Source organism: Pseudoalteromonas sp. OANN1, assembly GCF_024124685.1.
Classification (GTDB): Bacteria; Pseudomonadota; Gammaproteobacteria; order Enterobacterales; family Alteromonadaceae; genus Pseudoalteromonas; species Pseudoalteromonas piscicida.
This window is the reverse complement of sequence record NZ_JAMXSE010000007.1, coordinates 1-209738: the sequence shown is the minus strand read 5'-3', so window position 1 is coordinate 209738 and position 209738 is coordinate 1. Positions and strand designations below refer to the sequence as shown.

Sequence of the window (209738 nt, the reverse complement as noted above, 5' to 3'; positions counted from 1 at the left end):
CAGAAGTGAAACAAAACAGCGTCGATGATAGTGTGGATTACCCATGTGAAAGTAGAACATCGCCAGGGCCAAATAAGAGAAACCCGTTGCAGCAATGCGACGGGTTTTTTGCTGTTTGGGGTATAGAGATTTGAGAAATAGAAAACCTCGCAAGCAATTAAAACCTCGCGAGGTAAACTCGCTCCTACCACAGTATCTGCAAGTGCAGCATGGTCGGAGGTTGTTTATCCGCCGATGGTTTGCAATGAAGTTCTGAAAAAATATTCTAAACCTAAGTAAATGCGCTACACCACAGTATAAACATGTATCGTGATAGGCGGTTTACCCACAAGTATTCATCCTAAACATTTCATAAAGTCACTTTACTCAGTACATTGAAAACTGTAAATATCGGCGATCCTACTACCTTTTGTGTGAGATCTTCGTTATGATTTTGCTTTTGTTTCACAACTAATTACGAAATGTCAGAACTCTATCATTGGTTTGATCTCTTGGGTGTTATGGTTTTTGCGATCTCGGGAACCTTAATTGCGCATAGTAAACACATGGATGGCTTTGGTGTGATTGTCCTTGCGACTGTAACTGGTATCGGGGGGGGAACATTACGAGACTTGATTTTAGATCAACCTGTTTTTTGGCTTCATGATACTAGCTATATTTACGCTATTTTATTTGCTGTCGCTGTGAGCATATGGTGGCTAAATCGGCATCAAAATATTCCAAGAACTGTACTGCAGGTTGCTGATGCCATTGGACTTGCTTTTTTCGCTGTAATGGGAGTACAAAAGGCTTTAAGTATCGGAATGCCTGATACTACAGCTGTGATCATGGGCGTATTGACCGGGTGTTTTGGTGGGGTTATCAGAGACGTATTAGCTCGAGAGATCCCCCTACTTCTAAAAGGAGAGTTATACGCGATCACCTGCATTTTTGGCGGGATAGTCTATACTCAAGCAATTAAATTGGGCATGGCAACAGAATACGTAATGGTATTGTCCATGGCGGCAACTTTGTTATTAAGATTAGCGGCTATGCGATACCACTTGGTGTTACACGTATTTAACTATAAATTTTAAGTAAGCAGGAGACATGGATGTCTTTAGCAAGAGTCTTCACTCGAGCACAAGTTGGTATTACCGCTCCCGAGGTAATTGTTGAGGTGCACCTTAGCAACGGTTTACCTGCCTTTAGTATTGTTGGGTTACCCGAAACCTCAGTTAAAGAAGCCAAAGAGCGCGTTCGTAGTGCCCTTGTTAATGCTGGCTTTTTATTTCCAGAACAGCGTATCACAGTAAACTTAGCACCAGCAGATCTACCCAAAGACGGTGGCCGCTTTGACTTTGCAATCGCACTCGGTGTTCTCGTCGCATCAGGACAGTTAGATAGCCATGCTATTGCTGATAAAGAGTTTTATGGTGAGCTTGCGTTAAATGGTGAGCTGAGGACGGTCACTGCGATTTTGCCATCTGTTATTGCAGCAGCGAAGGAGGGGAGAACTGCTTACTTACCAATTGGTAACGATGCAGTTGCGAGCCTCGCCGCTGATGCCAATCGTGTTGCTATAAGCTGCTTGCGTACAGCATGGTTAGGCTTAAGCGGCCAGCAATCACTTAGGTTTAATCAACTCTACCCAGATAATTTAAATATTGAAGCTTCAGGTGGGAGCTTGCTGGATATGGCTGAGGTGAAAGGGCAAGAGGGGGCGAAGCGAGTGCTAGAAATAGCCGCGGCAGGTGGGCATAACGTTTTATTTCTTGGTCCTCCTGGCACTGGAAAATCGATGCTTGCTCAGCGTCTACCCACTATAATGCCACTAATGACGGATAATCAGGCATTAGAAACAGCTTCTATCTATTCCATACTGGGAAAAACAATCAATCAATCAAACTGGAAAACAAGGCCTTTTAGAGCTCCACATCATACTTGCTCTGCGGTAGCCTTGGTTGGAGGCTCGTCGAACCCTAAGCCTGGGGAGATATCATTGTCAAATAATGGCGTTCTATTTTTGGACGAGTTGCCAGAATTTGATAGGAAGGTACTGGACTCATTACGTGAGCCGATGGAAACGGGCATGGTAACGATTTCGCGTGCAGCTCGACAAGTTGATTACCCTGCAAACTTTCAACTGATTGCAGCATTAAATCCCAGTCCTACAGGTTGTTACACTGACAAGCGAGCGTCTCCGGATCAAGTATTGCGCTATTTGGCTAAGATTTCAGGTCCATTTTTAGACCGAATAGATCTACAGGTAGAATTACCTCGTCTAAAAACAGAAGAGCTACAATCCCAGAGTGATGGAGAGTCTAGCGAGACAATAAGGGCTAGGGTGGAGCAGGCCTATAAAACAGCTTTAGCACGTCAGGGAAAATGTAACGATCAACTGAGTGTAAAAGAGCTAAATAATATCTGCTATCTTGCTGATACTGAGCGTTTATTTCTAGCAAAGGCAGCAGAAAAACTAAAGCTATCACCACGTTCATATCATCGAATAATCAAGGTCGCGCGTACCATAGCAGATCTGAGCTCGACACCTAATATTGGCTTATCACATTTAAAGGAGGCGCTTAGTTATCGTGCGCTGGAGAGGTTGTTAGGTCAGTTAACACAGTTCTAGCTAACGGCATTTCAATAGATAGGGAGTGTATAATTGGTAAAGGTTAAGCTGATAACATATAACCCTTGCCGCGAACCGTCACAATGCGTTTTTGCTCTTTTTCATCGCCGAGTTTTTTGCGTAGTCGGCCAACTAAGACATCAACCGTTCTGTCACTTGGGCTCCAATCAGGTTGCCCAATATCTTCTGAAATACGCTCTCTGGATGTTGCCCTTCCTGCATTGGAAATAAGACAAATTAATACTTTATGCTCTGCTTCGGTAAGTCGAGACTCAATACCATGTTGATTGATTAAGGTACGGTTATCAGGGTGTAGTTTAAAGTCAGCATATTCGATAAACTCTTCCGATTCATCGTCTTTATTACCAACTAAACGTTTGTATAAGGCACGCATACGCAGTTCAAGCTCAAGCGTATCAACAGGCTTACAAACGTAGTCATCAGCACCTTGCGCAAGACCTGCGATTCTGTCGGCTTGAGAGTCTCGACTGGAGAGCATGATGACACCAAGGTCTGATAAGGTATTAATCTCTTTCGCAAGTTGCAGGCCATCGGTGGCGGGTAAAACAACATCAACAATAGCAAGTGCAAATGGGTTTTGGGTTTGAGATTGAATAAGCTCAAGCGCAGTAGCCCCTGTATTGTCTACAGTGATACTGAACTCGGTATTTTCAAAGTGACTACACAGTCGCTTTGCTAAGAGTTCATCATCTTCAACTAATAAAACCTTTATGCTCATGTTTTCACTGTTAATTGTTGTTTAATTGTCGTTAATATAACACTGAGAGATCGCTGCTTGGAAGTACATGAAACGAATTCTTACAACTCTGTATCTGGCACGTTAACCTGACAACCTCGTTCGATCAAGGGGAAACCGAGCTTTATTATTAAATTATATACAATGATGTGTTTGATTGCTGCTTCCATAAACAAAAAGGCGACACAGAGTGCCGCCTAGTGTTGATTACTTACCGTATAGATGTTCCCACCATTGTGGCTCTTGCTTTAAATGTTTATCGAAATAAGCCAGCATGGTGTTCCACCAATGGAAGCGCTTGTCACGAGCAAAAATTTGATGATCTGCGCCTTTGTATTCGACCAACTCAACATCTTGGCCAAGGATCTTCAATGCGGTATACATATTGTGACTTTCACCTGGCGGCACATTGGTATCCGCGTCGCCGTGAATTAACAATAATGGTGTTGTTACTTTGTCTGCATTAAATACCGGGCTATGTTGTGAGTAAAGCGTTGGATTGTTCCAGGGGAAACTTCCTTTTGAGGCCTCGCCAGAATACAAATAACCCCACCAGCCTTGGCCCCAGTATGAAGTAATATTAGAAATACCAGCATGTGAGATAGAAGCTGAGAACAAATCAGTTTTTGTTGTTAGCAGCATGGTCATGAAGCCGCCGTAAGAAGCACCTAAATTACCTAAACGCTTGTCATCAACGAAAGGGTAGGCTTTCACAAACTCTTTGGTACCCATGATGATATCGTTAGCGGTGTGTTCACCCCAAGCATTGACGTGTTCTGCTGAGAACTTCTGACCGAAACCTGTCGCACCTGTTGGTTGCAAGACATAAACAACATAGCCATTTGCTGCCCATAAGTTAAATGGATAACGCCCTGTAAAGCCACGAGTCACTGGAGAAGTGCCGCCGTAATAATAAACGAGTGCTGGGTATTTTTTAGCTATGTCTAAATCGTGTGGTAGATACACGCGGCCTTTAATCTCCACGCCTTCAGTATTAGTAAAATTAAACTCTTCTAGGTTGGCAATTTCCGCATTCTGGTATGCGATATTTGCTGAGTCCCAAAGCGTGTCAGCTCGCTTATCTGACGTTGACATGGTTTTTAACTGTTGCGGAGTTGATGCTGTAGTTCCCGTGAACAAGATCTCTGGGTTACGTTCACTAGACACAGAATAGTTCGCGACAACATCCAGCCCGGTGTTTAAGCGTTTGAAAGTAGACTTACTTTCGTCGAAGAAGAAAAGCTGTTGACGATCTTGGTCAGTCGCTTTTAGTACCACATCGCCATTATTGAGTACGGTGAAGCTGCCTATGGCTGGGTCAAAGTTTTTACTCAGTGCTTTTACATTGTTGCCTTTGCGATCTATCCAATAAAGTTGGCCGTCATAGTTATTCGCGAGCATACCTTCAGGTAAGTTGCGCCCCGCACCTTCTGCAAAATCAGGACCTGCAGTTACATAAATACCATTTTTAGTGTATTGCGCGCCGCTAAATGTACGATACTGACCAATAACACTTTGCTGATTGTTTGATAGATCGATTTCTATTAGCTCTGTCAACATGTGAGGAGGTTGCGCGTAGTCTTGCTTATTACGTGTTGCTAAAACCGTGTTTGCTTGTGCGTCAAAGTCGGCCAAGCTGTGGCTTTGTGCGCCAACTGTCACAGGATTAAGTAGCCCACTTTTGATATCAAGTAAGAAGATTTGCGACTGGGTGCGGGCATATGACCATCTATCTTCTAATCCTTGATAATGTTTAGTCAGTTTGCCTTCTTCTTTGCCGTTGTTGGTCCACGCAAAAATAAGCGTGTCATTATCAAAAAACTCGATACTATTCGCGCCATTGAGCTTAGTAGCAACTTGAGTGCGTTTAAAGGTTTTTAGATCAAGGATGTAAGCTTTATTATCTTTTAAATAAGTGAGTTTGCTGCTGTCATCACGCCATGCAAAGCTAGTTGCACTCATGCCATCGAAACTGTAAAGCATGTCACCATCTTCATTGTATAAAGCAGTTTCGGTGATTGCTGCGTTGCCTTTTTCATCATCGTAGTGGCGGACGGTAGAGATATAATATTCGCCGTTAGGTGCAAGTGAGATAGCACTCACCGTTGGAGCATCAAACAACTGCTTTGCAGACAGCGCTTTGGTTTGTTTTTCTGTTAGCGTGATAACGTCATGTGCTGCTTCGCCTTCAAAGCTAAGATCAACTTTATTCCAGTCATTTACCTGCTCAGCGATAACGAGGATTTGATGATCGCCCTTGACGACATCAAGCTGAACCTCTTTAACACCGGAGACCGGCTCTCCATTTAGAAATATTTTGGCTTTCTCAATGCCCTCAAGCTTGAGTTTACCTGAGACAAAGCGTTCAGTAGTGAAATTAAACTTCAGAGCTTGTAGTCCAGGTATCGTTAATTGAGATACTTTATTCAGTGCTTGCCATTTGCTTTCATTATTGAATAGCGTTACCTGTTTGGCGTCTTGTTGTAATGATGGTAGCAGGTTTTCAATAATTGCATCACGATGAGCTGTATCCGCTGGCTTTATTGTTGATTCGCCAGCGATGGGACCCAAAAATTGTATTTTTGATTCGTCTAATGGGCTTGCTGAAAGTTGTGCTGAGACTGCCGTAAATAGTAGAGTGACGGCTGTACGTAATTTCATTTATTTGCGCCTATTGTAGGTAATTATATGATAAAACTATATCATAGTATTTTGAACCGGTTGTATTGCTGCGATAGACGTCCTAAATTTAATAGTCTGTGTTGATGAGCAACATAACGTATGCAGTTAAGCAAATACTTAGCGTTGAATAAAGAGGAGAATTTACTTGGTTTTATTATTAACCTACATGTTTTTGGCAATAGCTATCTCTTTTATCTGTTCGGTGATGGAAGCGGTGCTACTTAGTATTACGCCAAGCCATATAGGGATCTTAAAGCAAGACAATGATGCATTAGCATCGCGAGTTCAACGCCTTAAAGACAACATTGATCAGCCTTTATCTGCCATTCTAACGTTAAATACCGTTGCGCATACCGCCGGTGCAGCAGGGGTTGGTGCACAAGCTGCTGTGGTATTTTCAGATGCAGCTGTTGGTATTGCGTCTGCAGTGATGACGCTACTGGTTTTGGTACTGTCAGAAATCATTCCAAAGACTTTAGGAGCGACTTATTGGCGCGGATTAACACCTATCGTTTCCAGTGTGTTGGTATGGTTAGTTCGAATATTGAAGCCTTTTGTGTGGATGTCTGATCAGTTAACAAAAGTGATAGGCCGTAAAGAAGATGAGGCTCACTATATTCGTCAAGAAATCGAAGCGATGGCGGAGATTGGCTCTGAAGCAGGCGCATTACATCAAGACGAAACTGAAACCATTCGCAGCTTGTTGCGCTTTCGCCACGCCAAACTCGAAAGCATTATGACACCAAGAACGGTACTGTTTAAGGTGCATAAAGATATGACTGTGCACGAGTATTTGTCTGAGCATGGTTCGGTTGCTTTTTCTCGGGTGTTGGTATTTGATAAAAATACAGACGACATTATTGGCTTTGTGCATAAGAATGACATTATGCTTGCTTATCATAGGCTTGGAGAAGACTATAAAATTGGTAAGCTATCTCGCCCTCTTTATACCGTACCGGAAACGCTAGCTGCGCCAGAGCTATTCAAAGCGTTACTGGCAAAGCGTCTACACATTGCGCTTGTCATTGATGAATATGGCGATGTACAAGGCATAGTGACATTAGAAGATTTGCTTGAATCATTAATGGGAATGGATATTGTTGATGAGCGAGAGCAAACCACCAATATGCAAGCTGCTGCCAAGCAAAAGTGGCGAGAGCGAGTAGATAATCATGATAATTTGATTGAAGACAGCGACGAAGCTGCAGAAGCGTCTGAAACGCAAAGCGATAGAGAGGAAACGCCCTCTCCAGAGGTTAAGGGTTCGAATTAATCATGCGCTGCCAAGAGTGTATCCACCCAACTAGGTCTGTTAGTGGTTTAGGTTTGCTGATTAAAAAACCCTGCATTAATAGGCTATGCTTGTAGCGGTCAAGGTATTGTAGCTCTTCAATCCGCTCTATACCTTCAGCTACTATGTCTAATTGTTGATTTTGTGCGATGTCGATTAAGCTGTCGATAAGTACCTGTGAAAAGCGATCGGATTCCACATGGGTTATCAAAGAGCGGTCGATTTTGATCTCAGTAAACGGCAAAGACTTTAACTGCTGGATATTGGTAAATCCAGTACCAAAGTCATCTAACGAAATATCAAACCCCCGGATCCGTAAACGGTTCATTGTTTCCAATTGAATAGACTGATTCATCGGTTGGTTTTCAGTAATTTCTAAAATGATATCACTAGGCTTTAAACGGTTTATTTCTAGAATAAGTGCCAGTTTATCTGGGCAGCTCAGATCATTTAATTGCACTGGTGATAGATTAAAAGCCAGTTTAATTGGGTAATTTAGCTCAGATTTGATTGCTTTAAACTCGTCCGTTGCCTTTTCAAAAAGCTGGAAAGTAATGATGTTGATTAGATCGGTATCTTCGGCCACGCCAATGAAATGATCCGGTAAAATAACCTGCTCGGTATTTTTAGGCACAATACGGGCAAGCACTTCGACACTTTTAATCTTTTTGTCACCACGGTGAACCTTTGGCTGATAGTAAGGGGTAATTTCGTTGTGACTAATGGCGTGCAAAAGATCGCTTTCGGTTACCTTTTCAATACGGCTACGTTTAACAGTGGTATACGTCTCCATTTTTTTGAGCATACGCTCGACATCAACCAATTGTACGGGCTTGGAAATATTGCCGATAAGATGTGCATTGGATTGTCTGGCAAGGTTGGTTGCTAGATCAATAATCTTTTCGTCCATTTCGGAAATAATAATAATACCGCCGGAGAACCTTAGCTCTCCTAGTTGGCGAATAAACTCCATGCCATCCATTTCGGGCATATTGAGATCTGTAAAAATGGCGTCAAATTGATGAGGAGTCTGCCGTATTTTTTCTACAGCATTCACCGCACTTGAGCAGGTTGTGACATGCTCAATGCCAAGCTCAGTCATAATAGCTTGCATTACGACGAGGATCGCGGGTGAATCATCTACTACCATTATCCGATGTTTTGCTAATGACATTAACAATTCCTTCGTATACCTTACCTCCTTAAAGTCTAGTACAAATAATTTAAAGTGCTCAAATCTCAATACGCTTTAAAAGGTGATTTTTACTCAATTTGAAGCGCAATAATGATACTTTGCCTGCATTTTTCTAATTCAGATTTCGGCACCTCTTTATGAAACGGACGCTTTTAGCGATAATGCCCCAAATGACCTTTGGATCTGAATATGAATAGAGTCGAGCTTTCGCTAGCGGACAAAGCGGTATCTATCTTTTTTAACCAACAACAAGTAGTACAGCTTTTTGTCGAGCAACAAGCGATTACCTTTGAAGAGCAACATAATGGCATTTTCGCGACTATTGATGGACAAGCACTGGCGGTAAATACAGAGCAGTTACCTCAGGGGTTACTTGGTATTGCAGTAAATGGATCTGAGCTTCGGTGGCTCGAAGTGAGCACCGAGACACCTAAAGAAAAACGCAGCTTATTTGGTTTGGCAGCATTGGGCTTAAAGTTATTTAAAAGTGCCAAGGTGGTCAAAGCTGCGTTGGCTGGCGCATCCGTGGCAGGGTACGCATGGCTATTTTCTTGGCAGTTTGCGCTTATGCTTGTGGCTTGCTTAGTCGTTCATGAATATGGCCACGTCCGTGCTATGCGCTATTTTGGGATTAAAACAAAAGGCATCTATTTGATCCCTTTTGTTGGTGGCCTGGCTGTAAGTGACGATAAGATCACGACCCGCTGGCAAGATGTAGTTATTTCTTTGATGGGACCGGCATTTGGTTTGATAACCTCAATCCTTGGAGTGGTGTTGTATTACGCGACAGAGATGGAAATCTTTGCTGGTGTTGCAGTATTAAGTGCGCTGTTGAACTTATTCAATTTACTACCCATTTTGCCGTTAGATGGTGGGCATGTTCTAAAAAGTATAAGCTTTTCAATGCGCTCTTGGGTGGGGTTATTAGCGTGTATGGCAGGAGTATTATTCGGCCTGTGGATAAGTTACACCTTTGGCTTAATCCTACTGGTGATATTCATATTGATTGGTAGTTTTGAAATCCTGATTGAGTGGCGTGGCCGTAATTACAGTCACTTATTACCCCTTGACCGGTATGGGCAAGTGGTCAGCGCCATTATGTATATAGTTGTTATTACGGGTCATGTTGCGGTAATGATGCATTTTGCTGATTCAGAGAATCCAATCCTAAGCTTGCCAATGAAAATTTTATCAAGTTAATCTGTGTAAGAAGGTGCATTACGCACCTTCTTACAGAGGCAGTAATAATAAAGTTGCGATAATTACACCCGTTACCAGCAATTGTATCAGGCAAAATCCCATAATATCTTTGGCTTTAAGACCTGCAATTGCAAGTACTGGGAGTGCCCAAAATGGCTGGATCAGGTTAGTCCAAGCATCACCCCATGCAACGGCCATCGCGACTCTAGCTATGTCTGCATTAAGTGCTTCTGCTGCGGGAATAATAATTGGTGCTTGTACCGCCCACTGACCGCCACCTGAAGGCACAAATATATTTACAAGACCTGCGCTTAAAAAGCTCCACAGCGGTAATGTCCATTGACTGCTAATAGAAACAAATCCTTGAGATATCTGTTGTGCTAGTCCTGTTTCGACCATCATAGCCATGATCCCAGCATAAAAAGGAAACTGGATCACGATACCGGCACCACCTTGAATTGCTTGTTGTAGACCATTGAGAATATTTGCAGGGGTTTTGTGTAGCAGCATGGCTAAGAACAAAAACAGGGCTATGACGATATTCAATGTCAATGTGCCTGCATTAAATATAAAGTAAAAGCCTAGATAGCTAAGACCGATTGCTCCTCCTAACATACCAAGCCATGAGGCATTTTCTAATTTTGCAGCCGGAGTATTGTGGGTACTGATATCATTACTTTGTTCAATGAGCTTTTCTTTATCAACAATAACTGCGTCATCATCTTTGGGAAGCATCAGTTTATTTATAAGTGGTAAAACGATAAAAATACTGAGTACGATGAGCAGGTTAAAAGGTGCAAAGATTGTCTCTGAAGTGGTAACAATACCGATGCTCTTTTCACTAAAGTGGCCCGGGGTTGCGATAGTCAGGGGGACTGAGCCTGATAGGCCTGCGTGCCAAACAACAAAACCAGAGTAAGCACTTGCCACTAACAGGCGATAATCAACTTTCACTTTTCGAGCGATGGCCTTTGCGCACAAAGCTCCGACTACTAAGCCAAACCCCCAATTTATCCAGCTGGCGCTCATCGCAACAAAGGTGGTGAGTATAATTGCTTGAGAAGGAGTTTTAGCTAGGCCTGCGATACGGTCTAGCGCTTTCGCTATTGGAGGGGTAACAGCAAGCATGTGACCACATAATAAAACTAACAACATTTGCATCGCAAAAGTAAGCAGCTTCCAAAAACCATTACCCCATGCCTCAAGCACCATGACAGGCGTTGCTGGAGTAAACAATGTAGCGAGTACCATCACCAAAAAAGTGAGTAAAAGCACAATCACAAATGGATCGGGTAGATACTTGTCGACTAATTTTGTTAGCGGGGTGGTAAACTTGCCAAGCATAAGACATCCTGTTTTCATTATTATTTTATGCAAATCAAAGTGATTGAATTACGCATCATAATATAGCTAAACTTTAAGCTAAAAGTTAGTGGTTTAGGCTAACTTATAGTGAACAGAAAACAATGAGTTTCATTGGTTTCTTTTAAAATCAAAGTGTTAGGGTTGGCATGAAATCTGATATATTAAAAAGAAAGACTTTAAGTAACTAAGAGAGGTAACTATGTCTGGACAAGGTTCTGGTGGTAATGTAATTGCAGCGATTTGTAACGTCTTTTTCCCTGGCCTTGGTCAGTTGGTTCAAGGTCGTATATTGGCGGCTTTAATCTTCGCAATAGTTGTTGTAGGTGGGTATGCACTGTGGTTTTTATTGGTTCCACCTGTGATCGCAGCTGTTTTCCATTTGTGGGCTATTATTGATGCTGCTAAGTATACGCCGCCTAGGTATTAACGGTTATACCAAAAAGTATAACCACCCAGTCAGGCTGACCATGCTCAGCACAGTAGACAGCACAACGGTAGCCGCAAGTGTTGCTTGTTGGCTGTCGAGCTGTCTAGCAACAAGATAGGCATTGACTCCTAAAGGAGAGGCACTCATTAAAGTCACCACCTGAACTTGCTGAGTTGCCAATCCTAAATAAGTAGCAAAGAGATAAACCAATCCCGGTAGTAGCGTCAGTTTTACTGCACTTAGCCATAGTGCACCGTGTAACTTTCCTCGCACGCCATACTGTACCAAGCTCGCACCTAGAATAAATAGCGCCCCTGGAATGGCAGGTTTTGCCAACCAACTAAAGCTTTCAAGTATTAAGCTTGGTAGCTTTAATCCAGCAACTTTTAATATCAAACCACTCGTAATACTTATCACTATTGGATTTAACAGCAGGGGTTTCGCAATATCCAACTTATTCTTGTGTCTTGCTGCCAGTAAAAAAGTCATAAAAAACAGCATCGCACTGTGGAATGTAATAATCATAAATACCATGGCAGCGGCTTGCTCACCGAGCGCCATTAGGATAATCGGTAATCCGACTAACACGGTATTAGAGTAGGTGCCACTTAATGCTAATGCTGCACTGTCTGCTTTTGAGCGATGTTGCGCTTTAAAGAGAAACAGGTATAAGCCAGCATAAGTCAGAGCGACTGGGAGATAAAAGGATAATAACAAGGAGCCTGTTGCGAGGTTTTTCAGATCTGCTTGTACCATACAGCTAAATAACAGCACAGGAATACATAAATTAAAGATAAAAGTACGCAAGCCATCAAGCTGATTGATGGCGATAAAGCCAATCTTTGCACTCAAAAAACCAGAAATAACGATAAAGATGAGAGGAAATAAGATCTCAACAGGCGACATGCGTTGACCAACAATCGAGTGGTTAAAAGGTAATTCTATCAATGAATGCTTAGCGGACGCCACTTAGGTATAATAAAAGAAGGTGATTTAGTTAAGAAGTAAAGATGGAATACCAGTTTATTCGTGACCCACTTTCTGGGTTTCGAGCTCGCTTAAATGACGAGCATGCGTTGATAGGTCGGTGGCTGAGCGAAGAGCTTGCACATGAGCGTATTGTCAGCCTGCTGACACAGCTTGAAAACCTGCCAAATCAAAAAGAAGAGCTTGTGTTGGCTGGAAAAGAGATCCGCGCCACGTTCACGCCGCAAGAAGCATTATTTGAAAGCCACGCTCTGTTTCATGAAAGTGATGACATAGCGCAGTACCAAGAAGACGCGCTGGCTTTAGATGAGTCGGGTATGATGGCGGTGTGTGGCTATGAAGATTTTTTACCCATGCTGATAGAGTGGGCTGAATTTACCAAAGCTAAATAAGTTCTGTGGGGCTTGTTGATCTTGCATGCTTGAGTTCAACAGCCCCTGAAGTATAGCGATAGCTTATTTGGGCGTACCATAGAGTTGCTCTGCTCTATTAAATAACACCCATGAAGTGAGTATATACTTATCATTAGAAACCGGAATATTGCCTCTATGTGTATGTGTAAAATACCCTGGCGCTATCACCATAGAGCCTTTTACAGGGGCAATTTTACGCTGCTGATAATAAAACTCGGTCTCGCCACCTTCCTCGACATCATTAAGGTAGAACATAAATAACAGCACTCGGTGTAAGGCTTCATTATGGTCATGTTGAGGGTAGACTTCGCTGTGCCAGTAAGGGTAGCCGCCTTTATTTATTTGATAGCGCTGAGCTTGGATAGCGCCCAAACGAAACAGCTGTTGAGCAAGGACCGGGAGTTGTGGCTTGCCGACTTCTTCAAAGTTATCCACAGTGAGATCGACAGGCTCACCAGTTTTGGGGTGATACACTTTAAGTCCAAATGCACCGATGATCATAAAGAAATGCTCTTCAAGGTATTCAAATAAGTGCTTTGCCGTAACCTGTTGAATGTGTTGTAACTGTTTGGCATAGTCAGGATAGGAATTTAAATAAAGGTCGTGACTGACTTTTTTACTCAAGTCGACACCACCAGACGTAGTCCCCTGTTTTAAATGTGGGCTTTGATCGAAGGTCTTTACGAATTCATCGCAAAAGTCTGAACTGAGTGCGTTATCGTAAACGCGAATAAAATCACTCATGTTTTTCCCTAGTTTTTATTGGAGTTATTATGCTGTCTGAAAAGCTTATGCCGCGTTTTTGCGACACTGATGTGCTTGGACATATCAACAATACCGTACTCCCTGTGTGGTTTGAAGCCGTGCGCACACCTATTTTCAAAATATTTACACCAGATTTAAATCCAAAAGAGTGGAAATTGATCGTTGCTAAAGTCGAAGTCACCTTTAAAGGGGAGCTATTTTATGGTCAGGAAGTCGAAATAAAAACGGCTGTTGAACATATCGGCAACAGCTCATTTGTGATTTTGCAGCAGGCTTGGCAGCATGGAGAGTGCTGTGCTGAAGGTAAAACCATTATGGTGCGATATGACTTTGCGGTTAAGCAATCTCAACCGCTGAGTCAGCAAGAGCGCGATGCGCTAGGCACCTTTATGGTTGCTGTGGTTTAAACTGATGACCAATTGCCGCTGAGATACAAGGCTTTACCGTATAGGTATAGCCGTATTCTGCGGCGTTATCCGGCATGATCTCTAAAATCTCATAATCGTTTAATTCAACAATATTACTGCCTTCGCTATGTTCACAACGTGAGTTTCCGTCAGACTCAAAGCGAAAGATAAAGTAAGCCAGTATTTGATTAAGCACATCGTTATAGTTTTTGCCTTGCTCGTGCAAATCCGGGTTGGGATCGTTATTAATAGATACTGTTAACGACTCCGGCTCATCTGCCGTGGGCTGTGCTTCATCTTGTTGTGGAGTATCGCCACTCATGTCGGCCACTTGTGGTTGAGTTTCCGATGCTCCTTCGTTTTCTTCTGCGGAGTCTGCAGAGCGCGATTCTTTCGCGTTGGCTTGGAAAGAAATTCCGTCCTTATCTACTTTGAAATCAGAAGAAAACTCAGTAAATGCGGTTGAAGCACCTGATTTAGCGATGCCAAGCACCAAGAACGCCAATAAAACAAAACACATGATCAACCTAATGATCGCTGTTGTTGCCGGATAACGATAGTGATTCTGATGCCAAAAAGGCTTTATACGTAATGGTTTAAGTAGGAAAAGTACAACGACATAGCAGGTCATAAAGAGTTGCGCGAGAATTAATAAGAAGGTACTGGTAATAAAAAACCAAGTAGGTAACGACAGCAACACACTCAAATTATGTGTGTAAGGGAAATTATCTGTGCTGACTCCAGTTAAATCATTGATACGACCATCAGCTTGCACTAACACAAAGTTGGCGATAAAGGCATAAAATAACAGTATTAGTGCTTTGCCAGGCACACTTTCCCAAAAGGTCATGATCCTTGGCCAGAATTCATAACATAGCGCCGTTACTGTGGTTATTAAGATCAAAAAAGCGGTGAAGTTATTATCTTCAGTTTCACTCAAGCTGAACATGAAAATGATAAAACTGACCAAATAATAGCGTTGAGCCAGCGTTAGGCTTTGCCAAAATTGGCCGATGGAAAAGCGCAGTCTTGCTAGGTATGCGGTTAAGTTTTTTGGCGCGAGAAGTTGATGCATAATAAGTGAATTTGTAATTATTATGCACCAATAATAGAGACTTTTAGAAATTAAGACAATAAGGGCTTAAGGTACTTACCTGTATGCGAAGCCTCAAAGTCAGCCACCGTTTCAGGTGTACCTGAGACGAGGATTTGACCACCTCCTGCTCCTCCCTCTGGACCTAAGTCCACAATCCAGTCCGCGGTTTTGATGACATCTAGATTATGCTCGATAACCAACACCGTATTACCATGATCGCGTAGACGATGTAATACCGCGAGTAGCTGCTGAATATCATGGAAGTGCAGACCTGTGGTTGGCTCATCGAGAATGTAGAGTGTTTTACCGGTATCTCGTTTTGATAGTTCACGAGCGAGCTTAACCCGCTGGGCTTCACCACCGGACAAGGTTGTGGCGGCTTGCCCTAAGCGAATGTAGGAAAGGCCCACATCCATTAAAGTTTGTAGTTTGCGATTGATTGCGGGAATTTTATCAAAAAATTCTCGAGCGTCCTCAACGGTCATTTCCAACACTTCGTGGATATTTTTACCTTTATACAGCACTTCCAGTGTTTCACGGTTATAGCGCTTACCAGTACAGACATCACAAGGAACATAGACATCCGGCAGGAAGTGCATTTCTACCTTGATAACTCCATCGCCTTGACAGGCCTCACAGCGACCGCCTTTAACATTAAAACTAAAGCGGCCAACCTTATAACCGCGTGAACGCGACTCTTGCGTCCCCGCAAATAGTTCACGGATAGCAGTAAAGATCCCGGTATAAGTTGCAGGGTTTGAACGTGGTGTGCGACCGATAGGACTCTGATCAATATCGATAACTTTATCGAAGTGATCTAGCCCATGAACTGATTCATATGGTGCAGCTTCTTGCGTTGTTGCACCATTTAATTCCTGATGGGCAAGCTTGAATAGGGTGTCATTAATGAGGGTAGATTTACCCGAACCAGATACCCCAGTTACGCAGGTCATGAGCCCAACAGGCACTTTTAAGTCGACACTTTTTAGGTTGTTGCCCGTTGCGCCTTTAAGCTCAAGCCATTTGTCATCACATTGATGGCGTTGCGCTGGAACTTCAATACATTTCTCGCCACTGAGATATTGACCCGTTAATGAGTCTTTACTTTGCATTATCTCATCGCGAGTTCCCTCAGCGACGACATAGCCGCCGTGTACACCGGCGCCTGGACCGATATCGATGATGTGATCGGCTGCGCGAATAGCATCTTCGTCGTGCTCTACCACAATCACGGTGTTGCCAAGATCTCTTAGGTGCGTGAGTGTTTTAAGTAAACGATCGTTATCGCGCTGATGTAGACCAATTGAAGGCTCATCTAGTACGTACATTACCCCCACGAGACCAGCGCCAATTTGGCTTGCAAGACGGATCCGCTGAGCTTCACCGCCAGATAAAGTATCAGCACTACGCTCCAAAGAGAGGTAATTTAGGCCTACATTGATCAAGAAAGATAAACGGTCGCGGATCTCTTTGAGTATTTTGTCCGCAATTTGTGCTTTTTGGCCTGTGAGTGCTAAGTCGATAAAAAATTGACTGGCTTCGCCGATACTCATCGTTGTTACAGTTGGCAGGTTGGTCGAGCCGATAAACACATGGCGAGCTTCTTCGCGCAGGCGTGAGCCATGGCAACTTGGACACGCTTGGCTGGTTTGATATTTGGCGAGCTCTTCTCTTACTGAACTGGACTCCGTTTCCCGATAACGGCGATTCATATTGTTTAACACGCCTTCAAACTCGTGATTGCGGGTGATAAGATCGCCTCTGTCATTACGATACTTAAACGCGATTTTAGTTTTGCCTGAGCCTTCTAATACTACTTTTTGAAATTTACTCGGCAGATCCTGAAATGGCGTTTCTAAGTCAAATCCATATTGCTCGGCAACTGAGCTTAGCATCTGAAAATAGTAAAAACTGCGTTTATCCCACCCTTTGATTGCACCGCCAGATAAGCTTAGTTCTGGGTTTTGCACTACACGTTTGGGATCAAAATACTGCTTTACCCCCAAGCCATCACAGCTTTGGCAGGCACCTGCTGGGTTATTGAAAGAAAACAATCTTGGTTCAAGTTCGCTCATGGCATAGCCACAAGTTGGACAGGCAAAATTGGCCGAGAAGATCAGTTCGTCTGCTTCACTATCATCCATATAGGCGATTTGCGCAATGCCATCAGCCAAATCAAGCGCGGTTTCAAAAGATTCGGCTAACCGTTGCTCAAGCCCTGCTTTGACTTTGAAACGGTCCACCACAACTTCTATGGTATGTTTTTTCTGTAACTCTAGTGTCGGTGGATCTGAGAGATCGCATACCTCGCCATCAATACGTGCACGAATAAAACCTTGGCTCGCAAGCTCTTCTAACAGTTTTACGTGCTCACCTTTACGGTTTTTCACCACCGGTGCAAGTAGCATGAGTTTGCTACCCTCAGGTAGTGCCAATACAGTATCAACCATTTGGCTGATAGTTTGTGCGGCTAACGGTAAATCATGGGTAGGGCATCTCGGTTCACCCACTCGGGCAAAGAGTAATCTTAAATAGTCGTATATTTCGGTAATGGTGCCCACGGTTGAACGTGGATTGTGAGAAGTCGACTTCTGCTCAATGGAAATCGCGGGAGACAAGCCCTCAATGTGATCCACATCTGGTTTTTCCATCAGCGATAAAAATTGCCTCGCGTACGCAGATAAAGACTCAACATAACGACGCTGGCCTTCTGCGTATAAGGTGTCAAATGCTAAAGACGACTTCCCTGAACCAGAAAGACCCGTGATCACTATCAATTTGTCTCTTGGAATGGTGAGTGAAATGTCTTTTAAATTGTGGGTGCGGGCACCCCTAACTTCTATTTTATCCATACGACCCTTGTGTTTTTTCGTGCGCTGTACTGAGTACGCGATACTAATCCACTAAATTGAAATCTGGATCAGTCAAAGCATGATGTGAAGTGAACAGATTACCGCATCCCGAATACAAAATTAAGTTATCTCTGCTAAACGAACTAAACTTATTAAACCGATCAACTTGGGATATTGATTTTGTATCGACTTTTATTGCTTTTGGCGTTGCTTTGCCAAAATGTCTTCGCTTGTGAGCTGGTGGTACGGTTTGAGAATTATGCTGCGCAGTCTAAGTTAAATGACGACCTTGTTTGGCACGGTATGGATGTTGATTTTGCTAAAGCCTTGTTAGATGAAGCGGGGTGTAGTTATCGTTTCGTAAGTATTCCTTGGGGTCGGGCGCTGAAGCTTTTAGAGGAAGGTGATATCGATCTTATTTTGAGCGTCACAAAAACACCAGTACGTGAACAGTTTGCGTATTTTATTGGTCCTCAACGCATGGAAACCATTGTTTTTGCAATGAACTCAGGCGAGCCTCACCAGCTTGACTCACTTGAGTCGTTATTCCATCTGTCAAAGCCCATCGCTATTCAGCGTAATGCTTATTACGGTGAGGCGTTTACAGCTCGCCTTGCGCGTCGTACCGACAGTGAAACGCAATTTATTTATGTACCCGACAATCAGGTAAAATTGAATTTGCTCAAAAAAGGCAGGATCGCAGGGTTTTTAGAAGAAAAATTCAATATCCTGTATCAAAGTAAAAATAACCCTGATTTTGAAAAGTTTGCAATTAGCCCGTTGGTTATTAACGAAAACCCAGTATATTTTGCCTTTAGCAAGGCACGCACCTCGAGCGAGCGTTTGCAGCGTTTAAGTCAAGCATTTGAACGGGTTAAACGTAGCGGAAAATTAGATCAGATCACGGCCAAGTACGGCGTCAACTAGCGCTTTTTTCTTTCGAAGTAAATCGCTCAAATTTATGATGGTAACAATCGCATTGCAAAGATCCGTTCGCGCTAGTGTAAGTTAAGAAAAGAGTTTGTTAAACTTGCGCGTGATTTTCGATAGTGATGAATACCGCCTTATGTCTAATGACTCTTTAAATCCAACTGAAAAGCGCGCCGCGATTTCTCTTGCTGGCGTTTTCGCTTTCCGCATGCTTGGTTTGTTCATGCTGATGCCAGTGTTAGCTGTTTACGGCCAGTCTTTACAGGATGTCTCGCCACTGTGGATTGGTTTGGCTATTGGTGCTTATGGTTTGACTCAAGCTGTACTGCAGATACCTATGGGTTGGTTGTCTGATAAGTTTGGCCGTAAGCCAATCATCATTGGTGGGTTGTTGGTATTTGCATTAGGATCTGTTATCGCAGCATTAGCGGATTCAATCTATTGGGTGACATTTGGTAGAGCCCTACAGGGCATGGGCGCGATTGCAAGTGCTTTACTTGCGCTTGCTGCGGATTTGAGCCGTGACGAGCAGCGTCCCAAGGTAATGGCGGTCATTGGCATGTGCATTGGTATGAGCTTTGCTGTAGCCATGTTATTAGGACCAATGATTGCGGCGTCTTTTGGTATCGCAGGGATCTTCTGGCTGACGGCGGTATTGGCAATTGTAGGTATCGCTATCATTACCTTTATGGTGCCAAATGCGGTAAATAAAGCCCCAAAAGGTGACACAATTGCAAGTTTTGCAGATATTCGTCGCTTGGTGCAAAACCCACAGTTACTGAGGCTTGATCTTGGGGTGTTGCTATTGCATTTGACGCTGACTACAATTTTTGTAGCCTTGCCAGGTCAGTTGATCCGTGATGGTCTTGCTGCTGACAGGCACTGGCAACTCTATATTCCGGTATTTTTACTCGCCTTTATTTTGATGGCACCGATGATGATAGTGGCGATCCGCAAACAAAAAGAAAAGCAGACATTCTTGCTGTCTATTGCAATGCTAGTGGTAAGCTCAATTACTTTGTATTGCTTTGTAGATTCGCTCTGGGTGATCGCAGGTGCAATGCTGGTCTATTTTATTGCCTTTAATTTTCTCGAAGCAACTATGCCTGCGTTGGTTTCTCGCATAGCTCCAGCAAACCAAAAGGGATCGGCGATGGGAGTGTTTTCATCTGGCCAGTTTCTTGGTGCATTTATAGGCGGTGCTTTGGGTGGTATTTTGGCACAAAATTTTGCGGTCGATACGATATTTGCCGCAACGGCCATTATTGGGGTAATATGGTTTGTTATCGCATGGGGTATGCAAGTACCACCTAAGAGCAAAGCGATCAGCTTAGTTTCTGCTGTAGAAAATGAGCAACAAGCGACGGAATTGGCAGATCAATTGGTTTCATTACCTGGGGTACTTGAGGCCACGGTAGTAAGAGATGAGAATCGTAGCTACCTAAAAGTAGATGATAAAATTTTTGATTTGAAGCAAGCCAAGCAAGTGTTGGGCTTGTCATAGTGTGAGGAGACAATGCCATGGCACGTGGTGTTAATAAAGTAATTTTGGTAGGTAATCTGGGCCAAGATCCTGAAGTTCGCTATATGCCAAACGGTAACGGCGTGGCTAACATCAGCATTGCAACTACGGATAGCTGGAAAGATAAAAACACCGGTCAATTGCAAGAGCGTACAGAATGGCACCGTGTGGTGTTGTTTGGCAAACTTGCGGAAGTTGCGGGTGAGTATTTAAGAAAAGGCTCGCAGGTGTACATTGAAGGTCGTCTACAAACTCGTAAGTGGACAGATCAAAGCGGTCAAGAAAAGTACACAACAGAAATCGTTGTGGACATGGGTGGCCAAATGCAAATGCTAGGTGGTCGTGGCGAGCAGCAGGGTCAAGGTGGTGGCCAGTACCAAGGTGGTCAACAGCAGCAAAATAATTATGGCCAACAAAGCTATAATCAAGCGCCTCAGCAGCAATATTCGCAGCCACAGCAAAGCCAGTCAAACCAACAGCAAGGTGGATTCGCACCACAGCAATCGCAACAGAATTCTCAGCAGTCTTCTGGATTTGGTGGCCAGTCTCAAGGCGGCTTTGCACCACAACAGAACCAAAACAATGGTCAATCAGGCGGTAGCTCAAACCCTATGGAGCCACCAATTGACTTTGATGATGATATTCCGTTCTAAATGGTGGTATAGCATCTACGAAAACCCTAGCATCATGCTGGGGTTTTTGTTTTTTACCGGTATAAATATCTCTAAGAAAATGGTGACAAGTAAGCTTAGATAAAGCTTACCATCTTGTACGATTAATAAACTTAACGCATTTCTAGTTTTGGCTCAGTTGCTTATCCTTTCTGCACAATTAAAAGCCGCATCTCGCTTGAGTTTTGCACTATTTTGAACAACACTTCAGTTATCTTTCCACCCAATCAAAACATTATGCCAGTTCAGCTGTTAGATGGATTTAGTCGTCAGTATCAAAAAAAGCTAGTCGCGGTAAGTTTGGCGGTGTTGTTGTGTCTAAATTTCCTTCTTAATCATTTACTGCACCTTCAGGTCCACACGCAAGGCGAAGAAGCGGCGGCTGAAATTTCTCAGTTATCACCGGAAGCTTTAGCTGCGGGAGTAAGTGAAATAGCTACGAAGTATGGTTTTTCGTTGTTACCTGTGGCGAATGCAGAAGAACATCAATTTGTTGTCAATGACCAAGCGGTTACCTTGTACCATGAATCCATATGGATAAGTCATGGATATATATTGATATTTTTCAATTTGTTGTCGATTGGGCTCGTATTATTCGTACATCGGTGGTGGTTTTTATACGGTATGACTGAGTCTACCTCAAATGCGCAAAAGCCTGTGGCTTTGCCAGCCCCTGCTTCTGAAGGGCAGTATGCATTATTTGCGTTAATCCATTGGCAGTGCAGTACACCTAAAGAAGTTGATCTGCAGTTACATTTTCAGCTTGCGCTAGTTAAAGGCGTTGGAGAGTTTGGGACGGTGGCAGTTAAATATCTAACTTCAGGGGCATTGGCCGTGACAGTAAAGCAGATAGGGGCGACTAAAGGTATGGATTTGGCAAAGCAAATGCACGAAATCGTTTATCGAGTACTGCTAGAGTTTCGGGGGGATTTATCTCGCAGCAAAGTGAAGCTTGGCGCGTGTTTTTATCAGGAAAATAAACAACAGACACAGGTTTATCAAAGCGCAAAATCAGCGCTCTCAATTGCGCAAAATCAAGTGTGGCAACATACTCATCTAGTTCATCTTACAGAGTTATTGGCAAAACGCCTTAACGAAGACGGTGAAGCTTTGCTGAGTTATCTGAAAGCCGGACAGTTTTCCTTATTCTTCCAGCCGTTATTCGACTTTTTAGCCGAAGACGTCATTGTAAGCGAAGCGCTACTGAGAGTGACTCACAAAGAAATGGGGCGCATTTCGGCCAAGCAGGTGATGCAACACCTTTATACTCCAGAGCAATTTCAGTTTCTGGATAGAGCGATAGTTAAGCAGGTGTTGTCTGTTTATGAGCAGGAAAGGAGTTTTGGTAAGGTAAGTATTAACTTACATATTTCGAGTTGGGTGGATAGTCAGTTTATTGAGTGGCTAGAGGGGCAGCTCATTGCGTCTCATAGTGGTGCGGCAATTGGGTTTGAACTTAGCATAGAAGAGGTCTATCAACATGGAGAGCGTTTGCTAGCAGTTTTTGATAGGTTGAACCGACTTGGATGCGATATTTATTTGGATAATGTTACGCAGGCTCTGACGCTAGGGCGCTCACCGCTTGCCGAGTTGGTAAAAGCTGTCAAGCTTAGCTATGAGCTAGTACATGGCATTGAAAAGTCTGCATATCGTAAACGCACAGTAAAGCAAATAGTCGCTCAAGCGAGAAGCTTGGGTATTCCCGTGTATGCCGTGGGGGTTGAAACCGTTGCTGAACTGAGTTGCATCAAAGGGCTTGGAGTGAAAGGGGCCCAAGGGCATTATTTCTCCGCACCATTACAACAGCTCGCTGATATTCACTAAAACGCTAACCGCATGAGCTGGTTAGGTCGACTTTTTATTTGCCAGATATCTCAAACCATCTAATCCTTGTAAACCGCCGGTATGGATTGCGGTGATCACACTGCCTTTTTTGAAGTATCCTTGCTTAGCCAAAGTGAAAATAGCGTAAAACAGTTTACCCGTGTAAATAGGCTCAAGAGGTAAACGATATTTCACCTTCATTTGATGACAAAAACTCAGCAATTCAGGTGTAGTCTTGGCGTAACCTCCGTGGTGAAAATCATGGAGTAGCTGCCATGGCGCGCGGCGCTGAACTGTGATTAATTCATGTATTTCCTGTGCTAGATATTCAGCACCTTTTAGTACCGTAACACCTAAAACCTGCGTGTGGTTAGGTAATCCCGAGATTAGTCCTGCCACTGTGCCACCACTGCCCACAGCCGTCATGACATAATCACTTTGCGGCAAGGAATGCGCTAACTCTTCAACGCCTTGGAGTGCAAGTGCATTAGTGCCGCCTTCTGGTATGAGATAAGCATTATTAAACTTGGCTTGCAGAGTTTGAATGTATTCAGGTTGATTTCTTTGTCGATATTCGATTCGACTCACTGGATGAAGTGTTAGCCCGCAAGCGTTTGCCATTTTTAGCGTTGGGTTGTGCCGGTCAATCTCTGGGCCTCTAACAATTAAGTGACCTTTGATTGCGAAAAGTTTGCATGCCATGCTGGTAGCATATAAGTGATTGGAAAATGCCCCGCCAAAAGTGACTAACTCTTCAAGGCCAGCTTGCTTGAGGTGGAGTATATTGTATTTTAGCTTACGCCATTTGTTTCCTTGGATCACAGGATGGAGCAAATCATCACGCTTAACCTGCAACGTTAAACCGTATTTATCTAATGTCGGGTGGTGAATTGTTTGGATTGGCGACTCGGTGATATTGGTGATGGTTTGCATGATGAAATCAGTCTGATATTTTGCACACTATAATAAATAACCTAAGCGTTTCACTCCAGAGGTTATCATACATCCTTGATTACCTATCTGCTATTTTGGACTCGAATGAGTAACACATCGAGATGTTAGAGAAAAATAGACAAAATCTCAGCTAAAAACTGGCAAGACGCTGGTTAATAGTTGTAAACTCAGATATTAATTGTGCAAAGCTTGTGTTTTACTTTGTAAGTACATAGCATAGAGCCCTAACTATAAGAAATAACAAGACCAAACAATTGCCGCTGTTGGGAATGGAACATATGCGAATTGCTCCTTTAACTTTTATTGTCTCGGCCTCGATCCTGGCCATGGGTACTGTTGCTCAAAGCGCTATGGCGCAAGATACTGCGACGGTCACTGCCATCGAGTCTGAATTGTCTAATAAGCAAAGCGAATTAGACAGATACTCGGTCGTTTTAGAAAAACACCTCGCTGAGGAAACGCGTCTGCAGTCTCAACTTGAGTTATTGAGAAAACGTTCAGGTGAGTTAGACAAAGAAAAAAATCAGGCCTTAGATGCAATGAATGAGTTGTATCGTCGGCTAATTGATGATCCTTCCATTGATATTTCTTCTGCGCAAACGCGTTATCAGCAAGCAGTGGCAGATCACAAGCAGAATAAAGAAGACATTGCGATGCAGATTGCGGCGATTGCATCACAGCGTAAAGATATTGAGCAGGTCCGTGTAACTAAGCACACCTTAGTAAATACGCTTGAAAACTTAAAAGATCAGCTTGGCACCGCGCGAGTAGAGCGACTACGTAATGAGTTTACTCGTGAAGGTACGCTAGAGGTAGACCACACGATTAACTGTAAGCGCACAGAAACCTTGGCGGCTTGTGAACAGCGTGGTCAGCAAATGGGGCTTCAAAAAGCAACTAAGCGCTTTATTGATCAGATTTTTGCAAACCTAACCGAGAGCCGTGTTGTCGAGCCAAAACGCAATATGGCTGGCGCGCAGGTTCAAGTGGTAAGCAGCCATGTTGTAAATAGTGGATTTAGTGGACAAGGCAACTACAACGTTAATCTCAGCGTAACGATGCGTGGTGATGTAAATAGCAGCCGCTTATGTAACCTGTTGAGCTTAGACAATCGTTATTGTGCTGAGTATGGCACTCCACTTGCCGTAAATTACCAGTCGAACTACTCGACCGTCTACAGTGATAATCAACTGACTTTTTCGGACGAGCAAAGTGATCCGGTTGAAGTTGCGACTATTACAAAGCAGCCAGTCGTGGAGACCCCTCTTGTAAAAAAGTCACAAACGGCTGATAAAACAGTCGAGTTAACTTTAAGATCAAATGTTTACGACGACGAAGTATTTATTAATGGAGTCAGCTACGGCGCGACAAAAACGACAGTAGCAATTCCTGCCGGATTTTATGATGTTGAGATCCGTAAATTAGGTTATGAACCTTATAAAGCGCGCATTAACCTACGAGCGGCACAAACCATTAATGCGAAATTGGTGAAGAAACGCCAATCGGTAACGTCTGTTGTAACGAAAAAGCCTGAGCCTGAAGCGCAACAAGCACAAGTGGTCGCCGTAGCAACCACCGAAAATGAGCTAGCTATTATCCCTGCAGGCACTTTTAAAATGGGCGACCTGACGGGTAATGGCTTACCAAATGAGCGTCCCATTGTTGAAAAAGTGTTGAGTCATTCATATGCCATGCAGAGCACAGAGGTTACAGTGGCGGCTTTTCGCCGTTTTGCACAAAGCACTGGATATAAAACCTTAGCAGAACAAGGTAAAGGCTGTGCATACTATAAAAATGGCGAACCGGTTTGGGAGCTTGAATATAATTGGGAAAACCCCGGTTACGAGCAATCAGATAATTTTCCCGTTGTTTGTGTTGCTTATGATGATGCCAAAGCGTATGCCAACTGGTTATCTGGCGAAAAAGGACAACAATTTAGATTACCCAATGAAGTTGAATGGGAATATGCGGCGCGTGCAGGCACTGCATCTGAGTACCCATGGGGTAATGAAATCGGAAGAAACCTAGCTAATTGTGGTTGGTGTGGCAGTGAGTGGTCTAATAAAAGTCCTTCACCAGTTGCCCAATTTTCACCGAATAGCTATGGCTTATATGATACTGTAGGAAACGTCTGGGAGTGGACGCAAAAGCGTGCTTCTCAGAGCGATGTTACAGTGCGTGGCGGTGCATGGAACTTCGCGCCGAGTTTGGCTCGAGTGTCAACTCGCTTAGCGTTAGCGCCAGATTTTAGAGCGAATTATATAGGTTTTCGACTTGTTCGAGAGCGATAAGTAGTAAATTAAGAGCAGCAGGTGATGCTGCTTTGTTTGACAGAATTCTGAAAGGTCACCCAGCCTCATGTTTAAAAAATTACGCGGATTATTTTCTAACGATCTCTCTATCGATTTAGGGACGGCAAACACACTTATTTATGTAAAAGAAGAAGGCATCGTACTGAATGAGCCATCGGTGGTGGCAATTCGTCAGGAGCGAGCTGGTGGCCCAAAAAGCGTTGCATCAGTCGGTACTGCGGCTAAGCAAATGCTAGGTCGAACGCCGGGTAACATCAAAGCTATTCGTCCGATGAAAGATGGGGTGATTGCAGACTTCTATGTAACAGAAAAAATGTTACAGCACTTTATTAAACAGGTGCACAATAATAACTTTATGCGTCCAAGCCCTCGTGTACTTATTTGCGTACCTTGTGGTGCAACGCAAGTTGAAAAGCGTGCTATCCGTGAATCCGCAATGGGTGCCGGTGCGCGTGAAGTGTACTTAATTGAAGAGCCAATGGCTGCTGCAATTGGTGCTGGTCTACCAGTATCTGAAGCGACGGGTTCGATGGTTGTTGATATCGGTGGTGGTACGACGGAAGTCGCGATTATCTCACTAAATGGTGTTGTTTATTCGTCTTCAGTACGTATCGGTGGTGATAAGTTTGATGAAGCGATTATTAACTATGTACGTCGTAACTTCGGAAGTCTAATTGGTGAAGCGACGGCTGAGCATATCAAACATGAAATTGGCTCAGCGTTTAAGAGTGAAACACCGATTGAGATTGAGGTTCGCGGCCGTAACTTAGCTGAAGGGGTACCGCGCTCTTTCACACTCAACTCACATGAAATCTTAGAAGCGTTACAAGAACCTTTGATGGGGATTGTAAGTGCAGTAATGGTTGCGCTAGAGCAGTCGCCACCAGAGCTAGCCTCTGATATTTCTGCCCACGGCATGGTATTAACAGGTGGTGGCGCATTACTCAAAGACTTAGACCGTTTGTTGATGGAAGAAACCGGTATTCCAGTGGTGGTTGCCGATGATCCATTAACTTGTGTGGCAAGAGGTGGTGGTAAAGCGTTAGAGATGATAGACATGCACGGTGGTGACGTATTTAGTTACGACTGATGAATTTATTATTTGGCCGAACCGTTCCTTTACAACTGCGACTTACTGTCGCAGTTGTGCTTAGTATTATTCTGATCATTGGTGACCGCTACACGGTTGGTGGGACTATGGTGCGAACTAGTTTAAACACTTTGGTCAGTCCGCTACTGTACGTCGCTAACATTCCCTATGAAGCGTTCAACTTGGGCCTGAAAAGTCTCAATACCAGAGAAAAGCTGCAACAAGAAAACCAAGCACTCAGAGAAAAACAATTAATACAGAGTGAGCAATTACAGCAGCTTCAGTTTTTGCAAAAAGAAAATCAAGAATTGCGCGCCTTATTAGGTGCGTCAGCTAGGGAAACCAATCAACGTTTAATATCTCAAGTGTTGTCTGTTCATTCGAACCCTTATAGTCATCAGGTGGTGATTAATCGCGGTACTATTGATGGGATCAGCGAAGGGCAGGCTGTTATTGACGAAATGGGTATTGTTGGGCAGCTAACTCAAGTCGGTACAACGACCTCAAGAGTGCTGCTTATGACAGATACCACCCATGCGACACCGGTCAGAATATTGCGTAATGACGTTCGCACTGTGGTAGAGGGGACGGGTAAAATCAATAATGTTCGTCTTGCTCATGTACCGCATAGCATGGATATTCGCATTGGCGATGTGTTGGTCACTTCCGGGCTTGGTGGTACTTTCCCTGAAGGCTATCCGGTGGCTGTAGTTACTGAGATAGACAGAGATGAAGGCCTACCATTTGCACAAGTACAGGCAGAGCCGATTGCACAACTAGATCGCATTCGCTTACTCGTGGTGTTAGGTAAACGTAGCCAAGAGGCAATTAATCATGAGTAAACATAGCAACTTATTGATTGCATTAAGTGTCTTTGTTGCGTTAATCATGGCACTTATGCCATTGCCTTTTTCACTTGAACCATTTCGTCCTGACTGGGTATTATTGGTGCTGATGTACTGGTCTTTGGCCGTTCCTCACCGTGTGAATATTGGTTGGGCTTGGATGACTGGCCTGATAATAGATTTAGCGATGGGCGCGCCACTCGGGGTGAACTCATTGACCTATTCCATTTGTATTTATATTACCGCCAGCAACTTTCAGAAAATTCGTAATTTCTCCATCTGGCAGCAAGCAGTGCTGATCGGGCTATTTCTCGCGCTCTATCATTTGTTACAATTTTGGCTTAATCATTTCTTGCTTGATATCTACTTTAACCCGCATTATCTCTGGCCTGCAGTTACGGGCATGGTGTGCTGGCTGTGGATATTCCCACTGCTGAGAAAATATCGTAGACAGTTTAGGATCAGATAATGTCTATTTCTTTATATTTAGCTTCGGCTTCTCCGCGTCGCAAAGCGCTACTTTCTCAGCTTGGCTATTCGTTCGAGCAATTTAGTGTTGATGCAGATGAAAGTCCGCTAGACGATGAAACCGCATTACAGCTTGTGGAGCGTTTGGCGTGTTTAAAAGCGCAATCAGGTGTGGCGCTAGGGTATACCGACAAGCCGGTTCTTGGCAGTGACACTGTGGTTGTCATTGACGGAGATGCGCTTGGTAAGCCTCGTGATAAAGCGGATTTCAAAGCGATGATGCAGCGCCTTTCTGGTCATACGCATCAGGTGATGACGGCGATTGCACTTGCAGATACAAGCAAAGTACTGAGCAATGTGATTGTGACCAATGTGACTTTTAAAACGCTCAGTGAAACTGAAATTGATGCCTACTGGGACACCAACGAGCCGCAAGATAAAGCGGGTGGTTACGGGATCCAAGGGGTAGGTGGACGCTTTGTAACTGAGATCCAAGGTAGCTATTTTGCAGTTGTCGGCTTACCTTTATATGAGACAGACGAATTAATTCAACGGTTTTTAAAATAAAATATGAGTAGCGAACTACTAATCAATGTCACCCCAAGTGAAAGTCGCGTAGCCTTAATCGAAAATGGGGTGCTGCAAGAAGTTCAAGTTGAACGGATCGGTAACCTCGGCATCGTTGGTAATATTTATCTTGGCAAAGTAAGCCGAGTTCTTCCTGGTATGCAGGCTGCTTTTGTGGATATCGGCTTGGAAAAAGCGGCGTTTCTACATGCGTCAGATATCGTGAACAGCGCTTCCATCGAAGAGGGGGTGGCCGAGTCCCCAGTTAAGAAAGTGCAGGATATTCGTGAGCTGGTTAAACAAGGCCAGTTCATTATGGTACAGGTGGTCAAAGATCCGCTTGGCACAAAAGGCGCTAGACTGACAACGGACATCACTATTCCCTCACGTTATTTGGTGTTTATGCCAGATGCGACGCATGTGGGTGTGAGTCAGCGTATTGAAACCGAACAAGAGCGCGACCGGTTAAAAGAGATCGTTGCACAATATAATGACGAAAACGGTGGTTTTATCGTTCGTACCGCTGCCGAAGGTGCTTCCGAAGCCGAATTACAGCATGATGCGGAGTTTTTGAAAAAGCTTTGGCAAAAAATTGTGACTCGCCGCCGTAAAACGAGCAAAGCAAAAATTTTGCACGAGGATCTTACCTTAGCATTTCGCACCTTGCGTGATTATGTTGGTGAGGACATGGAGCGTATCCGTGTTGACTCAAAGTTAACTTACCAAGAGCTAAAGCTTTTCACTGAAGAGTTTGTTCCCCAACTCGCAAGTGCACTTGAGTATTACCCAGGTGAACGCCCCATTTTTGACTTGTTTGATGTTGAAACTGAGATCCAAAAAGCACTACATCGCAAGGTTGAGTTAAAGTCTGGTGGCTACCTTATCATTGACCAAACGGAAGCAATGACAACGGTTGATGTTAATACAGGCGCATTTGTTGGCCATCGTAATCTCGAAGAGACGATTTTTAATACCAATGTTGAAGCGACGTCAGCAATTGCGAGGCAACTAAGGTTACGAAACCTTGGTGGTATCATTATTATCGACTTTATTGACATGGTATCTGACGAGCATAAACGCCGAGTATTGCACTCTTTAGAAACTGCGTTGTCTAAAGACCGAGCGAAAGCCAATATCAATGGACTCTCTGCACTTGGGCTTGTAGAAATGACCCGCAAGCGCACGCGCGAGAGCCTAGAACATATTCTTTGTGATGTGTGTCCATCCTGTTCAGGTCGTGGTTCACTAAAAACGGTCGAAACCGTTTGCTATGAGATCCTACGAGAAATCGTGCGTGTGAATCGTGCATATGACGCTGACAAGTTTATGGTTTACGCCTCGCCAGCGGTGAGCGAAGCCTTGATCAACGATGAGTATCATAATTTAGCTGAGCTTGAATTATTTATTGGTAAGCAGGTTAGCATTCAAACTGAGAGCTTATATAGCCAAGAGCAGTTTGACGTAGTAATGATGTAATAGGGTAGCGGTACATGCAGGCTAAGGCCGTCTGTTTTTTCTGCCTGCGTAAAGCGTGGCAAATCTTTGCGATCACTTTAGTGACACTCGCGGTGCTGGTGTCTGCGCTAAAGTATGCCTTGCCCTATGCTAATGATTATAGAAGTAACATCGAAGCGCTGATCCAAAAGCAACTGAATGTTGATATTAGTATTGGCCAGATCAGTGCGAGTTGGGAGGGCAATGGGCCTGCCCTAGTGTTGGAATCGCTCTCTTTTAAAGATAATAAAGACTCGCCAATTTCCATTAATATCGCCAAAACCTCATTGCAGCTCAATGTATTTGAGTCTGTACGACAAATGCAGATCGCATCTAACTATTTTGTACTGGAAGGGTTTGAAGCCGATATAGATCTGAGTAAGTTAAACGCGGCTCAAGATCAAGGTGCTTTTGAGCAGCAAGCATTAATTGAAAGCCTTTTCTTAGGTGATGTTGGGCATTTTGCGGTGCAAAACAGTCGTCTAAATATCACCTTTTCTAGTGGTAAGACTCACAGTTTATTATTGAAAGATTTAGTGTGGCAAAACTCTAGCGCATTACATGAAGGTGCGGGAGAAATCGCATTACCTGGGTTTTCTCAAGGCCAGTTTAACGCTCGTCTTTCTTTGTCAGGGCGAAAGCTACGTGAATTGGCGGGGAATATCTATGTATCTGCGGATAAGGTTAATCCGGTCGATTGGCTAGAAGAGCTTATCACCTTAGCGCATCCAGACCTAAAAGCAGACATCAATGCTCAGCTATGGTTAGGCTTTGAACAAGGTACATTGCAAGATATCACAGTAGATATCAAACCCAGTACGTTGACTTGGCAAGAAGATGAAAGTCAGCGCACGTTAGCATTAGACGATGCGCAATTTCTGTTAAAGCCAGATCAACAAGGTTGGTGGGTGCAAAGTAGTGGTATCCAGTTTAGTCGCAATCAAGAAGCGCTTGCTCCTATTTTATTTGAAGCAAAATGGCATAAAGATAACAAGACCTTTTGGCTAAAGGATATTAACGCCAACTTTTTAGCTGAGTTAGCACAACTTGCTAAATTCCCAGGGCGAGATTTGCTGTATGGTATGAATCCCAATGGTCAACTGAGCGCAGCGAAATTCAGTCTAGGTACTAATAATGCTTTTTCGGCATGGGGGGTCATTGAAGAGTTAGCTTTTGAGCCATTTCATGGGATCCCAGGCATTTATGGTACCAGATTAGAGGTGAGTGCAACTGATGAGCAAATTAGGCTCAATTTAAGTGCTGAACAAACTGAATTGCTATCAAAAGAGACCTTCAAAGATAATATTAAGCTCCAGCAGCTCAGTGGTGATGTCTATATTCGCAATCAACAAACGCAAGGCTGGCAAGTTTCCAGTCCCAACTTTTGGCTTAGTAATCAAGACGTAGCGTTAGCCACAGAGTTTTCCTTGCAGTTATCAGATGACCCTCGGCTTGATTTATATGCGGAGCTACTCGGTGGGCGTGGTGAAATCGCTTCACAGTACTTTCCTGTCAGTATTATGCGTAAAAGCTTAGTCGATTATTTAGAAGCAGGGATCCAAGGTGGTCAGCACTTGCAGACTCAAGTCTTACTGAGTGGGGCGCTTTCACAATTTCCATTCGCTGATAAGCAAGGTCAGTTTGAAGTTAAATCACGTTTGAATGAGGTTACCTTTGGTTTTGCGCCGGATTGGCCTAGCGTTACTTCAGGTGATGTCACACTACACTTCGAAAACGAAAGAATGGATATCTACGCACACCGTGGAGAACTTGTTAATCAAAGTATTGATGAGGGTGTCGTTGTGAGTATTGCGGATCTAAATCACGCTGATGTGCTGACTGTTGATATTAGTCACTCCACAGAAGCGAGCACGTTACAGCCTTTCTTTGCGGCAACACCGCTCGCAGATCCGCTCGCGAATATCTTAGATATTGTTCAAGGTAAAGGTGATGCAAAAGGGGATGTGCAATTGGCCGTCGACCTGCACTCAGGTGCCGTACATGCTAAAGGTGACATCTACCTAGACAACAATCCTGTTTTTTTGGCAAAGCCTGGGATGCAATTACAGCAAGTGAAAGGTGTGGTTAGCTTCGATGATGACACTATCAAAGTGAATAATTTGTCTGCTAAGTGGCTGGACATGCCCCTTTCGTTAGACTTATCAGGAAGCGGAGATAAGCAAAATTATCAAGTCACGAGCAAGGTCAGTCTTGAAGCAGGGATTGAGCAATTGCAACCGCACGCAAATGGAATTATTGACGGCTACTTTGAAGGCAATAGCGTGCTGAGCACTGAGCTTATCCTTAATTTTGCCGATGCTGGATTTAACTATAAAGCCAAATTTGCGAGTGATTTACGGGGGATTGCAAGTCACTTACCCGATCAATTCGCTAAACCTGCTGATCAAGCTAAACTGCTAAGCGGCACTGTATTAGGGGATGATATTTCGAATCTTGTTACGGCAAGCCTAGATAATCAATTGTATTTTAATGGCATCATTGAAAATGGATCCGGTGCGATGCGTAATGCACACCTGATAATTGGCAGTAAAGATGAAGGCTTAAATGCATCCGGTTTTGATATCACAATCAAACAACAAGAAGTCGAGCTGCTGCCTTGGTTACCACTGATCAACCGCATTATCAAAGCGCCAAGGTCAGATGCCGACCCTGCATTTCTACCAGCACTGAATCAGGTAAATGGCTCTTTCTCAAAAGTAACGTTCTCAGAGATCCCTTTCCATGATGTTGACTTTACTATGGCCGCGATTGACGGCGCGATGCAGCTTAAAATCAATAGTAAAGAAATGCGCTCACAAGTGGCTATTCCAGCATCAAACTCAAGCCGTCCTATTCACATTAATAGTGATTATCTACGTCTAAACTTACCTAAGTCAGAGCCGCAAGCGCAAGAGACAGTGGAAAGAGACATTCACTCGTTAGATTGGTTGCTAAGCTTACCTGCAACCGAATTTGTGTGTAGTGACTGTAAAGTCGGTGAATATCAGTTAGATCAGGTCAATATGTCGTTGTTTGGAGATGGTAATAGACTCAATATCTCAGAGTTAGTGATTGACAAAAAAGATCATAAACTCAATGCCAGTGGTCGCTTTGAGCAAGGTAAAACGACGCTAAGCGGCGCGTTAAACAGCGATGATTTTGGTGAACTAACGGATGAGTTTGATATTACTTCAACTATTAAAGACTCCCGAGCCAACATTGATTTTTCCCTCAATTGGCAAGGCGCTCCATACGAAATGGATTTACCTAGCCTAGGAGGCGAGTTGACTTGGCGCTTAGGTGAGGGTCATTTGGCAGAAATAAGTGATAAAGGTGCACGTGTCTTTTCGCTACTGAGTTTGGACTCTTTGATCAGAAAGCTACGCTTGGACTTTAGAGATGTGTTTTCTAAAGGCTTTTTCTATAACAGTATGAGTGGTTCGGTACAACTAACGAATGGTATTGCGATCACTGAAGATTCAAAGCTCGATGGCGTGCCAGCTGATCTAACGATACGTGGCTATGCCAACCTCAATACTCACGAAATCAATTATGATTTGGCCGTTGCACCACAAGTCACGTCGAGTTTACCTGTGATCATGGCATGGGCGGTGAATCCGGTGACGGGGTTAGCAGCACTGGCATTAGATAAGGTTATCCACTCCGCGCGAGTGATCTCTGAGATTAATTTTAAAATCACCGGAACGATGCAAGAGCCAGTGGTTACCGAGGTTGATCGTAAGAGTAAAGAAATTGAGTTACCTAAACCGGTTGTGCCCCCTAGTGAGGAAGTTATGCCAGATGGAGCTGATGAGAATACCAGTAAAGAAGCACCAGCTTTGAATTCAGAATCACAACCAAGTGCTACACTTAAGCAAAGTGAGCAACCTCTTGTGTCGCAAAATAAGGAAAGTGGTAATGGCTAAGGTGATTGCGTTGCCAATGTGCTCAGCTAAAGCACCCCAAACAAATATAGATTACCTTAAAAACCAGCTGGCTAAGTTAGTGGTAGAAGAGCCAACCTTAGTCTGTTTACCTGAAACTTGGCTGGCGTTTTGCGACAATGCGCAACAGACTTGGGAATACGCGCAGCATAATGAAGCACTGCTCGAAGAGCTCTCAGCGCTTTGTCAACACCATAACATTTGGTTGGCGGCAGGTACCATCGCGATACCAAATCAGAACGATAAATATCTAGCTGCGAGTTACTTATTTAATTCGAATGGTGAAATCGTAGCGCGCTATAATAAGATCCATCTGTTTGACGCCGATGTGAGTGACAAAACTAAGCAATACCGAGAATCTGAGCGAACAGAGCCAGGTCAGGATATCGTAGTAGTGGATAGTCCATTTGGCAGAATTGGATTAAGCGTGTGTTATGATCTGCGCTTTCCAGGTTTGTTCCAAATGATGAGAGCGAAGGGAGCTGAGCTATTTTTAGTCCCGAGTGCTTTTACCTGTGCAACGGGCAAGGCACACTGGCAGCCATTATTACAGGCGAGGGCGATAGAAAACCAATGCTATGTTGTTGCAGCCGCGCAAGTAGGTTGTCATGAAAATGGCCGAGAAACCTATGGACACAGTTTAATTGTATCGCCTTGGGGTGAAGTCTTAATTGACTCTGGTGCGAGTTTAGAACCCATTTCACAGCAGCTAGATAGCGCGTTTCTTGATTCGATCCGGCAAAAAATGCCGGTTGCGGATCATAACCGATTTAAAAGTGAGTTTTTATGAGTAATGTAGAGCAGAATTTACTGACCAATAGCCAGCTGACACGTGAGCAATTATCACAAACTCTCGAGTATATTCATCAGCACAAAGTAAATTATGCCGATCTGTACTTTCAATCAAGCTACCATGAAACTTGGGTGCTGGAAGACGGCATAGTCAAAGACGGCAGCTACAACATCGAACGTGGTGTTGGTGTACGTGCAGTGAGTGGTGAGAAGACAGGCTTTAGTTATTCTGATGCCATCAATATTGAAGCCTTAACCAAAGCTGCAGAAGCTGCGCGTAGCATCGCGCAAGCTGGCGAAAGCAGTAAAGTCCAAGTATTTAGCGATGTAAAAGCACCCATTCAATTTCAACCAGCACAGCCAATTACCAGCATGAGTGATGCGGATAAAGTGGCTTTACTTAGAGAGATTGAACAGTGTATTCGCGATTTAGCGCCTGAGGCGCAGCAAGTGGTCAGTTCGCTGTCTGCGGTATATGAAGAAGTGTTAATTGCCGCAAGCGACGGCACATTTGCAACCGACATTCGCCCGCTAATACGTTTAAATTGCTCGGTACTACTTGAGAAAAATGGTCGCAGAGAGCGTGGCAGTGCCGGTGGGGGTGCGCGTTTAGATTATGGTTACTTTAAAGAGTTAGTAGACGGTGCACCGAGATGGGTGCAGTTTGCCAAAGAAGCTGTACGCCAAGCACGCGTGAATCTTGACGCCATTGATGCTCCGGCAGGTGCGATGCCTGTGGTGCTCGGTTCAGGTTGGCCGGGGGTTTTGTTACACGAAGCAGTTGGACATGGCCTAGAAGGTGATTTTAACCGTAAAGGTGCCTCTGCATTCAGTGGCAAAATAGGTGAACAAGTCGCTTCGAGTCTTTGTACTGTGGTGGATGATGGCACGATAGCCGACCGTCGTGGCTCTTTGAATGTGGATGATGAAGGTACGCCAGCGGCATACAACGTACTGATTGAAAATGGTATTTTGAAAGGCTATATGCAAGACAAGCAAAACGCAAGCTTAATGGGCGTGGCGCCTACAGGTAATGCGCGTCGTGAGTCTTATGCCCATTTACCGATGCCGAGAATGACAAATACCTACATGCTTGCGGGTGAGCACAGTCAAGAAGAGATCATTCGTAGTGTAGATAAAGGGATTTTTGCTAGTAACTTTGGCGGTGGTCAAGTGGATATTACCTCCGGCAAATTTGTATTCTCAGCGTCTGAAGCCTACTTAATAGAAAATGGTAAGATAACCCAACCAATTAAAGGCGCAACGCTGATTGGCAATGGTCCAGAGGTGATGAAAAAGGTCTCTATGGTAGGCAATGACCTTGCACTTGATAGAGGCGTTGGAGTATGTGGTAAAGATGGTCAAAGCGTCCCTGTGGGAGTCGGCCAACCGAGTTTGAAGATTGACGAAATTACTGTCGGTGGTACAGCGTAATACTACCTGCGATAACTAGGGCCTGTTGATCTTTGCTGTTTGATTTTTGTTCTCCTGAGTGTGTTTTGGTCGCGACGCTCGACTTGCCGCCTAGTAATCTAGGCAAAAGTTGAGCAACAATGAACAAAGCGCACTCAGGTGAACCCAAAGGGCAGCGCTTGATTAGTATTTCTACTGTGTTCTCGCCTGACTCACATAGAATAACTATGCTACGCAGGCTCTGCCTTGTACAAATACCAATCAAACTGCTGCAAAAACAAACTTGAAAGGTAAACAGGCCCTAATCATAAGCAAAAAGGCGCATCAGCGCCTTTTTATGTTGTATCAGAGCCACAACACTGCGTTACGGCATAATTGCTTCTTTTAAATACTGAAACAGCTCTTTGTAGGCTTTGCCTGGCTTCTCAGCTTTTACTTCTTTACTTGCTTGGCGCGCCATCTGGCGCATTTTTTGACGCTCAAGTTCAGGATACTTATCCAATAGCTCATTAATCTTGCTATCTCCTTTGGCAATCACTTCATCGCGAATAAGCTCAATCTTGTTCAGCAATACGTCTGCTTTATTGTTCTTATTTAGCATCAAATCCATCGCAGCCTGAATCTCTTCGACATTTGGAGTACTACGCAATGTCTTCGCAATATAGTTCATATGACGACGGTAAGCATCTGTTTTAGCACGTATCCTATCCGCAACAGTCATGGCCTCTTTAAGCTCGTCCGTTAGAGGTAACTTCTCACGCTGCTTCTTGGCAAGCCCTGCAATTTCACAGCCTAGTTCATGCAACTCTAGCGCCTCGCGCTTAAGCTCGCTTTTTGAAACGTAAATAATCTCTTCTTCGGTCGTTTGCTCGTGTTTAGCCATTGGTCTTGTCTATACTAGTAAATATTAAGGTCTCTAACATTAGAGTATACCACAATTGATCACTACAATAGTTAGTAGCTGTGATAGCATATTAACTAATATGTTTTAGTTAGACGAGCGAGCGGATAAGGTATCTATGACTCAACCTCAACAACACCCAATATATAATCAAATTGATGATGTGAAAAATGCAGTTGCCGATGTGTTAGCGCATGCTAAAAAACTAGGTGCAACTTCGGCAGAAGCGGCGATGTCTAGCACCTCTGGTCTGTCTGTAAGTACACGAATGGGAGAGGTTGAAACCATTGAGTTTAATCAAGACGGTGGTCTTGGTATCAGCGTTTATGTGGGTAACCATAAAGGCTCAGCATCAACAGCGGATCTGAGTCCTGAAGCTCTGCGCTCTGTGGTTGAAAAAGCCATAGATATCGCTCGATTTACCTCGGATGATCCCTGTAATGGTGTGGCGGATAAAGCCTTGCTAGAGATGTCACCAACAGATTTAGATCTTTTCCATCCTTGGCAAGTTTCTCCCGATGAAGCCATTGAGCAATGTATAGCTGCTGAAAAAGCAGCGTTAGAATTCGATCCTCGAATCGTGAATTCTGATGGCGCGAGCTTATCGAGCCACCAAGGGATCCGTGTATATGGCAATAGCCATGGCTTAATTGCAGGGTTCCCACGTACCAGACACAGCCTGAGTACTATGGTGATTGGTAAAGAAGGTGAGCAAATGCAACGGGACTCTGCATATACGTTATCTCGCGTGCACTCGGAGCTAAAATCCCCCGAAGAAGTTGGTTTAGAAGCGGCGCAATCAACGCTGGCAAAATTAGGCAGTCGTAAGGTATCAACGCGTAAAGTGCCAGTTATCTTTCGAGCGGATATTGCTAACAGCTTATTTGGACACTTAGTATCAGGTATCGGTGGTGGCGCGCTATATCGCAAGTCTAGCTTCTTATTGGATTCTTTAGACACACAGATTTTTAATCGCTGCGTAAACATTGAAGAGAAGCCACATTTACTAAGAGGACTTGCTTCTAGTCCTTTTGATAGTGAAGGTGTAAAAACCATCGACCGAGAAATTATCACAGATGGCGTGCTTAATACTTATTTATTGGCAAGCTATGCCGCACGTAGAATGAATATGCAAGCGACAGGTCACGCAGGTGGGATCCATAACTGGTTAGTAAAACCAACACACGACGATTTAACCAGCCTACTTGCGTCGATGGGCACTGGCTTGTTAGTCACTGAACTAATGGGACAAGGTGTTAATACGGTAACTGGTGATTACTCAAGGGGCGCTGCTGGTTTTTGGGTTGAAAATGGAGAACTTCAATATCCTGTAAGTGAAATTACGATTGCTGGTAATTTAAAAGATATGTTTATGGGGATTGAAGGGATTGGCGGTGATATTGAATGTCGAGGCGCAGTACAAACCGGCTCAATATTACTCAATACTATGCAAATAGCGGGCGAATAACTCTCCCTCCTCAGCTCAAGAAATGCTGGTTTTGACCAGCATTTCCCGCTATGTAGACTATGTTACTGCTACACTAATAACCAAGTGGCGGTGCCAAGGAATGCAAAGATCCCGACAATATCAGTAACCGTTGTTAGTACCACACTACCAGCTAGCGCTGGATCGATATTCATTTTCTTTAACATAATTGGAATACTGGCTCCCGCGATACCTGCAGCGACTAAGTTCATAAACATCGCGAAGGCAATTACAGCACCGAGTGTAAAATCCCACTGCCATATAGCAATAACCCCTGCGATCAAGACAGACCACAGCACGCCATTTAAGGCACCTATCGCCAGCTCTTTACCCATTAAAAACTTTTGGTTAGTCTGGTTAATATGACCAAGGGCAATACCACGGATCACTAAGGTTAGCGTTTGGCTACCGGCAACGCCACCCATACTTGGTACTATGCCATTTAACACCGCGAGAATAGGTAAAATATCCAGAGTACCTTCGAAGAAGCTTGCAACAAACGCTGCCATTAAGGCGGTTAACAGGTTAATCCCAAGCCAAATAGAGCGGCGCTGGCTACTTTTTAGAACTGGCGCAAAGGTGTCTTCTTCATCTTCAAGACCTGCCATACTTAACAAGCTGTGCTCAGCATCTTCACGGATGACGTCAACAACGTCATCAATGGTGACACGACCAAGCAAATGGGCGTTATCGTCAACTACAGGAGCTGAGATCCAGTTATGACGCTCAAAAAGCTGCGCCACTTCAGATTCATCCATGGAGATAGGGATCGTTTCCTTATCTTCATCCATCAAGTCTCGAACCATACTGTCAGGAGACTTAGTTAATAAGGTATTGACTGGCAGCGTACCTAAAAAGCAGTTGTCTTTATCAACTACATACAACTCGTCCGTACCGTCTGGCAATTCGCCTTTAAGACGTAGATATCTAAATACAACTTCTAAGGTAACATCGGGTCGAATAGTGACCGTGTCGGTGCTCATTAGCGCACCGGCCGAGTGCTCCTTGTAGGACAATGCTTGTGTCGCACGTTCTCTATCTTGGCTATCCATCGCACCAATAACATCTTGGTAGACGGTATCAGGCAGGCTTCTCAGGACATCACCAAGGTCATCGTCGTCCATGTCTTCTGTAGCGGCAGCAATTAGCTCCGGCTCCATCTGGGCGATGATCCCAAGTCTTACGTCCTCTGACAGTTCCTCTAAAACATCCCCTTGGATATCTGGGTCAACGAGCTGCCACAGCATAGAGCGAACTTTATGAGGAGATGATTCTAAAAGCAGTGCTGTATCACAAGGAGCTGTTTCTGCGAGCATACGCCTAACTTGAACAAACTGACCACTGTTTAAGGCTTTAGTTACCTTTTGGAGTTGTTCCAGTGTGTAGTCTTGTTCAAATACTTCAGGCATAGGCATCCTTTTTGATAATAATGTTGGCTAACGTGATGAAGTTAACCCAATTCATTTACTTTATCGCAGAAATCAATTTCTTAATTTGAATTTTATTCGTGTTGTTTCTGCTGGTGGGTTGCTATCGTTAATACACGTTAAAGGTGTACGCAACGATAAAATAGGATTTTCTCGGCAACTCGCTTTACTGCACGAAAGAAACCTAAATTGGTATTACAGTGTAACTCAGTTTATTGGGAACTACCAAGGTTTACGCTTAATTATGAGAGACTTATTATACCAATTCGCTTAATTAAGTGATCTATTTTGAGGCGAGAAAATCTTGTCGATAACACGGCGAAAATTTTGCTATTTAACCTGAGGTTTGGATAAGGAATGTTCCAACTCATTGTTGCTAAAGCACAACTTAGTTTTTTCCTTGTTTAGCCAGCAAGTTTTAGGGAAAACAAGGCGAATTTACGCACCAATAGCTGGCTATTGGAAGTGAATTCAACGCAGTTAGCGCTAAAACTTGCTGCTAGAAAGGCATTAATTATCCGCAGCTCAGGTTATTTAGTTGTTCTAAATGAAAAATTTTTAACACAGTCAGCGTCAGATTTGCTCCTTCAAATTGAGCAAGTATTAAGACTAATTGGTATTATACCAGTCTGGTTACGGAGGGGGAGATTAGCAGGGAATAAATGAATCGGGCCTTAGTGCTATCTGGGCGCTAGTAACCCAAGTTACTCGGATTCATTAAATTTATTTTCTATTAGTCCACCAATGGCGTCTAGTGCATACTGAGCATCGGGACCTTCACAAACCACTCGTACTTCTTTTCCTTGGCTGCTTTCAAGTAACAACAGCGCTAGTACGCTGTCAGCAGCAGCACTTTTGTCTCCTTGATATAAGGTCACTTCGGCATCAAATTGGGTCGCTAATTGCGCAAGAACCGTCGCTGCTCGAGCGTGCAGGCCGAGCTTGTTCTGGATTAAAAACGTATCTTCTAACATTTAACCCTCTTGCTCACGGTGGCGAATTTTGACGTTGGGATGGGTTTTTGCAAATCGCTCGCCAATGGTTTGCGCTAAGTATACCGAGCGATGTTGTCCACCAGTACATCCTATTGCGATCGTTAGATAACTGCGATTATTACGCTCTAAGTGTGGTAACCAAGTTTGTACAAAGGTTTGGATCTGCCAAGTAAACTTTTGCACGATGCTGTGACTCGACAAATAGTCTTTGACTGGCTGATCTAGGCCAGTTAGCGGCTTAAGCTCAGGCTCCCAATGTGGGTTGGGCAAAAAGCGCGCATCAAAAACGTAATCCGCTTGTTTTGGGATGCCGTGTTTAAAGCCGAAAGATTCAAAGGTAATAATGAGTTGTTTGTCTTTCTTACCTAAGATTTTTTCGCGGATATCTTCCGCAAGTTGATGAACGCTCAGGCCTGTAGTATCAATGAGAAAATCAGCGCGTGTGATCAACACGTCTAACAATTCCCGTTCTTTCTTTATCGCAACATCTAATGGAAGATTATGTAGTGAAAGAGGGTGCAAACGGCGTGTTTCTGAGAAGCGTTTTATCAGGGTTTGATCGTCACTGTCTAAATAAAACAGGGTAGGTTTGGCGAAACCAGGCAAGTATTCAAGAATGTCATTAAACTCGTCCTGTTCTTTAGGCAAGTTTCTAACATCAATACTGACTGCAATTTTATTATAATTGTCGGAAACGCTGCGGACTAAAGACGGCAGTAAATTGACTGGAATGTTATCTACACAATAGTAGCCTAAGTCTTCCAATACTCGAAGCGCTACAGATTTACCAGAGCCTGAGCGGCCACTGATAATGATAAGCTCGAGTCCTTTTTCTTCATCACTCATCAAGTTCACCTTGGATCACTGCATATAACTCGTCATCACTTTTTGCTTGCCTAAGCATTTTGCAAAAAGACTTGTCTCTGAGTGTATCAGCAATCGCCGCTAAGGTCTTCAGGTGCTGTTGATTATCACCTTCGGGTACGATGAACGCGACAAAAATATCGACAGGCTGCTTATCTATGGCTTCAAACTGGATCCCTTGCTCGCTAACAAGCACCATTGCAAGGATTTTATCCAAACCTTCAAGTCTACCATGAGGAATGGCAATACCTTTACCGATCCCTGTGCTGCCTAATTTCTCTCGCGCCATTAAAGCGTCTAAGATAGCATGCTGACTGGTATTTGGAATTTGGCTATGAGCCAGTTCGCTGATGTATTCTAAAATACGTTTTTTGCTATTAAAAAGGACCGCAGCTTTACTGCAGTCCTTGTTCACCAATTCACTTAATTTCATCTTAGTGTCGAGTGAGCTTCTCTTTGTGTTTAATAACTTGACGATCTAGCTTGTCGATAAGGCCATCAATTGCGGCATACATATCTTGATGCTCTGTTGATGCAAATAGCTCGCCGCCGTTTACGTGTAATGTTGCTTCTGCTTTTTGTACTAGCTTCTCGACATCAAGGATCACATGCACGTTATTGATATGATCAAAGTGCCTTTCTAGCTTCGCAAACTTGTTGGTGACATAGTCTCTTAATGAGTCAGTAATTTCTACATGGCGACCAGTTAGATTTAGTTGCATAAGCATTTTTCCTTCTTGGTTTTTACGTCTTATATCAAGCTTTTACGCTGATTTGACGGTGGAATGGCTAGGGATTCACGATATTTTGCAATCGTACGTCTCGCTACCTTAATTCCTTGCTCAGCTAAGATATCTGCAATTTTGCTGTCACTCAATGGTTTCGCGGTATTTTCTGCAGCTATCAGCTTTTTGATAAGTGCTCTAATTGCTGTAGAAGAGCACTCACCTCCATTTTCTGTACTTACATGGCTAGAGAAGAAGTACTTCAGCTCAAATATTCCCCGAGGTGTATGCATGTATTTTTGTGTTGTCACACGGGAAATTGTGGACTCATGCATCTCAACCATTTCAGCAACATCATTTAGCACCATAGGGCGCATTGCTTCGGGGCCATGTTCAAAGAATGCCTGTTGTTGTTGCACAATGCAATTGGTAACTTTTAATAAAGTATCATTTCGGCTTTCTAAGCTTTTAATAAACCACTTCGCTTCTTGTAAATGTGAGCGAATAAACTGACTATCTGTACTGGATTTCGCTGTTCTAGACATCGCAGCATAATGGTCGTTTACTTTTATTTTAGGCATAGCATCAGGATTTAGCTCTACGACCCAACGACCTTTTACTTTTTTCACCGATACGTCAGGGATCACATATTCAGGCTCTTCATGAATAATGCTTGCCGCTGGTTTTGGGTTAAGACTATGAATTAACGTCATGACCTCTTTGAGATCGGCTTCTTTAAGGCGTGTTTTCTTAGTCAAAGTTCGATAGTCACGGCTGGCAAGCAAGTCGATATGCTCTGTCAGGATCATTTTCGTTTCGGCAATCCATGGCGTATCTGGGGCGAATTGATTTAGCTGAATACACAAGCATTCTTGTAAACTACGCGCTGCGATACCGACAGGATCGAAAAGCTGAATACGTTTGAGCACGGCTTCGACTTCATCCAGCTCAATAGGCTCTTCGCTACTCTCATCATTAATGCTTTCTAAAATGTCTTCGCAAGACAGTGTTAAAATGCCTGACAGGTCGACCGCTTCAATAATCGCAATCGCAATCGCTCTATCTGTTGGACTAAATGGTGTCAGCTCAAGTTGCCACATGAGATAGTCGTGGAGAGATTCAGAGGTTTCCCCTTGATAAACATTATCGTCATCGGGAAGTGGGCCTGAGCTTGCAGCGGGCGCTGCACTCATATACTCGTCCCAAGTGACATCCATGGCGAGGTCATCGCTCACCGTGTCTTTGCTCATGGCTGTATCTGAGTCTATCTCATAGTCACTAACCTGCACTTCATCGCTTGAATCTTGATTGTCGTCAGCACTGCTCTTTTCTTGACTGTGTTGGTCAGTGTTTTCGCCGTCAGTATTATCACCTTCTTCCACTTCCAACAATGGATTGCTGTCTAATGCTTCTTGTATTTCTTGTTGCAGATCCAATGTACTAAGCTGCAGCAAGCGAATGGCTTGTTGCAGTTGTGGAGTCATTGTAAGTTGCTGCCCCATGCGCAGCTGTAATGATTGCCTCATGTATCTCTAACAATCCTTTTTAACAGTTATTAATACTACGTCTTAACTATAGCTTGAATTGTTCGCCTAGGTAGACATCTCTTACGGTTTGATCTGCCAAAACATGTTCTGGCGTGCCTGCAGCGATTAACTCACCATGTGAAACGATGTAGGCTTTTTCACATACGTCCAGTGTTTCTCTAACGTTATGATCGGTGATTAGCACACCGATACCGCGGTTTTTTAGGTGCTCTATGATTGTCTTTATATCTAACACCGAAATAGGATCAACACCAGCAAAAGGTTCATCTAACAGGATAAACTTAGGGTTAGCGGCTAAAGCGCGAGCAATTTCTACGCGTCTTCTTTCGCCTCCCGACAATGCCATGCCCTGTGAGTCGCGAATGTGTTGGATATTAAACTCATCCAGTAACTCGTTTAGTTCAGCTTCTCTTTCAACTTTAGATAAGTCTTTTCGAGTTTCTAAAATCGCCATCAAATTTTGATAGACCGTGAGTTTTCTAAAGATCGAAGACTCTTGCGGTAGATAACCAATACCAAGTCGCGCGCGGCTGTGCATTGGTAGCAAAGTGATATCTTCGTCATCAATCTGAATAAAACCTTTGTCGCTTGGTACTAACCCTACAATCATATAAAAGGTCGTGGTTTTACCTGCGCCATTCGGGCCCAATAAGCCTACAATGCTGCCAGCTTGAACACTTAAGCCAACATTTTTGACGACCTGGCGGCCTTTATAACTCTTTGCTAGACCAGTTGCTTTGAGCTCGCTCATTAATTGTTACCTTCTTCCTGCGCTTTTTTATCTTTTGCGTCTTTTTTGTCATCAACAGGAACAAGGATGGTTCTTACACGGGAATCTTCTTGGTCTGAGCGCTCAGCACTGATCAGTTGCTTTTCAATGTCATAGGTGATGACCTGAGCATTGATTTTTTGCCCAGTTTGATTGATTTCCGCATCGCCAGAAATGACTAAGGTGCCTTTCGCAACGTCGTAGCGAATTTCGTTTGCTTTGGCTTCTAGCAAATTACCATCAGGTTGACGTTCGCTGAAAATAGCTGGGCTGCCAGTTGCAACAAGCAGTTGCTTGTTAGTACCAAGCTCCGCGCGGCGATGGACTTCTAGGCGATCGGCATTTATTTTTCTGTTGCCATGAATAATAACAACATTCTGTTCAAAAATACCGATGTTGCTTTGCAGTTGAGCTTGCTGACGGCCAGCATCAATAATGACTTCATTTTGTTCTGCAGCAATTACTAGAGTAGAACTTGCAAGCAAGCCGATGAAAACTAGTTTGTTAATGATTTTACTGGTCATAATAAATTGTCTTTGTGTGGTTGATGAGTTCGATCACTTGCTTTTGTAGATCCGCATGCAGTCCTTTACCCGTGATCCTAAGACTAGGACCCGTGATAACGACAGGGTGTTCCGACTTCATCAATTTTTGCTTAATTTCAACTCTTACATTATCGGCATTGATATCGGTGATCATGGCGTTAGGCGTTAAATTCTTTGCCAGCACATTGCCCTCTAATATCAAGGTATTATTTTCGTATAGTGTTGCTTCTAATGCACTTATTTGCCAATTTTGCTCACCGTTATATAAGGTGAAAATGGGCTTTTCAAAGTGACTAAAGCCAAGATCTTGATACAACTCCATCTTATCAGCAGTTACCTGATAGTTTAATAAGCCATTTTCACTATAGGTCGTTTGCTGAAGTGTGGTTGCAACATAATCGGGCTTAGCTAACGGTTCATCTTCTTTTGCTGAGTCCACCTCTGATGGATTAAACATGGGCGACCACATCCATACCATTATTGAAGCGAAAACAATGAGTAAGATGACACGCAATACGGTCATGTACTTGATCCTTTGGAAGTCAATAAGTGATTTTGGCTGAGCATTAGAAGATCAGTCAGTTCTCTCACAGCACCAAAACCACCAGGCATCAAAGTGGTGTAGTGGGCGATACGTTTGACAAGAGGATGTGCATCATTGACGGCAACGGCAAAACCGACCTGTTCCATTACGGGTAGGTCTGGACCATCATCACCAATATATGCAATTTCGTCATCACTAAGGTTGAGCTTAGTCTTCAATTCATCATATGCCACTAACTTGTTTTCTTGGCCTTGGTAAATATAAGTTACATTTAAACTAGTCATGCGTTGCTGAACTATTTGTGAATGTCTACCTGTGATAACGGCGACTTCGATACCACTATCAATCAAGGCTTTAATACCAAACCCGTCTTTGGTATTAAATGCTTTCAGTTCTTCACCATTGTTACCAAGGTATATACGTCCATCTGAGAATACGCCATCAATATCGCAAATCAATAATTTGATTTGTTTTGCTTTTTCCCAAGCTTCAGTTGAAATCGTCTGATATAAATCTTCAAATTGCATTACAGCACCCCCGCTCTAAGTAAATCTTGCGTATTCAAGGCGCCAACCGGTATGTTGTTTTTGTTTACCACAATCAAGCCATTAATTCGTTTGGTTTCCATGATATTGAGTACCTCTGCTGCGAGCATATCGGCGCGTGCCGTCGTACTTTTAGCCGTCATAACTTGCGTGATTGGGGTGGTGTGAATATCGATCTTTTGTTCGATAATACGGCGCAAGTCGCCATCGGTAAAAATACCTTGCAATTGCGAGCTTTCATCTACGATTGCCGTCATACCTAAACTTTTAGCTGACATTTCAAATAAAGCTTCTTTAACTGTGCAATGACTTTTAACCATAGGGATTGCATCCCCTTGATGCATGACATCAGCAACGGTTAGTAGTAGACGTCTTCCTAAACTACCACCTGGATGGGAAAGTGCAAAATCATCAGCCGTAAAGCCTCTGGCTTCAAGTAGCGCAACCGCGAGTGCATCGCCCATCACTAGCGTAGCTGTGGTGCTCGCCGTGGGTGCAAGTCCTAATGGGCAGGCTTCTTTTGATACCTTAACACAAAGGTGAACCGTCGCATTACGAGCCATTGTAGAGCTCGGGTTGCCTGTCATAGAAATAACGGGGGCCCCTAAGCGCTTTATCACAGGCAGGATTGAGATCACCTCTTGGGTTTCCCCTGAGTTGGAGATCATCAAAACCACATCATCTTTGGTGATCATACCCAAGTCGCCGTGACTTGCTTCTCCTGGATGAACAAAAAATGCAGGGCTGCCAGTACTTGCGAGTGTCGCTGCGATTTTGTTTCCGATGTGGCCGGACTTACCCATGCCAATCACGATGATACGACCTTGGCAGCCAAACATAATTTCACAGGCTTTTACAAATTGTTGATCAACAAACTGTTGCACTTCTTCTATTGCTGCAAGTTCAGTAGCAAAAACTTGACTTGCAGAATCAATAAATGGGTTCGTTGTCACAAGGCTTCCTTAAATGATGTAGTAAATATAACCGACGAAGCTTGCGACAAGTATGCCACCTTCCAAGCGGTTGATGCGGCGCTGACCTGTTAGGCTGAGGCTCATTAGGATAAGCAGCAGTGTCGCGCCAAGCATAATAAAGATATCACGTGACGCAATATTGGCGTCGAGGACAGATGGGTTAATAATCCCAGCAATCGATAGCACTGCCAATATATTAAAGATATTCGAGCCAATAATATTGCCAAGCGCTAGATCGTCTTCTTTTTTAAGTACGCCAGCAACACATGCCGCAAGCTCGGGTAAACTAGTACCAACGGCGATAATGGTTAATCCTATTAGCAGGTCACTCATGCCAAAATATTTGGCGATGTCAACCGCGGCGCCAACGAGATAGTCCGCGCTAATAGGCAGTAAAATCATACCCACGATTAACCAGAAAACGGCTTTTTGAGTTGGAATATTATTTGGCACTTCTTCACAGGCTTCACTGACAAATGGGTCATCATTATCTCCACCACCACGCTTGGTGATAATGATAAGTGCAAGAAGAAAAGCGGCGAAACCGACTAATAACAAAACACCTTCTACGAAACTAAAGTGGTTATCACTAACGATATACCAAGCTGCCAATGAAACGATGACTAACAGCGGCATTTCGCGGCGCAAAATACCAGAGCCAACGGAGAGTGGCCTTAATAACGCGGTGAGACCCAAAACGAGTAAGATATTGGCGATGTTAGAACCTATGGCATTGCCCACGGCGGTGTCTGTTTTATCTGCAAGAGCGGCTTGCGCAGCAACCATCATTTCTGGTGCTGAAGAACCCATGGCCACGATAGTTAAACCAACAATTAATGTTGGCACACCAAAGTTTCGTGCAAGAGCGGCCGCACCAAAAACAAAGCGGTCAGCACTCCAAACCAGTGCAATAAAGCCAAGAATGAGAATAACAAACGATAAAACCATGAACCTCTAGCCAATAGGATTAAAATTTCGATAGATACTACCAAAAGCGCTCTGGAAAGTATAAGCAAACCGTTACATTTCACTACTTACAAAATTTTACCAAAACGATTTTCCATCTTGTTTGAAAAAAAAGTATCATACTTGGATGAATATAGTCTGGATCTGGAGAGCGACTTGTCGCAGTCAATTGTAGAAATCAAGGATGTAACCTTCTCTCGGGGTGAAAGGATCATCTACAAAAACATGAGCTTTTCCGTACCAAAGGGCAAAATTACCGCAATAATGGGACCGAGTGGCATTGGTAAAACTACCATGTTGCGATTAATCGGTGGTCAGCTTAAGCCTGATAGCGGTGATATTCTTTTTGCTGGAAACAGTATTCCTAACATGTCACGAGCAGCTTTGTATCAAGCTCGAACGCGGATGAGTATGTTATTTCAAAGCGGCGCTTTGTTTACCGATATGAGCGTGTTCGACAATGTGGCTTTTCCTCTACGCGAGCATACCGAATTATCTGAAGAATTAATCCGTTTAGTGGTGCTGATGAAGCTTCAAGCGGTTGGTCTTCGTGGTGCAAAAGATTTAATGCCGGCAGAGCTTTCTGGTGGTATGGCAAGACGCGCGGCTTTAGCACGTTCTATTGCACTTGATCCTGAATTAATTATGTACGATGAGCCGTTTGCAGGTCAGGACCCGATCTCCATGGGCGTTCTAGTTCGGCTGATTAAGTCCCTTAATGAAGTATTGGGGTTATCGTCACTGATAGTCACTCATGATGTTACGGAAGTGCTGAGTATTGCCGACCACGTCGTTATTATTGCAGAGCAAGGTGTGATTGGTACAGGAACCCCTGAGCAGATGCTTGAACACGAATCGCCATTAGTACAGCAGTTCTTACAGGGCCTTGCGGATGGACCTGTGCCATTCCACTTTAAAGCGCCTGATTATCAGCAAGCGCTGTTGCAAGGAGAGTGAGTATGGTCGACTTTTTACAAAAACTAGGCCACAAAACCCTCAGCCGTTTTGCTGCACTTGGCCGTGCCACAACAATGCTTTTTGGGGCGCTATGTAGCTTACCCAATTTCCGAAAAGGCACGCCGCTGTTGATAAAGCAACTTTACATGGTTGGTCATCAATCATTGTTGATTATCATGGTGTCTGGTTTATTTATCGGCATGGTATTGGCATTACAAGGCTATACCGTGTTAGTTGGGTATGGCGCTGAAGATAGCCTTGGACCTTTGGTTGCTTTGAGTTTACTCAGGGAGTTGGGCCCCGTGGTGACTGCACTCTTATTTGCAGGGCGTGCAGGCAGTGCGTTAACTGCAGAAATCGGTTTGATGAAGGCTACGGAGCAATTATCTAGTTTAGAAATGATGGCGATAGACCCGCTTAAGCGCGTGGTTGCCCCTCGTTTTTGGGCCGGTTTTATTAGTATGCCGTTACTCGCATTGATATTCTCTGCGATCGCTATTTTAGGCGCACACTTGGTGGGTGTTGATTGGTTAGGCGTAGATTCAGGTAGCTTCTGGTCAATTATGCAATCGCAAGTGTCGTTTCAACAAGACATCTTAAATGGTCTTATTAAGAGTTTCGTATTTGCACTATTAGTAACTTGGATCGCGCTATACAAAGGCTATGACTGTATTCCTACTTCTGAAGGGATAAGTAAAGCGACGACAGAGACGGTAGTACATTCTTCACTGGCTGTACTTGGCTTTGACTTTGTATTAACAGCGGTTATGTTCTCAAGTTAAAAGGTTTTAAAAATGAATACACGGAAAATAGAAATTTTAGTTGGGTTGTTCGTGGCATTGGGCATTGCTGCATTTGTTATGTTGGCGCTAAAGGTAGCTAATTCAGGCTTAAGCGGCAATGGTGAAACTTATACTTTGCATGCTAAGTTCGAAAATATAGGTTCGTTGAAAACCCGCGCTCCAATTAAGGTGGGTGGGGTTGTGATTGGTCGTGTTGATGGAATTCACATCCATCCACAAGAGTTCGTGCCAGTAGTTTCAATGAGTTTAGATAAAAACTACGAGTGTCAGTTTTCCGATACGTCGTCGGTTTCGATTTTGACTTCGGGCATTTTGGGTGAGCAGTATTTAGGTATTTCTCCGGTTATTGCTGCTGAATCTGCGAAGCAAAAATGTCTTGGTCAGGAGGTAACGAGTGAAGATAGCGTTGATCTTGAGTCTCTTTTTGGTGTGGAAACAAAAGCGCTAAAAGACGGTGACATGATCACAGATACAAAATCGGCACTGGTATTAGAAGAGCTAATTGGTCAGTTCCTATTTAATCAAGGGAGCGAGTAAATATGTTAAAAAACATCTATGCGAAATGTCTGACTTTGTTTGTAGCATTGATGGCTACCGCATTGGTTCAGGCGAAAGAAGTAGACTCAAGCGATCCTTATAAAATGGTGGAGCAAGTTGCGGCGCAAACTTTTCAGCGTGTTACGAAAGAGCAAAACATCATTGAAAAAGACAAAGAACACTTACGCGTTATCGTAGAAGAAGAGCTCTTGCCTTACATTGATTACAAATATGCTGCGTATCGTGTATTAGGTTCTTATATTCAAAAGGTTCGCAACATTGAAAGTAAAGAGGAGAAAGCTGCTGCTGTCGAGCATATTAGAGAATTTATTGAGGTATTCAAAAATTACTTGGTAGCGACTTATGCTGGTGTATTTACTCAATATAAAGACCAAAAGGTAGAGTTTGGTGAGCATCGCCCATTTGAGAATGAAGCTGTGGTGGTTGTTAAGACCAAAATTGTAGAGCCAGGTAAGCCTGATATCAAAATCGATTTTAAAGTTAGACGCGGACAAGACGGTGACTGGCGTGCTTTTGACATGATGGCGGAAGGCATTAGTTTACTTGATGCCAAACAATCGGAGCTACATGGTATTTTACGACAGCAGGGTATTGAACATGTGATCCAACTGTTAGATAAGAAGAGCAAGCTTCCGGTGCAATTTAGAGGGGATGATGGTGACGCCTAATATTTCATTCACCGAAAGTAAAGGTGAAATCGTGTTAACTGGTGAACTTACGAGAGCGAGTTTACCAAGCGCACTGAAACAGTCGACCATCGTTCAAGTGTTGAAAAATGCACAATCAACCGTCTATTTTAACCTTTCTGAGGTGACAAGGGTTGACACCGCGGGCTTAGCTTGGTTAATTCACTCTTTAGGTCAATTGAAACAGCGCGACATTCGTCTCGAGCTGAAAAATACGCCTGAGCAACTGCAAAATTTAATGGAGTTGGGACAGGTGACAACCCTATTTGAGTGAGTCTAATGGAAACAAATCAAGTCGAAACTTTATTGAGAGATGCACTATCGCTTGACGAGATCATCGTTAAAGCTAATGGTAGTCACTACGAAGTCATTGCTGTTGGAACGTGTTTTGACGGATTAAGAAGGCTGAAAAGAGAACAGCTGATCTACGGCCCACTGATGGATACTATTAAAGACGGCACTATGCATGCTGTTAGTATTCGTGCATTCACACCTGATGAATGGCAAAAAGAGCGCAAATTTATTCTTCCACAATAACGGAGTGCCGCAATGGATCAGTTTGTTATCCAAGGTGGCACCACTTTAGCCGGTGAAGTCACTATTTCAGGGGCTAAAAACGCAGCCCTACCTATTTTATTCGCCGCTCTGCTTGGCGATGGTAAAAGCCGTTTTTCTAATGTACCGCACTTACGCGATATAGGTACCACAGAAGCCTTATTAAAAACACTGGGCGCTGAAGTTGAGTGGGACGGCGATATCTTAGAAATCAACGGAGCAACGGTAAATAGCGTGCTTGCACCTTATGAACTCGTTAAGCAAATGCGTGCGTCGGTACTGGCGTTAGGCCCATTAGTTGCCAGATTTGGTCAGGCGCAAGTTTCCCTACCGGGAGGGTGTGCTATTGGTGCTCGTCCAGTCGATCTGCATATTTCAGGCCTTGAGAAAATGGGCGCTAAGATCAAAGTTGAGAATGGTTATATCCATGCGGTAACCGAAGGTCGTCTTCGGGGAGCCGAGATCTTTATGGAAACCGTCAGCGTTGGTGCTACTGAAAACTTATTGATGGCTGCAACCCTCGCCGATGGTAAAACTGTGATAGATAATGCTGCGCGAGAGCCAGAGATTATTAACTTAGCTGAATGCTTAGTTGCCATGGGTGCCAAGATCAATGGTGCAGGCTCTAGCCGAATTGAGATAGAAGGCGTTGAGCGTCTTAATGGTTGTGAGCATAAAATCCTTCCTGATCGCATCGAAACAGGGACCTTTTTGGTTGCTGCGGCAATGGCAAAAGGCGAAGTACTATGTAAAAACACGGATTATCATAGTCTTGAACCTGTGCTTGAAAAGCTACGTGCCGCCAATGCTATTGTTGAGGTAAGTGAAGACAGTATTTATGTGGATATGCGTCAACGCGCTTTGAAAGCCGTTAATATTAAAACCATGCCACATCCTGGCTTTCCAACAGACATGCAAGCTCAGTTTACTGCATTAAATGTGGTGGCTGAAGGTAGCGCGACAATCACAGAAACTATCTTTGAAAACCGCTTTATGCATGTGCCAGAGTTACAGCGTATGGGCGCGAATATTCGTTTAGAAGGCAACACTGCAATCTGTGGTGAGACAGAGTCGTTATCTGGTGCACAGGTAATGGCAACCGATTTACGCGCTTCAGCGAGTCTTATCCTAACGGGTATTGTTGCAACAGGCGAAACCATCGTAGATCGCATCTATCATGTTGATAGGGGCTATCAGAAGATAGAAGATAAGCTAAGCCGTTTAGGTGCAAATATAAAACGCCGTAAAACCTGAGCATAATTAAGCAAATTGGTAAAAAACGAAAAGCGTCTTCCGGGACGCTTTTTGCTTAACCTTTTTGTCCTAATATAGTCCAGTTTCGAGTTCTGCGACTTCCACCGTAATGGTGAGGCGCTGACCACCTCTGAGTACTTCAAACTCGAGTTTAGTACCAGGCGCAGTATTGCCTATCGTCTTCAATGTCTTTTGCGGATTAGTCACAGGCTCTCCACCTACTTTAACCACAATATCATGCTCTTTCATACCAGCTTGCCATGCGGGACCTAGGGGGTCTAATTCACTCACAGCAAGGCCGACAATAGGTGTGTAAAGATCCGTTACGCTTTTACCTGTATTATCAACTGGCGTGCCTCTAAAGCCGAGATAGCCTCGGATCACTCTACCATCCATAATGAGTTTATGCATGACGTCCAGTGCAAGATCATAAGGGATAGCAAACGAGATACCTTGGATATCAATGTTCAAGCGCGTGCGAAATTGTGCAGAGGTAATGCCAACTAGCGCGCCATTAGAATTGACAACGGCACCACCTGAGTTACCAACATTAATCGCGGCATCCATTTGCAGCAAATTATTGAACTGACTTTCAGTGAGAGTCTGTTTGCCCGTTGCACTGATAATACCTTGGGTAATGGTTTGTCCAATGTTCAATGGGTTACCAATTGCGAGCACTATATCTCCAACTCGTGGTGAGTAGTCGTGATCGATAGGAATGACAGGCAAATTCTCAGCTGGAATTTTTAATAAAGCTAAGTCCGTAATCGTGTCAAAGCCTATCAGTTGCGTATCACTATACTGGCGGCCATCAGGAAGAAGCACAATGATTTGGTCGGCATTGTTCACCACATGATAGTTTGTCAGTATGTAGCCATCTCGGCTCATAATAACACCAGAGCCAAGTTCTCTAACCGTGCTTTGGCGCTGATATCTTGGCTGATTGCTAAAGCCCTCGGAAAAAATCGTCACGACCGCTGGAGCCGTTTTTTCTACAGCATCAGCAAAACTCATATGATGGGCCTGAATATGTGGGGCCTCAAGTTTTGGCAAGTTATCCCTCAGCTCAGGATTAAACCAAATGATGATAAAAGCGATCCCAAGTCCGGCAAGCAGCGGTGGAAAAATGAATTTAATTAATTTGAACACAAGAGCTTATATTTATCGTTATCTAATACTGCTAATAATGACACAAAAAAAAACACAGCGACAAGTTTCGCTGTGTTTCATTTTTAATATTTGTCTATTTCGTTACTGAATGAGGTAGAAAACAGTCTCGCGATCGCGTTTAATCCCAAGTACGATATTACCCTTAATACCATTAATTAGTTTAGACATCTCTTTAACACTAGTGACACGTTGGCGATTCACTTGCATGATCACATCGCCTTCTTCAAGGCCAACACGTGCAGCTGGTGAGCGAGGTTCTACTGAGGTAATGACGACACCTTCATTGCCATTGCGCTCGCCACTCTCTAGTACCGCGCCTCGTAGGTTTGGATGTACATCCTCTGCATTCGCCTGTTCTTCTTGTTTACCACCAAGCTCTACGTCGATAAACTTGGTTTTGCCATCACGGTAGACACCAAGTCGTACCTCACGACCTTCACCCATCGTAGCCACTTTACCGTGGAGTTCATTAAAGCTTTCAATGTCGTCGCCGTTTAGGCTGACAATGACATCATTGGCTTTCAGACCCGCTTTGTCTGCTGCTGAATCTTCAACTACGCGCATGACATAAGCACCGCGCTTAACATCAAAACCTTGTGCTTTAGCAAGACCAGCATCTAAAGTACGACCCAATATACCCAATGAACCGCGACGAACTTCTCCGTACTCAACAATTTGATCCACTAGGTTTTTCATCATGTTTGATGGAATAGCAAAGCCGATCCCGACATTACCGCCAGATGCGCCTAAAATCGCAGTGTTGATACCAATCAGTTCGCCGTTTAAGTTAACGAGTGCACCACCTGAGTTACCTTGGTTGATTGCCGCATCTGTTTGAATAAAGTCTTCATAGCCTTCGATATTTAAGCCGCTACGGCCTAGTGCACTGATGATGCCTGAGGTGACGGTATGACTTAATCCAAATGGATTACCAATAGCAACGGAAAAATCACCCACTCTCAACTTGTCTGAATTAGCGAGTTTGATTTCTGTTAGGTCTTCGCCGTCGATTTGTAGCAATGCGATATCGGATTCGGCGTCGCTACCGATTAATTTGGCCTCAAACTCTCTGCCATCCTTTAAAGTGACCAGCATTTCGTCTGCATCATCAATAACGTGATTATTTGTAACGACATAGCCTTTATCTGCATCAATGATGACACCTGAGCCGAGGCCACTAAAAGGGCGCTTTTGGCTACGTGGTTGCGGTTGTCCAAAGAAAAAGTCGAAAGGGTCGACACGGCGACGCACTTCTTTAGCACCTTTTACTTGGATACTAACAACGCCCGGAGCGACCTTTTCGAGCATAGGTGCTAGCGTTGGTAATTGCTGGCCGTCTACGGCAACAGGAAGTTTGGCCATGCTTTGCTGCGGTAACAGCAATAAGCTAGAAGAAAGTAAAGCGGCCGATAACAAAGATAGTTTAAATTTCATAGTCGTGAAGTACTCCGCTATTAGCGTTAATATAAGTTATAAGGGGCTGCTAACAAGCCCCTAGAATCAATAACTTCTTTTAAAGACTATGGGGTCAACAAAAAGTTTCATCAAGAGGCTTTAATTTGCTCACTTTCTTTTTTTTGACCAGAAAATAACCCAGTTTCACCTTCGGCATAGTCACTCGGTGGAGCTTCAAAACTTGGGTCTTGCTTACGTCTTCTCTCTGGGCGTGCTTGAAGAGAAGCTTGTAGTTGTTCTGTGGTTTCTTTCGAGAAAAAAGGATCCGCAGGATGAGATGGACGATCCTGTGTCAGTAGTTGGTTGGTTTCTTCCACGTGGGTAAGCAGTTGTTGATAACTATCCTGCATTTTATTTACTAGCTTTTTGGTGCTAGCTAGGTGATCTGATACGTCTTGACGATATTGCTCAAGGTCGTGTTTAGCTTGTTGTGCTTGCACTTCCAGTTCGTCGTGTTTGAACTGCTTTTTCGTTACAAAGCCACCTAAAAAGAATGCAGCAATGGCAACAATGATCAGTAATCCAAGCCAAGTAACGGTAGTCATAGGTTTCTCCCTGTGTGCCTCAACGGCAAATAAAATTAAAACTCTGTTAGAGTTAAATATACGCTGTGAATACAGTCGTGTTAATATAACCTACAAACAAATCGTAAAAAAATATTTAAGTCGATGACGCCTTGGGAAAAATATCAGCAAGATCTACAACGTGATGATTTTCAATATGACAGCGCGCAAGAAAATGCCGTAAAGCATTTACAGCGATTGTATGACGACCTTATCAATCAGCCCCCGGTCAAACAAAACTTTCTCTCGCGCTTGTTTGGTAAAGCTGAGCCGCCAAAAGTGAAAGGGTTGTACTTTTGGGGAGGAGTAGGGCGCGGTAAAACTTATCTGGTTGATACCTTTTTCGATGCGTTGCCGACGGAGCGCAAAATGCGGGTGCATTTTCACCGCTTTATGCATCGTGTTCACGCAGAGCTAAAAAAGCTTAATGAAGTGAAAAATCCTCTGGAAAGCATCGCTGATACGTTCAAATCTGAAACTGACATTATTTGCTTCGATGAATTTTTCGTGCAAGACATCACTGATGCCATGTTACTGGGTGGATTAATGCAGGCGCTGTTTGCGCGCGGTATCGTGTTAGTGGCCACATCGAATATTGTGCCTGATGATTTGTATAAAAATGGCTTACAGCGTGCGCGATTCTTACCCGCCATTGAATTGGTAAAAGCCAATACTGAGGTTGTTAATGTGGACTCGGGTATTGACTATCGCTTACGCACGTTGGAACAAGCGGAAATTTTTCACAGCCCACTTGATAAACAAGCGGATGAAAACTTATTCGACTACTTTAACAAACTCTCTCCGGAGCCAGGTAAAGCCGAACAGGCGATTGAGATTGAAGGTCGGATGATCCAAACTCGAATGGTGTCTGATTGTATTGTTATGTTTGATTTCCCTGCGCTATGTGAAACCGCTCGCTCGCAAGTGGATTACATGGAGATCAGTCGCTTATATAACACAGTGATTCTATCTAATGTGAAGCAAATGGGTCAGCAAAACGATGACGCGGCAAGGCGCTTTATTGCGCTCGTCGATGAGTTTTATGAGCGCAATGTGACGCTTATCATCTCGGCTGCAGCGCCTATTACTGAACTTTATACCGAAGGTACATTGAATTTTGAGTTCAAACGCTGCATTAGCCGCTTGCAAGAAATGCAATCCCATGAATATTTAGCAAGAGAGCATTTAGCCTAACGGCAATTACTTTTTTGTTAAGAGGACTGGTTCGGTGTGGGTGTTTGTAAATATCCTATTTGAACGAGTCCTTGTCACGCACACGTCGTCATTTCGTTGGATTTTTTGCCTTTTCTATTTTTTTCGAAATTCTTCAGATTTTCTTGTAGAAAAAAGCACCAAGCGCTGGTTTTCACCCAGAAGGCTTGCTATAATCCGCGGCCTGCCACGTTGCGTTCTATTGCCCTCGTCGGCTTAGCCACTGACTTGAGCGGCATAAAAGTCTTAAACTCGAAGGGGTTAAAGCAAATACAAGTAGAGCGGTAGTCCAAGGACTGCCTGTGGTTTTAAAATTGAAAACTTTGGATTTTTATAATGAAAACGTTTGTTGCTAAACCAGAAACTGTAAAACGTGACTGGTACGTAGTTGACGCTGAAGGTAAAACTTTAGGTCGCATCGCTACTGAAATCGCTCGTCGCCTTCGCGGTAAGCACAAAGCTGAGTATACTCCACACGTTGACACTGGTGATTACATCATCGTAATCAACGCTGAGAAAGTTACTGTAACTGGTAACAAAACTCAGGACAAAATGTATTATGCTCACTCTGGTTACCCAGGTGGCCTTAAGTCTATCAACTTTGAGAAACTTCAAGCTAAAAAGCCTGAAATGATCATCGAGAAAGCGGTTAAAGGCATGTTACCTCGCGGTCCTCTAGGTCGTGAAATGTTCCGTAAACTTAAAGTTTACGCTGGTAACGAGCACAACCACGCTGCACAGCAGCCTCAGGTTCTAGACATTTAAGGAGCACTATCATGGCAAATCAATACTACGGTACAGGTCGTCGTAAAAGTTCAAGTGCTCGCGTATTCCTACGCCCAGGCACTGGCAACATCGTAATCAATAAGCGCTCTTTAGAAGAGTTCTTCGGTCGTGAAACTTCTCGCATGGTTGTTCGTCAGCCTCTAGAGCTAGTTGAAATGACAGAAAAGTTTGACCTATACATCACTGTTGCAGGTGGTGGTACAACTGGTCAAGCGGGTGCTATCCGTCACGGTATCACACGTGCACTAATGGAGTTTGACGAGTCTCTACGTCCAGCTCTACGTAAAGCTGGCTTTGTTACTCGCGATGCTCGTAAAGTTGAGCGTAAGAAAGTTGGTCTTAAGAAAGCACGTAAGAAGACACAGTTCTCTAAGCGTTAATTTATTACGTTTCAAGAATTCAAAAACCCAGCTTATGCTGGGTTTTTTGTTTTTAGCTTCTCCTATGTACATCAATCTCTCGTATTTACGAGGTATCTAATTCGTTTTGTCCTACTTATTTGCTCAAAAATATCGCGTCGAGTTAAAAAAGTTCAATAAATATAATAATTAGTGCAATTCGAGCGGTAACTTGGCGGTTTTTTTTGCTACAATTGGCGAAGCAAGTAGAAAGACCTGAGATCCAGTCACGCGATTTGGTGCGTATCCTTAGTCGGGGGGTTGATCTTAGTCAGTATATTGTTGTGTCAGATGCGATATCATAAATACTCGGTTTCATGCTCGAAGTAATCATAGATGATTTTCTGCGGGTTTATTCGGGCATGGATCTGGAATAACCTTGTTTTAATCAAGGTATTTATTTATGATCGCGTCTATTTTGTAATTTCTTAAATTAACCTGCTGTAACTGATGTTCTCAATATAGCAAGTGTTGGGAATCAAGTGGAGATAAGTGGATGAGCAATGCGCCTGTAGACAACAGCCGACGTCGCTTTTTAACTATCGCTACCTCTGTTGTAGGTGGCGTTGGTGCGGTTGGAGCTGCTGTTCCTTTTATTGCGTCCTGGAATCCAAGTGAGCGAGCTAAATCTGCAGGTGCGCCTGTAGAAGTAGATATCAGCAAGCTTGAGTCTGGACAACTTATTCGTGTTGAGTGGCGAGGCAAACCAGTTTGGATTGTTAATCGTACACCAAAAATGCTAGAACAAATGAAGCAACACGAAGACCAACTTCGTGATCCTAACTCTGAAGAGCCACAGCAGTTGGCATCTGCGCAGAACGGTTTCCGTTCTAAGCGACCTGAGCTTTTCGTCGCAGTTGGGATTTGTACTCACTTAGGATGTTCACCATCTTTCCTTAACGGAAGCTTTGGTGAAAAAGTAGAAGGCACTGATAGTGGTTTCTTCTGTCCTTGTCACGGTTCGAAGTTTGATATGGCGGGGCGCGTATTCCAAAACGTACCTGCACCTCTAAACTTAGAGATCCCTCCGTATACCTTTATTGACGACACTACCATTTTGGTAGGTGAAGAAGAAGGGGTTGCATAATGTCTGTTAATGTAGATAAAGCAGCAAATACGGGCGTTGTGGGTAAAGTTGTTGATTGGATTGATGCTCGTATTCCGATGACTCGCGTCTGGAATATGCACATTGCTCAATACCCAGCGCCAAAAAACTTTAACTTCTGGTATTTGTTTGGTTCACTCGCCATTCTAGTACTGGTAAACCAGATTGTAACGGGTATCTGGCTAACCATGAACTTTGTACCTTCTGCTGAAGGTGCATTTGCATCAGTAGAATACATCATGCGTGATGTTGAATATGGTTGGTTATTGCGATACCTACACTCTACCGGCGCATCCGCATTCTTTATCGTGGTCTATCTTCACATGTTCCGCGGTATGATCTACGGTTCTTATCAAAAGCCACGTGAATTACTGTGGTTGTTCGGTATGTTTATCTTCCTAGCACTAATGGCTGAAGCTTTCATGGGCTACTTATTGCCATGGGGTCAGATGTCTTTCTGGGGTGCTCAGGTAATCATTTCATTATTCGGTGCAATCCCTGTAATTGGTGATGACCTAACGCTTTGGATCCGTGGTGACTACGTTATTTCTGGTGCAACGCTTAACCGCTTCTTTGCACTACACGTTATTGCACTACCATTAGTACTGGTTATCTTAGTATTCCTTCATATTGTCGCACTGCACGAAGTAGGCTCAAACAACCCTGACGGTGTTGAGATCAAGCGCAAGAAAGGCTCTGTAGCTGAGGAAGATAAACCTAAGTTTAAATTCCATGAATACTACACGGATAAAAAAGATATTGTGGATGCAATTCCATTCCACCCTTACTACACAGTAAAAGATGTCTTAGGTGTTGCTGGCTTCTTAATTTTCTTCTGCGCAATTGTGTTCTTTGCACCAGAAATGAATGGTTTCTTCCTTGAAGCGCCAAACTTTGAAGCTGCAAACCCGCTAAAAACGCCAGAGCACATTTTCCCAGTTTGGTACTTTACGCCATTCTACGCGATCCTTCGTGCTATTCCTGATAAGTTGATTGGTGTACTAGCAATGGGCGCTTCAATCGTAGCATTGGCACTACTGCCTTGGATTGACCGTGGTTCGGTTCGTTCAATTCGCTACCGTTGTGGTTTCCATAAGTTGAACATTGCTCAGTTTGTTGTCACATTCGTTATCCTTGGTTGGATTGGTGCAACACCACAAACTGACTTTAAAACGCTATTGTCGCAAATTACGACAGTAACTTATTTTATGTTCTTCGTGTTGCTATTCTTCTACAGTAAAAACGAGAAGACAAAGCCACTACCAACGAGGTTGACGAAATGATGAAAAAGCTAGTAATCGGTTTATTCGCATTGTTGCCAACGTTATCGATGGCAGCGGGCCCATCAGTACCTTTGATGGAAGCAAACAACGACTTAACTGATAAAGCATCTTTACAGCGTGGCGCTAAGTTATTTATGAACTACTGCCTTGGCTGTCACCAAATGCAATATCAGCGTTATGAGCGTACTTTCCGTGACATCGGTATTCCAACTGAAATTGGTCAAGAAACGCTTATTTTCGATGGTTCAAAAGTAGGTAGCCATATTAAAAACTCTATGGCTAAAGATGATGCAGCAAAATGGTTTGGTGCTGCGCCACCGGACTTAACACTTATCTCTCGTGTTAAGTCTCCGGACTACATCTATACTTACTTGAAGTCATTCTATAAAGATGAGTCTCGCCCATTTGGTGTGAACAACGTTGTTTTCCCATTGGTGGGTATGCCTCACGTACTACAAGAGTTACAAGGCTTGCCAACACCGATCACTGAAGAAGTGGAAGAACACGGTCACACAGTGACTAAAGTTGTCGGCACTGAAACAGATGGTACCGGTGAGATGAGTGTTGATGAATATGACCAAGCAGCACGTGACCTGACAAACTTCTTAGCTTATGTAGGTGAGCCTTCTCGCCTAGAGTCAGAAGCTATTGGTATTAAGGTTATTGGTTTCTTAGTTATCTTCTTCATCCTGGCATTCTTCTTGAAGAAAGAATACTGGAGAGATGTTCATTAATTTGAATATTCAAAGGTAATTTTTGCAATAGGGGCGTTCGCCCCTTTTGCTGTTTAAAGTGATTTAATTACTTTTAGTTTTTTAATGGAGGTAGGCATGGCCGTTGCTGCCAATAAGCGCCCTGTAATGACACTTTTTTCTGGGTCAAACTGTATGTACAGTCACCAGGTACGTATTGTACTTGCTGAGAAAGGTGTAAGTGTTGATATTCATCAGGCTGAAAAGGACAACTTACCAGAAGCTCTACACGAGATTAACCCGTATGGCACTGTTCCTACGCTAATCGATCGTGAGCTTGGCTTGTACCAAGCGAATATCATTATGGAGTATCTAGACGAGCGCTTCCCGCATCCTCCTCTGATGCCTGTGTACCCAGTAATGCGTGGTCGTAGTCGTTTAATGATGCACCGCATTGAAACTGACTGGTATTCACTTGCTGAAAAGATCACTGCGGGTGGTGATGAAGCGGCTCAAGCTCGTAAAGAGTTAACTGAAGCGCTGCTAGCTGTAGCACCTATCTTTAATGAAGCACCTTACTTCATGAGTGAAGAGTTCAGCCTAGTTGATTGTTATTTAGCTCCACTACTTTGGCGTTTACCACAGCTTGGTATTGAGCTGAATGGCGCTGGTAGCAAAGAGCTAAAAGAGTATATGCTGCGTTTATTTGAGCGTGACTCATTCCAAGCATCGCTAACTGATGCAGAGCGTGAGATCAGATCGTAATGACGTCTAATCGTCCTTACTTACTACGCGCGTTTTACGAGTGGATTGTCGATAACGAATGTACACCGCATTTAGTGGTGAACGCAGACTTTCCCTCAGTACAGGTTCCAACACAATTTGTGCAAGAAGGGCAAATTGTGTTGAACGTAAGCCCGTCTGCTGTGACGAATTTCTCTATGGACAATCAAGCGCTGAGCTTTAACGCTCGGTTTGGTGGTCAACCGATGCAGGTATATGTGCCTAACGGTGCAGTATTGGCTATCTATGCAAGAGAAAACGGTGAAGGGACGGTATTTACACCTGAAGAAGAAATCTTTGAAGATGAAGAGTTTGATTTGGTAGAAGAGACGGATGTCTCACAATCGCCAGAGACTAAGCCAGAACCTGAAAAGAAAAAAGGTTCTCACCTTCGAGTGATAAAATAAAAAAACCTGCGAATGCAGGTTTTTTTATGGCTATACGTTATTGTTTATATGTACTCAAAGGCTTTGATCACACGTTTTACACCATTAATATTTCTGGCGATTTCTACCGCTGAGTTTGCTTCTTGCTTGGAGACTAGACCCATTAAGAACACTTCTGCATTCTCGGTAACTACCTTAATATTTGCGCCATTGACTTCGTCGGCTGCCAATAGTTTGGTTTTAACTTTGGAGGTCAGCCACGTATCATGTGTTTGCGTCGTGATGCCGATGTTTGAGCTTATTCTCAACTGATTATGTACTTGCTTAATCCCAGCAACGTTCTGTAGTGCACGCTCAGCTTCCGTTTTCATTTCTTGATTAGTGACCTGACCAATCATTAATACTACGCCATTAACACTCACCAGCGTGATATTGGCATGATCTGCAAGGCGCTTAATCTCTTTAATGGCAAGCGTACCTTTGATCTCGATATTGTTATCGTCAATTTGTGCACCGATAGTGCGTCTATCATTTGCAGCAGATACCGCACCGGCTGTACCAGCAACTACTGCAGCAGCACACCCTTGTAGTAACAAGATGGCTGCAAGTAAAGAGGTTATTCTCATCATTATACTTCGTCCTGAGGGAATAAAATTGCGTCGATTAGCTCACTTAAACAGTGAGTATTGAATAGTTGTGACTCGATTATCCGGCTTGGGCGTTTACTAGGGATCCGGATCTCTACGTCCTGTGGACCCAAGAGGCCAGTGATTTCACCACCATCATCGCCAACTAAGGCGATGACTTTCATATCTCTCGTAAGAGCCGCTTCCACTGCGCCAATAACCGCCTTTTCTTGCCCGTTTATGGCATACGCCACCAGCAAGTCACCTTGCTGCGCGAATGCGCGTATTTGCTTGGCAAAGCGCTCTCTGGCTTTGCCATTTTCTGGTGACGCCAGATTATATTGCTCATTCGTTAGTGCAATCGCGGGCAGACACGGGCGTTCGGTTTCGTAAAAGTTGCTTAAGATGGTTGCGAAGTGGTGCGCCAACATATGATTACTTGGCGCGCCGCAGCAGATGATTTTATTGCCATTGATCAGGCTCTGAGCCATAGTCATAGCTGCGGTTTCTAGCGCTTTAGGCAATACTTCGCCCGCCGCTATCTGCGCTTGAATTGACTCTGTAAATATAGACTTTATAGATTCTTGCATGCTAAAAAATATTTCTAATCCAGTTTATTTCAGGGGGATCGGCCCCTTGAATGGCAACAAAGTCGACTCTAAGTTGCGTGTTATGCAAATTTTGCTGTGCTAAATAATTATAAATACTACGCTTTAATCTTTGAAGCTTAGTTTTTGATAGTGCGTTAATTGCGCCACCAAAGTGGCTGCTATCGCGATACTTTACTTCAATAAACACTAAGGTTTGCGACTCTTGCATAATGAGATCTATCTCTCCGTATTTACAGAGATAGTTTCTGGTGACGGGGGTTAGTCCTTGTTTTACCAAGAATTGCTCCGCAATCAACTCAAAATGCTCGCCCTTACTTCGTGTATTGCTAAATAGTCCTTTAAACATACAGATATCCTATCTGATCAAAGAGTCTCCCGCAGGTTTCTCTTGTTGCATAAATAATGGTAGTGGAGGCTGTTCATCTAAGCTCACCAAACGAATTTGTTTATTATGATACTGTGCCCAACTGAGCTTTCGCACAACATCACTACCACCGCGAATGCTGAGTTGGCCGGTTAAGCCATCAAAACTTTTACCCGAGAGCCAAGCCAGTTGGCGCAGCTCGGGGACTAAATTCGTGGCGTCATATGCCATTGCAAACAAGCGCTGCTCTAAGTCGGCCTGCTCAGGCCATAAAGATTGATAGGCATCTCGAAGCGGTGCTTTTTCAACAGCACCCGGTAGCATCCAAGGTTGCTCGGTAAAATAAAGTCCTTCTAAATCGCCCTTATCAGTAACATCAATTTGTTTACTATAGCTGCGAGAGCTTGCATATAAAGGGATCCTATCGGCAAATGTACTGACATTGACGTCTAAATAAGGTTTGAGCAGTCTAGTTTCCATTGCATCACCTAAAATATAGATGGCATCAATGTCGCGTCTAGAGCGTGTTTCGCTTTTGACCTCTTTGCGAAATAGACTTTTGATGACGCTAGTGCGTGCTTTGGATACATCGACCTCTAAAATATCCGTGATGACATCCGCCATGTTGGTACTATTGGTATAATAACCCACTTCTGGTGCGGCCTCACTGTAGCGTTTCCAACCTTGATCAAAATACTCAATTAAACGCTTACCAGAAGCATTCGCTGGAGCCAGTAACATGGGTTTTTTATAGCCTTTAGCAAGAAAGTGCTTCATTGCTTGCTCGACTTCATGCTCAGGATTAAGCGCAAAAAAGTACTGTTCACTACTGCTAGGCGTAAGGGTTTCGCGAGCATTTAAAAATAAGGTGGGGTAAGCCGCAAAACCTGTATCTGCGAGTAGTTTTTCAACGTTGGATTTTAATAATGGACCAATGACAAAATCGACATTTGCCTCAGCAAGTTGCGTTACGATTTCAGACTCGGATGCCATTTCATCAATGAAGAAGACTTCTTCAATCGCCCCTTCGTCGGTGGCAGCTAAAAAACCATTTTTCAAGGCTGTGCCGAGTCGCTCGCTCGCACCAGATTGTGGTAATAACACCGCAAGTCTTTTAACCTGGTAAGGTTCAAGCGCAACCGCGCCTTGTAAATCTTTAGGCAGCAAAGCAACCGCAGGGTGATTAGTAAAACGACGACGCCAATTATTCATGGCTTGGTCGAGCTGGACGCTCGAACCCAAATAAATTTGTTGATATTTAGCCAGTGTTACCCAACCACGTTGTAAAACAGAGCCAGAATCAAAGCGCTCTAGGGCGTAACTTGATAGCTGCTGTAGCGCGAGCCAAATCTCTTCGTTTAGCCCCGCCACCGCTAAGTTATGTTCATTGGCAATATCGGCCGCTTTAAAGTATCCAACCAATGCTTTTTTTGGTAGTTGCTGAGAGGCATAAATACTACCCAGTAAATACTCATACCAAGCTTGGTGTTCAGGGGTGTTGAGTCGGCCCTCTAGCGTATTTAGTATGGCTAACGCATTGGCATACTGCGACAATTCTTTGCGAGCAAGTGCGATGTATAATTTGTTTTGAATATGATCAACACTGGCTTTAGCTTCCATCGCTAAACCAATTTGCTCTAATATTTGCCAGTCTTTTTCTAAGATAGCAGCGTCTCTGGCGGCATATAGCAATTGGATTTTGGCAACGCCTTCTTTACTCTGCGCCTTTGCAAATAAAGACGCGGCATTGTCATCCGATTGGCTAACGGCTTTAGTTGTTTTAGTTTCTTGGGCGGATTTGGTGACATTTGTGCTTGTACTACAAGCGGATAACCCCGACAATATGGCAACTAAAAGCGCTATCTTTTTAAACTGCACAGGCAAACCTTCTTTTTCACGACTGAGTGGATATCTTACTGACTGATATTGGAGAGCTCAATGGCTAATCTTCACAACGAAAACAAAATCGGCACCCTACATATTGTAGCGACACCAATAGGTAATTTAGATGACATCAGTGAACGTGCACTGAAAGTGTTAAGTCAGGTCGATTTAATCGCTGCCGAAGATACGCGCCACACCGGTAAATTATTGAGCCACTTTAGCATTAAAGCAAAAACTTTTGCACTGCATGATCACAACGAGAAGCAAAAAGCGCAGCAAATTTTAGATTGGTTAAACGAAGGTAAAGACATCGCGTTAGTATCTGATGCGGGGACGCCGCTTATCAGCGATCCAGGCTATGCCGTGGTTAACCTGTGTCGTGAAGCAGGTGCTACCGTCACACCCGTTCCTGGCGCATGTGCCGCCATTGCTGCCGTGAGTTGTTCGGGCTTACCAACAGATAAATTCCAATTCGTGGGATTTTCACCAGCAAAAAGCCAAGCGCGTCAGCAATTTTTTAAAGATGCAGTCGCCTCTGGCATCACCAGTATCTTGTACGAAAGCACCCACCGCATTATGGCAAGTCTAGAAGATATGAAAATCGCGCTGGGCGAAACACAACAAGTCGTTTTTGCTAAAGAACTGACCAAAACCTATGAAACCTTTTTCAGTGGCACGGTTACTGAGCTCATTGAGTTTTTAACCACAACGCCTGAAAAGCAAAAAGGCGAATTGGTGTTGATGCTACCCGGTGAACAAAGAGATGAACAAGCATTAACGCCAGAAGCGAAAAAGCTCATTGAGTTACTAGAGCCAGAAATGCCATTGAAGAAGGCCTGCGGCGTGGCAGCTGAATATTTAGGGCTAAAAAAGAACGCCTTGTATAAGGCTATCATTGCCGAGCGAGAAGCGTAATACACGCAATTTATCGCGTGCGTTATTGCATTAAAGTGCGTATAATCGCCCGCCTGAGTCAGCCGGATAATCGCTGCCTGTGACGAAAATGATCAGGGGGAGGAAAGTCCGGGCTCCAATGGGCAGGGTGCCAGCTAACGGCTGGGGGGCGTGAGCCTACGACAAGTGCAGCAGAGAGAAGACCGCCTAAGTCCTTCGGGACCGGTAAGGGTGAAAGGGTGCGGTAAGAGCGCACCGGGCCACTGGTAACAGTTGGTTGCAAGGTAAACTCCACCCGGAGCAAGACCAAATAGGGTTCCTTATGGTGTGGCCCGCATCGGAACCGGGTAGGTTGCTCGAGCCTAGGAGCGATCCTAGGCCTAGACGAATGATTATCGATCTCCTTCGGGAGTGAACAGAACCCGGCTTATAGGCTGACTCACACCTCAAGCGTAAACATCCCAACATGAGATGTTTACGCTTGAGACTCCCACTTTATCACCTCTCGGTTACTTTGTTAAAAACGCCATTTATTTGTATATCTCACCACTTTTCGTTAATTTATTCACCAATTTTCACTCGCTGAATTTATTTAACTGACTGATAGATAATAATTTTTAAGGTTGGTACAATAATTGGAGAGATAGAGCTATCTCTCAAACGAAAATGAGTAACGGAACTATCATGTACAAGAACAACAAAGTTTTACTATCAACCCTGTTATGGTTTGGTACGCTTTTATGGTCGGCATTATTTTCATCCTTAGTGAAGGCTGAGTCGGTAGACAAGCTGATCAAAACCCTCATGAAAGAAAGGCACATTCCGGGCTTACAGTTGGCCGTGGTTAAGGACGATAAAATTATTAAGCAAGGAAGTTATGGTTTTGCAGACTTACAGCACCAAGTGCCTGTGACTGAGCAGACGTTATTTCCGATTAACTCGATGACAAAGGCGTTTACCGGCGTTGCGATTGTACAGCTCGCTGAACAAGGTTATCTCAACATTGACGATGAAATTGGTAAGCACTTACCCGATTTACCAAAGGCTTGGCAGCAACTCAAAATTAACCAATTAATGGGTCACACCACAGGTTTGCCAGCGATCTTAGCATCAAATTATGCCCTAGAAACCATTGTACCGAATGATATTGATGCCTCATGGCAAGCTGTGCAAAAGCAGCCTCTTCAATTTACACCTAACTCGCGTTTTAGTTATAACCAAACCGGTTATGTGATTTTGGGTAAAATCATTGATAAATATGCACCTGAAGGGTTTCCTGCTTTTATTACCAAGATGCAGTTAGCACGTGCCAATATGCCAAAGACAGCGCAGGCAGGTTTTGATTATCTTGAATTTATGGTGCCAAATCAGGCTCGCCAATATATTCATTTAGGTGAGGGAAATTACAAAAACTTTTACGGCGAATTCCCATATATGCTAAGAACCGCAGCGGGAATGAGTTCAACCGCAACTGAACTGGCTAACTATGTTGTATCACTACAAAAAGGCGAGCTGGTTAAAGAGTTGGATATGCTATGGACGCCAGTTAAGCTGAACAACGGACGCACAGAAGCCTTTAACACCAAAGAAAACGGCTATGCAATGGGCTGGCAAGTGATTCAGCGTAGATATCACCCAGCAATCAGCGCAAGCGGTGGAAACGCGACTACGGTGATCACCTACCCTGAAGACAAGGTTTCCGTGATTGTGCTTACTAACCTGTTGGGTGGATTACCCATTGAGTTTGTTGATGATATTGCCGCTTATTATATTCCCAACTTTAACGATGCTAGTAAGCAAAAGGCCTATCAGCCGATGGTGTACTTAAAGCAGCTTACAGATAAACAAGGCTTTACCGACTTTGCGGCTACGTTTGCAAAAGCGCAGCAAGATACAGGTGTAATGTATGATTTAGAGATCTTGGTGGAGTGGGGCAACAAGCTTGTCGAAAATGGCCAAGTTAATAATGGTATTGAAATCTTTAAGTTCGCACTGACACAAAATAACGAGCAGTCCTATTACCATAACAGCATCGCGCAAGCGTATGAGTTAAATAAGCAGTATGCACAAGCAATGGCGCACTATCGGCAGTTACTTGCGATAAACCCAAACAGTCAGTTCGCAAAAAATAAAGTAGCGGAAGTGAAGGAGTATCTTTAATTCACCATAAGACTGTGAAGGCAGCCTAAACAAATCGAAAGCCGCAAGTTCAATTACTTGCGGCTTTTTAGTATTGGCAATAAATCGCTGTCTATACTTAACGAAGTATTAGAAGCTGCGGTATACTACGCAATCACCTATTTGAGCTATGTACTGCTATAGACATAACTAGTACAGGTCATTGATAGTAAACCTGATTGAGAAAGTCATACCATGAGCCAACAACCTACTCCACCCTTTGAGCCACAAACACCTAATCACTGTGTTGATGCCTTTCGCCGCTTTAGCGTTGCACCCATGTTAGATTGGACGGATCGCCATTGTAGAACCTTTCACCGTAAGTTGACTAAACATGCGGTGCTTTATACTGAGATGATCACTACAGGTGCGATTATTTTTGGTAAAGGGGATTATTTGGCGTTTGGTGCGCATGAGTTACCGGTGGCGTTGCAGTTGGGGGGCTCTGATCCTAAGGCGTTGGCAGAGTGTGCTAAGCGTGCTGAGCAGTATGGCTACAGTGAGGTAAATCTAAATGTGGGTTGCCCGTCAGATCGTGTGCAAAATGGTCGCTTTGGGGCATGTTTAATGGCTGAGCCTCAGCTCGTTGCTGATTGTGTGGCGGCGATGAAGGCAGAAGTGAATATTCCGGTAACGGTAAAAACGCGCATTGGTATTGATGAACAAGATTCCTATGAGTTTCTTACGGCGTTGATTGAAGCCTCGCAGACGGTGGGCTGTGATGACTTTATCATTCATGCCCGTAAAGCTTGGTTGCAAGGCTTAAGCCCGAAAGAAAACCGTGAGATCCCACCATTAGATTATCCGCGCGTTTATCAATTAAAGAAAGACTACCCAGATCTGCATATTAGTATTAATGGTGGCGTTAAGGCTCTTGAGGAATGTCAGCATCATTTGGCTCACCTTGACGGCGTCATGGTTGGCCGTGAGGCTTATAGCAACCCGTTTATGTTGTCGCAGGTTGATGAGCTATTGTATGGCGAAGCTGCGTTTACGCAAACGCGCCATCAAGTGGTAAGAAGCATGTATGACTACTTTGAAAGTGAAATGTCGAATGGCGCAAACTTTTGGCATATTGCGCGTCACATGTTGGGTATTTTTCAAAATCAGCCCGGTGCGAGAGGATTCCGTCGTCATTTATCAGAAAATGGCCACAAAAAAGAGGCTGGAATAGAGGTGATGGAAAAGGCGCTGTCTTTTGTACCTGAAGTGTAAAATTTGTTATCTCAATTTAGTGTGTGAAAAAGACGATTTTATCGTCTTTTTCACTATTTAATGTATCTCAATAAATCTATTTTTCCTTTCAAAAAACCTTAACTCAATGATTTAATTTTGTTTTTATTTTTGGCACGGCTCTTGGAATAGTCTAACTATATTATAAAAGGAGCCGAACAATGACCATCATCAACAGAATTGAAGATCTTATCAAAGCAGAACTTAACGCATTACTAGACAAAGCAGAAGACCCACAAAAAATGGCAACTCAGTTAGTGCGTGATTTAGAAGAAGCGCTATCTGATTGTCGTGCAACGGCAGCTGAGCTTATTTGCCAACAAAAAGTAGCGCAGCGTCAAGCTGAGCAAGCAAATAAAGCTGCGGCAACGTGGCAAAGCAAAGCCGAACATGCTCTTGAAAAAGGTCGTGAAGATCTTGCCCGCTCAGCCCTTGAGCAAAAGCAGAGAGAAACCGAAAAAGCACAAGAAGCACAGCAAAAAATTGATGACCTAACGCCTGCACTTGAAAAGCTCAGCGCAGATGCGGACAAGCTGCAAAGCAAAATTCAGCAATTAAAGGCAAAAGAAAAGGCCATGTTGCGCCGCTTGGAAGCTGGTAAGGCAAGGTTAACCATCAAACAAACGCTGAATAGTGACGACATGCACTCTGCAACGCGCAAGTTCGACGAGTTAGAACGTAAGGTGGCGCGCCTTGAAGCTGAAGTCGAATCCTATGACTTAGGGCAGCCCGATGTATGGCAGCGCTTTGAAGATGAGCAAAAGCAACAACAAATTGACTATGAATTAGCCCAACTGAAGCAAAAAATGGCGAGCTAGGCTCGCCCACTGCAACGACTGAGTAATCAAAGCGAAAGGGGATAAAGATGAAAAATAGATATCAATCAACACTGTCTCAAATGAATAGTTCAAAGAAAATTGGTGGCGTATGTGCGCAACTCGCACAACGTTTTGATATGCCAATTTGGTTAACGCGTTTACTAACGGTATTGCTGTTTTTTAAGTTTCCAATGTTTGTAATGCTAGCGTATGGCGTCGCTTGGTTTGCAATGCCAAAAGCGCAATACGAAAACTAAGTAACGGCGACGAGGTAGGCACTATGAAAGTCGTGGCCGGTATATTATTAGCGCTGGTATTTTTATTGGCGCTATCTTGGGTGTCGCTGCCACTGGTATGGTTAGACATCAGCGATCTGCAACTCGATATGGGATTTGACCTAGGTTGGTTTGGCTTTGAAATACTCACGTTGCTATTTGCAATTGTAGCGCTGGTGGTGCTGGGAGCACTCTTGAGCGCAGGTGTTTTAGGGATGCTCCTTATTGTGTTCATTGGGCTAGTAATGACGTTGCTATTTAATTCGCTAATAGTGCTATTTCCACTCATCTGTATTATTGCAATTGTGTGGTTAGTGGTAGACAAATCTGCTCAAGCCAAAGTGTGAGCTGTGGGTTTTTGTTGGCGGTAGGAGATAAAAAACACGCTAAATTGGGATCTATGATATAGTTATTTGCAGTTATAAATCCAAGGAAAGCCAACATGAAATCAAGTGTAATCAAAACCTTAATTTTTGCTTTATCAACTTTTATCGGCTTTAACGCTTCAGCTCATCAAGGGCATGAACATGGTGAACATCACCATGGTTCGGAGCAACTTTCTGTTCACAACGCAACCGTGCGTACTTTTTTACCGGCAGCACCTTCAACTGCAGGTTATCTCGTTATTGAAAACCCAACGCAGCAAAATAAAGTGTTGGTTAAGGCTTCGCTTGAAGGCGTTAAGCGTGTTGAAATTCACGAGCATGTTCATAAAGAAGACATGATGAAAATGCAACGTGTTGACGAGCTAGCTATTCCTGCGGGTAAATCAGTGACATTCCAGCCAGGTGGTTATCACTTAATGGTGTTTGAACCGGTAGAAACATTAAAAGTCGGTGAAAAGCGTAAGCTTACGCTATATTTTGCTGATGGCGATAGGATCTTCACCATGGCGGAAGTTGTCGCACTTGCAGACATGTTTGGTGGCAAAGAAAAGTCAAACGCCGGACATCACTCTCATCACTAAAAACAGTGAGGTATTAAATGGGAAATCATACGGGAAAAATCATCTCTGGCATTATCGCTGTCATACTTCTGGGTTATGTTATAGCTGTATATTGGAGTGTGGAACCAGAGCAGTTTGACGTCGTCGCGGCTGCAAAAGCGGATGCGCAGAAAAATGGCAATACATTAGTCACTGGATATGTAACGACACATACCTTGATTAAAGTGACGGATACGCTTTTAAATAAGCCTGGTGGTTACTTGTCGAATGACATGATGCCACCAAGCGTAATGATGGATAACATGCCTGCTTGGGAGTACGGTGTGCTTGAGATGACACGAGATCTTACGCTTTCGATGCGTAAAGATTTTAGTCGTTCACAATCTCAATCGACAGAGCACCCGAGTTTAAAGCTAGCTCAGCCACAGTTTAATATCAGTTCAACAGCGTGGATGTGGCCAAGTGCTGAGGGTGAGTATCAAAAAGGTAATGATTTACTACGTCAGTATTTGACTCAAATTTCTGATAATAGTAACCGCGATAGCCAGTTTTATGCGCGTGCTGATAACTTGAGAGCTTGGTTAAAAGAGGCCGAAAAGCGCATGGGCAGCTTAAGCCAAAGATTAAGTGCGAGCGTAGGGCAAGACAGATTAAATACCGATTTAGCTGGGGATTCGGCAGCTGATCAAGCAACCATGACGCCAAGCCATAATATGGTGAAAACCTCTTGGTGGCAGATTGATGATGTATTTTATGAAGCCAGAGGCGCCACATGGGCGTTACTGCACTATATGAAAGCGGTAGAGCATGACTTTAGACCTGTGCTTGAAAAGAAAAATGCACTTGTCAGCCTACAGCAGATCATCAGAGAGTTAGAGGCGACTCAAGAGACGGTGTGGAGCCCTATGGTGTTAAACGGCAGTGGCTTTGGCTTGGTAGCGAACCACTCTCTGGTTATGGCAAATTATATTTCGCGAGCCAATGCGGCTCTCATCGAACTTAGTGAACTTTTAGCGCAAGGATAACATCATGAAAAAACACTTTTTAGCAGCGGCATTATCTCTCGCTTGCTTAGCACCTGCTGCACACGCAGACACGGTACTCGGGCTTTATGTCGGTGCAGAAGGGTGGGATACCGAAACCGAAGGTAGCTTTGCTGAAAAAGGCAATATGCAAACCTTTAACTTTGACGATGAAACTTTTACTAGTTTCTATGCTGCACTTGAGCACCCAGTACCGCTGGTACCAAATATCAAGTTACGCTATACCGAGCTTGAGTTAAATGGTCAAACGACGTTAACAGAGTCTTTTGACTTTGGCGGCCAAGTTTATACGGTAGGTACTGACGCGACAACAAACGCAGATCTAAACCACATCGACTACACATTGTATTACGAAGTGCTAGACAATGACTTGTTGACGTTAGACTTTGGTGTGAACTTTAAGCAGTTTGACGGTTCTATCATGGTAACTGGTACTGCAAATGGTCAAACACGCACAGAAGAAGTTGAATTCTCAGGCTTTGTTCCTCTCGGTTATTTGCGCGGTGAAGTGGGTTTACCACTTACAGGGCTAAGTGTTTTTGCCGAAGGCAGCATGCTTGCAATTGATGATAGCAAAATCCAAGATTATCAAATTGGTATCGCTTATGAGTTTATCGACAATATGGCTGTTGATGTTGCGGTAAAAGTGGGTTATCGCTCTATGGTACTTGAGCTAGATGATATCGATGATATCTACACTGACCTGGATGTCTCTGGTCCATTTGCAGGGATCCAACTACATTTCTAAGATAGTGTAGTTTACTCCTTTAGCGGCTTGGTACGAGTGATCGACCAAGCTGTTTTTGTTTGGTAAATAGAATAGTTTCTTTATCTCTCTTCCCACTCGAGAGAAAACTCGCTTTCAAAGGCCTTTTCTACAAGTTGCTTGTATTGTTTATTGATTGGACTTTGGAGTAATTTTTTTAGCTCGTCTCCGGTTTGCGTCAACTTGTAATAGCTCAGCACCAAGTCATTGGATTTGGCCGTTAAGGTCATTTTTTTACGTAAATACACCAGCTGCATTGACTGTCCTTTTTGTAGCGATGCGGACTCAATTTCTTGCCGATAAAGGATATTAATGTCCATCAGCGTAAGTATATTTGGGAAGTTGAGCCCAGCTTGGCTTAAGTTGATGGATTCGGTGCTGCCTTTACGTAGCAAATCAAAAATAGACGGCTTTTTATAGTATCCATGAAGAATAAGGTAGCTGTCTTCTTTTTCTAAGTAACCACACAACGGTGCACATCTTTGTAAAGCGGTTGCTTCACGCTGGGTCATCATCTTTAGGGTTTGCAGACTTTTAATTGAAAAAGTGCCGGGTGTAATACTTTCACCCACTAATATCTTTGCCCACAACTTTTGCATAGAGTGATTGGCAATGTCTTCTGCAAGGGTGATGAAGTGCTCCAACCAATCGGGATCGGGGCGACCTCGGGCGGTAACCTCGGGGCATAAAGTAAGTGCCATGCCCATAATGGCCTCAAGATTTTGCTGGCGCTGGATTTTGATTAATTGTTGGCGCTTTAGAGCACGTTTTAGCGTGCCATGTTGAGTCCGCACCGTGTATTGGTTATCTTTATTTTTATCAGACTGATAACGGTCATTTTGAGTGACAAGCGGTGTGATCCGTTTCACCATGGGGTAGCCGAGCTTTTCTTCAATCGAAAGCGCTAAAGCTGACTTTACTTGTGCATTTTTGACTGCCATATCAAGCTCGTAGTTTATACAGTGTGTGCATATGGTTCACTGCAGAGTTAGTTAGTTGCTGTAAATACTGCTGCATAAAAAGTGCGATAAAACTGCCAATAAACGGCGTATTAGCTCTTCCTTCAATCGTGATGGTCAGTTTTTTATCGGCCTGAACGGTCAACAAATTAAGGCTGATTTTGGCTAAATGTTCATCGTCCAAATGTAATGACAGCTCTAAACTCTGTTCGTTGATTTTGGTGATGGTCATTTCAGCTTCTCCCCAAGGATGCACTAACACTGCTGAACCACCTACTCGTTGCTTTTTCGGTAAAATACGAAAGTGGATGTCTTCGGTTGCTTGCCAATTAAATAATGCTGGCCAATGGGATAATACCAATGGAGAGAGTGTTGTGTTATTTGCAGAAATATCGGTGCTTTTTACCACTTTATAATGGTGTGGCATCGCTAAACCAGCAATCACAATGACAAGTGCCAAAATCATCAGCATTCTAATAGGAGTAGATAAACGTTTGATACAGAATCCTCTTTGGTAAAAAGTATGCTAAATCATCTATTTTGTTCTATGCTCGACTATAATATTTCATGTATGTTAATCAAACAGAACTGTAATAGTAAAAATGTACCATATTTTGTAAGATGGTAAACACTGGAGTGAATCAGTGCCTATAATTAAAGAGTAGTGCGGATTTAAAGGGTAAAACATGGCACCTGAGCAAGAAGATTATTTGTTTGCAGAGCACGAAGAAGTTACTCAAGAAGAAGAAACGACAAGTGCTTTTTGGGATGTCTTAGTCGTTGATGATGATCCTGAGATCCATTCTGTTACTAAACTTGCGCTGTCTAATTTAGAGTTTTGGGGCAAAAAGCTCAGGTTTTTTCACGCCTATTCTGGCAAAGAAGCCATTGAGATTTTAAAAGAACAAAATAATATCAGTATCCTTTTACTCGATGTAGTGATGGAAACCGACGACGCAGGTCTTAATGTCGTGCGTCGAGTGCGCGAAGAGATCAAAAATATGGCAGTACGTATTATTATGCGTACAGGTCAACCGGGTTATGCACCGGAAGAAAAGATCATTCGTGAGTTCGACATTAACGATTATAAAATGAAGACAGAACTCACCCGCAGCAAACTGGTTACTTCTTTACTTACCGCTATCCGTTCTTATCAACAAATTTGTGAGCTCGAAGCGCAAAGCTATGCACTAGAGCAGATCCTTTCAGCTTCTCGTGCCATACTCGGTCATACCGATATGGGTTCCTTTGCAGCGGCGGTCGTTGCCCAATTGGCAAATATTTTAGATGCGTCAGGCGAAGGCTTAGTGAGTGGCTACCTAGATGATGATATGCATTTAAGGGTGTTTGGTGGTAGTGAGCAGTACCGCGAATTCTTTGGCCATGGTATAGAGCAGCTTGATAATGGTCGTGTCATCATGCAAGTGCAAAACTGTATTGATACCGAATCCCACCAATCTACCGCGCATGACATTACCTTCTTACTTGAAAGCAAAAACAAAAAAGCAGCCATTTATTTAGAGCTAGAGGCTGAGCCATCGGAAGCGCAATTGAAGTTTGCTGAGATATTCCTCACGAACGTTGGAGTTGGTCTTGATAATATTAAGCTATTCAATGAATTACGTGAGGTTGCTTACAAAGATAATCTTACCAAACTGCCTAATCGCGCTAATTTTATCGAGAAAATAGAGTCTTACTTTAACCAACAACAGTCGCTCGTTTTTATTCTTGTTGATATTGCTCAATTTTCTGACATCAATAATGGTTTAGGCCAAGAAGTTGGGAACTTGTTGTTATTAGGTGTTGCTGAGCGAATTAGTATTGAGTTTCCTGAGGCCCAGTTAATTTCACGAATTGGCGCGGATGTGTTTGGCTTTTTAATGCCTGAGTCGCAGTTTGATGAAGAGTCTTTTATTGATAACTTGTGCGTGCCCTACCATGTCGGGGAGCATTTGTTGACTATGCACTTTCATATTGGAGTGTGCCGTCAAGAAGACTTTCAACCGCAAGGAATAGAAACCTTAAAACTTGCGTATATTGCGCTTAACCAAGCAAAACAGTCGAGTATTCCATTGGATTGGTATACCCCAGATTTAGAAGAAAAAATGGCTTGGAAGCTGGGGTTAATAAGACAGCTCAGGCAAGATTTTGAGATGAAAAAACTCGAGGTTTGGTATCAGCCTCAGTTTTCTATTGCTGATCGCAAGGTGATTGGCTGTGAGGCTTTGTTGCGTTGGCCTTCTGGAAACGGGAATTATATTTCCCCTGCGATTTTTGTTCCGCTTGCGGAAAATGCAGGGCTTATTGTCGAAATTGGCCAATGGGTATTAGAACAAGCCTGTCAGTTGCAGGCAACTTTGCAGCAACAGGGGTTCGGTGAGCTTAGCATTGCTGTTAACGTCTCTGTGCCGCAGTTTAAGGTGCCAAACTATGCACAGCAGGTCAAAGACACAATCTTGTCGTTTAATGTGGAGCCTAAGCATATAGAGCTCGAAGTGACAGAAAGTGTAGTCATGGATGAGGTAAATTCGGTGATCAATACACTCCAAGAGTTACAAGAATTTGGTGTTGAGGTGGCCATTGATGACTTTGGTACTGGATTTTCTTCTTTGAGCTATTTGCAAAAACTTCCTTTAGCACGGCTTAAAATCGACCGTGCTTTTGTCAAAGATATTCCTCATGATGACAGTGGTGCTATTGCCGATCTTGTCATCTCTTTAGGGCAGCATCTTGGCCTAAAAACAATTGCGGAAGGTGTAGAGACAGAAGAGCAAATGACGGTGTTACAAAAGCTTGGCTGCGATGAAGTACAGGGATTTTTATTAGCAAAACCAATGCCTGAACAAGACTTACTTGAATTTTTAGAATCAAATTAGTCTATTGTGTTGTGAAAATCGGTGCAATTGCTTTTCTTTGTAATGTTGATTAGACTAAAGTTTGAACACTCCGTTCTTAAGTGTACTTAGGTACTTTGTATTATCAATAATAAGGGATTTGCTATGAAAATCGCAGGAGTTTGTGTTGTCCTATTGGTGCTTCTGACGGGTTGTAATTCAACGACCGAGTCGGCAAAAAACAATAATGAGAGCACGATAGCTAAAAATCAAGATGATTTATACTGTAAGCAAGATATCATCACTGGTAGTAAGTTTACAAAACGAAGATGTCGTACTAAAGATCAGATCGAGCATGATCGACGTGCGGCAAAAGACATGCTTAACCGTCAGCAGAGTACAGTTGGCGTCCAAGGCGGTCAGTAAATATTGCTTTGTTAGACTAGCACGAGCAGTCTAATTATTTGCTCTAATTGAGGAAACAGTTGCGAGCTGCGCTGAAAACTCCTCTTTTAGAGCAGTTACCTTTCTTTCTCTCAAGTTTAAATTACGCTTTATCTTTCCTGACTATCTCCACTTATTTAACCTGAGGTTTGGATAAGGAATGAGCTAACTCATTGTTTTTAATAACACATTAAATTACCCCCTTATCTAGCCAGACAGTTTTAGGGATAACAAGGCGAATTTATGCACCAATAGCTGGCTATTGGAAGTGAATTCAACGCAGTTAGCGCTAAAACTGGCTGCTAGAAAGGCATTAATTATCCGAAGCTCAGGTTATTTAATTTTGATTACGGTGTATGAACGTTAGCGGTGATAGATATTATTGTGTGCATGGTATCTCATGCTTTAATACCAAATAGACTTAATACCCACTCAATGTGAGGGGGAAAATCTGACGCTAGCTGCGTTAACAACTTCTTTTTTAGAACAACTAGGTGCATTGCTGATGGCTGGATGCGGAGCTGGCGACAATACTTTCTAATTTCAAAAGTAGCTCACCCTATTAGAGAGGTTTTGATGTTAGGTGAGTAGTTAATAGATATTTGCCTTCTAAGCATCATGATTAAGCAGTGATGTGAGAGTGACATTAAACTAAAAAGCCCTCGCAGCTTTAAACTTGCGAGGGCTGATAATTACGACTAAATCTTACCGGTTTTAGACTACAGTCTAAATGTGAAACCTGCGAAGATATAGCGACCCAAAGAATCATAGAAACCAGGGTAAGTGTTACCATTTGCAGGGCCTGCAGGACCATTTGGTACTAGTGGAGCAGTATTATCAAAGATATTATTTACACCACCGCGGAATTGCAGGTTATCAGAAGCATTCCATGTTACTGCAATATCAACGTAGTCACGCGCAGTCATTGGAACTGGTCCATCGATTACTTGACCGTCGTCATTTCGAGCGAATTCCTTCACTTCACTTACATAACGATAGGTTGCTGTAATGTTTGCATCCCAAGGCGTTACCCAAGTTGTTGAGAAGTTTGACTTAAAGTCAGGAACTGGGTATTCACATACCGCTCTATCCCAACGACCTGCACAATCGTCAATATCACCACCTGGTAAGTTCTGCGTCGCATACTTATCTAGCCATGTACCGATTAGCTTGAAGCGTAAAAGACCCATATCATCAGGTAGGTTATAACGGTAAGACGCATCAAAATCGATACCGCTTGTTTCTACGCTACCAATGTTGGTATCAATTGCAGTGATTGAATCCTGACCTAGCCATAAAGAACCAGTCGGACCACGGTTGATAAGTCCACATAACTCGTCGTTACCATTAATCGCACACTGATTGAAGATTGTTGCTTCAGGGATTTCTTGAATTGCGTCTTCAACAGTAATGTCGAAGTAGTCAATCGCAATGTCTAAACCTTCAATGGCTTCAGGAGATAATAGAATACCGAACGAGATAGTATCTGACTTCTCAGGCTCTAGGTCTGGGTTACCACCAGTGATACTGTTGTATTGACCTGCTGGGTTGATCAGTGCGTTTGAACCATATTTAGATGGATCGAGACCTGTTCTAGCACACTGTTCAACGGTTAGAGTTGGGTTGTCACCACCACATGGATCTTCCCAGTTAAACAAACCTAAACCAGCAGATCTGAATAGGTCACGTACGTTACCTGCACGTACTGCGCGTTGGAAGCTTGTTCTTAAACCAAGTTGATCATTAACGCGGATATCAAACGCACCTTTATAGGTGTTAGTTGTTTTATCCGTTGAATAATCAGAGTAGCGGTAAGCTAACTCTAATGTAATATAATCAGCAAATTCAGAGTCTTCGACTAATGGTACGTTGAATTCAGTAAAGAATTCATTGACGTCAAATTCACCACTTACGCCAAGAACTGGACCACCTTGACCTGCACCGTCACCCGACTGGAAGCCTTGATCCGGATTAAAGTCTAGTGACTCTTTTCTGTGCTCAAGACCAAATACCACGCCCACACCAGTGGAAGTCCCAGGTACTACAACACCGTACTCAGTAAGGTCACCAGTAACATAACCACTAATTTGTTTTGTTCTCGTGTCACCACGAGCAAATAGAGGCATAGTTAGATAGTCGATTTGCTCTTGAGTGATGTTCGCTGGATCGAAAATATTCCAAGGAATACAGGTTGGATCGCTACCATCTACAACTGACTTACATACCACGTTACCGTCATCATCTGTCGTTGCTTGTAATGAACGAATGATTCTGGTTGTAGACATGTCGTTTTGGTAAGTCTGAGCATATGATACGTTACCAAAGTTCATATACGCATCATAACTCCAGTTGTCATCGATTTCACCGCGAACACCTAGTACAAAGCGAGTTGAGGTATGGCGAATATCGTCTTGACGAGGGCCACCTTCAACATTACGTTTACCGATGAAAGCACCTTCTACAACGCCATCAACTGCAACGCCACCAGGTCCACAAAGCGTGTTTCTTTGTGAATCTGAAAGTAGCGGATTATCACAGCTAATATCAACTTGGTTGAAGAAAGAGCCAGAAGGTGCGATCTGAGCTACTGTGCGGTTGTCCATGTAGTTAAACTCAGCGTAAAACGTATGGCTGTCGTTAAAGTCATAGTGACCTAGCAAGCCAAATGTCTTACGTTTGTCTGGACGTTGGAAGTAGTTAAGCGGGCCATAGTTATAAACAGTTCCAGCAGTAGGAACGAAATCGGTACCAGCTACTTTGTAGTCATAGGTATCGAAATCGGTAATACGGCCATCAGGAATTGTTCCTGAACCACCACAGATACGTTTACCTGTGGCATCGATATTCATAGCACAGGCGCTGTAGTCACGGTTATCCTGTGTCACTTCTTCGATATCACGCCAAGTCGCGTAACCTGTGATGTTTGCACGTCCATCTGCAGAGTTTGCACCAAAAGTCAGAGAGATATCATGGGTGTCACCATCCCACTGACTTCCGTCAGGTACTGGGAAGCCTCTATCATTTAGTGCTCGTTGCATGTCTTTGTGGTCGTTATCATGTTGATAAACACTACCTTGATACTCAACTTGGAAGCCTTCAAAGTCGTCTTTCATGATAAAGTTTACAACACCAGCAACAGCGTCAGAGCCGTATGTTGCTGACGAACCACCGGTAAGAACATCTACACGTTCTACCAAGGCAGCTGGGATTTGGTTAAGGTCAGCGCCGATACCACCAGCAACAGGAGAACCAGAAGGCAAGCGACGTCCATTAACAAGTACTAATGTACGTTCTGTGCCTAAATTACGTAGGTTTACTGTTGCGGTACCTGTAGCTCCATTTGCTTGGCCTGAAGTTTGGTCAGCAAAGATTGCAGGCATATCGTTGAGTAGATCTTCTACCCTAGTAATACCTGCAACTTTAATGTCTTCGGCCGTAACACTTGTTACAGGGCTCGCACCAGTCATGGCAGCTCGCTTGATACGAGTACCAGTAACCTCAATTCGTTCTACGCTATTAGTAGCGTTGGCATCTGTTTCTTCAGCGTGGGCGATACCTGATACGCCTGCAGTCAGCGTTGAACAAGCCAGTAGAGATAGCCTGATCGTTGCTGATAGGTTAGAAAGTTTCATCTTATTTCCTTATTTATTTATTTATTAGCAGAGTAGGAAAATGTTCCTGCAACATAGAACTTACAACGCATCTACTGAAAGTTCAATGGTTCGTTTGTAAAACCGTCAAATGTAATGGAGATATGAGCTTTTTTATAACGAAATTATACGGATGAAAGTTGAAACAAAACATTTCTAGATAAAAGTAAAACAAAGGAATGAGTAATTTGTTGCCAAAAAAAGGACACCGCGATGGTGTCCTTGATGATGAATACCTGTGGAGTTGATTACTCTTCAGTGATAAATGCTTCACCGGATTGAATCCACTCTGCTGGTGGCAATCCTTTCAGATGATAATCAAAGTATTCTTTCATACGAATTGAATAATCTAGCTGATTTGGCAGCTTTTTCAGATGGTGCGGTTCACCTTCGTATTGCAAGAAAATAGCGTCTTTATCATGTCTTCTTAAGGCTAAATAGTATTGAATACCTTCTTGCCAAGGCACTGCGCCGTCGTTATCACCAAACATGATCAAAATTGGCGTGTTTACTTTATCTGCGTAAAACACTGGAGAGTTTTCTATATATAATTCAGGCGCTTCTGTTAGCGGTTTACCGATACGGCTTTGGCCTGTTTCGTACTGGAACTGTCTTGCAATACCTGATTCTAAACGGATCCCACTGAACGCTGAGGTCATATTAGATACTGGCGCGCCAGACACAACCGCTTTAAACATATCTGTCTGTGTGATCATAAATGCACTTTGGTAACCAGCCCAAGAGTGGCCTTGTAAGCCAATTTTATCCGGATCCGCAACACCTGTATCAATCAGCGCCTGTGCTGCATTGATCATGGTTTGTGTTGAAGAGCGCCCAGGGTGACCGATTTCAAAACGAATATCAGGCAAGAATATCGCATAACCGTTTGAGGTATACATTGGCAGGTTTGGTCTGTGATTTAGCTCCATTTTCGGGAAGTCATACATGCGCTGGCTCATATAGCGGTAGAAGTAAATCACCACTGGCACTTTATCACCAGCTTTATAATCAGCAGGTTTGATTAACACGCCTTGAAGATCTTCGCCATCGTAGCCTTTGTACTTCACAAGTTCAGGTTTTTGGCCCCAAGCAAATGTCTGCTGCTGTGGGTTTAAATCTGTGAGTTTTGTCGGGTTATTAAAGCTGCCATCTGAGACCCAATAATCAGGAAACTCTTGATAAGACTGTCTTGTGAAAATATAAGTGTCCACCTCTTTGGCTTTTTTCACTACGCCATATTTAGCTTCGCCAGACAAAACAGTTTGCAACTTGTTATCTTGTAGAGAAAGCGTAGCAATATGCGTTTGTTTATTTTCGAGGTTGTGCGCACTTAACAGTAAGGTATCGTCCGGGTTAAAACCTAGTTTGTCCTTATCTTTATACTCAATACGATATTGCGTTTGGGTCTTATAGCCATCAGTTAGGCGAGTTGCTTTTGCCGTTTTGGTATCAAATGCCCAAATATCATATTTACTGTAGGCGTAGAGCGTCGAACCATCGAGCTGCCAACCAGCAAATCCAAACCCTTCGTTTGGTTCTGGTTTATCATGTTTATCATCAGCAAATAGTGCGTTTTTAACCGCTTTGCTTACTGGGGTAAGCTGTTGAGTGGATAACGATTTCAACCAGACTTGTTCACCGTCGAAATAGGCCGCATGTTTACCATCAGGCGCGACAGTAGGGCGATTTGAGCTTTCTTTAACAATGAGTTGTTTATCACCGCTGCTGATATCAACGCTGTAGTAGTCGCGATAAAAGCCCTTGTACATAATCTGCTTTAGGTAGGGTGTATCGTCGCTGCCCAGCACAAAATTTGCGTTTGTGTGCAGTGAAATAGAAGGCACTTGAAGGTTTTCAAGCTGTACTACATGCTCGCCATTAATATGATAAACCGCTTGATAATGTTGATCTCGACGGCTTTCATTCCATGTTTTTATTTCTCGAGTTTTGATTTCAGGATCGGCATTGTGCCAAACTTTTAAGCCTTTTTGCTGGCGAATGGTATCGTAATCATAAAGTGAGCTTTCATCTGTGTATTTAAGCACTTTGGCTTTTGCTTCAAGCTGTGGACGATTTTCAAAAAACAGTCGTGAGCCATCTTCAGACCATTTGATTGATGCTGTCTTGCCTGAAAACCAACCGCTTGGGTTGTGGATGTCGGTTATTTTATTGCTTGTTGGAGACCATAATTTGAGTTGATAGTCGCGGCGGCGCTTGTCATCGTTGACATAATTACCTAAATAAAAAGCGACATGTTGAGAATTGGGTTGCCAAGCAATGTCTCCTAAAGTCACACCGGGCTCATCAATAAGACTTGTGATTTGATTGCTTGCTAAGTCAATAACGGCAACACGGTTTTTACTGCCGTCTTCGCTTTGCTGATTGACCAAGATAGCGTTACTACTTGGCGCCACTTTGTATGCTGCGATGTCGTCATAGCGAGTGCTTTCATTGTTGGAAAGATTCAGCACCACAAGTGTTAAGGAGTCATCGCCTTTATCTGCACTGATTTTGAGTTCATCAGTTTGCTTGTCAGTATTCGCTTTTGCGTCTGATTTGTTGTCGCCTTTTTTTGCATCCTCACGGTACACCAGCCATTGGCCATTGTCTGAAAGTTGATAATCTTTAACCGAGTTAAAGGTTTGCTGGGCCTTGGTTGTGGTGTTCACCAACACTAAGTTGTTTTTTAGTGTTTTCTTCTTCTTTTTATCTGCCGTTTCTTTTTCAAGTAGGGTAGGGCGTTGGGTAAAGCCAACCCATTGACCACTTTTATTGATAACTGGGTTCGTGCCACGGGGAACCGATGCAATCAGTGCTTTATTATTGAGAGAATAGACTTGGCCTTCGCTGTCACCACGGTAAGGCTTTGCACTTAGGCCGAGGAATGTGCCTTGTTCGGAGATCACCGTACCCTGAGGGTAACGAAAATCAAAAACATCTTTAAATTCAAGGCTGGGTTTAGCTGCTAAGCTGCTTACACTAAAAAGTGCTGCGCTTAAGAGTGAGAGTTTTAGAGTCATATTTAGAGCATTTTAGTATGTATTTATGACGTTTTTATCACTTTTAACAGTGAAACTAAAATGCTCTGCGGTGTGCGGATGTATTTAAGCGGCTAGCCGCAGGTGCTTAAAGCCAGATTTTCTCAAGCTCAACCCACTGTTTATCGAATTGCGCGGTTGGTTTTGCTTTAAAGTCACTTCTGACAAACTGGTTCATCTTACCCTCAACAAAAGCTAAGAATAGGTTAGCCAGAACACTTTCTTCACTCGTGAACGCCTTACCTTCTCTCAATTTACGCTCTCTTAATACTTGTTTGAATTGTGTCTCAAGCTTTTCAAATAAGCTTTGTACTCGTTCACGTAAGCGTTCTTGCTCACCTTGTAGTGCATCACCCGTTAAAATACGTGTGATCCCAGGGTTTTTCTCTGCAAAGGCTAGGAGTAGAGTAAGAATGTTGTAGATCCGGTTACGGGTTTCTTTTTCGTTTTCTAGGATTAAATTAATGCGTGACAGTAACGTATCTTCGATGAACTCAATAAGCCCCTCAAACATTCTCGCTTTACTTGGAAAGTGGCGATAAAGCGCAGCTTCTGAAACCCCGACTTCAGCAGCGAGTTTAGCTGTGGTGATACGCTGTCCCGGGCTGGTTTCCAGCATTTGTGCGAGTGATTGAAGAATTTGCTCTTTGCGATTACTACGTTTTGTCGCTGGCATGAAATTTCCCTTATTTTTCTAATTGTTATATTGTTTTTGTCGGGTTTATTAAGCACAGAGAGTGATGCGCAGAAGTGCAAACCCCGACTCGTTTACACGTTATCGGGGTATCATGTTAATGTTTTATTCAGTTTCTTTCCAGTCTTTTACATGAAGGTTATTTTATCTTTTCGGCAATAGCTTGCATGACAGTGAGTGCTAACTCTTTTTTGCTAGAGTGAGGGAGTTCAAGTCGGTCTTTTTTCCAATATAGGGTCAATGCGTTGTTATCTGAATTAAAACCACCTGTGCTATCCGACACATCATTCGCACAGATCATATCCAACCCTTTATTGACCAATTTTCCTTGCGCATATTCGGCGACATTCTGCGTCTCAGCGGCAAAGCCAACGGTATAAGGACGAGACTGTTTTAGTGCTGCGACAGTGGCGATGATATCGGGGTTTTTAACCAATGTTAGTGTGATTTCTTCGCCTTGCTTTTTAATCTTTTGCTCGGCAACGGTGGCTGCACGGTAATCAGCGACCGCCGCGCAGCCGATAAAAATATCCGATTGTACGGCATATTCGAGTGCAGCTTGTTGCATCTGCTCAGCACTTTCTACATCAAGTCGAGTAATTCCTGTGGGGGTATTTAGTGAAACCGGCCCTGCGATCAGATTTACGCTTGCACCTAAAGCCTTTGCCGCCTCGGCAAGGCTAAAGCCCATTTTTCCTGAACTGTGGTTAGTAATAAAACGCACTGGATCTAATGCTTCGCGTGTCGGCCCTGCGGTGATAGTTACCGTTTTTCCTGCTAATACTTGCTCAGTAGGGCGAAGTGCTGTTAAACACAGTTGTACCAACTCATTGGGTTCAAGCATGCGCCCTGCGCCTACATCTCCACAGGCTTGCTCACCTTTACCAGGTCCCCAGATTTGGACATGGCGTGAAGCTAGGGTGTTAAGGTTTGCTTGAGTCGATAGATGTGCATACATCTGTTGATTCATTGCCGGCGCTACGGCAACAGGCGCGGGTGTTGCGAGTAGTAATGTGGTCAGTAAATCATCCGCAATACCCGCCGCCATTTTGGCGAGGATATTCGAGGTCGCAGGAGCAACCAATACTAGGTCTGCCCATTTTGCAAATTCGATATGCCCCATTGATGCTTCTGCTTGTGGGTCAAGCAAAGAGTCAGAAACGATTTCACCAGAGACCGCCTGCATTGTCAGTGGCGTGATAAAGTGCTTGGCAGACTCAGTCATCACCACTTTGACATCTATTTGCTGTTCTTTTAGGCGGCGAACAAGTTCTGCGCATTTGTAAGCAGCGATACCACCGCTGATCCCAAGTAAGAGGCGTTTATTTCTTTGCATGTTTGTTTTATACGATCACAGTATTAATAAACTAAAGATATCACAGTCTGTGTTTGCTTTTGAATAATCGTGATCACCCGCTAAGCTTAATTTAGTCAAGGAGACATACAAATATAAGGAATAGTAGGATGCAAATATCAGCCTTACCCAAATCCGCACGGCCAAGAGAAAAGTTAATAGAACAAGGCCCTGAGGCGTTATCCAACGCCGAGTTATTGGCTATCTTTTTACGCACAGGGATCAAAGGATTAAATGCCATAGAGCTTGCCGAATCCTTGTTGCAAGAACAGCAAACGTTACAGCGTTTATTCAATGCCTCGTTAGAAGAGTTTTCAGCGTTAAAAGGCTTAGGCGTTGCCAAATATACTCAGTTACAGGCCGTTTTGGAGCTAAGCCGGCGTTATCTAAAAGAAGAGTGCTTAAGAGAAACGGTATTTCAAAACCCGACAGCGGTACGTGACTATTTGAGTGCTCAACTACGGGGGCTTGGGCATGAAGTGTTTATGGTGCTATATCTAGACAACCAAAATCGTCTGATAAAAGATGAAGTGTTGTTTCACGGCACAATTAACGCAGCTTCGGTTTATCCAAGAGAAGTAGTAAAGGCGGCACTCAAATACCATAGTGCAGCTGTGATTTTTGCCCATAACCATCCATCGGGCGTGGCAGAGCCCAGCGAAGCGGATAAACTCATTACGAAAAAATTGCAGCAAGGCTTGGCACTAGTTGATATTAATGTACTTGACCATTTAATCGTTGCCGGAAGTCATTGTATTTCGTTTGCCGAACGAGGACTGATTTAAGCTGAGTTGCTGTTTTATCAGGTGGGTTTTGCTTTCTCAAGCTGTCCTTTCGAACTGAGCAAAGTGGAATGGAACTTGATCACTCAACTTTTACTCGAAGTGTGAGGTAGCTGGTGGAGTATTGCTGCCCAAATATACGCATAAGCACGAAAATTAGACAGTCAAAATCACCATCGACAAAGGGCCAAAAAAGAAATTTGCTCGTTAAATCAGCATATTTGTATAAATTTTATAAATTAGTTCAATTTAAATGCAGTTTTTACTTTCCTAGTGGGCTTCGGATCATTATAATTGGCCGCTATCAAATTTACCCATGAGCTGATTTCAGTAGGATCAGATCCTTGATCTCTGCCTGTAGATACTGTATAAAGAGCGCCCTTTGATTTTACCTAGGGCACGCAGTTAAAAGGCCTTTAAGGGAAAATTAAGCTCGAGCGAAGTTATTGGAGATACATAGACATGTCTAAAGTCTGTCAAGTTACAGGTAAGCGCCCAGTGGTTGGTAACCACCGTTCGCACGCGCGCAACGCTACTAAGCGTCGCTTCCTACCTAACCTACAAACACACCGTTTTTGGGTTGAAAGCGAAAAGCGTTTCGTTTCTCTACGCACTACTACTAAAGGTATGCGTATTATCGATAAAAAAGGCATCGACGCGGTATTAGTAGATATCCGTGCTCGCGGCGAAAAAGTTTAAGGAGCTGAATCATGCGTGATAAGATCCGTTTAGTTTCAACTGCTGGTACTGGTTATTTCTACACTACCGACAAGAACAAGCGTAACATGCCTGAAAAAATGGAGATCAAAAAGTTCGACCCTAAGGTTCGTAAACACGTGATCTTCAAAGAAGCGAAAATCAAGTAATTCGTTTCAAGAATCAATAAAAACCCAGCCTCGGCTGGGTTTTTTGTTTTTGTACTTTAATTTTTCACGGTTAATTGCCAAAGCTCACCACTTGGTTGCTTCAGCTCACTGAAAATCACATCGCCATTTTGCAATATATCAAACTGTCCAATAAATCGTTGTGGCGGGGTGAAATACAACTTTTCTTGTTTAGTCTTCAGGTCAAATCGCCAAATACTTTTGTCTTTTTCATAGTAAAGCGCATTATCTCTGAGTCGCCAATTCAACCAATTTCTCACTGGTACATCCGTCACAACTACAGACTCTAGTCCGTCTTCCTGTTGCCAAATTCCGGGTTGTGTAAACTTGGTAAAATACAACACATTATTAAGCTTGTAGCCGCTGTAGCCACCTTGTGTTGTAAGTTGCTGATGTTGGTTTGTTATTAGATTTAGAGACCATAACTGCCAACTACCAGAGCGTTCACTGCTGTAAATGATTTCGTTGTTATCTTGGCTGTAATTGGCAACGTAAGGCTTAAGCTCAGGACTTATAAGTTGTGTTGTTTTTTGGCTGTTGATAGCAAACTGGTAAATAGCGTCTTGATATTCATACAGTATTGTTGAGGCATCGTGGTTAAGTTGAAAGCGCTGAAAATTAAATATGTGAGGCAAGTCAACTTGAGTGTGTTGTTGTGTTTCAGTGTCGATAGACCATAAAGCGGAATGCGCGCCGTGATCCGAAATATACCAAACTCGCGGCATTTGATTTGCGCGAGGTAAGCGATTCAATGCCTGATTATCAACAAGTGGTGAAAAGGTTTGATCCGATGCGTCGAAAAGGTGAATTAGGCTAGTTAACTTATATTGGTTAAAGAGCAGGGTCTCATTGCTATCTTGTAATACTAGGCTTTCGATTGGTGCTGTGAGCTTGTGAAGCAGTTCTGCTTTACTCGATTTTATATCAGCGCGATAAACGCTACTACCTGCGCTAAAGTAAATAGATTGTCCGCTGGCAGACCAAGTTAGTGCCGTGAGATTATAAGGTAACTTAACGGTGCTCTTTACTGACATGCTTGGGTAATCGTACACCGTCAGTTCGTGCTTATCTTCTCCAAGATAGCGTGCGGCGGCGAGTTGGTCTTTAGTTGTGGATAAACTAAATAGATGATCGCCTCTAAGGTTTCCTGAGATTGGAGGAAGCGTTAACTGGATATGCTGCTTTGTATTCGAGTCGAAACGGTAAAGGCCGTATCCACTATGTATATTTGTGCGTTTTCGATAAATGATTTCGTGCGGATTTGCGCCCCATATTAGCTTAATGTTTTCGATAGGCTGGCAAGAGAATAGCGTAGTGTGCCGTGCCTGCGCGATATCAAACTGTTTTACGGTACAGCCATTATCATCGTCAATATAGGCGATGTGTTTGGCGTCTGAGCTTAAGGCTTGTGTGCTGATGTTGCCAGAAAACAGCTTTCTATTTTGCTTGCTGTGATTGAGCCATAACTCCGATTGCTGAGTGTCGGTAGGATGCAGGTAGCTAAAGCTTTTATATTGAGGTGCGCTACTTAACTGCAGCTCGATACCGCTCTGGCTCGTTAATTTTTGGGGCGCGAGTGGTTCGTTATTTTGCGCAGGCTGCATGAACTGATAGGCAATAAATGCACATACGCTGGTAATAAGTAGAGAAACACCTAAAAGTGGCGCGATCTGGGAGCTGGTCTTATTTATTGTTGCCGGAGTATGACTTGTGACCGCGGGAATCAGTCGGTATCCAAGGGTAGGGATAGTCTCTATATACTCAGTTTTACCATCTAATTTATTCATATACTGGCGCAACGTCGACACGGCTTTATTGATTGCGCTTTCTGTGACTACGCGACCTCGCCACACTTCTGCAATGAGTTTATCGCGCGAAACAACATTACCATTTGCAGCAATTAAGGTTTGTAGCAATAAGTATGGCTTAGGCTCAAGTCTGATGGAGTCTGTGCTACTTGTCAGCGTTCGATTAACCGTATCAAACCGAATGGCTGCAATCTCATAGCGCATTTATTATCCCTTTGATTATATTGTTTATATTTATTGGTAAGGAATTCCTCACAACGATTTCATGTGAATTCGTCGCGCCCTTTTTCAAAGTATTTAGAGTACATGAAAACAATAAAATAGGAATGGCCAACATGACAAGTCGAATGTATTTAAAACAGGCGTTAGGTTTAACACTCGCAGCTTTAGTCGCGGGCTGTGGCAGCAGTAGCGACAGCAAAAAGGCGTCAAGCAATGACGATGGAGTGTTAAAGCCCGTAAATGGTTTTGAGGTTCATCAACTCAATGAGCGTTACTATTATATGAAGCCGATTGAAAAGCCACATAAAGCGTATAAGCTGATGTTGGCCTTTCATGGTTCTGGAGGGACTGCTTACGGTATGGCAGGTTTAACCAAGCTACATGAACAAAACGATGATTATATAGTCGTTTATCCCAAATCAAAAAACGAAGAGTGGAATGAAGGCTGTGGTTGTAACAAGGCACATCGTTTAGGTGTAGATGACTTAGGCTTTGTTGATCAGATGATTGCAGAAATAAAAGCCAAATATGATGTCATTGACGGTGAAATTTATGCGACCGGCTTTTCTCAAGGCGGGTTATTTGTACAAAACTTATTATGTAACCGCTCGGAGACGTTTAATGCGATAGTAACGGTTGCAGCACCTATGTCCTACCAATTAGGTGATAGCTGTAATTTTTCGACACCTACAAACTACCGAATTATGCACGGTAAAGCAGACTCAGTATTGCCTTATAATGGCAAAAGTCACGCAAATTTTGGGCTACTCTCGTCACCTCAAGCGATTAAAATTATTGCTAACTTAAATTATGAGGCAGCTTTATCTGTTGATGAAGAAATAGCGAAAGGCGTGACGTTAACTCACTATCCTAATCGCAATATTCAAACGCAGCTAATTAGTGTAGACGGGGCTCATCATAGTTGGAATTTACCACCTGTCCATACCACCGAATCGATAATGACATTTTTTGAATCGACAAGTCGTTATGCGCTGCCCCAAGGTTCTGATCTTATCGCAGTAAACAACGATTATTACCATGTTCGACAATTAAAACAGCACACTGATAAACCAACTGTGGTCATGCTCTCGGGTGCGAATATGCATTTTCATAGTGACAGTGCTTGGTTCGCGTTACTACAGCCTTACTTAGCAGACAGTTTTAATGTTTACGTCATTGATAGGCTAGGGCAGGGGTTAAGTAGTGTCGATGACACACCTTCCATGAATAAATTTGCACACGACCTTCCAGTACTATTTGAAAAGCTCAATCTCAGTGATGTGCATTTGTTGAGTTACGCAAATAGTAACTCGGTGCCGTTAATTGCGATGCAAAAATCACAGGAATTTAAGCAAAAGATAGCAAGCATGTTGTGGTTAGACCCAGATATTTTGCTGCCACATTCTATTGCTCAGTATCAAGGTTACCCAGTTGACGTTTATCGTCAATACGGACAAGACTTGATTGATCATGTTGCTGCCGGTAATTGGCAAGAAAAAATGGATGGAAAAATAGCTGAAGAACAGGCGCACATTGAAGCTCTGCTTGAAGGGAGTGAGTTTGCAGACTACATGGATTGGCAATATTTCAATCACATCATGCAAACCCGTCATAGTGTTGCAGCTCAACTTACTCGAGTACACGAAATGATGAACTACCATGATGACTTGGAGTTAGTAAGAAATTGGCAGCCAGACAGCAGCATTCCGATTTCAGTGATAGATAGTGAGTTTGAAAAACTAGATATTGCCAATGCAGACTCTGAGGAAGTGAAAGGCAATCTAATAAAATGGGAAGCAGAGGGACGTAAATGGTCGCAAGAAGTTGCTGAAACCAGCGGTGGGCAATACTTACCAATATCATCAACTGAGCACCTGATCCCATTTACCCATCCTGAGCTTATCAAGCAGGCATTGACTGAGCTTGCGAACCAATGACACCAATCCAGTTTGCTAGATGAGCGCTTGAAGCGTTGAGTTAACATATAAAAAACGCGAGCTTGTCTGCGGCTCGCGTTTTTTATTTTTAAAACCTAATGAATTAAATCATTAGGTCACTGCATTGTAAAAAAGTACTGCCACACGTAGAGTCTGGAAGCTTTCTGTAAAGTCTTTAGTTGTAAGGCACCCTGTGTATTCCAGAAAAATAAGAAATTTTCGTCACTTTTCTTTAAATTAGGCCACTTGCTATACCATTATCCAGTTATCAAAACTAGAGTGGTTCTAAAAGTGTAGATAAGCAAAAAGTTACATTTAATTTATTACATCGAAGGTGACTACAATCTGATAGAACTCAACAGGGGTAGAATCACTCACTCAAGTATTTTGAATAAACAGTATTAAATACAGTTGATAGAAAGATTCCTCATCCCCCTTACAGGCACTAATTACATTGTAATAATCTAACTGAGTGTTTAAAAATTGTCTTTGGCTAAAACTTATCATCATCAATATCTGGGACAGCAGAGTTTTTCTGAAGCGCAAGGTACAATGCTACCGTTTTAAAATGAGAATTAAGTCTCAATCCTTTTTATTGCAATTTTCAATCGATCATTCTCACAAACCAGCACGCCTTTATCACATTCTATTTGGGCCAGTTTACTCATCCTGTCAGACGCTTGTGATGTGGTACGCTGAAACCCCAACAGACCTAAAGCAGCAGATGCAGCATCTGTAATACTTATCGCATGGGCATCTTGTACTGTTAGCAATAGTGCATTTGTAAGTTCAGCGTCACATACATTCTCAAGTTTACGTGTTGTAGTGTCAACATTGTTCCAATTTCTCAATTTTACTGTGTTTCGGCCTTTTGGCCATAACACATCATCTAGGCTTACATTAATTAAAGCTTGAGATGTAGCACTTTGAATAGCTTGGTTGACTATGCGTTTGATCTTGGCTCCTACTCTTGAAAGCCCAGCTGCATTTGCTAATCGAGTTGCAACTACTGAAGCATAAATTGGGTATTCTGTTTCAACGATACGTTCAACAGCATGAACTAATACGCTCAATGGGATTGCACTGAAATCATCGACATGTGGAATATTTAATTTGGATACATCTGCTTTCCTGTAAGGTGTAGTGCAGGCTTCAAACTCTGGTTGCTCTTTTTCAACCCTGAGGATAGGAGTGGCAACAGGCTCTGGTGAGGCCGCTTTGGGCTTTTCCAGCTGAATACTATTCGCTTGTGTTGTTAAAGAACACATCAGTTCATCATGTTGGGCTATCGAATTATCAATTAGTCCTTTTAGCCGATTTAGCTCAGCGTCTGGGTTTCTAAACCAGTCGGTCGACCAAATTCTTTCAAATGTCCAGCCTAAACCCTCCAATACACTTTGTCTTAGCCTTTCGCGATCGCGTGCAGAAGCTGCTTCGTAATAACCAGCTCCATCATATTCCAAGGCTAATACGAATTTAGTGGGGTCTTGCGGGTGCTTTATCGCCAAATCAATATAGTAACCTTGGCTACCAACTTTGGTTTCAACTTGATAGCCAAGACTCTGGATAGCCTGATGTAGTATAGTACCAAAGGCAAAACTCTGTTTCTGTTCTTGTACATGAGATTTACTTAACTGGCCCGAATCAGCGAACTGCAAAAAGATTTGCAATGAGTGAATACCCAGCGGGCTATCTACTCCAACTTTTAACTCTTCACCTTTAAAGTTTGCAAACACCTCCATGGCTAGACGAGCTCGTGAAATAAGAACATTCAGCCGCCGTTCGCCACCTGGTTTGTTTAGCAGGCCAAAATTTTGACTAAGCTGGCCCATTTTAGTTTTACCGTAGCAAATACTTATATAAATAACGTCACGTTCATCACCTTGAACGTTCTCAAGGTTTTTAACAAAAAATTCGTCACCACCAGCATGCCGAGCAAAAAATTCGTCCGTTTCGGGGTTTAATCTGCGCTCTTTCTCCAACTCAAGCAATATGGCATCCCGTTGTGACAGGCTGAAAGCGACAACGCCTAAGGATAAATGAGGTTTAGTCAAGGCATGGTTAAGAACGGCTGCCACGACAGCTTGAACTTCGCCGGCGTTGGTGCGAGAACTTCCTTTGTCATAATGAGTGTTAGGCAAATAGTTAAACTTCAGCCCTGTTGCATCGGGATGAAAGCCTGGGCTAGGAAAAGCAAGTAATTTGTTTTTGTAAAATTGGTTGTTTGAAACAGCAATTAGTGAGTCATGGCGCGAGCGATAATGCCAGCGAAGCATCTTACTCGCAGCTCCTCTAGCTTCGATTAACGCCAAAATGCTTTCCATCTCAGCTGTAGCACTGTTTTCCAGTTCATCTTCTTCCAGTTCTACTGCTTTACCAAATAAGCTATTTGGAGGCATTTGCTTACTGTCACCTACTACTATTACTTGTCGCCCACGTAACATTGCACCTAAAGCATCTGGAGCCGGTATTTGACTTGCTTCATCAAATATTACCAGATCAAAGTCCAAAGCACCTTGCTTTAAGTAAGTTGCAATAGACATTGGGCTCATCATGAAAATGGGCTTCACTTGCTGGATAATGTTGCCGGCTTCAGCAAGAAGTTTTCGAATAGGAATGTGACGCTTTTTCTTACCGAGCTCGCGCAGTACCAATTCCATCTCGCCTTTTGCTGATTTCTTAGGTAAACGTTCATATAGACGATTTACCAATAGTTCTTGTGCAAAGAAAAGGCTTTCACCGTCGATACGCTTAAACTCTTTCAAGCTTCTCTCATGTTTAGTGCGATCAAATCTTCTTATTGCTTCGGAATTATCATAAGCATAATTGACCAATCCTTTATAGTAGCTAAGTTCGAAGCTTGTCATTAATTGTTCTGGAGTGTCGCTCCACGAAAAAGCTAGCTCAGTAAGCGTTTTTATGTTGTATGGTTCAAGAGCCTGTACTATCTGATTGTAGCGCGCGAAATCATATAGAAGAGTAGAGTTTTGCCAGTCAGTTAATAAGGTATTCAACCGCGAAAATGAGATTGATTGAAAGTTGCTATTTTGCTTACTGCTGTCTATTTGTAGTAACTCGTTTAGCATTTGCAGGTGCTTTGAAATGTTGTAGCACAACGTCTTAATGGAGTCCGCTTGAGTAACAAGTATCTTCTTATCAATTCCCTTATCAATCAATTTTGCCAATGAAATTGGTAATTCATTAGCTGCAATTTTTGAATAAAACTCTCTGATCCAATTGTTTACGTTAGAAAGTTCCTCTAATTCCGAAAACTCACTTTGCCAGAGATCGCCGAAGACATTAGATAATACCTCCTGATAACTTTCGAGTTCCTTTATTGTGCCTTGGTATTTGAGTCCAGCATCTATTGCATTTAGCCACTCATATGAAGATGCGGGAAGTACACCACGCCAAACTCCGGCTAACTTTGCCTTTGATTGGCGGTACGTTGGCGATAAGAAACGCCACCATTTATCTGTTTTGCCAACCAAGCCTTGACGAATACTAAGTAAATCAGAACTTAGCGCTTGCGAGATAAAGTGTTGTTCGCACTTGGTTTTCAGATGTAGTAAGTTACTCAAGCACGATAGTCCATTATCGATTCGTTTTCTATCTGACGCCCATACTGGGTTGTTAACTTTAATATTTTTTAGATCTGGTACTTCAGCTAACCATGCCGCTGTTGAAATTAACGGATTTACATCACGCAAGCATGCTGGCTTTTCAAGCTGAAGAGTATCACTCAGAGAATTAGCTTCGTTATAAAGTTGACTGAGTAAAGAGCTTGCTTCTATTAAAGTTGTGGTTAGAGCCTGTTGTGTCGATGGAGAAAAATCAGTGCGGCATGACATAGAAAAAGAATGTTCAGATGGAACTCCAATAATCTCTAGTTGCTGAACTAACTCTGCTACAAGCTTTTTCGCATTGTTATATTGCTCTGAAGTCCATTGCTCGAAAATACTAAATGGTAATACAGGTAAACTGTTGTCAGGATCTTTTGTGTTTACTTGAAGCAAACTTCCAAGGGATTCTATGTAATTGAGGTTACTTCTAAGAATTGGCGATCGTATCGCATTCACATATGCATCCAACGCCGTTTTTGACTCAGTCAACTCCAAAAAGTCTTGCTCACGGCTTTTTGTTTGTGGCTTTCCTTGCTCAAGAGAGTCTCTGATCGAGCTCAATACGACTTTCTTTGTGCTTTTATGGCTATGTAACTCCAGTACCGCTAAGCCGAGATGAGTTTCATCCAGTCTTTTCTTTACTACATCTAGTGCAGCCATTTTTTGCGCGACAAAGAGAACTTTCTTTCCCGACGCAACGGCTTCAGCGATGATATTGGTGATGGTTTGCGATTTACCTGTGCCAGGAGGACCTTGAATAATCAAATCAGCGCCAGATTTCATAGCCAAGATCGCTTCAATTTGACTTGAATCAGCATCCTTTACGAGATGGAGTTGTTCTGGGTGATTCAGATCTTCTGGGTTTATTTCAATCGACTGTTCAAAACCATCTCTGAACAAGCGACTAATTAACGATAATTGTGATGGTCTTTTGCCTTCAGGCCAGCCAGATGGGTCAAGATCCATGTACATTTGAAACTTGCCAAAGGAAAACAGCCCCAACCCAATCTTATCCTGATGCACCCGCCAAGAGGGCTGGGCTGTAATTGCATCCGAAACAGCTTCAAAGTAATCACTGATTGTTAATTCATCAGAGTATGTTGGAAGCATTAACTTGAACTCGGTTCTAAGCTTTGCAGCTAAAGTCAGGTTTGAGCCTAGCTCTTCACCTGTATATCGTAACTTAAAACTGTCTCTTGCAGACGAGCGAATTAATTCAACAGGAACCAGAATTAAAGGAGCATACCTGGAAACAGAAGCGTTTGTTGGTTCACTCCACTGCATAAATCCAAGCGCGAGATATAAAACCTCAACACCTTGCTCCTGTAGCATTGTATGCGCTTCAGTTTCAAGCTTTAACAAAGCTTTATCAAGTTTTGAAGGGATCAACCCAGTTTGCAGATACTTATCAATAAAGCGAGATTCCCCCTTCTTCTGTTCTAAGTACAAATCAAGTGGAGGCAGATCAGTTTCATCATCTGCAGAATAAAAGGTTCCTTCGTCATCATTCTCGGTAATTTTTTGTTGATACACTTCAGGAAGGGGTAAAAACCCAAGTGAAATTTCTTTCTCAACTAATATTTCAAAAATGTTTGCAGATTTTTCATCTACAATATCGAGAGACTTACTGCCACTTCGGTAATTTAACTGAGGATTCGCTCTAAGACCCATATCGAGTAATTCAAGACGCGCGCGCTCCAACTGCTGCTCAACAACCATAAAATTCCCCTTTGGTTTATTAGGCGATCTACATATTTAATTTTTTGTCAAAAAACAACATAACACGGTTTTTTCTAAAATCAATATTGCTACTAGTTGAGGGATGACGGCTGATTATGAATATAACGGAATATATAACCTAACCTAGAACCTAACCTAGAACAGTGTAGTTACTTATAGTCTGATCTTTTAGGTCGGTTTTTTTGTGCCTAAAGTTTTTTAAAGAATAGTTATATTTTTATTTGCCGGAAAAATCGACACCGTTACAGTTAGGACGAAACATGACAATGAATGCAATAGAGCCGTTTTGGCAGAAATTAGGCATGCCTAATTTCTAATATCATGAAAAGTAATAAGATTAAAACCCTTGAAAAGTTACCCTACCTTTTCAAGGAAATCACTTGAGAGTTTGTGGGATTATCTACATTAGGTTCTGAACAAAAGGCTGTAGGAGCTTTTTTGGTTTTTCTTTTGTGTTACATCTGATACCGCTCAATTATTAAAAGTGTTAAACAGCTTATATGTGGTATCAGGGTGGTTGCGGAGATAAGAGAAAAATTTATTTTTTGGGAGCCCGTCCAGCTAAAGGTAATCAGCTATCATAGCCACTAGCCATATGGATAGGCAAACAAACTCCGCCATCGATGGCGGGTTGAAAGAAGTACTTTGCGGTGTCGGCGCACCCAAGGAAGTAGTTATGCATACTAAACGGAGATAACCACCTTTGAAGAGTGATAACAGGTTTCAATTAAATTGCTCATTAAAAGAAGGGTTGAAAGTAGAAGGCCCTGCAAAAACCCCATTAGTACATTATGCCGGAATCGCAGCTATTATATGTGCGGTATCACTGCTTGCATATGTGTTATTTCCGAACGGGCTCTCCTGATGCTTAACTGGTTACATCAGTGATGTACATAAAATCCAGCGACGTAATTGCTACGCGCATTGCTGTTAGCTTTGCAAAGAAAGTAGAGAGTAAGCGAGTGCCTAATATTGCGCGAAGCTTTTACCTGTTTTGGGTGACGATGCTTCACACTTTTTCAAACTTACGGATAAGTGCTTGCGTTGAGGTGTTGGGTATAAATAAAAAACGCGAGCTTGGGTGCGACTCGCGTTTTATTTTTAAAAGATTATTTAATAATTAAATCAGTCTGTTACCTCATAGTAACAAACTCCTCGGAGCCGGTTGGGTGTATCGCGACTACCGAGTCAAAGTCTGCTTTGGTTGCGCCCATCTTCATTGCAACGGCGAATCCTTGGATCATCTCATCTACGGCAAAGCCGATGCCGTGTAGACCCACTACGGTTTCTTCTGGGCCTGCGCATACAAGTTTCATGCGACACGGTTGGCGGTGCTGAGTGACCGCGGTGTACATTGCAGCAAAGGTAGAGGTATAGACCTTGATGTTGTCTTTACCGTACTTTTCTTCCGCTTCTGGCTCTGTTAGGCCAATGGTGCCAATTGGTGGGTGGCTAAAGACGACGGTAGGGACTAAGTCGTAATCCATTTTTGCGTTTGGCAATTCCGGATTGAATAGGCGCTCGGCTAGCATTCGACCTGCTTTCACGGCAACAGGAGTCAGCTCTATGCCACCATCCATAATATCACCGAGCGCGTAGATACCTTTGGCTGTGGTGTTTTGCCATTCGTCGACTTTAATATGGCCGCTAGACGTGGTTTCTACATCTGTCGCAGCGAGGTTGATAAGATCTGTCATTGGTTCACGGCCAATTGCCCAGATCAGTTTGTCTACGGTGTAAGACTCACCATTTTCAAGATGTAAGGTGACTGAGCCATCTTCTTCTTTAGTCACTGACTGTGGCACTGCGTGAGTGTGCAGCGTTGGACCTTCTTTTTCCATTACCTCAGTTAAGGTTTCAACCAAGATAGGATCAAAGTTACGAAGTGGAGCGTGCTTACGAACAAATAGGTGGGTTTCTGTGCCCAAGCTGTGCAATACGCCCGCAAGCTCTACCGCGATATAACCCGCGCCTACAACCGCTACGCGGCGAGGTTGCTCTTTAAGCTCAAAGAAACCGTTTGAATCGATACCATGCTCAGCGCCTGGAATATTAGGGATCGTTGGGCGGCCACCGACGGTAATATTGATATGATCGGCAGTGTAGTGCTCACCATTGACTTCAATGGTGTTGTTATCAACAAACTTAGCAAAGCCATTGATCACGGTGACGCCATTTTTTGCTAGGTAGCCGTTGTAACCTTGGTGAATACGGCCAATGTAGGCTTCGCGACTTTCTACCAGCTTACCCCAATCGAAGTTCTTTAGTTCAACATCAAAACCATAATCTGGTGCGTATAGTTTAATGGCTTCAGCAACTTGAGCGCCGTGCCACATCGCTTTTTTTGGCACGCAGCCCACGTTTACACAAGTACCGCCTAAGTGCTTTGCTTCTATTAATGCCACTTTGGCACCTCGCATCGCCGCTCGGTTTGCAGATGCGATCCCGCCACTACCGCCACCGATTGCGATATAGTCAAAATGTTGAGCCATAAAAATTCCTCGCCAATTATTTGTTTTGCTTAAACCCTACTACTTTATATTAAGTAAATAGCAAAAGTGCACAACCGAAGACCGATATTAAGCAAAAATCTGTTCAGATACTTGTAAATGCGGTCATTCACCCTTATTTCAACCTCAATATTAGATTAGAAAATAAAGAGCGTGCCCATGAGTAACCCATTAATCGGGCTAGAAGGATTACCTCCTTTTTCGAAAATTAAGCCTGAACATATTGTTGAAGCATTAAAATCTGCCATCGCGCACTGTCGTGAAACTATCGACACTGTTTTAGCGCAATCGAATTATACTTGGGACAACTTTGTACTACCGCTAGAAGAAGCGGACGATAAACTTAGCCGCATGTGGTCGCCGGTATCGCATATGCACTCAGTGGTCAATTCAGAGGCGCTGCGCAAAGCGTATGATGAGTGTTTGCCATTAATCTCTGAATATTCGACTTATTGTGGCCAACATCAAGGGCTATATGAAGCCTATAAAGCAGTAAAAGAGTCAGCTGAGTTTGGTCGCTTATCGATTGCTCAGCAAACGTCGGTGGATAATGCACTGCGTGATTTTCAACTTTCTGGTATTGCGCTTGAAGCTGCGAAGCAAAAGCGCTATGGCGAAATTGTGGCACGACTGTCGGAGCTGGCATCAAAGTTTGGCAACAACGTAATGGATGCCACTCAGGCATGGCAAAAACATATTACTGATGAGTCTGATTTAACTGGGCTACCTGAATCTGCCTTGGCACTTGCCGCTCATACTGCCGAATCCAAAGGATTAGAGGGCTGGGTATTTACGCTAGATATTCCTTCTTACCTTCCTGTGATGACTTACGCAGATAGCCAAGCGCTCCGTGAAGAGGCTTATCGTGCGTTTGTAACCCGTGCTTCGGATCAAGGGCCTAATGCTGGCGAGTTTGATAACTCAGCGATTATGCATGAAGCGCTTACGCTTAGACACGAACTGGCTCAGTTACTTGGCTTTTCTAGTTTTGCAGAAAAATCACTGGCAACCAAAATGGCTGAGACGCCAGAGCAAGTATTTAAGTTTTTAAACGACCTTGCTGCTAAGTCAAAACCACAAGCCGAGCAAGAAGTGGCTGAACTACGAGAGTTTGCGAATAAAGAACACGGTGTAAGTGAGCTAAAACCTTGGGATTATGCATATTATGGCGAAAAGTTAAAACAAGCTAAGTATGCGATTTCTGACGAGGCACTGCGCCCTTACTTCCCTGAGCATAAGGTACTTGCCGGTTTATTTGAAACCGTAAATCGCCTGTTCGGGATCCGTGTGAGTGAAGTCAAAGACGTTGATACTTATCATCCAGACGTACGCTTTTTTGCTATTCACGATGATAAAGGTGAGTTGCGTGGTCATTTCTATCTCGACCTATATGCCCGTGAACATAAGCGTGGTGGTGCTTGGATGGATGACTGCATGGGCCGAAAAGTACGCGCAAATGGTGAGTTGCAGACTCCTGTCGCTTATCTAGTTTGTAACTTCAATAAAGCTGTTGGTAATAAACCTGCGCTATTTACCCATAATGAAGTAACCACTTTATTCCATGAGTTTGGTCACGGTATTCATCACATGCTAACGCAAGTGGATGCAGCGCCAGTTGCTGGTATTAATGGTGTGGCATGGGATGCGGTTGAGCTGCCAAGTCAGTTTTTAGAGAACTGGTGCTATGAAGAAGAAGCGTTGAACTTCATTTCAGGGCACTATGAAACGGGTGAGCCGCTACCAAAAGAAATGTTAGACAAGTTACTGGCAGCAAAGAACTTCCAATCAGCCATGCAAATGCTACGTCAGTTGGAGTTTTCGTTGTTTGATTTTCATATTCACGCAGACTTTGAGCCAAATACGGATTGCCAAATTCAAGCAACGCTCAATGCGGTGCGTGAGCGTACTGCGGTTGTTAAAGCGCCTGATTTTAATCGCTTCCAGCATAGCTTTAGCCATATTTTTGCTGGTGGCTATAGCGCGGGCTACTACTCTTATAAGTGGGCAGAAGTGCTGTCTGCGGATGCGTTTTCTAAGTTTGAAGAAGAAGGGATATTTAACCCGCAAACTGGGCGTGAATTTATGCATCACATTCTTGAAAAGGGGGGATCAGAAGCGCCGATGATACTGTTTACTCGCTTCCGTGGTCGAGAGCCAAAAGTAGATGCGTTGCTGCGCCACAGCGGGATCGCCGCCTAGTTATATTTCCACTCCAAGCGCCTTCTTCTGAAGGCGTTTTTTTTGTCTTAGAAAGTGTGACTTTTTGTTAGCAAATTCAATATCTCTGACTATTCTATAAAGATATGAATTAATAGGGAAAGCCACATGACGAAACTGGTTCTTGCCATTGATGATGACAAACTCGTCCATCACATTGTTGATGAGGCGCTATCGCGTACGTGCAAAATATTACATGCGAAAAATGGCGAGGAAGGCTTACGGTTGGCTAAAAAATACCGTCCGGATATTATTTTGCTTGATGTCGAGATGCCTGGACTGTCGGGCTTTGAGGTATGTGAGCAACTCAAAAAACTAGAGGACACCACTGAGATCCCAGTTATGTTTTTGTCTTCTCGTGCCGATATTTCAGAGCGAATGCGGGGCTACAACGCCGGCGCTGCCGACTACATAGTCAAACCCTTTAACGCCGAAGAATTGCTAGCGCGTATTAATGTTCTTGATGACTACAGAAAAACCTCGTCGCAGCTCAAACAAGACGTACAGCGCGCCCAAACCACAGCCGAAATAGCCATGACCGACTCTGGTGATATGGGTCGTATAATGCGCTACGTTGGGCAATCGTATCACGCGCATGACCTCAATACTTTGAGCGCTCATTTTTTAGAGTTTTTTATGCCGATGGAGCTCGATGTTGCGGTGGCCTTTTGGTATCACCAAGACGCGATGTTTTACTCCAGTGAAGGGGCGATTCAACCGATAGAGCAAGAGTTATTTGAGAAACACAAAGATGGCAGTCGCTTTGTTGATTTTGGTCGCAGAACTATCATTAACTATCCTAAAGTCTCTTTACTGATTAAAAACATGCCAGTGGACGATGTTGCGGTTTATGGTCGCTATAAAGATCTGTTTCCGCACATACTGGAAGCCACTGATGCCAAAATCAGAGACATGGAAGTCAGTGAAGATGCGCTCAATAAAGTGGAACATATCGGGCAAGTATTTGCTGAGCTGAGCGATCATTTAAGCGGCGTTGGCGATCATTACAGTGGTAAAGTTGCTGAGTTTCAGACAGTGCTAGAAAGCGACAAGCTTGCAGTCTTAGAGTCAAGTGAAAGAGAACGGTTGCAAGAGCTCTATGAGCATTTCACTTATTTAAGCGATGAGCTAACCATAATTAAATATAAGTTAGGAGAAGTGACTGAGGTACGCCAGCAGCTTATAGAGAGTTTAAACAAAATAGCGAAACCTTGGGGTGAGGATGAAGTGGCGTCGCAAGCAGATATTGAACTGTTTTAAGTCACTGGATAATCAAAGACACTAGAAAGGGAAAGGGGTATACTGCCACGGTTGGTAACCCTTGGGAGCTTAGCTTGTATATTCACACCCCTTTTGAAGAAAACAGATCCTACCTAGATACGCTAACTAAGCTGTTTAATTTATCCGCCCTCACTATTAACGAGGCGGAGTTTCAATTGGTCTATGATGAACTAGGCTTACAGTTATTCAAAAAAGATGAACCAAAGCTCGGCGCTATTCGTGTTGATTTTGTGACTGGCGCAGTTGCTCATCGACGCAAATTTGGTGGTGGTAAAGGACAAGCAATTGCAAAAGCTGTGGGCTTAAATAAAGGTGCTGTGCCTACAGTATTGGATGCAACTGCGGGACTTGGACGCGATGCCTTTGTGCTTGCGTCTATGGGTTGCAAAGTAGTGTTACACGAGCGTAACCCGATAGTCGCAGCGCTGCTATATGACGGCTTGCAACGCGCCTATCAAGATGCTGAAATTGGCGAATGGGTGCGGTCAACTATGCGGCTGGAGTTTGGCTCCAGCCATGACTTGCTAGAGCAAGCGGGTTGGCGTCCGGATGTAGTATATCTTGATCCTATGTTTCCGCATCGTGAAAAGTCAGCGCAAGTGAAGAAAGAAATGCGAGTATTTCAAGACTTAGTTGGCAATGACTTAGATGCGGACGCACTTTTGCCTTTTGCTTTGCAGTTAGCCACTAAAAGAGTTGTGGTAAAACGTCCAGACTACGCTGGCTTCTTAAATGATAAAACGCCAAGTATGCAAATAAAAACCAAGAAAAACCGCTTTGACGTTTATGTTAATGCCGCGATGAAATAGCACACCACTACCTGATTTAATTTTGTGCAGTAGATATCTAGATGGATATACGCAAAAAGTATGGTTTTGTACTATTGTACAGAAAAGGTAACAGATTTAATCAAGTTGTCATAAATCCTTAATACTCTTGCGGAGCATTTTGATTAAGGGGTTGTGATTCTATGCGCGTGTCTACTTTTACTCGGTTATTGGCAATATTACTGACGACAGCGAGTATTCTACTTGGGGCGAGTCTGTTTTGGGCAAGCCAAGTGTTAACGGAGCTTGATGTGCAAGACGCCGCTTACAATCAAGTTAAAAATGCGGTGATCATCGAGCTTGAGGGTACAGTAGAAGATTACTTGAGTGCGGGCGATAGCCAGTATTTAAGTAAGGCTGATGAGCAAATCAAAGCATTACAGCAAAGTGTGGAGCGGTTACCACCAGCGCTTGCTGAGCAACTTAAAACTAAACTCACACAACTACAACAAGATATTGCAGGTAAATACCGAGCACTCGGCAAGCTCTCAGGTAATGAACTTGCGCTGTTGGATAATGCGCTTAGGCAAATGTCAGGTTCAGCATCGAGTCTCGTTAAGTACGCAATTAAAGCACAAGATAGTGCTGCCAAAGAATCCTACTTTAATCTCGCTTCAGACTACTTTAGCGAAGTCTCGAATTTGAGCTTATATACTTACCAATTAGTTATGGCTTACGAACAGCAGACCGAGCAGAGTTTGATGTCGAGCTTAAGCCGTTTGCAGGATATTGCCGCGCGAATAGACCGACTCGAAAACTTAGGGGTAATGAGTGAGGTAGACGAAGACGAGCTATTTTTAGGTGCCGAAGCCGAAGACTTAGCGCTAGAAATAAAAGCAGAGCTTGTGAGCTGGCCTAAACGTTATGCCCGCGACTTAGAAAATACCTTGCAGCAGTCCAAACAACGCCAAGCTGGCATGCTGGCACTGCGAGGTGATATTAAAGCAATCTCAGAGAATATCCTACAAGCAGAGACCAACTTAAAAACAGAGCAGGCTGACGTAAAAACCAATGTGTTTATGCTGTTTGGTGTGGCCATTGGGTTACTCGTACTGCTCGCAGGTGGTGTCTATTTTGTGCAGTTCAATCAAGTATTAACTCCGCTAAGACAACTACGCGATGGCTTCGCTCAGCTTATCGAAAGCAATGAATTACGTAATATTGAAAGTAAAAACCAAGACACTGAAATTGGCGAAATTGCGAGTTACTTTAATCAGTTAATTGATAGGCAGCGAGCAGAAGCGGACGAACGCTCAGAAATGCTGAGTGTGATAAATACCTTTATGGAAGAGATGAACACTAACTTGGCGCAGATCTCTGCACAAGCTGGAAACACGTTTGAGCAGGTGGAGCAAAACCAAGCACAGCTTGACTCGCTTAAAGCGCTTGGGGCAGATGCCAATCAAATCAACGCACAAGTTGCCGACAATGCCAATAACACCTTTGAAGCAATGACACAAAGTGTGTCCTATGCGGATGCTATGTTGAGCGCTTCATCTACCACGCAAAAGCGGGTAGAGCAGGGATTAGAGAGCTTAAATGAATTACTTAATGGTGTTTCAGATGTGAGTAAAGTGATTGACATGATCAGCTCCATCGCAGAACAAACAAATCTACTCGCGCTCAACGCAGCGATTGAGTCGGCGCGCGCAGGAGAGCATGGCCGCGGGTTTGCGGTCGTTGCGGATGAAGTACGAAAGCTTGCACAGCAAACACAAGCCTCACTGACTGATATTCACCAGCAATTAAATGTTTTGAGTGATAACTCAAACAAAGTATCGACACAAATCTCGGCTTTGGCAGATGAGGCACAGCAGCAAACAGGCCATGCACAAGAGTTGAAACGCAACTCAGAAGGTGTGGCAGAGAGCGCACAGAGCGCCAACCAAGTTGCCGCCCATGCAATGGATCTTGCCAATCAGCAATCAGATCTCTTAGATACCTTTGGCCACGCCATGGATAGCATGAAAGGTCAGGTTAATAGCTCACATGAGCAAGTGCAACAAATCCAGCAAAGCCTTAAAGAAAAAATGCGGGAGATCAGGGGGACTTTAGGTTTGCAGTAATCAGGATTGTGCCGTAGGTCGAGATTTATCTCGACAGCATAAGCTGAAACGTCGGAGCCGCTTCACGCGGCGAGCAGTTAAAAGCTCGCGAGGTGAACTCGCTCCCACAAACTAAACTCGAAATAATTAAAAAAGGCCGCAAATGCAGCCTCTCGTTGGGGAAAGAAGACTCAATCAGAGCCTACTAAATTTTGCTTATGGCTTGTACTGCGCGTCTAACGTTAGGCCAGAGAACGTACGGTAAGCATTAACACTTAGGTGCCATGTACCCGCTTGCGGATTAGTGATTACACAAGTCTCGGTATTACCATTTTCATATGGACGACAGTCATAGCTGCTTGTTGTAGGTTGTGAGCCAAACTTAACGAATAAGTCAGCGTCACCTGAGCCACCAAATGTTTTCACGGTGAAGTCGCTCATACCCTCTGGTACTTCGATAGTGTAATGAACCCACTGGCCGCTTGAAGCTGAAATATCTTCAATTGTACCGCCACCTGCTTGTGGACCACCTGTGCTAGAGCCCGAAGTTGCCGCAACTAAACTTACGCCTGAATAAGCTTTATAGCCGTTAATCATTACATGGTATGTACCAGCTTGAGGTGCGTCAAAGCTACAAACTTCGGCATTACCGCCTTCATATGGGCGACAGTCATAGCTGCCTGAAGTTGGTTGACTGCCAAGTTTTACATAAAGGTCAGCATCACCTGTTCCACCGCTCATGGTGAAGGTCACATTGGTTTTACCAGCGGGTACGTCAAAAGTGAAAAATTGATTGCTGCCAGCCGCGCCGCTTAGACCCGTTTTTGCAACGCCATCTTCAAGCGTATTACCTGTAGGTGGTGTGACAACATCGCCTAAAGCTTCATTTACCGCAGCGGCTGCATCAACAACACCAGTACCACAGTTTGAACAGCTACCAGCGAAGCTACGTGTAGTGTTTTTCAAGATAGTTTCTACTTCGTCAGGCGTAGCAGATGGTTTAGCTTGCTTGATTAGCGCAGCAACACCCGCAACGTGAGGTGCCGCCATAGACGTACCTTGTGAGTAATGGTAGCTATCATTTGAAGGTGCACCAGAGCCTGAGTTATGCGTAGACAAGATACCTTCTGGATCATCAGCAAAACTTTGCGCGCCACCCGGAGCGGCAACGTCGATGTTTGCACCATAGTTTGAGTAGTAAGCACGGCTACCATCACGACCTACAGATGCTACGTTTACTACGCCATTACAGTTACCTGGGTTGTAGTTTGCTGAGTTATCGTTATCGTTACCTGCCGCAATAACAATGACTGTACCGTTGTTACGTGCTTGGTTGATTGCATTTTGTGTGGTTGCGCTACATGCACCGCCACCACCTAAACTCATGTTGATAACATCAGCAGGGTTAGCATTTGCAGGCACACCAGATACCGAGCCGCCAGATGCCCAAATGATGCCGTCAGCGATATCAGACGTTAAACCACCACATTTACCAAGAACACGTACAGGCACTACTTTAGCGTCGTATGCAACACCAGCTACACCTTCACCATTATTTGTAACCGCAGCAACTGTACCCGCTACGTGTGTACCATGCCAGCTTGAGTCTTGATCCGCGCGTGGAACAGGTTGACCTGAAGAGTCTGTTCCACATTCACCACGAGTGACTGCATCACCAGGGTCACGAGCATCGTTGTCACGTGCGCCACCATCGTTAGCAACAAAGGTATTAGAGATCATGTCATAGCCAGGCAGAATGTTGGCATCTAAGTCTAAATGTGGGCGATAACCTGTATCTAGTACCGCAACTACCACACCTTGACCTGTTGCTTTATCCCACGCTGCAGGGGCATTAATACCAGCAGCAGCTTCGTAGTAATGCCATTGATCGTTATAACGAGGATCGTTAGGCGTTGCGAATGGCTTTAGCATTTGGTCAATTTCGATGTATTCAACATTACCAGAAGCCATCACTTCGTTCATGAATGCTTGTGCTTCTTTTGCTGATAGCTTTTTGTCAGCACGCATAACGTGGTGATTGCTAAGAGCCATTGGGCGTACGTACTGAGCGCGAGCACTCGCTTTACTGCTCTTAAAGCCTTGTACAAAGCTTTCTGCACGTTGTTGCATTTTAGCAGGAGCAAGATCCGTAGCTGAAAGGCCCATCATTTGCGAACCAGCATCTTTGTACTTGATGATGAACTGTGTACCAAGCGTGCCTTGTGATGATAGTTTTTGTGCCGTTGCTGCAAGCGCTGCATCTTGGCCGATTGATTGTGCTGGTGCGGCTGTAACTGCTGTTGCAGTGAATAATGCGCTCACTGCGACGCTTAGTGCAGCGCGCTTAAAGTTTTTATTGATTGTCATAATGTTTCCCTAGTTTCTAACTTGTTGTTCAGCTGTTAATAAAAAGCTGATGGTCAGTGAAAGTAAACTCCTAGTTAAAAAAAAGAAAGCGCTGTTTTGTTATTTGCACTAATTTTTTAGTTATATGTGGATGGATAAATGGCTATAAAAAATTCTTACTGTATTGTTTTTAATCGATATTTTTCATTTTTGTGAGAGGGTGAATAAATTTCAGTTACATTGTAAATGACTGTAAACAAAATAGTGTTTTTAACTTTGTGAAGCATTTGTAGCTAATAGAGTGGAGACTTTCTTAGTGTTAAAGGTTGGTTTTTTTGTTGTTCTAGTTGTATTTTCTTATTTTTGAGGTTTTAAGAAATGATAGCGCTGACATAATGTTTACAAGTGTTTAAAAGGTATACGAGTGGCTATTGATATTCGTAGCTGTGATTAGATAAAGAATCTAGCATCTTATGTTTTGGTAACATTGAGCTGATGTAGTAGCTGGTATCAATACTGGTTTTACTATGTGATGCACTGTTTAAACGAACTTGCCGAACCGCAGTGCGATCTCGACAGCTTACTGCCTTGGCATGCTAGCCTCAGTGATATTTAACGGTGAAGTGCGATTTAGTGATAAACACAACAGCAGAGCTATAGCCAAACTGTTGTGTTTAGAGTGTGTTGTATGGAGGATATGGAGATATTACAAAATTATTTTTGCAGCCGGAGCTACTTCCAGCACAGCAGTGTATTGAGCTCCTTTTGCTGAATTAACAACACCATCACTGAGTTTACTCTGCACTTTCCTTACACCGACCCCACCGTAAGTACCACCAAAATTAAAAAAACCGAAAATATAATCATGAGGGAGGATTTGGTTACTATCTGTAGGTGCATAAAAGCCATCAGATGGATAATATTGTTGGACAATCCATCCAACCCCTTTTTTGGCTAGTTGCAGTATATTTTCCCAAGAGGACTGTGTTGTGAACTTACCTACATAGACATGATCACCGCCTAACAGGCCATCACGCTTGATGACCCAATTATCTTTGTTAGCAATAAACTTCGTGTCTTCAATCTGCGATTCAGTGCCTATCAAAGAGAGTAATTCAGAATTTAGATGATATGTTAACGGGATATATTTACTAACTAACCTTGCTTCCCGTTCATCTAAACGGTTTTGGCCTAGTAAAAAATGAAGATTCGCAAAACAGGATTTATGTCCAGTGCTTAGGTCAATCGGATTATCAGGGAAAAACAGTTTATTATTTCTATGTAATATGGTTAAGTCTAATATTCTCTTTTCGTTGAAATCAAAGTTGAAAATAGGGACATTGACAATATCAATTTGCACTCCATCAATAGTAGCCCTTTCAGCATCAACTTGAAGTTTATCAAAGTTAATATCGGTCACGATATTAAGGTTAAGGTCCAATTGATTGATAACTTGGGTAAAAAAGTTTAATGACTCTTTACATAGTTCGTTTTCGTTTTCAAACTCAAATAGTAAGTTTAAAGGGCGACCGATATCACCAAGCTTTTCTTTGGCCATTCTTTCCGTTTGGATCAGATAACAGTCTAAGATTTGAGTTATTTCTAGTTTGTTGCTTCCACCCACAATTTGACGGTAAAGGTCTGTCAGGTGGTAAAGATGCCAACCACCAATATTTGTGCCCGCGTTAAACTCGACTAGTTTCAACATATTGCGAGTTATCAAAGCATCATAACGTCCCACCATAAACTGTCCGGCTGGCAAGTTAGGGTCTAGTTGATTGAACCACTCAATAGGTACTTTGTACTGTGCTTTAAATACAGCAGGGTACTCACGAGCTAGTATTACCATTGATTTAAACAAGAGGTCGGATATCTTCTTTACTACCTCTATCATGTCGTTTTTGGTTCTGCTATCAATGATAACGGGCCAAGGTGAAACAGATGCTCGCAACTGTTCATAGCTTTTAGGGATCTCGCCGCTCCGGATCGCTTGGGTTTGCTCTTCGATACGTTCAGGCGCGTTTAACATTGTTTTTATAAATTCAGCGTTACTGTTAGCGAGCGCTTTATGATTATCTAATAATTCCATTCTTTAGTCTCCTTTGAGTGATACTACAGAGTTAGAAAAGCTGGTGGCGCAACACCACCAGTAGACTTTACTCGTAACGCAATGCGTCAATAGGTTCCATTTTCAGTGTGCGCTTGATTGGGACCATCACGGCAATAATGATGATCAAAGTTATAAACAGAGGAATAGCCGCAAATATTGCGGGATAAAGCTCAACTAATCCTGATTGTTGTAGTGCGTGATTTAGCGAGACCCCTGCTGGGATCCCTGCGATTAGCCCTATGATTAGTAGGGCACTCGCGCCTGCTAAGAAGTGTTTGGCTATGTTGGCATCATTCGCACCTAGAGCGCGCCGGATCCCTACTTCTTGGGTTTTCTGACCGATAGAGTGAGACATCACACCATAAATACCGGTAAATGCGAGCACCACAGAGGCCACTGCAAATGCAGTAAATAACAAGCTAAGGAAGTCAATGAATGCTAAGCGTCGTTCTTTTAGCCTTTCACTCGTAACATATCGATACGGAGCGACATGGTTGGAGTCTTGCTTGAATGCCTCTGAAGCAATGAGTTCGGTTAATTGGCTAGGAGGCAATGATGACTTCAACACCATAGTTAAAAAACTTACGGGGTTTTGATCCATACTTAGGAATATGCTAGCTCGCGCTTGAGCACGACTAGAAGGTGCGCCATGAATGACATCGTTAACTAGACCGATGATTAGGTGCCAGTCGTGATTGCCTTCACCATCAACAATACGAACCTTTTTACCCATGTAATCACCCTCAGGGAAGTGCTGGTTGGCAAAGTTTTGTGTGATGATGGCAACTCGCTGAGAATTTTCTCGGTCACTAGAGTCAAACAACCTTCCCTCAAGTAATCGAATACCCATAGTGTCAAAGTAGTCTGTACTGACTGAGTTAACTTCTGTTTGAGGGTATTGGTGATCAGGGCCTACCTCAGTGCTTTCTAAGGCGAATTGGCGCCAGTTAACCCAAGTTAACGGTAGCATTTGGGCATAAGAAACCTGCTCGATTGCTGAATTTTGCTCCAAGACATTTTCCATTCTGCGTAAATAATTGAGTTTTCCTTGCACAGAAGCATAGGCCTCCACTTCATTTGGAAACTCTACCAAGGCTGTGAAATAGCCTTCCATGTCAGCACCGTAATTCATGGTGTTTTTATCATGAACTGTGTACATTAGCGCAATTGAAGGAATAAGCAGCGCGCAAGACAAGCAAACTTCCAGGATGATAATGGTACGGCTCAAATGTGCGGAAAGTTTGCTTTGTGCACCACGCGTACCGTCACGTAATGCTGCGTTGATATCGGAAAAAGCTGAACGTAAAGCGGGTAACACACCAGTAATAATGGCGGTGATAGCTGTGATAATTATAGCCATCACAATCGTACTGGTCGTTAATGAAAATTGCCACCACATTGGGGCTTCGCTTGCTTTATAGGATTTGCTCAGCTGCTCGAGACATATCCCGATACCAACATTGGATAAAATAAGAGCAAGCAAACCAGAGAAAAAGCAAATAAGTACACTTTCCATGAGCACATGGCTGAATAGACTTTGACGAGTAGCGCCCACAGCTGCTCGAATAGCGATTTCTTTTTTTCGGTCTAGTGCTCTAGAGAACATCAGATTAGCAACGTTGATCGAAGATAAAAGCAGTATGAGTACGACGCAAATTTGCATCGGTAAAATCATGTTGACTGGAAGGGGCAGCCAGTTTTCTTGGAAGGTAATGACCTCAGCATTGACCTTAGCGTTTAGGCGTGGGTGAGCGGCTCGAATAGTATTTAAGATCTGACCTATATCAGATTGGGCTTGTTCGTTATTAATATTGGTTTTTAGTCGGCCATAGACACTTACCATGGGAGCCTGATCTCGAGGTATCCCATTACCCGTGGTTTTCAATGGTAAATATAAATTACCAGAGTTAGGGAACCGGATATGTGGGATAACACCCACAATTCGGTAGGGTTCCTCACCAACCATCAGATTTTGACCGACGACGTTAGGATCTGAGGAAAATGAAGCGCGCCACATTTTCTCAGTAATGAGAATTACATTTGAAGAATCAGGTGCCAAGTCGCTTACTTGGAAAGTTCGTCCAAGTAAGGGTTTAATCCCAGTGATATCGAAAAACTTGTTGGTTACGTGAAAGCCTTGTTCTTGATAGACTTTACCACCTTGGCTAAAAGTGTAGTTAGCGCCGCTATAGGCGTCAAAAACTTCGAAGCTAGTTTGGCTGCGACCCATATCTTCGTAATCATGGATACGAAAGCCTCCCCAGTTGACTCCTTTGTTTGATACTAACCTAATACGCTCACCGTTATCAAATGGCAGGTCCACATGTAGGGTATTGTACAAAAAGCTGAACATAAAAATGCACAATGTCAGGCCAATTGTCATTACACCAACGGTTAAAGCAGAAAACTTTAGATTGTGCCTCATTGAGCGCATAGCAAATAACGCATCATTTAATATAGTCATGGTATTCTTCCTTTAGGCGTATTGCTGCTCTAGGACTTGTTCGTCTGTGACAAGCTTGCCATCAAGAATATGTATCACCCGCTGCGCTCGTTCAGCACCGCGAGGATCGTGAGTAACCATACAAATAGTCGCACCCTCTTTGTGCAGTTTATCAAGCAGATCCATCACTAGCTCGGCATTTTTCGAATCAAGGTTACCTGTGGGTTCATCGGCTAACAGAATTGAAGGTTCACCAACAATGGCCCTAGCAATTGCTACGCGTTGTTGCTGACCACCCGATAGTTGACTGGGGTGATGCTTGGCGCGATGCAACATGTCGACTTTTTCTAATGCACTGGCAACTTTCTTCTCCCGATCGGCTTTGGAGATATCTTGGCGGTAGGTGAGTGGTAGAGCAACGTTTTCAGCTACAGTTAATTCACTGATCAAATTGAAGGATTGAAAAATAAACCCGACCTCTTTATTTCGAATATGTGCACGTTGGCTGGAATCCAGATCCGTCACATCATGTCCGTTCAAGTGATACTGCCCTGAAGTGTGTGTATCAAGTAGCCCTAAAACTGACAAAAGTGTCGATTTCCCACAACCTGAAGGGCCCGATAGAGAAACATATTCACCAGCTTCAATTACCATATCGATGTTTGCTAGAGCGTGAGTATCGACTTCGTCTGTCGAAAATACTTTATTTAGACCTGTGAGTTTTATGAGTTCTTTCACGATGATATTTCCTGATTTTTAATTATTAAATTTAATCGTTGATGTTGTTGTTTAATTGACCCCGAAACCATCCTGCGGGGCCGATAATGAGCTATAAAATAGATACCTTGTTAAAGGTCGCGAAGTCCGTTGTTTCAGATACAATGATTTGATCGCCTGCCTTCAAGCCCGAGATAACCTCTATTTCCAAGCTTGATGCGACGCCAAACTGTACTTTCACTTTTTCAGCTTCATTCGTTTTACTATTTATCTTGTATACATCTAAGACATTATTCGCTTTGGAAAACGCCGGTCGACGAACAAATAAAGTATTGGGTTTCTCTGTGATCAAAATTTCTCCATTAATGGATAAATCAGGACGAGCTTCATCGGGTAACAAGGATGTGAGTTCTACTTCAATCAAGACCGTACCGTTGGTCACAGCTGGGTCGATACGCGTTACCGTGCCTTCAATTTGGTTAAAGCGAGTGTCAACAATGGCTCGTTGCCCTATAGCTAAGGCAGAGGCACTGAGCTCAGGGATTTGCAACTCGGCAATAAGATCATCTTTGTCGGCAATGCGGGCAATGTCGCTACCAACAACAAGTTGCTGTCCAACATCTAACCCCATGGTTTGCAAGATTCCATCGACAGGGGCTCTGACCTCCAATGAAGCCACTTGAAATCGTGCACGTTCTAAAGCTTTCTTTTGACGGTTTAGGCGAGCTTCTTGAGCTGAATACTCAGCCTCAAGGTTTTTTTCTAGTTGTGACAGCAGGTTTTTATCGAGTTCGAGTGTAGTTTCAAAGTGAGAAACTTGCATTTTCCGGCTTTCATAATCAATTTTGGAGACCGTTGCGTTACCTTTGCTGATTAGTTCCTTTTCAGCTTCTAAACGAATTTTCTCCACTGAATACTCCATTTGATTTCGCATCATCAGGCCTCTCATCTCCATCAAACGCGTTTGGTGCTGGACTTTAAGGGCTGCTGCTTCCTTCTCCATCGCTTCAACTTCCCATGCTAGCTCTTCGGTTTGCTGCACCAGCTCAGGGTTTTCCAAACGTACGATCACTTGACCTTTTTTAACTTCAGCCCCTGCTCGGAGAAAAATACGCTCGACTCTGCCAGCAACAGTACTAGCGACTAGTCGCACATCTTTGGGAGCTAAGACTCCCGGTCCTGCGACTTTAATGGAGAAATCTCCTTGACGTACTTGGCCCGTAAGGATGAGATCAGAATCTACACTATGGGCACTGATACGCAGGTTAGAGAGTGCGAACACAGAGAGTACTGCGAAGGTCAAGATGGCAGATATAATTACTGCCTTTTTTTTATAAAATGGCGCAGTTTTCTTTTTTATGATGTCCATTAATTATTCCTTTCTACAAAAAAAACATAGGGCCAATTTCATCAAGCGCTGCAAAGAATGAGCGTATATCGTCACTGGTGTTATACATGTATGCAGAGACTCTGATTACCTGTCCACTGGTTTGCGCACTCACGAATGGTTGTGCGCAAAGATGACCATGTCGGCAGACGATGCCGTAGGTGTCGCTCAATATTCTGGCTATGTCATCAAGCTCATCGACTTGTTTTATTCCCAAGCTTAATACCGCCCCTCGATCAGTGTTTGGATTGCCAATTACTTGGAGATAGTCTCGCTCTTGAGCCATATTTAGCATCAAAGTGGACATCTCTCGATCATGTTTTTCCAACTGTTCAAAACCGATTTTATTGAGATAGTCAAGTGTTGCCCCAAAACCGTAGGCACCTGCAATATCAGGTGTCCCTGCTTCATAGCGATGAGGTATTTTTCGTAGGCGATAGTGTTCGGTGTCGACCCAATCGACCATACCACCGCCGACGCTCATTGGATCAAGAGTTTCAAGCATGTCCTTGCGACCATATAGAATACCAACGCCAGTAGGGCCTGCCATCTTATGTGCTGAGAATGCTAAAAAGTCTATGTCGAGTTTACGTACATCAATTTTGCGATGAGGAATAGACTGAGCTGCGTCAACAACAACAATTGCACCTGCTTCTTTTGCTGCTTTAGCCATTTCTTCGAGTGGGTGGTAAATACCAGTCACATTTGAACAATGGCTAATGGCAACCACTTTTGGACTTTGCTTCAGTAATTGGTGAAAGTGATCCATGTCTAACATTCCGTTATCAGTAAACTTGACCATGTCCACAGAAGCATGCTTCATCCAAGGTAGTAAGTTCGAATGGTGAGCATCAGACAGTACCAATACCTTATCTTCTTTTGTTAGATTTAGGCCTGTTGCGACTAAGTTAATAGCAGCAGTGGTGTTGCTGAGCATCACGACTTCATTCCCTGAACAGTTGATGAGCTCCGCTACTTTATATCGACATGACTCAAAACGACTAGATACTACTTCCAGCATATAACTTTTTCCGCGATGGACATTGGAGGAAATACCAAGATAGTATTCGCTCATCGCATCTACCATCGCCTTGGGCTTCAAGGTTGTTGCCGCATTGTCAAGGTAAGTCACCTTTTGGTTATCCACATTGACATTGAGTCCAGGAAAATCTCCCGCCACTAGGTTCGCGAGTTGATTGATTGTTGATTCATCAGTTAGATACATTGTTGTAGCCTCCTTTTACAGCTTGAAATTTCCCGGAACGCTCTGCGGGTATGTAGTCGAGCAGCATGACGTTGACGTCGATGTTTCTGCCCAGTTGTTGCTTGAATGCTTCTATAATTGGTTTCTCTGCACCTGAGCTGTAGCCATCATTGACTATCATGCGCAACACAAATTCGTCATTGTCGATTTGTTCTAGCTGGTATACATCCAGCCAATCTGGAGCTTGAATGATTTGATCGAACTCCCAAGGAGACATGACGGGCTTATGTTGTTGTGTAATAAAATGTGTTGCTCGACCAAGCATGTTAATTCGTGTGCGGTCACTGCCACATTCACAGGTTCCCTGGTAATAGCGCACCATATCGCCAGTCATATAACGAATATGAGGACAAGCACCCTGGTCAATACTGCTAATACACAGTTCAGCATTTTCGCCTACAGCTGCGGGGTGGCCATGTTGATTGATAAATTCAAAGTAAAAGCTATCGTCGTTAAGATGTAGATGTCCAGCTGGACAACTCATGCCAATCCAGCCCATTTCTGAAGAGGAGAGCAACTCTGCAAAATGAGTTTGCGATGAAAAGTGCTCTGTTATCTGACGACGAGTGACAAGGTTGGCCGCCGAGTAAGATGTAACGACTGGAATATCAGGCAACGTTTTACCTTGCTTCTTGAAATTGCGAATTAAGAAGCTGAAATGAGTTGGATCGACGTAAAAGAGATCCGGCTGATACTCTAATACTTCATTGATGGCCTGATCAATCATTTTTTGTGAGGTTGTCATCAGGTCGTGGTAGACCGGCAATACTAGCGTTTTATCTGGCAACAGACGGTCTTCAAGCGCACTGTTTGGGTTGGCGCACTCAACGTCTGAACAGTTCGGTGCAGCGTAACGACATATTTTTCTGCCCTGGCGATGAAAAGCATTACCCACCGCGGGGTGAGACTTAGAACAAGACATCGCTCTTTGTAACAGCAACATCCCGATTTCTACTGTCGTTAAACGTTCTCCAGCGGTGCCAGAGCTGTTAGATTTTGTTAGCATGGGGTGGTTGAGTGTAAAACCTTTGGCTAACACACCAATTGGAAAGCTTTTGCGATAATCTACTTTATAGGTAAACGGCAGTGCGCTTACATCATCAGCAGTCTCGATAGTTTGTGGGGTGACACCAATCTCATCCAGCTTGCGTTTATAGTGCTGCACATTGCCATAGGCATAACGGATTTCTTTAATGACATTCTGTAAATTGTCCATAATCTTTGCCTTATTTGGTTTTTATTGTGTCTAACACGTTAAATGGCCTAGTCATACCTACTAAGGTCTGACGTTCTCCGCTAAAAGGCATGCGGCCATGGCTATAAAGCATGTTATCTAGCAACATTAAGTCCCCTTTCTGCCAAGCGAAACTGATTTTACTTTCTTCGTAGACTGTTCTAATCGTATCAATCACTTCATCTTCAATAGGAGTGCCGTCGCCATAGTATGTATTACGGGGTAAGTTTTCGATTCCAAACGAGCTAAGTAGAGCGCTTTTCAATTCAGGCTCAAGGGTCGATACATGAAATAGATGTGCCTGATTGAACCATAACGTTTCGTTGCTAACGGGATGTTTACAGACCGCAGGAAGTATTTGTTTGATACGAAGTCCATTGTCGCCTATCCACTCAAGCTGTACTTCATTCTCTAGGCAGTACTTTTCGACTTCAGATCGGTCTTCAGTACAGAACACTTCTTGCCAAGGTAGATCTACATTAGAGAAGTTACGAACATACATGACACCTTTTTTAGCGAAATTATCGCGAATCGATTCAGGAATTCTGCGGTATATTTCGCGACTATCTGCTATGGGAGTTTCGCCTCCATGTTCAGCAGGTAGCATAGAGAAAAAGCCTAGTCGCATTGGCCATATATTTGTGTAGGCTTGCTCATTGTGCTGTTGGATCAGTTGGTCCGAATGATATTCTGTTGCGGTATAAACATTACCACGAAGCTCTGTGCGTGGCGTGGAACGATGGCTATAGGAAATCAGGGGCTCTCCAAATAGCGTCTCTAGAAGCTGACCAAACTGTCGACTGGATGAAATACGCAATCCTCTTAGTAGCAGCGCACCTTGGGTTGCGAGCCAAGTTTCTATTTCATCAACATGAGTGGCAGCCCAATCCTTTAGTGTCATCTCAGCCTGATCTACATTGAGTAGTAGGGCATTGCCTTGAACGTCCATGACGTTCTCAGTGATATTTAATTGTGTTGTCATTATTTTTATAATACCTCTTGCAATCGCTTGGCTATCTTGGCAACCAAATTAGATAAATGTGGTTCTATTAACATAGTGGTGTGATCGCCACCAACACTGGTTGTGGTTAGATTTCCTGATGTGGCTTGATCCCAATCCAGATATTCGTTACAGAACTTTGACTGTTCAACTTTTTGTTCAGCAACATAAACGTCAATGTCAAAATCGGAGGGGGTTGCTTGATATTTGCCGTACATCCAATACATGTCACAGAAGAACTGCATGTAGGGAATAAAGGCTGTTCGTTCTACTCCTTCGATTTGAACACCTAAATTCACTAACTCCTGTTGGAGTATAGTCATGCCTTCGGTTTCAGTTAATTGGTCAAGTTGTTTCCAGTCAAAATCTAGATGTAGATCCAGATAACCCTGGAATGCACGTCGAATTGGGAAATACCAAGGTTTCCCTGAGTCGTCTTTGCTCCAAGAGTTATATGGGTTGTCGAGTTGACTGATGTGCGCAACTGTTTTACCCATGGCCTTGAGCTGTTGTGCTACTTCATAAGCGATAGTACCGCCCATCGAAAAGCCCATAAGATTGTATGGACCTTCAGGTTGAATACTTGTAATTAGATTAACATAAAATTGACACATTTGATACATGTCAGTCTTTCTCAGTCCTAAATGGACCTGAGGGGGTTGAAACCCGTAGAATGCAGCTATGTCGTTGCAGCCATCAGCTATCTGGCGGTACACAAAAGCTGTTCCTGCACCAGCGTGAAAACAAAATACCTTGTGTAGGGACCGGGACTCATTGAGTTTAATGACACAGTTACCAACTTTTTTAACAAGTGTGTCAAATTGTTCGTCAGAGCATAATTGATTTGTCTCTAGTTTAACTTGGTCATCAATACGCGCTGCTAATTGTCTTAGGGTTGGATTTTCAAACACGGTAGTGATACTCAGCTGTGTACCGTAACTGCGACGTATTTCTGCCAGCAGGCGCATTACCATGAGCGAGTGTGCGCCGAGGTCAAAGTAGTTATCGTTGCGACCCACTCGTTGGCCAAGTTGACCCGACCAAATCTTCGCTAGCTCTTGTTCTGTATCTGTTTTGGGCTCAATGTGGGGAGCGGTATCACTTGTAGTACTCTCCATTGCTCTAAGCTGGACTCTATCGACCTTACCATTAGTGGTTAATGGAATAGCATCCAATATATGAAACACTGTGGGTTGCATAAAGGAAGGTAACTTGGTTTTTAGATGTTGACGTAAAGCAGTAAGTAATTGCTCATTTTCCCAAGTACCTTCTGGAACTAGCCAACACCCAAGGCTATCATCACCAGCTATATCGGTAACTTTTAGCACCACAGCCGCAGCGACACCTTGATGACTGAGCAAATGGTGCTCCACTTCCTCAAGCTCAATGCGATATCCTCGAATTTTGACTTGCTCGTCTATCCGGCCTAAATATTCCAGATCACCATCGGGCAATATTCTTGCCAAATCACCACTGCGGTAAAACCGGCCTTGTGGACCTTGTTGTAGTTCAACAAAGCGTTCTGCTGTGACATTATCCATGTTCACATAACCGCGAGTAACGCCAGTACCACCGATGTACAACTCACCTGCAGCACCAGGTGCAATTGGATTTTTGTCACTGTCCAATAGCAATATTTGCATCCCATCAATAGGTTGACCGATTGGGACTGCGCCATTTCGGCTTAGGACATCGCTTGGAGTGACTGCATAGGTGGTACAGCCGACGGTAGTTTCTGTCGGTCCATACTCGTTGATGAAAGTACTATTTGGCAGATAATGGCGCCAAGGTTGCAGTATATCCCAAGTCAACTGCTCTCCGCCAAGAACAAAATGATGAGCGCGTATCTGATCTGGCTGTAGTTCACGTGTTAAACGTAAGCCAATTAGATGTGCTGGAGTTAATTTAATTAACCAATCATGATCACCGAATAGCACATCAAGCATTTTGGGAAACATTTGCTCTGGATTAGTTGGTAGTAGAGCGACTTGTTTGCCAAACGCTAGAGGGACGAGCAAGCTAGTAACGGTAGCATCGAAGATCAATGGAGTGGCAACTAGCGCTCCACATACATTGGTTTGTTCGTAGTATTGACGACAGTGGTTGACGTAGTGGTCCAGTTGATTGCGTTCAACCATTACTCCCTTCGGCTCGCCGGTAGAACCTGATGTATAGATGATATACGCAAGTTGATCACCAGGTACCGCTAGGTTGGGAGTATCACTGCTATAATGGTTATATTCAGGGTGCTCTCCAGCACAACCCTCAACATCAATGAGATCCATACCTGTCATCGGAATAATGTCGAAAAACTTTTGCGTTGATAATATCCACTCTAGACCTGCTGAATGGCACAGTTTAGTTAACCGGTCTTTGGACTGCTGATGGTCTAGTGGTACATAAGCACCACCGGCTTTAAGAATGGCTAGTAAACTGACGACCATATCCAGTGAAGGCTCAAGACAAATACCAGCTAGATCGCCGACGTCAAAGCCCATGTCTATTAGAGCCTGTGCCATCTGGTTAGAACGATCATCAAGTACTTGATAGCTTATAGTATCTTGCCCATAGCTTACCGCTGTGGCGTTAGGACTGAACTGGGCTGCAGTAGCAAATCTGGTCAAGAAAGGCTCAGACATCATTGCCGGTTTTCCTTGGATAAGTGATTCAGTGAACGCTTCTTCCAAGTTGCACTGTTCCACAGCCAGTAGTTGTGTCATAGCTCGATTGCAATCAACTGTTAGTAAGTTATCGAGCAATGTAATGAAGCCACTGACCATATCTCGCATATGTTTATCATGAAACAGCGTGGTATCATAAACCCAATGCACTACAGCACCGTTCTGTGAAAACTGAACATTTACTTCAAGGTCATGCTTTATTTCATTCGTGTTAAGACTGACTGGGCTAATATCTAGGTTCGGCAATGTCAAACTGGTACGCTCGGTTATATCAAAGTTGAGTAGTATCTGAAATAGTGGTGTGAAAGCGCGACTGCGGGGGGCATTAAGGGCTTCAACTAGCTTTTCGAATGGAATACCACTATTTGCCTGAGCGTCCATGTGTACTTGTTTAACGTGATCAAAGTAATCTTGGATAGTGTTTTGAGCGGTATTAACCCTTAACACCATAGCGTTAATGAATAGGCCAATTACTGAGCTTAACTCTTTTAGTGGGCGCTCAACGATGGGGGCGCCAATTACCACGTCATGATTGTGACTGTGAATAGAGATTAGCTTTGCCAAGACCCCATGTACTATCATAAATGGAGTCACTCCCAAGCGCTTGGCGTACGCTACGATCTTGTTGCTGGTGGTGGCAGACAATTCAAATTTGATTACTTCGCCTTTGTTAGATTTATTATCTGGACGTGGTCTATCTAGGTGTACATCATGTACTGCAGGTAAACCCGCTAGGTGCTTTTGCCAGTAATTTAACTGTGACTGATAGTCAGCGGTAGCCATTTGCTCCCGCTGCCACACAGCGAAATCGACGTATTGCATCGTCAACGAGGCAATGGGGCTGGGTTGATTAGCCAGAATCGCACTATATTCGGCCACAAATTCTCTAACGAACAAGCCCATTGACCAAGCATCGGATACGATGTGGTGTGTACAGAAAGTAATTATGCCTTGTGTTTGATTCAGCTCCTCGTTCAATTTAAGGTGGGCTACCCTTACAAGCAGATCATTAGACAGGTCGAATCGCGCCATGGCATGTTCACGTAAAGTTCGTTTGATTGCACCTTCATCAGCGGTTGATGCTAAGTGAATGTCTTGTATGAGGAACTTTTCAGTGGGTTGGATCTGTTGGAATACACTCCCATCTTGCTGAACAAACACCGTGCGCAAACTGGCATGCCTTGCAATAATGTGGCTAATAGCTTGATTAGCTGCATTTAAGTCAAGGTGCCCTTGATATTTAACTGCGTAACTGATGTTATATTCTTCGCTGGAGCCTTGCATCGAGTCGATAAACCACAGACGTTGTTGAGCAAAAGAAGTTGGTAGCAGTTGACCTTCTAGCGGTTGCTTCTCTTCTGTTGGCTCAGCATCAGGTTGGGTTTGTTGTTGAGGCTCAGGCATCAAACTTTCAATATAGGAAGCTTGCATTTCCAGACTCACGTTCATAAATAGATCGCGAATACTCAATTTGACTCCAAAGAGTTTGTCTACTTCAAAGAGCATTTTGATAGCCAGCATCGAGTGGCCACCAAGGCGGAAGAAGTCGTCGTCATCATTGATTTGTTCCACATCTAGCAGGTTCATCCAAATCTGGCGCAGCTGCTCTTTTACCGACAGCTTAGTCGATTGCGAAGTGACCGGTTTTTCTGCGGAATAGTGAGTTTGGATAGTAGAAGTATCTTGTAAAGTAACCAGTTTTTGACGGTCTATTTTCCCGCCAGTGGTGTATGGCATCGCTTTAATAAATACCCACTTACTTGGTAAGGCATAATGCGGCAGGACTTCACTTAATTGACTAACCAAGCTTTCTCGAAGGCTCGATTCTTCAGTTTGCTCCTCAGGTTGAATATACGCGTGGAGTGTTTTCTCAGCACCGGTGCCCACACACACGATAGCAGCCATGGTAACGCCAGCAGCGTTGTTGACAGCTTGTTGCACTTCACCAAGTTCGATGCGAAATCCGCGAATCTTAAGTTGATCATCAGCTCTTCCAATAAATTGTAACTGACCCTGACTCATATACCGGACTATATCACCGGAGCGATACAATACTGTTTCTGGCAACCATGGACAGGAGATAAAGCTTTGGCCTGTGCGTTCTGTATCATTGAGATAACCAGCGGCAATGTTGTCACCACTGAGGTAAAGTTCACCGATAGCCCCAGGTGGCACATGATGCAAGCTTTCATTAAGTACCCATGCTTGACAGTTGTGGACAGGACTACCAATATGCGGCTGCTCACCTTCAATCATGCCGTAAGTGGCGTTAACAGTCGTTTCGGTCGGACCATAGGCATTGATACCTTTTCTGTTGAACTCTACAAGGTAATCTCGCATTGTGTGCCATAGGTCATGGCTAACTACATCACCGCTAACAATCAGGTGTTTAGGTAATTTGGTTTGTCGTAAAATTGGTACTGTTAGTTCCATCATTAATGGTGGCACGTTGAGCACTTCGACATCAAAGTTGCGCAGCAACGAGACTAGCTCTCGAGGATCCTGTGCCTGTGTTTCAGTGGCCAAAACCAAATGATGACCACGACACAGAGCAACAATGGCTTTTAGTGAGGCATCAAAGGCGTATGAAGCATTCCATAGCCAGCCATTGTCGCTATCTAGACCCAGGCTTTGCAGCTGGGCTTCAAATACGGAATAGAAATTATCTAAATTGTAATTGTAAACAGCGACCCCTTTGGGTATTCCAGTTGAGCCTGAGGTATAGATCACATACGCAAGCTGTTTGGGATTGGATTTGGATTGAGGTTCAGCAGTTCCGACGTTTTCTAGGGCTGTTTGTATTTCTTGGCTGTCTAACGCCAAAACTTCCGTCTGACATGTTTTTAAACGGGTTAGGTGAATAGTGTGGCACAGCAGAGTATTGACCTTGCTGATTTCTATGATTGCCTGAATCTTCTTGAGTGGGCTATTTGTGTCGATAGGAATATAGGTTATACTTGCTTTAAGGCAAGCTAAAATTGCGATAACACTATCGAAACCACGTTCTAGGTGCAGGGCTACTTGGATGGTGTTTTTTAATTGTAGATAATTAGCTAAGCAGTTCACACGGCTGTTTAGTTCAGCATAGCTCATTGTGTTATTTTCAAAGTAGAGCGCGGTACAATCTCCCCCTTCCTGTAACCGTTTCTGCAGTCGTGGTAATAAAGGCTGCGAATCTGTTTTTGGACCTTGACTCCAGTCCGCCAAAAGCTGCTTTTGTTCCGCTGTGACAACATCAATGTTAGACAGTTTTTGCTGGCCATTGCGCAGTACACTTTTCAAAAGAGCATTAAAAGCAGAGGCTAAAATACTGATTGTCTGCTCGCTGAAAATATCCGTATTATAAGACCACACGAATCGCAAACTGTGGTTGCTTAAAGTTGCAACTAATACCAGATCAAATTTGGCGTCAACCACTTCACCTGAAATAGGCTCAAGCTTCAAGCCCAAAGAATTGTGTCCTTCTTCTTGGCTCTGTGTCTGATCTATAAAAGAAAAACGTAGTTGGTTCACTGGACTGTAAGCCATGCTTCGACTATGTCCCAGTTCAGATACCACCATATCGTAGGGTACTTGAGCATGACTGAAACACTTAAGTATATTCACTCGATTTTTTTGTAATAATTGGTCGAAAGTATCGTTTTGATCGAACTGGTTGCGGATCAGGATACTGTTAATAAAACACCCCATGACTGAGGATAATTGTTCTGAATCACGTAAATCAAAAGGGCTTCCTACTACTACTTCATCCGAACCACCGTACTGCGCTAATATCAAAGAATAAGCTGTTTCTAGGTAAATGTAAGGCGTCAAATGTTGGCTTCGGCAAGCATTGGTTAAGCGATTAACCCACTCAGAGTCCAGGTGAGTGACTACAGTTTTGCCACGAAAACTCTGCGTTGATGGGCGCGGGTAGTCAGTAGGGATGCTGTGCAACTCTGGAATTCTATCAAGGTAACGTTTCCAATGATCTAACTCTTTTTTCAAAGTTGCGCCTGTGAATTGCTCTCGTTGCCAGATGGCGTAGTCTAGATATTGAATTTCCGACTTATTCGCACTGGTAGTCTCTCCAAGCGCGATCTGGGCATATAGCTGCGTAAATTGTTCGGTCAATAATTTAGTGGAGCCCTCATCTCCAGCAATATGGTGTACAGTTAAAATTAGCACCCCTTCAACATTGTCCTTACACTCGTCGATTTGAATCCACGCGCCACGGATCATTACATCGTTACTGAGGTCAAAACTCGCTTGGGTTTCTTTGGTGATGAGTCCTTTAATTTCAGCTTGTTGATCATCACTATCTTGCTTGAGGCAATAATGAGTAAACTTAGGGACTACATTGTGGTGGATGCGTTGCATAGCCACTTCATCAACCCAGTGATAGGTGGTTCTCAGAATTTCGTTCTGGTTGACTAGTTGCTCAAGCGCTCGCTGTGCAATGTCTGTATCAAACTTGCCTGTGACCTTGATAGAAATAGGCATGTTATAATGCGCGCTACTTCCTTCCAATTGTTCCATAAACCAAAAGCGTTGTTGAGCAAAAGATAATGGAAAGCTTTCTGCATTACGTTCTATCTTCGCAATTTCAACGCTGTTATTGGTGTTGCTTTCCTGCTCTGATAGGAAATCGATGATCGCTTGTTTTTGGTCTTGAATTTGACCTTTAAGCTCTTCAGGAAAAGTTGGCACTGTTGCTTTAAATTTCAGCTGGCCTTCTTCAGCGTATAGGAAAATTCCAGAATCAGCTGCTTTTCTGATCAAAAGAGAAATACTCATAGGGTACCTTCGCTTAAAACTGTAATGTTTTTTTCTTTTTCTTTGAGATAATTTTGTGTTTGTAAACTGTCGAGATGCTTGGCCAGTTGCTGGATAGTTGACATTTCGAATGCTTTGCGTGGCTCGATAGTCAAATTCAGACGGGCTTGAATATGCTGCTTCATTCGTATGAGATGTAATGAATGACCACCTAGAGCGAAAAAATTGCCTTGAACGCTTAGATTTTCAGCTGGTAGCCCAAGTAGCTCGGCCCAAATTTCTACAAGAACAATTTCAGTCTCTGTCTTTGGTGCAATATAGCTATTATCCAAACCAAGTAGGTTTGGCTGGGGCAAACGCTGCTTGTCTATTTTGCCGTTAGGTGTCAACGGCCATTCGCCAATCACTACAAACAATCCCGGGATCATGTAGTCTGGTAGTTGCGATGCAACATTCGCTTTGAGCTGTTGGATAAATGTATCTTGCTTTAGCTCAGACAGAGTTTGTTCCGGTTGTATATAAGCAATTAACTGAGTTGTTTCTGCGATAGTTGAAGCTTGTACTAAGGCACTATCGACTTGAGGTAGCTGATTAAGCTGGTGTTCGATCTCTCCTAGTTCAATACGGAATCCACGTACTTTGACCTGTTCATCTGATCTTCCTGCGAACATTAGGTTGTCATCTTGTTGATAACGCGCTAAATCGCCAGTGCGATACAGCCTCTTTGGACTATTCTGGTCACTGCTGTTGTACCAAGGATTAGCGATAAACCGTTGGGCAGTCATTTTAGGGTTGTTTAAATAACCACGGGCCAAACCTGCACCACCAATATACAGCTCACCTGTAACACCGTCAGGTAAAAGCTCTCCGTTATCTCCTAATATCAGTAACTGAGTATTAAGAATTGGGCGACCAATACTGACCTCGGGTGCTTGAATATGAGGTAGATCCGCTTGACTAAATATCGCATAGCTACAGCCCACGGTAGCTTCTGTTGGACCATATTCGTTGATGAACAGGCTATTGGGCATTAACTCGGCCATTCTGCGCGCCAAGTCTTGTGGGAAAGCTTCACCACCGACTACCAGAACATGCTTCGCTAAGATAGGTGTTTGTATATCTAATGCCTGTAAATGAGCTGGAGTTAGTTTGAACATTGCGGCCTCATCCGATTGTAGGGCGCTAAGGAGAAGCTCAAACTGATTATTTGTTTCCGGCACAATGTCAAGAGGAACCCCACGTGCCCAAGCACCAAATAGAGGTGTGACAGTGGCGTCAAAGTTAAGCGATGTTGACATTACTGTGCGCCGAATTTCGCTGTGTGGATAGTGTTGCACATTAGTTAAATAATTGACCACACTTTGATGTTCTAACATCACTCCTTTGGGTTTACCTGTCGAACCAGATGTGTAAATCACATAGGCGAGATTGTTTGATGTTAAGCCAATCTCTTCGACACATGGGTTGTCAGTTCGGCATTTAGACCAAGGGTGGGTGACGTTATCGTCTAGCAGATTATTTAGCATTAATAGGGCGCCATTATAACCAACATCTTCACTTTGTAAGTTTTCACATAAGTGCGTTAAGGTTAACGTCAGCGTTAAATCGGCATCTTTAATAATGTGGCTTAGGCGCCCACGAGGATAGCTAGGGTCTAGTGGTACATAGGCGCCACCAGCCTTAAGAATGGATAAAATGCCGATTACCATTTCTATACTGCGCTCGACACATAACCCGACAAGAGTATCTGGGCCAATTTGGTAGTTTGACATTAGATAATGAGCGAGCTGATTAGCCTTTTCATTGATGGTTTTATAATCAATTCGACGATTGTTACAGACTACCGCCGTTTTTTCTGGTGCCAGTAGCGCTTGTTGTTCAAGGTATTGATGGATACATTGCTCAGTAGGATACTCGGCAATCGTTGCGTTGCGTTCAATCAATAAGTGCTGCTGCTCATCTTCAGACAGCATTGTTAAATCACTAAGTGGCCGATCTGTTTGGTCCTCAGCAACCAACTGAGTCAACAACCTTTCAAAGTCGCTCTGGAGACGTTGAATATACGATTTGCTGAATAGATTGGTATCATAAGTCCAGCGCAGTATCATGCCTTGGTCGGTGAAGTTTAAGTTTAAATCCAGATCAAATTTAGCTGCAGTCAGTTCATTACTAAACGGACTAACTTTGATGTCAGCTAGAGTTGTGGCTGGGTTATGACCATATTGATTCACATCGTAACCGGTATTGGTAGTCAGCATGATTTGAAATAGTGGTGTATGTGCATCGGTTCTTGGAATGTTCAAGTTATCAACCAGCAGTTCAAACGGAACATCTTGATTTGATTGGGCATCTAGGTGCTGTTGTCTAACATGGCTTAAATATGCACCTAACGAATGCTGCTTAGTACTTGTGCGTATTACCAAAGTATTGACAAAAAAGCCTATCAAAGCGTTAAGCTCTGGTTGCAAGCGATTAGCTACCGGAGTGCCAATGACAATGTCTTGACAGTTAGAATGACGCGAAAACAATAGCGATAGCATTCCGTGCATTAGCATAAACGGGGACAGCTGGTGCTTTTTAGCAGTTTTATGTAGCTGGTCAGAAAGCTCAGTATTTAAGTGAGCTGTCCAGCTGGCGCCTGCCGACAGTTTTGTCTTTGGCCTTGAAAAGCTAAGAGGTAAAGAATGTACCACAGGTAAATCTACTAATTGCTGTTGCCAATAGGCTAGCTGAGAGTTGAGTAAATCACCTTCAAGATGCTCTCTTTGCCAATAAGCAAAATCGGCGTATTGCACGGTTAGCTCTGGTAGAGGGGAGCTCATATTGTGATTGTAGGCGTCGTATAAAGCAAAAAACTCACTTTTTATAACTTCTAATGACCACCCATCGGAGGCAATGTGGTGCATGTTGATCACCAGCACTCCATGGTTTGACGACTTTTTGAAGTAAACAACTCTGAGCATTAAATCGTTTTGGAGGTCAAAAGAACGCATGCTTTCTTGCGCAATTTTTTGTTTTACCTCGCTTTCTAGCGCTGAACCTTCAAGGTGGCTGAAATCTTGGGTTTCCAAGGCAAAAGGAGCTGCTTTTGTAGGGCGTATGTACTGACTTGTTTCGCCATTTTCATCTCTAAAAACAGTACGTAGCACTTCGTGACGTGCCACGATGGTTGCAAATGCCTGCTCGGCCAAATCCAGTCGAAAGGGGCCTTCTAGCTGGAAAACTAAGGGCATATTGTATTCTGGTGAACTACCTTTTAAGTTATCGATAAGCCATAGACGATATTGAGCGAATGACAGTGGCAATGGACGCTGACGATCCTCAAGTACAGTTATCTTACGCAGAGCTTCAACACCTTTATCGAGCTCGCAGGCCAAGTGACGAATAGTTGGATTGGTTAAGATCGTTGCAACGCTGAGTTCGGCATCGTAGCGTAGTTTGACCATAGATATAAGGCGAACCAATAGTAATGAGTGGCCGCCTAGACTGAAGAAATTGTCGGTTACACTAATACTTTGCGCATCTAAGGACAGCGTTTCAGCCCACAATTCAACCAGTTCGTGTTCCAGTTTGCTAATTGGTGCCTCATACTTGTTTTGATTGAAAGCGATGGTATCTGGGGCTGGAAGTTGGTTTTTGTCTATCTTGCCATTTGGCGTTAAAGGCCATTGCTCTATAGAAATAAACAGCGACGGCCGCATGTAGGAGGGTAAGTTTTGTGCGACCCTTGCTTGTAGCAGCTGCAGTAAAGCTGTATCAACTTCACGATGTTGATAGAAACGCAGGTAAGCAACCAGTTGTTTACTATCAGCAATGTCGCGAACTACCACAACAGCAGATTCAACGTCAGATAAAGTTTGTAGTTGATAACCGATTTCACCAAGTTCAATACGGAAGCCATTAATTTTCACTTGGTCATCGCTACGGCCAATGAATTTCAAGCGTCCTTCTGAGTCGCTCAAGACGAGATCACCTGTGCGATAGATACGTTGGCTGTGCTTATTGTCATCAGTGTTATAAAACGGATTATGAACAAACCGCTCACCAGTCAAAGCCTCGCGATTAAGGTACCCTCGAACCAACCCGTCACCACCTATGTACAACTCGCCAGGGACATTATTGGGTACTGGGTTGAGGTACTGGTCAAGAATATATAGTTGTGTATTGGCAATCGGGCGACCTAAAGTAATGCAGGTCGGATCTACTTTGTCCATACTTGACCAGACTGTGGCCTCTGTTGGACCGTACATGTTGTACAATACACCTTGTGGTACATTGGTTATCAAAGCATCTGCAAGCTCGCGAGAAAGAGCTTCACCACCACATAGCATGGTTAAAGGGCGGTGCCACTGCCAGCCTGTCTCAAGCAGCATGCGCCATGTTGCAGGTGTCGCTTGCATTAGGTTGATTTTATGTTTTTCAAGCACTTGACCCAGCATTTTCGGATCAGCAGCTTGTACCTCGTCAACTAATACTAATTTACAACCGTTAATAAGTGGTAAGTAAAGCTCTAATACGTGAATGTCGAAGTTAATTGATGTAAGGAAAACTACGACATCGTCAGGACTACACTGCAAGCTATCAGCCATGCTTTGCAGAAAGTTTTGTATTGAACGATGCTCGACAACTACACCCTTAGGTTGGCCTGTGGAACCCGAGGTGTAAATAACATACGCTAGTTGATTGGGATTGCTATTTGTCGTAGATAAACGGGTGCTGCTATAGTTTTCTAACCAAAGCAAGTCGTTGTTGCTAAGGTCGTCCAGATACACCAGCTGGGGCGATTGTTCAGCAACTATTTGCTTGAGAGATTGCGTGGTTAGAATAGTTTTGACGCCGCTATCATCTACCATAAACGACAAACGATCTTTGGGGTAATTGGGATCTAAAGGTACATATGCACCGTCAGCTTTGAGAATGGCTAGTATAGCAATTACCATCTCTACACTGCGTTCAGTGTAGACACCAACCAAGACATCAGGGCCAACCCCATGTTCTGCTTTTAGGTATCTCGCCAAGCGATTGCTCATCGCATCAAGTTGAGCATACGTAAACGACTGAGCACCAAATTCTAAAGCCGTGTTTTGCGCGTACTTAGTAGCAGCTTCTGAAAAACTATGATGTAAGCATTTGTCGATCGGGTAATGTTCGCCGCTACGCTGATATGTATTGAGTAAACGATTTTTTTCAACCTCATCCAATAGCGAGATTGAAGCTAACTCAAGGCCTTCCAACTGCTGTGAGGGTAAATTGCATAAGTTAGCGAATTGACTTAAAACGTTACATAAGTGGCTGTTTAATGACTTGATATAAGCTGCGTCAAATAAAGCCACATCATAAACCCAAAGAATGCGCACACCTTCATCATTGGTCCGAATTTCCACACTAATATCGAACTTAGCGTTCTCAGTCTCTGATTTCAGTGGTTCGAATGACACACCAGGTATAACTTCTTGGCTAGGTTCTGAATCAGGGTTAATACCAAAATCATTATTTGTTGTTAATAACACCTGAAAAAGGGGACTATACGACGTTGAACGAGGGACTTGTAACTCTTCCACTAACTGTTCGAAAGGCACGTCTTGATTAAGCTGAGCATCAAGGTGAGTTTGCTTAATGTGGGCTAAATATGCTCCCACTGAATCAAAATCTACTCGAGCACGTAATACTAAGGTGTTCATGAAACAGCCTATGAGCTTTTCGAGTTCAGCTTGATTGCGGTTGGCTACGGGTGTACCAATGACAAATTCGTTTTCACCAGCGTGACGAGCCATCACCAATGATAATGCAGCATGTAGCATCATAAATGGTGTCATTCCCAGTTGACGAGCAGAACGCAGTAGTCCTTTTGCTGCGGCCGCTGATAATTGACCAATTTGTTTGCTTCCAGAAAAGCTTTTCACATCTGGACGGGGTTTACTTAGCGGTAATTGGTAAATTGCTGGCAATCCTGCTAATTGCTTACGCCAGTAGCTAAGTTGTTCCTGTAGCTCATCAGAGACCAACTTATCATTTTGCCATATAGCAAAATCGGCATATTGCAGAGTAAGAGGTGGTATCGCTGGACCTTTCTGTGCGAGTTCACGGTAAAGTGTTAAAAATTCGTTTAGTAACACCTGAATTGACCAGCCATCTGAAGCGATATGGGGCATGTTAATTAAAAGTGCGTGGCGTTCGTTTTCAGTCAACGTCACAACAGTGGCCCGAAGCATAATGTCGTGAGTCAGATCAAAAACCGTATTAACGTCATCAGCAATTATCTTATCCAGTGATAGTTGCTGTTGTGGTGTATCATATTCAGACAAGTCTACTACTTCTATCTGAAAGGGCGCATCTGACAGAATCTTTTGCCATGGTTGGTTGTCATGCTGTATGTATACAGTACGTAGTATTTCATGTCGGTTGATAATAGCTGCAAATGCTTTTTGGACTAGTTGTTTATCCAGAGGTCCATTTACCAGCAACGGCATAAAGATATTGTATTCAGAGGCCCCACCTTGGAGACTATCAATAAGCCACAATCTACGCTGTGAAAACGACAGCGGGATCAAGCCATTTTCATGACGAGACGCCGCGGTGATATGTCTATCGATTGTATGATGTGAAGACGTTTTTAAATAGCCTACCAGCGCAGCTTTATTACTTTTAATCAGGTCTATAATGTCCTTTGTCAAAGCGCCTTTAGGCGCTTTGACTGACAGTTCACCATCTTTGCAAGTTAAGAGGATATGCTTGTTTAACAACGTATCCATCAGTTGCACAACATTACTCACAAGGAAACCTCCTCTATACCATCATCATCCAAGTCATTGAGCTGTTCAGCAATGCTTTGCTGTTTGCGGTTGATATCAAGCAATTTGCATAAGCGGCGGATTGTGGGATGTTCATATACTTGGCGTAATTCGAGTTTTGCCCCGATTTGTTGCTCGATCTTGGCTGTCATACGAATAACCAATAGCGAATTACCACCCAGCTCCATGAAGTTGTTATTGACGCCGATAGTGCTTAAATCGAGCTTGAGAAGCTGTGCCCATATTTCAGTTATCTGCTTTTCAAGAACTGTCTCAGGCGCTTCATAGGGGGTTAGCAACGAAGTGACATCTGGTTTAGGTAGTGATTTTTTATCCACTTTTCCGTTGGCTGTTAATGGCCACTTTTCAATTAGTAGGACAAACTGTGGGATCATGTACGCTGGTAAATTGGCAGAAAGCTGTTCGCGAACATGCTCCGTAATGTTGCTTTCATCAAAGTTGCTGTGTTTGTTCAGCTGTAAATACGCCACTAGAGAAGTCATGCCTGACTCTAGTTTATTGACAGTTACCAAGCACGTGTATACGTCGTCTAAAGCGCTTAGCTGTTGCTCAATTTCGCCAGTTTCAATACGGAAACCGTTAATTTTGACTTGATCATCGACTCGGCCCATAAACTCAATATTGCCATCAGTCATGTAACGACCCATATCGCCCGTACGGTACAGACGTTGTCCCAGTCCCTTATGGTAGATATACCGATAGGCCGATAACTCAGGGTCACCGTAGTATTCTCGTGCGACACCGACACCGCCGATAAACAGTTCACCAACCACACCAGGCGGTACTTGTTGCAAATTGTCATTCAGAATATGGAAGCTTTGGTTAGCCAAAGGCTTACCATAAGGCACGGATTTCCATCCGCTAGTGTCTTGAGTGATTCGATAGAAAATGGACCAAATCGAACCTTCGGTAGCACCACCCATACTAATTGCATTGGCACCTTTAAAAGTATTCCAAATTCGTCTAGGTAGCGCAGGATCAATCCAATCACCACTCATCATTACATTTCGAATAGGGGCTGTACTGGAGCGACCAAGGAAGTCAAATTGTTCAACCAGTAGCTCTACAGAAGCTGGTACAGTATCCCAAAGAGTGACCTGATGTTGTTCGATTAATTGGGCCCAATGAGTTGGGTCCATCGCTTTTTCGTGACTAGGAAAAACAATGCAGCCACCGCAAGCGAGTAAGCCGAATAAGTCATACACCGATAGATCAAAACTGAGTGCAGAAACGGCAAGTATTCTATCGTTAGCTGTGACCTCATACTTATTATTGATATCGAGTAACGTGTTAACTGCGGAACGGTGTTCGATAGCAACACCTTTTGGTTCACCGGTTGAACCTGACGTAAAGATGATGTACGCCAAATCGCTGGGCTTCTGCACACTGGTGAAGGCGACAGCGGTAGCTTGTGGCTCGCTACACTGGAGTGATTGCTCGGAAATATTGATATGAGCGATACCTTCAGGAACATCCTTGCTATCAATGACTAATGCTAAGCGGCAGCCAGACTTGCGAATAACTTTTGTACAGCGCTCTTGTGGCCAAGAGGTCTCTAGCGGTAAATAAGCCCCTCCAGCCATCATGATGGCAGTAGTGGCAACCAACTGCCAGCGGCCTTTCGGGATCCGCACTATCACAGGTTCCTGTAGCTGAATATGTTCACTTAACAGTCGTTGGTGCAGCGCTGAGACTAACGCAAATAGCTCAATGTAAGAGAGCTTGCCTTCATCATCGATGAGCGCGATGGCGTCAGGGGTCCGCAAAACTTGTTTGATAAACAAATCATGCATGCACTGTTCGTAGTCAAGAGGCTCATAGGTATTATTGACCGCCTCAAGGAATGTCAACTGCTTTGACGTAAGAATTGGAAGCTCACAGACAGATTCTTTGCTACGGCTGGGAAGTTGCGTCAGTATCTGTTCAAAATGACTCGCCACACCAGACATGATGGCCATGTCATAAAGACCATTTGTTACTTGCAGTTCAATACTGAGTTGTTCACCGGCCTTGATAATGACGGTCACGCCATAGTGGGTACCTTCATGGCTTTCTATTCCATTTACTTGAAGACCTGAAGTGTTATTGCTATTCGCAGCTTCGTCGACAGGATAGTTCTCAAATACCAGCAGAGATTCAAATAAATCTGGAAAGTCAGAGCTGGCGATAATCTCCTGTAGAGGCAGGTAACTGAATTCATCGGCATATGCTTGTTGATGCTGCATTTTCGCCATCCAGTCGTGCCAGCTAGCCTTTGGATCGATGTCACTAACTACCGGGATGGTGTTGATGAACAGCCCCACCATATTTTCCACTTGGTCAAGAGCTGCAGGGCGGCCCGATACCACTGTACCAAACACAACTTTGCCAGATGCTGTGTAAAGAGACAGTAAATAGGCCCAAGCACATTGAAACAATACGTTCATGGTGCAACCGTTTTGGCGGCATAATTCCGTTAGCTGTGTGCTGAGCTCTCTGTCAAGAGCAAATTGGTAGTTGGTTTTACCTTGCTCATCAGAAGCCATTGCAGGAAAACGAGAAATAGATTCTAGTGGAGAAAGAGTCTTACGCCAGTAATCTCGAGCTGCTTGTTGATCTTGGTGAGATAGCCAGTTTACATAGTGACTGAATCCTACTGAGCTGGGCAGTTCGACACAGTTCATTTCGCGATTGGATTTGTAAAGTACCAATAATTCCCGAATTAGTATGGCACTTGACCAGCCATCCCAAAGTACGTGATGGTAAGACCAAAGTAGTTTATGGCTGTGCTCAGAGACCTTATACAAGCGTAGGCGCATAACAGGTGACTCTGCATCTATGTCATGTCCATCTTTGTCGTTGTGTCTATCAGTCTCAATTTTATGTTGTTGCATTGTGGCATCTAGCTCAGTCAGATCAGTTTGATGCCAGTCCAATTTTGCCGGAACAATTAGTTGGTGGTAACCAGCTTCGAGTAATACCAGACGTGAACGCAATACTTCATGACGTTCTACTAACTGTAGCCAGGACTTGTGCAAAGCGTCAGAATCTAACCCTTCAAACTCTATTAATACCTGATTGACATAGCTGCCGGGGCTGAGCGCATTCTGATACAGAAGACCGGACTGTAAGCCTGTCGCTGGATAAAGATTCTCAATCGTCTGACTGGCCCCTAATTTGTCAAGTTCCGGTTGTGTAACCGATGCTAAGGGGAAGTCGCTTGGTGTTAGGTGCTGGGCTGATTTGCACTCTGCGAGGCTGTTGATAACATCAGCTAAAGCTTGATGAATATTGTCGGATAAGATCTCCAGAGATACTTTCGATACTCGAGCTGCATCAAATGCAATATCAAAACGGAGTTGTCCTTGGATCACCAAGGCATTGATCATGATTGCTTCTTCTGGCACAAACTCCGCACCGATAGCTGAACCCGTGGGTTCGGCGGAAAATTCGAACAACTCCTGATCTTGACTGAGCTGGTCAAACTGGCCTAGATAGTTAAATAATATGTCTCCGGAGAAATGCTCCAATTCGGCTTCTGCGAGTAACTCTGCCAGAACCCCGAAACCTATTCCATCCCAAGGTACTTGACGCAGTTGTTCTTTTATTGATTTAAGTAAATCGACAGTGTTGCGTTCCTTTGCCTGTAGCCTTATAGGATACTTGGCAGTAAACCAGCCTACAGATTGACTGAGGTCTAAATTAGCGTCACCTACATTACGACCATGAGATTCTAAAGTTAGGCTAAGTTCATCGAGGTTAGCTGATTGCTGGAATGCAAGTACTAAGGCACTAATTAATACCTCTTGCACCTGCATACGAAGTGGCTTTCCAACATTATCTAATAGTGTATTGGTGAGAGACTCAGGCCAATGCACGCTATGATTTCGCCATTCCGCTTGGCGGTTTATACCGTCTCTAGGTTGAATAGAGTCAGTAACTTGCTGCTGCTGCCAGAAAGCGACTTGCTCATCTAGATCTTGGTTATTTGCAGCTTCTACAAGATGGTGATACCAATCACGCAAGTTGTTGGTTTTATTACCAAGAGATAGAGATTGACCGGCACTATCTTGCTTATATAACGAAGCGAGATCTTCAAGTAAAATTCGCCATGACACACCATCAACTAATAAATGATGAATCACCCAAAACAATCGAGCTTGTGTAGCATCCTTTATCAGTACAAGCTTCATCAGAGGACCATTGTGGATATCTAAACGAGTCTGAACACTACTACAAGTCCGTTCTATGGTAGTGGTATCCAGATGAGCTACATTGACTTCATCAAGACAGTCGTCAAAGTTGAAATCGTCAGCAAAGAAACCATGGTTAGTATTGCTAAAGCGCACCCGCAGTATGTCATGACGTTCGATGATTTTGTTAAGCATGAGACGCACTTGCGATAAGCTTAAGGTATAAGGAACTTTAAGTAATACAGACTGGTTATAATGGTTAAGTGCAGCACCTTGCTCAATAAACCGTTTTTGTATTGGCAAAAGTGGCAACTCGCCACTTAGCGCTGCTTGATCAACAGTGTTTAGCGTATCATTGCTAGCTTGCTTAGCTAGCTCGGCAATTGTTGGTTTTTCATATAATTGTCTGGTTGTGAAGTGTACGCCACGCTTGGCGCATCGGGCTGCAGCTTGAATAGCGAGAATAGAATCGCCGCGGATCGCAAAGAAATTGTCATGAATGCCAACTTGCTCAAGTCCCAATAAATTCTGCCATACTTCGCACAGTACCTTTTCGGTAGGGGTCCTTGGGGCGATATATTTAAGTGTGTCTTCGGCGCTACTTTCTATGGCAGGAAGTGCGCTACGATTCACTTTACCACTTGGGCTCAAAGGTAACTGGGCTAGGAACATGTAAAACGAAGGTTGCATGTAGTTAGGTAGTAATTCAGCTACGCTTTGTTGAAGTTGTTCGCTGGTTCCTTCACCGACGACATAGGCTACCAGGTGCTGAGTGGATTGGTGCTCTTGTAATACTACACACGCATCAGTAATCCCAGGTTGCTGACACAGCACATTGGCTATTTCTGCTGGTTCGATACGGTAGCCTCGTAGTTTGACTTGCTCGTCAATTCGCCCTAGAAACTGTAGTTGGCCTTGTTCGTTCCAGCGGACCTTGTCACCTGTTAGATAGACCTTTGTCGCAACACCATCAAAATCGACAAACTTAGCCTGCGTCAGTTCCGGGTTGTTGTAATAGCCTTTAGCAACCCCGGCACCGGCGATGCATAGTTCACCAACACACCCTTGTGGTAAAAGTTGTTGTTTCTCATCTACCACAAAAAGTTGGTGATTATCCATCGGTGTTCCGATGGGGATGTATTCTACGCATTGGTCAATACCGGTTGTTACATCAAATATTGAACAGCCAACGACCGCCTCGCTGGGGCCATAATGATTGTATATTTGACTATTAGGGAAGCGAGCTTGTAGACGCTTGGCTAATGCTACATCAAAGCTTTCTCCTCCAATGACAAAGACAAAGGGTTGCTGTCCGTCATACTCTTCGCTAAGCAATTCCAGTAAGGCTTTAACATGGCCCGGGGTCATTCTCAGCAACATCGCTTCACTTTCTGGCAGTTTGGTTGCTAATGTTTCAAGCGTCTGCTCTGAAGGGAGGAAGTGCACCGTATGGCCTTTCATTAAAGGAACAAACAGAGCGGGTACCGTAATATCAAAGCTATGAGAGGTCACTACGATGCTGCCCTTAGGTGCATCACAATAGTAGTTGTCTCTGGCGAAGACACAGTAATCAAGCAATCCACCATGACTTACTTCTGTGCCTTTAGGTCGGCCAGTGGTGCCAGATGTATATATTAAATAAGCGCTGTCGTTACGCTGTAGCTCGAGGCTAGACGTTGTCCCCGCATACTCGCTCAACCAGTCTTGATGTTGCCAGTCGTCAAGCAGTACAAGATCGACGCCCGCAAACGGCGCACCACAGAGAAGTTGGTTGTGGGAAAGCAAAATCTCTATGTCGGCATCTTCAACAATGTATTCAATGCGCTTTCTACCGCCAACAGTGTCGAGTGGGGTGTATACAGCACCTACTCGTAGCACAGCTAGAATGGCAACCATGAGTAACGACGAACGTTCGAGGTAAATAGCAACTGGTTCACCTCGTTCAACACCTAAATCTAGTAAGTGATTGGCTAGACGAGCAACCTTTTCTTCTAGTTGGCGATAGGTAAGTGTTGTATCAGTATCCACTAATGCAATTTTATCTGCGTGATGCCCAGCAAAATCATGTAAATATTCGTTGATACTATTGCCATCAACTTCAACTGACTTACCTGAAGACAAAGTAAATAGTTGTTGTTTAAGAGCATCATTGCAAATCGGAATTTGGCTAATAGGAGTCTGTGCATTTTGAGTCACATGACGGAGAAGTTGCTCCATTGCATTGGCCATATTAGCAATGCTAGAGGGAAGAAATAGGTCTTTTTTATAGCTCCATGATAGATAAAGCGTAGATTCGACCTCATAGATGGTCAGATCTAAATCAAAACGAGTACGGTCCTCCCCAAGTATACGATTTTTAACCTTAATATCATCGTTGAGATCAATCCCTTTACTATGATCTGGCTCGTATAGAAACTTGATTTGGAAGATTGGATTATAGGAAAGATCACGGACCGGATTAATGGAATCCACTAGAAACTCGAACGGCACTTCCTGATTAGACAAAACCTCAATGGTTTCTTTACGGGCTGCATCAAGTACCTCGATGAAACTTGGATTTTCTGAGAAATCATTTCGAAATACCAATACATTGACAAAAAATCCAATAAGATTCTCTACTTCGTTATTGAAGCGACCTGCATTTGGCACACCCATAACGATATCTTTGTCAGCACTGAAACGGCTAAGCAAACTGGCGAAAGCGCTTTGTAGTAGTGTGAACATACTGACATTGTTGCTTTTTGCTAAAACACTGAGCTTATCGAATAGTTCAGGCTCTAGTTGTTGAACATGAACACCAGCCACAAAAGATTGACGTACAGGGCGAGGTTTATCTAAAACTAAAGAGTGCAGTGGTGCAGCTCCCTCAAGCTTATTGGTCCAATATTCGAGTTGATTTTGCAGCTCGCTGGTAGAAAATCGCTGGCCCTGCCATTTAGCAAAATCAGCGTATTGCACTGTTAGCTCCGGCAATTGTGCCTGGTGACCTTGGGTCACTGCTTGGTATATAGTCATGAATTCATTGATCAACAAACGCATGGATGAGCCGTCAGAGATCATGTGATGCAGGTTGAGCAAAAGTACATTATTATTTTCACTCAAGTGTAGATAATGTACTCGGATCAAAGGCTCATTGCTTAGGTCGAATTGGTAATTTGCTTCGTGCGTAATGTGCTTTTGAACTTCGGCTTGTTGCTCGTTAGCAGACAAATGGCTGAGATCAATCTGAGGCACTTTAATATTTCTTGACGCTAAAGGTTCTTGAACAGGCTCTCCCTCCAACTCGACAAAGCGCGTTCTTAATATTTCGTGCCTATTTATCAATAGATTGAAACATTGCGCGATAAAGTTAGGCTGACATTTCCCTTGTATTTCTAGTGCTCTAAGCATGTTGTAGTGGGAAACATCTTGTTCAAGATGCTCTACTATCCACAGACGCTTTTGTGAATAAGACAGGGCGAATTGTTGTTCACCGGGTTGTCGCTTTGCTGAGTCCGTCAGACTACGAGCTTTTAGAAACTCCAGAATTTCGCTTTTTCGCGTTTTTAGCTGTTCTTTCACTTCATCAGTTAAGCTACCAGGCGCGGCATTTATCTTGATTTGATTGTTATCTATCAAAGAAAAACTAATCGATCGTTCTACACACCATGCGATAAAATCTTGAGTGGTCACAGCACAAACTCCTCTGTTTGCTCGGTATCAACTGTTGTCGCTTGAGTGAGTAATTCACTTTGCTGTTGATGTTGAGCACAGTTATCAAGATAAGCCGCTAATGTTTGGATAGTCGCGTTTTCGAAGATGTCTCGGAAAGACAATTCGACATTAAATTGACTTTTGACTTCAGCCAGCATCTTAGTAAGTAGTAAGGAGTGACCTCCTAGGTCAAAGAAACTGATATTGCAGCTGATTTTATATGCTTTCATAGCGAGTAAATCACTCCATAGCTCCACTAGGGCTTTTTCTGTATCGCTGGCAGCTGCGACAAAGTTGCCTTGTTGTGCTGCAACATCAATTTTTGGCAAGGCGCGACGATTTATCTTGCCATTCAAAGTCAGCGGTAAATTCTCTAACACTAACCAAGCTGTGGGTATCATGTAAGCAGGCAATACTGTAGATAAGTGAGCTTTGACTTGGTCGACTAATGCGTTGTGATCAGTCGTCCTTTGAGTGGGTTTAATGTAAGTGGCTAAACGGGATCCAACTGACTGTTCGTCTAGCGTAACCACTGCGTTTTCGACTTCATCCATTAAGATGATCTGTGCCGCAATTTCATCTAACTCAATACGGTGACCTCTTAGCTTAACCTGAGAGTCTGTGCGACCCAAAAACTCCAATTGGCCGTTGCGGTTCCATCGTGCTTTGTCTCCGGTTTTGTATAATTTGGTTTTAGCATACGTAGAGTCGATAAACTTTTCAGCTGTTAGCGCGTCACGATTAAAGTAACCTTGGGTAACCGCATTCCCCGAAATGTGTAGCTCACCGGGCACGCCTATTGGTTGTTCATTAAGAAATGCATCAAGAATACGAACTTGATAACCAGGTAAAGGTTGCCCGATAGGCACGACTTGGCCTTCATCATGTAACGTATGAGAGCATGCCCAAACTGTAGCCTCCGTTGGTCCATACATGTTATATGCTGTTAGTGAGTCATAGCTACAGAGTTTTTCGGCCAGATGGGGTGGCATAGCCTCACCACCTATAAACACGTGCTGTAACTGGGATAGTGCTGTACCTTGAGTTAAGTGCATAGCAGCAAATGATGGGGTGCACTGCATGTGAGTGACTTGATGTTTGCTTACTAGGGTATCGACACTTTCCTGTTTACTACCATTAGCATTGCGTCCATTTACTTGTTGCATTACTTGTTTGATTTTCGGCAAACTATCGAGCACTAGGTCTATGTCCACGCCAAAATCAATCAGACAACCGATCTCATCTACACCCGCATTAACCATGTTTTTAACCAGCGTTGTACAGTGCTCTACATCACCGAATAGGGCGGCAGTTTTGGAGTAACGAGCAAATGCTGCGGTGACAATCTCATCATTCAGCATATCAGGTCCGTTATCAGTGCCTTTTCCGGAAAGATTTAAGGCGGTGATTAGGTACTGACTGAAAGGTTCATAAACAGTATCGTGTACTTCTTCAACAGAGTCGCCTACAAAGGTATGGATCATCATGGTGATCTTGCCTTCACCAGGGTGACCAGCTTTTTGCCATGCCTCACGGTAGGCTTTGATATTGTTTTCTAGTTCACCCATAGATTGTCTCAACATATGAGTGAGAATGTTTAAGCCTTTCTCGCCAGCTTTAACGAAAGCTTTGGGGTCTCCAGCGATAGTTAGCCATTGTGGTATTTTGTCTAGGATAGGGCGTGGATAGAGTTTGACCTCAGTATCTTTACCTACACCATTAGGTAAAGAGATACTTTCGCCGCGCCAAAGTTTATTAAAAACGTTAATACTGTCGTACATGACAGAGTGTCGGTTTTCGAAGTTAGTAGGTGCTAGTACAAAGTCATCAGCGTGCCAACCAGATGCGAACGCGATACCCGTTCTGCCACCGCTGAGGTTATCTATGACTGACCATTGTTCAGCTAACTGCACTGGGTTGTTTAGTGGGACAACACAGCTACCAGCACGAATATCGATATTTTTAGTGATGCTTGCAATGGCAGCACTGATCACCGTCGGAGCAGGGTAGATACCACCAAACTCATCAAAGTGGCGTTCAGGAGTCCAGACTGCGGTAAAACCGTTTTCGTCAGCGTATTTGGCTCCATCAAGCAATAACTTATATACATCGCCCTGTTTATTGCTTCCCCCCGCGGCAAAGTAAAACAGGCTGAAGTCCACACTTTTACTTGTCACAGCACTTTTTTGACTCGGATCATCAGCGTAAAGAACTACTGTGAAGCCATTAGCCAATGTACCAAATAACTCTAGTACCGAAATGTCGAAAGCAATGCCAGTAACAGCAAGCCACGTCCCCCCGCCTTTAAGCTTTTCTGACATGCCGTTGATAAAAGTAAGGATGTTCTCATGACTAACCTTGACCCCTTTGGGATTACCAGTAGAGCCTGACGTGTATATGATATATGCCAAATCTTGTGGACTAATACTAGCGAGGCCATCACTGGTTTTGGGGTATGAACCAGTTAGTACTTTTTCAACTACAGATTCAGTTAGTACGTGCTGTACGCCACTATCATCAATCATGTAATCCAGACGAGCCTGTGGATAATTGGCTTCTAATGGTACATAACAAGCTCCAGACTTAAGTATCCCAAGTAGACCAACGATAAGTAGCTCGGTACGTTGCATATTGATACCAATAGGCTGGTTGGCGGTGACGCTTTGATCACGCAGATAGTGCGCCACTTGATTCGCTTTTTGATTAAGTTCTTCGTAACTTAACCTCTCTTCGCCAGCGATTATGGCAGTTGAGTTTGGCTGCTTGGCCGCCATACTTTCAAAGCGTTCTATAATGTTCTGCTCTTTAGCCACGTCCGCTAAAGCATCTTTGTTGGACCACTGCTTCAATAGCGCATGGTCTTTTGCGGATAGGATACTGTACTCTGCCAATGTTTTTTCTGGATTGGCAACAACTTCATCTAGTAAATGTTCGAAGCAGGCAGCGAAACTAGCGATAGTCTCATGTTCGAATAAGGCTGTACTATAGTTCCAATCTAATAAAAATCCGTCGTGTTGTTCTGTAATGGCCAACTCTAGATCTGTTTTGACGGCTTTTGCTTTTGGTGTAATGTCTCTAAGCTGCAACTCTGGCAAACTCAATTCGCTACTGCCATGGCTGTGGAAGGAGAACATGATTTGGAACAGAGGTGAGTAAGCCAAATTACGAGTTGGTTGTACCCGTTCAACCACCATATCAAAAGGCACACTTTGATTTTGTAAGGCACCTAAGATGTTCTGTTTATTAGTAGCAAGATATTTGCTAAAGTTTTGCCCACTGTCTATGTTAAATCTAAGGGCTAAGGTATTAGCAAAATAACCAATTAAAGGCTCGATAGCAGAGTGTTGACGATTTGCTATCGGAGTACCAATAACTAGATCTTGCTCATTACTAAGTCTCGCCATCAGTAGAGCATACACAGAGTAACAGAACATAAATGGAGTGATTTCATACTGCTGACAGAAACTCTCCAGTGCTTGACGCTTTTCTGCGTTGATAAAGATACTAATATTGTCGCCAGTAAAACTTTGATATGTAGGACGAGGGTGGTCTGTTTGCAGACTATGTAGAGCAGGTGCTTGCGCTAAATGTTTAACCCAGAAGCCAAGTTGTTGCTCAAAGTTATCCCGGTTTGCATCTTGCCAGAAAGCATAATCAAGATATTGTAAAGATAAGTCAGTTAGTTCCGAGTGACCTTGATTAACCTCAGCGGTATATAGTTTACTCAGTTCATTAACCACGATTCCTAATGACCAGCCATCGCACGCAATATGGTGAAGCGTTAATAATAATACATGATGCTGTTGATTAATTTTTACCAGCTGGCTACGTAGCATCAAGTCAATTTGTAAATTGAATGGCTTCAGTTGCTCTTCAATCATCAGTTGTTCAAGAGCCGCACTAGGATCACCATGCTGCGAGCTGAGGTCAATCTCGTTGAGCTCGACTTCAGCTTCAGGTTTTACTACTTGAGTGGCACCACCAACCTCATAGTGGGTTCTCAGAACTTCATGGCGTTTAACAATCTCAGTCAGTGACTTGTGCAGAGCAGCTTTGTTTAACTCTCCTTTTAGCTCAAGAGCCATCGGCATATTGTAATGCACACTTCCGTCTTCTAGCTGATCGATGAACCACAGACGTTTTTGACCAAAAGATAAGGGTCCAGAGTTTTCACCAATGGTTTTAAGCGGTGTTAGGAGGCACTGGGTCTCGTGTTTTGAGAGATACTCAACAAGATCTGGTTTATATTCGCGCAATAGACCAATCAGTTCTTCTGTCGGCATTTCATCGAACAGTACTTCAATGGTACCGTCTTTGAGGTTTAAGTTGACGTTTTGCTCTGAACACATCAACATGATTTTTTCAATTACTTGACTCATTACATTAACCCCCGGTTATAACACCAGTTTCCCTTTTAGTTGTTGTTCTTCTGTGACTACAAACTCCACCGCACCGCGCGCTAGATTAATCACCGTATCGTCATTGGATTCATTCACAGCTCGGCACCATGCGCCTGAATAGTGATCGTTGAAGCCAAAAATTCCCCACACCATTCGGTAGGATGAAAAGCCGACATTTTGGTCAGCACTGTAAATCAAATCTGGGGCACAGTAAGCTTGGATAAGCCAATCGCTATCGTGCTTGTTTTGCTCGTAAAAGTTCAGCCATTCTTCTCTCGGAGTAGTACATCCGACCAATACATCTTTGCCTTGCATCGACTGAGATTTTTTGAATACCAACGACTGCTGGTTTTGTTTGATATATTCTTCGGTAAGTAATGAAATACCATCTCGATGTATCGCTTTGCTGTTTAGCTTGGTAGACCAAGGAATGTGCTCTTCTATCAAAGAGAGCTCAGTATTGGTTAATACTTTCTTAGATTTTGGCTCATGGGCTAGCGAGAAAAGCAATTTGTTCGCTAACAAATTTAGTGCTTCGTTGTCCGGCACGTATAATTTGCGCTTTTCCGAGTATGCTTGCAGCTTAGCGACAAAGCTAATGGGTAGCTCATCTCCTTTAACAACGGGTAGCAAAAGTGTATCCATGATTTCACCGTCGATAGCCATATTACCGTCAGTACGCCATTCAATTTTATCTAGCTCATTGAAAATAAATAACTTACCCTCAGGGTAGATATCTGGCTTGGTGGTCATTACTAGTGTATTGAGGTGTTGATGTACTAGCGCTAGATTGGTAGTGGCAGTATCGGGCAAGAAGATAAACATGTTGCCTTTAGCATCGTTGCCTTTTAGGCGTACTATGGATTGCCAAACAGCTTTAAAGGTGTTTTCAGAGATCTTACGATATTTATGATTCCAGTCTTTGACGACATCAACTTGGTTTAATGCTGCTTGAATCTCAGGATACAGCCAATCAGACCACCAACCACCCAAAGAAGAGCCAATATTGATTTCTACCAACTTTAGAGCTTTGTTAGTCATGATTGCATCGTAGCGGCACATGATGTCTTCGCTATTAATAGCACACTTGGTATAGCGAGCTAAGGCCATTTCAGAGATGTTCAGATAATCGCACAACCATAGTGGCTCATGCCGAGCAAAATAGTTTAGAAGCTTGATTAACACGGCGGGCATATTATCTACCACTCTAGAGAAAGTGCGGACAGTGTTATCATTGATGATCACGGGCCAAGGGCTGACGTTATAGATAAAATCAGCCATAAAGTCAGAAATGCTGCTATTGGCTTCGTCAAACGATAATGAAGCCATAGTCTGATCGGCCGCTAATAGATCTGCTAGTTCAGCGAACAATTCAGAATAAAATGCATTGTTGGCTCTAATTTCTTTTGAAATCATCCTTTTACCTTTAAATAAATAGCTTGCTGCTTTTGTTGCTGTTTTTATCCAACACGTCTTTAACCCGAGTTGTGTTGTCAATACGCTCGGCGATATATCGGATAGTGTTATTGTTAAAAAATTCTTCGTACCCCAAGTTCACTTCGAACTGTTCATGCAAAATTTGCATTAACTGAGTGACCAATAGGGAATGTCCACCGAGTTCAAAGAAGTTGGTGGTCACACCAATGTTTTTTACATCTAGTGCCAGAAGTTCAGCCCAAATTGCTGCCACTTTCGTCTCTGACTCGGTTTCGGCTGCTACGTAATTCAGCTGTTGCTGCTTAAGATCGGGTATCGGTAATGCTTGGCGGTCTACCTTCCCATTTGGGCGTAGTGGAAGTTCATCTAATACCATATAAAAAGATGGGGCCATGTAGCTTGGTAACTCGTTGCGCAGCGTCTGTTTCACTGCTTCAATTATTCTTGGCTTGGACAAGCTACAGTCTGTTTCAGCAATCATATACGCGACTAGCTTTTGCTCATTTGGCTCGCCAAATGGGCGTACAACACAGGTTTTAATAAATGGCAGTTGTGCAATGCTGGTGGTCACTTCACCTAACTCGATACGGTAACCTCGAATCTTTATTTGGTCATCGGCCCTACCTAAACAGATAATTTCATCGTTGCTGGTTAATATTCCTAAATCCCCAGTTTTGTACACTCTGCCTATCGTTGATAACGCAAAAGCGGCGTTAGCGTCTTCTGCACTTATGTAACCGTTGGCAAGTGCGGCACCGGCTACCGCAATTTCTCCAATCACATTGCGTGGTAGAGGTTCACCATCAAGGCCAATGGTGAAAATGGCAGTGTTGCTGATAGCTTTACCGACAGGTACCCAATCGTTGTAATCGTTGTTACTACTCACTTCTTTAAATGACACATCGGACATGGTTTCTGTAGAGCCATAAAGGTTGAATAGTCGTGTATTAGGGAAGCGTTCTAACACTTCGTCGGCATGGATCTGTAACAGTGGTTCGCCACTGACGCACCAGTGGGTAAGCATCAATTGCTCTGTTTGAGACTTGGACAAATCGGACAAGGCTTTCATTAGCGATGGGGCGGTAACGATACGAGAAATGTGATTAGTCACCATCCACTGCCAAAGTTTAGATACGTTTTTAACAGTTTCACGCTCGCACAGTACCAAGTGGCCGCCACCACAAAGTGGTACTAGAAGCTCCCAAACACCGCGAATGAAGGCCATTGAGGTGACATGAGCGCATCGTTCTCCAAGTTCTAATGGATAATCTTTAACCATCCACTCAATTCGATTGAAAGTGGCGTGATAGGTACCTGCTACTCCTTTTGGATTCCCGGTAGAGCCTGAGGTGAAAATGATATGTGCGATGCTGTTGGCAGTAACCTCTGCGGTCGCTACAGGCTTAGCATGCCGCATTTCCATTTGAGTTTGTGCGTCATCTAAAAGCAACACCTGGCATTGTTGAGATGGATTTAGGCCTTGCTTGATACTTATACTATCGCTAATTAGCATTGTAGCGGCTGAGTCATCAAGCATGAACTGTAAACGATTAATCGGCAGCTCTTGACTTAGAGGTACATAAGCACAGCCTAATTTGAGCACAGCTAAAATTGCGATGATACGGCGTTCGTCACGATTGCAGTAAATGGCGGCAGCTTGTCCTGCTTTGAGGCCTCGAGTGGCAAAGCAAGCGGCCATTTGTTCGACTTGAGTGACTAGCTCAGCATAGTTTAAGGTGCTGTTACCAAATGATAGGGCTGCATGCTCACCATGATTTTCAGCATGATGTCTAATCAAGTGATAAAATTGGTAATGTTCGGGAGTACTTACTTCAACTGCAACTTCATCCCAGCTGCGGCTGTTCTGCCAAGTATGTGTCAAGACAGGCTTCAATGGGTTGGTGCATAGTTGACGAATTAAGAACTCAAACTCTTGAGAATAAAACTCAATGGTTTGATTATCAAATAAGGCTCTATTATATGACCAAGTTAAGGAAATCCCCTCATTGACATTACCTTTTATGTACAAAGTAATGTCATATTTATTGGTCATTTCATCGGCTTGTTCGGTGATAAAGCTACATTCACGCAGTTTCAGGTCAACTTGCTCAGTATTGTCATAGTTTATAAATAGTTGAAATATAGGTGATTGGTGAATGTTACGTGCAGGGTTGATTTTCTCGACCAGTAATTCAAAAGGCAGATCTGAGTAATCACCACTGGTTAAGTGTTGTTCTCGAGTGCGCTTGAGCATTTCGTACCAACTCGGGTTATCGCTAAACTCACTGCGAAATACCTGGGTATTAAGGAACAAGCCAATTAGATCTGCTGTTTGTGGTTGTTCCCTGCCAGCTACAGGAGCACCCATAACAACATCGGGTTCTCTACTAACACGGCCGACAAGTAATGCAAATGCAGCCTGCAAGTACATAAATACCGTTGTGTTTGTCTCTTGCAATTGTGCTTTGATCGACTCACATAAGGTGATGTCAAGATGCTGTTCAGTTAGGCCGCCGATGGCAGAACTAGAACCACGTTTATTATCAAGTGGAAGACTGTGCGTAGAAGGAGCGTTGTTTAATAGATCGCTCCAGTAGTTTAAAGCTTGCGATAAATAGTCACCAGCAAAGCGCTGCTGTTGCCATCGAGTCCAATCAATATACTGCACGTGCAATTGAGGAAGTGCTGCTTTGTCATGGCTACTAATCGCATCATAATGAGCCATGAACTCTCGCATTAAAATAGCCACTGACCAGCCGTCGGCAATGAGGTGATGGATGTTAAACAGCAATACTGATTCGGGATTATCACCCTGAGTAAGTTGAATGTGATCTATCCGGATCAATTGTTCATTTGCAATATCAAATTGATATGCCTGATGCGCGCTTTTCTGTTCGAGTAATGCTTTAATTTGCTCCAAACCCGAGAGACAGCTCAGATCATGCTGTTTGATGCAGATATCTACAGTATCCACCAGACTAACTTTTGGTTGTCCGTTGATCATCACGAAGCGACTCCGGAGTGACTCGTGGCGCTCTACAATACACTTAAATGCTAACTCTGCCTGTGCGACATTGAAGCAACCCCGGACTCTAAGGGCTGTGGCCATATTGAACTCGGAGCCTGAGTTCTCTAATTGGCTGAGAAACCAAATACGGCGTTGTGCAAAAGACAGAGGGTAATATTTATCATTGCGTTCGCTGGCTACCAACGGATTCACTTCAAGTTGCTGTTGTTGATGGCCAAGGAAATTAGCAAGTTGTTGGATTGTGGGGTGCTCAAAAAGATCTTTTACACTACATGGTACTAACAATTGGCTACGGATATCGCCGCAAATTCTAACTGCAAGTAGCGAATGGCCTCCTAGCTCGAAGAAGTTGTCAGTGACACCGAATGAAACGCTGTGTTCTGGTAAGCGCTGCAGCCAAATATGCAATAGGCTTTGCTCTAGCTTGGTTTGTGGTGCTACTACCTTTTGTAGATCTAGAGTGAACTGATGCTTCTCTAGTTTTTTCTTGTCTATTTTACCATTGGGCGTCAACGGTAATGTTTCAACAACGACCAGCTGAGAAGGTCGCATGTGCTCGGGCAGTTCGCTTGCTATTCTCGCTTTGAGTGTATCGAGCTGTTCGAGTTCATTTAACTTAGCTTGCTTCTCAAATACTACAAAAGCCACTAAACGGCGGTCTTGCTCATCTCCGACAGCTAGAGCGCAGACATCCTTAACACCGTTAATTTTTATGGTCTTTTCAACCTCCCCTAGTTCTATGCGAAAGCCTCGAATCTTGACTTGATCATCCATGCGACCCAAATAGGCTAAGTCACCTTGTTTTGAGCAATAGCTTACTAAGTCGCCTGTACGGTAGAGCAGACCTTCACCAAACGGGTTAGGGATAAATCGTTCGGCAGTCATCTCAGCCTTATTTAGATAACCTTTTGCTACGCCATCACCACCAAGACACAATTCACCTGCGGCACCAAAAGGTAGCAGGTGACCGCTTTGTGACATTACATAAGCTTGGGAGTTATTAATTACGTGACCAATTGGAGGTATGCCATCAAGTGGCTCGGTAAATTCTGCACATGTAGAATAGGTTGTGTCTTCTGAAGGGCCATAGAGGTTACATAATCTATCTACACCTGCTGCTAAAACTTGATTAACTAAGCTTGCCTTAAGCGCTTCACCCGCTAAATTTACGACTTTAGTCGATGAGGGAAGTGCCTGTTGCTCTATTAGAAGACGCATTGCAGATGGCACAGTATTGATTAGAGTGACTTCCTGATGCTGGGTCAATAGTGACATTATATTGTCTACCAACACACATTGATGGCCGAAACACAGCGGCAGGAATAGCTCGAATACTGACAAATCAAAGCTAATAGAAGTACTTGCTAAAGTTTTGGCTAACTCTTCATCACTGTAGTAGTCGTCAGCCCAGTGCAACATTGCGACAGCATTCTGATGGCAGATTTGTACACCTTTAGGTTTGCCTGTTGAGCCTGATGTATAGATAAGATAAGCAATGGAATTGGCTTGAGCCAACCCTTGGGGATTTTGCAAGTCATGGGAAAGACTGCCAAACACTAAGTCTAAATCCAGAATTTGTTCAACATCAAGGTCGTGACAAATGTCTTGTTGCCCAAGCAATAACCTGATGCCACTATCTTCGACGATGTAATTCCTGCGTGCCAAAGGGTATTCTGGATCTATGGGAACATAGGCTGCTCCCACTTTGAGGATACCAAGCATTGCCGCGATCATTGATATATCACGTCGGCTTGAAATTCCAACACGCTCGTGAGGGGCTACTTTTTGCTCGAGTAACTTATAGGCAATAATGTTAGCCATATTATTGAGCTGTCGGTATGACCAACTCCCACTGTCGCAAAGCACTGCTATAGATTCAGGTTTTAGCTTAGCTTGCTGTTCAAATAGAGAAGTCAGAGTCGCGCTTTTTGGATAAGACAACGCATTATCATTGAGAGTATGCACCAAGAACTCTTGCTCCTGATTACTCAGTACCTGCAAATCAGCCATGTTATCGGTATTGTTTTCTGCTAGTTGCATCAATACGCGAGCTAGCTGGTCACACAGGTTTTCGATCCATTCTGCATCGTACAAGTTGCTGTCGTAGCGCCAATCAAAGGTAAGTTCATCTCCAGATAATTGCGCATCAATTTCAATCTCGAACTTGCAATATTGCACCGGTATGTCTAGTCGCTTAGCACCCAAGCGTTCAACAAAAGCCTGTTCTGCGCTTGCATCATTGAGAGTGAACATAATCTGAAATACAGGGGTATAAGCTTTATTGCGTGGTATATCGCATGCGTCGATAATGGTATCAAAAGGTACCGATTGATGTTCAAAGGCAGTTAAGTCTATCTGACGGACATGGGCGAAGTAGTCTTGAATGCTAGTGCAAGCTGTATTTACTCTAAGGGCCAGAGTATTCACACAGAAGCCGATCATAGATTGTATTTCGGTCAGGTTACGGTTAGTCGCGGCAGTTCCTATGACAATGTCTTCGCAACCACTATTGCGTGATAACACTAATGCAATAGCTGCATGAAGTAGATTAAAGAGTGTCAGCTTATGGTGGCTGGCTGTGGAATACAGAGCGTTAAGCTGAGTTTTATCAACTTTCATGTGTACGCTATTACAAATACGGTCCGTCGACGCGTGATGTTGCTTGATAGGTAAACTGTGACGCAAAGGTGCATCGCTTAGTTGCTTTTTCCAAAAATCAATTTCTTTTTGTAAATTAGTGCCTTGAAGCATTTTTTCTTGCCACAACGCATAATCCGCATATTGCACTGTTAGTTCAGGCAGTGCGGCTACGTTGTTTTTGTACAATGCTATTAATTCATCAAGGAATATCCCTACAGACCATCCGTCGAAAGCAATATGATGGACATTGAATAGTAATACACCTTCATTATTCGACAGTGATAACCATGCTGCGCGAATGGGTAACTGACTTTGCAGGTCAAAGTCTTGCTCGCAGAAATTACGGATCTGTGTTTCAACCGTTTGCCCTGTTACGGCGTGTCCTGTCATATCCACGATTTCTACCAGTAATTCATCGACACTTAACAGTTGCTGATATACTTCTTCGCTCTGCTCGACGTAGCATGTACGTAACACATGGTGACGGGTAATTATCTTATGCAATGCTTGTTGCAGTGCTTGAATGTCCAGCCCGCTAGTAATGTGCAAGGCAAACGGCATATGATAGTCTCGAGAATGTCCCTGCACCCTGTCTATCAGCCAAAGGCGCCGTTGAGTAGCTGAGAGTGGAATCTGCTCTGGATGTGATAAGGAACCAATTTGTGGCTCCATACTTTGCTTGTCTTGACAGCCGCGGATCGTATTGGCTAAATCTCTTAGTGATATCGCTTCAAAGACATGCCGAATAGATAAACTAACATCAAACGAGCATTTCAGTGCAGCGGTTAATTTAACGGCTGATAGTGAATGTCCACCTAGCTCGAAAAATGAGTAGTCCATACTAATTAAAGTTCCGTCAAGCTGAAGTATCTGAGCGGTCAGGCTGGCTATAGCTCGTTCCATATCATTACTCGGTTTGACCACAACTCGATTGTCTTCAGTATCACTCAATGCCCGGAGCATCTTTTTATTGACTTTTCCGTTAGGTGTTAGAGGTAATTCGTCAATAAAAACAAAACGGGCTGGAACCATAAAGGACGGTAAGAGCTTTTGCGCATTTTGTTTGAGGCTCTGCATAATGGATTTATCACCAACCACAAACGCCAATAAGTTTTCACCAATGACTAGTACCACTGCATCTTGAACGTCAGGATGATTAGACAATACGTGTTCTATTTCGCCTAATTCAATGCGGAAACCACGTAACTTTACCTGATCGTCGGTGCGTCCGATGTAAGTTAAAGTACCGTCATTTTGGTAGCGAACTAGATCTCCGGTTCGGTAAACGGGACCACGGGCAAAAGGGAGCTCGATAAAGCGCTCTTTGGTTAGATCTGGGCGATTGAGGTAACCAGCAGAAATTCCATCACCTGCAAGGTACAACTCACCAATGTAGCCATGAGGTAGAAGTTTGCCTGAAGGAGACAATACATAGGCCTGGGTATTTGCCAGTGGTTTACCAATATCAGGCTGGCGTTCAAGTTTCTTATCAAAACGAGACCAAGTAGAATAAGTCGTGTCTTCTGATGGTCCATAGAGGTTGTACACTGTGTTACAAGATGTCTCTAACAAAGCATTTACAACACTTGCTGAAAGAGGTTCGCCGGCAAGGTTTACAGTATTGACTGACGGAGGAATTGCATTATGTTGCAATAAGGACTTTGCTGCAGAAGGAACTGTATTGAGTAGGGTAATATCTAACTCAGATTCAATTAGTGCTAAAGCATCTTCAACAAGTACTACGGTGGTACCAAACGCCAGCGGTACGAATAACTCGAACATAGACAAGTCAAAGTTTAGAGATGTGCAGGCTAACACCCGACGTAACTGTTGGTTAGAATATTCTGACCTTGCCCAATGTAATAGAGATAGTAGGTTACGTTGGCGTATCATCACGCCTTTAGGGTTACCTGTAGAGCCTGAGGTATAGATGCAATAGGCTAAACTCTCAGCAGAAACAGGCATTTCAACAGAACTAACAGCAGAATTGTTAGTTTCATCCAGCAGTTGGTCGACAGTAATCGTAGCGACCCCTTTAAGCTTTCTATTACAACTGCTGTGAGACAAGACTAGCTCTATACCACTATTCTCAATGATGTATTGGATTCTGGACTCTGGGTAGTTGGGATCAAGCGCAATGAATGTCAGCCCTGCTTTTAATGACCCCAGTAAAGATATGAGCATCACGGCGCGGCGTGGGCAATGAATACCTACGAACGAACCTGGTTGCAAGCCTCGGTCAATTAACTTGTGGGCAACTTGATTTGATAAGTGATCCAGTTGTCCATAGGTAAGCTGGATATCAGCATCTATTGCTAGAGCATCTGGCTGTAATTGAGCTTGTTTGACAAACAGTTGATGCGGTAACAGGGAACTAGAGTAGGGAAGATGCTCACCTTCTGTGTTGGCTAGCACTCGAGCCCGTTCCTTGGCTGACAAGATTTTGTATTCTTGAATAACTTTATTGTCTTTGCATTGTAGCTGATCCAGCAAATAGTCCAGCCGTTGTATCATGTTGTGAACATCTTGTTCGCTGAAAAACGCTAAATTGTGATCGATCTGTAATTGAACGCCCTGACCCTCACCATACTCCCACACTGTCATCATCACTGGAGTTTGCTCGTGATTGTGACTGAGGTAAACTAAGTTTGCTGGTTGGCCATCGATATCTAAGTCACTATCTAGCTTAAGGTAGTTATAACCAACCTCAAATAATGCGCGCTGCTCGGCACCTCCGAGTATATCGCGGCGCATATCGCCGACCCCAAATCGCTGATGGCGGAAATTTTGTCGCATTCTTCCAGCAACCTGTTCACATAATTGCTTGAGAGTTTGGTCGGTCGCCATGTTCAAGCGGACTGGAATTACGCTTAGAAACGCGCCCAAAGTTACTTTGTCGCGTTTATCTTTGCGGTTATGTACAGGTGTACCTAACACCAGCTCAGGTAGCTCATGGGCCAGTGCAAAATATAGGGCTATCCAAACCTGATATAGCTGAGCAACACCGACACCTAATTCAGTGGCCCGATGTTGCATGTGTTTGTGTCGGGCGGCACTAATAGGCAAAATTTGCCTGCGGCTCGGGACTGCTGTGCTTTCAGGAAAATCTTGGTGGTAAAAAGGTGTCAAGAATGGCTCAGGCAAAACATTGAGCTGCTCCTGCCAGTAGGCTTTGTCCTTTTGGTAGCGAGCTGATGATGTGTATTCAGCTTCTTTACTTACTACCTCAAGCCATGGTTTTGATGGCATCTCTGCTTCACTTTTGGCGTAATACTGGCCTAGGCGTTGTGCCCAGTTAGCAAAACCCCAGCCGTCTAGGCAAACGTGGTGAGCCATTCCCACATAGAACCAACGCTCTACACTGAGTTTAATCAGGGTGGCACGGAACAATTCGTTTTCATCCACAGCAAAGGCGTCTTGAAAGTGTGCCTGTAACCATTCGGTGGCAGCAGCTTCAGGGTCTTTGTGATTGGACATGTCTAGCAATGGCAGACTCAAATTGCGTTGCTCACTAATATACTGCTCTACGCCCTGCTCTGAAGTGATAATGCGAATACCGAATGCATCATGATTACTAACAACCTGACGATGGGCCTGACGTAACCTTTCTATATCAATGGTTGGTAAATCTATGTAACCACCAATGTTGTAAAGAGGGCTGTCTGGATAATGCAGCTGATCAAAATAAATATCTTGTTGGACCATTGATAGTGCAAAGGAGTTATCACGCATCATTTAGCTAGTACCTCTGATTGTTCCTTCTGGTTCATGCCGCTGGCTGAAGTACTTGCTGAAAGCCATTGGTCAGAGACCATATTTTCTGTTAACTGACCGTTGTCCATACGCAGTAATTTATCTGCTACAGAGAAGTAGCGATCATCATGGCTGATAATCACAACCGCTTTGCCCAGTGCTTTTAGCTCAGGTAAAATCTCGGTATAGAAGATATGTTTAAAGTCTGGATCTTGATCTGCTGCCCATTCATCAAACAAATACATCTCTTTGTCTTCCAAAAAGGCGATTAGTAGTGCTAGGCGTTTGCGCTGTCCATCGGATAGCTTAGTGGTAGAAAAGAGACCGTTGATAATGGTGACTTTTGTATCGAGCCGGAATTCTTTGAGGTAGCGACGGATACGATCTTCTGTTTCTGGGGTAACCTCAATTAAGAGCTCGTCAAACAGGTGGTAATCTGTGTATATAGCATGAATTTGGTTTCGCAAACTACAGACATAGTCCTTAGTGATTTCTTGTTCATCAATGTAGATTTTGCCTTGGTTAGGCTGATAATGCTGGGTAATGAGTTTGCTCAACGTGGACTTCCCAGAGCCATTTCCGCCGATAATACAAGTGACTTCACCCTTGTTGAGGGTGAAGCTCATTGGGCCAATCGCGAAGCCCTTCTCACCTTGGACATTGCTATAGTGATATTCAATATTTTTGAAATGGATGCTTTGCCATTGTGGAAGTGGCTTGATGTCATCGGCTATGTCTTCTTTAGGGATAGTTGACAGCAACTTTTTGACTTTTCTAAAAGAGACAGAGGCGACTGTTAGACCTGGAATAGAGTTAAGTACGATGGCAATTGGTGTGGTGATATATAAGAGTGCCATGATTATCCCAGCTAGCTCTTGGCGCGGGATATCGTAGTAGTTGACGAAAATAAAGGTGATGCTACCAATGACGAAAAAGCTGAGTAAGTCACCAAGACTTACAGTAGAGCGGGTAACGGTGTAGCCCATACTTTCCGTGCGAACAAGGTCTTTTTCATGCTGAAGCAGCACTCGATTGAGGTAGTTGTTGCGCTTTTCGCTATCAAGTTTGAGTTCTTTCTGACCCGAAATGAGTCCAAGAGTGGCATGCTGTAACTTGTCGTTGATCTCTCTGTTCTTTTCGAAAATACGACGCCCCACCATCATTGGAAACTGATAAATAAAGATCCCGGTGAAAATTGATATGATAACTAGTTTGAAGATGTCCATATTTAGGTACATTAAGAACCCGAGCATACCTATCAGAGTGATTAGGTTGACAAAAACAGCCGGAATTTGTCTTGCGCCTTGGGTGATTCTGGGAACATCTATATTTACTGACGCTATCAGTTTGGCATCACCTATTTTCTCAAGTGAGGACATAGGAGCGCTATTAATTCTTTTATAAAAATCAGTACGTATATCCCTTGCTACTATGGCACCTACATGGAGTAGTACTATCTCTGATAGGCTTCGGGCAAAGAGAATGAGTACACAGGCAATCAAGTAAATAGTTGCCATGTGGTAGTTAGATACTTCAAACGAAAAAAGAGTATTAGTGCTCGTTTGCACTTCAGTAAACATAGGATCTTCTGGAGTTATACTTGCCATCACAAGAGGTATCAACATTGAGTAACTGATACCTGCAAATGCACCCAATGTAATTGATAAAAATACCCTGTGCGGAGCTGCATCAATAAACAAACGAAATAACTTCATTGTAATGACTCCTGAGTAGAAGCTGGGAGAAGCTTAATTAGGTACTTAGTTTTTGTGCTATGTATCCCAATGAACTTGTTTTCAGCAAACATGACGGCTAAATCATCGTAGTGATCATTCGTTAATTTTTCTGACTGGCCAGTTGAGTTGATTAAGTAATGCTGTTGCTCATCTGACATTTGAATAACTTGTCTAAAGCCTGCACCGAAAAAAGTTTCAAACCCTTCATTCTTATCGAAGGTGCTAGTTGTAGCGTGTAAGGCATTAGGTGCTCCACCTGAGCCAAACCTGCGCTCGAATACGTAATCAAACACTCTCATATTGCTGAAGGGGATGTGTTTGTATACTACTTGTTGTGCTTTGCCCCATTGCCAATTTTCAGGGTCATCTCCATAGATCGAAGATAAATCGTTTAGGGCATTGGAGAAGGAAAGCTGTAATACATCATTACAGTTTTCGACGACTTCTGTGGTGATGTCGTCACACCAAACACTTTGCTGGGTTAACAATTCCGCAATCGTTTCTGGTGCCACCAGGCCGGGGAGTTTATTCAGAGAAGCATTATCCCGCTGGTTATTCCAAAAACCTTGCAACTCATCGCCAAAAAGTTGCTTCTTGATGTGATATAGCCAAGCATAATAGATAGTTGAGCCAATACTGTGGTCTTTTGCGTAGCCGTCCCAGCGAATAACTTTTTCTAAAGCAGTTGTTTGTAGTTTCGTTGTGGCGGAGTAGCTCTGCAGCACGTTCAGTAAGGGTAAGGATGATAAGTCTAAAGTATCGACTTGCATTTGCATGGTATCCGACACCGTGATTTTTTGTTGCTCAGTAATAAACTGGCTTAATAGCTGTTCAATTCTTTGTCCTCTTGCCGGGTGGGCAAAGTCATTGGAAATCACGTACGGGTATCCTTTAGGTACGTTAGAATTATTCGCGTTGAACAAGAAACCGGATTCAGGGTTAAATTGTGTTGGCATCTGCTCAAAAGGAATATATCCGTTCCAATTGTCCGTGGCCGTTTTATGAACGGAAAATCGGAAAGGAAGCGTACCATCTCCATAGCTGCGCTTTGGTACTCTACCTACAGCTTTAAAACCTATGTTATTGGCTTTGTCTGCATAGAATAGGTTGAGTGCCGGTGCAATATGGTATTTGGTTGCGTTAAGGAAAGATTGCCAATTGTTTGCTTTATTCAGCCTGAAAAAAGATTCATAAGTGGTATCATTTTCATCGAGTGCTACCCAGCGTAAGCTCATAGTAGATCCTATTTCTGGGACAATATCACTGACAATCGGCCCTAGCTTACTTTCTCTGATACGCACTTCGACAGGTTTTAGTGGGTTTCGCAACTTAGCAGGAAAGTCTGCTTTAACCTTAATTTTCTCTACTCGTTCATCAAATCTATGCCACTGTCCAGCAATTAGATATTGGTTAGGGTCTTCAGGGTGGATTTGGTGCACAACTAGGTCTTGTACGTCAGCCATCATATTTGTGCCACCCCAAGAGATATCTTTATTGCGTCCAAATATCACTACTGGTAGTCCGACTAGGCTCATACCGGTAACTTCTTGTGCAGGAGTTGTTTGTTTAACCGCGTACCAAAGAGAAGGGATTTGCAAGCCTAAATGAGGATCATTAGCCAAAATAGGTGCTCCACTATCGGTGTGCTTTCCTGACACGACCCAGGCATTACTACCGACATTTTTACCACCGATTTTCCAGTATTGTTCCAATAAATCTGTAGGTTCTAATAGTGCACTAAATTCACTTGGTTCTAGTTTGGATTTTTGTTCTTCAGCGGCGAGATTTTGACGTTGATCTTGGGGGAAAAAAACTGCCAATTGGCTTGGAGTTAGATGGCGTAAACCAACTTGCCTTTGTAATTCGTTGCGAAAATTACCAGCGAGGTTTAATGCAAAAACTTTGGACCAAGCAAGTGAGTCCACCACCGACCATGGCTCGGGTTCAATATTAAAGAGTTTGAACTCAAAGGGGAGCGTGTTGTTACTTACATAGCTATTAATGCCATCAGCATAAGCCTGAAGCGAAGACTGTGCGGCTGATGAGAGAATTGGAAATGTTTTTTCAGCTGAACGATATAGCCCGAGGGTTCTCATCCAAGCATCAAGATTAACAGAAGTCTTACCAAAAACTTCAGCTGAACGCCCAGCTGCAATGCGACGCTGAACCTCTAATTGCCACAATCGATCTTTGGCATGAAGGTAGCCCATTGAAAAGTAAAGGTCACTTTCGTTCTTGGCGTTAATGCTTGCGATGCCATATTCATCAAATGCTATGGTTACAGCTTCACTGATACCTTCGCCATAAATCACTTGACCAGACTCAACGTCAGGCGTCTCAAGATACTCGAAGTAAACATAAATGACTGCACTTAATAGAGCGCAAACGCTCAACGCTAAGTTAATAAAAAATTTTTTCATATTTCCATGACCCATTCAAAATGGCGATTTGTTACATTTCAAAATTGAGGTTGGCTATTCAACCTGCCTCAATGAGCACCTGATTAGGTGGGGCATTAGATTCATAATATAAAAGCCTAATTTCTTTCCACGACGCTTACCATGTTGCACTTTTTGTACATTGACGTAGGTTTTTGTGTGGTGATAATGATGCTGTATATCTGATTCCTTTACTTATCTATCAGGGCGATAGTTAAAGCTATTCATGATAAATGAGTCGCCTATGAGTCAAACCAAATAGCGCTATACCTTGTGTTTTTACGTAGGAGGTTTTTGGTTTTAGACTCAGGCCATTAATAATAAAGAAGCTAAGAGAAAATGACGTGGTCGCCATGTATTCTGTCGCGATATTTGGAAGGTTAAAACAGAATGAATATATTTTTTTCCATTTTTTATAGCTATTTGTTCTTGATGCTCTTCTTATAATTCTAGATTTTAGGTTTGCAAAAAGAATAAGAAGATATAGCCTATCTAACAAACTAAATATACGTACCATCATAAATACTTCGCTTCCCCTAGCTGCTATTTGCGAAATAGCACAGTTTATTACTTTTCTTTTCATAACACTTATCTTTAATGTTTCCTGTGTAAAGATAAGCTTACAAATTTCAACTGTCGAATGTTGATTTTGTGTTTTATTTTTATCAACAAAATCACAGATGTTATTTAATGGTAACTCTGTGTAAACATTAGCACGTCTTAAGAGCATCGATCAACCAGAAAAGTTAATAATTTTTTTGTTTTGAAAATAAACATAAAGTAAACATCGTTTACATTTCATTTACAATTTTGGATTGTTTCTATATCTTCATCTTCCCATCTCCAGTCGCTTGATGTTTAGAACTCTTTAACAATAATGTCTTTTAAATAAGTTGAAATACTCAACTTTTAGAAAGTTATTTAATTAGCTCTTGGCTTTACATAGTTGCTAAGTACTTTGTGGTTAGTTGAACTATTCATAGCTTTAGGTAGTGGTGTGGAGAAGATTAGGTAATTTTAAGGACTGTGTTATTAAAAGTAGTCAACTCTTCGTCGAGTTGGGAACGTTCTAATCGAAAAAGTATAACTAGTATTTATTTTAGTATACTTTATTACTGCGAAACGTTTTTGTTCACCAGCGCTTCGACGCTTTTCCGGTAGTAGATTTGTTAATCGCTTATTTATGTGAGAGTCTAAGCTTCAAAGATTTACTTAGGGTGAGAACATACTTTGTTAACGATCTTTAGTCGAAGATAAGTTCAGCCCTGAATTCATCGTCAAAACTGGCTCGAACACACTTGCAACGTATCGAATCTTTAAGGCCTGTGTGTGGTTTTACCAGTTTGCGAACAACCCGTCTGAACAGCGCCATATTCTCCGCTGAAATCGGCTCACTGATCTGGCAAGCGTCTTCCTTAAACACGACATCCAACACCCAATATAGTTGGTTTTCTATGTGCCAATGATGGCGGATCGCTTTTTACAATATCTGTGTATCTGGCTCGACAGAAGTAATATAAAAGTGCGTGTCTATTTTTGTCGTTTTTTTCATTTTTGTGAGAGAGAGAATAAATTTCAGTTACATTATAAATGACTGTAAACAAAATAGTGTTTTTAACTTTGTGAAGCTTTTGTAGCCAATAGAGCGGATACTTTTTTAGTACTAAAGGGTGGATTTATTGGGTTGTTTTAGTTGTATTTTCTTGTTTTTTAAATTTTGAGAAATGATAACGCTGACATAATGTTTACAAGTGTTTAAAAGGTATTCGGGTGACTATTGGTATTCGCAGCTGTGATTAGATAAAGAATCTAGGTATAATTTTCGCTTGGTCGCGATTTTGCCGCTTAAAGCTAAACTGTTGGCAAAACGGTAAGTGTAGAAATCTTAGATAAAAAGTTGAGTGAGTTTATGCAACAAATAGAGGTGGTCGTTATCGGCGCAGGTGCTGCTGGATTGATGTGTGCTGCACAGGCTGGATACCGAGGGCGACAAGTTGCAGTGGTTGATATGGGGAAAAAGCCTGGCCGTAAAATTTTGATCAGTGGTGGTGGCCGCTGTAACTTTACCAACGAAAATGCTTCACCTGCTAACTATCTATGTAAAAATCCACACTTTGTAAAGTCGTGTTTGAGCCGCTATACCCAACATGATTTTATTGAACTGGTAGACCGCCATGGTCTTGCATACCACCACAAAACACTTGGGCAGTTGTTTTGTGACAATAGCGCACAAGACATTGTAGATATTCTTCTTACCGAGTGTGACTGGGCGGGCGTGTCACTCCATTTACGTCAAGAAGTCCTTGCGGTTGAACATCAAGCTGATGGTCGCTACTTAGTCAAAACAACAACTCAAACGTTTAACTGCGAGTCAGTGGTGATCGCCGCAGGTGGCTTAACCATGCCAAAACTTGGCGCAACGCCAATTGGCTACAAAATAGCGGAGCAATTTGGCTTAACTGTATTACCAACCACGGCAGCGCTTGTACCATTTACACTCCATGATCACGACAAAGCCCGCTTTGATGGTTTGTCTGGTATTAGCGTAGATAGCCTAGTGACCAGCGCAAGCGGTATCCAATTTAGAGAAAATATTCTCTTTACTCACAGAGGCTTATCTGGCCCTGCAATTTTGCAGATCAGCTCATTTTGGAAAGCAGGCGAGTTTGTTAGCATCAATTTACTACCTGATCTAGATGTGCAAGCACAACTCCATGACTGGCGCAGTGAACAAGGGCAAAAGAGCTTGAGGAACTTGCTTTCGACCATTTTACCAAAGCGCTTTATTGAAGCCCTAATCAGCGACGGTAGCATCCCAGATAAAAACGCCAACCAACTCAGCCACACTGAGATTGAAAAGCTTACTGAAACTCTCACTAGCTGGAAAATAAAACCAAATGGCACAGAGGGTTATCGCACCGCAGAGGTTACGTTAGGTGGTGTAGATACCGATGAATTAAGCTCAAAAACCTTCGAAGCTAAAAAACAAAAAGGCCTGTACTTTATCGGCGAAGTCACCGATGTCACCGGATGGCTCGGAGGCTATAATTTTCAATATGCATGGAGCTCCGGCTGGGCATGCGGACAGGCTTGTTAGCCCAAATCACGCTCAAAAGCGGCTATAGATTGAAATAAATTATAGCTTATCAAAAGAAAGGGTTTACCAATCAAAAAGGACACTAAGTATGGCACTTAGTGTCCTTTTGGTTGTTAGTCAGTTATCACATCATACTTACTTTGCCTACCAACTGCGCTTCAGGGTAGGTTTCAATGGTTTCGGCTTCGCCACGGTTATCGCTGGCTAGCTTTTCATAAAGTAGCGGTAAGACAACCAAAGTGAAGAAAGTACCGATGAGCATGCCTGCGACTAAGATAATACCTATGCTGTTGCGCGCTTCTGCGCCTGCGCCGGTTACCAATACCAACGGGAAGTGACCAAGCACGGTTGCACCAGTGGTCATTAGGATGGGTCTTAGACGTGTGGCTGCAGCCCCTTTTACCGCCTCAAATTTCGATTTACCTTCAAGCTGTAAATGGTTCGCAAATTCAACAATCAAGATGCCATTTTTGGCTATTAAACCGATGAGCGTGATTAGGCCGATTTGGCTGTAAATGTTGACGGTCGTGAGTGATAAAAACGGCAGCATCAATGCACCTGCGAGTGCCAGTGGTGCGCAGCCGAGTAGTACCACGAGCGGATCTCTAAAGCTGTTGAACTGGATAGTCAGTAAGAAAAACACCACTATCATGGCAAATAGGAGTACGCCAACCATTGTATTGCCTTCTTTTCTTAGCTGTCTTGATTCGCCAGCGTAGTCAATGGAGTAATGGCTAGGTAAGACGTCTGCTGCAATTTCCTCTACCTGTGTGAGCGCTTGCTCTTTGGTTATGTGTGGCAGTGTGCCTGCCAATATTCTAAACGAGTTTTGCTGATTGAATGAGCCAAGCACTCTAGGACTTGTAAAGGTACGCAAGGTGGCAAACGCTGAAATTGGAATAAGATCGCCAGCATCCGTCCTTACTTGCATATTAAGAATGTTCTCAGGATTGTACCTTTCGCCATCGCCCACAATGGGAATGACGCGGTAGGCTTTGCCTTCTTTGTTGAAGTAGTTGGCAAAATTATTCGACATATAAATACTAAGTTGCTCGTTTACCGACGACAAACTGAGACCTAAGTCAGCAACCAGCTCTCGGTCGATTTCAAGCTCGGCTTGCGGCAAGTCGATTTTTAGGTCGGTATTGACGAACATAAAGCTGCCACTGGCGGTGGCGCGTTGAATAATCTCATCGGCGTACTGCTTCATCGCGGTTGGGTCGTCACTGGCACGGAATACTACCTCAACGTCAAACTGTCCTGCGGTAGGAAGCGATGCTGGCAGAATAGGGAATAAACTTAGCCCGATCACGCTGCCTAACCGACCGTATAGGTCGTATAGTAAGTCGTGTACTGAGTTTTCTCGCTCATCAAATGGTGCAAGCTCTACACCACCAAAACCCGCTGCCGCCGTAATAATCTGCCAAGTAAACTCAGCGCCTTCAGTGGCGTTCATGACCTCGGCAGTGTCATTCATTTTCGCTGAAGTATAAGCTTGAGAAGATTCAGGTGGTGCTTCCACTACGACTTGAATACTGCTTTGATCTTCGATGGGGGCTAACTCTTTTTGTGATAACAGGTAAAACGGCACCGACAATAAAGAGAACACGATAGCGACAAAAAAGACCTGTGGACGCCACTTAAACAAGGTATCGAGCGCACGAAAGTAGAACGCTTGTAATCGATCAAAATAGCCATTGACCTTTTGCGTTAATTTACCTTCTTTACCGCCTTCAGGGTTAACGTAAGCACTCATGATGGGCGACAAGGTAATAGCAACTAGTCCAGAAATTAATACCGCAATGGCTAGGGTGAACGCGAACTCTCGGAATAAGAACCCCGTTAAACCTGTTAAAAATCCGATTGGCGCGTAGACCGCTGCAAGGGTCAGCGTCATGGCAATTATTGGGACGAGTAATTGACGTGAACTGATAAGCGCGGCTTGTAATCTGGGTTTGCCTTCGCGCATATGACGCGCAACGTTTTCAACCACCACGATGGCATCATCCACTACTAAACCAACAGAAAGCACGATAGCCAAAATAGTCAGTAGGTTGAGTGAAAAGCCCATCGCTGAGATCACCGCGATTGCGCCTAAAATCGAGATAGGAATGGTAACCAGCGGCACCATGGCGGTTCTAAACGAGCCCATCATCGCGAGCACAACAATCCCCACGAGTAGGACGGTTTCCCCAAGCGTGGTGAAGATTTCTTTTATGGAATCACGCATATAAAGCGTGCCATCGTAGCCAATTCTTAGATGCATGCCGTCGGGTAAGATGGTATTAATCTCATCAATCTTTTTATACAGCGCATCACCAATATCGATTTCATTGGCACCTGGTAATGCCCACACCGCTAAGAATACCGTATCGTGGTCATCAAGGCGTGCGGTTACCATGCCTTCGGCCTCACCGAGTTCTACCGTGGCGATGTTACCAAGCTTGAGTTGCGTGCCATCAATTTCTTTTACCACTAAGTTGTTAAAATCTGCTACCGTTTTTAACGAGGTATTGGCCATTAGGTCGATGCGTTGTCTGTTATTTTCACTGTAACCTAAGGTGGCAATGGTGTTGTTTGCTTGTAGCGCGGCAAATACATCGCTGGCACTTACGCCATAGATAGCGAGTTTTTCGGTATCGAGCCAAATTCGCATTGCTGGATCGCGGCCACCTTCCAGCGTCACTTTTTGTACACCGGGAATATCAGACATAGAAGGGACAACATTTCGGATCAAATAATCGCTCACGTTATTACGTGGCAGACCTTGAGATTCCACATCGAGATAGAATACCGCATACGGACTATCGGCACGTACGATTTGAATGGCTGGATCTTCCGCTCCGCTGGGTAACTCAAACTTAATCTGGTTTAATCGGGTGGTCAGCTCAGCCAAGGCATCGGTGGTACTATGATTAAGTTCAAGCCAAGCGGTAACTTTGCTAAGTCCCGAGGTAGTTATCGAGTCTACATAGTCGACGCCAGGAACAGTAGAGGCCACTCGCTCGATTGGCTCGGTAACATAGCCTTTAACGACGTCTGCGGCAGCGCCTGTATAGACAGTGTTGATCACCAGTGAGGCACTTTCTATTTTTGGATATTGCTGCACCGATATATCTCGGGCGGCATTAAAACCCGCTAGCACAATAAGCAATGACACCACGATCGCCAGTACCGGCCGGTTAACAAAAATATCCATGATAGACGGCTTATTTTCGTGTAATGCGCTCATTACTGGCCTCCGTTATTGCCATCAATAGCGGCAACCTGAACGGTATAAACCAGTAAGTTTTCTTGTAGCTTGAATGCCCCTTCAGCAGCAATAAACTCACCACCACGCAGGCCAGATAGTACAAGTTGCTGGTCGTTGACCTTATCGCCTAATGTGATTTTTACCGGTTTTGCCCGCCAATTTTGGCTGTCGTCCTTTTCAAGTACATAAACAAACTCGCCAAAGTGATTGCGCGTAATTGCATTGGTTGGCACTACTGCGGCGCTTACGACCTCGGTTGGTACATTGACTAACACCATTTGATTGTGGCTGAGTGTGCCATCGCTGTTTTGTAGCTCAGCGCGATAACTTTTTTGACGCGATGCGACATCGACCATTGGCATTTTGGCTGATACGCGAGCAGGCTTTTGGCCGCTGGCATTAGAAATTGCCACGCTAACGTCTTCGCCTATGTTAGGTTGTGGTAAGGTTTGTGGAATTTTGAAATCCACCCAAATGCTGTCGTCTAATCCAACCAAGAAAGTGATTTCGCTATTGGCATCAAGTAATTGACCAACCTGATATTGTTCTAACCCCGTTTGACCCGGGTAAGGGGCACGAATGGTTTTTTTCTCGATTAATGTGGTTAGTCGTTTTACGTTTGCCTGATTAATTGCCACCTCAGCCTCGGCTTTGTCCACCTCATCTGGGCTGATCCGCTTTTGTTCTAGTAATTTGGCAACCCGTTGATAGGTTGATTTAGCAAGTTTTACTCTAGCTTTAGCCGCTAATAGATTTGCCTCATCAATGCTGCTATCTAAGCGCAGTAATACTTGGTTCGCTGCTACTTGCTCACCGGGTTTAAAACCGACGAAAGTGATAAGACCGGGATACTCGTTACTAATGGTGACGGTGCGCTTGGCATGGAGCTGACCTACAACCTTAACCGATTTAATATGCTCAGTGGTTGATACATACGTGCTTTTTACCGAAGCCGAAGGCTCCGGAAAAGACTCCCCAAAGGCGATTGCCGCTTGGATTTGTGTAAACTTCACAAAACCAAGGCTGGTAATAACGATGAGAATGATGACAACGGCCATAAGCCAACGTTTGATATTCATTGTGATTTCCTTAAGTTAACGAAGCTCGAGCGCTTGCAATTCTTTCTCTATGCGTACCAGTGAATCTTGAGTGATAGGTTGTTGCCATGGATAACTGTTAAGTAATCGCACCGTGCTGCGAATAACAGGATCATTAAGCTCAAGTGGTGCGAGCAATGAAGCCGTGCCCTCAACAATTTGCTTAGTTTGTTGCAAGCGCAGTACTTGCTCATACCCTACGGTAAGCGCCCATCCGGTGATGATGATTTCTTCTATCATGTCGTGTAGATCTGGTGTAGCTTGCAACTCACCTGCTTCAATGCCATCAATCAGCGCTTGTTTAAACACGTTTTCACAGCCACCACAGGATGCGATAATTTTATTGGTCCAAAACTCAGAAGCCCTTTTTATCACCGCCTCATTGGTAGAGTAGGACTGTAATTCATAATCAAAAGAGAAGCGTTTTAGCTTTTGTGGCGAGATAAGACACACCGCGAGCATGCGTTCTGGTGTGCTAAGTGGTAACGACAATACTTGCTTAAAAACACTGGATGTATGGGTAAAAGACTCATAGGCCAGCGCCATTACTAGGTCTTCTTTGGTCTGCACAAACTTATATATTGAGCCCATAGACAATCCTGCAAGCAAAGAGACTTTTGCCATCGTAAAGTCAGTGACTGAAGACTCATTAATGCATTGTTCCGCAGCGTTTAAAATCATGCGTTGCTGGGTTTCTTTATCATATTTAGGTGCCGGTGCCATCGTTTCTCCTTAGAGCTTGAACCTTATTCGAATGTCATTCGAATAAGGTTCAATTATAGAGAGCATTTTTAAAAGTGCAATAAGTAAACAGAGTTTTGTTTGCTTGAAAGTGCGATTTAAAGATATCGAAGGGAGTGGAATGAAGGCGCTGTACGGCGTTCCTTTGACAGAACGCCACGCTAATTGTTTAGTGATTTAAAATCCAGCTTTTAACGGGCTTTAACCACTCGTCTCTCGGGAGATAGAAAGCGCCGTGTTCTTTTCCAGTTGAAATAGAAAGCTCTGTAAAGCTTTTGAGGTTTGTTGAGCGGGCTTTCACAAAATCGCAAGAACCTACTTGATCTGAGGTTTCGTAAACAGACAACACCTTGCCGTAGAGCTGAATTTCGGTTTTACTTTTGATAAGCCCAGCGCAGCCAGCTAGTACCACGTAGTGAATGGCATCATTTTTTAATGCATCACTTGCCATTATCGTTAATGCACCACCGCGAGAAAACCCCACGAGCGTAATGTTGCTGGCGCTGACGCCTGCATCCAGTAAATTGCGGACCTTACTAACCAAGGTTTTTGTATACGTTTCTGGTGCGACGCCTTTAGGTCGGTGCTCAGCAATTAGCGTATAGGCATCGTCGCTTAATGCTTGTTTGATGGCTGGAAAGTCATATTTACCCCAGCGCTTATGAATAGGTGTTTCATTATCACCTTCAACGATATAGCCATGAGAGTAAAAAACGTATTTGGCGGATGGATTAATCTGCTCTGGTACATCTGGGTAAACTGCTGTTGCTGAGGCGATTGATGCCACGCAAGCAGCTAAGGTGGAGCATACAGCACGTAGTAAAGGATTCATTTTTGAGTCTTTTTAGTTGATGTAGCGAGATGGTAGCCAAGCTTTGATAAAAGAAGCAAGCGTAGCGCGATGGGTTATTTTGTATGAGAGAGTTATGAGAACGAGTTTATTTTGTGAGATCCGACTCATTTTGTGGGGGCTGGCTCATTGTGTGGAAGCGAGTTCACCTCGCGATCTTTTTACTGCTCGCCGCGTAAAGCGGCTCCGACGTTTCAGCTTATGCTGTCGAGATAAATCTCGACCTACAAAACGCGTTAGTGGGAACGAGTTGACCTCGCAATCTTTATATCATTTGCCGCTTCAGGCTTACGCCATTGCCAGCTCGCTCTTATCACCCATCCAGCGCCAGATAATCGGGTCAACAATATCGCTGTGGTTTTTTAGCACGGTAAAAGCGAGGCTTCTCACTTGTGGTAATAAATGTTTATCACGACTAAGATCGGCAATTTTTAACTCTGCCAATCCAGTTTGTTTTGTACCAAGCACTTCACCCGGGCCGCGGATCTCAAGGTCGCGCTCAGCGATGACAAATCCGTCGTTACTTTCTCTAAGCACCCCCAAACGCTTTTGCGCAGTGACCGACAGTGGCGCATGGTAAAGCAGTAAACAATGTGATGCGATTTGTCCGCGACCAACACGGCCGCGTAATTGGTGAAGCTGCGCCAGACCCAAACGCTCAGGGTTTTCAATGATGATAAGGCTAGCATTGGGTACATCCACGCCAACTTCAATCACGGTTGTGGCAACCAGCACATGGGTATGACCTTGTTTAAACTCGTCCATGATGGTCTGCTTTTCTTGGGCTTTCATACGGCCATGTACCAGCGCAATATTAAGTTCAGGCAAGGCTTCGGCAAGTGCTTTGGCGGTGTCTTCTGCGGCTTGGCATTGTAGCGCCTCCGACTCATCTATAAGCGTACATACCCAGTAAACTTGACGCTTATCTTCAACACAGGCCTTTTGTACTTTTTTGATCACTTCATTGCGTCTGGTGTCTGGCACGGCGACGGTTGTGATTGGTGTTCTGCCCGGTGGTAGCTCGTCGATAATTGAGGTTTCAAGATCTGCATAGGCCGTCATTGCCAAGGTTCTCGGGATTGGGGTTGCAGTCATCACCAGCTGATGCGGATAGCAATCGCCAAACTTTCCCTTTTCTCTTAGCGCTAGGCGCTGATGCACACCAAAACGATGTTGTTCGTCGATGATGATAAGCGCAAGGTTAGAAAACTGTACTTGCTCTTGGAATAACGCATGGGTGCCGACCACCATCTGTGCTTGCCCTGAAGCAATACGCTCAAGCGCATGAGTGCGTTCCTTACCTTTGGTTTTACCACCCAGCCATACGGTTTCTATACCCATAGGTTCAAACCAATTAAGGAAGTTGATGCCGTGTTGTTCGGATAGGATCTCAGTGGGTGCCATCAGTGCTACTTGGTAACCCTGTGCGATAGCCGTTAACGCGCTAAGCGCTGCCACAAGCGTTTTTCCTGAGCCAACATCCCCTTGCACCAATCGCATCATGGGGTAGGGATGTTGTAAATCACCTTTGATCTCTGCCACTACTCGACTTTGGGCATTGGTGGGGGCAAATGGCAAGGCCGACAAAAACTGGGCTTCAAGTGGATTGGTGGGCACTAGTGCAACCGCTTTTACCGCTTGGCCTTTTTGCCTAAGCTTAAGCAAGCTGAGGTTTTGCGCCAATAACTCTTCAAACGCCAAACGTGCTTGCGCGGGATGTTGCCCTAGCTCTAATTGCGCTAAATCCACTTCCTGTGGTGGACGGTGCAGTAATAACAGCGCCTCTTTTACGCTTTGCTGCGATGGCCGATATTGCGCTGGTAAATAGTCTGGTACATCATATTTGCGCAGTAACTCAACGGCTTGATCGGCAATTGCCCGAATGCTCAGTTGCTTTAATCCTTCGGTGGTAGGATACACTGGGGTAAGCGTCGCAAGACTCGGATCGCTCGGTGCAGAGCGCGTCTCTTTGATGCTGTATTCTGGATGCGCCATTTCAAAGCCATAGTGACCACGGCGAACCTCACCAAAACAGCGGATCACTTTGCCCGCTTGCATGGCATTTTTTTGTGCCGCATTAAAGTTGAAAAAGCGCAGCGCGATCCGCCCCGTCCCATCATTAACATAACACACCAACATGCGGCGTTTGCCTTGCGTGATTTCGCTGCGTTCAATCTCGGCTTCAATACTGACATGGCTATGCGCTTGCAGCTCGCAGATAGGATAGGTACGCGCACGGTCTTCGTAGCGTAGCGGAAGGTGAAATAACATGTCTTGCACCGATTGAATGCCAAGTTTGGCCAAACGCTCGGCCGCTTTTGGGCCTACGCCCTTTAATTCGGTGATTGGATAAGTGGCCAAATTTGGTGTCGACATGCTAATCCTCTAGCGCGATCCGCGTTATTTATTTCTTCTGCGTAAACTTAAGAATGTCCCAAAAAGCGTCGTCTGCAACGATTTCACCGTGCTCATCAAGTGCCGGGTAAGGTAGCCCTTTTTCGCGACAGCGGGTTGCAATGATTGGGTGACATCCTTCAAATAGTAACTTATGTTTTACCACAGGATCCATCATATCTGTACGTTTGTACAGTCCTGCTGCATCTCTTTGGCGCTGCGCCTCGTATAAAATAAGCGCTGCAGCAACAGACACATTGAGTGATTGCACCATACCTTGCATTGGGATCACGATGTGTTGATCAGCATGCTCAAGTGCGCGCTCTGAGATCCCTAAACGCTCTTGACCCACTACAATAGCGGTAGGTTTGGTGTAATCAATTTCACGAAAATCAACGGCGCTATCGCTCAGGTTGGTTGCTAATAATTGTACACCTGGGTTTTGTTCACGGATTGTCGCAACAGCTTGGTCGATATGCTCATGCATATGGGTTTCAACCCAATTTTTGCTGCCGCCAGAGGTATTGTTTGTTAACCGTCTTTGATCTTGTGGCCATACTGCGTGTACGTGGTGACAGCCAACCGCGTCTGCGGTACGCACAATCGCTGACAGGTTATGGTGCTTATGTACTTCATCTAGGCACACTGTGAGGTCGGTTTGGCGTCTATCTAATACGCTTTTTACACGATGGAATCTATTCTCGGCCATCTACTTACTACTCTAATCAAAAAATTCCCGCGATTATAACAAAAAAGAAGCTAGGGCATAACGGTGCGCTGAATTGGGTTTTGCAGCGAGATTAGTGTTTCGGTTGACTGGATAGACTCAATGGTTTGCACTTTATTGATTAGCACATCTTGAAGGTGGTCGATGGAGCGTGCCATCACCTTGATAAAAATGCTGTAATTGCCCGTGGTGTAGTAGGCCTCAACAACTTCTTCAAATTCTTTTAAACGTGCAATGGCTCCCGGGTAGTCGCCAGCATGTTTTAAGTTTATTCCGATAAAACAGCAGACATCATAACCAAGTCGTTTGGCATTAATGCTCACTTGAGTCCCTTCAATGATCCCCGCTTGCTTCATTTTTTCTACCCGAACATGGATGGTACCGGCGCTAACAGCAAATCTTTTTGCTAATTCCGCGTAGGGCGTTCGTGCATTTTCTTTTAAAGCGTGAAGGATGGATCTATCCAGATTGTCGATCTCATAATTTTCCATGTAAATATCCATTAACAATTATCGTTTATATAAAATTTATAGCATATTTTTGATGAAAATAATTATGTAAAGGTGTTTTTGTTACGGGTTATTGATGTTTGTGTCGATTTCTTTAAATATAGACTCAACAAAACGACAAATTCGGGAATGAGGACCTAACCATGTTGAGCAAGTATCAAGAGACACAAAAACAGATAGCACGAGTAAAACAAGTATTTTCAGCACAGCTAACCGAGCAATTGGGTTTAGTTGAAGTACAAGCGCCTATCTTGGCGCGTTTGGGCGACGGTATTCAAGACAACCTAAGTGGCCACGAGCAGGCGGTACAGGTAAAAGTGAAAACGCTACCGGATGCGCAGTTTGAGGTAGTGCATTCACTTGCTAAGTGGAAGCGTAAAACACTAGGCGATTATGGTTTTGCTAAAGGCGAAGGCCTCTATACGCACATGAAAGCACTACGCCCTGACGAAGATAAGCTATCGCCAATCCATTCTGTCTATGTGGATCAGTGGGACTGGGAAAAGGTGATTTGCGAAAACAGTGAGCGTTCGCTGGCAAAATTAAAAGAAACGGTAGAAACCCTTTATCGCTCAGTTAAAGCAACTGAAAAAGTGGTTGAGGATGAGTTTGGTATTGCGGCATTCCTTCCTGAGAAAATTACGTTTGTGCACAGTGAAGAATTACGCACTATGTATCCAGATTTCACAGCCAAGCAACGTGAAAAAGCGATTGCTCAAGAATATGGCGCGGTATTTTTAATTGGTATTGGTGGTGAGCTTGGTGACGGTAAGATTCATGACGTTCGCGCGCCGGATTATGACGATTGGTCAACGCCAACGTGCGACAAATATCAAGGGCTGAATGGTGATATTTTGGTCTGGAACCCAGTGCTAGAAGACGCATTTGAAATCTCGTCAATGGGCATTCGTGTTTGTCCTGATTCGCTTGCAAGACAGCTTAAATTAACCGATGACGAAGCACGCTTGAGCTTAGATTGGCACCAACAGTTAGTTGCGGGTGAATTACCACAAACCATTGGGGGTGGTATTGGCCAATCGCGTTTAGTGATGTTGTTGTTGCAAAAGCAGCACATTGGCCAAGTGCAAGTGGGTGTATGGCCTGAAGAAGTACGTAGCAGCGTAGCTGATTTGCTTTAAACAGATCGCGAGGTGAACTCGCTCCTACGGGGTGAATGCATTGGTAGGCGCTGCTTTACGCGGCGAGCAGTGAAAAGATCGCGAGGTGAACTCGCTCCTACGGGGTGAATGCATTGGTAGGCGCTGCTTTACGCGGCGAGCAGTTAAAAGATCGTGAGGTGAACTCGCTCCTACTGGGCGAATACCTTGGTAGGTGCCGCTTTACGCGGCGAGTGGTTAAAAGATCGCGAGGTGAACTCGCTCCTACGGGGTGAATGCCTTGGTAGGAGATGCTTTACGTGGCGAGCAGTTAAAAGATTGCGCGGTGAACTCGCTCCTACTGGGCGAATACCTTGGTAGGAGCTGCTGCTTTTCGCGGCAAAATAACATTCTGTTTTAGAGGAATAAATTTAGCACAGTGATAGGTTTCTGGGTTACTCACAACGCTGAATTTATTCCTCGATTTTTCCTTATTCTCATCCCTAGTGTATTCTTATACGTTACTCGGTATAATGCCCGCTTTTAGCTCTGCGGCAGACTTGAGTAAACCAATACCACTCGGCCGGTACTAATTGTTGAGAATGACTATGACATCACCTACACGCGGTAATCTGTTTATCCTTTCTGCGCCTTCTGGTGCGGGTAAATCAAGTTTAATCAAAGCGTTATTGGAAAAGCACGACGATATTAAAGTGTCGGTGTCTCACACTACGCGCGCTCCTCGTCCAGGCGAAGAAAACGGCGTACATTACCATTTTGTCTCGGTTGATGAATTTAAGCAGCTGATCGATAAAGGCGATTTCTTTGAGTGGGCGCAAGTATTCGAAAATTACTACGGCACTTCAAAACAAGCGATAGAAGATCAGCTTGCCGCCGGTATTGATGTGTTTTTAGATATCGATTGGCAGGGTGCGCGTCAGGTGCGTGAGTTGATGCCTGAAGTAAAGACTATCTTTATTTTACCTCCTTCAACTGCGGAGCTAGAAAAGCGCTTAAATGGTCGTGGTCAAGACTCTCAAGAAGTAATTGCAGGTCGCATGGCTGAAGCGAAATCAGAAAGCTCACACTATAACGAGTTTGACTATATTCTTGTCAATGATGACTTTGAGCAAACACGCGGTGAACTTGAACATATTGTTATTGCCGCAAGACTTGAGCAACAAGCACAGTCTATCCGTCATCAAGCGCTTATCGCTGACTTGCTAAAATAATTACTTTTTAACCATCAATACTTGGCGAAAGGCTAGACATACAGTAAACTAGCCTTTTGCATAATGAACTGAATTTGGAGTGCTTCGATGGCTCGCGTAACTGTAGAAGATGCAGTAGATAAAATTGGTAACCGCTTTGACTTGATTTTAGTAGCAGCGCGTCGCGCTCGCCAAATTTCTGTAGGCGGTAAAGATCCTATGGTTGATGCTGAAAACGACAAGCCAACCGTAATCGCGCTACGTGAAATTGAGCAAGGTTTTGTAACCACTGACTCGCTTGATATTATCGACCGTGAAGAGCAGCAACACCAAGAAGCTGCAGAGCTTGCTGCAGTAGCTGCAATCGTTGGTGGCAATCGCTAATCCAACCACTGTCTAGATTCAATAATGCCAGCTTTTTTGCTGGCATTATTGTTTTATACCAATTGGTATTAATCGCCAGCAAATTACACAACGCGTAACGCCTTTAACTTCCTAACTAGTGGCATAAATTGTTCATTGGCATTGCTGGTGTTTCATCGTATATTCTTAAGTAACTAGCTTGTAACCCGTTTTATACTCGCCGAGTATAGCTTCTCTGAAACATTGGAGTGTGAATGTATCTGTTTGAAGGCCTCAAAAAGAAAATCTCAGAATATTTGTCACCAGAAGACGTCGATTTGGTGCAAAAAGCCTATGTCGTGGCCCGTGAGGCACACGAGGGACAGACGCGCTCTAGCGGTGAGCCCTATATCACTCACCCAGTAGAAGTAACCCAGATCCTTGCGAGCATGAGGCTTGACCATGAAACACTCATGGCTGCGCTTATGCACGATGTTATTGAAGACACTGACTTTAGCCAAGACGATTTAGCGGAGATCTTTGGCGATACGGTCGCTGAGTTGGTGGAAGGGGTGTCAAAGCTCGATAAACTGAGCTTCAAAGATAAAAAAGAATTCCAAGCCGAAAACTATCGCAAGATGATCATGGCGATGACGCAGGATATTCGTGTCATCCTTATTAAACTTGCAGACCGAACGCACAATATGCGAACGCTAGGCGCTTTGCGTCCTGATAAGCGCCGTCGAATTGCCCGCGAAACATTAGAGATTTATGCACCAATTGCAAACCGCCTTGGTATTCATGATATTAAAAATGAGTTAGAAGATCTCGGGTTTCAGGCGTTATATCCAATGCGCTATCGTGCGTTACGTTCAGAAGTCGCCAAAGCACGTGGTAATCGTAAAGAAGTGATCAGCAATATTCAGTCTGAGATTGAATCTAGATTGGAAGAAGCGGGTATTCAAGGCTCTGTAAAAGGCCGTGAAAAGCACTTATACAGTATTTACCGCAAGATGTTGAATAAAGAGTTAATGTTTAACGAGGTGATGGACATTTACGCCTTTAGGATCAATGTCGACAACCTGGATACTTGCTACCGTGTGCTAGGCGTTGCACATAATTTATATAAGCCAATTGAAACTCGCTTTAAAGACTATATTGCCGTACCGAAAACCAACGGTTACCAGTCGCTTCATACGTCGCTGGTAGGCCCGCACGGTATTCCGGTAGAAATCCAAATTCGTACTCATGATATGGATCATATGGCGGATAAAGGGGTAGCAGCGCACTGGATGTATAAAAAGTCAGGTGATAATGCCGGCCATACCGCGCAGCAGCGTGCGCGTCAGTGGATGCAAAGCTTGCTTGAGCTACAGCAAAGTGCAGGCTCGTCTTTTGAATTTGTGGAAAACGTTAAAACCGAATTATTCCCAGAAGAAATTTACGTCTTTACGCCAGATGGCCGCATTGTTGAGTTACCAATGGGGGCGACGGCGGTTGACTTTGCCTATGCCGTGCATACCGATGTGGGTAATACCTGTGTAGGTGCTCGTGTAAACCGTAAGCCTTATCCATTGAGTAAAGCGTTGGATACTGGTCAAACTGTCGAGGTTATTACTAGCTCAGGTGCACACCCTAACGCTACTTGGCTGAACTTTGTGGTAACGGGTAAAGCACGCCTTGGGATCCGCAATTACCTCAAGAGCCAACAAGAAGAAGAAGCGATCCAACTAGGCCGTCGTTTGCTCGACTCGGCATTGGGTGAGTATAAGCTAGATGATATTGCTCAAGAGCAAATCGACAACGTACTTGAAGAGCATAACCTCAATACCTTGTTGGAGCTGCTGGTTGAGATTGGCTGTGGCAATATCATGAGCGTATTGATAGCGAAGCGTTTACTGCAAGATGATAATGCGGTAGAAGATATTGCTAAACGTGCTAAAGCCGCGATAATCGGAACAGAAGGCATGTTGGTAACCTATGCTAAATGTTGTCGTCCTGTGCCGGGTGACGCTATCACAGCATATATGAGCCAAGGCAAAGGCCTAATGGTTCACCGCCAAGAATGTAAAAATATTAAGGGTTGGCGCAACGAGCGTTCGAAGTACTTCGTCGTGAAGTGGGAAGACAACCCAGAGAAAGAATATATAGCAGCGCTGCGTGTGGAAATTATTAACCACCAAGGTGCGTTGGCTAAATTAACCAATGTGGTTGCGACGACTCAAGCTAATATTGTCGAAATCGCAACGGACGAAAAAGAAAGTAATTTATACGTGATTGATTTAGGTATTACCGTGAAAAACCGAATTCATGTTGCTGATATTATGCGCCGAATTCGAGTGATGCCAGATGTACAACGCGTGTATCGTAAAAAATAAAGGAACATTAATGAACAAAGCTATTATTTCAACAGATAAAGCGCCAGCAGCAATTGGCACATACAACCAAGCGGTAAAAGTTGGTACTGCGGTCTATTTATCTGGCCAAATTCCATTGGTACCAGAGACAATGGAATTTATTTCTGAAGATTTTGCAGAGCAAACGCACCAAGTGTTCAAAAACCTTATCGCAGTATGTGAAGAGGCTGGTGGCGAGTTACAAGATATGGTTAAGGTTAATATCTTCCTAACTGATTTGAGTAACTTTGCAACGGTCAACGAGATCATGGCTCAGTATTTTAGAAAGCCATACCCAGCTCGTGCTGCAATTGGTGTAAAAGAACTACCAAAAGGCGCACAGGTTGAGATTGACGGTATTATGGAGTTGCCTTCAACTAACTAACCTCAGGTTAACTAATTGTTAGATATATCTCTTCGCTCCAGTGTCAATCGCTGGAGCGGCTTTTCAAAAAGCCAACACAGTCCATTCATTTTCCCCTCGCTTTACAATTACAGGAAGTCCCATGACCGCAGCCAGCGCACTTACTAGCCGTGCATTGAAATTAAAAGCAAGTACTGCTGATCTTCATGACTGTATAGATAACAGCATTATGGCAAAAGACCCGTTTGCCAGCATTGAGCGTTATCTCCAGTTTTTAACCCTTCAATACCTGTTTCTTAAAGATGTCGCTGCATTATATGAGCACCGTGAACTCTCTATGCATATTGACGATCTCAAATCGCGCCGACGGCTTGGGTTGTTGGAGCAGGACTTTGCTGACTTACAGCACACATTACCTGTGCCGTCTTTGTCGCCGTTTATCACAACTTCAACTGAATTTGCCACTGCTTTGGGAGCGCTTTATGTCGTTGAAGGCTCTAAGGTCGGGGCCGCGATGCTTGGGCGTCAAGTGCAGGCGCGTTTGCCCGTCACAGGTGAATATGGCGCGCGTTACTTAGCAGGCCCCGGTGCCGGGCGCGGCAGTGCGTGGCGTCACTTAATTCAATTTATCGATACGGTTGAGTTAACCTGTGCACAAGAAGATGCATTGATCACCGGCGCTCGTCAGGCCTTTATGCGTTTTCAGCAGTATCAAGCAGAGGTCTATGCTTAGGTAAGTGAGATGATTTTTTAGCGGCTGAGAGTGCCAATCAAGCTTGATTGGCACTCTTTTTTATTGATTTATGAGGTTTAGAGCTCAAATGGCGCGACGCCTCTGGCTTCCATCATATAACCTGTTTGCGCGATGTCGCCCTTCCAAGTAGAAACCTTAATCGTGCCACTGACTGTGATTGCATCATATAGGCTCTCAATCGGAACACCACCTTTTATTTTGACATGAACGATTTGATTTGGCGGCGGCGGCGGCACGTGAATACAAGCGCCAAAGTAGGGAACCAACAAAAATTCTGTGATCACTTCACTGTCACCTTCAAGTGGCACAACAAAGCCGGGTAAGCTGACTAGTTGACCATCTAACTCTTTGACGACTGGGGCATCTAAATCAGGTTGCACCCAATTTTGTTCGGCGCCATCATGGCTTGCTGCGTCTTGATTGCTGATCTGGACATGCCCTTTTGGAATTAAATCTTCCCAGAATATCTCTTTAGGTGGTGCCGCATTTGCGATACCACTGAATACCATCGCAGTGATGAATGCAATGAAGTAAAAAACGTGAGTTCGTGCGGTTAACTGCATCTTGATCCTCTTAGGTTTTAATTTGCATGCCATCGGCAAGCGAGTAAAAATAAGCACGGGCGGCAGGAATGGCGCCGATCAAAGTACCTGCGCCTATAATAACGCTTAGTAGCGTGAGTTCATAGGTTGAGAGCGCTGAGATACTGAGGACTACGCCAAATTGACTTTGTAGGCCGGATTGAGCAGCAATGAGCAAGGCATAAAAAAGCGCTACACCGAAAGCACATCCTAACACGGTGATAAAAATCGCTTCGCTAATGAGAAGTGTAAAAATATGCCAAGGCCGCGCACCAACGGAGCGTAGGATAGCGAGTTCTCGGCGCCTTTGATTCAACGTGGCGAGCAATGAGGTTAACATGCCAAGCAAGCTTATCAACACCACAGCAAGGGTAATGAGAAGCAAGATTTTTTCGACAATATCTAGCATTTCCCACAATTCTCTCAATGTCACCCCCGGCATGATTGCCAGTAAAGGCTCTCCTTTATATTGATTAATATTTCTGCGCACCTGCAGGGTATAAAGTGGTGACTCAAAACCAAGTAAAAATGCAGTGATTTGCTTTGTTGAACCGATTAAATCACCGGGCTTAGAGTCGAGGTTGTGAAGTAGGGCACTATTGTTTTTACTGTCATGCTCATGCTCATGCTCATGCTCATGCTCATGCTCATGCTCATGCTCATGCTCGTGGTGCGTTTTTTGTGCAACCATTCGAGATGGCTTGTTGTGCCCTGTGCTATGCATGCTCTCTATGGCACTTAACGGCACATGTAGTGTTTTATCCACCGGCGTTCCCGTGGCTGCCAAAATGCCAGAAATAACCAGCGGATTATCATCATGATGATGGAAACTGGTATTGCCCATACCGTGAGAAATGACGATTTTTTGCCCTAGCTGATAACCCAGCTTTTTTGCGACCATAGCCCCAAGCACCACTTCTTGGCCATTGTGAAATGGTCGACCAGCGGCAAAGGTGAGGTGCTGCTTTTTAGCGTATTGATAATGGCTGAAGTAACTTGCATCTGTACCCAGCACAGCAAAGCCTTTGTGGCTATCGCCTAAGCTAATGGGAATACTCCACGCAACGCCGCGCTGTGCCTTGATATACTCGTAACTTTGCCATTGTACGGCATTATTGGCGTGACCAATTCTAAATACGCTTGAAAGCAAAAGCTGAATATCACCAGTACGTGCGCCGACAATCAAGTCAGTACCAGAAATAGTATTCGCAAAGCTGGATTTTGCGTCTTGACGTACACGCTCAACCGACAGCAGTAACATGACACTAATTGCAATGGTTACTAGCGTTAGGGCGACGCTGGCTTTTCGGTTTAGCGTACTTTTCCACGCAAGTTTGATTAGCATAGCGATGCTCCTTGTTGTAAATCAGGCAAGCTTATTTGCCTATCAAATAACGGCGCTAAGCTTTTATCGTGACTGACAAAGAGAATAGATGCACTGTAAACCGCGGCTTGGCTAAAGAGTAATTTAATAAAGCCATCACGGCTGTCGGCATCGAGGGCTGAGGTTGGCTCATCGGCAATAATGATTTCGGGCCTGCCAATAAATGCACGAGCGGCGGCTACGCGCTGCTGTTGGCCAATACTTAACTCCGCGACACTGCGCTGCTGAGTGTGCTCGTCTATACCAAGATCACAGAGCAGAATCTTGGCTTCTTGCTCAAGCGATTTATTCTGTGAGGAAATGTTTTGCCTGCGCTTTTTGGAAAATTCGCAGCCAAGGGTAACGTTTTCAATAGGCGACAAATAGGGCAACAAATTAAAATTCTGAAAAATAGTACCTATATGGTCGGCTCTACACTTATCTCGTTGGCCACGGCTCAGTGCGCTCGCGTTTGTACCTGCAATTTCAATTACTCCCTGCTGGCAATCCAAGGTGCCGGCAATCAATCCAAGCAAAGTCGATTTACCGCTGCCGCTTGGACCATGTAAAAACACGTGTTCACCTCGGGCGATATGTAGCTTAGGTATGGTTAGCACTGGGGTGCTCGACTTAGGCCATGTAAACTGTAATTGAGATATCGTAAGCATAACGCCTCAACGCTGGTAAATAATATTGTGATGGTATAACAAGAATGACTAAAGCAAAACCAAGTTAAGCTCAACAACAAGCGTGTAAGTTAAATTGTGATTTTTGTTCAGCTCGACTATTATAGCGACCCTAACCCCCTCATTATTTTGTGCCCTTTAGCAAGGCGCATCCTGTCATTGGAGTAACAATGAGTAGCTACAAAGTTTTAGACGTTAATGACGATCTTCCAATTCGCACTAAAGGTGCGGTTCACAGTGGTAAAGTACGTTCAGTTTATTGGTTAACCGACGCCGACAGTGCACGTTTAATTGAAGAAAAAGGCTATCAAGTCCCGGTTGGTACAGAGCTGGCAATTATGGTCATTTCAGACCGTATTTCAGCGTTTGATTGTATTTGGCAAGGTGAAAATGGTCTTAACGGTGTACCTGGTAAGGGTATTGCGCTTAACAGCGTTGCTTCACATTGGTTTTCACTTTTTGATAAAGCTGGCCTTGCAGGTAATCACATTGTTGATATTCCACATCCTTATGTTTGGATTGTGCGTAAAGCCAGTACGGTAAGAGTTGAAGCGATTGCGCGTCAATATATTACCGGCAGTATGTGGCGCGATTACGCAAAGGGCGTAAGGGAGTTTTGTGGCTTGCAATTACCAGAAGGTTTAGAGGCCAATCAAAAACTAGATGATGTCTTAATCACACCATCAACCAAAGGGATCATCAAAGGTTTAGCAGACGTACCAGAAGTGGATGACGTAAACATCTCTCGTAAAAACATCGAAGATAACCTTGCAGCGTTCAACTTTAAATCTGCGGCAGATGTGGATAAGTACGAGCAGTTGCTAACCGAGGGCTTTGCCCTGATCAGTAAAGAGCTTGAGAAGCTTGATCAGATCTTTGTTGATACTAAATTTGAGTTTGGTTACGTTGAAGATAAAGACGGCCAAGAGCGCCTAATTTACATTGATGAAGTGGGTACGCCTGACTCGTCACGTATTTGGGATGGCCCTGCTTATCGCGATAGTAAGATCGTTGAAAACTCAAAAGAAGGTTTCCGCCAGCTATTGATAAACAATGTACCAGATAGCGATGTGCTGCTTAATAAAGATCGCATGCCTGAGCGAGAAGCGCTTGCTCGCGATTATCTTTTGCCAGAAGCTGTGATGATGTCGGTAAGCGAAACTTACGTTGGGATCGCAAGTAAAATCGTTGGTCGTGAACTAACGATCCCTGCTGATCCTCGCCAAGAAGTTATTGATATTCTTGATAAGCAGTACGGTTTAATAGATTAATTATTTTTCAATTGCCCTGATAGACAAGTTTATTAGGGCAATTTCCTCAATTCACTTGCTTTTCATTGCAAGGTCTCTTTTACTTAACCTAATTGTTGCAAAAAAATAGAGTCAGATATGCGAACGTCTGTTCTACTCCTACTAAGTTTTTGTTTTTTATTCCTTTTAGATTCAAATTGCGCAAATGCCGGGCAATTAACAGTGCTAGATGGCAGCGGCAAGCCCTTGCAGCATGCCGTTGTTGAATTGACGGACGAGCCTGTCGAGTCAGCAGCAAAAGCAGTGGCGGTTATGGATCAAATCAATAAACAGTTTGTTCCTTTCATTCTTACCATCCAAAAAGGACAATTGGTTAATTTTCCCAATAGCGATGATATCCGTCATCACGTTTATTCGTTTTCTGCGGTAAAACCTTTTGAGCTAAAGCTATACGCTGGCACGCCAAATCAACCGCTTAAGTTTGAAAACGCTGGTGTAGTGGTGTTAGGTTGTAACATTCACGACTCTATGGTGGGCTATATTTACATTGCAGATGACAAGCAAGTATTGGTATCTGATGCGAATGGATTAGTAACTTTGCCGAATTCTACGAAACAAGTAACGGTATGGCATCCTTATCAAGATAATGACATAGATAGTCGGCAAACCGTGCAAATAGTGAACACAACGGCGCCAATGTCCGTAACAATAAAAACAACTTATCCAGCGCCGCGTAATACCTTTGGCGAGCGCTTTGGACAACATGAATGAATAACAGCTTTAAAAATAAAATAATTAGTCTCTGTATTTTGCTTATCCTTGTCACGGCGGGGATGAGCTTGGCAAGTTTTTGGTGGTCCACAAGTAAATTCAATGAAGCGCAAGTGCAAAGAAAAATTCAAGTGGCACAAAATGTTTATCAACAATATTTAAAAGCGCGAGAGCAGCTATTGGTTACCGCGGCGACTGTACTGACCGCTGACTTTGGCTTTAAACAGGCGGTCGCGACAAGAGACGCACAAACCATCAGTAGTGTGTTGCTTAATCACTCTCGCCGTATTGATGCCGACTTAATGCTGCTGCTGGATGTGAAAGGCGACCTGATCTCCGCAAACAGAGAAGGACTCGACTTCCCGAGCGATACCAGAACTTGGATGCAAGCGTTGCAAAGCCATACCGACCACTCAGCTTTTGTGGTGCTTAGTGAGCAGTTGTATCAAGTGATTATTTTGCCTGTGCGAGCACCTAGAACGATTGCATACTCAATTATTGGCTTTGAGGTTGGATCTGCTGTGGCGCTAGAGCTCAAAGAGCTGACAGGAATGGAAACTAGCTTTGTTGGTGCCGCTGATAACCTAAAAGCAAGCTCGCTGACTGCTCTTGCACTCGGTGGTGATTTATTTACTTTCTTAGCGGCGCAAAAAACGACACGGTGGCTTAGCCAGTATCCGGTATATGAAAGTGCTGAGGTGAGTTTACCTTCTCTTGAAAGTAACCCGGTGAGTTTGGTACTCAGTGCGGATTTAACTACTCAGTATCAAGAATTCGATAAAATGGTGTTGACCATTATTTTACTCTCCCTCGGTACTATCCTTATTGGTTTTATCACCAGTGGTATTGTTGCCAAGAATCTTACGACACCGCTTAGTAAGCTTACTGAGTTGGCAAAACGCTTTGCTAAAGGGGATTACTCAGCCAAACTGGAAGAGGCTCGACCGACCCAAGAAATTTGCCAGCTTGTTGACGCTTTTAATGATATGGGCGAAGACATTCAAGAGCGTGAAGAGCAGATCCGCTTTCAAGCCAGTCATGACCATTTAACTGGATTTTTTAATCGTAATGCGGCTTTGGATAAACTACATAGTATGCTCAGCAGTGGTGCAGAGTATTACTTTATTGCCATAGACATAAAGGGATTACGCCATATCAATGACAAGCTCGGCCCTCGGGTAGGAGATGATTGTATTAAAGCCGTGGCGAAACGGATAGCGGAGATCAATACAGCAGAAGGCGGATTGAATGTTAGGCTTGGCGGCGATGAGTTTTTAGTTGCACATCCAGCGAGTGTGTGTGCCGATCCGCAAAGTGCTGTGCTTGGTATTGTTGAATGTGCTGAGATGCTAAATCAAGGCCTGAGTAAGCCTTACACTGTGCAGGGATTAGATATTTCGCTTCACTTTAGTATCGGCGTAGTGCATTACCCCAAACAGGCACATACTCCCGAGGATGTCGTTCGCCGGGCTTTGATCGCAGTTGATACTGCAGCGCACGATGGTCATGATGTTTACTACTACCAATCAGGTGAAGATGAAGCCCATCTAGAGCGTCTGCAAATTATTGATGAACTAAAACACGCTATTGCCAACGATGATGGTCAGCTTTTTATGACCTATCAACCAAAGCTAAATATGAAAACCAATCGTATTGATAAGGTTGAGTCTCTTATTCGTTGGCAACGTAAAAATGGTGAATGGGTGTCACCCGAACTATTTATCGATCTTGCCGAGCAATCAGGTTTGATTGTTGAGTTAACTCAGTGGGTAGTAAAGACTGTGGTGTCACAAGTTGCTAATTGGGTACGCCAAGGTGAACGCATCAAGGCAGCTATTAATGTATCGGCACAAGACATCGCAGATAAAAACTTCTTGTCTCATCTTAAGACGCTACTAGATACACATAACGTCAAACCTGAGTTGATCACCATAGAGCTTACTGAGCGAGACATGATTGAGAATGAGGAAAAAGGCATTGCGGTTCTTCAAGCGCTCAAACAGCTTGGCGTGCAGGTCTCGCTTGATGATTATGGTGTGGGTCAAACTTCCCTTGGTCGATTAAAAATGTTGCCTATTGATGAGCTGAAGCTCGACAAGGTATTTATTTTAAAGCTCGCTCAATCGGAAAAAGACCAGTTTATTGTGCGCTCCACCATCACGCTTGGTCACCAACTTGGTTTTAGCGTGGTCGCGGAAGGCGTTGAAGACAAAGCATCGCTTGAGCTACTTGAGTCAATGCAGTGTGATTATGCACAAGGTTACTATCTAAGTAAGCCACTCAAAGCCGCAGACTTTGACCTGTGGTTGGGGAGGTATAATGAAGTGGGCTAATGTTTTTACCGTGTGCTTAATAGTGTGCGGACCAACTTACGCCGCAACAGGAAAGTTACTAGCGACTCCCGGGGTGTCACAGGTTGAGGGTAGTGCAGGTGGTGGCATTGTGCCGTGGGCGCAGCTTGCAGGATATGCTTCGGAAGATGAATGGGCGGCGAGCGGGTTTTGTAGCCGAGCTAGCCTGAAAGACTACCAGCTCGATGTGTGTGGCGTTCAAGCCAACTTATTCAACCGCGTAGAGTTAAGTTTCGCTCGACAAAACTTCGATGTGGATGCGCTTAATCTTGATATTGAGCAAGATATTGTCGGTGCCAAGGTGCGGCTATATGGCGATATCGTCTACAGTAAATATCCACAATTGAGCTTTGGTATTCAACATAAGTCTTTGGATGATGCTACGGTTGCCAATTTGCTCGGCGCTGAAGACGACTCAGGAACGGATTATTACTTAGCTGCAAGCAAACTGCATTTGGGCGCTGTAGGCGGTTATAACTGGTTCTGGAATATTACGATGAGACATTCTCGGGCTAATCAACTTGGCATACTAGGTTATGGTGGAGCTAACGACAGTGCGCCTTGGCAACTAGAAGCTAGCAGTGCAGTGTTTTTATCTAGGCATTGGGCTGTCGGTGCAGAATATCGCCAAAAATCCAACAACCTTGGACTTGGTGAATCAGATTGGAAAGATGTTTTTGTCGCTTGGATCCCGAATAAGTCAGTGAGTGTGACGGCGGCATGGCTAGACCTTGGCAAAATCGCAGGGCAGCCTTCTCAAACGGGTTGGTATCTATCTGTTACGGGGTACTTTTAAATGAAATGGCTATCACTAACGGCAATCTTGCTTTTCCTCGTGGCGTGTAGTGCTTCAACTCCACAAGCCTCCCTATATGAGCAAATAGGGGGCAACGCCGGCGCAGAAAAGCTAGTAGATGCGTTTATTAAACAGATTGGCAATGATGACGTTATTTTACCGTATTTTAGAGAGTCCAATGTTAGGCACTTTCGTGAAGGGTTTATTACTCATCTGTGCGATACCTTAGATGGCCCTTGTGATTATGAAGGTGATAGCATGGTGCAGATCCACACCGGCATGGCTATTAGTGAGTCTGACTTTAATCGAGTGGTTGATCTCTTGATCAACGCAATGAATGAGGTTGGGATTGCTCACTCTATACAAAATCAAGTTCTGGCCCGCCTAGCACCGATGCGAAGTGAAGTTATCAAGTTGTAGGCTCGATAGCAAAAAGCTTGCAGAGAGGTTTGTTTGTATTTTGTTAGTAAACTTGTCCTTGCAGATAAATTGTGTTGTTTATTGGAATTACTGTTCTTAATCCAAAAGAGTAAAGTATAAGCTGAATTTTGATGCTTAATTCTGTAATCTAATAGCCAAATTGTCGTAAAGTTCGTCACGGTTTTAGCAACAAATAAATGCCATAGTGGGTTACAGCTCAAACCGTGCTGATTAGAAAGAGAGCCAAGTTGAAAAAAGTTATCACATTTGGAACCTTTGATGTATTCCACGTTGGTCATGTCAATATTTTAGAGCGTGCGAAAGCACTGGGTGATTATCTCATTGTGGGGATCTCGTCGGATAAACTTAACTTTTCGAAAAAAGGTAGAAATCCAATATACTCAATAGCAGATCGCCTAAAAATCATTAGCTCATTGCGATTTGTAGATGAGGTGTTTGTGGAAGAATCTCTGGAGCTAAAAGCGCAATATATCAAAGACTTTGATGCCGATATTCTGGTGATGGGTGATGATTGGAAAGACAAGTTCGATATATATAAAGATATCTGTGATGTGGTTTACTTGGAGCGCACCCCATCAATTTCAACAACGGAAATAATAGAGGTCGTACGCAGACCCGAAGGAAAATAATAGCATGAAGCATGTGGTAGATAGGGAATGGCTCTTTGCAAACCTTGGCAAAGTGAAAGTATTGGATGCTGGTATTGTGAAACCGGGTCAGTCAGGCCCTTATAGCGCTCCTGCAATCATTCAAGGCGCGCTGCGCTTTGATATTAGTGGTGCGCTAGCTAATCCCCATGCTACATCACCCAATATGTGCTGCAGTCCAGCTCAATTTCAAGCAGAAATGCGACAGCTTGGTATCAACCAACATGATGTGTTAGTCGCTTACGATGATAAGGGCATGTTTAGCGCTGCCAGAGCTTGGTATATGCTCAAAATGATGGGTCATAAACAAGTGTATGTACTGGACGGCGGATTACCTGCTTGGTGTGAAAAACAATACCCTTTGAGTCAAGCGTACGCGCAAGTCCAACAAGCAGGAAACTTTGTCGCTGCATATGATGAAACAGCATTTGTTGATAAAGCGGCTGTGCTTAGTAATATTGACGCTGAACTGAGTTGCCTATTCGATGCTAGAGGTGCAAAGCGCTTTACTGGTGAAGAGCAAGAACCTCGTGCAGATATGCGCAGCGGTCATGTGCCTAAAAGTAAAAACCTGCCATACACGAGTTTGTTAAATGCCGATGGCTGCTTTAAACCACTCACTGAGCTTGAAGAGTTGTATAGCGACTTATCAAAGGACAAAACTAAGCCTCTGATATTCTCTTGTGGCTCAGGTGTTACAGCTTGTATTTTAGCGCTGGTGGCTGACGAGCTAGGTTATGAACATTTGACGGTATATGACGGCTCGTGGAGTGAATGGGGCGCAGATCCCGATGTGCCCGTGGAGACAAATTAATCCACTATTTAATGTGAAAAAGGTGCCAATGGCACCTTTTTCATTTGCGAAGCGAGCTATTTTCTCGCTTCAAAATAGATCACTTATGATAAGCAAGGCACGCTTCAACTTCATGCTTTGAGCCTAAGATAACACCGACGCGTTGGTGTATTTCTTCAGGTTGAATATCCAAAATTCGTTCACGACCTGTGTGGGCAATACCGCCAGCTTGCTCGATAAGCATCGCCATTGGATTGGCTTCGTAAAGTAGGCGAAGTTTAAATGGCTTGTTTGGATCTTTACGATCTTCTGGATAAGTGAATAGTCCGCCACGGCATAATACGCGGTGAACATCGCCAACCATTGCCGCTATCCAGCGCATATTGAAGTTTTTACCACGCGGTCCGGTTTCACCTTCAAGTAGATCGGCAATGTAGTTTTGCATTGCTGGGGTCCAGTGGCGTTGGTTTGAAGCGTTAATGGCAAACTCTTTGGTGTCTTCAGGAATGGCAGCAAAGTCTTGTGTGAGTAGGAAGCTACCGTGAGTTTTGTCCAGAGTAAACAAGCGAGTTCCTTTGCCTGTTGATAGCGCTAACATGGTTGATGGGCCATATAACACATAGCCCGCTGCAACTTGTTTATGACCTGGCTGCATAAAGATCGCAGGATCGCTAGGGTCTGAACCTTCAGGCGCTTCCATAATAGAGAAAATAGTACCGACTAGTGAATTAATGTCGGTATTGGATGAACCATCCAACGGATCGAAAGCGACAATATAGTTCGCTTTTGGATTGCCGGCGACGGTGTAATCTTCTTCTTCAGAAGCGATGGCTTTGACATAGCCAGATTCAAGCAAAATATCTTTCAATAGTTGATTTGAAAGTACATCGAGCTTCTTTTGCGTTTCACCTTGAATGTTCTCATCTAAGGTTGAGCCTAATACACCTGAAAGTGCACCTTGGCCAACACGGAACGATATTTCTTTACATGCCGCGAGAATAGTTCTGATTAAAGAAACCAACTCACGAGAACAACCATCTTCAATTAACACCGGAGGGAGTCTACGCATTTTTTAAATCCTGATCACCTTGTGTTTATGGCAATAAATAGTGTGAGAGGTGCCATAAACAGCGCTGTAATTCGTCTTGAAAGACTGTAAATTGTATACGATTTCATATACAACTGGGGTTAAGCCTCAAAACCATAAATAACAAAGAGCAGCCATGAGAAAAATAACGTGCTTCACTCAAACTGTATCCGCTTTGCTACTGTGTATGATAACCCAAGCACACGCAGCAATTAAGTCTATTGACGAATTTACTGCCAGTTTTAATCATCATCCCGGTTTTTACGCCTTCTATAGCGATGATTCGAGCGGCAAATTGTACTTAGACATCGACAAACTAGACGCCCCTTTCTTGTTACAGCATAGTTTACCTTATGGTGTAGGTTCGAATGATATCGGTTTAGACCGCGGTCAGCTAGGCGGTACGCACTTAGTTCAGTTTGAACGTTTTGGTGATAAGGTCATGCTGCGTGCTATCAACACTTATTATCGCGCAAGTGCGAATAATAAGGCCGAAAAGCAAAGTGTTAAAGAGGCTTTTGCTTCAAGCATTCTACACGGGTTCAGCGTGGTTGCAGAAGATAAAGACAGTGTGTTGATTGACTACACGCCTTATCTACTCAGCGATGTGCATGGTGTTTCTCGTACGTTGGCAAATCGTAATCAAGGTAGTTTTAGCTTAGACTCAAGCCGCAGCGCTGTGTTTATGTCGCGTTCAAAGGCATTTGTTAAAAACACAGAACTTGAAGCTGTGTTGACATTCAAAGGTACAAAGCCTGGTGAATATGTACGCCAGGTGAGTGCAGATCCTTATGCGCTTACGGTACATCAGCACCATTCTTTAATTGAGTTGCCTGACGATAACTACCAGCCACGTGCATTTCATCCGCAATCGGGTTATTGGAGTATCGAGCATAAGGACTACTCAGCACCGCTTGGACAGTCAATGTTTGTGCGTTATATCCCACGCCACCGTTTACAGAAAAAAGACCCAACTGCACAAGTCTCGGAGGCCGTAGAGCCAATTATTTACTATCTTGATCCTGGTGTACCTGAGCCTGTCAAAACTGCATTACTTGATGGTGCTAAATGGTGGGACCAAGCATTTGAAGCTGCAGGCTACAAAAATGCGTTTCAAGTCAAAGTACTTCCTGAAAATGCCGATCCTATGGATATTCGCTATAACGTGATCCAATGGGTGCATCGTGCTACTCGAGGGTGGTCATACGGCGCGTCGGTAATAGACCCACGTAGCGGTGAAATTTTAAAAGGTCACGTGACGCTAGGTTCGTTGCGTGTCCGTCAAGATATTCTTATCGCCGAAGCACTTTCTGCGCCATTTGTTGAGGGTAATGAGGTGACTGAGCGACTTCATGCTATGGCGCTAGACCGTATTCGTCAGTTGAGTGCACATGAAATTGGCCACACGTTGGGCATTGCACACAACTTCTCAGCGTCGGTAAAGGATCGCGCGTCAGTCATGGACTATCCTCATCCGCTGGTAGGATTTGAAAATGGCCAACTGGATATCACTAAGGGCTACGCAAAAGGCATGGGCGCGTGGGATACGCAAGTGATTAAATATGGTTACAGTGATTTCGGTGGTGCTGATGAAGCCACTGAGCTTGCAGCTATTCTTGCTGAGAATAAGGCGCAGGGGCTTGAATTTATCTCTGACTCTGATGCAAGAGCGCAGGGCGGAGCACACCCAACGGCGCACCTTTGGGATAACGGTGCGGATCCTGCTGCCGAATTACTGCGTGTGTTGGATGTGCGCAAGCAGGCGTTGAATAACTTTGGTATTCACAGCATTCAAAAAGGAGTTGCTCTGTCGCAGCTAGAGGAGAAACTGGTACCACTGTATCTTTTCCATCGTTATCAGGTTGAAGCCGCAGTAAAATTGATTGGCGGCGTGGATTACGACTATGAAGTTCGCGGTGACGAGGTAATAAAAGGGGCGAAAGTTGTGGCTAAAGAGGTGCAGCAAAATGCGGCCAATGCGCTTTTGAGTACGCTGTCACCTGCGGCGTTGACTATCCCTGACTCTATTTTGGCGTTAATACCTCCTAAGGCTTACGGTGAGTACAAAACTCGCGAAAGTATTAAAGGTCGAACTGGACTAACCCTAGATGCGATGGCATTACCAGAAGTCGCCGCACAGCATAGCCTTGACTTGCTGCTTAATCCACAGCGATTAAACCGCCTTGCACAGCAGCATGCACGTGATACTCAATATTTTGGTACACAGGCACTTTTAGAGGCTTTATATCAGCAGGTATTTGCCCAGTCAGGCAGCAAAAGTATGGCTCAAAAGCTACAGCAACGAGTGCAATACCTAAGTGCAACTCAGCTTGTAAAACTGAGTAACAACGATAAAGTCGCACCTGAAGTGCAGGCGCAGTTAAAGTTTTATTTAGCAAAAGTTGCGAAAGACTTTAATCAGTCGTCGGTATTTAGCGATGTTGCTTTTGAGCAAGCGTTTAAACATATGCTTGCACAGCAAATCAATCACTACTTAGATTCAGGAGAGTGGCCTGAAAGTTTTAAGGCGCTTGAAATGCCGCCAGGCTCACCAATTTAATCAAACTTGCACTTCGGAAATAGGGGCTCAGCAGCGCCCCTATTTTTATGCCTTCTTGACCATAGTATTGGTCGTAATGTGAGGAAAAGTTACGAGTTGACCAGCGATCGGAATTTCCATTGTGATATTTTGCGAATACTGCAGTTGCGTGAAGTTATCACTACCGTCAAGTGACTCAAGCCAATAGCTAATCGCGTAGCGGCTAACTTTTGCATGTTGTTGTTCAAAGCCAATATTCGTGACTGGGATCCCTGAATGCGCGGTATCGACCTCAAGTAGAATAAACTTCTTGGGAGGAGAAACTTCTAAGGCATTATTTAAAGGCTGGTTTGGATTGAGTGTAAAGTCAGGATTTAAGTTACCAACACTTTTGGTGGCGTATTGAGCCGTACTGATCCCATGGGGTAATCCCATAGGCAAAATATCACTTTGGCTCAGCATTGGGATCGTCGGGACACCAGTACCTGATTGAAAATGCCCACTGGCTAAAATGGAATTACCATGGGGAACTGACATTTGTTTTATAAAGTCATAAGTTTGAGTTGGCGCCACACTGTTTGGTACGGTTTCGTTGCCAAGCCCTGGATTTTCACCATTGCCATACGGGCCAAGTAATTGCTTTGCATCTGATAAATACAACAACGAACCATTTTCCGCATGGACTAGCTGATCTTTCGCTGGACCTTCTGCAAAATAAACTCTTTGTTCGTAAAATAAGGTATTAGCGACCTGGGTACCAAATCCTCCTCGATTTGGTGCGGTGCCATGGATGGCTGAGAAAGTAAGCTCTTCATAATAGGAGAAATTTTTAAGAATATAGCTGGCTTCTTGAGGTAGTGGCATTAAGCAGTAAGAAAATGGTTTGTCGGGGCCACCCAATCCTGAGTTGGCTAAGGGTTGGTTAGTCCAAGTGCCGACCAAACGTTGCAGTGGACCTAAGCTGGTGGTTGGAGCTGCTGGGCTGCTCTGGACTGGATCAATAAGTAACGGTTGCGATAGGTCTGGTGGTGTTGTTTCAGTCACGGTTATATCCTCGCTAAATTGCTTGCGAGCACCTCGACTAATTCTAGCTACTTTTGATTTGGCGCCCGCACTATGATCCCTGTCATGACCGCTCAGCGATGACGGGATCTTCAACCATCACTGCAATGCAGTTAGGTATAGTGCAGACTGTGAATATGGCAATTACATATCATTACAGCGATTTCATTGCCTGAACGTGAAGTGATGAACTCGCCAATCCGCTAAGCAAAGCAACTTTCTCTTATTAGCTGCTTAATAATATCCTGACTTGGCTGGATTTTTTCCATTGCTAAAAACTCGTTGGGTTGGTGTGCTTGATTAATCGAACCCGGTCCCATAACGATAGTTTCGCAACCTAGCTGCTGTAGAAATGGTGCTTCGGTACAATAGTTTACAGCAATTGCTTGTTGTCCTGACAGGCGCTCAGCCATTTTCACCAAAGCAGAATCCGTTGAGCCGGTAAAAGCCGGAATGGGTTCGTGCATATCTATAACCGAGACACTATTAAGATAATGTGTATTGATGGGTGCCATTGCTGCCGTGAGCATGGCTTGTAATTCTTTGATGCTCAGACCAGGCAAAGGGCGCATATCAATATGTAGTTCACAACAGCCACAAATACGGTTGGCATTGTCGCCACCATGAATGTGCCCAAGGTTTAAAGTTGGGTAAGGAATAGCAAAATGTGGCGTTGAATATTTATTCTTTAATTCTTCTCTTAACTTTAATAAATTTGCAATCACCTGATGCATGATTTCAATGGCATTTAAGCCGCGCTCTGGATCTGAGCTATGACCTGAGCGACCAACGATGCGGATGGCGGTCGTCATATGGCCTTTGTGGGTAAATACTGGCACCATATCGGTGGGTTCACCAATAATACAGCGCGCCGGCTTCAAGCTTGGATGTTTTGCGATTTCCTGAGCTCCAGCCATAGTGGTTTCTTCATCGGCGGTGGCTAAAATCATGATAGGAGCATTTTGCTGTAATTCATCAAGCTCTGAGATTGCATTCAATACGAAAGCAAAAAAGCCTTTCATATCAATACTTCCAAGACCATATAATTTATTATCTTGCTCGCTTAATTTAAAAGGATCAAATTGCCAGCGGCTATCGTCGAATGGCACGGTATCCGTGTGGCCGGCCAACATTAATCCACCATCGCCACTGCCTCGTCTTGCAATTAGGTTATATTTTCCTTTTGCATGTTCAAGCTCTGTTACTTCAACGATAAACCCTAACGTTTCGCACCACTGCGCGAGTAGATGGATCACATTCTGATTGCTCATGTTGAGACTTTCTTCTAATGCACTGATAGATGGCGCGGCGATCAGTTGCTGATACATTTCCATAAAAGCGGGTAATTTCATAAAAATTCCTAAAATACTTATTCAAAGTTCTTGCATAAAAATATAAAGATGTTTAGAGTGAATATCAATTCACTTTTTTAGCATAAATATATTTTGGAACAGCAATGCGACGATTTGACTTCAACAACTAGCAGAACCAATCCAAATCAAACTTTTTTAATCTTGAGAACACTATGTTGAAAGTATCTATAATCGGAGCGAGCGGCTACAGTGGCGCTGAGCTTGCTAAGCTGGTTGTCAAGCATCCTGCCTTCACACTTGCGCATTGCTTTGTATCTGAGCAAAGCTTAGACAAACACAAATTCATCAGCGATTTATATCCAGAATATTCGGGCTTGCTAGATATTGAGCTGCAACCCTTAAATGAGCAAGCTTTTTCGTTGATAGAGCAATCATCGGACTATGTGTGTTTATGCACGGATCACAAGGTTAGCGTAGAACTTGCACCGGTATTTTTACAGATGGGCAAACGGGTTTTTGACCTATCTGGAGGTTACCGTTTATCTTGCAATGAAGACTACGAAACTTACTACGGTTTTTCTCACCCACATCAAGACTGGTTAGCGCAAGCGCAATACGGGTTAGCTGAATGGTATGGCGATGCCATTAAAAAGGCAAAGTTAGTGGCGGTCGCGGGCTGCTATCCGACTGCGGCACTCAATGCACTTAAGCCATTACAACAAGCTGATCTGATAACAGAGCAGCCAGTTATCATCAATGCTGTTTCTGGTGTTACCGGCGCAGGAAGAAAAGCGAATGTCGCCACACACTTTTGCGAAGTATCTCTTGCACCATACGGTTTGTTTACGCACAGACATAGTCCAGAAATAGAAAAATACCTTGAACACCCAGTGTTGTTTACGCCGCATTTAGGGAGTTTTAAGCGTGGTATCTTGGAAACGATCTACGTCACTCTGAAAGAAAATGTCACACCAAATCAAGTCGATGCCGCTTACCAGGTGCTTGCCGATGAGCCGCTGATCAGGTTAAAGGGGAGTCAACTTCCATCAATCAAAGCCGTTGAAAATCAACCTTTTGTGGATATTGGTTGGCAGCAAAAGGGCAATCAACTGATCGTGGTTGTCGCGATTGATAACTTGCTTAAAGGGGCTGCAGGCCAAGCATTACAGTGTATGAACTTGGCGGCGGGACTTGAGCATTATCAAGGTTTAGGAGTATCAGCATGAGCAAACAAACTTGGGTGATAAAACTAGGTGGCGCGGTGTTGAATCAAGAGGGTGCAGCGCAAGCATTGTTTTCAGCTATCAAGCAAATTCAACAGGATGCACCACACAAGCAGTTTGTGATTGTTCATGGTGGCGGGGCGCTGGTTGATAAGTGGCTGACCGATGCCGGTTTTGCTACTGCAAAACATCAAGGATTGCGGATCAGTCCGCAAGAGCAAATGCCCTATATTGTTGGTGCACTTGCAGGCTGTGCTAACAAGCAACTGATGGCGGACGCCATTACCGCCACGCTCAAGCCCGTTGGGCTGTGCTTATATGATGCAGGGTTTACCACAACTCAAAAACTAAAAGCGCTTGGCCGTGTGGGTAGCTGTGAAGCGAGTGTAGGTGGCATGCTTGAAGCAGTGTTGGAGTTTGATAGGTTGCCTGTTGTTAGTTCAGTAGGTATTGGCGCTGACGGCCATTTATACAACGTGAATGCGGATGAAGCAGCAGCTGCTATCGCCAGTAAACTTGGTGCAGAACTTATTTTTATGACTGACGTTGAGGCGGTACTTGATGGCGATAAACAGCCATTAAATCAACTTAACGCGGAACAGATTTCAACGTTAATCGCGCAAAAGGTCATTCTGGGCGGGATGGAGGTCAAAGTTAAGACCAGTCTTCACGCTGCCCAACACTTACGACGAGGGGTGTACATCTCTAGCTGGCAAAAGCCAGAAAATTTAATTGCGTTGCTCAATGGTGAGCACGTAGGTACACAAATTCTGCCGTAGGAAAACATCATGACTAAACATTTTTTAACTGGTTTGGAATTAGACCAAACTAACGTTTTAAACTTATTAAAGCTTGCAAAAAATATTAAAAATCAACCGCAAGAATATAACCAAGCCTTAGCTGGCAAGTCGATTGTCACGTTATTCGAAAAGCCGAGCTTAAGAACGCGGCTATCGTTTGATATCGGTATCCACAAATTAGGCGGCCATGCTGTGTATTTAGATCAGCAAAATGGCGCAATGGGGGCGCGTGAATCCGTAAAAGATTTTGCGCTTAATATTTCGACTTGGGCCGATGGCCTTGTGGCTCGTGTAAATCATCATAGTACGCTTGAGACGCTCGCTGAGTTTTCGTCTGTGCCAGTTGTGAATAGCCTATGTGATTTATATCACCCTTGCCAAGCGTTGGCTGATTTTCTCACCTTATTTGAAACTTACGACGATGTCAGTCAGATCAAAATCGCTTATCTCGGTGAAGGCAACAACGTAACACATTCATTGATGTTGCTTGCGGCAACATTAGGTACTGATTTTGTGGCGGTTTGTCCTAAAGGTCATTCTCCAGATGCACAAATTGTAAAGCAAGCTGAACAAATTGCAGCGGTAAATGGTGCCTCAGTTCTGGTCAGTGATCGGGTAGAAGCGGCGGCTGGCGCCAATGTGCTCTACGCTGATACTTGGGTTTCGATGGGGAATAAAACGCCAATTGAACAGGTGAAAGACACCTTTATGCCATATCAAATCAACCAACAATTGGTTGAAGCGTGTGGCGCACAAACCATTTTGCACTGCCAGCCAGCACACCGTGAGTTTGAAATTACTTCCGAAGTGATGGACGGGCCAAAGTCAAAAATTATTCAACAAGCTGAAAACCGCATGCATGCCCAAAACGCATTGCTGGTATCGCTGTTAAACAAAGATTACGTTTGAGGTTAAAGAACATGAGCAAGATTAAAAAAGTGGTACTGGCTTACTCTGGTGGATTAGACACATCAGCGATTGTGCCATGGTTAAAAGAGAACTACGGTTGTGAAGTTGTCGCCTTTGTTGCCGATGTAGGTCAGGGTGAAGAAGAACTGGTTGGGGTTGAAGAAAAGGCAATCGCATCGGGTGCCTCTGAGTGCTATATCGTCGACTTAAAAGAAGAAATGGTTAGCGACTATATTTATCCAACCCTAAAAACTGGTGCTATCTATGAAGGGACATATTTACTGGGTACTTCAATGGCGCGTCCTATTATCGCCAAAGCACAAGTAGAAATCGCCCGTAAAGTTGGCGCGGATGCACTTTCTCATGGTTGTACAGGCAAGGGGAACGATCAGGTGCGTTTTGAATCTTGCTTCTCAGCGCTTGCGCCTGATCTTAAAGTGATTGCACCATGGCGTGAATGGTCGTTATCAAGTCGTGAATCGCTGCTTGACTATTTGGCCGAGCGTAATATCCCTTGTGCAGCCTCTGCTACTAAAATCTACAGTCGTGATGCCAATGCTTGGCATATTTCTCACGAAGGTGGTGAATTGGAAGACCCATGGAATGAGCCAAGCGATCAGGTTTGGACCATGACTAATTCTCCAGAAGCCGCACCGGATCAGCCTGAATATGTGTCGGTATTAATCGAAAAGGGTGAAATCACCGGTGTTAACGGTGAGCGTTACAGTCCTTATCAGTGTCTAGTTAAGTTAAACGAGATTGCAGCGCCGCACGGTGTTGGTCGTGTGGATATCGTTGAAAACCGTCTCGTCGGCATGAAATCTCGTGGCTGTTATGAAACACCGGGAGGCACTGTGATGATGGCTGCGTTACAAGCGATTGATGAGCTGATCTTAGACAAATCTTGTCGCAAATGGAAAACCGCGCTTAGCGAAGAGTTTGCACACTTAGTTTATGATGGTCGCTGGTTTACCCCACTGAAAGATTCAATTCTAGCTGCTGCAGAGTCATTCGCACAGCAAGCAACTGGCGAGGTGGTACTTAAGCTTTATAAAGGCCACGTACATGCAGTGCAAAAGCAATCAATCAATAGCTTATACAGCGAAGATTTTGCCACATTTGGTGAAGATGACGTATATGACCAATCTCATGCGGAGGGATTCATTCGTCTATTCTCACTATCTAGCCGGATAGCGGCGTTAAACAAGCAAAAGCAGTCTTAAGGTAGGAGAGTGAGATGGCATTATGGGGCGGCCGTTTTTCATCAGGTCCTGATGAGGCATTTAAGCAATTTAATGATTCTCTGCCATTTGATTATCAATTGGCAGAGCAAGATATTGTTGGCTCTATCGCTTGGGCGGGGGCGCTAAAGCAAGTAGAAGTATTAACTGAAAGCGAACATCAGCAGATCATCGCTGCGCTGAAACAGCTTTTGGATGAAGTGATTGCTGATCCGCGTAGTGTAGCAACTGCGGGACATGAGGATATTCATTCTTATGTTGAAGCTAAACTTATCGACAAAGTGGGTGATTTAGGTAAAAAGCTGCACACAGGTCGAAGCCGTAACGACCAAGTAGCCACTGATTTTAGACTGTGGAGTCGTAAAACGGCGCAGCAACTGCTTGTGGCACTGAGTTCACTAAAGCAAGCTCTAGTAACACTCGCAGAGCAGGAGCTTGGTACTATTTTACCAGGCTACACCCATTTACAGCGTGCTCAGCCAGTACTCTTTAGTCATTGGTGTATGGCTTACGTTGAGATGATTGAGCGTGATGAGTCGCGCTTAAATGATGCGCTTGAAAGGTTAAATGTATGTCCACTTGGCTCAGGTGCGCTAGCGGGGACTGCTTATCCTATCGACCGTGAAGTGTTGGCCGTTAACCTTGGCTTTAGAGAAGCCTCTCGTAATAGTTTAGATGCGGTCTCTGATCGTGACTTTGTGGTTGAGCTACTCAGTTGTGCGTCTATTTCTATGATACATTTATCTCGTTTTGCTGAAGATTTGATCTTTTACAATTCTGGTGAGTCTGGCTTTATTGATCTGGCCGACAGCGTGACGTCTGGCTCATCCTTGATGCCACAGAAAAAGAACCCTGACGCCTTAGAGTTGATCCGTGGCAAAACAGGTCGAGTTTTTGGTGCTTTTAGCGGCATGATGATGACGCTTAAAGCTTTGCCTTTGGCCTACAACAAAGACATGCAGGAAGACAAAGAAGGCCTATTTGATGCCATGCCAACTTGGCTTGCGTGTATTCATATGGCTGAAGCATGCGTTAAAGGCATTAAGGTTAATGGTGATAAGACGTTAGCGGCGGCAAAAGGTGGTCACGCCAATGCAACTGAGCTTGCCGATTATCTCGTTGCTAAGGGGATACCGTTTAGGGAAGGCCATCACATTGTCGGTGAATTAGTGCAGTTAGCAATTAGTAAGGGGCAAAACCTCGAGGATCTGAGCTTAGAAGAATTCCAGCAAGTCAGCGCAGTAATTGCAGAGGATGTCTATCCGGTACTCGAAATTGACGCTTGTATTGCCGCTCGTAAAGCATTAGGCGGCACCTCATTGCCACAAGTAACCAGTGCCATTAAAACGGCAAAAAAAAAGCAAAAAATCCTAGTACGTGATGCCAATTTAGATGATGTTGAAGCCATTGCTGGACTGATCCAATACTGGGCTAAAGTAGGTGAGAACCTACCGCGAGCGAAAAGTGATATGATCCATAGTATCAATGAGTTTGCGGTGACAGAGGTCGGTGGCAAAGTGACAGGATGTGCATCTTTGTATATTTACGACACTGGGCTTGCTGAAATTCGCTCTTTGGGTGTAAATCCCGAAAGCGAAATAAAGGGGCAAGGGCAACTTTTAGTCGAGCATTTACTGGTGAAAGCCAAAAAATTGGCACTCAATCGTATTATTGTGCTAACTAGAGTGCCTGGCTTCTTTATGAAACAAGGTTTTAACAACTGTACCAAAGATAGCTTGCCTGAAAAAGTGATGAAAGACTGTGAGCTGTGCTTGCGTAAAGATAACTGTGATGAAATTGCGATGGATTTCATTATAAAACAAACATCTAGCTTAAGTATTCCATGTAAATTTGTGGCTTAACACTAAGCTTTTATAGAATCAGAAAGAGCGCTAGTAAGCGCTCTTTCTGTATGTAAATCAACCGATTGAATTTGTCTCAATGAATATTGGCATACCCTGTGCTTAATTAATCCCGATAATTTTTAGATGACTCACTTTTAGAGTTAAGACTAATTTGTAAATATTGAGGGAAATTTCATGATAAGAACAATCCTAGCGAGAAAAAATCAAGCTAAAACAACTGGTCAAGTAAAGTCGCTTTCTGATAAGGTAATTCAATCTGGAAGTAAACTTGAGATGGTATCTGGCGCACGTGGAAGTGTGATTACTCCACCTGGGTCTAAAGATCCGCACTAATGATTAATGTTAATTTATGATTTTTTTGGTATGAGTATAGGAGCCCTTGTAATATGGGGCTTCTTGATGGCTTCATTACTACATTTATTTTTTTATATACTAAAAGTCCAGAAAAATTTACAGCTACTCGTCGCTTCTACCCTGTTATTTACCTCCTACTTTGTAAGTGATTTTATCATTGTTTCTGATAGCTACAATACGGCTATTCACGGAATATTTGCTTTGTTTGATCTCTTTACTTTGTTAGCTCTTTTTCTTGTCACTTATACTTTTTTTAAAGATGAAAAGCTTGAGGTCGGCGTTTTATATACTATGATAGGTTTGACTGTTAATACTGTTATGTTCTTCTTTATGTATATTGATACATATATTTATGAAAATGTAACGCGCTGGTTATTATGGTATTTGTACTCATATATAGTGATTTCTGTGGACTTTATTATGGTTACTTCTCTATTAGTCAATAAAGATTGGTTAGGTATTAAATGGGCTATAAGTAAGGTGAGAGCTAGGGTAGCTTGAAGTTGTGGTAGATTTTCACTATTTGTTTTACTTGTTTCTTAGTAGTTTACACTCATGGATTCTACTTTTTGTGGCACTCTTTAACTTTGTTCGAGCGACTAAAAACCCTAAATTTAAGCAGCTCAGTGGCATTTCATTTCTCCTCGCTGGTTCATATTTTCTCACAATACCTACATTTTATTTTTGTGAGTCAAAAGGCTGGTTAACTGGTACAGCGGGGTTCTATGATCTTTCAATTTACTTTATATTTTTATTCTTAGATATTTCTACAATACTTTTGTTAGTAAAGCTATTTAAGTTTCCAGAGTATCGACTGACAAAAGTAGTGAAGTTCTATACGATAGGTTTTTTAACTGTAAACTCACTTCTTTTTGCTTTAATTATACATGAGGATATTATTACTAATCACCGAGTGGATAAAGAGTATCGTGATTGGGTTTACTGGTTATACACTATCGGAATGTATATAACCGATTGGCTTTTAATTGTCGTTTTGCTTATTCCTAAGGACTTTCTTGGATTATACGCCATAATAAAAGAGCGGCGATGGGCGCTCGTTAAAACTGATATTCCACGCTCAACGTAAGTGCTGCGTGGCTTTCGTCTTCTTCCTGAGACTTATCTTGCCATGCTTTTACGCCAATTTTAGCAAGCGCGCCAAACACACCTTGTTGGTAACCGAGCTCAAGCTGGTTTCGTTCAACGTCTAGAGTGTCAAATTCAACTCGTTTTAGTTTGGCATAAGCACCAATGCCATCTGTGCTGAAGTAATCTAACGCGAAAGTGAGGTTTTTAGCGTCCAATCCCGAGCTTGCTCCAAGCCAGAGGTCGCGCTCACTGTAATTTGCTGAATCTACGGTATTATCTCTTGGGCAAAGCGCGAGCTTTAGCTCGTCTTTACAATCAATGCTTGTATCTGAGTATTCAATAAAGCTTTTAAGACGATAGTCTTTACCACCCCAATAACTTTCAATACCTAGGGTGTACATTGGATTGCTTGGTAATGCACCACTGTCGTTATTGCCTGCAAACTCGCCGTATAAAGCGAGTGGTTGACTAGCTATCCGAGTGGAGTATTTGAAGTCAACGCTGGTGAGGCGCTGCGTTTGCTTTTCGCTTTCAAGGTTTTGTTGTTGATAAACAAAGTCGCTAGATGTTGTACTGAAGCCAAGTTCTAGCCCTTGAATTGGAAAAGCGGCCGCTCTAAACCCCCAAAAATCGCCATCCTTTTTACTGGCTATATTCGGGCGTTGTTTTGCCATAATAGCCGTCACTTGCCAAGGGCCAACGAAAGAGAAAAAACTTGGTCCAATGTAGTTATTATTGGCACGACTTAAACGAACCGCCTTCATTGGCGCTGCGTTGTTTGAAAGCATTAGCGCATTTTCGTTGCTCGGTCCCCACCAGTAACTGAGCCGCTCAGCGCTGAGAGACCAATTACCAAACAGCACTGCAAGGTGGCTGCCGTGGTGATTAACGTATTTTCCATCTTGGCCTTCATCTGCGTAGTTAACCGCAACTTTAGCGCTAACAGCACCGCCAGTAATAACGCCATAAGTACGTAAGCCAGAACGTTCATTTTGACGTTCACCAAAGCCTGTTGAGCGCTCTTCAGCACCGTTAAAATGTGCTTTTACACTACTGTATCTTTCTCTTTTTGCTTGTTTTAGTGCATGGCGTAAATGTGCCAATGCAAAGCTTGCGGTTTCAGAGAGATTTCTGTCATCAATAGCGGCAAGGTCATTAACAATGCCGCTCCACAGCAGAGGATATTGATTAACTGGACGATTTATCACGCCTTCTGCAACTAGTAAATCTATGCTGTGTTTAAGCTCACTTTGCGACACCTCTATCCAAGGTGAAGCGTGCGCATAAGTACCAACCAATACGGCTAGGGATAATAGGCACTTTTTCATCCGTGTAGTTTTTCCTCTAAAGCTTTGGCAACCAGCGGGTGAACAAATTCACTGACATTGCCTTTATGAAGCGCAACTTCTTTTACTAAAGTTGACGAGATAAATGAATTCTTTTCAGATGGCGTTAAAAATACGCTTTCCAAATCAGGATGTAAACGACGATTCATATTGGCCAGCTGGAACTCATAGTCAAAATCAGACACCGCGCGAATGCCGCGGATCAGCACGTTGGCTTTTTGCTCTTTCGCTAAATCAACGAGTAATCCTGAAAACCCAATCACCTTTACATTTTTATGTGACTTTAAAATTTCTTCAGCCAAAGCAACACGTTGCTCTAGTGAGAAACAAGGTTGTTTATTTGGGTTATGGGCAATTGCCAAGATCACGGTATCAAACATTTTTGCTGCACGTTTGATTAAGTCTTCATGTCCATTAGTGAGGGGATCAAATGTGCCAGGGTAGAGGGCGATGACTTTCATAAGCGTAACTATGTTGAATTTTTTTGTATGGTAACAAGGTTTTTTTGAAAAAACACTGGTCAGCTTTGTCGGATCTAAGCTTATCTAGAGGTAAAATTAGTGCTATTTTTTCACATGGAGCGCGAAATAGCCTAGTAACACTAGTAATAACGCGACCACGTTATCAACAAAGATAGAGAATCGTAATGAATACCAAGGAAAAAATAATACGTACCAGCATCGCGTTATTTAATTTGCATGGAGAGCGCGCGATTACGACAAACCATATAGCGTCCAGTTTGGGGATTAGCCCTGGCAATTTGTACTATCATTTTAAAAATAAAGAAGACATCATTCGGCAAATATTCGCCCTTTATAGTGAGCATTTGAATACGCATTTTAAGCCTCTGGAGCAGCACAACGAACCGCTTGAGCAGCTAACTCAATATTTAGACTCCTTGTTCGACCTGATGTGGCGTTATCACTTTTTCTACGACAACCTGACAGACATCTTAGCTCGTGATGATGAATTGAAAAAAAACTACATTGCTTTTCAGTCGCGCTTACTCGAGCAAGTAAAGGCTGTAGTAATTGGCCTAAGAGATACGGGCGTGATCACCATAGATGATGACGATGCTAAAGAGCTCGCGCATATGTTGAAAATGACCGTTAGCTTCTGGACTCCCTATGTTAAAGCCAGAAGAATGACAGGCGTTCTCGAGCAACAAGATATATACAACGGTATTGTTAAAGTACTGATGATTTTTAAACCTTACGCGACGCCAATGAGCGCACCGAAAGTGGCACAACTTCAGCAGCATTATCAAGCACTAGCTGAGGCGAGCTTACCGAGTATCGCTTAGCTTTAAAATAATTAAGCGGGCCTTTTGTCTTGGTGAGCACGGGCAAAAGGCTTTGTAGAGCACAAAGGGAAAAGGTTTGTTTATTTCCTAATCGGCTTTGAGTTTGATATACTCGCGCGCCCGAACTGTCCTCGGTCAGTGTGCGCCACGATAAAGTCCGCTTAGGTCAAATCAGTGCGTCATCGCAACCGATAATCGATCTGTAGTAGAGTGACTTTTATGCTTAAATTTATCGTCAAATTACATCCCGAAATTGCTATTAAGAGCAAATCCGTCCGTAAGCGTTTTACCAAAGTATTAGAGAAAAACATCAAAATGCTGTTGGTTCGCGTTGACGAAAACGTAAAAGTTAAAAATAACTGGGACAATATCTCAGTGACGAGCGAGCTAAGTGACGAGAAAACCCGCCTTGGTCTAATCGACCACCTTAAACGCACGCCAGGTATTGTGCAGTTTATTGAGGTGCAAGAGACACAGTTCGATACGCTTGATGATATCTACCAACAAACGATTGCTTTGGTTGAGCCATTGATCAAGGGCAAAACGTTTTGTGTACGCGTAAAGCGCCAAGGTAAGCATGAGTTTACTTCAAGCGACGTGGAGCGTTATGTTGGTGGTGGTTTAAACCAAAATGTAGAGGGTGCCAGCGTAAGACTGAAAAAACCTGATGTGACGGTTAAAATCGAAGTCAAAGACAATAAAGCCTACATCGTTCGTCACCAGCACTTTGGTCTAGGTGGCTTCCCACTACCAACGCAAGAAGACGTGTTGTCTTTGGTTTCTGGCGGATTCGACTCCGGTGTTGCGACTTATCAAATGATGCGAAAAGGCGCGCGTACGCACTTTTTGTTCTTTAACTTAGGTGGCGCAGCCCACGAAATTGGCGTTAAGCAAGTCAGCCACTACTTGTGGAAACAATTTAGCTCTACCCACAAAGTTAAATTTATTACGATTGACTTTGAGCCAGTTGTCGCTGAAATTCTTGAGAATATCGAAAGCGGACAAATGGGCGTGGTACTAAAGCGCATGATGATGCGTGCAGGTGCTGTAGTCGCAGAGCGTTTGGGGATCCCAGCACTGGTAACTGGTGAAAGTATTGGTCAGGTATCGAGCCAAACCCTGGCTAACCTTAACGTGATTGACCGTGTTACAGAGATGCTGATATTACGACCGCTTATTCAACACGATAAAGAAGAGATCATTCGTATTGCCAGAGCGATTGGCACCAATGAAATGGCAGAAGCAATGCCTGAATATTGTGGTGTGATCTCTCAAAAACCAACGGTAAAAGCACAGCTTCACAAGATATTAGCTGAAGAAGAAAAGTTTGACTTTGATGTATTGAATACAGTTGTAGCGAACGCGACGGTAAAAGATATTCGTGACATTGAATCTGAAGCAAAAGAAGAAGTGAAAGAAGCGGAATCGGTAAGTGAATTACCAGACAACGCGGTGGTATTAGATATTCGTTCTCCAGAAGAGGAAGATGCCAACCCTCTAGAGCTAGATGGTGCACAAGTGATCCACTTACCTTTCTTTAGATTAGCCACTAAGTTTGGCGACTTACCACAGGACAAAGAATACTACTTGTACTGCTCGAAAGGCGTAATGAGCCAGTTACAAGCACTTATTCTGCATGAAAATGGCTATGCTAACGTCAAGGTGTACCGTCCTTAGAATAAAGCATGCTAACAAGCGTTGGGTGAGACTTTAGGGTTTACCCAACGTACGCTTTTGTGGGTAGGTAGAGGTCGTTTGTTATTGCTCACGCGCCCCAATTTATTTGTTTGCTAGTATTTTGTAGTTACCCTCCATGCGCTCTTCGTTCATTCTTTTAAAACGACGCTCCGACATCATACTTAATCTCTAATTCGCTGTGTAAATAGTTCTGTGGGAGATGTATGGACTCCTCCCCCTTAACGGGAGAGTACGGTATAAAGATATTGCAAAACACTTTTACCAAATAAGGAGTCCATACATGACACAGTCTAATTTAATTGCTATCGACTTGGCAAAAAACATTTTCCAAGTAGCGCAGCTGAAAGGCAATAAACTCAAGTTTAATAAGCCAATGAAACGCGAACCTATGCTTGAGTTGCTAGCAAAAGCCGAGGGTTCAAAGGTTGTGATGGAAGCTTGTGGTAGCGCCCAGCACATAGCTCGAAAAGCACTGTCGCTGGGGCATGATGTCATGTTGCTTCCCCCTAAATTTGTTAAAGCGTTTAGGCAAGGCCAAAAAACTGATGCAAACGATGTCCTCGCTATTGCCAGTGCAAGCCAAGCATATAACGTGAAGCCCTGTAAAATCATGACAGTTGAAGAGCAAACGTTGCAGTCATTGAGCCAAGCGAGAGCCTTAATAGATAAACAAAAGACTCAGCTTTCAAATCAAATACGTGGCTTGCTATTAGAGTTTGGTATTGTCATTAATCAAGGCGATGCTGCGTTAACACAAGTCGTTCCAGATATTTTAGAAGATGCTGAAAATGCGCTACCTATCGCATTAAAACAAGCACTCGCGGTGAGTTATGACCTATATAAAACACAATGCGACGCTAAAGCACAGCTACATAAACAAGTTGAAGCGATAACCAAGCAAAATGACAGTTGCCAGCGTTTAATGGTATTAGAAGGCGTTGGCCCAATTACCGCGATAGAGCTGTTATCCTTTTTAGGCAATACTTCACAATTTAGTGATGCCAGAGGAGCGGCGGCATGTGCAGGTGTTACACCGACCCAGCACTCATCAGGC

At 43.6% G+C, this 209738-nt stretch carries 151 protein-coding genes and 1 other RNA gene; 82 read left to right on the top strand and 70 right to left on the bottom strand.

Annotated features, from left to right (window positions below):
- Positions 1-461 precede the first annotated feature (461 nt).
- Positions 462-1076 carry a trimeric intracellular cation channel family protein gene (locus NH462_RS08760; RefSeq protein ID WP_010376603.1) on the top strand — a complete coding sequence of 205 codons (615 nt, stop codon included), beginning with the start codon at positions 462-464 and terminating at the stop codon, positions 1074-1076.
- A gap of 17 nt (positions 1077-1093) precedes the next feature.
- Positions 1094-2614, top strand: a complete 1521-nt coding sequence (locus NH462_RS08755; protein WP_253105414.1) for a YifB family Mg chelatase-like AAA ATPase — start codon at positions 1094-1096, stop codon at positions 2612-2614.
- 43 nt (positions 2615-2657) lie between these two features.
- On the opposite strand, the gene NH462_RS08750 is transcribed toward NH462_RS08755, so the two are convergent.
- Together NH462_RS08750 and NH462_RS08745 are read right to left on the bottom strand one after the other, a co-directional pair.
- Entirely contained in the window at positions 2658-3353 is a 696-nt protein-coding gene (locus tag NH462_RS08750; RefSeq protein WP_017219015.1) for a response regulator transcription factor, read from the bottom strand.
- Between the two features lie 225 nt (positions 3354-3578).
- Positions 3579-6032, bottom strand: a complete 2454-nt coding sequence (locus tag NH462_RS08745) for a prolyl oligopeptidase family serine peptidase (protein ID WP_253105413.1) — start codon at positions 6030-6032, stop codon at positions 3579-3581.
- 166 nt (positions 6033-6198) lie between these two features.
- Here NH462_RS08745 and NH462_RS08740 point away from each other — a divergent pair, with 166 nt between their 5' ends.
- Positions 6199-7326, top strand: a complete 1128-nt coding sequence (locus NH462_RS08740; protein ID WP_026001070.1) for a hemolysin family protein — start codon at positions 6199-6201, stop codon at positions 7324-7326.
- On the opposite strand, the gene NH462_RS08735 is transcribed toward NH462_RS08740, so the two are convergent.
- Positions 7310-8518: an EAL domain-containing response regulator gene (locus NH462_RS08735; RefSeq protein WP_010376614.1), complete on the bottom strand. Its 1209-nt coding sequence runs from the start codon at positions 8516-8518 to the stop codon at positions 7310-7312. The genes NH462_RS08740 and NH462_RS08735 overlap by 17 nt on opposite strands.
- 210 nt (positions 8519-8728) lie before the next feature.
- Here NH462_RS08735 and NH462_RS08730 point away from each other — a divergent pair, with 210 nt between their 5' ends.
- Positions 8729-9739, top strand: a complete 1011-nt coding sequence (locus tag NH462_RS08730; RefSeq protein WP_102055963.1) for a site-2 protease family protein — start codon at positions 8729-8731, stop codon at positions 9737-9739.
- Between the two features lie 30 nt (positions 9740-9769).
- Here NH462_RS08730 and NH462_RS08725 read toward each other — a convergent pair whose 3' ends face one another.
- On the bottom strand, positions 9770-11083 hold the full coding sequence (locus NH462_RS08725; RefSeq protein ID WP_253105412.1) for a TIGR00366 family protein: 1314 nt from the start codon (positions 11081-11083) through the stop codon (positions 9770-9772).
- 220 nt (positions 11084-11303) lie between these two features.
- On the opposite strand from NH462_RS08725, the gene NH462_RS08720 reads away from it, so the two are divergent.
- The gene (locus NH462_RS08720) at positions 11304-11531 is read left to right on the top strand and encodes a hypothetical protein (protein WP_010376621.1); all 228 of its coding nucleotides are present in this window, start codon (positions 11304-11306) and stop codon (positions 11529-11531) included.
- 3 nt (positions 11532-11534) lie between these two features.
- Here the strand turns inward: NH462_RS08720 and NH462_RS08715 are convergent, their stop codons facing one another.
- Positions 11535-12479 carry an AEC family transporter gene (locus tag NH462_RS08715; protein WP_253105411.1) on the bottom strand — a complete coding sequence of 315 codons (945 nt, stop codon included), beginning with the start codon at positions 12477-12479 and terminating at the stop codon, positions 11535-11537.
- 62 nt (positions 12480-12541) lie between these two features.
- Here NH462_RS08715 and NH462_RS08710 point away from each other — a divergent pair, with 62 nt between their 5' ends.
- Entirely contained in the window at positions 12542-12910 is a 369-nt protein-coding gene (locus tag NH462_RS08710; RefSeq protein WP_010376624.1) for a YacL family protein, read from the top strand.
- Positions 12911-12973: 63 nt separating this feature from the next.
- Here the strand turns inward: NH462_RS08710 and NH462_RS08705 are convergent, their stop codons facing one another.
- Positions 12974-13675 (bottom strand): 2OG-Fe(II) oxygenase, encoded by a 702-nt coding sequence (locus NH462_RS08705; RefSeq protein ID WP_088531994.1) that lies wholly within the window; start codon positions 13673-13675, stop codon positions 12974-12976.
- Positions 13676-13704: 29 nt separating this feature from the next.
- On the opposite strand from NH462_RS08705, the gene NH462_RS08700 reads away from it, so the two are divergent.
- Positions 13705-14103 (top strand): thioesterase family protein, encoded by a 399-nt coding sequence (locus tag NH462_RS08700; protein ID WP_253105410.1) that lies wholly within the window; start codon positions 13705-13707, stop codon positions 14101-14103.
- Here the strand turns inward: NH462_RS08700 and NH462_RS08695 are convergent.
- On the bottom strand, positions 14084-15178 hold the full coding sequence (locus tag NH462_RS08695; protein ID WP_239360763.1) for a hypothetical protein: 1095 nt from the start codon (positions 15176-15178) through the stop codon (positions 14084-14086). The genes NH462_RS08700 and NH462_RS08695 overlap by 20 nt on opposite strands.
- Positions 15179-15228: 50 nt before the next feature.
- Entirely contained in the window at positions 15229-18051 is a 2823-nt protein-coding gene (gene uvrA / locus NH462_RS08690; protein ID WP_253105409.1) for an excinuclease ABC subunit UvrA, read from the bottom strand.
- Positions 18052-18231: 180 nt separating this feature from the next.
- Between uvrA and NH462_RS08685 the strand changes: the two genes are divergently transcribed.
- The 4 genes from NH462_RS08685 (at position 18232) to NH462_RS08670 (ending at position 22998) form a co-directional block, all read left to right on the top strand.
- Positions 18232-18978, top strand: coding sequence for a transporter substrate-binding domain-containing protein (locus NH462_RS08685; protein ID WP_010376631.1), 747 nt, complete (start codon positions 18232-18234; stop codon positions 18976-18978).
- A 139-nt stretch (positions 18979-19117) separates the two neighbouring features.
- Positions 19118-20485 carry an MFS transporter gene (locus NH462_RS08680; protein WP_026001071.1) on the top strand — a complete coding sequence of 456 codons (1368 nt, stop codon included), beginning with the start codon at positions 19118-19120 and terminating at the stop codon, positions 20483-20485.
- Positions 20486-20502: 17 nt separating this feature from the next.
- Positions 20503-21156 (top strand): single-stranded DNA-binding protein, encoded by a 654-nt coding sequence (ssb, locus tag NH462_RS08675; RefSeq protein WP_010376633.1) that lies wholly within the window; start codon positions 20503-20505, stop codon positions 21154-21156.
- Positions 21157-21411: 255 nt separating this feature from the next.
- The gene (locus tag NH462_RS08670; protein WP_010376634.1) at positions 21412-22998 is read left to right on the top strand and encodes an EAL domain-containing protein; all 1587 of its coding nucleotides are present in this window, start codon (positions 21412-21414) and stop codon (positions 22996-22998) included.
- A 21-nt stretch (positions 22999-23019) separates the two neighbouring features.
- On the opposite strand, the gene NH462_RS08665 is transcribed toward NH462_RS08670, so the two are convergent.
- A complete protein-coding gene (locus NH462_RS08665) occupies positions 23020-23931 on the bottom strand; it encodes a pyridoxal-phosphate dependent enzyme (RefSeq protein ID WP_253105408.1) in 912 nt (303 codons plus the stop codon).
- A 299-nt stretch (positions 23932-24230) separates the two neighbouring features.
- Here NH462_RS08665 and NH462_RS08660 point away from each other — a divergent pair, with 299 nt between their 5' ends.
- From NH462_RS08660 to tldD, 9 genes are all read left to right on the top strand, one after another.
- Entirely contained in the window at positions 24231-26243 is a 2013-nt protein-coding gene (locus tag NH462_RS08660) for a formylglycine-generating enzyme family protein (RefSeq protein WP_010376640.1), read from the top strand.
- A 67-nt stretch (positions 26244-26310) separates the two neighbouring features.
- The gene (locus NH462_RS08655) at positions 26311-27354 is read left to right on the top strand and encodes a rod shape-determining protein (RefSeq protein WP_010376642.1); all 1044 of its coding nucleotides are present in this window, start codon (positions 26311-26313) and stop codon (positions 27352-27354) included.
- The gene (gene mreC, locus NH462_RS08650; RefSeq protein WP_010376644.1) at positions 27354-28196 is read left to right on the top strand and encodes a rod shape-determining protein MreC; all 843 of its coding nucleotides are present in this window, start codon (positions 27354-27356) and stop codon (positions 28194-28196) included. Before NH462_RS08655 ends, mreC begins: the two co-directional genes overlap by 1 nt.
- Positions 28186-28668 (top strand): rod shape-determining protein MreD, encoded by a 483-nt coding sequence (gene mreD / locus NH462_RS08645; protein ID WP_026001073.1) that lies wholly within the window; start codon positions 28186-28188, stop codon positions 28666-28668. Before mreC ends, mreD begins: the two co-directional genes overlap by 11 nt.
- On the top strand, positions 28668-29234 hold the full coding sequence (locus tag NH462_RS08640) for a Maf family protein (protein WP_253105407.1): 567 nt from the start codon (positions 28668-28670) through the stop codon (positions 29232-29234). Before mreD ends, NH462_RS08640 begins: the two co-directional genes overlap by 1 nt.
- A 3-nt stretch (positions 29235-29237) precedes the next feature.
- Positions 29238-30710, top strand: coding sequence for a ribonuclease G (rng, locus tag NH462_RS08635; protein ID WP_010376650.1), 1473 nt, complete (start codon positions 29238-29240; stop codon positions 30708-30710).
- A gap of 14 nt (positions 30711-30724) precedes the next feature.
- Positions 30725-34654: a YhdP family protein gene (locus NH462_RS08630; RefSeq protein ID WP_253105406.1), complete on the top strand. Its 3930-nt coding sequence runs from the start codon at positions 30725-30727 to the stop codon at positions 34652-34654.
- Positions 34647-35462 carry a carbon-nitrogen hydrolase family protein gene (locus NH462_RS08625; protein WP_253105405.1) on the top strand — a complete coding sequence of 272 codons (816 nt, stop codon included), beginning with the start codon at positions 34647-34649 and terminating at the stop codon, positions 35460-35462. The genes NH462_RS08630 and NH462_RS08625 overlap by 8 nt, the downstream gene beginning before the upstream one ends.
- Entirely contained in the window at positions 35459-36898 is a 1440-nt protein-coding gene (gene tldD, locus NH462_RS08620) for a metalloprotease TldD (protein ID WP_010376653.1), read from the top strand. Before NH462_RS08625 ends, tldD begins: the two co-directional genes overlap by 4 nt.
- 343 nt (positions 36899-37241) lie before the next feature.
- Here tldD and yjgA read toward each other — a convergent pair whose 3' ends face one another.
- A complete protein-coding gene (gene yjgA, locus NH462_RS08615) occupies positions 37242-37760 on the bottom strand; it encodes a ribosome biogenesis factor YjgA (RefSeq protein WP_010376654.1) in 519 nt (172 codons plus the stop codon).
- A gap of 136 nt (positions 37761-37896) precedes the next feature.
- On the opposite strand from yjgA, the gene pmbA reads away from it, so the two are divergent.
- Entirely contained in the window at positions 37897-39246 is a 1350-nt protein-coding gene (gene pmbA, locus NH462_RS08610; protein WP_010376655.1) for a metalloprotease PmbA, read from the top strand.
- A 68-nt stretch (positions 39247-39314) separates the two neighbouring features.
- Here pmbA and mgtE read toward each other — a convergent pair whose 3' ends face one another.
- From mgtE to NH462_RS08550, 12 genes are all read right to left on the bottom strand, one after another.
- Positions 39315-40673: a magnesium transporter gene (gene mgtE, locus NH462_RS08605; protein WP_010376656.1), complete on the bottom strand. Its 1359-nt coding sequence runs from the start codon at positions 40671-40673 to the stop codon at positions 39315-39317.
- 722 nt (positions 40674-41395) lie between these two features.
- On the bottom strand, positions 41396-41665 hold the full coding sequence (locus NH462_RS08600) for an HPr family phosphocarrier protein (RefSeq protein WP_010376658.1): 270 nt from the start codon (positions 41663-41665) through the stop codon (positions 41396-41398).
- Positions 41666-42532 carry an RNase adapter RapZ gene (rapZ, locus tag NH462_RS08595; protein ID WP_010605937.1) on the bottom strand — a complete coding sequence of 289 codons (867 nt, stop codon included), beginning with the start codon at positions 42530-42532 and terminating at the stop codon, positions 41666-41668. It lies immediately after the preceding gene.
- Positions 42525-42983: a PTS IIA-like nitrogen regulatory protein PtsN gene (ptsN, locus tag NH462_RS08590; RefSeq protein WP_253105403.1), complete on the bottom strand. Its 459-nt coding sequence runs from the start codon at positions 42981-42983 to the stop codon at positions 42525-42527. The genes rapZ and ptsN overlap by 8 nt, the downstream gene beginning before the upstream one ends.
- Before the next feature lies 1 nt (position 42984).
- Positions 42985-43272: a ribosome hibernation promoting factor gene (gene hpf, locus NH462_RS08585; RefSeq protein ID WP_010376661.1), complete on the bottom strand. Its 288-nt coding sequence runs from the start codon at positions 43270-43272 to the stop codon at positions 42985-42987.
- A gap of 29 nt (positions 43273-43301) precedes the next feature.
- On the bottom strand, positions 43302-44801 hold the full coding sequence (locus NH462_RS08580) for an RNA polymerase factor sigma-54 (RefSeq protein ID WP_253105401.1): 1500 nt from the start codon (positions 44799-44801) through the stop codon (positions 43302-43304).
- A 46-nt stretch (positions 44802-44847) separates the two neighbouring features.
- Complete coding sequence (lptB, locus tag NH462_RS08575; RefSeq protein ID WP_010376664.1) at positions 44848-45573, bottom strand: LPS export ABC transporter ATP-binding protein; 726 nt, start codon at positions 45571-45573, stop codon at positions 44848-44850.
- Positions 45573-46115 carry a lipopolysaccharide transport periplasmic protein LptA gene (gene lptA, locus NH462_RS08570; protein WP_010376665.1) on the bottom strand — a complete coding sequence of 181 codons (543 nt, stop codon included), beginning with the start codon at positions 46113-46115 and terminating at the stop codon, positions 45573-45575. The genes lptB and lptA overlap by 1 nt, the downstream gene beginning before the upstream one ends.
- The gene (gene lptC, locus NH462_RS08565; RefSeq protein WP_253105399.1) at positions 46105-46659 is read right to left on the bottom strand and encodes an LPS export ABC transporter periplasmic protein LptC; all 555 of its coding nucleotides are present in this window, start codon (positions 46657-46659) and stop codon (positions 46105-46107) included. Before lptC ends, lptA begins: the two co-directional genes overlap by 11 nt.
- The gene (gene kdsC, locus NH462_RS08560; RefSeq protein ID WP_010376667.1) at positions 46656-47207 is read right to left on the bottom strand and encodes a 3-deoxy-manno-octulosonate-8-phosphatase KdsC; all 552 of its coding nucleotides are present in this window, start codon (positions 47205-47207) and stop codon (positions 46656-46658) included. The genes lptC and kdsC overlap by 4 nt, the downstream gene beginning before the upstream one ends.
- The gene (locus NH462_RS08555; RefSeq protein ID WP_366033554.1) at positions 47207-48178 is read right to left on the bottom strand and encodes a KpsF/GutQ family sugar-phosphate isomerase; all 972 of its coding nucleotides are present in this window, start codon (positions 48176-48178) and stop codon (positions 47207-47209) included. The genes kdsC and NH462_RS08555 overlap by 1 nt, the downstream gene beginning before the upstream one ends.
- 9 nt (positions 48179-48187) lie before the next feature.
- The gene (locus tag NH462_RS08550; protein ID WP_010376669.1) at positions 48188-49147 is read right to left on the bottom strand and encodes a calcium/sodium antiporter; all 960 of its coding nucleotides are present in this window, start codon (positions 49145-49147) and stop codon (positions 48188-48190) included.
- A 174-nt stretch (positions 49148-49321) separates the two neighbouring features.
- On the opposite strand from NH462_RS08550, the gene NH462_RS08545 reads away from it, so the two are divergent.
- The 7 genes from NH462_RS08545 to murA are packed head-to-tail and all read left to right on the top strand — an operon-like array spanning position 49322 to position 53978.
- A complete protein-coding gene (locus NH462_RS08545; RefSeq protein WP_010376674.1) occupies positions 49322-50122 on the top strand; it encodes an ATP-binding cassette domain-containing protein in 801 nt (266 codons plus the stop codon).
- 2 nt (positions 50123-50124) lie between these two features.
- A complete protein-coding gene (mlaE, locus tag NH462_RS08540; protein WP_010376675.1) occupies positions 50125-50904 on the top strand; it encodes a lipid asymmetry maintenance ABC transporter permease subunit MlaE in 780 nt (259 codons plus the stop codon).
- 12 nt (positions 50905-50916) lie between these two features.
- Positions 50917-51462 carry an outer membrane lipid asymmetry maintenance protein MlaD gene (mlaD, locus tag NH462_RS08535; protein WP_010376676.1) on the top strand — a complete coding sequence of 182 codons (546 nt, stop codon included), beginning with the start codon at positions 50917-50919 and terminating at the stop codon, positions 51460-51462.
- A 2-nt stretch (positions 51463-51464) separates the two neighbouring features.
- On the top strand, positions 51465-52151 hold the full coding sequence (locus tag NH462_RS08530; RefSeq protein ID WP_010376677.1) for an ABC transporter substrate-binding protein: 687 nt from the start codon (positions 51465-51467) through the stop codon (positions 52149-52151).
- A complete protein-coding gene (locus tag NH462_RS08525) occupies positions 52138-52443 on the top strand; it encodes an STAS domain-containing protein (protein ID WP_010376680.1) in 306 nt (101 codons plus the stop codon). Before NH462_RS08530 ends, NH462_RS08525 begins: the two co-directional genes overlap by 14 nt.
- Positions 52444-52448: 5 nt before the next feature.
- Positions 52449-52706, top strand: a complete 258-nt coding sequence (locus NH462_RS08520; protein ID WP_010376682.1) for a BolA family protein — start codon at positions 52449-52451, stop codon at positions 52704-52706.
- A gap of 12 nt (positions 52707-52718) precedes the next feature.
- The gene (gene murA, locus NH462_RS08515) at positions 52719-53978 is read left to right on the top strand and encodes a UDP-N-acetylglucosamine 1-carboxyvinyltransferase (protein ID WP_010376684.1); all 1260 of its coding nucleotides are present in this window, start codon (positions 52719-52721) and stop codon (positions 53976-53978) included.
- Between the two features lie 69 nt (positions 53979-54047).
- Here murA and NH462_RS08510 read toward each other — a convergent pair whose 3' ends face one another.
- The 3 genes from NH462_RS08510 to NH462_RS08500 all read right to left on the bottom strand — a co-directional run bounded on the left by NH462_RS08510 (position 54048) and on the right by NH462_RS08500 (position 57148).
- A complete protein-coding gene (locus NH462_RS08510; protein WP_017219047.1) occupies positions 54048-55127 on the bottom strand; it encodes a trypsin-like peptidase domain-containing protein in 1080 nt (359 codons plus the stop codon).
- 102 nt (positions 55128-55229) lie between these two features.
- Positions 55230-56582 (bottom strand): DegQ family serine endoprotease, encoded by a 1353-nt coding sequence (locus NH462_RS08505; RefSeq protein WP_102055985.1) that lies wholly within the window; start codon positions 56580-56582, stop codon positions 55230-55232.
- A 110-nt stretch (positions 56583-56692) separates the two neighbouring features.
- Positions 56693-57148: a YhcB family protein gene (locus NH462_RS08500; RefSeq protein ID WP_010376689.1), complete on the bottom strand. Its 456-nt coding sequence runs from the start codon at positions 57146-57148 to the stop codon at positions 56693-56695.
- Positions 57149-57271: 123 nt separating this feature from the next.
- On the opposite strand from NH462_RS08500, the gene zapE reads away from it, so the two are divergent.
- The 8 genes from zapE (at position 57272) to NH462_RS08460 (ending at position 63832) form a co-directional block, all read left to right on the top strand.
- A complete protein-coding gene (zapE, locus tag NH462_RS08495; RefSeq protein ID WP_211858754.1) occupies positions 57272-58360 on the top strand; it encodes a cell division protein ZapE in 1089 nt (362 codons plus the stop codon).
- Between the two features lie 354 nt (positions 58361-58714).
- On the top strand, positions 58715-59143 hold the full coding sequence (gene rplM / locus NH462_RS08490) for a 50S ribosomal protein L13 (protein WP_010376694.1): 429 nt from the start codon (positions 58715-58717) through the stop codon (positions 59141-59143).
- An 8-nt stretch (positions 59144-59151) separates the two neighbouring features.
- A complete protein-coding gene (rpsI, locus tag NH462_RS08485; RefSeq protein ID WP_161796706.1) occupies positions 59152-59544 on the top strand; it encodes a 30S ribosomal protein S9 in 393 nt (130 codons plus the stop codon).
- A gap of 514 nt (positions 59545-60058) precedes the next feature.
- On the top strand, positions 60059-60649 hold the full coding sequence (gene petA / locus NH462_RS08480) for a ubiquinol-cytochrome c reductase iron-sulfur subunit (RefSeq protein WP_010376697.1): 591 nt from the start codon (positions 60059-60061) through the stop codon (positions 60647-60649).
- A complete protein-coding gene (locus NH462_RS08475; protein ID WP_017219050.1) occupies positions 60649-61950 on the top strand; it encodes a cytochrome b N-terminal domain-containing protein in 1302 nt (433 codons plus the stop codon). Before petA ends, NH462_RS08475 begins: the two co-directional genes overlap by 1 nt.
- Positions 61947-62684, top strand: coding sequence for a cytochrome c1 (locus tag NH462_RS08470; protein WP_029215832.1), 738 nt, complete (start codon positions 61947-61949; stop codon positions 62682-62684). Before NH462_RS08475 ends, NH462_RS08470 begins: the two co-directional genes overlap by 4 nt.
- Positions 62685-62780: 96 nt before the next feature.
- The gene (gene sspA, locus NH462_RS08465) at positions 62781-63407 is read left to right on the top strand and encodes a stringent starvation protein SspA (protein WP_017219052.1); all 627 of its coding nucleotides are present in this window, start codon (positions 62781-62783) and stop codon (positions 63405-63407) included.
- The gene (locus NH462_RS08460; RefSeq protein ID WP_010376703.1) at positions 63407-63832 is read left to right on the top strand and encodes a ClpXP protease specificity-enhancing factor; all 426 of its coding nucleotides are present in this window, start codon (positions 63407-63409) and stop codon (positions 63830-63832) included. Before sspA ends, NH462_RS08460 begins: the two co-directional genes overlap by 1 nt.
- 44 nt (positions 63833-63876) lie before the next feature.
- On the opposite strand, the gene dolP is transcribed toward NH462_RS08460, so the two are convergent.
- The 4 genes from dolP to NH462_RS08440 are packed head-to-tail and all read right to left on the bottom strand — an operon-like array spanning position 63877 to position 67290.
- A complete protein-coding gene (dolP, locus tag NH462_RS08455; protein WP_010605920.1) occupies positions 63877-64440 on the bottom strand; it encodes a division/outer membrane stress-associated lipid-binding lipoprotein in 564 nt (187 codons plus the stop codon).
- On the bottom strand, positions 64440-65027 hold the full coding sequence (locus tag NH462_RS08450) for an SIS domain-containing protein (RefSeq protein ID WP_010376705.1): 588 nt from the start codon (positions 65025-65027) through the stop codon (positions 64440-64442). The genes dolP and NH462_RS08450 overlap by 1 nt, the downstream gene beginning before the upstream one ends.
- 1 nt (position 65028) lies before the next feature.
- Positions 65029-65394 (bottom strand): YraN family protein, encoded by a 366-nt coding sequence (locus NH462_RS08445; protein WP_010376706.1) that lies wholly within the window; start codon positions 65392-65394, stop codon positions 65029-65031.
- Between the two features lie 9 nt (positions 65395-65403).
- Entirely contained in the window at positions 65404-67290 is a 1887-nt protein-coding gene (locus NH462_RS08440; protein WP_253105397.1) for a penicillin-binding protein activator, read from the bottom strand.
- Between the two features lie 60 nt (positions 67291-67350).
- Here NH462_RS08440 and rsmI point away from each other — a divergent pair, with 60 nt between their 5' ends.
- From rsmI to NH462_RS08390, 10 genes are all read left to right on the top strand, one after another.
- Entirely contained in the window at positions 67351-68211 is an 861-nt protein-coding gene (gene rsmI, locus NH462_RS08435; protein ID WP_253105395.1) for a 16S rRNA (cytidine(1402)-2'-O)-methyltransferase, read from the top strand.
- Between the two features lie 54 nt (positions 68212-68265).
- An RNA gene (gene rnpB, locus NH462_RS08430) (RNase P RNA component class A) lies at positions 68266-68636 on the top strand.
- 238 nt (positions 68637-68874) lie between these two features.
- Entirely contained in the window at positions 68875-70350 is a 1476-nt protein-coding gene (locus NH462_RS08425) for a serine hydrolase (RefSeq protein WP_253105394.1), read from the top strand.
- 213 nt (positions 70351-70563) lie between these two features.
- Positions 70564-71583 (top strand): tRNA dihydrouridine(20/20a) synthase DusA, encoded by a 1020-nt coding sequence (gene dusA, locus NH462_RS08420; protein WP_253105393.1) that lies wholly within the window; start codon positions 70564-70566, stop codon positions 71581-71583.
- Positions 71584-71762: 179 nt separating this feature from the next.
- Complete coding sequence (locus tag NH462_RS08415) at positions 71763-72419, top strand: PspA/IM30 family protein (protein WP_253105392.1); 657 nt, start codon at positions 71763-71765, stop codon at positions 72417-72419.
- A 47-nt stretch (positions 72420-72466) separates the two neighbouring features.
- A complete protein-coding gene (locus tag NH462_RS08410) occupies positions 72467-72676 on the top strand; it encodes a PspC domain-containing protein (protein ID WP_095728701.1) in 210 nt (69 codons plus the stop codon).
- 23 nt (positions 72677-72699) lie between these two features.
- Positions 72700-73041 (top strand): hypothetical protein, encoded by a 342-nt coding sequence (locus NH462_RS08405; protein ID WP_010376718.1) that lies wholly within the window; start codon positions 72700-72702, stop codon positions 73039-73041.
- Between the two features lie 95 nt (positions 73042-73136).
- Positions 73137-73661, top strand: coding sequence for a copper chaperone PCu(A)C (locus NH462_RS08400; RefSeq protein ID WP_010376720.1), 525 nt, complete (start codon positions 73137-73139; stop codon positions 73659-73661).
- Between the two features lie 17 nt (positions 73662-73678).
- A complete protein-coding gene (locus NH462_RS08395; protein WP_010376722.1) occupies positions 73679-74665 on the top strand; it encodes a DUF2333 family protein in 987 nt (328 codons plus the stop codon).
- 4 nt (positions 74666-74669) lie between these two features.
- Entirely contained in the window at positions 74670-75431 is a 762-nt protein-coding gene (locus NH462_RS08390) for a TIGR04219 family outer membrane beta-barrel protein (RefSeq protein ID WP_010376724.1), read from the top strand.
- A gap of 80 nt (positions 75432-75511) precedes the next feature.
- Here the strand turns inward: NH462_RS08390 and NH462_RS08385 are convergent, their stop codons facing one another.
- Together NH462_RS08385 and NH462_RS08380 are read right to left on the bottom strand one after the other, a co-directional pair.
- Positions 75512-76390: a TIGR03899 family protein gene (locus tag NH462_RS08385; RefSeq protein ID WP_010376727.1), complete on the bottom strand. Its 879-nt coding sequence runs from the start codon at positions 76388-76390 to the stop codon at positions 75512-75514.
- 1 nt (position 76391) lies between these two features.
- On the bottom strand, positions 76392-76874 hold the full coding sequence (locus NH462_RS08380) for a hypothetical protein (RefSeq protein ID WP_010376729.1): 483 nt from the start codon (positions 76872-76874) through the stop codon (positions 76392-76394).
- 220 nt (positions 76875-77094) lie between these two features.
- On the opposite strand from NH462_RS08380, the gene NH462_RS08375 reads away from it, so the two are divergent.
- The gene (locus NH462_RS08375) at positions 77095-79284 is read left to right on the top strand and encodes an EAL domain-containing protein (protein ID WP_253105391.1); all 2190 of its coding nucleotides are present in this window, start codon (positions 77095-77097) and stop codon (positions 79282-79284) included.
- A gap of 123 nt (positions 79285-79407) precedes the next feature.
- Entirely contained in the window at positions 79408-79668 is a 261-nt protein-coding gene (locus NH462_RS08370) for a hypothetical protein (RefSeq protein WP_010376734.1), read from the top strand.
- 737 nt (positions 79669-80405) lie between these two features.
- Here the strand turns inward: NH462_RS08370 and NH462_RS08365 are convergent.
- From NH462_RS08365 to coaBC, 4 genes are all read right to left on the bottom strand, one after another.
- Positions 80406-83318: a TonB-dependent receptor gene (locus tag NH462_RS08365; RefSeq protein WP_010376737.1), complete on the bottom strand. Its 2913-nt coding sequence runs from the start codon at positions 83316-83318 to the stop codon at positions 80406-80408.
- Positions 83319-83584: 266 nt separating this feature from the next.
- Positions 83585-86356, bottom strand: a complete 2772-nt coding sequence (locus NH462_RS08360; RefSeq protein ID WP_253105390.1) for a prolyl oligopeptidase family serine peptidase — start codon at positions 86354-86356, stop codon at positions 83585-83587.
- 106 nt (positions 86357-86462) lie between these two features.
- A complete protein-coding gene (gene slmA, locus NH462_RS08355) occupies positions 86463-87050 on the bottom strand; it encodes a nucleoid occlusion factor SlmA (RefSeq protein ID WP_010376740.1) in 588 nt (195 codons plus the stop codon).
- A 157-nt stretch (positions 87051-87207) separates the two neighbouring features.
- Positions 87208-88404, bottom strand: a complete 1197-nt coding sequence (coaBC, locus tag NH462_RS08350; protein ID WP_253105389.1) for a bifunctional phosphopantothenoylcysteine decarboxylase/phosphopantothenate--cysteine ligase CoaBC — start codon at positions 88402-88404, stop codon at positions 87208-87210.
- A 128-nt stretch (positions 88405-88532) separates the two neighbouring features.
- Here coaBC and radC point away from each other — a divergent pair, with 128 nt between their 5' ends.
- The 3 genes from radC to rpmG all read left to right on the top strand — a co-directional run bounded on the left by radC (position 88533) and on the right by rpmG (position 90070).
- Entirely contained in the window at positions 88533-89207 is a 675-nt protein-coding gene (radC, locus tag NH462_RS08345; protein WP_017219072.1) for a DNA repair protein RadC, read from the top strand.
- Positions 89208-89666: 459 nt separating this feature from the next.
- Positions 89667-89903 (top strand): 50S ribosomal protein L28, encoded by a 237-nt coding sequence (rpmB, locus tag NH462_RS08340; protein ID WP_010376746.1) that lies wholly within the window; start codon positions 89667-89669, stop codon positions 89901-89903.
- Positions 89904-89914: 11 nt separating this feature from the next.
- Positions 89915-90070 carry a 50S ribosomal protein L33 gene (gene rpmG, locus NH462_RS08335; protein ID WP_010364212.1) on the top strand — a complete coding sequence of 52 codons (156 nt, stop codon included), beginning with the start codon at positions 89915-89917 and terminating at the stop codon, positions 90068-90070.
- A gap of 56 nt (positions 90071-90126) precedes the next feature.
- On the opposite strand, the gene NH462_RS08330 is transcribed toward rpmG, so the two are convergent.
- A complete protein-coding gene (locus tag NH462_RS08330; RefSeq protein ID WP_253105388.1) occupies positions 90127-92100 on the bottom strand; it encodes a winged helix-turn-helix domain-containing protein in 1974 nt (657 codons plus the stop codon).
- Between the two features lie 131 nt (positions 92101-92231).
- On the opposite strand from NH462_RS08330, the gene NH462_RS08325 reads away from it, so the two are divergent.
- The gene (locus NH462_RS08325; protein WP_253105386.1) at positions 92232-94055 is read left to right on the top strand and encodes an alpha/beta hydrolase; all 1824 of its coding nucleotides are present in this window, start codon (positions 92232-92234) and stop codon (positions 94053-94055) included.
- Between the two features lie 575 nt (positions 94056-94630).
- Here NH462_RS08325 and NH462_RS08320 read toward each other — a convergent pair.
- Complete coding sequence (locus NH462_RS08320) at positions 94631-99397, bottom strand: DUF3320 domain-containing protein (RefSeq protein WP_253105384.1); 4767 nt, start codon at positions 99395-99397, stop codon at positions 94631-94633.
- A 1154-nt stretch (positions 99398-100551) separates the two neighbouring features.
- Complete coding sequence (gene gorA / locus NH462_RS08315) at positions 100552-101910, bottom strand: glutathione-disulfide reductase (RefSeq protein WP_017219075.1); 1359 nt, start codon at positions 101908-101910, stop codon at positions 100552-100554.
- Between the two features lie 177 nt (positions 101911-102087).
- On the opposite strand from gorA, the gene prlC reads away from it, so the two are divergent.
- The 4 genes from prlC to NH462_RS08295 all read left to right on the top strand — a co-directional run bounded on the left by prlC (position 102088) and on the right by NH462_RS08295 (position 108319).
- Positions 102088-104127 (top strand): oligopeptidase A, encoded by a 2040-nt coding sequence (gene prlC / locus NH462_RS08310; RefSeq protein ID WP_253105382.1) that lies wholly within the window; start codon positions 102088-102090, stop codon positions 104125-104127.
- A 126-nt stretch (positions 104128-104253) separates the two neighbouring features.
- Complete coding sequence (locus tag NH462_RS08305; protein WP_017219077.1) at positions 104254-105405, top strand: response regulator; 1152 nt, start codon at positions 104254-104256, stop codon at positions 105403-105405.
- 131 nt (positions 105406-105536) lie between these two features.
- Entirely contained in the window at positions 105537-106235 is a 699-nt protein-coding gene (locus tag NH462_RS08300) for a class I SAM-dependent methyltransferase (RefSeq protein WP_086009251.1), read from the top strand.
- 161 nt (positions 106236-106396) lie between these two features.
- The gene (locus tag NH462_RS08295; RefSeq protein WP_010376773.1) at positions 106397-108319 is read left to right on the top strand and encodes a methyl-accepting chemotaxis protein; all 1923 of its coding nucleotides are present in this window, start codon (positions 106397-106399) and stop codon (positions 108317-108319) included.
- A gap of 195 nt (positions 108320-108514) precedes the next feature.
- On the opposite strand, the gene NH462_RS08290 is transcribed toward NH462_RS08295, so the two are convergent.
- The 17 genes from NH462_RS08290 to NH462_RS08210 all read right to left on the bottom strand — a co-directional run bounded on the left by NH462_RS08290 (position 108515) and on the right by NH462_RS08210 (position 163074).
- Positions 108515-110665 (bottom strand): S8 family peptidase, encoded by a 2151-nt coding sequence (locus NH462_RS08290; RefSeq protein WP_253105380.1) that lies wholly within the window; start codon positions 110663-110665, stop codon positions 108515-108517.
- Positions 110666-111350: 685 nt separating this feature from the next.
- Entirely contained in the window at positions 111351-112733 is a 1383-nt protein-coding gene (locus tag NH462_RS08285) for a hypothetical protein (protein WP_253105378.1), read from the bottom strand.
- 67 nt (positions 112734-112800) lie between these two features.
- Positions 112801-115218 carry an ABC transporter permease gene (locus tag NH462_RS08280; protein ID WP_253105376.1) on the bottom strand — a complete coding sequence of 806 codons (2418 nt, stop codon included), beginning with the start codon at positions 115216-115218 and terminating at the stop codon, positions 112801-112803.
- A 12-nt stretch (positions 115219-115230) separates the two neighbouring features.
- Positions 115231-115935 carry an ABC transporter ATP-binding protein gene (locus NH462_RS08275; RefSeq protein WP_253105374.1) on the bottom strand — a complete coding sequence of 235 codons (705 nt, stop codon included), beginning with the start codon at positions 115933-115935 and terminating at the stop codon, positions 115231-115233.
- 91 nt (positions 115936-116026) lie between these two features.
- Positions 116027-117283, bottom strand: coding sequence for an HlyD family efflux transporter periplasmic adaptor subunit (locus NH462_RS08270; RefSeq protein WP_253105370.1), 1257 nt, complete (start codon positions 117281-117283; stop codon positions 116027-116029).
- A 13-nt stretch (positions 117284-117296) separates the two neighbouring features.
- Complete coding sequence (locus tag NH462_RS08265; protein ID WP_253105368.1) at positions 117297-118526, bottom strand: aminotransferase class V-fold PLP-dependent enzyme; 1230 nt, start codon at positions 118524-118526, stop codon at positions 117297-117299.
- The gene (locus NH462_RS08260; RefSeq protein WP_253105366.1) at positions 118513-119781 is read right to left on the bottom strand and encodes a phenylacetate--CoA ligase family protein; all 1269 of its coding nucleotides are present in this window, start codon (positions 119779-119781) and stop codon (positions 118513-118515) included. Before NH462_RS08260 ends, NH462_RS08265 begins: the two co-directional genes overlap by 14 nt.
- Positions 119782-119791: 10 nt before the next feature.
- Positions 119792-120781, bottom strand: coding sequence for a TauD/TfdA family dioxygenase (locus tag NH462_RS08255; RefSeq protein WP_253105364.1), 990 nt, complete (start codon positions 120779-120781; stop codon positions 119792-119794).
- 5 nt (positions 120782-120786) lie between these two features.
- Positions 120787-128256, bottom strand: a complete 7470-nt coding sequence (locus NH462_RS08250; RefSeq protein ID WP_253105362.1) for a non-ribosomal peptide synthetase — start codon at positions 128254-128256, stop codon at positions 120787-120789.
- Positions 128253-135008 carry a non-ribosomal peptide synthetase gene (locus tag NH462_RS08245; RefSeq protein ID WP_253105360.1) on the bottom strand — a complete coding sequence of 2252 codons (6756 nt, stop codon included), beginning with the start codon at positions 135006-135008 and terminating at the stop codon, positions 128253-128255. Before NH462_RS08245 ends, NH462_RS08250 begins: the two co-directional genes overlap by 4 nt.
- The gene (locus tag NH462_RS08240) at positions 135005-142891 is read right to left on the bottom strand and encodes a non-ribosomal peptide synthetase (protein ID WP_253105359.1); all 7887 of its coding nucleotides are present in this window, start codon (positions 142889-142891) and stop codon (positions 135005-135007) included. Before NH462_RS08240 ends, NH462_RS08245 begins: the two co-directional genes overlap by 4 nt.
- Positions 142888-147291: a MupA/Atu3671 family FMN-dependent luciferase-like monooxygenase gene (locus NH462_RS08235; RefSeq protein WP_253105357.1), complete on the bottom strand. Its 4404-nt coding sequence runs from the start codon at positions 147289-147291 to the stop codon at positions 142888-142890. The genes NH462_RS08240 and NH462_RS08235 overlap by 4 nt, the downstream gene beginning before the upstream one ends.
- Before the next feature lie 15 nt (positions 147292-147306).
- A complete protein-coding gene (locus NH462_RS08230; RefSeq protein ID WP_253105355.1) occupies positions 147307-148728 on the bottom strand; it encodes a hypothetical protein in 1422 nt (473 codons plus the stop codon).
- Between the two features lie 10 nt (positions 148729-148738).
- Complete coding sequence (locus NH462_RS08225; RefSeq protein WP_253105353.1) at positions 148739-158152, bottom strand: non-ribosomal peptide synthetase; 9414 nt, start codon at positions 158150-158152, stop codon at positions 148739-148741.
- On the bottom strand, positions 158149-159885 hold the full coding sequence (locus NH462_RS08220) for a cyclic peptide export ABC transporter (protein ID WP_253105351.1): 1737 nt from the start codon (positions 159883-159885) through the stop codon (positions 158149-158151). The genes NH462_RS08225 and NH462_RS08220 overlap by 4 nt, the downstream gene beginning before the upstream one ends.
- Positions 159882-162326, bottom strand: coding sequence for a penicillin acylase family protein (locus NH462_RS08215; RefSeq protein WP_253105349.1), 2445 nt, complete (start codon positions 162324-162326; stop codon positions 159882-159884). The genes NH462_RS08220 and NH462_RS08215 overlap by 4 nt, the downstream gene beginning before the upstream one ends.
- Before the next feature lie 238 nt (positions 162327-162564).
- Positions 162565-163074, bottom strand: a complete 510-nt coding sequence (locus NH462_RS08210) for a hypothetical protein (protein ID WP_253105347.1) — start codon at positions 163072-163074, stop codon at positions 162565-162567.
- 1179 nt (positions 163075-164253) lie between these two features.
- On the opposite strand from NH462_RS08210, the gene NH462_RS08205 reads away from it, so the two are divergent.
- On the top strand, positions 164254-165441 hold the full coding sequence (locus NH462_RS08205) for an NAD(P)/FAD-dependent oxidoreductase (RefSeq protein ID WP_253105346.1): 1188 nt from the start codon (positions 164254-164256) through the stop codon (positions 165439-165441).
- Between the two features lie 124 nt (positions 165442-165565).
- Here the strand turns inward: NH462_RS08205 and NH462_RS08200 are convergent, their stop codons facing one another.
- The 7 genes from NH462_RS08200 to asnC form a co-directional block, all read right to left on the bottom strand.
- Entirely contained in the window at positions 165566-168673 is a 3108-nt protein-coding gene (locus NH462_RS08200; RefSeq protein WP_253105344.1) for an efflux RND transporter permease subunit, read from the bottom strand.
- The gene (locus tag NH462_RS08195; RefSeq protein ID WP_253105342.1) at positions 168673-169773 is read right to left on the bottom strand and encodes an efflux RND transporter periplasmic adaptor subunit; all 1101 of its coding nucleotides are present in this window, start codon (positions 169771-169773) and stop codon (positions 168673-168675) included. Before NH462_RS08195 ends, NH462_RS08200 begins: the two co-directional genes overlap by 1 nt.
- Before the next feature lie 15 nt (positions 169774-169788).
- Positions 169789-170514 (bottom strand): TetR/AcrR family transcriptional regulator, encoded by a 726-nt coding sequence (locus tag NH462_RS08190; protein WP_253105340.1) that lies wholly within the window; start codon positions 170512-170514, stop codon positions 169789-169791.
- Positions 170515-170701: 187 nt separating this feature from the next.
- Positions 170702-171364, bottom strand: a complete 663-nt coding sequence (locus NH462_RS08185; RefSeq protein WP_253105338.1) for an alpha/beta hydrolase — start codon at positions 171362-171364, stop codon at positions 170702-170704.
- Positions 171365-171670: 306 nt separating this feature from the next.
- On the bottom strand, positions 171671-173758 hold the full coding sequence (gene recG, locus NH462_RS08180) for an ATP-dependent DNA helicase RecG (protein WP_253105336.1): 2088 nt from the start codon (positions 173756-173758) through the stop codon (positions 171671-171673).
- Positions 173759-173786: 28 nt separating this feature from the next.
- Positions 173787-174485, bottom strand: coding sequence for a tRNA (guanosine(18)-2'-O)-methyltransferase TrmH (gene trmH / locus NH462_RS08175; RefSeq protein ID WP_253105334.1), 699 nt, complete (start codon positions 174483-174485; stop codon positions 173787-173789).
- Positions 174486-174535: 50 nt separating this feature from the next.
- Positions 174536-174994 (bottom strand): transcriptional regulator AsnC, encoded by a 459-nt coding sequence (gene asnC, locus NH462_RS08170; RefSeq protein WP_010374296.1) that lies wholly within the window; start codon positions 174992-174994, stop codon positions 174536-174538.
- Positions 174995-175155: 161 nt separating this feature from the next.
- Between asnC and asnA the strand changes: the two genes are divergently transcribed.
- From asnA to NH462_RS08140, 6 genes are all read left to right on the top strand, one after another.
- Positions 175156-176151: an aspartate--ammonia ligase gene (asnA, locus tag NH462_RS08165; protein ID WP_253105332.1), complete on the top strand. Its 996-nt coding sequence runs from the start codon at positions 175156-175158 to the stop codon at positions 176149-176151.
- A 566-nt stretch (positions 176152-176717) separates the two neighbouring features.
- Positions 176718-177341, top strand: coding sequence for a guanylate kinase (gene gmk / locus NH462_RS08160; protein ID WP_010605867.1), 624 nt, complete (start codon positions 176718-176720; stop codon positions 177339-177341).
- Positions 177342-177428: 87 nt separating this feature from the next.
- On the top strand, positions 177429-177704 hold the full coding sequence (rpoZ, locus tag NH462_RS08155) for a DNA-directed RNA polymerase subunit omega (protein ID WP_010374289.1): 276 nt from the start codon (positions 177429-177431) through the stop codon (positions 177702-177704).
- A 233-nt stretch (positions 177705-177937) separates the two neighbouring features.
- The gene (spoT, locus tag NH462_RS08150; protein ID WP_010605866.1) at positions 177938-180040 is read left to right on the top strand and encodes a bifunctional GTP diphosphokinase/guanosine-3',5'-bis pyrophosphate 3'-pyrophosphohydrolase; all 2103 of its coding nucleotides are present in this window, start codon (positions 177938-177940) and stop codon (positions 180038-180040) included.
- A gap of 10 nt (positions 180041-180050) precedes the next feature.
- Positions 180051-180443 carry a RidA family protein gene (locus tag NH462_RS08145; RefSeq protein WP_010374286.1) on the top strand — a complete coding sequence of 131 codons (393 nt, stop codon included), beginning with the start codon at positions 180051-180053 and terminating at the stop codon, positions 180441-180443.
- Positions 180444-180564: 121 nt separating this feature from the next.
- A complete protein-coding gene (locus NH462_RS08140; protein ID WP_253105331.1) occupies positions 180565-181155 on the top strand; it encodes a biliverdin-producing heme oxygenase in 591 nt (196 codons plus the stop codon).
- 77 nt (positions 181156-181232) lie between these two features.
- Here the strand turns inward: NH462_RS08140 and NH462_RS08135 are convergent, their stop codons facing one another.
- Genes NH462_RS08135 through NH462_RS08125 form a run of 3 tightly spaced genes read right to left on the bottom strand, consistent with a single transcriptional unit; the run spans position 181233 to position 183788 of the window.
- Positions 181233-181739 (bottom strand): DUF3299 domain-containing protein, encoded by a 507-nt coding sequence (locus NH462_RS08135; RefSeq protein ID WP_253105330.1) that lies wholly within the window; start codon positions 181737-181739, stop codon positions 181233-181235.
- Between the two features lie 10 nt (positions 181740-181749).
- Positions 181750-183102: an ABC transporter permease gene (locus NH462_RS08130; protein WP_253105329.1), complete on the bottom strand. Its 1353-nt coding sequence runs from the start codon at positions 183100-183102 to the stop codon at positions 181750-181752.
- Entirely contained in the window at positions 183096-183788 is a 693-nt protein-coding gene (locus tag NH462_RS08125) for an ABC transporter ATP-binding protein (RefSeq protein ID WP_253105328.1), read from the bottom strand. The genes NH462_RS08130 and NH462_RS08125 overlap by 7 nt, the downstream gene beginning before the upstream one ends.
- A gap of 188 nt (positions 183789-183976) precedes the next feature.
- Here NH462_RS08125 and NH462_RS08120 point away from each other — a divergent pair, with 188 nt between their 5' ends.
- The 7 genes from NH462_RS08120 (at position 183977) to NH462_RS08090 (ending at position 190876) form a co-directional block, all read left to right on the top strand.
- Positions 183977-185077 (top strand): phosphoribosylaminoimidazolesuccinocarboxamide synthase, encoded by a 1101-nt coding sequence (locus NH462_RS08120; protein WP_253105327.1) that lies wholly within the window; start codon positions 183977-183979, stop codon positions 185075-185077.
- A gap of 117 nt (positions 185078-185194) precedes the next feature.
- Positions 185195-185827, top strand: a complete 633-nt coding sequence (locus tag NH462_RS08115; RefSeq protein ID WP_010374271.1) for a methylamine utilization protein — start codon at positions 185195-185197, stop codon at positions 185825-185827.
- Positions 185824-188160: an EAL domain-containing protein gene (locus NH462_RS08110; protein ID WP_253105326.1), complete on the top strand. Its 2337-nt coding sequence runs from the start codon at positions 185824-185826 to the stop codon at positions 188158-188160. The genes NH462_RS08115 and NH462_RS08110 overlap by 4 nt, the downstream gene beginning before the upstream one ends.
- On the top strand, positions 188147-188974 hold the full coding sequence (locus NH462_RS08105; RefSeq protein ID WP_253105325.1) for a DUF3034 family protein: 828 nt from the start codon (positions 188147-188149) through the stop codon (positions 188972-188974). The genes NH462_RS08110 and NH462_RS08105 overlap by 14 nt, the downstream gene beginning before the upstream one ends.
- Entirely contained in the window at positions 188975-189394 is a 420-nt protein-coding gene (locus tag NH462_RS08100) for a group 1 truncated hemoglobin (protein WP_253105324.1), read from the top strand.
- 248 nt (positions 189395-189642) lie between these two features.
- Positions 189643-190044, top strand: a complete 402-nt coding sequence (locus NH462_RS08095; protein WP_069020562.1) for an adenylyltransferase/cytidyltransferase family protein — start codon at positions 189643-189645, stop codon at positions 190042-190044.
- A 4-nt stretch (positions 190045-190048) separates the two neighbouring features.
- Positions 190049-190876, top strand: coding sequence for a sulfurtransferase (locus NH462_RS08090; protein ID WP_253105322.1), 828 nt, complete (start codon positions 190049-190051; stop codon positions 190874-190876).
- A 79-nt stretch (positions 190877-190955) separates the two neighbouring features.
- Here the strand turns inward: NH462_RS08090 and NH462_RS08085 are convergent, their stop codons facing one another.
- Positions 190956-191924, bottom strand: a complete 969-nt coding sequence (locus NH462_RS08085) for a class 1 fructose-bisphosphatase (RefSeq protein WP_010374260.1) — start codon at positions 191922-191924, stop codon at positions 190956-190958.
- Between the two features lie 154 nt (positions 191925-192078).
- Between NH462_RS08085 and NH462_RS08080 the strand changes: the two genes are divergently transcribed.
- Positions 192079-194502 (top strand): zinc-dependent metalloprotease, encoded by a 2424-nt coding sequence (locus tag NH462_RS08080; RefSeq protein WP_253105320.1) that lies wholly within the window; start codon positions 192079-192081, stop codon positions 194500-194502.
- 45 nt (positions 194503-194547) lie between these two features.
- On the opposite strand, the gene NH462_RS08075 is transcribed toward NH462_RS08080, so the two are convergent.
- Together NH462_RS08075 and argE are read right to left on the bottom strand one after the other, a co-directional pair.
- Positions 194548-195525: a heme-binding protein gene (locus tag NH462_RS08075; protein ID WP_253105318.1), complete on the bottom strand. Its 978-nt coding sequence runs from the start codon at positions 195523-195525 to the stop codon at positions 194548-194550.
- A 221-nt stretch (positions 195526-195746) separates the two neighbouring features.
- On the bottom strand, positions 195747-196895 hold the full coding sequence (gene argE / locus NH462_RS08070) for an acetylornithine deacetylase (RefSeq protein WP_253105316.1): 1149 nt from the start codon (positions 196893-196895) through the stop codon (positions 195747-195749).
- A 176-nt stretch (positions 196896-197071) separates the two neighbouring features.
- On the opposite strand from argE, the gene argC reads away from it, so the two are divergent.
- From argC to NH462_RS08030, 8 genes are all read left to right on the top strand, one after another.
- Entirely contained in the window at positions 197072-198082 is a 1011-nt protein-coding gene (argC, locus tag NH462_RS08065; RefSeq protein ID WP_253105415.1) for an N-acetyl-gamma-glutamyl-phosphate reductase, read from the top strand.
- Complete coding sequence (argB, locus tag NH462_RS08060) at positions 198079-198858, top strand: acetylglutamate kinase (RefSeq protein WP_088531882.1); 780 nt, start codon at positions 198079-198081, stop codon at positions 198856-198858. The genes argC and argB overlap by 4 nt, the downstream gene beginning before the upstream one ends.
- Before the next feature lie 9 nt (positions 198859-198867).
- Complete coding sequence (locus tag NH462_RS08055) at positions 198868-199788, top strand: ornithine carbamoyltransferase (protein WP_010374249.1); 921 nt, start codon at positions 198868-198870, stop codon at positions 199786-199788.
- A gap of 11 nt (positions 199789-199799) precedes the next feature.
- Positions 199800-201011 carry an argininosuccinate synthase gene (locus tag NH462_RS08050; RefSeq protein WP_010374248.1) on the top strand — a complete coding sequence of 404 codons (1212 nt, stop codon included), beginning with the start codon at positions 199800-199802 and terminating at the stop codon, positions 201009-201011.
- A gap of 14 nt (positions 201012-201025) precedes the next feature.
- Positions 201026-202891: an argininosuccinate lyase gene (argH, locus tag NH462_RS08045; protein WP_253105315.1), complete on the top strand. Its 1866-nt coding sequence runs from the start codon at positions 201026-201028 to the stop codon at positions 202889-202891.
- Positions 202892-203068: 177 nt separating this feature from the next.
- The gene (locus tag NH462_RS08040; RefSeq protein WP_017218423.1) at positions 203069-203227 is read left to right on the top strand and encodes a hypothetical protein; all 159 of its coding nucleotides are present in this window, start codon (positions 203069-203071) and stop codon (positions 203225-203227) included.
- Between the two features lie 66 nt (positions 203228-203293).
- The gene (locus tag NH462_RS08035; RefSeq protein ID WP_253105314.1) at positions 203294-203749 is read left to right on the top strand and encodes a hypothetical protein; all 456 of its coding nucleotides are present in this window, start codon (positions 203294-203296) and stop codon (positions 203747-203749) included.
- Between the two features lie 70 nt (positions 203750-203819).
- Positions 203820-204335, top strand: coding sequence for a zinc metallopeptidase (locus NH462_RS08030; RefSeq protein WP_253105313.1), 516 nt, complete (start codon positions 203820-203822; stop codon positions 204333-204335).
- On the opposite strand, the gene NH462_RS08025 is transcribed toward NH462_RS08030, so the two are convergent.
- Both NH462_RS08025 and coaD read right to left on the bottom strand, forming a co-directional pair.
- Complete coding sequence (locus NH462_RS08025; protein ID WP_253105312.1) at positions 204307-205665, bottom strand: capsule assembly Wzi family protein; 1359 nt, start codon at positions 205663-205665, stop codon at positions 204307-204309. The genes NH462_RS08030 and NH462_RS08025 overlap by 29 nt on opposite strands.
- Complete coding sequence (gene coaD / locus NH462_RS08020) at positions 205662-206144, bottom strand: pantetheine-phosphate adenylyltransferase (RefSeq protein WP_010374242.1); 483 nt, start codon at positions 206142-206144, stop codon at positions 205662-205664. Before coaD ends, NH462_RS08025 begins: the two co-directional genes overlap by 4 nt.
- Before the next feature lie 185 nt (positions 206145-206329).
- On the opposite strand from coaD, the gene NH462_RS08015 reads away from it, so the two are divergent.
- From NH462_RS08015 to NH462_RS08005, 3 genes are all read left to right on the top strand, one after another.
- Positions 206330-206986 (top strand): TetR/AcrR family transcriptional regulator, encoded by a 657-nt coding sequence (locus NH462_RS08015; protein WP_010374241.1) that lies wholly within the window; start codon positions 206330-206332, stop codon positions 206984-206986.
- A 219-nt stretch (positions 206987-207205) separates the two neighbouring features.
- Complete coding sequence (gene thiI, locus NH462_RS08010) at positions 207206-208663, top strand: tRNA uracil 4-sulfurtransferase ThiI (RefSeq protein WP_253105311.1); 1458 nt, start codon at positions 207206-207208, stop codon at positions 208661-208663.
- Between the two features lie 301 nt (positions 208664-208964).
- A partial coding sequence (locus NH462_RS08005; protein ID WP_253105310.1) for an IS110 family transposase occupies positions 208965-209738 on the top strand: 774 nt, incomplete at its 3' end.

What these genes read in the sequence shown, in the direction of transcription:
- NH462_RS08760 (WP_010376603.1), top strand. Translation starts at nt 462, where the DNA reads ATGTCAGAACTCTATCATTGGTTTGATCTCTTGGGTGTTATGGTTTTT.
- NH462_RS08755 (WP_253105414.1), top strand. Translation starts at nt 1,094, where the DNA reads ATGTCTTTAGCAAGAGTCTTCACTCGAGCACAAGTTGGTATTACCGCT.
- NH462_RS08750 (WP_017219015.1), bottom strand. Translation starts at nt 3,353, where the DNA reads ATGAGCATAAAGGTTTTATTAGTTGAAGATGATGAACTCTTAGCAAAG.
- NH462_RS08745 (WP_253105413.1), bottom strand. Translation starts at nt 6,032, where the DNA reads ATGAAATTACGTACAGCCGTCACTCTACTATTTACGGCAGTCTCAGCA.
- NH462_RS08735 (WP_010376614.1), bottom strand. Translation starts at nt 8,518, where the DNA reads ATGTCATTAGCAAAACATCGGATAATGGTAGTAGATGATTCACCCGCG.
- NH462_RS08730 (WP_102055963.1), top strand. Translation starts at nt 8,729, where the DNA reads ATGAATAGAGTCGAGCTTTCGCTAGCGGACAAAGCGGTATCTATCTTT.
- NH462_RS08725 (WP_253105412.1), bottom strand. Translation starts at nt 11,083, where the DNA reads ATGCTTGGCAAGTTTACCACCCCGCTAACAAAATTAGTCGACAAGTAT.
- NH462_RS08720 (WP_010376621.1), top strand. Translation starts at nt 11,304, where the DNA reads ATGTCTGGACAAGGTTCTGGTGGTAATGTAATTGCAGCGATTTGTAAC.
- NH462_RS08710 (WP_010376624.1), top strand. Translation starts at nt 12,542, where the DNA reads ATGGAATACCAGTTTATTCGTGACCCACTTTCTGGGTTTCGAGCTCGC.
- NH462_RS08705 (WP_088531994.1), bottom strand. Translation starts at nt 13,675, where the DNA reads ATGAGTGATTTTATTCGCGTTTACGATAACGCACTCAGTTCAGACTTT.
- NH462_RS08700 (WP_253105410.1), top strand. Translation starts at nt 13,705, where the DNA reads ATGCTGTCTGAAAAGCTTATGCCGCGTTTTTGCGACACTGATGTGCTT.
- NH462_RS08695 (WP_239360763.1), bottom strand. Translation starts at nt 15,178, where the DNA reads ATGCATCAACTTCTCGCGCCAAAAAACTTAACCGCATACCTAGCAAGA.
- uvrA (WP_253105409.1), bottom strand. Translation starts at nt 18,051, where the DNA reads ATGGATAAAATAGAAGTTAGGGGTGCCCGCACCCACAATTTAAAAGAC.
- NH462_RS08680 (WP_026001071.1), top strand. Translation starts at nt 19,118, where the DNA reads ATGTCTAATGACTCTTTAAATCCAACTGAAAAGCGCGCCGCGATTTCT.
- ssb (WP_010376633.1), top strand. Translation starts at nt 20,503, where the DNA reads ATGGCACGTGGTGTTAATAAAGTAATTTTGGTAGGTAATCTGGGCCAA.
- NH462_RS08670 (WP_010376634.1), top strand. Translation starts at nt 21,412, where the DNA reads ATGCCAGTTCAGCTGTTAGATGGATTTAGTCGTCAGTATCAAAAAAAG.
- NH462_RS08665 (WP_253105408.1), bottom strand. Translation starts at nt 23,931, where the DNA reads ATGCAAACCATCACCAATATCACCGAGTCGCCAATCCAAACAATTCAC.
- NH462_RS08660 (WP_010376640.1), top strand. Translation starts at nt 24,231, where the DNA reads ATGCGAATTGCTCCTTTAACTTTTATTGTCTCGGCCTCGATCCTGGCC.
- NH462_RS08655 (WP_010376642.1), top strand. Translation starts at nt 26,311, where the DNA reads ATGTTTAAAAAATTACGCGGATTATTTTCTAACGATCTCTCTATCGAT.
- mreC (WP_010376644.1), top strand. Translation starts at nt 27,354, where the DNA reads ATGAATTTATTATTTGGCCGAACCGTTCCTTTACAACTGCGACTTACT.
- NH462_RS08640 (WP_253105407.1), top strand. Translation starts at nt 28,668, where the DNA reads ATGTCTATTTCTTTATATTTAGCTTCGGCTTCTCCGCGTCGCAAAGCG.
- rng (WP_010376650.1), top strand. Translation starts at nt 29,238, where the DNA reads ATGAGTAGCGAACTACTAATCAATGTCACCCCAAGTGAAAGTCGCGTA.
- NH462_RS08630 (WP_253105406.1), top strand. Translation starts at nt 30,725, where the DNA reads ATGCAGGCTAAGGCCGTCTGTTTTTTCTGCCTGCGTAAAGCGTGGCAA.
- NH462_RS08625 (WP_253105405.1), top strand. Translation starts at nt 34,647, where the DNA reads ATGGCTAAGGTGATTGCGTTGCCAATGTGCTCAGCTAAAGCACCCCAA.
- tldD (WP_010376653.1), top strand. Translation starts at nt 35,459, where the DNA reads ATGAGTAATGTAGAGCAGAATTTACTGACCAATAGCCAGCTGACACGT.
- yjgA (WP_010376654.1), bottom strand. Translation starts at nt 37,760, where the DNA reads ATGGCTAAACACGAGCAAACGACCGAAGAAGAGATTATTTACGTTTCA.
- pmbA (WP_010376655.1), top strand. Translation starts at nt 37,897, where the DNA reads ATGACTCAACCTCAACAACACCCAATATATAATCAAATTGATGATGTG.
- mgtE (WP_010376656.1), bottom strand. Translation starts at nt 40,673, where the DNA reads ATGCCTGAAGTATTTGAACAAGACTACACACTGGAACAACTCCAAAAG.
- NH462_RS08600 (WP_010376658.1), bottom strand. Translation starts at nt 41,665, where the DNA reads ATGTTAGAAGATACGTTTTTAATCCAGAACAAGCTCGGCCTGCACGCT.
- rapZ (WP_010605937.1), bottom strand. Translation starts at nt 42,532, where the DNA reads ATGAGTGATGAAGAAAAAGGACTCGAGCTTATCATTATCAGTGGCCGC.
- ptsN (WP_253105403.1), bottom strand. Translation starts at nt 42,983, where the DNA reads ATGAAATTAAGTGAATTGGTGAACAAGGACTGCAGTAAAGCTGCGGTC.
- hpf (WP_010376661.1), bottom strand. Translation starts at nt 43,272, where the DNA reads ATGCAACTAAATCTAACTGGTCGCCATGTAGAAATTACTGACTCATTA.
- NH462_RS08580 (WP_253105401.1), bottom strand. Translation starts at nt 44,801, where the DNA reads ATGAGGCAATCATTACAGCTGCGCATGGGGCAGCAACTTACAATGACT.
- lptB (WP_010376664.1), bottom strand. Translation starts at nt 45,573, where the DNA reads ATGAGCGAGCTCAAAGCAACTGGTCTAGCAAAGAGTTATAAAGGCCGC.
- lptA (WP_010376665.1), bottom strand. Translation starts at nt 46,115, where the DNA reads ATGACCAGTAAAATCATTAACAAACTAGTTTTCATCGGCTTGCTTGCA.
- lptC (WP_253105399.1), bottom strand. Translation starts at nt 46,659, where the DNA reads ATGACCGTATTGCGTGTCATCTTACTCATTGTTTTCGCTTCAATAATG.
- kdsC (WP_010376667.1), bottom strand. Translation starts at nt 47,207, where the DNA reads ATGCAATTTGAAGATTTATATCAGACGATTTCAACTGAAGCTTGGGAA.
- NH462_RS08550 (WP_010376669.1), bottom strand. Translation starts at nt 49,147, where the DNA reads ATGGTTTTATCGTTTGTTATTCTCATTCTTGGCTTTATTGCACTGGTT.
- mlaE (WP_010376675.1), top strand. Translation starts at nt 50,125, where the DNA reads ATGGTCGACTTTTTACAAAAACTAGGCCACAAAACCCTCAGCCGTTTT.
- mlaD (WP_010376676.1), top strand. Translation starts at nt 50,917, where the DNA reads ATGAATACACGGAAAATAGAAATTTTAGTTGGGTTGTTCGTGGCATTG.
- NH462_RS08530 (WP_010376677.1), top strand. Translation starts at nt 51,465, where the DNA reads ATGTTAAAAAACATCTATGCGAAATGTCTGACTTTGTTTGTAGCATTG.
- NH462_RS08525 (WP_010376680.1), top strand. Translation starts at nt 52,138, where the DNA reads ATGGTGACGCCTAATATTTCATTCACCGAAAGTAAAGGTGAAATCGTG.
- NH462_RS08520 (WP_010376682.1), top strand. Translation starts at nt 52,449, where the DNA reads ATGGAAACAAATCAAGTCGAAACTTTATTGAGAGATGCACTATCGCTT.
- murA (WP_010376684.1), top strand. Translation starts at nt 52,719, where the DNA reads ATGGATCAGTTTGTTATCCAAGGTGGCACCACTTTAGCCGGTGAAGTC.
- NH462_RS08505 (WP_102055985.1), bottom strand. Translation starts at nt 56,582, where the DNA reads ATGAAATTTAAACTATCTTTGTTATCGGCCGCTTTACTTTCTTCTAGC.
- NH462_RS08500 (WP_010376689.1), bottom strand. Translation starts at nt 57,148, where the DNA reads ATGACTACCGTTACTTGGCTTGGATTACTGATCATTGTTGCCATTGCT.
- zapE (WP_211858754.1), top strand. Translation starts at nt 57,272, where the DNA reads ATGACGCCTTGGGAAAAATATCAGCAAGATCTACAACGTGATGATTTT.
- rplM (WP_010376694.1), top strand. Translation starts at nt 58,715, where the DNA reads ATGAAAACGTTTGTTGCTAAACCAGAAACTGTAAAACGTGACTGGTAC.
- petA (WP_010376697.1), top strand. Translation starts at nt 60,059, where the DNA reads ATGAGCAATGCGCCTGTAGACAACAGCCGACGTCGCTTTTTAACTATC.
- NH462_RS08475 (WP_017219050.1), top strand. Translation starts at nt 60,649, where the DNA reads ATGTCTGTTAATGTAGATAAAGCAGCAAATACGGGCGTTGTGGGTAAA.
- NH462_RS08470 (WP_029215832.1), top strand. Translation starts at nt 61,947, where the DNA reads ATGATGAAAAAGCTAGTAATCGGTTTATTCGCATTGTTGCCAACGTTA.
- sspA (WP_017219052.1), top strand. Translation starts at nt 62,781, where the DNA reads ATGGCCGTTGCTGCCAATAAGCGCCCTGTAATGACACTTTTTTCTGGG.
- NH462_RS08460 (WP_010376703.1), top strand. Translation starts at nt 63,407, where the DNA reads ATGACGTCTAATCGTCCTTACTTACTACGCGCGTTTTACGAGTGGATT.
- dolP (WP_010605920.1), bottom strand. Translation starts at nt 64,440, where the DNA reads ATGATGAGAATAACCTCTTTACTTGCAGCCATCTTGTTACTACAAGGG.
- NH462_RS08450 (WP_010376705.1), bottom strand. Translation starts at nt 65,027, where the DNA reads ATGCAAGAATCTATAAAGTCTATATTTACAGAGTCAATTCAAGCGCAG.
- NH462_RS08445 (WP_010376706.1), bottom strand. Translation starts at nt 65,394, where the DNA reads ATGTTTAAAGGACTATTTAGCAATACACGAAGTAAGGGCGAGCATTTT.
- rsmI (WP_253105395.1), top strand. Translation starts at nt 67,351, where the DNA reads ATGGCTAATCTTCACAACGAAAACAAAATCGGCACCCTACATATTGTA.
- NH462_RS08425 (WP_253105394.1), top strand. Translation starts at nt 68,875, where the DNA reads ATGTACAAGAACAACAAAGTTTTACTATCAACCCTGTTATGGTTTGGT.
- dusA (WP_253105393.1), top strand. Translation starts at nt 70,564, where the DNA reads ATGAGCCAACAACCTACTCCACCCTTTGAGCCACAAACACCTAATCAC.
- NH462_RS08415 (WP_253105392.1), top strand. Translation starts at nt 71,763, where the DNA reads ATGACCATCATCAACAGAATTGAAGATCTTATCAAAGCAGAACTTAAC.
- NH462_RS08410 (WP_095728701.1), top strand. Translation starts at nt 72,467, where the DNA reads ATGAAAAATAGATATCAATCAACACTGTCTCAAATGAATAGTTCAAAG.
- NH462_RS08405 (WP_010376718.1), top strand. Translation starts at nt 72,700, where the DNA reads ATGAAAGTCGTGGCCGGTATATTATTAGCGCTGGTATTTTTATTGGCG.
- NH462_RS08400 (WP_010376720.1), top strand. Translation starts at nt 73,137, where the DNA reads ATGAAATCAAGTGTAATCAAAACCTTAATTTTTGCTTTATCAACTTTT.
- NH462_RS08395 (WP_010376722.1), top strand. Translation starts at nt 73,679, where the DNA reads ATGGGAAATCATACGGGAAAAATCATCTCTGGCATTATCGCTGTCATA.
- NH462_RS08390 (WP_010376724.1), top strand. Translation starts at nt 74,670, where the DNA reads ATGAAAAAACACTTTTTAGCAGCGGCATTATCTCTCGCTTGCTTAGCA.
- NH462_RS08385 (WP_010376727.1), bottom strand. Translation starts at nt 76,390, where the DNA reads ATGGCAGTCAAAAATGCACAAGTAAAGTCAGCTTTAGCGCTTTCGATT.
- NH462_RS08380 (WP_010376729.1), bottom strand. Translation starts at nt 76,874, where the DNA reads ATGATTTTGGCACTTGTCATTGTGATTGCTGGTTTAGCGATGCCACAC.
- NH462_RS08375 (WP_253105391.1), top strand. Translation starts at nt 77,095, where the DNA reads ATGGCACCTGAGCAAGAAGATTATTTGTTTGCAGAGCACGAAGAAGTT.
- NH462_RS08370 (WP_010376734.1), top strand. Translation starts at nt 79,408, where the DNA reads ATGAAAATCGCAGGAGTTTGTGTTGTCCTATTGGTGCTTCTGACGGGT.
- NH462_RS08365 (WP_010376737.1), bottom strand. Translation starts at nt 83,318, where the DNA reads ATGAAACTTTCTAACCTATCAGCAACGATCAGGCTATCTCTACTGGCT.
- NH462_RS08360 (WP_253105390.1), bottom strand. Translation starts at nt 86,356, where the DNA reads ATGACTCTAAAACTCTCACTCTTAAGCGCAGCACTTTTTAGTGTAAGC.
- slmA (WP_010376740.1), bottom strand. Translation starts at nt 87,050, where the DNA reads ATGCCAGCGACAAAACGTAGTAATCGCAAAGAGCAAATTCTTCAATCA.
- coaBC (WP_253105389.1), bottom strand. Translation starts at nt 88,404, where the DNA reads ATGCAAAGAAATAAACGCCTCTTACTTGGGATCAGCGGTGGTATCGCT.
- radC (WP_017219072.1), top strand. Translation starts at nt 88,533, where the DNA reads ATGCAAATATCAGCCTTACCCAAATCCGCACGGCCAAGAGAAAAGTTA.
- rpmB (WP_010376746.1), top strand. Translation starts at nt 89,667, where the DNA reads ATGTCTAAAGTCTGTCAAGTTACAGGTAAGCGCCCAGTGGTTGGTAAC.
- rpmG (WP_010364212.1), top strand. Translation starts at nt 89,915, where the DNA reads ATGCGTGATAAGATCCGTTTAGTTTCAACTGCTGGTACTGGTTATTTC.
- NH462_RS08330 (WP_253105388.1), bottom strand. Translation starts at nt 92,100, where the DNA reads ATGCGCTATGAGATTGCAGCCATTCGGTTTGATACGGTTAATCGAACG.
- NH462_RS08325 (WP_253105386.1), top strand. Translation starts at nt 92,232, where the DNA reads ATGACAAGTCGAATGTATTTAAAACAGGCGTTAGGTTTAACACTCGCA.
- NH462_RS08320 (WP_253105384.1), bottom strand. Translation starts at nt 99,397, where the DNA reads ATGGTTGTTGAGCAGCAGTTGGAGCGCGCGCGTCTTGAATTACTCGAT.
- gorA (WP_017219075.1), bottom strand. Translation starts at nt 101,910, where the DNA reads ATGGCTCAACATTTTGACTATATCGCAATCGGTGGCGGTAGTGGCGGG.
- prlC (WP_253105382.1), top strand. Translation starts at nt 102,088, where the DNA reads ATGAGTAACCCATTAATCGGGCTAGAAGGATTACCTCCTTTTTCGAAA.
- NH462_RS08305 (WP_017219077.1), top strand. Translation starts at nt 104,254, where the DNA reads ATGACGAAACTGGTTCTTGCCATTGATGATGACAAACTCGTCCATCAC.
- NH462_RS08295 (WP_010376773.1), top strand. Translation starts at nt 106,397, where the DNA reads ATGCGCGTGTCTACTTTTACTCGGTTATTGGCAATATTACTGACGACA.
- NH462_RS08290 (WP_253105380.1), bottom strand. Translation starts at nt 110,665, where the DNA reads ATGACAATCAATAAAAACTTTAAGCGCGCTGCACTAAGCGTCGCAGTG.
- NH462_RS08285 (WP_253105378.1), bottom strand. Translation starts at nt 112,733, where the DNA reads ATGGAATTATTAGATAATCATAAAGCGCTCGCTAACAGTAACGCTGAA.
- NH462_RS08280 (WP_253105376.1), bottom strand. Translation starts at nt 115,218, where the DNA reads ATGACTATATTAAATGATGCGTTATTTGCTATGCGCTCAATGAGGCAC.
- NH462_RS08270 (WP_253105370.1), bottom strand. Translation starts at nt 117,283, where the DNA reads ATGGACATCATAAAAAAGAAAACTGCGCCATTTTATAAAAAAAAGGCA.
- NH462_RS08265 (WP_253105368.1), bottom strand. Translation starts at nt 118,526, where the DNA reads ATGTATCTAACTGATGAATCAACAATCAATCAACTCGCGAACCTAGTG.
- NH462_RS08260 (WP_253105366.1), bottom strand. Translation starts at nt 119,781, where the DNA reads ATGGACAATTTACAGAATGTCATTAAAGAAATCCGTTATGCCTATGGC.
- NH462_RS08255 (WP_253105364.1), bottom strand. Translation starts at nt 120,781, where the DNA reads ATGACAACACAATTAAATATCACTGAGAACGTCATGGACGTTCAAGGC.
- NH462_RS08250 (WP_253105362.1), bottom strand. Translation starts at nt 128,256, where the DNA reads ATGAGTATTTCTCTTTTGATCAGAAAAGCAGCTGATTCTGGAATTTTC.
- NH462_RS08235 (WP_253105357.1), bottom strand. Translation starts at nt 147,291, where the DNA reads ATGAGTCAAGTAATTGAAAAAATCATGTTGATGTGTTCAGAGCAAAAC.
- NH462_RS08230 (WP_253105355.1), bottom strand. Translation starts at nt 148,728, where the DNA reads ATGATTTCAAAAGAAATTAGAGCCAACAATGCATTTTATTCTGAATTG.
- NH462_RS08225 (WP_253105353.1), bottom strand. Translation starts at nt 158,152, where the DNA reads ATGATGCGTGATAACTCCTTTGCACTATCAATGGTCCAACAAGATATT.
- NH462_RS08220 (WP_253105351.1), bottom strand. Translation starts at nt 159,885, where the DNA reads ATGAAGTTATTTCGTTTGTTTATTGATGCAGCTCCGCACAGGGTATTT.
- NH462_RS08215 (WP_253105349.1), bottom strand. Translation starts at nt 162,326, where the DNA reads ATGAAAAAATTTTTTATTAACTTAGCGTTGAGCGTTTGCGCTCTATTA.
- NH462_RS08210 (WP_253105347.1), bottom strand. Translation starts at nt 163,074, where the DNA reads ATGCTCTTAAGACGTGCTAATGTTTACACAGAGTTACCATTAAATAAC.
- NH462_RS08205 (WP_253105346.1), top strand. Translation starts at nt 164,254, where the DNA reads ATGCAACAAATAGAGGTGGTCGTTATCGGCGCAGGTGCTGCTGGATTG.
- NH462_RS08200 (WP_253105344.1), bottom strand. Translation starts at nt 168,673, where the DNA reads ATGAGCGCATTACACGAAAATAAGCCGTCTATCATGGATATTTTTGTT.
- NH462_RS08195 (WP_253105342.1), bottom strand. Translation starts at nt 169,773, where the DNA reads ATGAATATCAAACGTTGGCTTATGGCCGTTGTCATCATTCTCATCGTT.
- NH462_RS08190 (WP_253105340.1), bottom strand. Translation starts at nt 170,514, where the DNA reads ATGGCACCGGCACCTAAATATGATAAAGAAACCCAGCAACGCATGATT.
- NH462_RS08185 (WP_253105338.1), bottom strand. Translation starts at nt 171,364, where the DNA reads ATGAATCCTTTACTACGTGCTGTATGCTCCACCTTAGCTGCTTGCGTG.
- recG (WP_253105336.1), bottom strand. Translation starts at nt 173,758, where the DNA reads ATGTCGACACCAAATTTGGCCACTTATCCAATCACCGAATTAAAGGGC.
- trmH (WP_253105334.1), bottom strand. Translation starts at nt 174,485, where the DNA reads ATGGCCGAGAATAGATTCCATCGTGTAAAAAGCGTATTAGATAGACGC.
- asnC (WP_010374296.1), bottom strand. Translation starts at nt 174,994, where the DNA reads ATGGAAAATTATGAGATCGACAATCTGGATAGATCCATCCTTCACGCT.
- asnA (WP_253105332.1), top strand. Translation starts at nt 175,156, where the DNA reads ATGTTGAGCAAGTATCAAGAGACACAAAAACAGATAGCACGAGTAAAA.
- gmk (WP_010605867.1), top strand. Translation starts at nt 176,718, where the DNA reads ATGACATCACCTACACGCGGTAATCTGTTTATCCTTTCTGCGCCTTCT.
- rpoZ (WP_010374289.1), top strand. Translation starts at nt 177,429, where the DNA reads ATGGCTCGCGTAACTGTAGAAGATGCAGTAGATAAAATTGGTAACCGC.
- spoT (WP_010605866.1), top strand. Translation starts at nt 177,938, where the DNA reads ATGTATCTGTTTGAAGGCCTCAAAAAGAAAATCTCAGAATATTTGTCA.
- NH462_RS08145 (WP_010374286.1), top strand. Translation starts at nt 180,051, where the DNA reads ATGAACAAAGCTATTATTTCAACAGATAAAGCGCCAGCAGCAATTGGC.
- NH462_RS08140 (WP_253105331.1), top strand. Translation starts at nt 180,565, where the DNA reads ATGACCGCAGCCAGCGCACTTACTAGCCGTGCATTGAAATTAAAAGCA.
- NH462_RS08135 (WP_253105330.1), bottom strand. Translation starts at nt 181,739, where the DNA reads ATGCAGTTAACCGCACGAACTCACGTTTTTTACTTCATTGCATTCATC.
- NH462_RS08130 (WP_253105329.1), bottom strand. Translation starts at nt 183,102, where the DNA reads ATGCTAATCAAACTTGCGTGGAAAAGTACGCTAAACCGAAAAGCCAGC.
- NH462_RS08125 (WP_253105328.1), bottom strand. Translation starts at nt 183,788, where the DNA reads ATGCTTACGATATCTCAATTACAGTTTACATGGCCTAAGTCGAGCACC.
- NH462_RS08120 (WP_253105327.1), top strand. Translation starts at nt 183,977, where the DNA reads ATGAGTAGCTACAAAGTTTTAGACGTTAATGACGATCTTCCAATTCGC.
- NH462_RS08115 (WP_010374271.1), top strand. Translation starts at nt 185,195, where the DNA reads ATGCGAACGTCTGTTCTACTCCTACTAAGTTTTTGTTTTTTATTCCTT.
- NH462_RS08110 (WP_253105326.1), top strand. Translation starts at nt 185,824, where the DNA reads ATGAATAACAGCTTTAAAAATAAAATAATTAGTCTCTGTATTTTGCTT.
- NH462_RS08105 (WP_253105325.1), top strand. Translation starts at nt 188,147, where the DNA reads ATGAAGTGGGCTAATGTTTTTACCGTGTGCTTAATAGTGTGCGGACCA.
- NH462_RS08100 (WP_253105324.1), top strand. Translation starts at nt 188,975, where the DNA reads ATGAAATGGCTATCACTAACGGCAATCTTGCTTTTCCTCGTGGCGTGT.
- NH462_RS08090 (WP_253105322.1), top strand. Translation starts at nt 190,049, where the DNA reads ATGAAGCATGTGGTAGATAGGGAATGGCTCTTTGCAAACCTTGGCAAA.
- NH462_RS08085 (WP_010374260.1), bottom strand. Translation starts at nt 191,924, where the DNA reads ATGCGTAGACTCCCTCCGGTGTTAATTGAAGATGGTTGTTCTCGTGAG.
- NH462_RS08080 (WP_253105320.1), top strand. Translation starts at nt 192,079, where the DNA reads ATGAGAAAAATAACGTGCTTCACTCAAACTGTATCCGCTTTGCTACTG.
- argE (WP_253105316.1), bottom strand. Translation starts at nt 196,895, where the DNA reads ATGAAATTACCCGCTTTTATGGAAATGTATCAGCAACTGATCGCCGCG.
- argB (WP_088531882.1), top strand. Translation starts at nt 198,079, where the DNA reads ATGAGCAAACAAACTTGGGTGATAAAACTAGGTGGCGCGGTGTTGAAT.
- NH462_RS08055 (WP_010374249.1), top strand. Translation starts at nt 198,868, where the DNA reads ATGACTAAACATTTTTTAACTGGTTTGGAATTAGACCAAACTAACGTT.
- NH462_RS08050 (WP_010374248.1), top strand. Translation starts at nt 199,800, where the DNA reads ATGAGCAAGATTAAAAAAGTGGTACTGGCTTACTCTGGTGGATTAGAC.
- argH (WP_253105315.1), top strand. Translation starts at nt 201,026, where the DNA reads ATGGCATTATGGGGCGGCCGTTTTTCATCAGGTCCTGATGAGGCATTT.
- NH462_RS08040 (WP_017218423.1), top strand. Translation starts at nt 203,069, where the DNA reads ATGATAAGAACAATCCTAGCGAGAAAAAATCAAGCTAAAACAACTGGT.
- NH462_RS08035 (WP_253105314.1), top strand. Translation starts at nt 203,294, where the DNA reads ATGGCTTCATTACTACATTTATTTTTTTATATACTAAAAGTCCAGAAA.
- NH462_RS08025 (WP_253105312.1), bottom strand. Translation starts at nt 205,665, where the DNA reads ATGAAAAAGTGCCTATTATCCCTAGCCGTATTGGTTGGTACTTATGCG.
- coaD (WP_010374242.1), bottom strand. Translation starts at nt 206,144, where the DNA reads ATGAAAGTCATCGCCCTCTACCCTGGCACATTTGATCCCCTCACTAAT.
- NH462_RS08015 (WP_010374241.1), top strand. Translation starts at nt 206,330, where the DNA reads ATGAATACCAAGGAAAAAATAATACGTACCAGCATCGCGTTATTTAAT.
- thiI (WP_253105311.1), top strand. Translation starts at nt 207,206, where the DNA reads ATGCTTAAATTTATCGTCAAATTACATCCCGAAATTGCTATTAAGAGC.